The organism is Brevibacillus sp. NPDC058079 (assembly GCF_042885155.1).
In the GTDB taxonomy this organism is placed as follows: domain Bacteria; phylum Bacillota; class Bacilli; order Brevibacillales; family Brevibacillaceae; genus Brevibacillus.
Genome location: NZ_JBHVSO010000001.1, coordinates 1,209,708 through 1,429,797 on the forward strand (window position 1 = coordinate 1,209,708; position 220,090 = coordinate 1,429,797).

General features: G+C 46.4%; 191 protein-coding genes, 3 tRNA genes and 1 pseudogene. 50 read left to right on the top strand and 145 right to left on the bottom strand.

Translation table 11 applies throughout. The annotated features are described in order from the left end of the window. Positions 1–244: 244 nt before the first annotated feature. Both ACFVS2_RS05520 and ACFVS2_RS05525 read left to right on the top strand, forming a co-directional pair. Positions 245–589, top strand: coding sequence for a YkgJ family cysteine cluster protein (locus tag ACFVS2_RS05520; protein WP_390231949.1), 345 nt, complete (start codon positions 245–247; stop codon positions 587–589). Between the two features lie 150 nt (positions 590–739). Continuing rightward, complete coding sequence (locus ACFVS2_RS05525; protein ID WP_390231952.1) at positions 740–1,438, top strand: DUF4386 domain-containing protein; 699 nt, start codon at positions 740–742, stop codon at positions 1,436–1,438. 147 nt (positions 1,439–1,585) lie between these two features. Here ACFVS2_RS05525 and ACFVS2_RS05530 read toward each other — a convergent pair whose 3' ends face one another. From ACFVS2_RS05530 to ACFVS2_RS05605, 16 genes are all read right to left on the bottom strand, one after another. Then, positions 1,586–1,999, bottom strand: a complete 414-nt coding sequence (locus ACFVS2_RS05530; protein WP_390231955.1) for an SRPBCC family protein — start codon at positions 1,997–1,999, stop codon at positions 1,586–1,588. A gap of 28 nt (positions 2,000–2,027) precedes the next feature. Beyond that, entirely contained in the window at positions 2,028–3,032 is a 1,005-nt protein-coding gene (locus ACFVS2_RS05535; RefSeq protein ID WP_390231958.1) for an aldo/keto reductase, read from the bottom strand. A 339-nt stretch (positions 3,033–3,371) separates the two neighbouring features. Continuing rightward, complete coding sequence (locus tag ACFVS2_RS05540) at positions 3,372–3,629, bottom strand: HPr family phosphocarrier protein (protein ID WP_390231961.1); 258 nt, start codon at positions 3,627–3,629, stop codon at positions 3,372–3,374. 33 nt (positions 3,630–3,662) lie between these two features. Next, positions 3,663–4,385, bottom strand: a complete 723-nt coding sequence (locus ACFVS2_RS05545; RefSeq protein WP_390231964.1) for a KDGP aldolase — start codon at positions 4,383–4,385, stop codon at positions 3,663–3,665. Between the two features lie 5 nt (positions 4,386–4,390). Then, complete coding sequence (locus ACFVS2_RS05550) at positions 4,391–5,506, bottom strand: DgaE family pyridoxal phosphate-dependent ammonia lyase (protein ID WP_390231967.1); 1,116 nt, start codon at positions 5,504–5,506, stop codon at positions 4,391–4,393. 40 nt (positions 5,507–5,546) lie between these two features. Further along, positions 5,547–6,197, bottom strand: coding sequence for a DUF4310 family protein (locus ACFVS2_RS05555; RefSeq protein ID WP_007727318.1), 651 nt, complete (start codon positions 6,195–6,197; stop codon positions 5,547–5,549). Then, positions 6,197–6,985: a DUF4311 domain-containing protein gene (locus tag ACFVS2_RS05560; RefSeq protein WP_106833219.1), complete on the bottom strand. Its 789-nt coding sequence runs from the start codon at positions 6,983–6,985 to the stop codon at positions 6,197–6,199. The genes ACFVS2_RS05555 and ACFVS2_RS05560 overlap by 1 nt, the downstream gene beginning before the upstream one ends. A gap of 21 nt (positions 6,986–7,006) precedes the next feature. Then, positions 7,007–7,345 carry a DUF4312 family protein gene (locus tag ACFVS2_RS05565; RefSeq protein WP_390231971.1) on the bottom strand — a complete coding sequence of 113 codons (339 nt, stop codon included), beginning with the start codon at positions 7,343–7,345 and terminating at the stop codon, positions 7,007–7,009. A gap of 3 nt (positions 7,346–7,348) precedes the next feature. Next, positions 7,349–7,711: an SFCGS family glycine-rich protein gene (locus tag ACFVS2_RS05570; RefSeq protein WP_137028672.1), complete on the bottom strand. Its 363-nt coding sequence runs from the start codon at positions 7,709–7,711 to the stop codon at positions 7,349–7,351. A gap of 32 nt (positions 7,712–7,743) precedes the next feature. Then, entirely contained in the window at positions 7,744–8,001 is a 258-nt protein-coding gene (locus ACFVS2_RS05575) for a hypothetical protein (RefSeq protein WP_390231974.1), read from the bottom strand. A gap of 104 nt (positions 8,002–8,105) precedes the next feature. Beyond that, complete coding sequence (locus ACFVS2_RS05580) at positions 8,106–9,251, bottom strand: amidohydrolase/deacetylase family metallohydrolase (RefSeq protein WP_390231977.1); 1,146 nt, start codon at positions 9,249–9,251, stop codon at positions 8,106–8,108. Further along, on the bottom strand, positions 9,211–11,181 hold the full coding sequence (locus ACFVS2_RS05585; protein WP_390231980.1) for a BglG family transcription antiterminator: 1,971 nt from the start codon (positions 11,179–11,181) through the stop codon (positions 9,211–9,213). The genes ACFVS2_RS05580 and ACFVS2_RS05585 overlap by 41 nt, the downstream gene beginning before the upstream one ends. A 241-nt stretch (positions 11,182–11,422) precedes the next feature. Then, a complete protein-coding gene (locus ACFVS2_RS05590) occupies positions 11,423–13,252 on the bottom strand; it encodes a UbiD family decarboxylase (RefSeq protein ID WP_390231982.1) in 1,830 nt (609 codons plus the stop codon). A gap of 73 nt (positions 13,253–13,325) precedes the next feature. Next, a complete protein-coding gene (locus ACFVS2_RS05595; protein ID WP_390231985.1) occupies positions 13,326–14,027 on the bottom strand; it encodes a YjjG family noncanonical pyrimidine nucleotidase in 702 nt (233 codons plus the stop codon). Positions 14,028–14,157: 130 nt separating this feature from the next. Continuing rightward, a complete protein-coding gene (locus tag ACFVS2_RS05600) occupies positions 14,158–14,517 on the bottom strand; it encodes a YmaF family protein (protein ID WP_390231988.1) in 360 nt (119 codons plus the stop codon). Between the two features lie 104 nt (positions 14,518–14,621). Beyond that, on the bottom strand, positions 14,622–15,005 hold the full coding sequence (locus ACFVS2_RS05605; protein WP_390231991.1) for a hypothetical protein: 384 nt from the start codon (positions 15,003–15,005) through the stop codon (positions 14,622–14,624). 136 nt (positions 15,006–15,141) lie between these two features. On the opposite strand from ACFVS2_RS05605, the gene ACFVS2_RS05610 reads away from it, so the two are divergent. After that, positions 15,142–15,669, top strand: a complete 528-nt coding sequence (locus ACFVS2_RS05610; protein WP_390231994.1) for a cysteine hydrolase family protein — start codon at positions 15,142–15,144, stop codon at positions 15,667–15,669. A gap of 85 nt (positions 15,670–15,754) precedes the next feature. Here the strand turns inward: ACFVS2_RS05610 and ACFVS2_RS05615 are convergent, their stop codons facing one another. The 5 genes from ACFVS2_RS05615 to ACFVS2_RS05635 form a co-directional block, all read right to left on the bottom strand. After that, positions 15,755–16,084, bottom strand: a complete 330-nt coding sequence (locus tag ACFVS2_RS05615) for a winged helix-turn-helix transcriptional regulator (RefSeq protein ID WP_390231997.1) — start codon at positions 16,082–16,084, stop codon at positions 15,755–15,757. A 109-nt stretch (positions 16,085–16,193) separates the two neighbouring features. Then, positions 16,194–18,785: an ABC transporter permease gene (locus ACFVS2_RS05620; RefSeq protein ID WP_390232000.1), complete on the bottom strand. Its 2,592-nt coding sequence runs from the start codon at positions 18,783–18,785 to the stop codon at positions 16,194–16,196. Next, positions 18,782–19,465: an ABC transporter ATP-binding protein gene (locus tag ACFVS2_RS05625; protein ID WP_390232003.1), complete on the bottom strand. Its 684-nt coding sequence runs from the start codon at positions 19,463–19,465 to the stop codon at positions 18,782–18,784. Before ACFVS2_RS05625 ends, ACFVS2_RS05620 begins: the two co-directional genes overlap by 4 nt. Positions 19,466–19,550: 85 nt before the next feature. Continuing rightward, positions 19,551–20,552: a sensor histidine kinase gene (locus tag ACFVS2_RS05630; protein WP_390232006.1), complete on the bottom strand. Its 1,002-nt coding sequence runs from the start codon at positions 20,550–20,552 to the stop codon at positions 19,551–19,553. Then, positions 20,545–21,231 (bottom strand): response regulator transcription factor, encoded by a 687-nt coding sequence (locus ACFVS2_RS05635; protein ID WP_390232009.1) that lies wholly within the window; start codon positions 21,229–21,231, stop codon positions 20,545–20,547. Before ACFVS2_RS05635 ends, ACFVS2_RS05630 begins: the two co-directional genes overlap by 8 nt. A 124-nt stretch (positions 21,232–21,355) precedes the next feature. Between ACFVS2_RS05635 and ACFVS2_RS05640 the strand changes: the two genes are divergently transcribed. Further along, a complete protein-coding gene (locus tag ACFVS2_RS05640; RefSeq protein WP_173619476.1) occupies positions 21,356–21,730 on the top strand; it encodes a DoxX family protein in 375 nt (124 codons plus the stop codon). Positions 21,731–21,819: 89 nt separating this feature from the next. On the opposite strand, the gene ACFVS2_RS05645 is transcribed toward ACFVS2_RS05640, so the two are convergent. Continuing rightward, on the bottom strand, positions 21,820–21,990 hold the full coding sequence (locus ACFVS2_RS05645; protein ID WP_390232012.1) for a tryptophan RNA-binding attenuation protein: 171 nt from the start codon (positions 21,988–21,990) through the stop codon (positions 21,820–21,822). 190 nt (positions 21,991–22,180) lie between these two features. Between ACFVS2_RS05645 and ACFVS2_RS05650 the strand changes: the two genes are divergently transcribed. The 7 genes from ACFVS2_RS05650 (at position 22,181) to ACFVS2_RS05680 (ending at position 25,608) form a co-directional block, all read left to right on the top strand. Next, on the top strand, positions 22,181–22,390 hold the full coding sequence (locus ACFVS2_RS05650) for a CDGSH iron-sulfur domain-containing protein (protein ID WP_390232015.1): 210 nt from the start codon (positions 22,181–22,183) through the stop codon (positions 22,388–22,390). Positions 22,391–22,508: 118 nt separating this feature from the next. Next, complete coding sequence (locus ACFVS2_RS05655; protein WP_390232018.1) at positions 22,509–22,667, top strand: hypothetical protein; 159 nt, start codon at positions 22,509–22,511, stop codon at positions 22,665–22,667. Positions 22,668–22,696: 29 nt separating this feature from the next. Continuing rightward, positions 22,697–22,942: a hypothetical protein gene (locus ACFVS2_RS05660; protein ID WP_390232021.1), complete on the top strand. Its 246-nt coding sequence runs from the start codon at positions 22,697–22,699 to the stop codon at positions 22,940–22,942. A 79-nt stretch (positions 22,943–23,021) separates the two neighbouring features. After that, on the top strand, positions 23,022–24,005 hold the full coding sequence (locus tag ACFVS2_RS05665) for a zinc-dependent alcohol dehydrogenase family protein (RefSeq protein WP_390232024.1): 984 nt from the start codon (positions 23,022–23,024) through the stop codon (positions 24,003–24,005). A gap of 179 nt (positions 24,006–24,184) precedes the next feature. Further along, positions 24,185–24,463: a GNAT family N-acetyltransferase gene (locus tag ACFVS2_RS05670; RefSeq protein ID WP_390232027.1), complete on the top strand. Its 279-nt coding sequence runs from the start codon at positions 24,185–24,187 to the stop codon at positions 24,461–24,463. Positions 24,464–24,549: 86 nt separating this feature from the next. Then, a complete protein-coding gene (locus ACFVS2_RS05675) occupies positions 24,550–24,942 on the top strand; it encodes a YkvA family protein (protein WP_390232030.1) in 393 nt (130 codons plus the stop codon). A gap of 24 nt (positions 24,943–24,966) precedes the next feature. Then, positions 24,967–25,608, top strand: a complete 642-nt coding sequence (locus tag ACFVS2_RS05680) for a DUF3885 domain-containing protein (protein WP_390232033.1) — start codon at positions 24,967–24,969, stop codon at positions 25,606–25,608. Between the two features lie 10 nt (positions 25,609–25,618). On the opposite strand, the gene ACFVS2_RS05685 is transcribed toward ACFVS2_RS05680, so the two are convergent. The 19 genes from ACFVS2_RS05685 to edeP all read right to left on the bottom strand — a co-directional run bounded on the left by ACFVS2_RS05685 (position 25,619) and on the right by edeP (position 72,038). Beyond that, positions 25,619–26,536 carry an aldo/keto reductase gene (locus ACFVS2_RS05685; protein ID WP_390232037.1) on the bottom strand — a complete coding sequence of 306 codons (918 nt, stop codon included), beginning with the start codon at positions 26,534–26,536 and terminating at the stop codon, positions 25,619–25,621. 355 nt (positions 26,537–26,891) lie between these two features. Beyond that, positions 26,892–27,239 (bottom strand): VOC family protein, encoded by a 348-nt coding sequence (locus ACFVS2_RS05690; RefSeq protein WP_390232039.1) that lies wholly within the window; start codon positions 27,237–27,239, stop codon positions 26,892–26,894. Positions 27,240–27,464: 225 nt separating this feature from the next. Then, positions 27,465–27,538 (bottom strand) — tRNA-Gly (locus ACFVS2_RS05695). 152 nt (positions 27,539–27,690) lie between these two features. Then, the gene (edeA, locus tag ACFVS2_RS05700) at positions 27,691–30,744 is read right to left on the bottom strand and encodes a cyclic peptide edeine export ABC transporter EdeA (protein WP_390232042.1); all 3,054 of its coding nucleotides are present in this window, start codon (positions 30,742–30,744) and stop codon (positions 27,691–27,693) included. Positions 30,745–30,904: 160 nt separating this feature from the next. Next, the gene (locus tag ACFVS2_RS05705) at positions 30,905–31,666 is read right to left on the bottom strand and encodes a ParB N-terminal domain-containing protein (protein ID WP_390232426.1); all 762 of its coding nucleotides are present in this window, start codon (positions 31,664–31,666) and stop codon (positions 30,905–30,907) included. A gap of 24 nt (positions 31,667–31,690) precedes the next feature. Then, on the bottom strand, positions 31,691–32,659 hold the full coding sequence (gene sbnB / locus ACFVS2_RS05710) for a 2,3-diaminopropionate biosynthesis protein SbnB (protein WP_390232045.1): 969 nt from the start codon (positions 32,657–32,659) through the stop codon (positions 31,691–31,693). Between the two features lie 46 nt (positions 32,660–32,705). Then, positions 32,706–33,674: a 2,3-diaminopropionate biosynthesis protein SbnA gene (gene sbnA, locus ACFVS2_RS05715; protein WP_390232048.1), complete on the bottom strand. Its 969-nt coding sequence runs from the start codon at positions 33,672–33,674 to the stop codon at positions 32,706–32,708. A 66-nt stretch (positions 33,675–33,740) separates the two neighbouring features. Continuing rightward, entirely contained in the window at positions 33,741–33,977 is a 237-nt protein-coding gene (locus ACFVS2_RS05720) for a phosphopantetheine-binding protein (RefSeq protein WP_173619488.1), read from the bottom strand. Positions 33,978–34,002: 25 nt separating this feature from the next. After that, a complete protein-coding gene (locus ACFVS2_RS05725) occupies positions 34,003–35,046 on the bottom strand; it encodes a BtrH N-terminal domain-containing protein (protein ID WP_390232051.1) in 1,044 nt (347 codons plus the stop codon). A gap of 43 nt (positions 35,047–35,089) precedes the next feature. Further along, the gene (edeG, locus tag ACFVS2_RS05730; RefSeq protein ID WP_390232054.1) at positions 35,090–38,464 is read right to left on the bottom strand and encodes an edeine polyketide synthase EdeG; all 3,375 of its coding nucleotides are present in this window, start codon (positions 38,462–38,464) and stop codon (positions 35,090–35,092) included. Positions 38,465–38,505: 41 nt separating this feature from the next. Next, entirely contained in the window at positions 38,506–39,774 is a 1,269-nt protein-coding gene (fabD, locus tag ACFVS2_RS05735; RefSeq protein ID WP_390232057.1) for an ACP S-malonyltransferase, read from the bottom strand. 16 nt (positions 39,775–39,790) lie between these two features. Continuing rightward, a complete protein-coding gene (gene edeI, locus ACFVS2_RS05740) occupies positions 39,791–48,442 on the bottom strand; it encodes an edeine biosynthesis hybrid PKS-NRPS EdeI (protein ID WP_390232060.1) in 8,652 nt (2,883 codons plus the stop codon). Position 48,443: 1 nt separating this feature from the next. Next, positions 48,444–51,134 carry an edeine non-ribosomal peptide synthetase EdeJ gene (edeJ, locus tag ACFVS2_RS05745; RefSeq protein WP_390232063.1) on the bottom strand — a complete coding sequence of 897 codons (2,691 nt, stop codon included), beginning with the start codon at positions 51,132–51,134 and terminating at the stop codon, positions 48,444–48,446. A 30-nt stretch (positions 51,135–51,164) separates the two neighbouring features. After that, a complete protein-coding gene (edeK, locus tag ACFVS2_RS05750; RefSeq protein WP_390232066.1) occupies positions 51,165–55,148 on the bottom strand; it encodes an edeine non-ribosomal peptide synthetase EdeK in 3,984 nt (1,327 codons plus the stop codon). A 33-nt stretch (positions 55,149–55,181) separates the two neighbouring features. Continuing rightward, positions 55,182–58,472 carry an edeine non-ribosomal peptide synthetase EdeL gene (edeL, locus tag ACFVS2_RS05755; protein WP_390232068.1) on the bottom strand — a complete coding sequence of 1,097 codons (3,291 nt, stop codon included), beginning with the start codon at positions 58,470–58,472 and terminating at the stop codon, positions 55,182–55,184. 17 nt (positions 58,473–58,489) lie between these two features. Next, positions 58,490–59,653: a pyridoxal phosphate-dependent aminotransferase gene (locus tag ACFVS2_RS05760; protein WP_390232071.1), complete on the bottom strand. Its 1,164-nt coding sequence runs from the start codon at positions 59,651–59,653 to the stop codon at positions 58,490–58,492. A 15-nt stretch (positions 59,654–59,668) separates the two neighbouring features. Then, positions 59,669–66,184 carry an edeine non-ribosomal peptide synthetase EdeN gene (edeN, locus tag ACFVS2_RS05765; RefSeq protein ID WP_390232074.1) on the bottom strand — a complete coding sequence of 2,172 codons (6,516 nt, stop codon included), beginning with the start codon at positions 66,182–66,184 and terminating at the stop codon, positions 59,669–59,671. A 23-nt stretch (positions 66,185–66,207) separates the two neighbouring features. Then, positions 66,208–67,455, bottom strand: coding sequence for a lysine 2,3-aminomutase (locus ACFVS2_RS05770; protein WP_390232077.1), 1,248 nt, complete (start codon positions 67,453–67,455; stop codon positions 66,208–66,210). A 77-nt stretch (positions 67,456–67,532) separates the two neighbouring features. Further along, the gene (gene edeP, locus ACFVS2_RS05775; protein WP_390232080.1) at positions 67,533–72,038 is read right to left on the bottom strand and encodes an edeine non-ribosomal peptide synthetase EdeP; all 4,506 of its coding nucleotides are present in this window, start codon (positions 72,036–72,038) and stop codon (positions 67,533–67,535) included. A 301-nt stretch (positions 72,039–72,339) separates the two neighbouring features. Between edeP and edeQ the strand changes: the two genes are divergently transcribed. Then, positions 72,340–72,777, top strand: coding sequence for an edeine self-resistance N-acetyltransferase EdeQ (gene edeQ / locus ACFVS2_RS05780; protein ID WP_173619499.1), 438 nt, complete (start codon positions 72,340–72,342; stop codon positions 72,775–72,777). Positions 72,778–72,943: 166 nt separating this feature from the next. Here the strand turns inward: edeQ and ACFVS2_RS05785 are convergent. The 13 genes from ACFVS2_RS05785 to ACFVS2_RS05845 form a co-directional block, all read right to left on the bottom strand. Beyond that, positions 72,944–73,025, bottom strand: a tRNA-Leu gene (locus ACFVS2_RS05785). Between the two features lie 45 nt (positions 73,026–73,070). Further along, positions 73,071–73,155: transfer RNA gene (locus ACFVS2_RS05790), tRNA-Tyr, on the bottom strand. 92 nt (positions 73,156–73,247) lie between these two features. Then, the gene (locus ACFVS2_RS05795; RefSeq protein ID WP_173619500.1) at positions 73,248–73,565 is read right to left on the bottom strand and encodes a hypothetical protein; all 318 of its coding nucleotides are present in this window, start codon (positions 73,563–73,565) and stop codon (positions 73,248–73,250) included. Between the two features lie 66 nt (positions 73,566–73,631). Further along, complete coding sequence (locus ACFVS2_RS05800) at positions 73,632–74,198, bottom strand: thioredoxin family protein (RefSeq protein ID WP_390232084.1); 567 nt, start codon at positions 74,196–74,198, stop codon at positions 73,632–73,634. Between the two features lie 27 nt (positions 74,199–74,225). Next, a complete protein-coding gene (locus ACFVS2_RS05805; protein ID WP_173619502.1) occupies positions 74,226–74,396 on the bottom strand; it encodes a YycC family protein in 171 nt (56 codons plus the stop codon). 88 nt (positions 74,397–74,484) lie between these two features. After that, the gene (locus ACFVS2_RS05810; protein ID WP_390232086.1) at positions 74,485–74,793 is read right to left on the bottom strand and encodes a hypothetical protein; all 309 of its coding nucleotides are present in this window, start codon (positions 74,791–74,793) and stop codon (positions 74,485–74,487) included. 280 nt (positions 74,794–75,073) lie between these two features. Beyond that, a complete protein-coding gene (locus ACFVS2_RS05815) occupies positions 75,074–75,313 on the bottom strand; it encodes a hypothetical protein (RefSeq protein ID WP_390232088.1) in 240 nt (79 codons plus the stop codon). Between the two features lie 104 nt (positions 75,314–75,417). Further along, entirely contained in the window at positions 75,418–75,615 is a 198-nt protein-coding gene (locus ACFVS2_RS05820) for a hypothetical protein (RefSeq protein WP_173619504.1), read from the bottom strand. Positions 75,616–75,787: 172 nt separating this feature from the next. Next, a complete protein-coding gene (locus ACFVS2_RS05825; protein ID WP_173619505.1) occupies positions 75,788–76,321 on the bottom strand; it encodes a TlpA family protein disulfide reductase in 534 nt (177 codons plus the stop codon). 23 nt (positions 76,322–76,344) lie between these two features. Further along, positions 76,345–77,055: a cytochrome c biogenesis CcdA family protein gene (locus tag ACFVS2_RS05830; RefSeq protein WP_007727213.1), complete on the bottom strand. Its 711-nt coding sequence runs from the start codon at positions 77,053–77,055 to the stop codon at positions 76,345–76,347. Positions 77,056–77,505: 450 nt separating this feature from the next. Continuing rightward, on the bottom strand, positions 77,506–78,732 hold the full coding sequence (locus ACFVS2_RS05835; RefSeq protein ID WP_390232091.1) for an efflux RND transporter periplasmic adaptor subunit: 1,227 nt from the start codon (positions 78,730–78,732) through the stop codon (positions 77,506–77,508). Positions 78,733–78,760: 28 nt separating this feature from the next. Next, positions 78,761–81,898 carry an efflux RND transporter permease subunit gene (locus ACFVS2_RS05840; RefSeq protein WP_173619508.1) on the bottom strand — a complete coding sequence of 1,046 codons (3,138 nt, stop codon included), beginning with the start codon at positions 81,896–81,898 and terminating at the stop codon, positions 78,761–78,763. 123 nt (positions 81,899–82,021) lie between these two features. Continuing rightward, positions 82,022–82,354, bottom strand: a complete 333-nt coding sequence (locus ACFVS2_RS05845) for a MarR family winged helix-turn-helix transcriptional regulator (protein WP_007727206.1) — start codon at positions 82,352–82,354, stop codon at positions 82,022–82,024. Between the two features lie 173 nt (positions 82,355–82,527). Here ACFVS2_RS05845 and ACFVS2_RS05850 point away from each other — a divergent pair, with 173 nt between their 5' ends. Next, positions 82,528–83,763 carry a sensor histidine kinase gene (locus ACFVS2_RS05850; RefSeq protein WP_390232095.1) on the top strand — a complete coding sequence of 412 codons (1,236 nt, stop codon included), beginning with the start codon at positions 82,528–82,530 and terminating at the stop codon, positions 83,761–83,763. Then, positions 83,760–84,446, top strand: coding sequence for a response regulator (locus tag ACFVS2_RS05855; RefSeq protein ID WP_390232098.1), 687 nt, complete (start codon positions 83,760–83,762; stop codon positions 84,444–84,446). Before ACFVS2_RS05850 ends, ACFVS2_RS05855 begins: the two co-directional genes overlap by 4 nt. An 11-nt stretch (positions 84,447–84,457) precedes the next feature. On the opposite strand, the gene ACFVS2_RS05860 is transcribed toward ACFVS2_RS05855, so the two are convergent. From ACFVS2_RS05860 to ACFVS2_RS05930, 15 genes are all read right to left on the bottom strand, one after another. Beyond that, positions 84,458–84,967 carry a hypothetical protein gene (locus ACFVS2_RS05860; RefSeq protein ID WP_390232101.1) on the bottom strand — a complete coding sequence of 170 codons (510 nt, stop codon included), beginning with the start codon at positions 84,965–84,967 and terminating at the stop codon, positions 84,458–84,460. A 192-nt stretch (positions 84,968–85,159) separates the two neighbouring features. Beyond that, positions 85,160–86,686, bottom strand: coding sequence for a two-component system sensor histidine kinase NtrB (locus tag ACFVS2_RS05865; RefSeq protein WP_390232104.1), 1,527 nt, complete (start codon positions 86,684–86,686; stop codon positions 85,160–85,162). Positions 86,687–87,046: 360 nt separating this feature from the next. Continuing rightward, positions 87,047–87,337, bottom strand: a complete 291-nt coding sequence (locus ACFVS2_RS05870) for an antibiotic biosynthesis monooxygenase family protein (protein WP_173619514.1) — start codon at positions 87,335–87,337, stop codon at positions 87,047–87,049. Between the two features lie 85 nt (positions 87,338–87,422). After that, positions 87,423–88,331 (bottom strand): hypothetical protein, encoded by a 909-nt coding sequence (locus tag ACFVS2_RS05875; protein WP_173619515.1) that lies wholly within the window; start codon positions 88,329–88,331, stop codon positions 87,423–87,425. Between the two features lie 87 nt (positions 88,332–88,418). Further along, positions 88,419–89,081, bottom strand: coding sequence for a thiamine phosphate synthase (thiE, locus tag ACFVS2_RS05880; RefSeq protein WP_390232109.1), 663 nt, complete (start codon positions 89,079–89,081; stop codon positions 88,419–88,421). 3 nt (positions 89,082–89,084) lie between these two features. Further along, a complete protein-coding gene (locus ACFVS2_RS05885; RefSeq protein ID WP_390232112.1) occupies positions 89,085–89,708 on the bottom strand; it encodes a thiamine phosphate synthase in 624 nt (207 codons plus the stop codon). Continuing rightward, positions 89,692–90,054, bottom strand: a complete 363-nt coding sequence (locus tag ACFVS2_RS05890; RefSeq protein ID WP_173619518.1) for a hypothetical protein — start codon at positions 90,052–90,054, stop codon at positions 89,692–89,694. The genes ACFVS2_RS05885 and ACFVS2_RS05890 overlap by 17 nt, the downstream gene beginning before the upstream one ends. Before the next feature lie 186 nt (positions 90,055–90,240). After that, positions 90,241–90,372 (bottom strand): hypothetical protein, encoded by a 132-nt coding sequence (locus ACFVS2_RS05895; RefSeq protein WP_255344520.1) that lies wholly within the window; start codon positions 90,370–90,372, stop codon positions 90,241–90,243. 55 nt (positions 90,373–90,427) lie between these two features. Beyond that, entirely contained in the window at positions 90,428–90,844 is a 417-nt protein-coding gene (locus tag ACFVS2_RS05900) for a DUF3054 domain-containing protein (RefSeq protein ID WP_173619519.1), read from the bottom strand. A 94-nt stretch (positions 90,845–90,938) separates the two neighbouring features. Next, the gene (locus ACFVS2_RS05905; protein WP_390232117.1) at positions 90,939–91,529 is read right to left on the bottom strand and encodes a GNAT family N-acetyltransferase; all 591 of its coding nucleotides are present in this window, start codon (positions 91,527–91,529) and stop codon (positions 90,939–90,941) included. Positions 91,530–91,638: 109 nt separating this feature from the next. Then, positions 91,639–93,165 (bottom strand): tripartite tricarboxylate transporter permease, encoded by a 1,527-nt coding sequence (locus ACFVS2_RS05910; protein WP_173619521.1) that lies wholly within the window; start codon positions 93,163–93,165, stop codon positions 91,639–91,641. A gap of 17 nt (positions 93,166–93,182) precedes the next feature. Further along, positions 93,183–93,650, bottom strand: coding sequence for a tripartite tricarboxylate transporter TctB family protein (locus tag ACFVS2_RS05915; RefSeq protein ID WP_390232121.1), 468 nt, complete (start codon positions 93,648–93,650; stop codon positions 93,183–93,185). Between the two features lie 47 nt (positions 93,651–93,697). Next, a complete protein-coding gene (locus ACFVS2_RS05920; RefSeq protein ID WP_390232429.1) occupies positions 93,698–94,756 on the bottom strand; it encodes a tripartite tricarboxylate transporter substrate binding protein in 1,059 nt (352 codons plus the stop codon). Positions 94,757–94,903: 147 nt separating this feature from the next. Next, the gene (locus ACFVS2_RS05925) at positions 94,904–95,557 is read right to left on the bottom strand and encodes a response regulator (protein ID WP_370642738.1); all 654 of its coding nucleotides are present in this window, start codon (positions 95,555–95,557) and stop codon (positions 94,904–94,906) included. A 32-nt stretch (positions 95,558–95,589) separates the two neighbouring features. Continuing rightward, entirely contained in the window at positions 95,590–97,200 is a 1,611-nt protein-coding gene (locus tag ACFVS2_RS05930; RefSeq protein ID WP_390232124.1) for an ATP-binding protein, read from the bottom strand. 223 nt (positions 97,201–97,423) lie between these two features. Between ACFVS2_RS05930 and ACFVS2_RS05935 the strand changes: the two genes are divergently transcribed. Beyond that, the gene (locus ACFVS2_RS05935) at positions 97,424–98,914 is read left to right on the top strand and encodes an NCS1 family nucleobase:cation symporter-1 (protein WP_390232127.1); all 1,491 of its coding nucleotides are present in this window, start codon (positions 97,424–97,426) and stop codon (positions 98,912–98,914) included. Positions 98,915–98,980: 66 nt separating this feature from the next. Here the strand turns inward: ACFVS2_RS05935 and ACFVS2_RS05940 are convergent, their stop codons facing one another. The 6 genes from ACFVS2_RS05940 to ACFVS2_RS05965 form a co-directional block, all read right to left on the bottom strand. Next, on the bottom strand, positions 98,981–100,693 hold the full coding sequence (locus ACFVS2_RS05940) for a methyl-accepting chemotaxis protein (RefSeq protein WP_390232130.1): 1,713 nt from the start codon (positions 100,691–100,693) through the stop codon (positions 98,981–98,983). Between the two features lie 106 nt (positions 100,694–100,799). Continuing rightward, the gene (locus ACFVS2_RS05945; protein WP_173619527.1) at positions 100,800–101,312 is read right to left on the bottom strand and encodes a hypothetical protein; all 513 of its coding nucleotides are present in this window, start codon (positions 101,310–101,312) and stop codon (positions 100,800–100,802) included. A gap of 89 nt (positions 101,313–101,401) precedes the next feature. Beyond that, a complete protein-coding gene (locus ACFVS2_RS05950) occupies positions 101,402–102,292 on the bottom strand; it encodes a nitrilase-related carbon-nitrogen hydrolase (RefSeq protein WP_390232133.1) in 891 nt (296 codons plus the stop codon). Between the two features lie 34 nt (positions 102,293–102,326). Then, positions 102,327–103,712, bottom strand: a complete 1,386-nt coding sequence (gene hydA, locus ACFVS2_RS05955; RefSeq protein WP_390232136.1) for a dihydropyrimidinase — start codon at positions 103,710–103,712, stop codon at positions 102,327–102,329. Positions 103,713–103,801: 89 nt separating this feature from the next. Next, on the bottom strand, positions 103,802–105,079 hold the full coding sequence (gene preA, locus ACFVS2_RS05960; protein WP_390232139.1) for an NAD-dependent dihydropyrimidine dehydrogenase subunit PreA: 1,278 nt from the start codon (positions 105,077–105,079) through the stop codon (positions 103,802–103,804). 15 nt (positions 105,080–105,094) lie between these two features. After that, positions 105,095–106,441, bottom strand: a complete 1,347-nt coding sequence (locus ACFVS2_RS05965; RefSeq protein WP_390232142.1) for an NAD(P)-dependent oxidoreductase — start codon at positions 106,439–106,441, stop codon at positions 105,095–105,097. A gap of 186 nt (positions 106,442–106,627) precedes the next feature. Here ACFVS2_RS05965 and ACFVS2_RS05970 point away from each other — a divergent pair, with 186 nt between their 5' ends. Next, entirely contained in the window at positions 106,628–107,140 is a 513-nt protein-coding gene (locus tag ACFVS2_RS05970) for a hypothetical protein (RefSeq protein ID WP_390232145.1), read from the top strand. A gap of 9 nt (positions 107,141–107,149) precedes the next feature. Beyond that, the gene (locus ACFVS2_RS05975) at positions 107,150–107,578 is read left to right on the top strand and encodes a hypothetical protein (protein ID WP_390232148.1); all 429 of its coding nucleotides are present in this window, start codon (positions 107,150–107,152) and stop codon (positions 107,576–107,578) included. 10 nt (positions 107,579–107,588) lie between these two features. On the opposite strand, the gene ACFVS2_RS05980 is transcribed toward ACFVS2_RS05975, so the two are convergent. The 3 genes from ACFVS2_RS05980 to ACFVS2_RS05990 all read right to left on the bottom strand — a co-directional run bounded on the left by ACFVS2_RS05980 (position 107,589) and on the right by ACFVS2_RS05990 (position 111,087). Further along, the gene (locus ACFVS2_RS05980) at positions 107,589–108,848 is read right to left on the bottom strand and encodes a hypothetical protein (RefSeq protein WP_390232151.1); all 1,260 of its coding nucleotides are present in this window, start codon (positions 108,846–108,848) and stop codon (positions 107,589–107,591) included. Positions 108,849–109,036: 188 nt separating this feature from the next. After that, positions 109,037–110,338, bottom strand: a complete 1,302-nt coding sequence (locus ACFVS2_RS05985; RefSeq protein ID WP_390232154.1) for a hypothetical protein — start codon at positions 110,336–110,338, stop codon at positions 109,037–109,039. A 167-nt stretch (positions 110,339–110,505) separates the two neighbouring features. Beyond that, positions 110,506–111,087 (bottom strand): LOG family protein, encoded by a 582-nt coding sequence (locus tag ACFVS2_RS05990; protein ID WP_173619536.1) that lies wholly within the window; start codon positions 111,085–111,087, stop codon positions 110,506–110,508. A 96-nt stretch (positions 111,088–111,183) separates the two neighbouring features. Here ACFVS2_RS05990 and ACFVS2_RS05995 point away from each other — a divergent pair, with 96 nt between their 5' ends. Beyond that, positions 111,184–111,507, top strand: a complete 324-nt coding sequence (locus ACFVS2_RS05995; RefSeq protein WP_390232157.1) for a MazG nucleotide pyrophosphohydrolase domain-containing protein — start codon at positions 111,184–111,186, stop codon at positions 111,505–111,507. Between the two features lie 83 nt (positions 111,508–111,590). On the opposite strand, the gene ACFVS2_RS06000 is transcribed toward ACFVS2_RS05995, so the two are convergent. Beyond that, positions 111,591–112,955, bottom strand: a complete 1,365-nt coding sequence (locus ACFVS2_RS06000) for an aspartate aminotransferase family protein (RefSeq protein WP_390232160.1) — start codon at positions 112,953–112,955, stop codon at positions 111,591–111,593. A gap of 31 nt (positions 112,956–112,986) precedes the next feature. Further along, a complete protein-coding gene (locus ACFVS2_RS06005; protein WP_390232163.1) occupies positions 112,987–114,495 on the bottom strand; it encodes a CoA-acylating methylmalonate-semialdehyde dehydrogenase in 1,509 nt (502 codons plus the stop codon). A 132-nt stretch (positions 114,496–114,627) separates the two neighbouring features. Here ACFVS2_RS06005 and ACFVS2_RS06010 point away from each other — a divergent pair, with 132 nt between their 5' ends. Next, positions 114,628–116,262, top strand: coding sequence for a PucR family transcriptional regulator (locus ACFVS2_RS06010; protein WP_390232166.1), 1,635 nt, complete (start codon positions 114,628–114,630; stop codon positions 116,260–116,262). Positions 116,263–116,312: 50 nt separating this feature from the next. On the opposite strand, the gene ACFVS2_RS06015 is transcribed toward ACFVS2_RS06010, so the two are convergent. The 17 genes from ACFVS2_RS06015 to ACFVS2_RS06095 all read right to left on the bottom strand — a co-directional run bounded on the left by ACFVS2_RS06015 (position 116,313) and on the right by ACFVS2_RS06095 (position 156,988). Continuing rightward, positions 116,313–118,583: a S8 family serine peptidase gene (locus tag ACFVS2_RS06015; protein WP_390232168.1), complete on the bottom strand. Its 2,271-nt coding sequence runs from the start codon at positions 118,581–118,583 to the stop codon at positions 116,313–116,315. Positions 118,584–118,677: 94 nt separating this feature from the next. Continuing rightward, a complete protein-coding gene (locus ACFVS2_RS06020; RefSeq protein ID WP_390232171.1) occupies positions 118,678–121,080 on the bottom strand; it encodes an AAA family ATPase in 2,403 nt (800 codons plus the stop codon). A gap of 79 nt (positions 121,081–121,159) precedes the next feature. Next, positions 121,160–122,344 (bottom strand): MFS transporter, encoded by a 1,185-nt coding sequence (locus tag ACFVS2_RS06025; protein ID WP_390232174.1) that lies wholly within the window; start codon positions 122,342–122,344, stop codon positions 121,160–121,162. A gap of 89 nt (positions 122,345–122,433) precedes the next feature. Further along, positions 122,434–122,901 (bottom strand): MarR family transcriptional regulator, encoded by a 468-nt coding sequence (locus tag ACFVS2_RS06030; RefSeq protein WP_390232177.1) that lies wholly within the window; start codon positions 122,899–122,901, stop codon positions 122,434–122,436. 130 nt (positions 122,902–123,031) lie between these two features. Then, a complete protein-coding gene (locus tag ACFVS2_RS06035; RefSeq protein WP_026043127.1) occupies positions 123,032–123,235 on the bottom strand; it encodes a hypothetical protein in 204 nt (67 codons plus the stop codon). 109 nt (positions 123,236–123,344) lie between these two features. Continuing rightward, positions 123,345–123,527, bottom strand: a complete 183-nt coding sequence (locus tag ACFVS2_RS06040) for a hypothetical protein (protein ID WP_390232433.1) — start codon at positions 123,525–123,527, stop codon at positions 123,345–123,347. A 135-nt stretch (positions 123,528–123,662) separates the two neighbouring features. Further along, positions 123,663–126,704: an efflux RND transporter permease subunit gene (locus ACFVS2_RS06045; RefSeq protein ID WP_390232180.1), complete on the bottom strand. Its 3,042-nt coding sequence runs from the start codon at positions 126,702–126,704 to the stop codon at positions 123,663–123,665. Positions 126,705–126,707: 3 nt separating this feature from the next. Beyond that, positions 126,708–127,913, bottom strand: coding sequence for an efflux RND transporter periplasmic adaptor subunit (locus ACFVS2_RS06050; RefSeq protein ID WP_390232436.1), 1,206 nt, complete (start codon positions 127,911–127,913; stop codon positions 126,708–126,710). Positions 127,914–128,004: 91 nt separating this feature from the next. Next, a complete protein-coding gene (locus ACFVS2_RS06055; protein WP_390232183.1) occupies positions 128,005–129,282 on the bottom strand; it encodes an MFS transporter in 1,278 nt (425 codons plus the stop codon). 136 nt (positions 129,283–129,418) lie between these two features. Beyond that, the gene (locus ACFVS2_RS06060; RefSeq protein ID WP_390232186.1) at positions 129,419–134,143 is read right to left on the bottom strand and encodes an amino acid adenylation domain-containing protein; all 4,725 of its coding nucleotides are present in this window, start codon (positions 134,141–134,143) and stop codon (positions 129,419–129,421) included. 16 nt (positions 134,144–134,159) lie between these two features. Further along, on the bottom strand, positions 134,160–149,720 hold the full coding sequence (locus ACFVS2_RS06065) for an amino acid adenylation domain-containing protein (RefSeq protein WP_390232189.1): 15,561 nt from the start codon (positions 149,718–149,720) through the stop codon (positions 134,160–134,162). Further along, positions 149,699–150,013, bottom strand: coding sequence for a hypothetical protein (locus ACFVS2_RS06070; RefSeq protein ID WP_390232192.1), 315 nt, complete (start codon positions 150,011–150,013; stop codon positions 149,699–149,701). The genes ACFVS2_RS06065 and ACFVS2_RS06070 overlap by 22 nt, the downstream gene beginning before the upstream one ends. A gap of 435 nt (positions 150,014–150,448) precedes the next feature. After that, the gene (locus ACFVS2_RS06075; RefSeq protein WP_390232195.1) at positions 150,449–151,129 is read right to left on the bottom strand and encodes a metallophosphoesterase family protein; all 681 of its coding nucleotides are present in this window, start codon (positions 151,127–151,129) and stop codon (positions 150,449–150,451) included. 173 nt (positions 151,130–151,302) lie between these two features. Then, positions 151,303–151,950, bottom strand: a complete 648-nt coding sequence (locus tag ACFVS2_RS06080; protein ID WP_390232198.1) for a nitroreductase family protein — start codon at positions 151,948–151,950, stop codon at positions 151,303–151,305. Between the two features lie 184 nt (positions 151,951–152,134). Beyond that, positions 152,135–152,455, bottom strand: coding sequence for a hypothetical protein (locus ACFVS2_RS06085; protein ID WP_173619553.1), 321 nt, complete (start codon positions 152,453–152,455; stop codon positions 152,135–152,137). A gap of 16 nt (positions 152,456–152,471) precedes the next feature. Then, a complete protein-coding gene (gene parC / locus ACFVS2_RS06090) occupies positions 152,472–155,015 on the bottom strand; it encodes a DNA topoisomerase IV subunit A (protein WP_390232202.1) in 2,544 nt (847 codons plus the stop codon). 2 nt (positions 155,016–155,017) lie between these two features. Further along, positions 155,018–156,988 carry a DNA gyrase/topoisomerase IV subunit B gene (locus ACFVS2_RS06095; RefSeq protein WP_173619555.1) on the bottom strand — a complete coding sequence of 657 codons (1,971 nt, stop codon included), beginning with the start codon at positions 156,986–156,988 and terminating at the stop codon, positions 155,018–155,020. A gap of 531 nt (positions 156,989–157,519) precedes the next feature. On the opposite strand from ACFVS2_RS06095, the gene ACFVS2_RS06100 reads away from it, so the two are divergent. Further along, entirely contained in the window at positions 157,520–157,897 is a 378-nt protein-coding gene (locus tag ACFVS2_RS06100; RefSeq protein WP_016743484.1) for a YflT domain-containing protein, read from the top strand. 68 nt (positions 157,898–157,965) lie between these two features. Here the strand turns inward: ACFVS2_RS06100 and ACFVS2_RS06105 are convergent, their stop codons facing one another. From ACFVS2_RS06105 to ACFVS2_RS06140, 8 genes are all read right to left on the bottom strand, one after another. Further along, on the bottom strand, positions 157,966–158,265 hold the full coding sequence (locus tag ACFVS2_RS06105; RefSeq protein WP_007718819.1) for a DUF1292 domain-containing protein: 300 nt from the start codon (positions 158,263–158,265) through the stop codon (positions 157,966–157,968). 139 nt (positions 158,266–158,404) lie between these two features. After that, positions 158,405–158,617, bottom strand: coding sequence for a hypothetical protein (locus tag ACFVS2_RS06110; protein ID WP_017249136.1), 213 nt, complete (start codon positions 158,615–158,617; stop codon positions 158,405–158,407). Beyond that, complete coding sequence (locus tag ACFVS2_RS06115; protein WP_390232207.1) at positions 158,607–159,473, bottom strand: ABC transporter permease; 867 nt, start codon at positions 159,471–159,473, stop codon at positions 158,607–158,609. The genes ACFVS2_RS06110 and ACFVS2_RS06115 overlap by 11 nt, the downstream gene beginning before the upstream one ends. Further along, on the bottom strand, positions 159,470–160,402 hold the full coding sequence (locus ACFVS2_RS06120) for an ABC transporter ATP-binding protein (protein ID WP_173619557.1): 933 nt from the start codon (positions 160,400–160,402) through the stop codon (positions 159,470–159,472). Before ACFVS2_RS06120 ends, ACFVS2_RS06115 begins: the two co-directional genes overlap by 4 nt. Next, a complete protein-coding gene (locus ACFVS2_RS06125; protein ID WP_390232210.1) occupies positions 160,396–162,624 on the bottom strand; it encodes a hypothetical protein in 2,229 nt (742 codons plus the stop codon). Before ACFVS2_RS06125 ends, ACFVS2_RS06120 begins: the two co-directional genes overlap by 7 nt. Positions 162,625–162,638: 14 nt before the next feature. Next, complete coding sequence (locus tag ACFVS2_RS06130; RefSeq protein ID WP_390232212.1) at positions 162,639–163,715, bottom strand: TolB family protein; 1,077 nt, start codon at positions 163,713–163,715, stop codon at positions 162,639–162,641. Then, positions 163,712–164,266, bottom strand: coding sequence for an RNA polymerase sigma factor (locus tag ACFVS2_RS06135; protein ID WP_047067599.1), 555 nt, complete (start codon positions 164,264–164,266; stop codon positions 163,712–163,714). The genes ACFVS2_RS06130 and ACFVS2_RS06135 overlap by 4 nt, the downstream gene beginning before the upstream one ends. A gap of 137 nt (positions 164,267–164,403) precedes the next feature. Then, entirely contained in the window at positions 164,404–165,561 is a 1,158-nt protein-coding gene (locus ACFVS2_RS06140) for a trans-sulfuration enzyme family protein (protein WP_390232215.1), read from the bottom strand. Positions 165,562–165,687: 126 nt separating this feature from the next. Here ACFVS2_RS06140 and ACFVS2_RS06145 point away from each other — a divergent pair, with 126 nt between their 5' ends. Both ACFVS2_RS06145 and ACFVS2_RS06150 read left to right on the top strand, forming a co-directional pair. Beyond that, the gene (locus ACFVS2_RS06145) at positions 165,688–166,383 is read left to right on the top strand and encodes a peptidylprolyl isomerase (protein ID WP_390232218.1); all 696 of its coding nucleotides are present in this window, start codon (positions 165,688–165,690) and stop codon (positions 166,381–166,383) included. Positions 166,384–166,610: 227 nt separating this feature from the next. Further along, positions 166,611–167,234, top strand: a complete 624-nt coding sequence (locus ACFVS2_RS06150) for a cell wall hydrolase (protein ID WP_390232221.1) — start codon at positions 166,611–166,613, stop codon at positions 167,232–167,234. 311 nt (positions 167,235–167,545) lie between these two features. On the opposite strand, the gene ACFVS2_RS06155 is transcribed toward ACFVS2_RS06150, so the two are convergent. Then, positions 167,546–168,310 carry an SDR family NAD(P)-dependent oxidoreductase gene (locus tag ACFVS2_RS06155; protein ID WP_390232224.1) on the bottom strand — a complete coding sequence of 255 codons (765 nt, stop codon included), beginning with the start codon at positions 168,308–168,310 and terminating at the stop codon, positions 167,546–167,548. A 102-nt stretch (positions 168,311–168,412) separates the two neighbouring features. Here ACFVS2_RS06155 and ACFVS2_RS06160 point away from each other — a divergent pair, with 102 nt between their 5' ends. Together ACFVS2_RS06160 and ACFVS2_RS06165 are read left to right on the top strand one after the other, a co-directional pair. After that, on the top strand, positions 168,413–168,724 hold the full coding sequence (locus tag ACFVS2_RS06160; protein WP_390232227.1) for a YfhH family protein: 312 nt from the start codon (positions 168,413–168,415) through the stop codon (positions 168,722–168,724). A 114-nt stretch (positions 168,725–168,838) separates the two neighbouring features. Continuing rightward, positions 168,839–169,288, top strand: a complete 450-nt coding sequence (locus tag ACFVS2_RS06165; RefSeq protein ID WP_173619564.1) for a DUF441 domain-containing protein — start codon at positions 168,839–168,841, stop codon at positions 169,286–169,288. Here the strand turns inward: ACFVS2_RS06165 and ACFVS2_RS06170 are convergent, their stop codons facing one another. Then, positions 169,289–169,597 carry an iron-sulfur cluster biosynthesis family protein gene (locus ACFVS2_RS06170; protein ID WP_228088521.1) on the bottom strand — a complete coding sequence of 103 codons (309 nt, stop codon included), beginning with the start codon at positions 169,595–169,597 and terminating at the stop codon, positions 169,289–169,291. A gap of 101 nt (positions 169,598–169,698) precedes the next feature. Between ACFVS2_RS06170 and ACFVS2_RS06175 the strand changes: the two genes are divergently transcribed. From ACFVS2_RS06175 to ACFVS2_RS06185, 3 genes are all read left to right on the top strand, one after another. Then, on the top strand, positions 169,699–169,839 hold the full coding sequence (locus tag ACFVS2_RS06175; RefSeq protein WP_007718846.1) for a hypothetical protein: 141 nt from the start codon (positions 169,699–169,701) through the stop codon (positions 169,837–169,839). 68 nt (positions 169,840–169,907) lie between these two features. Next, on the top strand, positions 169,908–170,963 hold the full coding sequence (locus ACFVS2_RS06180; RefSeq protein ID WP_390232232.1) for a DUF2515 family protein: 1,056 nt from the start codon (positions 169,908–169,910) through the stop codon (positions 170,961–170,963). 21 nt (positions 170,964–170,984) lie between these two features. After that, positions 170,985–171,938 (top strand): prenyltransferase/squalene oxidase repeat-containing protein, encoded by a 954-nt coding sequence (locus ACFVS2_RS06185; protein ID WP_390232235.1) that lies wholly within the window; start codon positions 170,985–170,987, stop codon positions 171,936–171,938. Between the two features lie 31 nt (positions 171,939–171,969). Here ACFVS2_RS06185 and ACFVS2_RS06190 read toward each other — a convergent pair whose 3' ends face one another. Further along, positions 171,970–172,566, bottom strand: a complete 597-nt coding sequence (locus ACFVS2_RS06190; protein WP_173619568.1) for a DUF1444 family protein — start codon at positions 172,564–172,566, stop codon at positions 171,970–171,972. 17 nt (positions 172,567–172,583) lie between these two features. Then, positions 172,584–173,699, bottom strand: coding sequence for a DUF3900 domain-containing protein (locus tag ACFVS2_RS06195; protein ID WP_173619569.1), 1,116 nt, complete (start codon positions 173,697–173,699; stop codon positions 172,584–172,586). 109 nt (positions 173,700–173,808) lie between these two features. On the opposite strand from ACFVS2_RS06195, the gene ACFVS2_RS06200 reads away from it, so the two are divergent. Next, the gene (locus ACFVS2_RS06200) at positions 173,809–174,651 is read left to right on the top strand and encodes a serine/threonine protein kinase (RefSeq protein ID WP_390232238.1); all 843 of its coding nucleotides are present in this window, start codon (positions 173,809–173,811) and stop codon (positions 174,649–174,651) included. A 33-nt stretch (positions 174,652–174,684) separates the two neighbouring features. Here the strand turns inward: ACFVS2_RS06200 and ACFVS2_RS06205 are convergent, their stop codons facing one another. The 3 genes from ACFVS2_RS06205 to ACFVS2_RS06215 form a co-directional block, all read right to left on the bottom strand. Next, the gene (locus tag ACFVS2_RS06205; protein WP_173619571.1) at positions 174,685–174,840 is read right to left on the bottom strand and encodes a hypothetical protein; all 156 of its coding nucleotides are present in this window, start codon (positions 174,838–174,840) and stop codon (positions 174,685–174,687) included. A 36-nt stretch (positions 174,841–174,876) separates the two neighbouring features. Next, the gene (locus ACFVS2_RS06210; RefSeq protein ID WP_173619572.1) at positions 174,877–176,121 is read right to left on the bottom strand and encodes a DEAD/DEAH box helicase; all 1,245 of its coding nucleotides are present in this window, start codon (positions 176,119–176,121) and stop codon (positions 174,877–174,879) included. A gap of 151 nt (positions 176,122–176,272) precedes the next feature. After that, a complete protein-coding gene (locus ACFVS2_RS06215) occupies positions 176,273–176,416 on the bottom strand; it encodes a hypothetical protein (protein WP_007718864.1) in 144 nt (47 codons plus the stop codon). Positions 176,417–176,552: 136 nt separating this feature from the next. Here ACFVS2_RS06215 and ACFVS2_RS06220 point away from each other — a divergent pair, with 136 nt between their 5' ends. Continuing rightward, positions 176,553–177,617: a phosphodiester glycosidase family protein gene (locus tag ACFVS2_RS06220; protein ID WP_173619605.1), complete on the top strand. Its 1,065-nt coding sequence runs from the start codon at positions 176,553–176,555 to the stop codon at positions 177,615–177,617. Between the two features lie 37 nt (positions 177,618–177,654). After that, complete coding sequence (locus tag ACFVS2_RS06225; RefSeq protein WP_390232243.1) at positions 177,655–178,170, top strand: DUF6886 family protein; 516 nt, start codon at positions 177,655–177,657, stop codon at positions 178,168–178,170. A gap of 44 nt (positions 178,171–178,214) precedes the next feature. Here the strand turns inward: ACFVS2_RS06225 and ACFVS2_RS06230 are convergent, their stop codons facing one another. Both ACFVS2_RS06230 and ACFVS2_RS06235 read right to left on the bottom strand, forming a co-directional pair. Continuing rightward, positions 178,215–179,786 carry an ABC-F family ATP-binding cassette domain-containing protein gene (locus ACFVS2_RS06230; protein WP_390232246.1) on the bottom strand — a complete coding sequence of 524 codons (1,572 nt, stop codon included), beginning with the start codon at positions 179,784–179,786 and terminating at the stop codon, positions 178,215–178,217. A 38-nt stretch (positions 179,787–179,824) separates the two neighbouring features. Continuing rightward, positions 179,825–180,682: a hypothetical protein gene (locus ACFVS2_RS06235; RefSeq protein ID WP_390232249.1), complete on the bottom strand. Its 858-nt coding sequence runs from the start codon at positions 180,680–180,682 to the stop codon at positions 179,825–179,827. Between the two features lie 234 nt (positions 180,683–180,916). On the opposite strand from ACFVS2_RS06235, the gene ACFVS2_RS06240 reads away from it, so the two are divergent. Together ACFVS2_RS06240 and ACFVS2_RS06245 are read left to right on the top strand one after the other, a co-directional pair. Further along, positions 180,917–181,066, top strand: a complete 150-nt coding sequence (locus tag ACFVS2_RS06240; protein WP_015891582.1) for a hypothetical protein — start codon at positions 180,917–180,919, stop codon at positions 181,064–181,066. 129 nt (positions 181,067–181,195) lie between these two features. Beyond that, complete coding sequence (locus ACFVS2_RS06245) at positions 181,196–181,951, top strand: hypothetical protein (RefSeq protein WP_173619576.1); 756 nt, start codon at positions 181,196–181,198, stop codon at positions 181,949–181,951. Here the strand turns inward: ACFVS2_RS06245 and ACFVS2_RS06250 are convergent. The 5 genes from ACFVS2_RS06250 to pdhA form a co-directional block, all read right to left on the bottom strand. Next, positions 181,946–182,107: an aspartyl-phosphate phosphatase Spo0E family protein gene (locus ACFVS2_RS06250; RefSeq protein ID WP_173619577.1), complete on the bottom strand. Its 162-nt coding sequence runs from the start codon at positions 182,105–182,107 to the stop codon at positions 181,946–181,948. The two genes, ACFVS2_RS06245 and ACFVS2_RS06250, sit on opposite strands and share 6 nt — an antisense overlap. A gap of 121 nt (positions 182,108–182,228) precedes the next feature. Then, a complete protein-coding gene (gene lpdA, locus ACFVS2_RS06255; RefSeq protein ID WP_007718888.1) occupies positions 182,229–183,638 on the bottom strand; it encodes a dihydrolipoyl dehydrogenase in 1,410 nt (469 codons plus the stop codon). 6 nt (positions 183,639–183,644) lie between these two features. Then, the gene (locus tag ACFVS2_RS06260; protein ID WP_390232253.1) at positions 183,645–185,036 is read right to left on the bottom strand and encodes a dihydrolipoamide acetyltransferase family protein; all 1,392 of its coding nucleotides are present in this window, start codon (positions 185,034–185,036) and stop codon (positions 183,645–183,647) included. A gap of 101 nt (positions 185,037–185,137) precedes the next feature. After that, positions 185,138–186,118 carry an alpha-ketoacid dehydrogenase subunit beta gene (locus tag ACFVS2_RS06265; RefSeq protein ID WP_007718902.1) on the bottom strand — a complete coding sequence of 327 codons (981 nt, stop codon included), beginning with the start codon at positions 186,116–186,118 and terminating at the stop codon, positions 185,138–185,140. 3 nt (positions 186,119–186,121) lie between these two features. Next, the gene (gene pdhA / locus ACFVS2_RS06270) at positions 186,122–187,207 is read right to left on the bottom strand and encodes a pyruvate dehydrogenase (acetyl-transferring) E1 component subunit alpha (RefSeq protein WP_007718903.1); all 1,086 of its coding nucleotides are present in this window, start codon (positions 187,205–187,207) and stop codon (positions 186,122–186,124) included. A 328-nt stretch (positions 187,208–187,535) separates the two neighbouring features. On the opposite strand from pdhA, the gene ACFVS2_RS06275 reads away from it, so the two are divergent. Continuing rightward, positions 187,536–188,270 (top strand): alpha/beta hydrolase, encoded by a 735-nt coding sequence (locus ACFVS2_RS06275; protein WP_390232257.1) that lies wholly within the window; start codon positions 187,536–187,538, stop codon positions 188,268–188,270. A gap of 3 nt (positions 188,271–188,273) precedes the next feature. On the opposite strand, the gene ACFVS2_RS06280 is transcribed toward ACFVS2_RS06275, so the two are convergent. From ACFVS2_RS06280 to ltaE, 3 genes are all read right to left on the bottom strand, one after another. After that, complete coding sequence (locus tag ACFVS2_RS06280; protein ID WP_007718905.1) at positions 188,274–188,465, bottom strand: hypothetical protein; 192 nt, start codon at positions 188,463–188,465, stop codon at positions 188,274–188,276. Between the two features lie 149 nt (positions 188,466–188,614). Then, positions 188,615–190,258: a peptide ABC transporter substrate-binding protein gene (locus ACFVS2_RS06285; protein ID WP_390232260.1), complete on the bottom strand. Its 1,644-nt coding sequence runs from the start codon at positions 190,256–190,258 to the stop codon at positions 188,615–188,617. A 231-nt stretch (positions 190,259–190,489) separates the two neighbouring features. Next, on the bottom strand, positions 190,490–191,515 hold the full coding sequence (gene ltaE / locus ACFVS2_RS06290; RefSeq protein ID WP_390232263.1) for a low-specificity L-threonine aldolase: 1,026 nt from the start codon (positions 191,513–191,515) through the stop codon (positions 190,490–190,492). 124 nt (positions 191,516–191,639) lie between these two features. Between ltaE and ACFVS2_RS06295 the strand changes: the two genes are divergently transcribed. Next, positions 191,640–191,942, top strand: coding sequence for a HesB/IscA family protein (locus tag ACFVS2_RS06295; protein WP_007718917.1), 303 nt, complete (start codon positions 191,640–191,642; stop codon positions 191,940–191,942). A gap of 63 nt (positions 191,943–192,005) precedes the next feature. On the opposite strand, the gene ACFVS2_RS06300 is transcribed toward ACFVS2_RS06295, so the two are convergent. The 4 genes from ACFVS2_RS06300 to yneA all read right to left on the bottom strand — a co-directional run bounded on the left by ACFVS2_RS06300 (position 192,006) and on the right by yneA (position 195,368). Further along, on the bottom strand, positions 192,006–194,255 hold the full coding sequence (locus ACFVS2_RS06300; protein WP_390232266.1) for a HelD family protein: 2,250 nt from the start codon (positions 194,253–194,255) through the stop codon (positions 192,006–192,008). 38 nt (positions 194,256–194,293) lie between these two features. Continuing rightward, positions 194,294–194,659 carry a fluoride efflux transporter CrcB gene (gene crcB, locus ACFVS2_RS06305; protein WP_173619584.1) on the bottom strand — a complete coding sequence of 122 codons (366 nt, stop codon included), beginning with the start codon at positions 194,657–194,659 and terminating at the stop codon, positions 194,294–194,296. 96 nt (positions 194,660–194,755) lie between these two features. Continuing rightward, positions 194,756–194,953, bottom strand: a complete 198-nt coding sequence (locus ACFVS2_RS06310) for a DUF896 domain-containing protein (RefSeq protein WP_007718933.1) — start codon at positions 194,951–194,953, stop codon at positions 194,756–194,758. A gap of 76 nt (positions 194,954–195,029) precedes the next feature. Beyond that, complete coding sequence (yneA, locus tag ACFVS2_RS06315; RefSeq protein ID WP_390232270.1) at positions 195,030–195,368, bottom strand: cell division suppressor protein YneA; 339 nt, start codon at positions 195,366–195,368, stop codon at positions 195,030–195,032. A gap of 162 nt (positions 195,369–195,530) precedes the next feature. Here yneA and lexA point away from each other — a divergent pair, with 162 nt between their 5' ends. Then, positions 195,531–196,154 carry a transcriptional repressor LexA gene (gene lexA / locus ACFVS2_RS06320; protein WP_016743448.1) on the top strand — a complete coding sequence of 208 codons (624 nt, stop codon included), beginning with the start codon at positions 195,531–195,533 and terminating at the stop codon, positions 196,152–196,154. Between the two features lie 50 nt (positions 196,155–196,204). On the opposite strand, the gene ACFVS2_RS06325 is transcribed toward lexA, so the two are convergent. After that, positions 196,205–196,690 carry a DUF456 domain-containing protein gene (locus ACFVS2_RS06325; RefSeq protein WP_007718943.1) on the bottom strand — a complete coding sequence of 162 codons (486 nt, stop codon included), beginning with the start codon at positions 196,688–196,690 and terminating at the stop codon, positions 196,205–196,207. Between the two features lie 108 nt (positions 196,691–196,798). Here ACFVS2_RS06325 and ACFVS2_RS06330 point away from each other — a divergent pair, with 108 nt between their 5' ends. Next, positions 196,799–197,374, top strand: a complete 576-nt coding sequence (locus tag ACFVS2_RS06330) for a DUF4269 domain-containing protein (protein ID WP_390232273.1) — start codon at positions 196,799–196,801, stop codon at positions 197,372–197,374. Here ACFVS2_RS06330 and ACFVS2_RS06335 read toward each other — a convergent pair. Beyond that, positions 197,371–197,631, bottom strand: a complete 261-nt coding sequence (locus ACFVS2_RS06335) for an SOS response-associated peptidase family protein (RefSeq protein WP_390232276.1) — start codon at positions 197,629–197,631, stop codon at positions 197,371–197,373. The genes ACFVS2_RS06330 and ACFVS2_RS06335 overlap by 4 nt on opposite strands. A 77-nt stretch (positions 197,632–197,708) precedes the next feature. Here ACFVS2_RS06335 and ACFVS2_RS06340 point away from each other — a divergent pair, with 77 nt between their 5' ends. Further along, positions 197,709–197,843: a hypothetical protein gene (locus tag ACFVS2_RS06340; protein WP_255654154.1), complete on the top strand. Its 135-nt coding sequence runs from the start codon at positions 197,709–197,711 to the stop codon at positions 197,841–197,843. 87 nt (positions 197,844–197,930) lie between these two features. On the opposite strand, the gene arsC is transcribed toward ACFVS2_RS06340, so the two are convergent. The 8 genes and pseudogenes from arsC to ACFVS2_RS06380 form a co-directional block, all read right to left on the bottom strand. Further along, complete coding sequence (gene arsC, locus ACFVS2_RS06345) at positions 197,931–198,335, bottom strand: arsenate reductase (thioredoxin) (RefSeq protein ID WP_015891621.1); 405 nt, start codon at positions 198,333–198,335, stop codon at positions 197,931–197,933. Positions 198,336–198,375: 40 nt separating this feature from the next. Beyond that, positions 198,376–199,401 carry an ACR3 family arsenite efflux transporter gene (arsB, locus tag ACFVS2_RS06350; RefSeq protein WP_390232280.1) on the bottom strand — a complete coding sequence of 342 codons (1,026 nt, stop codon included), beginning with the start codon at positions 199,399–199,401 and terminating at the stop codon, positions 198,376–198,378. 18 nt (positions 199,402–199,419) lie between these two features. Beyond that, positions 199,420–199,857: an ArsI/CadI family heavy metal resistance metalloenzyme gene (locus ACFVS2_RS06355; protein ID WP_390232283.1), complete on the bottom strand. Its 438-nt coding sequence runs from the start codon at positions 199,855–199,857 to the stop codon at positions 199,420–199,422. A 64-nt stretch (positions 199,858–199,921) separates the two neighbouring features. Next, positions 199,922–200,236, bottom strand: a complete 315-nt coding sequence (gene arsR, locus ACFVS2_RS06360; protein ID WP_007716712.1) for an arsenical resistance operon transcriptional regulator ArsR — start codon at positions 200,234–200,236, stop codon at positions 199,922–199,924. Positions 200,237–200,359: 123 nt separating this feature from the next. Beyond that, positions 200,360–200,722, bottom strand: coding sequence for an SOS response-associated peptidase (locus ACFVS2_RS06365; RefSeq protein ID WP_370642721.1), 363 nt, complete (start codon positions 200,720–200,722; stop codon positions 200,360–200,362). An 85-nt stretch (positions 200,723–200,807) separates the two neighbouring features. After that, positions 200,808–201,698, bottom strand: coding sequence for a GNAT family N-acetyltransferase (locus tag ACFVS2_RS06370; protein ID WP_390232288.1), 891 nt, complete (start codon positions 201,696–201,698; stop codon positions 200,808–200,810). A 428-nt stretch (positions 201,699–202,126) separates the two neighbouring features. Further along, positions 202,127–202,570, bottom strand: a pseudogene (locus tag ACFVS2_RS06375) (lipoprotein BA_5634 family protein); the annotation flags it as partial. A gap of 15 nt (positions 202,571–202,585) precedes the next feature. Further along, a complete protein-coding gene (locus ACFVS2_RS06380) occupies positions 202,586–202,714 on the bottom strand; it encodes a hypothetical protein (RefSeq protein ID WP_390232291.1) in 129 nt (42 codons plus the stop codon). Positions 202,715–203,115: 401 nt separating this feature from the next. On the opposite strand from ACFVS2_RS06380, the gene ACFVS2_RS06385 reads away from it, so the two are divergent. Both ACFVS2_RS06385 and ACFVS2_RS06390 read left to right on the top strand, forming a co-directional pair. Continuing rightward, positions 203,116–203,379, top strand: a complete 264-nt coding sequence (locus tag ACFVS2_RS06385; protein ID WP_007718970.1) for a CD3324 family protein — start codon at positions 203,116–203,118, stop codon at positions 203,377–203,379. A 157-nt stretch (positions 203,380–203,536) separates the two neighbouring features. Continuing rightward, a complete protein-coding gene (locus tag ACFVS2_RS06390; RefSeq protein ID WP_390232294.1) occupies positions 203,537–204,175 on the top strand; it encodes a FusB/FusC family EF-G-binding protein in 639 nt (212 codons plus the stop codon). 64 nt (positions 204,176–204,239) lie between these two features. On the opposite strand, the gene ACFVS2_RS06395 is transcribed toward ACFVS2_RS06390, so the two are convergent. The 4 genes from ACFVS2_RS06395 to ACFVS2_RS06410 all read right to left on the bottom strand — a co-directional run bounded on the left by ACFVS2_RS06395 (position 204,240) and on the right by ACFVS2_RS06410 (position 206,888). Then, positions 204,240–204,755 carry an SRPBCC domain-containing protein gene (locus tag ACFVS2_RS06395; RefSeq protein ID WP_390232297.1) on the bottom strand — a complete coding sequence of 172 codons (516 nt, stop codon included), beginning with the start codon at positions 204,753–204,755 and terminating at the stop codon, positions 204,240–204,242. A gap of 31 nt (positions 204,756–204,786) precedes the next feature. Then, positions 204,787–205,131, bottom strand: coding sequence for an ArsR/SmtB family transcription factor (locus ACFVS2_RS06400; protein ID WP_173621370.1), 345 nt, complete (start codon positions 205,129–205,131; stop codon positions 204,787–204,789). A 173-nt stretch (positions 205,132–205,304) separates the two neighbouring features. Continuing rightward, positions 205,305–206,270 (bottom strand): SDR family NAD(P)-dependent oxidoreductase, encoded by a 966-nt coding sequence (locus tag ACFVS2_RS06405; protein ID WP_390232301.1) that lies wholly within the window; start codon positions 206,268–206,270, stop codon positions 205,305–205,307. Positions 206,271–206,381: 111 nt separating this feature from the next. Then, positions 206,382–206,888 carry a TetR/AcrR family transcriptional regulator gene (locus tag ACFVS2_RS06410; RefSeq protein ID WP_173621372.1) on the bottom strand — a complete coding sequence of 169 codons (507 nt, stop codon included), beginning with the start codon at positions 206,886–206,888 and terminating at the stop codon, positions 206,382–206,384. Between the two features lie 756 nt (positions 206,889–207,644). On the opposite strand from ACFVS2_RS06410, the gene ACFVS2_RS06415 reads away from it, so the two are divergent. The 4 genes from ACFVS2_RS06415 to ACFVS2_RS06430 all read left to right on the top strand — a co-directional run bounded on the left by ACFVS2_RS06415 (position 207,645) and on the right by ACFVS2_RS06430 (position 209,302). Next, positions 207,645–207,782, top strand: coding sequence for a hypothetical protein (locus ACFVS2_RS06415; RefSeq protein ID WP_157230862.1), 138 nt, complete (start codon positions 207,645–207,647; stop codon positions 207,780–207,782). Between the two features lie 264 nt (positions 207,783–208,046). Further along, positions 208,047–208,415 carry a hypothetical protein gene (locus ACFVS2_RS06420; RefSeq protein ID WP_390232305.1) on the top strand — a complete coding sequence of 123 codons (369 nt, stop codon included), beginning with the start codon at positions 208,047–208,049 and terminating at the stop codon, positions 208,413–208,415. A gap of 44 nt (positions 208,416–208,459) precedes the next feature. Then, positions 208,460–208,777, top strand: coding sequence for an immunity protein TriTu family protein (locus ACFVS2_RS06425; protein WP_173621374.1), 318 nt, complete (start codon positions 208,460–208,462; stop codon positions 208,775–208,777). A 438-nt stretch (positions 208,778–209,215) separates the two neighbouring features. Next, positions 209,216–209,302 carry a YjcZ family sporulation protein gene (locus tag ACFVS2_RS06430; protein WP_016743434.1) on the top strand — a complete coding sequence of 29 codons (87 nt, stop codon included), beginning with the start codon at positions 209,216–209,218 and terminating at the stop codon, positions 209,300–209,302. A 681-nt stretch (positions 209,303–209,983) separates the two neighbouring features. Here the strand turns inward: ACFVS2_RS06430 and ACFVS2_RS06435 are convergent. Beyond that, a complete protein-coding gene (locus tag ACFVS2_RS06435; RefSeq protein WP_390232309.1) occupies positions 209,984–210,466 on the bottom strand; it encodes a GNAT family N-acetyltransferase in 483 nt (160 codons plus the stop codon). Positions 210,467–210,711: 245 nt separating this feature from the next. Between ACFVS2_RS06435 and ACFVS2_RS06440 the strand changes: the two genes are divergently transcribed. Next, positions 210,712–211,116, top strand: a complete 405-nt coding sequence (locus ACFVS2_RS06440) for a hypothetical protein (protein WP_007718996.1) — start codon at positions 210,712–210,714, stop codon at positions 211,114–211,116. A 628-nt stretch (positions 211,117–211,744) separates the two neighbouring features. Then, a complete protein-coding gene (locus tag ACFVS2_RS06445; protein WP_390232313.1) occupies positions 211,745–212,263 on the top strand; it encodes a hypothetical protein in 519 nt (172 codons plus the stop codon). Between the two features lie 24 nt (positions 212,264–212,287). Here the strand turns inward: ACFVS2_RS06445 and ACFVS2_RS06450 are convergent, their stop codons facing one another. Further along, positions 212,288–212,527 carry a hypothetical protein gene (locus ACFVS2_RS06450; RefSeq protein WP_390232316.1) on the bottom strand — a complete coding sequence of 80 codons (240 nt, stop codon included), beginning with the start codon at positions 212,525–212,527 and terminating at the stop codon, positions 212,288–212,290. 218 nt (positions 212,528–212,745) lie between these two features. Continuing rightward, entirely contained in the window at positions 212,746–213,693 is a 948-nt protein-coding gene (locus tag ACFVS2_RS06455; protein WP_390232319.1) for an ABC transporter substrate-binding protein, read from the bottom strand. 346 nt (positions 213,694–214,039) lie between these two features. Here ACFVS2_RS06455 and ACFVS2_RS06460 point away from each other — a divergent pair, with 346 nt between their 5' ends. Next, the gene (locus ACFVS2_RS06460) at positions 214,040–214,678 is read left to right on the top strand and encodes a flavin reductase family protein (RefSeq protein WP_390232322.1); all 639 of its coding nucleotides are present in this window, start codon (positions 214,040–214,042) and stop codon (positions 214,676–214,678) included. Between the two features lie 934 nt (positions 214,679–215,612). Here the strand turns inward: ACFVS2_RS06460 and ACFVS2_RS06465 are convergent. Continuing rightward, on the bottom strand, positions 215,613–215,990 hold the full coding sequence (locus ACFVS2_RS06465) for a PH domain-containing protein (RefSeq protein WP_173621378.1): 378 nt from the start codon (positions 215,988–215,990) through the stop codon (positions 215,613–215,615). A gap of 464 nt (positions 215,991–216,454) precedes the next feature. Here ACFVS2_RS06465 and ACFVS2_RS06470 point away from each other — a divergent pair, with 464 nt between their 5' ends. The 4 genes from ACFVS2_RS06470 to ACFVS2_RS06485 all read left to right on the top strand — a co-directional run bounded on the left by ACFVS2_RS06470 (position 216,455) and on the right by ACFVS2_RS06485 (position 219,310). After that, the gene (locus tag ACFVS2_RS06470) at positions 216,455–216,898 is read left to right on the top strand and encodes a M23 family metallopeptidase (RefSeq protein WP_390232324.1); all 444 of its coding nucleotides are present in this window, start codon (positions 216,455–216,457) and stop codon (positions 216,896–216,898) included. A 154-nt stretch (positions 216,899–217,052) separates the two neighbouring features. Beyond that, the gene (locus ACFVS2_RS06475; RefSeq protein WP_390232327.1) at positions 217,053–217,499 is read left to right on the top strand and encodes a hypothetical protein; all 447 of its coding nucleotides are present in this window, start codon (positions 217,053–217,055) and stop codon (positions 217,497–217,499) included. A gap of 304 nt (positions 217,500–217,803) precedes the next feature. Further along, positions 217,804–218,682, top strand: coding sequence for a discoidin domain-containing protein (locus ACFVS2_RS06480; protein WP_390232330.1), 879 nt, complete (start codon positions 217,804–217,806; stop codon positions 218,680–218,682). A gap of 199 nt (positions 218,683–218,881) precedes the next feature. Beyond that, complete coding sequence (locus ACFVS2_RS06485; protein ID WP_390232333.1) at positions 218,882–219,310, top strand: NucA/NucB deoxyribonuclease domain-containing protein; 429 nt, start codon at positions 218,882–218,884, stop codon at positions 219,308–219,310. A 117-nt stretch (positions 219,311–219,427) separates the two neighbouring features. Here ACFVS2_RS06485 and ACFVS2_RS06490 read toward each other — a convergent pair. Further along, positions 219,428–220,090: IS3 family transposase (locus tag ACFVS2_RS06490; protein WP_390232336.1), on the bottom strand; the 663-nt coding region annotated here is incomplete at its 5' end.

Genomic DNA, 220,090 nt, shown 5'->3' on the forward strand with positions numbered 1-220,090 from the left:
CAGAAGCGCTTACCGTGAGCGCTTCTCCTTTTTTTATGCAACGATCAACACGCCATTCTTTCGAAAGCATTCGTCAAAATCTTCCTACATGTGTTATAATAAAAGGACAGTATTCTCTTCTTACCGAATTTTTGAATAACCAACACAATTGAATGTGGTAGTTCTTAAGATGATCTCCTGTCAACGAGGATCATCTTTTTTGTTTTTTCTAGCAAACATCACATGACGAAAGGTTGTAGATGATATGGAAGCATTGCCTTGCCAAGGCTGTAAAGGATTATGCTGTGGTCCTGTTCCCATAACAGAGAAGGAATATAAAATGATAAACAAGAAATTGAAAGCGCTTCCAATTAAGCTCCGAGAGGATCTGAAAAATCAACCGAGACTGTTTGGGACTTGTATCTTCTACGACATGCAAAAAGATCAGTGTGGCATTCATAGCGTTCGACCGGAAGTCTGTCGCGCTTTTGGATATCACAAAGACCTTGTCTGTTTTCGCAAACCAGAATTGGCGACGAAGGAAACGCTGACCTTCAAGGAGAAACGGATTGGGTATTTGAGTATTGATTTTACCTGGAAGCATTTTTAAAGAAATGGAGCAAATCATGGATCTCAACTGAATATTCATGTTATAGACTGCCTCATTGAACTATACTCATCTTCACCCTCTACACTTGATACGCGATAAAAAATGCCGAAGAAGGTCCGCCAACGGTAGTGTATGAGAAGGAGGCTATTTATGTTGAGGAAGAGTACAAATACAGGTAGAGGGTCAGCAGTAATGACTGGGGTGTTATTAATAGCCGGGTTGGTAACAGGTATATTAAGTGTTGTTCCTGTTATAGATGGAGCAGACTACCTTGTCAAGGCTTCTACAAATGAAAACCAGGTACTACTAGGGGCGTTTTTCCAGTTGTTCATGATTGTTGCCTATGTTGGTATTCCTATTTTGTTGTATCCGATTTTAAGTAAGCATCATAAAGGTTTCGCTCTTGGATCTGTTGCTTTTGGCATCATTGCGGGTGTGTTCATTATTCTTGGTGTAATCACTCTTCTGTTGCTATTGACACTAAGCCATGAATTTGCAAAAGTTGGAACTTTACATGTATCGTATTTTCAGACCCTGGGTGGATTGTTACGGGAAGGACGTGATTTGGTCAACCATGTGGCAACGACACTGGCATTTGTTTTGGCTATGTTCTTGTTTACCTACATATTTTACCAAACAAAATTAGTTCCACGTTGGTTGTCAGTCTGGGGTCTTATTGGGTCTACATTGTCCATATTGGCGAGTTTATTGTTTATGATTCGCTTCATCGGGCTGGATACAGCCTACATGATGTTGAACATTCCAATAGCCTTTCAGCAATTGGTTTTGGCTATATGGCTAATCATGAAAGGATTCAACCCAACGGACCAGGATTCTGTATCCCAATGAAAATGAAAAGCTCTAGAACAATTCGAACCGGCTAGATTAATCCACGTACTTTGATCCAAGTCCCCATATTCGAAAAAGGCAACCGCAGTATAGAACAAGTTAACATGTTCTACACCTCGGCTGCCTTATCTGTTTTTGGTCAACTGATTAAGCTTGAAATGCTTTTTTCAATGCTTCCAGACCATCTGTATAGATTCCTTGGAACAGCTTGATAACCTCATCCTCGCTAACGCCTACCGGTGTAAATGTACCAGACCATTCCACCAGCGTTCCTTTACCACCATTCTCACGAACGCGGATCGTGGATTCATAATTGGTAACAGGAAATGGTGCTTGCATAATGGAGTAGGTGTAATGGCACTCTTTCTCATTGAAGCCTACTAGGCGCTCAATAATCACATCCCCCTCCGGGTTTTCCAACCGACGCACCCGTCCACCTTCGCTCAGTTCGCTGCTCGGGATATAAGGAAGCCAGTCTGGTAGTGAGTTAAATCCACCGATCAATTTCCATACTTGATCAGGAGAAGCAGAGATTTCAATGGTTGCCATTGTGTTTGCCATGTTGATTACTCCTTTTATAATTTTATAGTTAGATTGGTAGTGGAGCGTCTTGCGCCACCAGTTTCTGTTCACGCATTTCCTGCCAGAATGCTGCAGGAATCACTTCGTTCATAGCAGCTACGTCTTCCGTGATTCGATCTGGGCGACTCGCACCAGGGATAACGGCAGCAACTGCCGGATTCGCAAGCACAAATTGCAGCGCAGCAGCCTTGACACTAATATTGTGACGATTGGCAATCGCTTTGATACTATCAACTTTTGCAATGATTTCAGGCGATGCTTTTTGATACTCGAAGTGGGTACCTCCAGCCAAAACTCCTGAGCTGTACGGCCCTCCAACAATAATCTTGGCATTTATTTTTGCCGCGTTTGGCATCACGCGTTGCAAGGCTCGTTCATGATCCAGCAGGGAGTAGCGACCAGCCATCAAGAAGGCATCCGGCTGTGCTTCATCCAATGCCATCGCGATCTCGATTGGCTCTACACGGTTTACGCCGAGGCCCCACGACTTAATGACACCTTCGTCACGCAAACGAGTCAGGGCACGAAAGGCCCCTTTTCGAGCACTTTCAAATTGGGAAAGCCAATCGTCGCCATAGAAGTCCTGTGCGATATCATGAACGTAGACGATGTCTAGGCGATCGGTCTGCAACCGTTTCAGGCTGTCCTCGATCGAGCGAAGTGTACCATCTTCACTGTAGTCCACGTGGAGCTTATTTTTGCGACCATATTCGAACAGTCCGCCTTTTTCGCCCAAGTCACGCAAGGCTGGATCTTCCAGTTCATCCAGGATGATACGCCCAACTTTTGTGCTCAACACATACTCGTCACGCGGGCGTTTCGCTAGGGCTTCACCTAGGCGAAGCTCAGCCAAGCCGGCACCATAGAATGGAGCGGTGTCAAAGTAGCGGATGCCATTCTCCCAAGCAGCATCGACAGTAGCCAGTGCTTCTTCTTCCGGGATGTTGCGGAACATATTGCCCAGTGGAGCCGTACCAAAACCAAGTTGTTTCCCCTGCAAAATGTTCTTCATATATAAACTCCTCCTAAAAGATGTGATTTACTACTTTCGTATCGACGACATCCCGTAAACGATATAATCGTCTTTTTCAAAGGTGATGATCATCTTGAGACTCATTATGATGTGTAGTCACATTTAAAAAAAGTACGCACTTTCTAGTGCTGTAGGAACCTGGGAGTAACCATTTGCAAGGAAATATGGTTCTTGATGATAATTTTAGACTGTTCCAATAAAAGAAAAAGCGGTGGTTTAAGACCTTGATAATAAAGTCTTAAACTGCCGCTGATGTTGTTTCACTAACGAACCCGTTACGCTGCTGCACCAATGTGCATCACAGATTGTCGCTCCCCTTTACTCCACACTTACCAAAACACGCTCCAACGCATCCAACGCCTGTTCCGCGTCCGCACCATCCGCTGTTAAGACGACCGATTGTCCTTTTGAAACAGCAAGGGACATGACGCCGATAATACTCTTGGCATTGACCTTCTTCTCTTCCTTGTTCAATCCGATTTCACTGGAAAAAGAAGCTGCCACTTTCACAAACAAAGTAGCCGGACGCGCGTGTAATCCCTGTGCCAACCCGACGATGACCAGTCTCTCTCTCACCTGATTCACTCCTATCCTTTTCTGATAATATCGCTACAGGCCTTCTATAGCAGTCAGCAGTTCTTCTACTTGATCCAAACGAGTCAATCCCGTTTCCTTGTCGACGATCGATGTATAAATGTGCGGAATGACCTGCTTTGCACCTGCGGCGAGGCATACCTCCACAATCGGACGAATCGAAGCTGCATCTATCCCGCCAGTCGGCTCAAAAACGGGAATCCCGTAACGGACGGCTGCTTCTGCCATGGCCTTGATTTCATTTAGCCTTTCTAGCCCGTCGACTGGATAAAATTTGACCGAGTGTACGCCAATCTCCGCTAACATCGCGGCGGCTGCATCGCAAGAGAGCAATTCTGACACTTTATTGCTCATTGGTCCCGTGGTGACTTGAACCTTTCCTGATTGTCCACCGGGAGCAATCAATGCATTCACGATGGTATGTGTGTTGCCGACTGCCTGAAGCCCCCCGAGCGTATAGCCTGCTGCTGGAAATACCTGATTGACGTGATCCGGTTGTGTCTGCACCGCGACCTCAGCGACTTTTTTCCATTGAGTAGGATCACCTGCGCCCAGCCCTACAGACACTGGTACACCTGCTTGCTGGTATTGTTCAACTGCGGTAATTGCTGCTTCTACGGACGCAAATCCTTTGACCAAGATCCCGATCAGAGCGCGGCCATCCGCTATGGAACATATTTGTTTTGCGTTTTCTACATCCCTTGCCAAAACGTTTAAACGAATTTTCGGTGTGCCCACTTTTGTTATTCTCCTTCTCCTTGTTTTTGCAGCAGTTCCTTCATTCGCGCTGCGATGATCTGCTCTTGCCCTTCGTGAAACGGTCGTGGATCAAAGGCAATCATACCCGTATTCACATAATGGTTGCGGGTAAAAATAGCTGGATTTCCTTGCTCCAGCTGGCGTGTAAGCTCGCGCGCCGTCATTCCCGTCACTCGTTCGTCAAGCTGAGCTTGCACACGATAGATCGCCCTGCCTGCCTCATCCTGTGCGATCACTGCTTTCACACCGGGCAAGCTGTTCAGTTCCCCTGCCAGCCACTCTACTCGCCTACGCTGCTCGGGAACATTTTCCTTTTCGGGGTCGTACTGTCCAAGCGCTGCAAGTAAACCCGCAATGGCTTCCTTTCCTACCTTCATGGCACGACCGACGCCTTTATATTGCGCGCGACATGCGGCTACTAGTTCGGCACGACCTGTGATAAACCCAGACGTTGGTCCGCCGATTGCTTTTCCGCCACTGTAGATGACCAGATCGGCCCCCATCGCTACATAACGCCGCAGATCCTCCTCCGCAGCTGCGTCCACAATTACAGGAATACCAAACTCCCTACCGAGTTGAAGCATCGTGTCTAGCGACTGCATCCCTTTTTGAATCGCATGGTGAGATTTGACATAGAGCAGCGCTGCGGTCTGATCATCAATGGCTTCTCGCAAATGGTCTGCTTCTACGTGATTGGCATGACCAACCTCAACGACTTTCCCACCGCCCAGTGCAATCATCTGTTGAACGGAAGCGCCGAAATGCACCGCGTGTCCTTTTTGGATGATGATCTGGTTATTCAACCCTTCGGAAAGAGGAAGCCGCTCGATCAAACTCAGATGGCAACCAGCTATGACTGCCGCTACACTAATGGCAATGCCTGCAGCTGCTCCTGAGGTAGGACAACCGTCTTCTGCTCCGGTCGCCTCTGCGATATGACGACCTGCTACAATCATCAGCTCGCTGATTTCTACGTAATCCATGGCGGCTTCTCCCATGGCCTGTGCGATAGAAGAATGGACGGCACTTGCACCCAGTGCCGTCATCTTACCGCTTGCATTAATGACTTGCTTCAACCCTAGCTGCTGATAGATTCCCATGGTTTGCCCATCCTTCCTTTGAAAACTCTTTTCTCTATCCTCATTGTGTCGGGATTGGGAAAATGGCTCCGAGGATCATAGCTCCGATAATCGCACCACCCGCAATCGGTTTGTTGTAATAGTAGAAAATCGCTGCTCCTGCTGTTGCGCCGAGGCCAACTGGAATCGAGGCCATAATCGCAGAAATGACAATCAATGGACCTAAGTAACGACCTGCTGCGTTTCCGGCTCCCATCATGACATCCGCACCAAAGGTGGAGTTCGATGCGTTGATCGTGTACTTCCGAATCATAATAATCACGGTACCAATGATGAAGCCCAAGAGTGCACCTGTCGCCAGCGCCAAAGGAAAGGAAGTCAATGGAGCTGTAAAGCCTGCTCCCAGCATCAACGCTGGAACGCCAATCCCGATACCTGTTTGCAACGAGCCGCCAATATCGAGAATCCCAACCAGCGGTCCCTCCAAAATGCGGGCGAACAAAAAGCTCGCGCCAAACGCAGCAGCCGCACCGTATCCGCCACCCTTGATCCCCGCCTCCAGCATCGCAACGATGGCGATATCGTTAAAGGCACCGACATGATACACATAGTAAAGATGAGTACCCGCAAAAATTCCTGAAGACAAGCACGCAACAAAAAGGGGAAATGCCCATTCTGAATACCAAAATCCTTTTGCCTGCAATTCACCCATTACTTTTTCACCACCGATCCGAATGTTTCGTGAAGCTCTATCAACCACTGTGGAATTTCCACGTACATACTTTTCAAGAGCGCGACATCAAAGCCGCGGAAGAAGCCACTGAATACAAACAAAAGAATGACTGCAATAAACATGGATTTCGTTATTTTGTTCCAACCACTGTCATCCAGGCCTTTACCGATCAAAATACCCAAGACGATTCCAGGTACCGCATTTCCCATGACCAAGTGCGACAAACCGCCCAAGACCGTTCCCCAAATCCCTGTCCGTTTGCCTGCATCCATCGCCGCCATCCAGAACACAATTGGCATGATCGGGTTGATCAACCAGTTCGCAGCTGGAACCAGTACCTTCGTCGCTACGAGCTGCATCGATTCGGGAATCACCGTTGCTGTGGAATTCAACAAGGTGACCACAACGACACCAACTGCTGCTCCGGCAATCGCCATTTGCTTCGGATTGTGCAACGTTTCTGCAACATTCTTGTTGCGCCAGAGCAACACGGCCGCCGCCCAGTTCGGGATGACGCGATGATCCACATCTTGCGTCAACGCACCTGCACCAACAACAGACGCCCACGAGTTAAACAAAAAGCCAAGCCCAAATGAAAAGTGGGAAATGGGATCGCCCGCACATGCGTTCAGCTCTCCAAAAGTCCGGAATGCTCCCATCCCTTGGACATTGGGTGCATGGAACATCCTCGCCGCCCCTGCACCAACACCGAAGCCGACCAATGCCCCGATGACGATCGACTTCAACACAATCATCAAAGTAACCATGAACCTACCCCCTGTCTGCTTCTATCGCTGACGAACCAACTGCCCCATACCCGCAGTCTGCTCGGTCTGCTGCTGAAACGTTATGTTTTCTACCTGGACGAGGCCCAGCCTCACTTGAATATCTACGGTGATGTCATACCGCGTCCGTTTGCGTGGGAAGAACAATCCAAAAAAACGCTCATGCTTCACTGATTCTGTCGCAGACACAATAGAAACGCCTACCGGTTCGATTCGCACGACCAAATCACTCGTCTGTCTCGCCACTACATGCTTAATTTGGGAAAAAATCTTGTTGAAGGCTGCTTCTTTCGTATCGCCACTGCCGGATAATCGCAAGGTCTGCGTCGTCTCCGTGTACATGGATTACTTCCCTCCCAGCTTGATGTATTCTTCCGCCATGCGTCTGCCCAGCTCTTCTGTATCCATGAAGCCAAAGCCAATCACTTTTTTGCCGCTACGCAAGGCAGTAATACCAGCATCTACTGAGCGCAAGCCGTACTCGACCGGAAAACCATACTTAGTCTTGGCAGTCAGTGCCCCAGCCCCACCACTTCCGCAAAAAGACAACCCGAGGTCTGCACTCTCACTGACCATAACATCTCCTACCTTCATATCCGCACCAACACCTGGAATGACGATCGCGGTCCCGCCAGCAGCTTCGATTCCTTTTGCGATGTTTTGTCCTTTTCCAAGACGATCACCAATCACGATTTTTACCTTAGACATATACATGCCCTCCTTTTTTTCATAGCGATGTTTTACGATGGCCCCATCTGCATGGCACGGATCGCTTCAAAATGAACCGCTAACAGAAACGCTTCTGTATCATCTGCCTGCCAGGCACTCTTTTCTTCCGAGAGGACTTTGTGCGAGAGCGTAACCATATCGGGATGAATTTCGGCGAATAACTCCGCTTCAATCACAGGAAGCCTTTCACCGTTTGTCATCCGTCGTATAAATGCCAGCACATGAGCTCCGATGGCTAGCCAGCGATCTCGCGGTATATGAATCTCCATGAGGCGGAACTCCTCCTCAATTTTTCGGAGAATCTGTTTGGATTCAGAAATTTCAGTTAAATAATCCGATTTTGTCTCAGTTAGTTCCTTGAGGATGTCATCAATCATTTGCATGTCAGTACCTTTCCCGAAGTAATCGCTTGATAAGCCACTACTCTTTCCTTTGTCTCCACCGTTTCTTGTTCACTGTCCATCAAAATTGTCGGCTTTTTTTTCATCTGCAAAATGGATACGTCCGCGCATGCCCCTACTTTCAACGTCCCGATCTCGTTTTCTAGACCGAGAATTCGTGCGGGCGCAAGCGTACTCGCCGCAATCACATCGTGGAGCGAGTAGCCCATAGCGAGAAACTTCGTAAATGTGTGTGTCAAGCTGTGCACAGGACCGTCGATGTTGCGCTGGTGAACATCCGTGCTAATGACATGTGGCATAATACCTTGGGCCTGTGCATGACGCAATGTTTGAAAACTAAAGCTCGCTTCGCCGTGACCGATATCGAGTAAGACTCCCCGTTCCAACGCGTCTTGCGCCTCTGGAATCAACTCGCCTCTTTCGTCGAACATTCCTCCTTTTTTCCCGTGAAACGCATGTGTCACCACGTCTCCTCTGTCTAGTAGAGGCAATATTTCCGTGAGTTTTGGCGGAGCGTTTCCGATGTGCACCATCATGGGTACGCCCGCTTCCCTCGCCGCTTCCTTGGCTATGAGCAAGGGATGGATCCCGTTTTGCTTGACGACAGAACCGCTCATGCGGGCTTTTATCCCTCGTAATATCGGTTGTTTTCTTATGAGGGCTGCCGCTTCTCTCGGGGTTAACCGCGACATGTCTGCGAGCTCCCCGCCGCCTGTGCACAAGCCATCCCCTGAAATGTTCAGAAATGCCAGAACACGAGTAACAGAAGGATTCACTGCTTCTTCAAGAAAAGCATCAAACGACCATAGCCCGACACTGCCAGCATCTACTACGGTTGTCACTCCTTGCTCGACCCCGACCCGATCCGCGGCTACGCCTAAACTCGTCTTTGTCGGAAAAACGTGAGCGTGCAGATCGATCAGACCGGGTGTCACCACATATCCCTCTGCATCGATCGTCTCCTTACTTTCCAGATTCATCCCTTGATCATCGGTTGTCTTCCCTTTCTCATACAACCCAACGATCCGCCCTTCCCGAATGGCAAGATCATAGTGCCCGTTCAGGTTCTGGGAAGGATCAATGACCCGTCCGTTGCATATGAGTAGATCCACTTTCACTCTCTACCGTCCCCTTTCCTGAAAAATAGCGCATAATGGCCGTCACTTCACTAGGCGGAACTTGGAGGTTTGCCTCAGCCATCAATTGGTTCAGCTTTTCACGCCATGCCTTCCATTCTTTCGATTCTGCCTCCGCCGACGATTCCCATTCCTCCTGATAGGGTGAGCCAAAAGCCAGTCGATTCACCATCAGCAGCAGGTGCAACGTAAGTCCGCTTGCCGTTTGTTCCGTTACGTACTCCTGAAAAGCAGTTACGATTTTTTGACTGATCTCATACCCTTTGCAGATAACATCTTGGGACAATCTCTCCACCACGGGCAAATCTGAAGGATTGAGATCAGCAGTCATCGGGGGAAACCAAGCTTCCTTGCGGGCATTCACAGTCTGCAGTCGATTTCCTCCCTCCACTTGCAAAGCTTCCAGACAGTTCTGAATCTGGTTGATATCTTGGCGTGTTGGAAGAGGACTGACCATCACAACAGGCACATCAGCTCTGATCGGCAATACACTGATGATGACATCTACGCGACGACTCGCCAAATACTTCTCTACCTCTGTGCTGGAACACAGACCTACGACCCGAAGTGAACGCAATTCGCTTTCCAGATACGTTTTCAAAAAACGCGAAGTTCCTCTGCCTGTTCCACAAACGACGAGCGCATCTGCCTTTTTCTGCTCCAACCATCGATCATAACCTGCTTGGAAATGCAGAACAAAGTAAGCAATGTCTGCATCGAGCCAATAGACCCCGTGATGCCAAAATACTTCTTCGCAAGAGCGTTTAACTGCATCAAACATCCGTGCGTATGAACGGCGAATCTCCTCCGTCAGTGGATTCGCAAAAAGAACGCCCTGACGATAACGGTTCAAACTGTCATCCAGATGAGCAAAAAGCAGTCTGAGCAACTCCTGATCCTCATACAACGGTGCCAGCATCCGGCTACTAACCGCTTCCGTCAGCTCCTTGGTTGCCTGGAAAACATCCAAAACAATCCTACCTGCACGCGCCTCTCTTGGCACCTGTTCGGTCCCTAGCAGCGGAAGGCACGCATACGCAATCTCGTGTTCAGGAATATCGACGTTCAATCGTTGACATAATACTCGAACTTCGTGTGAAAACAGCTCGTACCCGCTCCAATGCCTCGCTTCTCCCATCTCAGCATCATCCGCAGTGACCAATTGGCCCCGCTGTACACGATGGATGACAATGCATAAGCGAATCAGTAAACTAATCAATGCTCGGTCTGCCAGCGTTTCGGCAGCAGCATTCATCCAGGCTTTGATGCTATGAATGATCGCCCCTAACTCTGTCCGGCTGATCAGCCATTTCTCCAATAACGGACCGGTTCTCGCTTCTTGTCCATTTTCTAAAAACATCCCTTGTACCATCCGATACATGTCGATTCCATCCAACAGATCGTGAATCAAGTTTTCGAGAGCATACCGCTTGTGCCGCTCACTCCCGTCCACCCGTACACCGTACCTTTGCTTCGTGACGAGCTCGAGACGCCAGCCATCGAGCAGCTTTTCCGCGTCCTTGACATCGGCCACGACGGTATTGCGACTGACTCCCATATGGTCGGCCAAATCGTTCATCCGCTGATACCCTTCTGACAGCAGAAGGATGAACAAAAAATGCTTGACCCGATCCTTTTGCGGCAGAATGAGTGTCTTGCTGTCATCACTTTGCAAATTTTCCTTCAAAGCATTTCGATGCTCTTGTTCTTCCGTGATCCACAGCCCTTTATTAGGTTGAGAATGGAGGATGACATTTCGTTCCTTTAGCCATTGCCTGACGTTATCCAGATCGTACTTGACGGTCCGTTCGCTTACCTGGAAATCGCGCGCGACGTCCTTAATTTTCAGCGGATAGTAGCTGTCGAGTATCACTTTCAGTAATGCATGGGAACGTGTGGTTAAAAAGACCATTCCTTTCTCCTTTCCATAAAAAGCTGTGTCCTTGCTTGAGATTCATTATAGAAAACGCTTTCTCAGTGGTAAAGAACGATTCCTTTCCCCATCAATCGTGCAATTTTTGCAATTATCAGTTCGATTCGACAGCATTGCTCCGACCATTTTTTGGTGAAAACTTCCATCCAAATAGTACCATTACGTAAAAAAGGTCCGCAACGGAAGGTTACGGACCTCTACCTCTACTTGTAAGAGGTGCTTACAGAATTCCTCCCAAGCTCGCACCTTTGACAAACAGTCGTTCGATATTTTTCTCGACAGTTGGATCTGGTACCAATGGCGGTGCCTGATGGGGCTTGGTACGTGCGTCAATGATCAAATTATCGCAACCCCAATGCTTATTCTCGTAGTAGCTGTTCACGCCGTAAATGTCGTGGGATGGATTACTGCGTGTGAAGGTTGCCCACAGGAAGTTTTGAAGTGACTCGCTCATGAAGGTACTGTCATCACAAAGGATGATCATCGGGCAAGATGGGATCGGCCCTCTCGCTTGAATCGCGTCACACAGATTCTGTAATTGCTGCTGGGCGTTTGCGTAATCGGTAAATGCAGGACCTTGGATCGACACCACACCTGGCATAATCATGCGGGCATTCTCAAACTCTCGCAAATCCTTCAGCTCATCCGGCACCTTTTTGCACAGCTCTCGTTTTTGATCGCCGTAAGCAGCGAGGACAACCTTACTTCCGCTGTTTAAGCCCGTTCCCGAATAATCCAGCGTATCAATAGTCGTGTTCGTATAAAAATGAACATCGCGATGCAGGTCGATTCTCTCCAAAATATAGGTCATAAAATCAACTTCATCATGCGTCGTCAATGGTCGATTTTCTTCTGCGGTAATGAATAAATACTTGGCCAAGCTCAATTGGCCAGTCCCTAAAATGCGGTTGGCAATGGTGAGCATTTCCGTCGGCTGTTTGACTTGCTGATAAGGCGTATATCGCTCGCTTCCGATGGCAAACAGCAACGGATGCACTCCGGCAGCATCTACAGCATGGACTTCTTTTACACCTGGGATTTCTTGCTTGATCGCATCGCCCGTTAAATCGTGAATCAGTTGACCGAATGACGTATCTTCTTGTGGCGGACGGCCCACAACTGTGAATGGCCAGATGGCATTCGGCTTAGCGTACACTTTTTTTACCTTCATCACAGGGAATGGATGGATCAGGCTGTAATAGCCGAGATGGTCGCCGAATGGTCCTTCTGGTTTCGTATCTCCAGGATAAATATCTCCTGTGATTACAAAATCCGCATCATTGCTTATGCAGTAACCATCGATATAGCTGTAGTGAAAACGACGCCCTGAAAGCAAGCCTGCAAAAGTAATTTCACTCAAGCCTTCTGGCAACGGCATTACAGCCGATAAGGTATGTGCAGGAGGTCCGCCAACGAAACAGCTTACTTTCAGCGGCATCCCCATTTTGGTCGCTTTGGCTTGATGGACACCGATTCCACGATGGATTTGATAGTGCAAGCCAATTTCTTTGTTTACTTCATACTCATTACCAGTCAACTGCACACGGTACATACCCAAATTGGAATTCATGATTCCAGGCTTGTCCGGATCTTCCGAATAGATTTGGGGCAGCGTGACAAAAGCTCCGCCATCCATCGGCCAGCTTTGGATAAGTGGAAGGTCTGTTATACTGATTTCCTGTGCAGTTACCGGCATGCTAGTGGATTTTTTTGCAGGCAAAGCCTTCAGAGCAGCAAAGCCGTTCTCGATATTTTTAAATGGCTGCTTTAGCGCTTTCATCGGATCATTGCGCATCGCGATTATATTTTCAGCGGATTGCCATGTGCTTCTGAAAATAAACTTACTGCGCTCGATTGTGCCAAAAAGATTGGATACCGCACGAAATTTTGAGCCTTTTACATTTTCAAACAGCAATGCTGGTCCCCCAGCTTCGTACACCTTCAAGTGAATCGCTGCCATTTCCAGATACGGATCTACTTCTTCGCGAATACGGACCAAATGTCCGTGCCTTTCCAAGTCCAGGATGCACTCTTCTAAATTCTGATACATATCTATAGGGCTCCAATCACTAGATTCTAGATTTACCTGTAGATCAATACCTTCTAATCATACAGGAAAGATCCTACAAATTCACGTTACCCTTCCGCACAATTTCTTGAAGCTCGCTCAGTTCTCTGATTTCGTACGTTGGCTGAATGCTCGTCTGATTTTCCTTGCCCAAAGGATTGAACCAGCACGTATCGATCCCGTAATGGGCTCCCCCTTGTATATCAGAGGTCAAAGAATCTCCCACCATCAATACGTTTGCCTTCTCCGTCCATTGCAGTTTGGAAAACGCGTATTCAAAAATTTCCCGATCCGGCTTCTTGTAGCCGACCTCTTCGGAAATAATCAAGTGTTCAAAAGAGTTACAAAGCGGTGAAGCGGCAATTCTTGCCGTTTGCACAGAGGCGAATCCATTCGTAATGATCCCCAAGCGGCAATCCTCCAAACTGTTGCACAACTCAACCGCTCCCGGTATCAAATGCACTTCTTTGCCCAAGGATTCGAGATAGGCGCTACCGAACGCCTCAGCATCGACGTCTAGCTGAACGGCATTGAAAAGTCTTCGAAATCTCTCTACGCCCAGCTCTGCTAGAGTGATCCGCCCCTTTTCTAAATCCTCCCACAATCCTTTACTGATCTCTTTGTAAGTCTCTCCATAATCCGACGATCCCGTAGCGAGGCCAAACTGGGAAAACGTCTTTTGCAGTGCATTTTCTTCTGTCGTTTTGAAGTCGAGAAGTGTATCATCTACATCGAATAATATGACTTGATAGCGCATGGCAACCTCCATAAATCTTTACTGATCAAGTATTCGCACAAACTAACACCTTTCTATCATATCAAAAACAGAAGGCCAACCTGCATACAAAAAGCCTCGAACTGTATCATTCGAGGCCGTGAAAGATTTTTTAGAGGAGCGGCTTCTGGATCAACGTCGCGAATTTGAACCGATGGACGTGACCATCGTTAAACGTGGTAGTTCCTCTCACAAAATGAACATGCTTTCCATTTCCAACCGGAATTGCGGGTCCAGTTACAATTCGCACGCGATGGAGATGATTGAAGAAGTCTGTATTGGACTGAATGACATGAACGTGGCTTTTTCCTCTTGGGATTGCTTGACCAGTGACGCCAGCAAAACGGTGATTGTGTCGATCTGCTCCTTCTTCTGCAAGCTGGGTGCTACCTAAAAACTCATGAACATGTCTCTGAATTCTTGTTGTACTTTTACTTTTTAACTTCCATTTTAATCTTTTTTTATTAGCCATTGTTATCATCCTTCCATCCCTGGCTTGCTATCACTGTATTCAGTGTGACAAGGATGCAGACTGGTCAACAGCTTGTTTTCTACGAAAATCCATACTACCCTAGCTTAATTCGCGCTTTTTCCTACATAGCTCCCTGCAATGATGATTGAGTTCGTGTATCCCCCACTTACATTATCGAAGCCAGAGAGCAAGGTTGGGACCCCCACAAATTCAACCGTATCATCTTCATAGATATCTAATGCACCTAGGTAAACTACTTGGTAGCTATCCTCCTCGTCATTGACGACATGCAAGACAGAAAAAGTCCCGATTTCCGGTATTTCTTCCTCTTCGATGCTCAACACCGTTCCTTTATCTTGAATCATCGAGGCATGATACTTGGAAATATTTTTATTGATATGTTTCGGTTGCACATTTTGATCGACTAATTGCTGGGCTTCCTTCACTTTATCCCCAGTTGCCGGAAACAGATGAGCATGCTTTGCCAAAAACGCTTTGGATTCCGGTGGAACTCAACCTTTCCTATTATTTCCTTCCCATCATTATCTCATGGTATTTACGTTGCAGGAAGTACACGCTTTCTTTCCGAATTATCTTTCTACATGGTAGAAGGAAGGTGAAGCAATGAACGCACTCTTAGTGATTGATGTGCAAAACGGAATTGTGAGTTGTGGGGATTACAAAGAGGCACTTTTTTTGATCGAGGAGGTAATCAAAGATTTTAAAGAGAGCAATCGTCCTGTCATTTTTATCAGACATATCGATGATGCAGAAGAAAGTCCACTGAATAGGAGCTCTATCGGTTCTGAAATACACCCTTCATTAAAAGACTATTCCGATTACTTGATCGAGAAGCAAACCCCTAGTTCCTTCTTCCAAACTGAACTCACACAGACTTTAGAAAAGTTAGGGGTCGATCATCTTTTTATCATTGGTTTTGAGACGGAATTTTGTTGTATGTTTACGGCGATCGCTGCCTATGATCGCGGATATAAAGTGACGTTCATTAAGGACGCGACTGGTACAACCAATACTGCCGAATCATACGGCATGCAAGGATTAGACATGAAACAGTTTGTAGGAACCGTTCTCTGTTGGTCAAATGTCATTGAAGTCGTAAACTACGCCGAGTACGCTGAAAAATACAAATGATGTGAGCAGGTTGTACCTTTTATCCGAGGACTCGCCGTCGATTTCCCAATAGGGATGAGATGGCGAGTTTTTCATATGTGTCATTTTATTTATGGATACGCGCTACCCCCCACTCACACATCAGATTCAAGATCGTCCGCAAGCTCTCACCTTCCTCACTAAGTGAATACTCGACTTTTAAAGGAACCTGATGATAGACAGCTCGGTTGACTAATCCATCTTCTTCGAGCTCACGCAACTGCTGGGTCAGCATCTTTTTCGATGCGTTTGGCATATAGCGATGTAGCTCGCCGAATCTTTTGGTCCCCTCTTTTAACAAACAGAGAATCACGACCTTCCACTTCCCACCGATTACTTCCAATGTCGCTTCAACGGGTACGTTATATTGTTTCGTTTGAATATTGCATTCCTCCATGTTTTTTCCCGATTGGTTTGGTACCTTTTTGCATATCTGGTTCCCGGATTTAGTCTAAAAACAGCCGGTTACACCATATGGTGAAAACCAGCTGTTTTTGTGCTCTACATTAGATATTTTCGTTCTTCAGCGATTCAACGATATTCTGTTCTTTATGTTTTCTAGTCGCATAGAGGATTGATGTACCCACAATGAAAAACACACCTATCCCTGCAATTATAATATCCGCCCAAGGCACCGTAAAAGCAAATGCAAAATTCCGGCTAAGGCTCATGTAGATGAAAAACATCACGCATAAACTAATAGGCAATCCGTAAATAAGCGACTTCATTCCATAAAAGAATCCTTCGAAGCGTAGCATTTTCTTCATACCCTTTGGCGTCATGCCAACGGAAGCCAACATCGCAAACTCACGATTTCTCAAGGCCATCCCTGTCGAAATTGTGTTGATAATATTTGCCATACAAATGAGTCCGATGAGAACCACAAACCCATAAAGGAATACGGATATGACTGTGGCGCGATTCATTGCATCCTGACGTTCCTCAATCAAATTCGTAGTATAGACATGGACATCTGGATATTTGTCAATAATCGGGTTTATTTCATTTTCCAATGCCGCAGACTGCTCTGTTGTAAATTGAACCTCTCTGAAAATTTGTTCAGACAGCATATCGTTACCTAGTTCTCGTAGCTTGTCAAAGTCTCGTTCAGAAACGACAAATGTCACGCTAGAAACATCTTCCTCGTAGCGTAGCATAAAAGGTGGACGTTTATCCGTGATAGAAGCAATTCGGACTTTAGCTCCTTCAATCAAAGTGAGAGGTATTTCTGATCCCTCTTGTGCTGTTAGTTGAGTGATATCTGTAAAATTATGTTTTTCTTTCAAGGTGATCTGATTGACAAGTATTGCGGAAATCTCGTCACCTTCCAATATCTTTGCATCAATCCCCGCGGATTGCAGGTACGCTGCAAAAGAAGCCTCATCAAGAGAAACAATCTTTGCAGACATGTTGTATTTCCCATCTGGATTAAGAGTATGGCGACTAGAGATGTCTGTGGTAACCTCGTTTTCGTTGAGGTATAGATCATTATAAAGAAGTTGTGTCTTCACTTCTGTTATTGCGTTTTGGACAGACATCAATTCATTTGTTAATGACTTTACCCTTTCCAAATCGGCTCCCCTTGCGTATACGGACAGATCATATGGTAGCGGTGCTTGTGCCATATTATAGGACTTATCCATATACAATGAAAAGGAAGAAGCTGCAAGGTACAAGATTACACTGATCGCAAGAGAAAAGACAGTTGAGCGATAGTGGTGCTTATTCCTTTTCAGATTTTTTAATCCTAGTTCCGCTTCATATCCAAACAACTTACGGGTCATTTTGGATGTACGTACATCTTTTCCTTTTATTTCGATATCCTTTGTCTGGCGGATCGCTGTGATCGGTGTAATTCTCGATGCCCTCACTGCAGGTAACCATGCAGAAATGAGCAGTGTCAAAATGGAAAACAAAATGACAGCAATTATACTGTACGGCTCTATCACCAATCGCATCGGTTCACTAACGACAAACATTTTTTGAATGAATGGACTAAGCAAATGGAGAGTAACCCCAATACCAATAGACCCGAAAAACAACCCAGCTGGAATAGCTATGACCCCGATCACAGCAGCTTCAAAAAATACAGAAGCCCTTTTTTGCTGTTTGGTCGCCCCTACGCTAGATAACATCCCCAAAGTGCGACTACGCTCTGAAAGCGAGATCGAAAACGCGTTGTAAATGAGTGAGAAAGATCCAATCAGAATGATGCTTCCAACGGTAAAGACTGCCAGATACATGGTGTTAAGAAAGCGGGAATCATTCGAAATCCCGGAATAAAGCAAAAGATCCCGATTGTACTTGATTTTATCTTCATTCACTTGATTTTTTACTCCGCTCACTTTACTAGCGATCGTGTCACTCGTTTCATAAATATTATTCCCTAAACCTTTAAAATCCTTATATTCAACACGTACCGTGTAGGAAACACCCTCCTCCAAAGCACCCTCAGAAAGACCACTAAATGCACGGTATGCAGCCAGTGCATCCTGCTCTCTAGCTGGTGCTTGAACGATCCCGGTAATGGTGTATGTTTTCGTCTTTGTAGGCGTAAAGACTTCCTTTGATTCATAGGCTTCATCGTTGCCCAACATCTCTCTCTTACCATCTATATCCAAGCTACGTTTACCAAAATCTAATGTGACGACATCTCCAACCTTCCAGCTAACACCGGCGGTTTGAAGAAACTGGGATGAAAGTGCAAGTTCATTTTCATTCTTAGGCAAACGCCCTTCAATTGGGCTCACCCCTATTACATCATGATCACTGTGTCCAGTAATGTACAAATAAGGCTTAACCCTGTTTGCAGAGTTAGAAAGTCGTGCAAATCCGAGTTCCTGGTCAATGTCGTATCTTTCAATTGCTTCTGTATTTGTAATAAGCGCAACATCTTCTCCTGCAACATCCAGAAAAGCTGCCTGCCATTTACCAGAGTAAGCAATCGTGTTTCTCTGCATCATATCCATGAAAGAACTACTAATCGAAAATACTGCTGTAAGCATTGCGACAGAAATGATAACCCCAATGATTGTAACAAGGGTACGACTCTTATTCTGCTTCATATAACGTAATGTGAGCTGATTCACGATATTCATCGCCGGATCACCTCATCTCTAGAAATCCTACCATCCTGAATGCCAATAATACGGTCCGCTTGCAAGGCAATGTTTTCGTCATGTGTAATCACAATCAGGGTTTGATGCCGTTCTTTGTGTAGTTGTTTCAAGAGCTTCACAATCTCAGCACTGTTTTTGCTGTCTAGATTCCCCGTAGGCTCGTCAGCCAATACAATGGCGGGATTGCTAATCAAGGCACGGCCAATGGACGCACGCTGCTGCTGACCTCCAGAAAGCTGGTTTGGCAGATGCTTTAATCGCTGTTGAAGACCTAGAGTCTCTACGATACCGGAAAAGATTTCTTGATTTACTTCTCTACCGTCCAATAGTAATGGTAACGTAATATTTTCCTCTACAGTAAGGACAGGGATTAGATTGTAGAATTGATAGACAAGTCCAATCTGTCTGCGTCTGAAGATGGCCAGTGCCGTTTCATCCATCGCGTATATATCAGTCTGGTCAACAATCACCTTACCGGATGTGGGCGTATCAACGCCCCCCAGAATATGCAGAAGGGTAGACTTACCTGAACCAGATGGTCCAATGATCGCCACAAACTCCCCTTTTTGTACGGAAAACGAGATATCGTTCAGTGCAGTAACAGCTGTTTCGCCATCACCATACGTCTTTGACAGGTTCTCTACTCGTAAAATCTCCATCATGATCCTCCTAGATTCGTTATTACGTATAGAATAGCTGCCAAAGATGTCTCGTCGGTGACATTCAATCTTACAATTTTGTCATCTAAATCATTTGCTTGTAGAATTTGATTTTGAATGTAGTTCCTACACCAATCTGGCTTTCCATAAACACATCGGCGTTTTGACTTTGCAAGATTGTTTTAGACATGGCTAGCCCTATTCCAATACTATCCGCTCCAGCATTCTTCCCTTTATAAAATCGTTCAAAAATGTGTGGAGCATCTTCAGGGCTAATCCCCTTGCCACTATCGGCAATGACAATTTGTGTATACAATGCTGTTTCCTCACACGAAATAATAATACGTCCCCCGACCGGAGTATGCTCAATCCCGTTTTTTACTACATTCAAAATGGCTTCTACCGTCCAGTTTTCATCTCCATACACGAAAAGGTCTTCTTTACAGGAAAAAGAAAGCTCCTGATTTTTTAATTCCATGGGGACTAGGAGTGGTTCTAATGCCTTGTTTATTATTTTTTTGACAGATACGAATTCCTTCTTAAAAATAACGCTCTGCACTTCGATTTTGGACAGCTTGAGCAATGAAGTCACGAGCCATTCAATACGCTTCAACTGATTGATAATCTTGCCCAAGAACTCATCCCTTTTGTCAGGAGGTAGACTAGGGTTGTTTAACAAATCAGCCATGACAAACATGGAGGCAAGTGGCGTTTTTAGTTGATGGGAGATGTTCGAAAGAGTATCTGCCAAGTATTGTTTGTCCTTTTTCAGAAGAGCAGACTGCTCGGACAACGTTAATGTAACTTTATAAATATCATTTTTCAGAATGCTCAATTCACCCTCAACGTTATCCCTAATATCCATCGTGGGTTGGCCTGAATATACAGAAGCCAAATAATAAGCGAGCTTACTGATATCCTGATAACGTTTGCGGGTAAACAGGAAAAAACATAAAAGGAGCAGAAATACCATGGCAATCGCCACAATCCCCGCTTTCCAATCGATTATCCAAAGAATAGTGATCCCAATGATGGAAATAACCACGCTATACATACATAACTTCTGTATTTCTTTGTTTTTAAGCATGATTTCCACTCATTCGATAGCCAAGTCCGCGTACGGTTTCTATCACTTTGGGATTCTGGCTATCATCTTCCAACTTTTCGCGAAGCCGCTTAATGTAGACAGAAAGGGTATTGTCATTGATAAAGTTACCATCTAGATCCCAAATGCCCTCTAACAACTGATTTCTGGACAGAACTTGCCCTCTACTATTTATGAATGCCAACAGCAAACGGTATTCTAAAGCAGTCAGCATCACTTCCTCGGTTCCTTTGTACACTTTAGCCAGTTTTGTATTTACGACAACATTTCCAATCTTCACTTTGTCAGTCGGGTTGGGTTCTTTTTGGTAGTACCTAAGGGATGACTTCATTCGGCTAATCAGCTCCCGGATACGAAACGGCTTTGTGATATAGTCGTCTGCTCCCATATCTAATCCCCGAACCACATTGATTTCATCATCACATGCCGTCAAGAAGATGACAGGTGCATCCTGATTTTCTTTTACATATTCGCAAATCTCATAGCCATTACCATCCGGCAAAGTTAGATCCAGTAAATAAATATCAAAACGTTGTTGCTTGATTGTTTCAATTGCAGTTTGTTTCCCTTCACAAAGAACTACTTCATAACCCTCACTGGAAAGCGAATAGTGCAAACCATCTGCAATGGTCTTGTCATCTTCAACTACTAAAACCTTCAAGGTTAATCCCCCCACTCTCATCATAATTTTAGTTTAAAATAATCAGTCATTGCTATATGACAAAAGATGTCATAATGGGCGCTTTATACTGAATCCATCAACAAAACGATTGGAGGATTTCGGTATGATAGGTCTGCGTATTTTCGCAAAATGGGTATTGATCGTAGGGTTGTGCTTGATGTTTCTTTCATCTGGTATTTATAAGCTGATTGGACATCCAGAGACAACACTCGCTTTCCAAGCTTTCGGGTTTCCCCATTGGTTCCAAGTTGTGATCGGTTTAGGCGAAGTGCTCGGCGGATTGGGCTTACTAATGAAAAAGTATACGCGTTACGCCGCTTATACGCTCGCAGTGATTATGCTTGGTGCTACAATCACTCTTCTTTTACACGGTGATACGACTACTGTAGCGATTCCGTTTGTCTTACTCCTTGTTTTCTTGCTGATCGGTCGCCAGAGTGGTAGCAAAAAACAGCCGAATCATGCTACGTCGGTTTAATCCGACTGCTCGCTAAAAAGGCCGACAGTTCCCACCCGTAACCAGGTGAGGATCTGACGGCCTCCCTCTTTTTCTTCAAGCTCGTTCGTTTACAAGTGCTTTTTTATAAAGTGTAGGAGGGTCTGACCTTGTGCGGTAAGAATCGCTCCCTTACCTTGGCATTTGGGGCATGCTTCCTCTTGCTTGTTTTCATTCACAAGAATCCCCTTGCCTTCGCATTCCCAGCAGGATTGCTCTAAGTCATCCATTGAAATCGTCATGAGACAAAACCCTTTCCCTGCTAAAAATAACCGTACCTTGTCCTGATTTTAACACGATTTCGTCATGTTCTGCCAGCAAGTTCACTATCGCGACGGCAGGCTCTTCCCATGTAGTGCAACAATTATTTCCTACATACCCTTCTGCTTGAAATCATAGTAGGTAAAGATAGTAAAAAAGGAGGGATGACTTGTGGATCAAGAAAAAGTAACCATCAAGATTAACGACAATGGATCAATTCGTGTTACAGGAGCAGTTGAATTGCTGGATGGAGCAGGTGACCTGTATGAAATCGGTTCATCTTTTTCACTCTGTCGATGCGGTCAATCCGAGAAGAAACCGTTCTGTGATGGCACGCATAAAAAAGTAGGCTTTGAAAGTGCACCACGAGCAAAAGCATGATTCGAAAGAGCGCAGATGCGCTCTTTTTTCATTTATCAATCGCTTTTTATGTCAAATTGTTTCTTCATTGAAATATTGGTATAATTTTGAAGAATATTATTGGAAAGGTTTTGATTACATGCTGTACGTAGTAAGTTTCGTGGTCGCTTTGTTTCTCGTCAGCTTTTTTAATACACTTCGACAAGTCATCCATAACCCGAATCAATATCTTATGTCCGCAGCCATCACGGCAATTTTAGGAGCGGTCTTATTTTTCTTGATTGTCCTGAATAGCTAACATTCCGCAAGGGAAAGTGAGCCTATCTCATGAAAAATACCCCCATCTGGTTTACAGTTGTTTCCATGATGGTTATCGTTTTGGCAATCGCTACCCTGATAACGAGTTCGCGACTTTTACGAATAGCAACCATGCTGGGCTTAGCCATTATCATGACAGCGTTAGGTAGCTTTGAGTGGAAGAAACAACATAAAATCGCGTATCTGTTCTTTATTGTAGCTGCATGCCAAGTTCTCATTTTGATTGACGGCGTATATTTTTTATACCTAAGATAAAGACATTCCGATCCCATACGCAATGACGAAGAACTATCTTTCATTCGGTTATGGCTGACAAAGTTAGGAGTGCACAACCATGTATGCACAAACAGTACGTTACGCTCAATTTGGTGAACCCCATGAAGTATTGAAGATTGAACAGCGGTTGATTGAGCCTCTGAAGCAAGGTGAAATTTTGGTGAAAATGAGCGCACGTCCTATTAATCCTTCTGACGTCATCCCGATTCGTGGTGCGTACAAGCATCGTATCAACCTGCCCGCCATTCCTGGGTATGAGGGGGTTGGTACCGTTATTGATACAGGTCCTTTTGTTCCCCGCTCTCTTATCGGCAAACGTGTTCTGCCTTTGCGCGGTGAGGGTACGTGGCAAGAATACGTAAAAACGACAGCTGAGCTAGCCATTGCGGTTCCCGATTCAATCCAGGATGATATCGCCAGTCGGTTGTACATCAACCCTATCACTGCGTGGGTCATCTGCAATGAGACTCTTCAACTGTCTTCTCATCAGGTTTTGCTAGTCAATGCAGCCAACTCAGCCATTGGCCGCTTGTTTATTCAGCTATCCGCTCTTTTCGGTTTTAGGGTGATCGCCATCGTCCGAAACACAAGATATACCGAGGAGTTGATGCAACTCGGGGCGTGGCATGTCATCGACAGTTCATGTGTGTCGACTTATGATGCCATCATGAGTGTAACGAACGGACAAGGTGCTCATGCGTCTATTGATTCCATTGGCGGCCCAGATGGTTTAGAGCTGGCGAAGTCTACACGTACTGGCGGCATTTTCTTGTCGTTAGGCCTATTATCGGGAGTTCAAGTGGATTGGTCGATCATCTCGAAAGAGCTTGGCGTTCTCCCTCAACTGTTTTTATTGCGCCACTGGAATCAACGCGTATCCGTGTCTACCTGGCACGAAACGTTTGAGAAAGTCATCGAGCTCCTTCAGAATGGGAAGCTCCTTTTAGAAGAGCCAGGAGAGAAATTTGCTTTGCATGATGCTAGAGAAGCAGTGAAATTTGCGGAGAGCCGTCATCGTACGGGGAAAATCCTCTTGGTGTAATCGCTTGGAAGCAATCGTTCATCCTATACGCTACTTTTCTACAAGCAAAATAAATGATAAGCTCTCGCTGTAGCGAAAATTTAGATGTAAAAGGAGTACATCATGAGTACCCCTCTTTTTGAAAACTATACGGTTTACGAAAATGCTCCTAGCGTCGAAGAGAAGCAGTAGAGATCGGATTGAAGAATACAGTGTATGCGGTCACCCTTTTTCATGAAGGAATCGCGATTGAAATGGGAAGAATCATCGGTGACGGTGGCTGTTTTTATCAAATTGTGGACATTGCCGTGGTTCCGGAACACCAGAAAAAGGGACTCGGAAAGGTCATCATGCAGCATCTCATGGACTATTTAGATAAAAACGCTCCCAAGACTGCCTATGTAAGCCTGATCGCTGATGTTCCTGCGGATCAACTAACGAACAGTTCGGGTTTGCCTATACGGCTCCTCGTTCTGTAGGGATGTACAAGTGGTTTAAATAACACCGAAGCCAAAAATGAGCGTTTTCTCGCCCTTTTTGGCTTCGGCGAAACATAGGGGGTCCTATGGCTAAACATGAAAAGAGGTTTCTTAAAAATTACGAATCAAAAGCCTCTGAATATCTAAACGATAAAGAAAAAGCATCTAATCTCCTTAAAAAAGCAATGAAAAAAGCAGATAAAAAAGCGATCGGAGATGTTTGGGAGAATTTACAGCTACTCTTTAGTATTTTCGGTGATTGGACGAGTGGAAAATACCGAACAATCCCTGTTAAATCCATCTTGATGATTATTGGTGGGATTTTGTACTTTGTTTCACCTGTAGATGCCATCACAGATTTTATTCCTGTTGTTGGTTTACTAGATGACGCGACCATCATTGGATTGGTGTTTCGACAAGTGAGCAGCGACCTTACTCTATACAAAGAATGGAAACAAAAAGGATTTTTACAGGAATAGGTAAAACCCATACGAGGTGCTTTGATGGCGTTACACAAGTATTTACATCATACATTTCCAGCGTTAATGCTTAGACCACCTTTGTTTTATAGCTGGGATATTGGAATCCGTTTTGAGCTAGGTGTGAACTATGATTACCATAACGTTTATGAAAATTGCCCCTATTTACAGGGGGTTTATACGCGAGCGATTACTTTATATAAGACTTTACATGCACCTAACGATGACATCTATATCGTAGTGGATGTAAACGATTTTGGAGACGGTGGAGCTTTCAAGCGTAAATTGAACGTCTTTTCCAAGTATGTGAAGAACAAATCATTTTTGTATAAGCTGCAACAACACACGATCCCTTATGTTTTTCCAGAAGACGATGAGAATGAAGCCTATCGAACGCATCGATTCGCGTTGAAGTGTAAGACATCGGACTTTGCATATGTTCCAATGATAAAAGCAATCTGCCGTCAAGATATGGGATTAATGCCACGTATTTTTCATCGGGTATATTTTATCAATACGAGTAAACATACCATCTTTCACATTTATGACGATCGAGGCTGTGATTTAGTAGCCACTTCTCCTGAAACAATCAGAGGGATATATGAGAGCTATTCGCATTGGATATTAGACTATGACAGAGCCAAGATCGATCAGGTATTTTCGTAAATGGAATCAGCTATGGCAACACATTTCCGGCAGAGCGATAGATGTCATACCACTCTTCTCGCGTCAACCGAATATGGGCTGCTTTCACACAATCTTTCATACGGTCGATATTCGTCGTGCCAATGACTGGTTGCATGTTCGCCGGGTGCCGTAGTAGCCAAGCGATGGCGATTGTCGTGTTGGACACTTCATATCTAGCTGCCATTTCATCGATTTTTTTGTTCAACTCAGGAAATTTCTCGTTCCCAAGGAAAGATCCTTCGAAAAATCCATACTGGAACGGCGACCAAGGCTGAATCGTAATATCATGCAGCCTACAGAAGTCGAGTACACTGCCATCGCGGCTCACAGCCGAATTGTTCTCCATATTGACGTTGAAGCCTTGCGAGATCATCGTCGCGTTCATAATGCTGAGCTGCAACTGGTTAGCGACGATTGGTTGCTTCAAATATTTGTTTAACAGCTGGATCTGCATCGGATTTTGATTGGAGACGCCAAAGTGGCGTACTTTACCCGTGCTTTCCAAAAGATCGAACGCTTCCGCTACTTCTTCCGGCTCGACAAGCGTGTCTGGGCGATGCAGCAGCAATACATCCAAATATTCAGTTTTTAGTCGTTTTAGAATGCCATCCACTGCATTCAAAATATGCTCTTTGGAAAAGTCGAACATGCCGGGACGAATGCCACATTTCGATTGCAAAAGGATACGCTCGCGAACGCTAGGGCTCATCTGAATCGCTTCTGCAAATACTTCCTCACATCTGCCTTTTCCATAAATATCTGCATGATCGAAGAAGTTCGCCCCTTCTTCAAGCGCTGTTTGTACGAAGTGCTCCGCTTGCAGCTTGTCTAGTGACCCAATCCTCATGCACCCAATTGCGATGACTGGTACTTCTAATTTGCTCGTGCCGAGTGGTATGGTTCTCATGTCAATCCTCCGATTCCATTTTTTCATTGTGTCAGTTCGAAACAATCGTTTCAAAAAGAAGGCGATCCATGTTGAAATGGATGGACAGCCAAAGAAAGCCGGGCTTGTTAAAACGGATTATCATGAGAACTCATTGGTTTATTCAACTCACAAGACGGAGAATCCTGCGGGAATGGTACAAATAAAAAGTCCTTCCCCAATTACTCTGGAAGGACTCTTTGTTGGTGTAACTTCCCTGTACACCCGTGATTCTTCTATTTTCGGTAGTAATATTTCGCCCATTCGTTGATGATTTGTTTTCTCGTCAGATTGATAATCGAACCCGTTAGTTCAATAGCAAATGAATGACAACTCGTTATTTCTCCCAAAGCTCGACAAGTCGACCATCAGGATCTTCAATCCAAATAAACTTTCCAAATTCACTACTCTCTTTTTGCTTTGCAAGAGGTACACCAATATGTTCAAGATGCTTAATAGTCTCGTCTAGATTATGTACTTGGAAATTTAACATCACTTGTTGTTCTGTTGGAAAATAACTGTCATTCTCGGTAAAGAAAGAAAAAATAGTCTCATTTCCTAATTCGGGTTTTATCACAGTCCCATTCCAATTTTCTATATCAATCTTCAACACCTCACTGTACCATTTTTTTATAACTTCAAGATTCTTAGTTCTCCAAAATATTCCCCCGAAACCTTTTATCATCGTATCTAGCTCCCATCTGTCACCAAATTTTTAACTATCCGATTACATGAGTTATTCGAGATGTAAATTTATGTTCCTTTTTAGCTTGGCCCACTCTTATCCTTTACAATTTGGAACTTCTTATAACTCTTCTACTCATCACTAACCTCCTTTTTGGGAAGTGAATGACCGTGCCGCACAAACAAGAAAAGCCTTTGTAATCAAAGGCTTTTCGACCATTTCGTATGGAGCGGGTGATGGGAATCGAACCCACGCCGCAGGCTTGGGAAGCCGGAGTTCTACCATTGAACTACACCCGCATGATTTTACTGCATTCTATTCCAACTGCTTCCAATTATATAGCTGTCTGAATTATTTGTCTAGTATCTCCGATCAAAGGGAGCCGTGCCACTCATGCCAAAAAAGACCGACGGGAATCATCCACGTTCGGTCTTCTCTGCGTGCTTTTCCATCAGGCATGTGCAAACGTTTGCTGCGAAATAATTCGCCCACTCTCCATTTTCACTACCTGATCAGCAAGATGGAAGTAGCGATCGTCATGTGTGATCGCAATTACACATTTGCCCTGTCTTTTCATTTCAGGTAGCAAGGATTCGTAAAAGAATTGACGATACTCTGGATCTTGGTCTGCTGCCCACTCGTCAAAGAGGAAAATGGGCCGGTTTCTTACCAGACTGAGCATTAAGGCAAGACGCTTACGTTGACCCGTAGACAGCTTCGTCGTGCTAAACGTTCCCGTTTCATCCACTTCTACTTTGTCAGCGATGCGAAGCACCTCTAAATATTTGCTCACTTCCTCTTGCTTCGCCTGGTAATCGACTCCATACATCTTCTCAAACAGGTAGAAATCACTGAAAATCGCGGAGAAGAATTCGCAGCGTTGATCAGCATTTACTTTTTGGCCGTTCATGAAAAACTCGCCCTCATCCTGCTCGTACAATCCGGTAATCAGCTTGGCAAACGTTGACTTCCCGCTACCGTTACCACCAACAATGAAGACGATTTCCCCTTTTTGGCAAGAGAAGTCCAGCGGCCCTACGGAAAACTCTTCGCCCTCCTTGTTTTTGTATCGGAAACGCACCTGTTCAGTTGAAAATGACTCAAAGTCTTGCGAACTCCGCTCAGCTAAGCTTTCCTCTTCTCTTCTCGTTCCCACTGATAACGAATCCAGCAAAGCATTCAGTCGCTGCCAACTGATCTTGATCCGAATCAGCTCCGGTACTGCATTCAAAATACCGTGAACAGGCCCAGTCATATACAGAAAGACAAACACATAACTAATCAGCATCTCTTTTTGAAGCGAAGGGAAAAGAACCGGGAATAAAAAGGCAACCGTGCCGATTACCACAACGAAAAGCAATTCCCCAATCAAATACACGTTCACAAATTTAAATTGGCCCGCTGATTTCTTATGTCGATAGTCAGAGCAGCTTCTTTCCATGTCTTCTTCAAATTCTTTTCGTTGTGCCTGCGTCAGATACAGCTCCTTGAAGCCTCCGATCATATCGGTGATATAGGAGAAAAACACATTTTGGATGTCTCTGGTTTCCTCCCATACTTTGTTTGCAAAGCGACCTGCCAGCGTATACAAGCCTACAGCCACAAAAATGACAGCCAGACAAAACAAAAATCCGTATAGATCCAGCGAGCCCAGATAAATGAAGCAAAACACGAGTGTAACCCCACTCGTCAGTGCCACAACGACACTATTGGCAAACGTACTGATCGTTTCCGTATCGTTATTTAACCCCGCATATATTTCACCGTTATCAAGTGTCTCGTACTTTTGATAAGGGGTCCGAAAAATTTTGCGGATCAGTTCCATTCTTTTTTCGTATACGATTTCATTTGTAATCACAATCAGCCGGCTACGCATCATTTTCTCCCCGACGATATATAACAAGATACCCAGGAGAAAATACAGGAAAATCGCTGCATGAAATTTGTTCGTAGAAGTGAGCGCCAGATTGATCATAAAAATAATCAGCGCATTCCCAAATCCGCTAATAAGCCCCTGTATGACAATAGAAGTCATGTATGTTTCTTGCGATTTCGGGAACAAGCGGATGAGTGTGATGTAGACATTAAACAGAGCGAGTCCTGCCACCAATGCGTACATGGCGTAAAAAATGGTGATCGGAAGCCAAACCTCGATGAACGCCCATGGTAAGCCCATAAAAAAAACATCTGGCAAATAGTATAAGGCGGCTGTCAAAACAATTCCCATGACAATAAATGCAACGAAGGATGTCAGACAGATTCGCCCCGCATTCGCGGAGAGTTTTCGTTCGCCTCGATAAACTTGCACGAAAATCTGCACGATCCCCCCACCAAGTACCAACAAAAGGATACCAAGGATCACGAGAGAAATGCTTGCCATACGATCCGCTTGAAGATTGGTGTCAGACACGACTACGGGAGCTTCTTTCCCTAGTGCGAGATTGACGGCCCCTTCTGCGATAACAAATGCGTTTAACGAGTTGATATTGGTCAAAACGACGGCTCCCAGCTTTTCCTCTGGACGAAATACCATGTACGAAGAAAATGCAGGGTTATTGCCGCCGTGCGAAATTTGCCCTCCACCATCCTGATAAATCATCCAGCCTGACGCATACGAGAAACCGTCTGTCGCAGGAGCTACCGAACGATCAGGAAGATGGGAAGCTCGTACCAGCTCGGGACGAAACGCAGATGCCTCCAACCCCATCTGAATCTGCAACCATCGTTCCATATCGTTTAAATTGGAAACGACATAACCCGCTGGCGTATTTCCACGATATTCCGGCGCATCATACACGCGTGGGGAAAAGAACTCGATTTTGTGTCCTCTTGCCATCTCCTCCACGGGTGCCTGTGCCTTCAAAAAGGTATCGGTTAGCCCCAATTTGGCAATGACTTGTTGCTGTACATACTGCTCATAGGACTCTCCGGTGATTTTCTCGACCACATAGCCCAAGATATCGTAGTTAATGGTGGCGTATTCATACTCGGTGCCTGGCTTGCGAACCAGTTCAGCATGATTGATCGCTCGCACAGTTTCTTCGATCGCATTCTCACTGGAAGAAATAGGGATGGAACCAATGCTTTCAAACGGAATCCCGCTAGTATGATACAGCAAATGCTTAATCTGGATCGTTTCCTGTTGTCCTTTATAGGTAACGCGAAACCACGGGATATAGTTCTGTACCGGGTCGTCCAGCGAAAGTCGCTTTTGCTCGACAAGCTGGTGAACTGCTAGCGCTGTAAAGGCTTTGGAGTTCGATCCGATTTCAAACAATGTGTCAGCAGTAACCGGCTCTTGCTTTTGGGTGTCAGAGAAACCAAACGATTGCTTGTAAAGGGTTTTCCCCTCTTTGACGACCACAACGGCTGCACCCGGGATTTTTTCGGACTCCATGGTTTTATTGACCAGCTGTTCGATTGCTGTTGCGATTTCCGTATCCTGTCGAACGCTCGTTTCAGCGTACACGGGTATACTGCCGGAAAGTACGAGAACCAGACACATTAGCCAGAACGCTAGTTTTCGTCTCGACTCATCTATGATCTTTTGCAGAATGATCCACTCCTTTTTAGGCACTGCGTCTGTGGGAAAGACCGCAACCAGTACGTGATGTAATTGGGATTGGATAGAAACCGTGGCGAATCAAACTCGCCACGGTTCCTTATTACGCATCGCACATATACACGGGTTTCGAGTAGAGGCGCAAGGTTTCTCTCCATTTTTTAACCAATCGCTCCCACTGTTCTAGCTCGATTTGCTCCTGTTTCAATAGGCTAATCGGAATACACAAGTTTAATAGACGCCCGTCTATTTCAAAACGGGTAACACCCGCAGGCAAAACGTGCCCTTCCGATACGATACGCTCCAATTCCGCCAGACTGATCGGCGGGAACCGTATCAAGGCGGCTCCTGTTTCTGGCCATTCGAGCATCCCTGTGGGCAGACGATGCACCGGGTGGCTATAGTTATAACTGTCCACTAATTGACGCCATAGCGTCATTCGCCACTCATCATCCTGCCGATTCTCCTTTGGGTACAGATAGAAGCGTTCCTTGTTCCCTATCTTCATTTCTGCCACAGGCGTTTCTCGTAAACGCTCTGTTTCCCATCGAAACACAGAATCTTGCTCCACTGACTGCAACCATGCAGCGACTGGCACAATATGATCCCACATATCTAAGTGAAAATCCTCATGCTCCACTACCTGTACGGGGATATGTTTGCACCCAAGCGCTTGAAGAGCAAAGGTCCGATGTGCCCCATCAATGATCAAATACTGGCCGTTTTGCATGAGAATCGCCAGCGGAGGATGGCGCAAAATCCCTTCCTCCTCAATGATCTGTCTGGTCTTGTGTAGTCGCTTGTTTTCATGTGACTCGTGCAAACAAATACGAGATGACTCTACCAGTTTTAGATTTGCCAGCACATCGTACAAAATGGTAACCTCCAGTTAGTCTTGCAAGTGAGTACCGATCCCCTGCGAGAGTGCTTGTTTGTAATAGTAGGCAGCAATGGCGATATCAAAAATCGCCATCCCCATCGGATTAAACATGATGGGCTCATCTTGTGGAAACTCTTTCATCTGGTCAAGGCAAACGATATCTGTGATGGACTTGGTATCTTCTTTTTGCAAGCCTCTCTCCAGATGCATGATTTCGATGTCTGTGTTCTCACGGCAAACTTCGATCCAGTCATCTACGATAATGGAGCGGGTATAGTCGAGAATTTTTGGTGTAAAATCGCGTAACGACACATTTAACAACAAGGAATGACGTTTTGGTTGCTTGTCAATAAAACCATGCGGTGATACCGTGCACGTAATGAACACATCTGCCTCGCAGTATGCTTCTTCCCACGTTTGCGCGATAACCGTTTTCTCTTTTATCTCAGCCGGAATATGCTCCTGCTGGATACCCGCAATGTCATAGAGAACCACCTTGTCGATCTTCTCTCCTAACATGGCCGTAACCATTTGTAGATGAAGTCTGCCAATCGGACCAAATCCGATAATTCCGACCGTTACATTTTGCAGGGGACGTACTTGTTCGTAATGCTTGAGGAGAAGACCGGAAACAGAAGCAGTTCGAATGCCGCTAACAAGGGCCGTATTTATCGTTGCCACAGGCTTACCCGTTCTGGCTTCGTTCAGGATGGTAATCGAATGCGCGCGTTGGATACCCTCTTGGAGGTTTTTCGGGAAACTGGCAATCCACTTGATTCCCGCCATGTAAGTATCTCCGCCTACAAATGCTGGCATGGCAATAATGCGGTTTGACATGTCATGATAGCGCAAGTAAGGTTTAATCGGCTGTGCATAATCTTCCTTTTGTAAGGAATGCACAGCATGTTCAATGACATCAATGGTTTCCTTCCAATTCTTGCCGACCTTTTCAATATCACTCGTGTTTAGATATAACATCGTACATCCCACCCTGCTTATCGTAGTAAATTTGATTGGACACTATTTAATTGCCAACGAAAGAATGCTTTTGCTGATGCAACCACTGAACCCATTCCTGGTTGTAAACGGTATTGACATATGGCATACCACCGTCTGGACATAAAAAGACAACATTTGGCTTGACTACGTGCTTTTGATCTTTGAAATAGTTTTTAATCGCCCAGTAGGAAGTCCCAGAAGATCCTCCAGCAAAAATGCCATGCTCAGTGTACAGCTGATAGCAAGCATCAACTGTGTCCTCCTCCGAAACATGAACGACCTCATCAATAATCGCGCCCTTGAGTATGTCAGGCCGCATGCTCGATCCAATTCCAGGGATGTATCGTTTTTGTGGCTCTTGCCCAAAAATCACCGAGCCTACCGTATCGACAGCAATGATTTTTATGTCAGGAAAACGTTCCTTCAATCGCTGCGAGATTCCCGTAATCGTGCCGCCAGAGCTAACGCCGATAAACGCATAGTCCAATGTCTCGAAGCTGTCTGCGATCTCAGTTCCCAGTCCGAAGTAATGGGCACGAGCGCTATCCGGATTTCCGTACTGGTTGGTCCAAAACGAGTTATTCGTCTCATTCAGCAGGCGATTGACCGTTTGGATGCGCGTTAGGAGAAATCCTCCTGTCTCGTCACGGTCCGTTACTTTTACGACCTCATGGGAAATTACCCTGAGCAAGTTCTCATAGACGGGATTGATATTTGGATCAATCACTGGGATAAATTTAATTCCCAGTCTCTTGCACAAAGTCGCCAAAGCGATAGCAAAATTTCCCGAAGAAGACTCGATTACAGTAGTTTCCTGCGTGATCTCTCCTCTTTTGATCGCCTCTTGTAATATGTAAAAGGCCGGCCTCACTTTTACACTTCCCATGAGGTTGTTGTATTCCAGCTTACAAAACAGATTGATGTGCTCATGCTCAAGTTTGTTTAAAGGCGTATTGCCAATCATCTGACTTATGGCCATCATTTTCGTTAGCATATTGAGCCCTCACTCCCGATTTTTCCCGTCTTCGTCCGATCGACCGTATACATCTTGGCCCTTCGATTAGGCAGATTTTGCATCCATTTTTTTCTGAATGTAACCTGCCAACGTTTTCATATCTTGAAAGTTTTCCAAATGGAGCATGTCATCATCGAATTCAATGCCAAACTCTTTTTCAACCTTTACGACCGACTTGATAAAGGTCAATGAATCAATGTACTCCGTAAGTTCTCCGCTTTCGTTCACGTACTCAGAAAACAACCGGAGGAGCGTCTCGTATACTTCGTTTTCTCTTTCCATAGGAGTCCCTCCAAGTGGTAGATGCTTACACAACAACGCCAACCCGTTCCAGTACTTCTCTTGTTTTGACGACCGCCTCAAATTCCTGCGTTTTTATGCTGCTGATTTTTTGCAGAACGCGATGAACCATGTCACTGCGATTACTGTCAAACGCCTTAAGAATCATATTGGTCGTAATTTTCCATTGATGTCCGATACTGCGATACTGCTCGGCAAGATCTGCAAAGTTTTCGTACTTCTCACTGATCGCCTGCAGGACATTGGCATACATCGCTCGTGTCTGTGCCATGCTGATCAAGCTGTGGTTAAGGATATCGAGATGATCGTCAGTAATCTCCACTCCGCTAGCGAGAAAAGCCTCTACGTCTTCGAGAAAAGGATCAAGGGATTTCAGCCCAACCTCGACGTTAACATCATCAGGTACATCCAACTCCCGCTTGATTTGACTTATGTCGCAACGACCCTCTAGTACGCTGAGATTGCTCCTGACCGCTTCCAGCAACTGATCGGGCGTCGGATGCAGGGACTCTGAAAGTACCAATTCAAATGATCGATTGTGGAGTGGATACCATTCTCCTGTGCCTGCATCCCGATAGGAAGAGTTACTTGCCTGTAAAAATTGCTCGATGGGCAACAGACCTTTGTAGCGGTAGTAATCATCTACAATCAGAAGCTGATTATCTTCTCTTCCTGTGACAATGATGCTATGCATTTCAGGCAGGTCCTGATAATAAGGGTTGTACGGGAGTTCTGCCATATTGCAGAGGACGATTGTCGGTATCTCCCGTTCCAAACGTTCTTGAATATTTGCCAAAAACAGGTCGTCTTCCGGTTCAGCCCGTCCTTCTACGCGGATATTATGAATCCACTCCAGCTCTGCGACTGTTCTCATGTATTGACCGTTTACATCTCCATAAGGAGAATCCTGCGTTTTAAGATAGATGGCACCGCACTGCTTCCAAGCTGTTTCCAAGGCGGAAAAGTTCAGGTATTTCAGAACCGTGTAGATAGAAGCGCCGATGCAATCCAGGTTCGGATGCTTGCTAGGTTGAATCTCGGTGAGAGACATGAGCACTCTCCTTCCTGTCTATCGTAATGGTAACCACATGCGACTATCGGATATCCGAATCACGTTCTCGCAAGGCAAATACTTGTTGCAAAAATTGACGGGTGAGAGACCTCAGCTTATCGACAGCAGCTTCCATATCGGATCGCTTCAACATTTTTTCTTTGTATAAGCTAAGGGCATAGCGATTCACCACGTTAATGGATGTCTGCAAAATGTCCTCCGCCAGTTCGCGTACAGACTGATCCGCCTGTGGAATGTAACAGTCCAATAATGTTTCCACCCACAGTTCTTTCCCGCCTAATTGAACGTAGAGCTCGTTTAAATTGGCTTCATGAAAATAGGTGTCTGGCTGCTCCGTAAGTGACAGCAACAGCGTTAGTTCACGACCAACTTGCTGTTTACTTTCGACCACTTTTAGTAAACGCAGCAACTCCTGTTCCGCGCTGGCACGCAAGATTGCTTCTTCATCTGAAACGCGATCAAGCACCATGATAAGCCGAGAATGCGGCTCTACATTTGCATAAATCTCCTCAAGCGTTTGATACGTTGTGGAAAATTTATCGTACTGGATTCGTTGAGCTTGCCCGCGAGTCAAATGATTGTGATTGATGATCGTATAAACCTGCTTGTCATGGTCATAGCCAGTGATGACGGTGAGATGATCGGTATGTTCCTTCTGGTATTGCGGCGTGTAAAAAGTGTAGTACTCGTCAAACGCAACCATTACTGGCTTTCCTTGATCCAATTGGTGAATGATCGACTCATGCAATTCATCCAGACGAGCGACCGGCACGAGTTTGACCCGATAGCCAAATTTGTAAAGCATCTCCTCATCCGACAAATAACCCATAACCTCAGCATGCTCCCGATACGAATAGGGGTACCCCTCTGCATCGAGTTGATAGCCGCGCTTCAATCCGAGAAAAAGCTTAAAATACGGAATCAGATGGGCATCCTGCTCCTCCATTAATAAAGCGAGGCCGCGATCATAACAATTCCATTGACGCCAAGATAATTGACTGACATCGGCATACGAGCTGCGCTTGATTTGCGTGCCATGCAATGATTTTGTGTTTCGTTGTTGACCAGTTTGGACTGAAGTAGCAGCTGCCTCTGCTTTCGCAACCTGTTCAACTTCATGCCCAGCCGCATCAAGATAGGCAGCAAAATCGGAAATCGTCAAATGGGTAAGCAGGTCTTGTACTTCTACTTCTCGGTTCATCCGCTTGGAGATTTCGCTGATCATTCGAATCGCGATGATCGAGTCCCCGCCCAGCTCGTAAAAATTGTCATGGACATCTACTTCTTCAAGCCCCAGAACATATCCCCAAATGTGAGCCAGCTCTTGCTCTAAAACGGTGTAGGTATCATTTTTTCTCCCACGTACTACTACGTTTGGCAGCTTCGCTTCTCCAGATATTTGCGGTGCAACATTGTCTTTTTCTCTCCCGGCATCCTTGCCAAGGGCAAGAGAATGAAGAGAAGAGATGTCCAGCCAACAACGTTTACGCTCAAACGGATAAACAGGGAGGTGCACGCGGCGCGGCTTTTTAAACGTATACATGGCACTCCAGCGTACATCTGCCCCGCTCACATACAATTCGCCGAGCTCTTTCAGATCAGATAACTCTTTGCTTTGTGCCAATAAAAGCTTTTGCAAAAAAGCATGGGCCGCCTTATTCATCGCTTGCTGTTCTGCCTCAGTCAGTATCCCAGGTTCTCTATCAGCTACTTCCTGAGAGATAACCTTGTGCCAGCCAAAGAAAATATCTGGTTCAGAAAGTGTTGTCCAGTCGCTCGCGCACAACTTGGAGATTTTTACGGCAAAATCGTCCATGTCCCTGCAAATCAGCAGCAAGCGGTAGCCGTAGTGACTGCGGCCCGTATTTGCCGTAAAGCTGAGACTTTCCAATGTCGGCAGTTCCTCCACGGGCTTGCTTATCCACTTCTGAAAACGGAGTAACAGATTGAGCAAGCTCTCCTTGCTTTTAGCGGATAAAGCAATAGCCTGAATCCCTTCGTCTTGCTTGGGGGGCTGTATGAATCCTGGTGCTTCCTCTACTACGAGGTGCACATTGGTTCCACTCATCCCAAAGGAACTGATTCCAGCCCGTCGCACGCTTTGCTCTGGTTCCCACTCTGTCAATGTGTCGTGGATGTAAATGGGAGATTGTTCAAAAGGAATCATCCGATTCGCGCGCTGAAAGTGCAAATGCGGAGGTATCTGCTTTTGTTTAAGAGACAGAATCACCTTGAAAAGACCAGCCATCCCCGCTACGTGGTCGGTGTGACCGATGTTCGTCTTTACCGAGCCGATCCCGCAAAATTGGCGCCGGTTTGTGTATGGGCGAAACGCTCTCTCCAGCCCATCCATCTCCATAGGATCACCCAGCTTGGTACCTATGCTGTGCACCTCGATATAGGAAAGGGTTTCGGGATCAATCTGCGCGTCTTTCCATGCCTGCTGAATCACTTCGGCTTGTGCCAATGAATTTGGCGCCGTAAGCCCGAAAGAATGGCCGTCTTGATTGGCGGCGCTTCCCTTGATCACGGCATAAATCGAATCCCCGTCTGCAAGAGCCTTTGTCAACGGTTTCAGCAAAACGGCGCCAACGCCTTCACCGACACCTGTACCGTCTGAATCATTGTCAAAAGGTCGAGTACGACCAGATTGCGATAAAATTCCCAAATCATTGCTTCCATCTTGTAAAGACAGCAAGATGAGCTTGACACCGCCAGCCAGCGCCATTTCACATTCTCCTCGACGAATTGCTTGGCATGCCAGATGAACAGCCATCAGCGAAGAGGAGCAGGACGTATCCACAAGCATGCTCGGACCTTTGAGATCCAACAGGTAGGATACGCGAGAAGCGATCACCGATTTCATATTGCCAATGATCGAGGTGGACAGCGCATCTGGTTCCAGCTCTCGAATCATTCGTCTATACTCTTCACCAAAATCACTGCTAAATCCCAGATATACACCCGTACGGCTACCCGCGAGCATCGTTCCACCATATCCAGCGTCCTCAATCGCCTCCCAGCATGTCAGCAGAAATAAGCGCTGGTTTGGGTCCATCTGGCTGGCTTCCTTAGGAGAAAGACCGAAGAGCTGCGGATCGAACTTATCAATTTCGTTCAGATAGGCAGCTTCTCGAAATTGAATTTGTTCCATCGTCAACCCTTTGGCGAGTAACAATGGAATCAAATCATTCTGGCGCTCTTTGGGAAGCTCTCGCACACAATCTTGACCAGCTTGCAACAGATGCCAAAAGTCTGCTGGGTTTTCTGCGCTTCCGAATCGGCAAGCAGCACCAATCACCGCAATATCATGTTGATTGGGTTTGCTGTCTGTTGAATGAGCATCCGTCGGCTGTTTATTCAGTTTGACTCGGTTAAGTCCTAATGGCTTGCTCACTGCATTCTTCCTCCTTGGGTCCTCTGCTCACCTTGTTCGGCTTAGCTTGCTTGCCATTCGTTGCCGATCTCAGGAAATCGCTGTTGCAAGTCCGGTTTGCTGGTCAGCTGTTCAAAGCGCATGGCTTGTTCCGCGTCAGGCGCTTTTTTTGTTTGCAAGATCATACGAAGCAGCGAAAAAGCTTCGCTTACATCTCCATAGCCCCCCTCTTTTTCTCCTTGTTCCAGTTGTTGCCTCAGTTGTTGAAGAGCTTGATAAGGAGCGATCACCCCTTGCTGGTACGCCTCTTCATCGAGACCGCGGTTTTTCGTGCAAACAGCAATCGCAATGCAAGAATCGACCAATTGGGCAATTGCTGCTTGATTATGCGTTTTAGCATCCTGAATCTCTTGCTGATAACGATTGATCTCCCCCTGCTTGTCAAAGGCAAAGGCACGAAGGGGATATCCTTTGGCCAAATTTGTCAGCACATTTTTTGGACCGAGCTCAATTACGGTATTCGCTCCCTGTGTTACCAAGTAATCCATCGTGGATTGCCAGCGAACAGGGCTAGTTGTCTGGGCTGTGAGCAAATCGACAAGTTGATCTGCATGGATATATGGTTGTGCTGTCACATTGGAAATCACAGGCCATTTGGGATCGCTATACGTGTATCGCTTCAATTCTTCATTTAATTGTTCGGCTGCTTGCACCATGAGTGGCGAATGGAAAGGCGCACTCACCTTGAGGCTGACTACGGAAGTCGAGCCATGCTGCTTGCACGCTTCTTCTACTTGCCGCACCGCATGTGCATGTCCGGAGATGACGATCTGATCAGCGGAGTTATGGTTCGCGACCACGACGATCGCATCGTCACGAGAATGTTCCCGACAAATCTCCTCGACAAGTTGAGCATTCAACCCGAAGATTGCTGACATGGCTCCGACACCCTGCGGCGTAGCCGCCTGCATGAACTGACCTCGGCGATAGACAAGGCGGACGGCATCTGCAAACTGGATAGCAGCGGCACAAGTCAGGGCCGTAAACTCGCCCAGACTGTGACCAGCCACCCACTTTGGTTCGATGTTCATTTCCTGTGAATAAACGCGGAAGGCTGCGACACTTGCCGTCAGGATTGCTGGCTGTGCGTGCTCTGTTTTGGTCAGTTCTTGTACATCCCCTGCAAAACAAAGTGTTTGCAGGTTAAATCCAAGCGCATCACTGGCTTCTTCAAAGGTACGAGCAGCAATGGGATGGGCCTCACATAATGCTTGGCCCATTCCAACATATTGCGAACCTTGTCCCGGGAATAAGAGTGCGATTTTGTCCATTTTTGATCACCCTTCTCTACGTCATGTATTCATTCACTAGCATCCTGAGCAATTGCTGGTAATCCTGAGTCATCTCCGTGACTTTTTCTGCCCGGAGGCAATCAGGGTCGAATGCACACACGATATCTATCACGTCTTTTCCTTCCTTGATCCAGAAGGTTAGCTCATGTTCATGGTGTGTGAACGATGCATCTGTAAACTCATTGACACTGCCGAAGAATGGAATAATGGTTCCATCGTCGCGATCCGTCCGTAATTTTTTTAGCCACACCGAGGCTTCCCCCGTCATTTTCTCAATGAGCTGTCGTTTCTGCTGCACCTGCTTGAATAGATCGAAGAAGGTGTTGACCTCTAACATGTTCACCCGGAATGGATAGGCATTCATCTGCAGCCCCTTGGCGACAGCCACTTCCATATAAAGATCCTGCTGTTCTGTCAATTCCGCCATGAGGTATAGATACATCGAATGCAGAACGTCTATTACCTCAACATCTTCCATTTGACTTACCTGCTGCACATTTTCAAACAGTTCATCAGTAAGTGAGAATTGAACCCAGTTCGTGTCCGCATTCGCTTCTCCATTTGTCCAATACTGAGGTGGCAACTCTATAAGCGAGACACGATCCAGCTCCTTCAACCAATAAGTGGTTGGATCGGTTTCCTCTTGTTCATCTGCTATATCTAAAGCGGCATTCTTCAAAAATTTGGTAAGACTGAACAGTGTAGGATGAGCAAACAAATCGGCAATTCGAACCCGTCCAGGGTAAAGCTGTTCAAGCTTGGCATGTACTTGCACCAGTAAAAGCGAAGTACCGCCTATTTGGAAGAAGTTATCCTGCATACCGACCGTTTCACGCTTAAGCACTTCCCGCCAGATGCCCGCCACCTGTTCTTCCAGTCTGGTAGCCGGGGCTTGATATTCGGTGTGCTTGTCTTGGAGTGAATCAGGCTCTGGCAATGATTTGCGATCTAGTTTTCCGTTTGGTGTCAGCGGCCACATACTCATATGCGTATAGAAATGCGGAATCATGTAATCGGGTAAGCTTCTGCTCAGCATGGCTCGCAATTCATCACTGTCCAACGTTCGCTCTGCCATATAGTACGCAGACAGGTAAGGATTGCTGGCAGTATCTCGCACACTGACCACCGCTTCCGTAATATCCGGGTGCTGACAAAGAGCACTTTCAATCTCACCCAATTCGATCCGATAACCGCGTACTTTGCACTGAAAGTCGGATCGTCCCACATATTCAACACGTCCGTCCGGCAGCCATCTCGCGAGATCACCTGTTTTGTACATACGTTGACCAGGTTTAAACGGATTAGGGATATAGCGCTCATCCGTCAGAGTTGGCTGACCGAAGTAACCTCTCGTTACCCCATCCCCTGCAATGTAAAGATCGCCAGTGATCTTCATCGGCTGCACTTGTAGATGCTCATCAAGGATGTAGACTTGTGTATTGGGCAACGGCGCGCCAATCGTTACTTCTTCTGCCTCGGTCAAGTCCTGAACCGTAGACCAGATCGTTGTTTCAGTTGGACCGTACAGATTGTAAAGTCTTGCCTTGGTCTGTGTGCGAAGCCGTTGGAACAAAGATGATGAAAGGGCTTCTCCTCCAAGCAGGATCGCTTTCAGGCAGTCAAGTGCGTGCAAGTTGCTCTTCTCTTCCAGCATGAGCTGTAGACGGGATGGAGTCAGTTGAAGGAAAGTGATTTCTTTCTGCAAAATCAACTCCTTGAGCACCTGCGGGTCGGCTTGCTGCTGCTCGGTTGCAATGACCACTGTCATCCCTTTCGTCAGCGGTACAATCGTTTCAAGCAGAAAAATATCAAACGAAATCGTCGTCACAGCCAACATTTTGTCTGCGCTGGCAAAATCGATATGTTTCCCGATCCCTGAGCAGAAGCTCATCAAATTGCCGTGCTCAACCATAACGCCTTTAGGCTTGCCTGTAGAACCCGATGTGTAAATGACATAGGCGAGATCGCCAGGTGTAGCCTGTGGCGGAAGATTGGAGTGATCTTGCATCTCCACCCGAGAATCATTTACATCCACTCGGACAACACTTCCCCACTGCTTCTCTGCCAGAGAATCGTGGGTTAAGACGAGGCGAGTCATGCTGTTTTCCAAAACATAGGAAATGCGTTCTTCTGGATAGTGCGGATCAATCGGAACAAATGCAGCACCTGCTTTCAAGATCGCCAAGAGTCCGACCATCATTTCTACAGAGCGATTCGTCAAAAGACCCACGCAAGTATCAGCAGTGACGTCATGTTGCTTGATCAAACGGGCTACTTGGTTTGCTCGCTTATTTAATTCCGCATAAGTGACTTTCTCATCTCCGCATGTTACAGCTAACGCGTTCGGCTGTTTTGCCGCTACTTCTTCAAAGAGCTGGACGACTGTTTTTTCACGAGAGTATTCCAAGCTCGTGTCATTCCATTGCTCAATCAGCAGCAAGCGTTCTTCTGCTGCCAGCATGGACATCTTGCCGATCAACTGTTTAGGATCTTCCACCATCTGCTCCAGAATCTTCTGGAAATGTGTAGACATCGACGCAATCGTCTCTTTGCTGAACAGCTTGTTGCTGTATTCGATATCGACAATCAGGCGCTGTTCTCGCTCAATGATGTCAAAGGTCAGATCAAACTGGGCAGAGCGCTGTTCAAATGGATAAGGAGAGAGCGTCAGGCCATTTGCACTCATGCTTCCCTTCGCATCGCCGGTATTTTGCAGAATGAACATCACATCAAACAGTGGGTTGCGCGCCGTATCTTTTGGCAGCGTCAGACGATCCACCAGCATTTCGAACGGATAGTCGGCATGAGAGAGCGCCGCCAGTGCCCGTTCTTTTACTTCCTGAAGGAAATCCGCCACAGTTCGATCACTTCGCGGGAAGTTTCTCATCGCCAGTGTGTTCAAAAAGACACCCACGATATTTTCCAGGTCTGCATGATGACGGCCAGCCACTGGCGATCCAATGATAATGTCTTCTTCGCCAGCGTATTTCGACAGCATAATGGTGAGCGCTCCCAGTAGCGTCATATACAAGGTTGAACCATTGTTTTTTGCCAGTGCCAGTATCTTCTGTGTCCTCTCTTGAGGAATCTCAAAGGTCAGGACATCTCCTTCAAAGCTCTGGACGGACGGTCGAGGGTGGTCCGTAGGCAGATTAAGCACAGGAAGTTCTCCATCCAGCTCTTTTAGCCAGAATTTCTCCTGAGCGGCCAATACCCCATTACCCAGCTGCTCTGATTGCCACACACTGTAGTCTTTATATTGAATCCGCAGCTCGGGCAACTCGAGTCCCTGATACAATTGGAAGAACTCGCGGATCAAAATGTTGATGGACACACCATCGGAAATAATGTGATGCATGTCAAACAGCAACAAGTGTTTGTTGACATCCATGCGAATGAGCATACCGCGTACAAGCGGTGCTTTTGATAAGTTGAATGGTTGAATAAATTGTTCGACCGTTCTCTTGGCCTCGTTCTCGTCGACTTCACTATACGCCAACGTAAAATCTACGCTCGGCTGAACCGTTTGCATCAAAACTCCATCTACGATGGAAAATGAGGTGCGCAACGACTCATGTCGCTGCACCAGCGAGACAAATGCACGTTCGAAAGCCTCTCTATCCAGCTCACCTTCAAGCATCATGATTGTTGGGATGTTGTAGGCAACTGCCCCTTCCTGCATTTGTTCCAGCACATAAATTCTCTGCTGAGACGAGGTGGCGGGGTACGCTTCCCGATGCTCTGCTACAGGGATCGCTGACACAGCTGTTTCTTCATTCGGAGCCATCAATACAGCTAATTGACGGATCGTCGGTGTTTGAAATAGGTCGGTGATCGTAATCTCTTTTTGCATCTGCTTGGAGACACGGGAAACGATACCGATTGCCAAAAGAGAATCGCCACCCAGCCTGAAAAAGTCGTCGTCGATGCTCAATTCGGTGTAACCTAACACATCGGACCAAATCTGTCCTAAGGCTTGCTCCAACAAAGTGTAGCGATCGCCTTCCTCCCTGCCAGACAAAGCAACTCGGTTTTGCATGATCACTGTGGATGGTGCTTCGCGTTCTTTATGAGACTTTCCGTTTGCGAAGATCGTATCTCCGAGCTTTACTTTCAGAGACGGTGCCCATTCCTTCAGCACTTGCAAATCAAATTGTCCAATGATCAGGTGTTCAGTTTGGCAAGACAGCGATGCATCAAAGGCTTGAATTGCTCCATCCATCGGCATGTATCCGATAAAACCAGGACCTGTTATGCCTTCAAACGCATACCAGTTCAAAGCTATCGTTGGTTTTCCCGTTCGATTCCGAGCTGCACTATAGGCATCCAGGAAGCAGTTGGACGAGACATAGTCACTTCCAGTCGCTCCACCCCAAATCGAAGCAAGCGATGAAAAGATTACAAAGAAATCCAAGTGCTCCGGTTCAGCTATCTGATCCAGAATGACTGTGCCCGCCATCTTCGCTTTCAAGCCATTTTGAAAATGGGAAAACTTCTTCGTCTGAATCGTCTCGAAGGTGATATGCGCCGCGGATTGGATAATGCCGTTGATCGGTCCGTAACGAGCACGGACTTGCGCGGAAATATCCTCCATCTGCTGACGGTCAGACACATCGGCTGCGTAGCAGACTACCTGCGCTCCCATTTCCTCTAGCTCAAGCAGTGCTTTCAGCTTTCGTGCCTCAGCACCATTGCAGTCTGGATGCTGTAAACGCTCTTGCCACTCGTGGTTAGATGGAAGTGGAGAACGATTAATCAGCACGAGCGTCACATTTTTTTGAGCAGCCAGATGCTTACTAAATGCCAGGCCCAGTTTTCCTGTACCTCCGGCGATCAAGTAAACGCCATTTTCACGTATCTCTACAAGCCGTTTCGGAATTTTATCGATATCGCTGCGATTCATTTCTGGTACGATGCGATTTCCTCTATAGGCAACCAAAGTGTCATCTCGATTGCAGCGAATTTCCGCTAGAAGCTGACCAGCTAACTGCGATGTTGAACGCCCCTCTGTTGCGAGATCTAGGCTAAAACACTGCAGTTTTGGATTTTCTTGCGAGATAACCTTGGCTAGACCGAACAAAGGAGCTTTTTCTGGATAAACAGGTCCGTTCTCATCTACTGCCTGTGCGTAGTTTGAGACGATCCGTAAATCAAGCACCTGCTTCAGATCCAGCTCAAGCAACGCTTGTGTCAAATGAAACAGACTGTACACTCCCAGATGTTGCGCTGACTCAAGGGCTTCTAGCTGTCCGAGGTCATTTGGCTTTTGGGCGCCTGAGGTCAAGCTCCATAAGTGGATAATCCCAGTCAGCTTTTCCTTTTTGTCCCCGAGTCTCTCGAACACACGCCGCAGATCTGCCGGCTGGTTGGGATCTAGGATAAACTCGTGGGAAGAGACGGAGGCAAAAGCCTCACCACTGCGAAGTCTGAACACTTCATGTCCGTCCGATGTCATCGCGTCAGCAAGCGTTTCTCCTACACCGCCTTCATCTTGAAACACCAGCCAGATTCCTGGACGCTGGGTCTGATGATTGGTTGTCAGCTCTTTCGTTTGCCAATTGATCTGGTAGAGCCACTCTCGATACTCTTGTGGCGTATACGCTGAGTGTCCGATCAATAAGGCTGAATCAGAAAGATCAAGCAGCGCTGTTGACGACGGATAAATGGCAACCGATTGATAGTTCGTATCCCGAAGCGCCTTTTCCCAACGTGAGGCATCCATCAGTCTGGCTTGCTGTCGCAAATCGGTATCTTCGTGCTGCCACCAGTCTGCGGCAAGCCCCCCGATCACAATTGCCGTTGAACGATTTTTCACGAGCTCGATCGCGAACAGCACGCCCTGCTCTGCAAGCAACTGATGCAAAATCGATAAGGATGCCCGAACATCCTTCGCCTTGTGAATAGCGTTATTCGCGATAATCACATCGTACGCATGTAAATCGAAGCCTTGCTCGGCTGGGGCCTGCTCCATGTTGAACAGGCGGAATTGTACAAACGGGTACACTTCTTGGAACTCTTTTTCTACCTCTACGAGAGACGATTGCGCACCATCCGTAAACAGATAGGTGACATCTTGTTTCTCAATCTTCGGCAGCAATAAGCGAGTAAGACTGCTTGAACCGCCTCCGAGCTCCAGAATTCGAACAGGACGGTCAAACGAATGGATGTATTGAACAATTGTTTCCACAGCCATAAGTCCAGAAGGGTTTCCAAGAGTAATGCGATCCGCATACGACTTGAAAAAGTCAGAGGTACCGTTCGACACAAGTACGGTCTGCCCTGTCATGATAGTTGAGTAATGGGCAAAGCACGCTTTTAATTGGGTGAACGTATCTCGCTCATTCGGATAGCGATCCAGACAATCCTGATAAAACGTTTCCGCATCAAGACCCTCTGCTTGAGCAGCAAGTCGATAGGTTCCTGCAACTTGTTCAACAAGGGCCGCTTGAACGACGAGTCCGAGCATGAGTTGGAAAAGATGCTCATTTCTTTCATCAAGCCCTACAGCTTCACGCAATTCTTCCAACGAATACGTTTGAACCTGCTTATGGAAAACGCCCAGTTGATTGAAGCATTCAAGCGATGACAAGCCGGAATAAAAAGTCTCATCCTCTTCCAAGCCCGTTTGCTTTTGGACATTCACCTGATTCAGTAACGTTTCCCCAAAAGTAAAGAAGGTGGAAGCAATTTTATGAACATCAGCTGTTTCGTTCTCATGTGCCGCCTCAGATGCTACAGTAGCGGACCCCGCAACCGTGTCGTTTGCAGGTTGATCCGATTGCACCCAGTGACGGTTTTTGGCAAAGGAATAAGTTGGCAAAGGTACCTTTTTCCATTTGACTGGACGGTAGTATTCAAGCCAATTGATAGGCACCCCTCGCACGTACTGTTTTGCCATTTCTACTGGGTTAGAGCTGTCTATTTGCATGCTGATCGGCAATGAACCTTCCCCACGGGAATTCAATACCCCGTAGAACACCTGGTTCCCATCAATAAGCGGAGCACCGTCCTCCATCCGTTCTCCCGCGCACAAGCGATGGATCTTCTGCAAAAAGTCCTCTTTGCTGTTGATAATGAAGGCAAGCCGATATCGATAGTGTCCGCGCCCCGTATTGGCAGTTGCACACATATCAAGAAGGGATTGGTCAGAAGACGCTGATAAAAATGCTTGGTATTTCTCGAGCAAATCCCATAGTGACTCACTTGTTTTGGCAGATAACGTAATGAGGTAATCGCCAGATTCTGAAACGGGTGTCGCCTCACGCTTAGGCTCTTCCAATATGACGTGGGCGTTTGTCCCGCTCAAGCCGAATGCACTTACCCCAGCTCTCCTCACAGGTTGGTCCGCCTCTACATCCCAAGCCTTTAGTACATCATTTATATAAACAGGTGAATCGATAAAAGGAATTAAGGTATTCGGCCGTTTCACATGCAGCGTCGGCGGAATCTGACGATGCTTCATCATCAGAGCCGTCTTAATGATTCCAGCCAGACCTGATGCCGCTATCGTGTGCCCGATATTGCTTTTGACCGAGCCTATTGCGCAAAATTGCTTACGTTTTGAAACTTTCTGAAAGGCATGCATGATCCCTTCAATCTCTACAGGGTCGCCTAGTCTTGTCCCTGTTCCATGTGCCTCAATATAGGAGATGCTCTCCGGATTGATTCGCGCCCGCTCCCATGTTGTTCGCAACAAAGCAGACTGGGAAATCGCATTGGGCGCTGTAATACTGGTAGAACGGCCATCACAATTGACCGCTGTGCTTTTGATCACGGCATGGATATAGTCGTTGTCCTTGACTGCTTGATCGTAGGATTTCAAAAGAACAGCGCCAAGACCTTCTCCCCATACTGTTCCATCAGCAAAGTCATCAAAAGCTTTGGTTTTGCGATCTACAGAAACGATGCCAAAGTCAGTATCTTGTTGAATCGGAAACAGGGAAAGGTTAACTCCGCCTACGAGAGCCATTCGACAATCGTTATTTCCAATGGCTTGACATGCTTGGTGCAGAGCGACCAAGGAGGAAGAGCAAGATGTATTAATCAGTTGGCTCGGACCTGACAGATTCAGCAAATAGGAAATTCGCGAAGCGATAATTGCTGCAACGTTGCCAGCCAGCGAGGACGAATCAACGTTCTTCAGCACACGCTGGTATTGTGATTCATTGTCACAATATCCCAGAAATACGCCTGTAGGAGAACCGCTGATCATCTTCTCGCTATACCCGGCATGTTCAAATGTTTCCCATGCCAACTCGAGAAACATCCGCTGATAAGGATCCATGGTTCGAGCCTCTGCAGGTGATATCTCGAAAAACGCATGATCAAATAAGTCTACGTGATCGAGATACCCCATCCGCTCATACTTAAAATCTGTGTCGTTTAAAAATTCTCTCGCTACCCGCTCGACATCCGGACGCCTTGCAGCAGGGATATCACTGATTGAATCGTGCCCCTGTTGCAAATTGTTCCAGTATTCTTCGAGGCTGCTGGCTCCGGGAAAACGACAAGCCATACCGATGATCGCGATATCTTGGCGTGTATTTACGGTGGCAGAGGACAGTTCCTTCAGCAAAGGAAGTGCTTCCTTCTCTTGCAATCGATGAGCTGCCACTTGCTCCAAGATGTATTTTTTTAGCAAACTCATCCTAATTCCCCTTCCTTTTGTCGATCAGTTCGGCACCCTTGTCTACGGAGAGAACTCCCTCCTTGACCTCCCTCAGCAATTCCAGAAGGGATTCATCATCATCGCTTTGATCTTCCATCGATGCAAACTGATCCTGTTTTCTTTGTTCGAGAAAATCTACAAACATGGCAATCGTATAGTAGGAAAACAAATGCGCGACGCTAATCTCGCTATCCACTTGTTTTACAATTTGCGCATGCATTTTAAGCAACAGCAGGGAATTCCCTCCCAGCTGGAAAAAGCTGTCGTGTACCCCCACTTTTTCGATCCCCAAGATTTCTTTCCAGATGGTAACCAGCTGTTCTTCATTCTCGTTTCGTGGAGCTACATATTCTGCATCGGACGCCTGTTGCTCATCCACTTCAGGCAGTAGCTTACGATTGATCTTGCCCCCTGCTGTCAAAGGCATTTTTTCAATGCTGACAAAAAAGGAAGGGATCATGTGATCGGGAAGCCGTTCGCTGAGATAACCACGCAAGTCACTTGCAGTCAATTCCTGAGCATTCGATACGTAGTAAGCGCACAAGCGAGCCTTCTCTTCTTGAAATAGCACGGCACATTCTTTTACTAGCGGGTGGGACAATAGAACCTCATCAATCTCGCCCAGCTCAATTCGGTGCCCACGTACTTTTACTTGATGATCGATGCGACCACAGAACTTGATATTGCCACTCGGCAGATAACGCCCAAGGTCACCTGTCCGGTAAAGCTTTTGATAACCAATTTCCGGATAAGGGTTGTCAACAAAGCTGACTGCTGTTTTCTCAGGATCGTGCAAGTAACCATGCCCCAAGCACAATCCCGTTATGTAAATCTCCCCTTGTTGTCCAGCCGGAACAAGTTTGCGATTTGAATCCAGCAGCAAAATTTTCGTATTGGCTATCGGCTTTCCGATCGGTATCGGTCCTTGATGGGTATGGTCGATCTCAAAGTAGATGACACCAATAGAGGTCTCCGTCGGGCCGTACAGATTCGTGATACGAACGTGGGGAAACCGCTGAAGAAACAGATGCACGGTGTGAGCCGTAATTTCCTCTCCTCCCAAGATCAGGTGGCGAATCGAAGAAAGTGAATCCTGTATGTCCATCCGTGTTTCCATTTGATCCACCAGCAGGTTGAAGACCGACGGCACAAAGTCCGTAATCGTAATCTGATAGGTTGAAATGGCGTGCAACACTTGATCGAGCGTCATCTCAAATTCAGGAATCGGCAATACCGTACGGCCACCATGCAGGAGCGGCCAGAAAAGTTGCCAGACCGAACTGTCATAGTGATGAGGAGTCGTCTGGAAAATGGCATCCTGTTCCGTACAACCGTAGTGTTCATCCATCCAGCGAAACCGATTGAAAATACCGATATGAGGAACGACTGCTCCTTTTGGTTTGCCGGTAGAACCAGATGTATAGATCACATAGATCGGATCGTCCACATCTACCTGAATTTTCAAGTCCTCTTCTTCCCGGATATCATCCGCATCGACGATTACAGCACGTGTCAATTGCACAAATGACGGTTCCTGTCGTATTTCTGGTCCGATCAGCGTCACCGGACAATCCAATTCATCCAGTAGCTGCTTTTTCCTTTCGTTCGGACTTTGCACGTCTAGTGGGACAAAGGCCGCACCTGTTTTCATCACAGCTAGCAGGGAAATGACCAAATTCAAGCTACGATTCATCAAGACGGGAACATTGCTTCCTCTTCCAATGCCGCTGTCCTTCAACATACGCGCTAGATAATTGGCTTTGCCATTTAGTTGAGCGTAGGTAAGGTTTTTGTTGCCAAACACAGCCGCTGTTAGATGAGGCGTACGCGCTGCCTGTTCCTCGATCAGTTGATGGATCGGCTTTGGAGCAGAATGAGAAATGTCCGTTTGATTGCGGGTATACAACAGATCAGTCCGCTCCGCCTCTGTCAACATATCGATTGTGTGAACCAATCGCTTAGGATCGACGACCACTTCACGAAGAATTTGTAGATAATGGCCGATCATCCGTTCGATGACAGACTCTTGGAACTGCTCGCCCGCATACCGTACGCGTCCGGTAATTCCATCTTCTGTTTGCTTGAATGCAAATACCACTTGCAGGGACAGGCCTTCTAAAGCAGCAATATCTTGCATGTTTTCTAGTACGAAGGCAGTATCTAGCAGTGTCGTCAGATCGGTGTCGGATAGATCAAGCCATTGCATCATTTGCGAAAACGGATAGTTCTGATGCTCCATTGCCTCTTTGACCAGCTGCTTACCCTCTTTCGCCACTTCTGCAAAAGTAGCTTCTTGATGCATCCGTACACGCAGCGGCAGCACCCGATTCCAAGCATTAGGGGGAAGCGGATTCTGAAAGACGGGCGTGAGAATGATCATGTCGTCTGTCTGCTTATACCGATTCAGCATGATTTGAAACGTCGACAGAAGGAACAGGTAGAGCTTCATCGGATGATGATCGCAATGGGCCGTAACGGTAGCGTTTAAATCCTCTGGAAAGACAAAAGATATTTCTTTTGTCCCCTCCACCCCATCGCCTTCCTTCTCCGTCCCTTCGGTTGGAAGGAGGGAGAGCGTCCACTCCCCCTGTAACTTCTTATGCCAGTACTGCTCCTCTCGGCTAAATTTCCGACTGGTTAGCAGAATGTTTTGCGAAATAGTAGTCTCCATATGCCCTCCCCCTCTTACTCACCGCTTGCTCTAAAATTCAAAATCCCAATCGACACCCTGTGCTTGAATAAGGGCTACCTCACGGGTCAATTCAAAGTCCTGCAGGAGGCGCTGGGGATCTTCCATCACCTGCTGCAACAAGCTTTTGAAGTCACTCACAAACTGCTCCATCGTTTCTCTTCGGAACAGGTCACTACGGTAATCCAGCTTACATGTAAGTCTGTCAAAAACAGGATAAGCCGACAGATGAAGGTCAAGTTTAGCCGTGTTGTTTTGCAGTGGATAGTTTTTAACGATCATGTCTTCAAGCTCCAGTTCCCCTTCCGGATTGTCCATGTTTTGCAGGACGAAGATCGTATCAAAAAGGGGCTGACGACCTGTATTTGGCTCAAGACCAAGAGTCTGGACAAACAGATCAATTGGGTAATCCGCTTGTTCAAAAGAAGCTAGCGTATGCTCGCGGACCTCCGCAAGAAACTCCCTATAGGCTTTCTCGCCTTTTGGATAATTGCGTAGGGGAATGGTGTTGATAAACATCCCAATTACTTCATCAAACTCTGCAAATTTACGCCCAGCTACTGGAGTTCCGACAACAACATCCTCTTGACCGCTGTATTTTGCAAGCAAGATGTTGTATACCGACAACAGCACCATGTAAAGTGTCGCATGTTCCTGCGCTGCCAGCTCCTGTAACCGCTGCCTCTCCTCTGTCGATATCTCGAACTCAATCGTCGCACCAGGAAACGTAAGAGATTCTGGCCTTTCGTAATCAGTCGGAATCGATAGAAGTGGAGCCGGGCTGGTAAACAAGTCTGCCCAATAGTCAGCTTGAAGCTCTCCTGACTCAAGTGCAGATTCCTGCCATACAGCAAACTCTTTTTGCTGAACTTCCAATGTAGAAAGTGTCACGCCTGCATAGAGACGAACAAAGTCCTCTACAAGAATATCCATGGACACACCGTCTGAAACGATATGGTGCATGTCGAACAACAAGAGATGCTTTTCCGGTTCAATCCGGATTAGCCCTGCACGCAGTAAGGGCGCTTGACGCAAGTCGAATGGCCGTACAAACGTTGCCAAGCTGGCCTCCAACTGCTCTGCACTTGCTTCGCCCACTTCCAAACGGAAGACTAGCGAATCATGTACAATTTGAACCACTTGCCCATCTATATAATCAAACGAGGTACGAAGAGATTCATGGCGGTCAATCAATGCCTGAAAAGCAAGTTCTACCTTCTCACGGCTCAAATCACCCTCGATGAAACGGGCAGCCGTAATATGAAGACTTGTGTCAGCCGGATTCAACTGTTGAAGAATAAAGAACTTGCGCTGGGCTGGCGTAACAGGATAGTACGATCTGGCTTCGACTGGGAAACGTCTTTTCATAATCGTCTTGTCTGCTCCATCAATCACCTTACCAAGCTCATGAATAGTTGGGTGATTAAACATGGTTCGCAGTGGAAGCTGTACGCCAAACTGCTGTGCAACCTGGGTAGCTACTGCGTTGATTTTTAACGAGTGTCCCCCTAGAGCGAAGAAATTGTCCCGAGCGCTGATTGTGTTTGGATCGAGCTGCAACACATGCGCCCAGATGTGGGTGAGAGCTTTTTCCGTCTCGGTTGTCGCTGACACAAAAATCGATGTGTCTACCCGATCTTGTATGCCAGGCTTCGGTAAAGCCCCTCTGTCCACTTTTCCGTTAGGGGTAAGTGGCAATACGTTTTGTTTTACATAGTGCATCGGCACCATGTATTCCGGAAGCACAGTAAACAGATAATCACGCACATCTCTGGCGGAAAACTCCTCCAAGGGAACGACATAGGCACATAAGTACTTTGCACCGGTTTCCTCTGAAAGCGCCAAGACCACTGCATCCTTGACCGCAGGATGTCTGCGCATAACCTGTTCAATCTCACTCAATTCGATTCGGTAACCCCGAATCTTGACTTGATTGTCCATTCTCCCGAAGTACTCAATATATCCGTCCTCCGTGATCCGGCCTACATCACCCGTTCGGTAAAGGACTTGGTAGTCAGGGTCTTCTACCCAGCTGGCATACGGATTTGCTACAAAAACTTTTTGCGTCCGTTCCTCATCTTTGTAGTAGCCGTATCCAACCCCCGGACCAGCCACACCTACTTCTCCTTTTACGCCTCGTGGGCAGATACACTGATTTTGATCGAGTATGTAAATATGAGTGTTCTGGATCGGTATGCCGATGGGAACCACAATCTGCTGATCGCTAGGCATTTCCCGAATAATGTGGTGGGTAATATCATCGGATGCTTCCGTTGGCCCGTACATATTCACCAATGGAATTTCCGAATAGCAGGCAAACCAGCGTCGTACCAGAGGGGCAGGCAACTCCTCTCCTGTCACTGCCATCCACCGCAGATCAGGAAAGCTGCGTTCGGAGTCGGGCCATTCTTGAACGAGATCAAGCAGCACGGAGAGCAGAGATGGCACCACTTCCGCTACGGTAACGCGGTTGGAACGCAGCACGTTATGAAGGGCCTGCGTATCCATTACGGTCTCTGTATCGACCGCTTGCACAGAGCCACCCACCAGCAAAACAGCCAGATATTGCCAAACAGAAATATCAAAGCAAAGAGAAGCCGTTTGTGCGACAAGATCATCCTCGCAGAGGGATAGGTCGTTGATTTTAGCGAAAATGTGGTTAATCATTCCACGATGGTGCACCATTACGCCTTTTGGTTGTCCTGTCGTGCCCGATGTGAAAATGATGTAAGCCAAGTCTGTTCCCGCACTCTCCCGATCGATGTCCTCTCCCGATAGTGACTCTACGGATTGATCGGATTGACCAAAGACATAGAGATACTTCAGCTCAGGTGAGGATGCTTGAATCGACTCCAATCCATCTAGCAAGTCAGGCTGAGTTATTAGCCCTGCAATCTCGCTCTTCTGCACGATGTACAAAATCCGATGCTGCGGATAGTCTGGATCAATCGGTACGTAGGCTCCCCCCGCCTTGAACACTGCAAGAATCGCAACAAGCGTATCCACGTTACGCTTCATATAAATACCGATTTTTGTGCCAGGTCGTAATCCTTGCTGGATAAAATGGCGCGCGAGTCGATTGGATCGCTCGTTTAATTCCTGATAGGTTAAGGTTGTTTTTCCGTCTGTCACTGCTTTGCGATGAGGAGTCTTTTTTACCTGCTCCTCAAAGAGGCGATCAAAGCTCTGATCGCGCGGAAAATCAACCCGGTTGTCGTTGAATGAAAGAACTAGCTCCCGAACCTCTTCCTCAGATAAGAACGCTATCTCCGCGATCTTCTGATCAGGTTGCGTTACGATAACCTGATAGATACGGACCAAATGCTCCATCATCCGTTCCATCATGGGGCGTTGGTATCTTTGCCCCACGTAACGCACGAGTAATTCGAGCGAGTTTTCCTTTTTAGAAAAGAGGAGCTGCAACTCGCTCGAAACTTGTTCTAGGCTGTCCTGATCATGAAGGACGTCCAATAAGCAAGTCGCCTCAAAAAACGGTGTGCTGTTCCCCTGCTGCGGTACCTGCAGTTCCTCGATCAACCGCAAGATTGGGTAGTTCTGATGTTCCACAGCGGCCTTTAAGGTCTGCCGAATTTCTTGCAGCAGCTCCTTGATGCTCCATTCCGGGAGTACCTGATGACGCAAGGGCAGTAACTTGTTCAAAAACTCACCCGGCTCAGTTTGACGAAAGATAGCCGTTCCAACGCATATGTCCTGATGTCCCGTGTATTTGGACAACAAGATGCCAAATCCACTCAGCAAAGCCATGAACAAACGTTGATCCGAGCCATTGCTCAAATGAATCAGCGCCTTGCTCAGTTCGTCCGGAAACACGATGGTCAGCTCACGAAGCTCAGACTGACGCTGAAACGAGGCCCGAGAGTCTGTTGGAAGGTCAAGTGAATGAAATTCTCGAGAGAGGTTCTCCATCCAATAGTCTTTTTCGCGATCAAACTGCCCACTGGCCAGCAAGATGTTTTGTGCAGTTATCGTTGTCAAGCCAATCCCTCTTTTCTGTCCGTCATGTATTTCTTAAAAAGCAAAGTCATCGTCGTCCACTTGTCCCTGTGCTACCTGTACTACTCCATGACCGATCTGAAGTTGTCCGATGGTTAGGTTCGGGTGGACTACCATTTGCTCCAGAAGAATGACAAAGTCTTGAGCCATCTTCTCGATTGTTCTTCTTTGATACAGGTTCGTGTTATATTGCCAGTGCATGCACATGTGATCCTCAGCCTTAACCACTTCCAAAGCCAGATCGAGCATGGCAGCTTTGCGTCTGAACTCGTACGGAGCAAACTCGATTTGATCGAGACGGACCTTTTGCTGCTCCGCTGCATGATGCAGGGTCAGCATGGCGTCAAACAACGGGTTCCTTGCTGGATCGCGAGGGAATTGAATCTGGCTTACGAGTTGATCGAATGGATAGTCTCCATGCTCAAAACCGCTTAGCACGTTTTGACGTACCTGCCCGATATACTCTTGGACGGTCAATTCTTTCTTCGGCCAGTTTCGCAGAGCCAAGGTGTTAACAAACATTCCTACAACAGGGGCAAACTCCGCACGTTGTCTACCATCCATGTCGCAGCCGATGACGATGTCTTCCTGATTGCTGTATTTGGATAACAAAACAGAATAGACAGCCAACAGAAGCATGTACAGCGTCGTAGAACTTTCACGGGTAAACGAGTCGAGTTTTTCCAGCCATTCTCTAGACAGCTCAGTCAGCACTTCGTCTCCATCAAATGTCATGGTTTGTGGGCGAGGATAATCGGTCGGGATTGCTAACGGTTGCGGCTGCCCGGAAAATGCATCCAACCAGTAGGCTTCATGCTCGGCCCAACCGACCTCGGCAGCTTGTTCTGCTTGCCACCAAGCGAATTCCTTGGCCTGAACCGACAATTCCGGCAACTCCTGTCCTTGGTAGAGGTTACAAAACTCCTCAAGCAAGATGGACTTGGATATGCCATCTGAAATGATATGGTGCATGTCGAAAATCAACAGATGCTCCTCTGATGAGAGCTCAATTAGGCCGATACGAAGCAAGGGAGCTTGCTTTAAATCGAATGGCCGGAAAAAGCTTTCGATTTCCTTCTCCACAGTTTCCTCGTCTGCTTTCCATGTTTCGATTTGTACAGACAGATCACTGTGTACTTTTTGCTTCACCTGACCTTCAATCAGATGAAACGAGGTGCGTAGCGCCTCATGTCGTGCGACGAGTTGATCTGCAACGTCTTGAAGACGCCCGGAATCAAGGGAACCCGTGATCCGCATAACTCCCGGTGTATGATAGCTGGTAGCATCTTCTTCCAATTGCCACAACAGGTAAAGTCGCTCTTGTGCACCCGTGACAGGGTAATATTCCTGATCAGAGAGCAAGGTGATCGGTTTTTGCTCCATCTCTTGGAGGCTGCCTGTGATCCGATTCGCCAAACCACGAATCGTTGGGGCATCAAACAGGTCGCGCATAGAAAGCTTCACTTGAAAGTCACTTTCCATTCTGGATAAAAGCTGAATGGCCTTCAGTGAATGCCCTCCCTGTCCAACAAAATGATCAAGCACACCGGGTGATGGAATTTGTAAAACATCACCCCACAACTCAGCCAGCTTTTGTTCGATCGGATTTGCCGGGGGCACGTAATCGCTACTGACGCCAGGCTTTACAGCAGGCAAAGCTTTGCGATCGATCTTTCCATGCGGGGTAAGCGGCATCTCGGACAGTTCCATAAAGTAACTCGGGATCATATAACCTGGGAGCCACTCCAGCAGGTGCGCGCGAAGCCCATCTGGCTGAACGCCGTCCTTTTGCACGACATAGTAGCAAGCTAGTTCGGTCATACCCATTTGATCCGTCATAGCCAATACAGCTACCTGATTCACAGCAGGATGCTGAAGGACGGCGCGTTCAACTTCTTTCAGTTCCACACGATAGCCGCGCACTTGAACCTGATCGTCCATCCGCCCTAGATATTCAAATACTCCCGTTTCGCTGAGCAATCCGACATCTCCAGTACGGTAAAGGCGCTCGCCAGTAATGGGATGATACGTAAAAGCTTTCTCGGTCAACTCAGGCTTGCCCAAATATCCATCGGTGATGCCAATTCCTCCGATGCAAATCTCGCCCTTGACATCTGGGGGACAAATTTCCCCCGTCTGTCCAAGGATGAACATATGAGTATTGGCAATGGGAACACCAACAGGGATTCTAAGTGATTCTTCAGCTGGCTGTTCTGTGCAAAGATAGACGGAAGCGTATATCGCTGATTCTGTCATCCCGTAAATATTGGCGATTCGTGCGATACGGAACAGTCGATTCCATTCGCGAACCAGATTAGCCGTCAGTGCTTCTCCTCCATTAAATACCCACTTCAAATGGGGCAATGGGTCTGGTTCATTACGAGAATGCACATGAGCCAGAAACACATTCATCATCGCTGGAACGAACTGGGTGACTGTTATACGTTGCTCTCGCAGCCAGTCATACAACGCTCCCGGATCTTTCCCGTCTTCCTCTTTCAAAATAGACAGCTTTGATCCTACCATCAGCGGCCAAAACAATTCCCACACCGAGTCCGTAAAAGAAATCGAGGTTTTTTGGGCAACAACGTCTGTCTCGCTTAGCGGAAAAGTCTCCTCTAACCAAAACAACGTATTCAAGACCTGTTTGTGCGTAATCATGACGCCCTTTGGTGCACCGGTCGAACCAGATGTGTAGATGACATATGCAACATCATCCTCTGAACCTGCCGGTGCTATCGCTTCATCCTTTTGTCGGCGAATGTCGGACGCTGTATAGACCTTGTATCCTTCGTGATGGAAGGAAGTCTCGTCCAAACAAATGATCGTTTCGATGCTGTCAGGTAGATCCGGTATGATCTCATCCAGATATATGGCTTCTGTTACAAGCACCTTGCAGCGACTATCCTGCAAAAGATACCGAATTCTAGCTCGGGGATAATGCGGATCAACCGGGACGTATCCCCCACCTGCTTGGAGGATTGCAAGAACCGCCGCTACCATACGGGAGCTCCTATCTGCGAGAATTCCTACGAGTTGCGAAGGAACTACACCCGCATCTTTTAGGATACGGGCTAGCTGGTTTGCATCCGCGTGTAGTTCTGCGTATGTTCTTTCTCGATCCGCCTCTACCACAGCGACTCTATCAGGCGTTTTTTCCGCTTGCCGGGCGAACAGTTCGGCGATTGTTACTTTGTTGCGATACGGTTTGTCTGTCTGATTGACTCGGGTTAACAAGTTCGCTTCATTATCAGTGAGCAGGTTAAACTCGTTCAGATCCAGATCGAGTTGCATACGTCCATTCATTGCGACTCTTCCCCTTTTTAGGTGGTGGTGAAAAATTCCCGCAAACGGTTAATTCCCTCGTTATACTTAGCGGCAGAGTATGAGAGGCGCAGTGTATTCGGAATGCCAAAGTCAGAACCCGGTACGGTTGCCACATGTGTAGCCTCGAAAATTTGCGTAGCCAACTCAAGCGAGGTGCTGATGCCTTTTCTCTTCATAAATGCTTCGCAATCAAGCGTGAAGTAGAAGCTGCCTCTCGCTGGCAGAGCACGGACATCCGCTACATTTTGGAAAGCATCGATCGTGTAGTCCCGACGACCTTTGTACAGTTGGACCAAATGATCAACCTCATGCTGGTAATCAAGCGCAGCCATTGCTCCGAACTGTACAACCGGGTCAGCTGTGAGCAGTGTATGGTGCTGAATGACCGTCAGTGGCTGCACCAGCTCATCCGGTACGATCGCATATCCGACACGTCTGCTATACATCCGATACGCTTTGGAGAATGCATCCGTTGTGATGAACGTAGACTTGGTATTTTTCAGCTGCATCACGGATTCGCACTCGTCATCGAAGTAGGTATTCGCATAAATTTCGTCATTGATAATAGCCGCACGACCGTCTACGATGCTGTCGATCGTATACAATTCCTCTTTTGTAAGAATATTTCCCAATGGGTTGCCTGGCGTGTTGATAACGACCACTTTTGTCTTGTCTGTAAAATTCTCTTTAAACGACTCCACATCAAGTCTCAATGTATCCATATCAATTTTGTAGTAACGAACTTTCGCACCGACTAGCAGCGCGCAGAAATGGTAAAGCGAGTAGTACGGAAGTGGCAACAACACTTCATCGCCCTCTTTAAGCAGGAGGTAGAACAGGTTACGGAAGAGTGTGCTGGTACCGACACTGATTACGAAATTCTCCGGTTTGATTGACACGTCGTATTTTGTTTTATAGTGGGTCGCGAGCTTATCTTTCAGCTCCGGAAGCCCACCTGGATACACGAGCGAATATTTTTCAAAGCTACCCAATGCCTGTTGCATGGAATTGATAATTTCGGGATGCAGCGGCATTTCTGACTTCCCAAGAGTCATGCGGATCGCTTCTCCACCGTTTCTCTCAAGCTCATTTGCCATCTGGTCCAGTACAAACATCAAAAAGCGTTCGTCGTGAAAATTAATTGAGGATCTGATTTCCATATTTCCCTACCCCTTTTACTTTATTTTGGATTTTTCTGCTAACATTTTTAGGATTTTCACATAGCGATCCGAAAGCGATTCAACATATCCCGTCTGAAGCATAGATGGATCATAGGTAAAAACGACATGGATACCTTCCGAAGTTTCTGCTACCTGAAGAACTAACGGACTTCCTGCCATTTCTGGCTCAACTGACCGTTTGACTTCACGATTCCAAACAGCTGACTGAGCTTTGAACGGGATCGTCTGGTTAACAAAAAGTGTCGGCCATTCCATGTGTGTCGTCGCTTGCCAGTGCTCTGACGGATACAACGCGAGCATTTGCATGCGGTCACGTACTTGCTTCGTTTGATCCAATAATTGTGAAAACGAACTGATGGTCTGCATATCGATAGTGAGCGGTACGATATTGTCAAAGTTGCCTAGCGTTTGTTCCAGCACACCTTGCGTCCGATTCGTCGTCACTACTCCAAGCGTCAAACTAGGCAATTGGGTGACCTGTCGAAGCAACAACAGGTAGGAGGCAAGCAAGATGTCTCCCAGCTCCTGATTGGAATGAGCAGCTACATGCAGCAAATCGGCGTGACCTGTCGGGTCGATATACTGCTCGACTTGTCGCTTCGCTACCCCTCCCGTACCAAATGGTTGAGCAGAGTCTGGATTTGCTGCTGTCAACCACTCGTGACGCTGGGCCTCGAGATGTCCGTAATAAAGCATTTTTTTCTGCCAAACGGCGAATGCTTCGTAGCGAGGTTGTTCATCCTCAGCTGGTTCATGCCCCTCTGCAATCGTTTGATACAGAGCCTCCCATTCTTCCAGGAGAAGTCCGAGACCTCGCCAATCACTAAAGGAGCTGTGAAGACTTCCAATCAACCGATAGCGATCAGCAGCCAGCTTTATCCATTCAAATCGAACCAAACTTCCTGCTTTGTCCTCAAACGGCCTCTTCTGCTCGGCAATCAATCGTTCTCGCAACCATACCGTTGCCTCTGCCTCGCTTTTCTCCTGTAAATCACAAAGCGCAAGCGGAATCGGTTCGGAATAGCCTTGGGTCGACAGCAGAGGAAATCGTCGCACAAGAGCTTGCCATGCTTGCTGCATATACGACAGTTCGATTCTGCTCCGAAGCTCGATGTCAAAACATCTGACAGCCACAATCCCATCTTCTTGTTCCTGCTTCAGCAAACGTTCCTGAACAAAGGAATAGATGGGCGTTGTTTCCGAATGAAACTCGCCTAGAATCGGCTTAGGTCTTTCTGCGGCTGATTTCCCGTCAGTCAAAAGTAGGTACGGGGCATCTGTCAGTTGCAGATCACGTCCTGTCCCGTCTGCAAAAGAAACGGGGATGCCGCACGCTATCAGTGTGTCGATCCGTTCGGTCAGATTCGCTACCCGATCCTCGATTTGGTAAACGCCAGAACCACTTTTCATGAGCTCTCGTTGTTCTTCTGAGTGCTCCATTCGAGGCTCGACTAACTGGATGCTACTCTCTCTCGCTTTGCCCAGTGTGATAATACTGGCTTGCGATTGCCGATCCAGATATTTCTCGTGAACTCGATAGCCCAGGAATGTAAAGAACGACAGTGCCTTTTCTGCATCTGGTGTAAGCAGCCGGACAGCAGATCGCTGATCGCTGCTTTGCCATTCGTCATGCGTCATGTTCTCGCTCTCTACAAGTTCAACCAGGCCAACCGTTTCCAGAAAGAGAAAGGCAACGAGTCTATGATTGAAAAGTACCGCTGGCTTAGGAGCGCTGACCAAATCGTATTTGAAGCCAGAATCAACTAACCTTTTCAAAAATTGATCAATATTGGAAATTGAAAAGCATAGATGGTACGGACCCGTCCCCTTTTCTTCCAACAAACGAACGCAAGGTGACGTTTCATCGACAGGAGCGATTAGCTCGATTGGCACACATCCTGGTTTCATGCACATGGAGAGATACACATTTTGTTTTGGATCATGCAGGGAATCACTTGCATCAAATCCGAGAGTGCCATACATGATTTGAGCCGGACCCAGTTCTGGAACTGCAACTCCAACATGATGAAGGCGGTTCATCACGCCCTCTTTTTCTGTTTGGTGATGGACGATGTCAACATCATCCACTCGCTGTTTTGGATGCTTCAGAAGTGTTGCGAGAACACGCATATAGTTGTCAGCGAAGCCTTCCATTGTCTCCGCTTTAAACAACTGGGTATCGTATTCAAGCACGCACCTGAATTGATCAGTGAGTGGCGTAATATCCAGCTTAAAGTCAAGTTTCGATGTCTTCGATTCATGTGGAACCTCTTCAAATTGCACGTCGCCCACTGTAAATTGCACTTCTTGCTCCCGCTGGTTATGGAAGATCAGCATCGTATCAAACAATGGATTTTGCATTTGCTGGATGCCTGCGGCGCTACGAGCAACAATCTCTTCAAACGGATACTCCTGATGTTCGTAGGCTAGTAGCAGACTGCGCTGAACCTCTTGTACAAAATCGGTATACACAAGATCGGCACGAGGACGATTTCGTATCGGAAGGAAGTTGATAAAGACGCCGACGATTCGCTCCAAATCGGGATGGTTTCGTCCAGCTACCAGTGAACCGACAACGAAATCTTCCTGAGACGTGTATTTCATCAACAATACGTAATAAGCTGACATCAAAACTGCATGGACAGTCACTTCGTTCTGCTTGGCAAATGCATGCAAATCAACGTACGTAGAATCAGTAAGGAAGAACGTATGGTGATCCCCCTGGAATGTCTTAACAGAAGGACGCGGGTAATCCAGCGGAAAAGACATGAGCGGGACTCGGTCGCTGAAAGTATCCATCCAGTATTTTTCCTGCTGATTCCACTGCTTGCTACCCCGCTTCTGCCACTGCCAGTCGGCGTAGTCCTTGTATTGAATGGGCAGTGTAGGCAGCTCTTCACCCACATACAATTTAGCGAAGTCTTCCATTAACACATTCAGTGAAATGCCATCCAAAATAATATGATGAGAGTTGAACAGCAGATAATGCTGAGTGGCTGTGACCTCGACTAGGCAAACCTGAAGGAGGGGTGCTTTCGTCAAATCAAAAGATTGCCGAAAGTCTTCCATCAGTTCGTCCAATGTCCTACCGTCGCTATGACTGGTTTTGATCTCAAATGGCACTTGGTCGCTGATGTACTGATACACTTCTCCATCCTGTACCGCAAACGAAGTACGGAATGCTTCATGCCTTTGGATGATTTCCTTAAATACACTTTTCACTCGACTTACATCCAGATGACCGTTTACCGCGATTACACCCGACATGTTGTAGCTGGTGCTTTCTCCTTCTATTCCATGCATCACGAAAATTCGTTTCTGTGAAGAAGAAGCCCTGTATCTCTCGGCTTTACTTACGCGATCAATCGGCGCGTAGGATATCGGCTGTCTACCCCTGATGCGGTCAGCTAATTGTCGAATGGTCGGGTTCTGGAATACATCCTTGATCGTGATGTCTGTTTTTCTCTCTTTTTGCAATCTGGTCACGAGTTGAGCGACCTTCAGCGAGTGGCCTCCTAGCGAGAAAAAATGATCATGCACGCTTATTTTTTCGACTACCAAAAGCTCTCGCCAAATTTGTGCCAATTGCTGCTCAAGTTCATCTGCCGGGGCCTCTTCCTTTCCCGTGCGATACTGCGTGTAATCCAGACGTTGTAAGGCAGTCTTGTCTACTTTTCCACTCTGCGTCCGAGGTAAGGCATCTAGATGGACGAAAAAGGCAGGTAGCATGTAGTCAGGCAAATAAGTCAGCACTGCTTCGCGAAGAACATGTTCCTCAATCGGATGCATCGCGGCCAAGCATGCAACCAGATAAGGATCGCGTTTTGACTCCTGAATGGCCACTACCGCTGCTTCCCTGACACCAGGCTGACGGCGCAGGACAGCTTCAATTTCCTCCAATTCAACGCGGTTGCCGCGAATCTTGATCTGAAAATCCTTGCGGCCAAAATATTGCAGATGCCCTTCATCCGTCCAGCAAGCCAAGTCTCCTGTACGATAAAGCCTGCCATACGGGGTCAGTATATAGGACGCTCTGGTTTTTTCCTCGTCAGCGATGTATCCTTCCGTTACACCCATCCCGCCTACGTACATTTCCCCTATTACCCCTTTGGGCAATAGATGAAAATCTTGGTCCAGAAGAAAGACACGAACGTTGTAACTTGGATGTCCAATCGGAAGCGGGTTTTCAAAAGGCCCTTGTCTCGGTACACAATACCCAGATGCCGAGATACTATTTTCCGTTGGGCCATACAAGTTGTACATCTGCGCTTGAGGCAGCAAGGCTGCATGTCGTTCCACTAAGGAAGAAGACAGCATCTCTCCTGTACACAATACTTTTTGTATCGAATCCATCGAGCCATCAGCCACGTGGTCAAGCAAAGCGTGATACATCGTAGGGACGACGAGTATCACGTTTGCCTGTTGGCCCTCGATGGCAGCCGCGAGCTTTTGCGGGGACTTGTTTTCATGTCGCTGCAACAAGCAAAGGGTACCGCCGCTGATCAGTGTGCAGAAAATCTCGACAACCGATGCGTCAAAAGTCAATGTGGCGATCTGCAACGTTCTCGTCTGCTCTCCGAACCCGACAAATTCAATGTGCCACCAAAGAGCGTTGATTAATTGATCATGCTTTACACGCACACCTTTTGGCGTACCTGTCGAACCAGAAGTAAAGATGGCATACGCAGTACTTGAAGGTGCCGCTCTTCGCTGTGGTGTTTGCGTTAACTCCTGTGCCCAACATGCTGGTTCATCCAGACGAAACACCTTTGTTTGCAAATCAGCGACGAGTTCCAGATAGCTGCCCTCTGTCACAATTAGAATAGGCTGAATCTGGCTTACGATCTGTTCGATTCGCGCTTTCGGCAAGTCTGGATCAAGTGGGACATAGTAACACCCAGCTTTGAGGATAGCCAGCAGTGCAGCAATCATTTCAGGGGAACGATCACACATGATAACTATCGGTCGGCCTGCATCTGTCACCTCCTTTTGCAGAGCCCAAGACAGGCGATTCGCTTGCTCTTGTAACTCCTTGTAGGTCACTGTCTGCTTTCCTTGGACAAGCGCAACTGCATCCGGTGTTTTTTCTGCCGCTTGATCAATCAACTCGTGCACACAGTAGTTACTCGGAACTGGCACGACTTTCATCTGTTCCTCAATCATCTCGTGCCGCTCACGATCACTGAGCAGAGTAAGGTCACGAATCTCTTGATCCGGATCAGCCGCAATCTGCTCGAGAAGGCTCTGATAATGAAGCGCCAGACGTTCGATTTCCTTCGCTTGAAACTTCCATGCCTGGTAGTTGATATGGACTGTCCATTCATCACCTGGTGTTACTTCCAGCACCATTGGATAATCGGTTGTTTCATGCGAAGTGATATTCTCCAGCTCGAAGTCAAGTTCCAATCCGGCCAGCGTCTTGTCGATGGGATAGTTTTGGAAAACGAACAAACTGTGCGCCAAAGGTGTTTGTGCGTCCATCTCTGAGCAGTTTTTCAACTCAACTGCTGGCACGTACAAATGTGGGGCCATCTGGTGCTGTTCTTCCATCATGACACCCAGCAGATCTTTGACTGTAGTCGTTTCTGTCCGTTTGACCCGGAGCGGATACGTCTTGATGAAGAGGCCGACGATTTCCTCTACTCCTGTGAGATGGGCAGGACGTCCGGCGTACGCCACTTCAAAAAGAGCATCACGCGTATCGCTGTATTTTTGCAGCAAAATACCCCATGCGGCTTGCAGCACTGTGCTGATTGTCACGCGGTAACGCTTGGATGTTTCCTCCAATGTCTCCGTAAGCGTTTGGCTGAGCCGAAGATGATAAGAAGAATACCGCCGCTCTTCGTTACGATCCCGCATATATGGAAGCGGTGTAGGCGAGCTAATTCCTTGTAAGGAATCTTTCCAATACGATAACGATTGTTCTTTCGATGCTTCTTTCAGAAAACGCAGATACTCCTTGTATTTCGCTTTCTGTTTAATCGCAGGGGACAGGCCCGAGCATAATTGTCCATATGCTGTAAATATCTCTCTTAGGAGAATACCGGAACTCCATCCGTCCATGAGAATGTGATGAAATGACCATATGACTTCATAACGATACAACTCCATCCGTACTACTTGAATGCGAATGGTATTGCCCAACTCAAGCGTGAAGGGTGTTTGTTTGTCCTGTAACAACAAGACAGACAGTTTTCTTTCCCTCGCTGCAGATGGTAACTCGGTCCAATCGAAATAAGGAATCTCCAATGTCTTTTGCTTGAGAATCAGCTGGACAGGGGCTTGAAGCCCCTCCCAGCGAAAAACCGTACGAAGCATTTCATTGGCCTCAAACGCCATCGTAACTGCCTGCGTAAACAACTCCAGCTGAAACTTGCCACGAAGGGTTAGCCGATGCTGTTCGAAATACAGATTGGAATCCTTTTGGAGTCGGTAGTAAAACAGCATGCCCTCCTGCGTTGGACTTAACGGCAAAATGTCAGCTATATTGTTTTTGTCGATCTTGTTCATCACAATTTTCTCTCCTGACTCCCTTACCGAACAGCTTCACTCGGCAGGTTCTCCACGATCTCCCCATCTGCATCCACGTACGGCAATCCATTGTGTTTGAACACATGGTCGAGACAATACATCTCTCCCTGCTTGTAGTCCAAAATCATCAGGTCTTCTGACCGGGTTGGGATTAATTCCTTCAACCGCTCTGGAAGATAGTCTGGTCCAACCGCTTGATGCCATTTCAAAACAATTTTTTCAGGGAGCTCAGCTGTCGGATAAAAACCACAAATCTCTAATTTTCCAAAATCGTGTGAAGTAAGAAGTACCCCTTTTTTCTCTAGTCCTCCCAAATTACGTTTGGACTCGGCCACATTCCGGAACGCCTCGTCAAGTGGAATGGCATACTGCTCGACTCCTCTGACTGGCATAAACACTGTCAAATAATACGAAATGATTCGATTATCGAGAAACTTGCGCTGCAAGTCGATCAAGGTCTCGACAGAATCGTTTACTCCGCGAATGATGGCAGGCTGTCCACGAATCTGTACACCGACGGACAGCAGCGCTTGCGTTGCTTGGATCGAAACGTCGCTTATTTCCCCGGGATGGTTGAACTGAGAAATCACACTTACCTGCTTGCCAGGCGTCTGTCTTACTTGATCAAAGAACGCTAGCAGCTCTCCGTCGAGAAAACGAGCGGGATCATAGGCCAGAGCCTTGGTGGCAAAGCGAACGAGTCGAATACTCTTCACACTCAATAGAGCGCTAATCAGCTTGATTAAGTCAGAGCTTTTACGGAAGGAAGCCGGATCTCCGCCAGTAAAGAGAACATTATCGATATACGGATGAGCTTCCAAATACTGCACTGCCCTTTCTGCTTTTTCCATGATATTGGTGTATCCAATATCCTCGTGGCGAATTTCGTTCACTTTATAGCAGAACTGGCAGTTAGCAATACAAAAGTCGTCGATGTGAAGCAACAATGTCTTTTTGTACTTGTGTTGCAGGAAAGCTGTTTCATCCTGACGGTATGACTTGTTACCATACGGATCAAAGCGGCCTTTATAGGGTTTCTCTCCCGGTGGCGGAAGTACGATATTGATCATCTGTGTACGATAAGGCTCTGATTGACTCGCAATCAACTCGGCATAATAGCGAGTCACCTTAAATGGCATATAAGACTGCTCCAGTAACGCACTGCGTACTTCCTTCTCTGCTTCTGTAAAGCCGACAATTGTTGCGAATTCCTCAAATCCTTTTTTTCCCATTAACACCTTAACACTCAATGTAATCCCTCCCGTCATTCTTAAACACTCGTCGTTTTGCTTTCTCAGAACACTCGGTCAAGCATATGATTCGCTTGTTAACCAAACAGCAAATCCAGTTCTTTTTGTGTCAACTCCACATCTTCAAAATCCGATGGAGTAAATTCAGGGATCTCCTGAAGGCAGCAATGGTCAATGAGCTGCTCTAATTCATGGAAAAACAACGCAAGCAATTTCTCGATGGTCTCCTCGCGATACTTTCGCAAGCTGTACGTAACAGAAACCTGAAGTTCTCCTTGACGAATGAGAGCAGCCACGTCAAGCAGTGCTGTCAAATGATTACCCACTCCGGCATCAACCGCCAAGTTTCCTCCCATTAGAACCAGATCATCACTCAATTGATTATCAACGGTTCCCAGATAATTGAATCGAACATGGGACTTTTCCTCTGCCGCGAGCAGATGAGGCTTAAACCAGCCAAATCCAAGACCGCCCATCGGAATCTGACGTAATTTCTCCTTTACTGCTTTTAGGTGATCAGTCCGATTGGATGGATTCGTTTCGAACAGAACAGGATACATGCTGGTAAACCAGCCTACTGTCCTGGTTACATTCATCGCATGAATGGAAGACTCACGCCCATGCGACTCCATTACCAGTAAGAGACGCTCCCTCTCAAACACATCACACAATGTCCGGGTAAGTGCTGCAACCAATAGGTCTTGGGGACCCGTGTTGAACATTCGGTTGGCCGTTGTCAACAGTCGCGACGTTATCTCGGCTGAAAGTGTGCGTGTAGATGTAGCGCTGTATTCTACCAAGTCTTCGCCAAAATCGTAATCTGTTGGAAGTTTGTCTTCCGGGATGGAAAACATGTCCCAATATGCTTTTTCTTTGATTGCCTGATCCGACTGGTAAAAGGCGGAGACTTCCTTGATCCACGCTTGCATCGAATGTGTTTTATCCGGCAAGACAATCGGCTCATTCCGTTTCAGACTGGCCAAGGCGCTCATCAAATCTTCCAGGAGAATCCTCCAGGAGACACCGTCTACAACAAGATGATGGGCCGTCAAAAACAATCGCTGAGGTCGATCGGGACCTAATTCAAAGAGACAACCGGTAAACAGCAAAGATTCTTCCAGCTTGAAGCTAACAGCGCAATCTCTCATCGCCTCTAGCATCCTACTCTCCTGTTCTTCTTGCGGTAAGGAAGAAAGGTCGACGCAAGACACTGACACTCGGCTGGTAAGATGGCGCTCATTGTAAAAGAGCTTCTCCTCTTTTACAGAGTAATTGAGTCGCAAACAATCGTGATGGTTAACCAGTGCAGAAAGACTTACTTCAAACTCCTCCAGCGTTACTTTTTCTTTGCTTTCAAGGAGCAACGACTGGTTCCAATGATCAACATTGCGGAACTGTTGTGACAAAAACCAAGAAACGATAGGAGATGACGGTAACTCGCCAGTACACGGCTCTTGTGAGATCTGTTCCACTCCCCAGCTCCAGTCACTTCTCGATTTTAGTTCTGCAATTGTGTCATAAATCAAGATGTCTCTTACCGGAATCTTGATTCCCCGCTGATGCAATCGATAGGAAACCTGAATCGCCTTGATCGAATCTCCCCCTAGTTGAGAAAACGGGTCATGTAGACCAAATGGCGAACGACCAAGCACGTCCTCGTACACTTCAACCAATAGCTTGTCAAACTCGTCACGAGGACTGGTTTCATCCTCCGCACCTTTTCTCTCAATGACAGGTTCGGGAAGCTGTTTTCGATCTACCTTGCCATTTGAGGTCAGCGGAAACTGTTCAAGCTGCACGATTTGCGAAGGGATCATGTATGCGGGCAATCGACTTGCCAGTTCTTCACGGAGCTCTTTTTCCCGGAAAGATGTTTCCGTGATCAAATAAGCACAAAGGTACTTACGCCCCCACGCATCCATTCGATCGATCACCACTGCCTCACGCACAGAAGAATGGCCAAGTAGCTGCTGTTCAATTTCCCCCAATTCAATGCGGTAACCATGAATCTTCACCTGATAGTCAGCCCGTCCCAGATACTCCATGACTCCATTTGGCCGATAGCGAACCAGATCGCCAGTCTTGTACATCACTTTACCTGGCTGAAACGGATCGGGTAGGAAACGCTCTTGAGTCAATTCCTCGCGGTTAAGATACCCCTGTGCCACACTATCTCCCGAGATAAATAGCTCTCCTGTCGATCCGATCGGGATTGGTTTCCCATATGAATCCAAAATGTAGAGCTGTACGTTGCTGATCGGATGTCCAATCGGCACAGAACCCTCGACATCGCTCTCTGGATCGTATTGATAGATCATGCAACCGACTACTGTCTCAGTAGGGCCATACTCATTGAGAATTTCGATTTGTCCGTTCCATTTCGCATGAATCGCCTCAGCCAGACTCACCTTCAAGTCCTCGCCGCCTACTATCACTCTTTTTACCGTAGTAGAACGCAAATCGATTTCTTGCAGCAAAAACAGATGCGCAGGTGTCAGCTTTACAACATGGGAACGTCCGTCGCTAAAGATGCGAGATAACACAAACTCTGAATCGGAGTGCGGATAGATCACCATCCGATTTCCCTTTACCAACGGGCAAAAAATGGACGTAACCGTCAAATCAAATGCCAGTGAGGAATAAAAAGCAAACGCTTCTTCAGGACAGGAGAGATATCGGTCTTTCGCCCACGAAATATAGTTGACTAACCCTCGATGAGTGACCATGACCCCCTTCGGATTTCCGGTAGAGCCTGAAGTATAAATGACATAGGCCAAATCCTCTGGCTGATTAACCGATTCCAGGCTTGCCCCATCATTGAGATACAGGGACGAATCACCGAGTTCCAGGATTTCTTTGGACCACGAAATATTCTCTGTCCGCGAGGTGTGACGAAGCAACAGGTCCGCTCCAGAATCAGACAGCAGGTATTCGATGCGCTGAGAAGGGAGTTGAGGGTCAATCGGAAGGTAAGCCCCGCCTGCTTTTAGCACGGCCAACAGTCCGATGATCATCTCTGGAGAATGCTCTGCCAGCAGCGCAGCAATTACACCAGGGCCAACTCCTCGCGTTCGCAACGACTGAGCGAGTCGATTCACTTGATCCTGTACTTCCTGAAATGTCAGCATGCGCCCCTCTGACTCCAATGCAACTCCCTGTGGCGAGCGTTTTACTTGCTCTTCAAACAACTGAACAACCGTCTTCTCTCTGGAATAGGAAGCCGCAGTATCGTTCCAGGTTTTGAGTTGTAGTGCCAACTCTTCGTCAGCAAGGAAGTTCAGATTGGACAGCGGGACTTCTGGATTCGAGATCATCTGATTGAGCAGCCTTACGAGATGATCCACTATTCGATCAACATCATTTTCCGTGTACTCAGCGATCTTATAATCCAATTCCAGAGTCAATTGTTCATCTGTAGCCCATTCCCTGATAATTACTTGGAGCGAATACAACTGGTGACCATTGTAAAACTCCTCATTCGTCACGGAGTGCCCGCCAAGGGTGAAGGGCAGCTGCGTGCTGTAATAATTTACACAAATCTGAAACAGGCTGTCATAGCCATGTTTCTTCAATTCCAACTCTTGAGCCAGCAAATCGTAGGGATATTTCTGATGAAAAAAACAGGAAGTGAGTTCCCTGTTAACATATTTGACATAATCGAAAGCATCCATTTCCATCGGAACTGCCAAACGAAATGGCATGGTGCTTGTGAACATCCCGAATATTTTGCGCTCCACTTTTCCTGAACGGTTTAACAACGGTGTACCAATCACGATTTCTTCTTGCCTCGTACAACGCTGAAGGTAAAGACTGACGAGAGCCACAAACATGGAATTTAGGGAGCATTTCATCTGGTTTGCAAACTCGCGTATTCTTGTAGAATCTTCACGGTTGAATGCATAGACTTTGCGCTTGCCTTCGGTTGTATCTGTTGCCTTTTGTAAGGTCGTAATCACGGGTAAGCTCTGAAACTTGTCCCGCCAGTATCGCTTGTCCTTTTCAAATCTCTCAGACTGAGAATAGGCATGCTCCCTGTCGACAAAAGCTTGATAAGCGTGTTCTTCTCCTACATGAACGGTACCGCCTGCCAACAACGTGTCATAATAGTGAGCAATTTGTTCTGTCATGATTGAGATGGACCAACCATCAGCAATCAAATGGTGAAACTTTACAAAATACCCCGCTTCTTCGTCACTCAGTTGAATCAGACAAAAGTAGAACAGAGGCTCCCGTCCGATCGAAAACGGCTTTGCAAACAAATCCTGCAGGAATTGTCTGCACCGATCAGGGGCATTCGGTTCCTGTCTGAAATCAAACACCTGCAATGGCTGCGGTTCGTACTCTCCAACAAACTGAAGGACTGTCTCTTCTTCCTGATAGTTGAGTCGCAAAGCATCGTTCTTTTGAATGAACAGGTGAATGGCCGCTTCCAGTACATCCAGTTTCACTTTTCCTTGAACCCGCACCATCCCCCCTAGCGTATGGACAGGAAGCTGTGGATGTAATTTTTCCGTATACCAGATACGCTTTTGTGGATGACTTAAAGGATATCCGTCCTTCCATTGCTTCTTATCCTGATGCAATGCATTTCCCCCCTTTCGGAATTGTGCAGATGTAATCACAATTCGGATATGGCAAAAAATCTAATTGATTACAAATACTTCCATCCCAACTATATCGATGACTCTTCTAAAGTGTCAAATGAATTTTCCATTAAATGTTATTTCTGAAAATTAGGTGAATTCAACCTCTTTTTTCCTTTTTCTAGCGCTTCATAGAATGGAAAAAATTTTGTGCACACTATTGATTTTGGCTGTCTTTTCACGTAGGATAAAATGTAATATATTGGTAAAATCAAGCCCCTGGAAGGATGAATGTGATTAGATGTCTGTGACACTTCGAGAAGTAACCTTGGAAAACTGGGAAGAGTGTATTGAACTGGAACCTACACCCGAACAGAGTGAGTTTGTTGCCCCGAACCTTTACTCCATCGCTGAAGCAAAATTTCAAACTACATTTGTCCCTTTGGCCATCTACCATGATGACACGATGGTTGGCTTTGTCATGTATGGACTTGACCCCGACGATAGCAACTACTGGATTTACAGACTCTTAGTTGATGCTAAGTATCAACGTCAAGGCTACGGACGTGCTGCGATTTCGCAAGTCATTGATATACTGAAGGCAAAAGACGATTGTCAAAAAATTGTCATTGGTTATGCCCCAGCCAATGTCGCTGCCGAAAACCTTTACGCTTCACTCGGATTTCAAAAAAATGGCATGGTCCTGTTTGGCGAGACTATTGCAGAATTGAACTTTTAAACTAGCTATTTTCGCTCCCCAAAAATGAAACAGCGGCGACCTAAGACCTGAAAATCCAGTCTTAGAATCGCCGCTGTTTGAATTGTTTTTTATTTTTCCGTAAATTAAAAAACACACCTTCCATGTGTCTGTAAACATCATGGTTAGTGTGTATTCGTTTTAGATATGGTGCCGGTGAAGGGACTTGAACCCCCACGGTTTCCCTCACGATTTTGAGTCGCGCGCGTCTGCCATTCCGCCACACCGGCATGTAAAACTATGAATAAAATAGCACATCATCAATAGAAAATCAATGGTGGGGAGAGACGGATTCGAACCGCCGAACCCGGAGGGAGCAGATTTACAGTCTGCCGTGTTTAGCCACTTCACTATCTCCCCACAGTATGTGCTGTCTATCTTCTGCGTCTACTCACTTCAACCAGAAGCGACATTTATTAATTTACCATGAACTTTGTTTGACGTCAATATATTTATTTGGCTTGACTCTCTTTTTTCTCCAAGATTTCCTGTGCCCACTCGTGAAAGACGCGCAGTGCTTCGTCCACTTCTTGAAATGTTGCTTCTCCCTCACAGGAGTATTCCGGGAAGTCTAGTATGCGGTTTTTACGAATCTTCACTTGCTCTTCTTCGCATTTTATCTCCAAGAAGTAGGGAACGGATTCATCTATCCCATAACTATTTTCTAAAAACTCGTAGGTACGTACCCACTCCAGAATTCGAACTTCCGAAGCTTTTAACCGAAGCACCTGCTCCAAGGACATAATGGTTTCATTCCCGTAGTAATACATGTTATTCAGCCCTTCTGCATGAAAATGGACGGAGCCGTGACTCCGCCCTGTTATTGATGTGATAGATTAGATCGAGGAAAGCAGCTCTCTCAGTTCTTTGACAATCACTTGCTGATAGCCAGTGCCTTCTCCATACTGCTCGAGCATTTCGGCACGTGCCACTTTGATCTTGTCTTCATAATCTGGTGCATTTCGGTCCGGGTTTTGCTGTTTAAACGCCGTCATGACAGCTTGGACATGCTTCGGTCGTGGTCCCCATTTTGCCAGAACATGTCCACCCGTGTCCGCGAAAATAACAACAGGGATCGCCCGACCGCCCATCGTGAGAAACTCATCCATGAGATCGAGGTGTTCTTCCATCACCATAATTTCCACTGGCATGTCTGTTTCTTTCAAGGCATGCAATACGACTGGCAAGTTGCGAACGACGTCGCCACACCATTCCGCAGCCAAAATCAAGCATCTGAGGTCATCACGATGCTGGAGAGAGGCAAAAAACGCACGCTCTTGTTCATCCTCCCATGAAAATGCATCCGACCAGTTTTGGTATGTATCCTGACTTTTTGTCATGCTTTCCACAAACGATTGTGGCTTGAGCCCCGTACGGAATTTATGTGCTACGTTTGCCCCCATCTTTTCTCCTCCTCGTATGTAATGAATCTAGTCTTGCTTTTCAGACTCTCCCTCATTTGCTTCTTTCTCTTGCTTTGCCAACTCCATCATTTTTTGTAACAAAATATGTTGCGGCATGTGCATGAGACGCTCTAAAGGTACCTGAAGTGCTTCGGCCAGCTTAACAGCCGTATCAGGTGATATTTGTAATGGTCGCATGTATTTCCACTCCTTCCGCTTGCTTTCATCAGTCCCTTCAGTATAATACACGGCTGTTAAACCTGCCAGCTTGGTATCTTGAGGCTCATCAGTTATCCCTTCCAACCGCAGTGACCTGCGAAGGATACTGGAAAAGCCTATCCAGCAGTTCTTGTTCCAGCTTGTGCCAAAGTCGGAATCGCTCTGGAACGAGCCGAGTCCAAGTCATCGCGATCTGTTCCCAATGCTCCATGCGACGATTGTGCTTGACGAGCCAGCTATCTAAAAAATTCGTTGAAGCCAAATGTCCGTAGCAGAGCTGTGCCAGCACCGCTTGCCACTCTGTCTTTGGCAGCGAATGATGAGCCTGAGCATATGCCTCGGAGCGAGGGTACTGGCAGACAGGTAACGTATTCATAGCTCGCCGACTCCAACAAGGAAATTTGCTGCTCGAGTAATTCACGTACGTATACTGGAAAAGCTCCCTGCTCTTCCTGATACTGACTCCATAATCCTTGGCAATCTGCAATCGCTTTGGAAGGTGAGAGCATCGGAACGTCCTCAACTGGGGGAAGAGGCTCAAACTGTCGATGAAAATGGGCTAATAGCTCCCCCATAGCCTTTGCTTCACGAAGTGGCAATTCCCCTGGGTGATAGCTGCGCCGGAAAGCCTTTCCCTCGCAGTTCTTGGCTGAGTGTTAGACCAAGTAAGCATCTCCTCGTAGCGAGTTTGTAAGCGCCATTTTGCATAAATACGTTTTACATAATAACGTTGACTGCTTGTCCAAACGGAAAAAGCTTTCTTCCCACAAGCCATATGCAATGCGTTCGATACGCTCAACGTCTAATTGATAATGGTTTTTTAAAGCTTCTCTCACCCGATCCGTAGGCAATTCCTCCTCCGATTTCTTTTGTTTAGGTCTCACTTCTACATGCAAATCGGCTTTTCCTCGCTTTTCACGCCAAAAAAGATAGTCCCTTTTGAATGAAAGTGAAGGGACTATCTCCCGTGAACCGTAAACTGCACTTCGAAAAGGACGAACTATGGCTTTTGTTTAGTCAAGATGCATGGTACACCAAAGCCGATCGCGCCGGGCTGGGACATCTGTTCCAGATATGCCAACCCTCGTGCACATTGCTGCTTGCATACTTGACATGTATGGGACGTTACGATTTTCAGCTGTACTTGATTGGGGTGCTGTCGCGAATTCTTCTTCTTTATCTTTTTGCCCTTGGCCATCCGCTTTCCTCCCTTTGCCCTGGATCACTCCAGTCTATGAAGGAGAACACCCCCGCTCTTTAGGCAAGCATACAAAATCATGATAGTCACCTGCAAAATGGGCCTTGTCATTCGTGTTAACAAATAGAAAAAGCCGCCGGAGAATTCTCTCCAAGCGACTTATGAGCAGTCCCTATGGCTTTGGACTTAACAACTGGCGCAGTTCCAGCTCCAGTGTAGAGGCATCAACCATGCCGATTATCTTCTTTCGTACAATCCCATCTGCGTCAATCAAGTACGTAGTGGGGAACGCCATCACCTTGTAACGGTTCGACACGGTTCCAGCAACGTCCATCGGTATCGGAAATGTCAGCTTGTAATTGGTGACAAAGGCCATGGCTGCTTCAGGACTGTCATTACTCGTGACGTTCACGCCATACAGATCAACCTGCCCGCCGTATTTTTCATAGACTTTTTGTAAATCAGGCGCCTCCAGCTTGCATGGTCCACACCAGGAAGCCCAAAAGTTCAAGACTAATGGTTTCGTCCTTTTTCCTTCTACCTTGTACGTCTGCTGATCCAATCCTGTCAGTGTAAAATGAGGAGCCGCAAAGCCAACTTCCGGTTTTTGAACCTCTGCTACGATTGCGGCCGTTTCTTGAGGCTTTTCCCAAACAGCAAGTCCGACCCCCAATAATACGAGCACCGCGAGCAACAGCTTTTTCATTTTGTCACCTCTGCCCTACTGAGTTAGAATCCCGTAAAGCCTCCGTACATTTGAATGAGCACGCGTGTAATATCCGTCAGTTTATCTGTATACAGAAGAATACCAAACAAAATCATAATGGCTCCTCCGATTTTCATAAACAGGTCGGAATACTTCACTATCGCGTTCACCTTACTGATGAAGAACGTCATGACAAAAAATGGAATGGCGAAACCGAGTGTATACGCCAATGTGTAAGCCAGAGCGCTTGATGGATTGGAAACGCCCATGACGATAATGCCAGAAAGAATCGGTCCCACACAAGGTGTCCATCCAGCTGCATACGTCATTCCCACCAGTATGGACCCAGTATACCCCAATGGTCTCGATTTTAAATCGATTTTAAAAGAACGCATCATCCAATCCATTTTAAACACGCCAAGCATAACCAAACCAATGACAGCAAGCAAAATACCGCCCAGTTGACGAATTAAGTCCTGTTGATCGGTAAACAAGCTTCCGATCCAAGATGTAGACAGCCCGAGTGCAACGAAAATGATCGAAAACCCGACAATGAAGAAAAAGGTATGCAAGAAGGCTTGCTTGCGAAAAACCGCTCTCCCTTTCTTCACTTCATCTACCGTAACCCCAGTTATGTAAGACAAAAAGGACGGATAAAGCGGCAGGCAGCAAGGGGAAATAAACGAAAGGAAACCTGCTGCAAAAGCCAAAAACACAGTAATATCGCCAGTCATATGTAACCTCCGGTGGGTATTTTATCCACTATCTTCTCATTGTATCGAATCTTTTCCCCCTTCAACAGTAGCAATGACACTTTGTCTTAAATCCGTGACAATTTACTTTACATAATATTCATTATGTCTTAAAACTCGGCACAAAAATTAACAATTGGATGGATAAATCTGGTCCACTTTAGAAAACAGATCAGATTTGTGACAAATGTGACATGTACCTGTCAGGATCGAAAGCGTGCAAGTATTTCTTCCTCCTGAGCGCAAAGCAGCTCATTCAGATCACCTTCACGTGCGATTTTGATATAGGTTTCAAACTGCGCAGGATAATCACCAGACTGTGGTTTTTGGAAGTACAGATGAAGACACCTCCCTTTTGGAATGAGACGAATACTTCCATTGTACACAAAAAAAGAGGCGGATGTACTCCGCCCCTTCCCTGCTATTCTTTTCTTACTGGATAGTGACTTTGCCGCCATCTTGAAGCAGTGTTTGCCCTTTTACCACGATCTTATCGCCGGCAGACAAGCCTGTCAAAATTTCGATCTGATCACTGGAGGATTTGCCTGTAGTGACCTCGACTTGCTTTGCAATGTCACCTTCCAGCTTGAATACATACTGCTTACCATCGCGATCAAATACTGCACCGCGCGTCACAACGATCGATGTTGCTCCACTTTCCCCAACCGATGGGAAGGTTACATTCACAACCATATCGGACTTCAGCTCATTGGATGGGTTTGGAATCGTAATCTCAACTGGATATGCCTTGAGATTTGTATCCATTACTGGACTCATCGCCGTTACTTTGGCATCAATCGTTTTTCCAGTCGATTGTACGTTTACTTTTACGGTAGTTCCTACTTTTACTTTTGTGATATCTGCTTCTGACAAATTCGCTTTTACCAGAAGTGGGTTCGTGTTCACAACAACCACAACCGGCTGCTGACCTGCCATTTGACCAACTGCGCCGTTTACGCTGGAAATATATCCGTTAATCGGAGACGTCACAGTCGCATTCGCTAATTGCTCACGAGCATTTTGTAGGCTTACTTGTGCTTGCTGTACAGAGGCTTCGGAAACTTGCACACTTGTTTTTTGTCCTGCAGATTGCACACCCTGCTGCGCGTTATCATAAGAGGTCTGTGCCGTTGTCAATTGGGAATTTGCCTGTTCCATCTGCTGAGCGGAAATCGCTCCTTGTGAAAAGAGCTGTTGCATCCGCTGCTGGTTTACTTTTGCATCCTGAAGGGCAGTTTCTGCCTGCTTCAGGCTATTTTTTGCTTGGACCAAACCTTGATCAGAGCTGCTGCCTGCTTGGTTTAAGCTCGCTTTTGATACGTTGTAGGCTGCTTCTGCTTGTTTAACACCGTTCACCAGATCTTTCTCATCGAGCTTGAACAATACTTGACCTTTTGTCACGTATTGGCCCAGTTTCACTGGCAGGGAAGAAATTTTCCCACCCATTTTCGGGGAAACTTGCACTTCCTCACTCGGCGCCAGCTTTGCCGTGAGACCAGAATCTGATACCACTGTGCCCGTTGCAACAGTTTCCACCTGTACAGGGGTTGCCGCTGCCACTGTTTCCGTAGGCGGCGTTTCCGCTTGCGGGCTGGAGCACCCTGCCACTAGCGAGATGGCTAGCAATGCCAAAATGACGGGTTTTTTACTTAGTTTCATGTATGTCCCTCCTCTTCCCACAAACGTCTTACGATTCCAAAGCGGGATTAATTTTCTTTTGTTTCTTTTCTAGTTTCTTTTCGAGTTTCAACTGGCGCTTCAAGCGTCTCTTTTTCCCTAAATCATCAAACCAAGAAGCAACGACAGGAACCAGAACCAGCGTAATCAGTGTAGAGAATCCGAGACCGAAAATAACCGTTACGGCCATTGGTGCATTCGTCTCAGAACCGGCACCGCCAGAGAATGCGAGCGGTCCAATCGCCAGAATGGTGGTGAGTGTCGTCATCAAAATCGGACGAAGACGAATCGGTCCGGCATGCAGGATCGCATCATACAGCTCCATACCTTTTGCGCGCAATTGGTTTACGTAGTCGATCAATACAATCGCGTTGTTCACGACCAGACCGATCAACAGAATGTACCCAATCAAAACCCCAACGCTGATCGTTGTGCCTGTCGCCAATAGTCCAAGCAGAACGCCTGTAACGGTCGGTGGCACGGAGAACATGATGATAAACGGGGTGTAGAACGATTCAAACTGCGCTGCCATTACCATGTAAAGCAATACAACTGACAGTACAATCGCGAGAGCAAGGCTACTGAATGATTCCATCATTTCTTCACTTTGCCCGCCAAAATCGACTTTGTAACCATCTGGGAGATTCAGCTTCGAGATTTTCTCTTGCACTTCCCGTGTGACAGAGCTCAGGTCACGTCCTGCCAAATCACTCGTTACTTGAACTTCACGGCTTGAGTTGGCACGGTTAATCGATACAGGCACATCTATCTTACTGATAGTCGCAACCGAGGTAAGTGCGATCTGTGCTCCTCCTGGAGCGGAAATTCGCATATTGTTCAAGAAGTTGATATCTTCCTGATACTCTTTCGGCAGCTTGAGGTTGACGTCAATCTCATCATCACCCGTTCGATAGTACGTTACCGTTTGACCTTGGAAGGAAGTGCGAACACTGGAGAGAATTTGTCCGGTCGTCAATCCGTACAAGCTCGCTTTCTCCGCATTGATCTTCACTTCCAGCTCTTGTCTTGATTCTTCCAAGCTGGTTGTTACGTTACTCGTACCTGGTACCTTCTCAATTTCACCTTTAATGATATCACTAATATCTTTCAATACGTCTAAATCATCCCCACTAACCTTCAGTTGGATTGGGGAACCAGTAGACATACCAGCTGGTGCGCTTACCTTAATTTCAGGTCCAGCAATATGCTTCAGCTTTTCCTGGAGATCCATCACAACTTCATTGGAGGAACGTGTGCGCTGATCAAGATCTACCAGCATCAGGCTGATCGTTCCCTGATTGGATGACAACGTGCTCGCTATCGGTGATGCATTACTACCAACCGAAGTCGCTACAATTTTCTTCTCCGGAACCGTGTTGACAATTTCTTCTACTTGTCTGGTTACCTTTTCTGTTTCAGCCAGAACGGTACCATTTGGCATTTTGATGGAGATGTTTACTTGCCCTTGGTCCATGGCCGGGATAAACTCTGCCCCGATCAATGGAGTCAATGCGAGAGAGCCCACCATCATAACGACCGAAGAAATCATGACTGTTTTACGATGGCCCAAAGACCATTTTAACAATCCTTGGTAACCTTTTTCTACTTTGCTAAATCCAATGTTGAACCAAGTAACTGGATTGATTCCACGATAGTTCTCATGATGCGTATGCGACGGAATTTTGTTCAAAATTCTCGAACTCAGCATCGGCACGAGCAAAATCGAGAATACAAGCGCCGCAATATGCGAGTAAACAACCGTCAATGCAAGTGGTCCAAACAACTCAGAAGCAATACCTTCTGTGAGAGCAATCGGCAAGAATACGCAGATTTGCGCCAAAGCCGAAGCCATAACTGCCGTACCTACTTCCTTGGAACCATCCAAGGCGGCTTCCATCATGCCTTTTCCCTGTTCTCGGTGACGGAAAACATTCTCGAGCATAACAACCGCAAAGTCAATCAATGATCCCAATCCCAATGTCAAACCGGAGAGGGAAATCAGGTTGATCGTCTGTCCAGTCATGTACATCAGCAAGAACGTAGCAACGATCGATACTGGAAGAACGATGACCGCAATTACCATGGATCGCAAGCTGCCCAAGAAGAAGAACAGCAAGATCATACCGATACCGCCACCCAACAGGGCATGTTCAGCAGTGGTGTAAACGGAATCCTTAATGTAGATGGATGTATCCAGGGTCGTAATGATTTCTACGCCTTCTGGCAGCTCGCTTTTGATTTTCTCCAGCTCAGCTTTTACATCATCTGCTACCTCAATGGTGTTTCCGCCAGAAGCTTTTGTCACTTTAATACCCAAGCTAGGTGTTCCATTTACGTAACTCATTTGCGTTATATCTTGATGCGTGTCTTTTACTTCGGCAATATCGCTGAGCCTAATGGAGTTTCCTCCGACAGAGATTGGTGTCAGCGCGATTTGTTCGACATCGGCAAACTCACCTTGTACACGGATGTTGAGCTTGGCGTCACCCTCGCGTACCGCTCCACCGGAACCTGACAAGTTGCTGGTCTGTAGAGCTTGTTGAACTTGGTCAAGTGACAGTCCATACGCCGCTAGTTTGGCTGGGTCGACTGTAACATCGATGATCCGGCTTTGTCCGCCGCTGATGGAAGCAGATGCAACCCCATCAATACGCTCCAGGCGTGATTGGATCATATTCTCTGCCATCTTTTTCAATTTGTTGATATCTTGCTCACCCGTCACCGCAAATTCAATGATCGGTGTACTGTTCGGGTCAATACGCAATACGCGTGGCGCTCTGGCTGAGTCAGGCAAAGAGCCACGAACCTGATCTACCTTCTCCCGCATGTCGAGAGTCGCCTGATCAAGGTCTGTCCCCCAGTTAAACATGAGAATAACCTGCGAAGCGCCTTCCATCGATACCGATTGTATACTATCTAAATCGGATACCGTTGCAAGTGCGTCCTCAATCGGTTTCGTTACCAGTTTTTCTACCTCACTCGGAGATCCGCCGTCAACGGATGTAACCACGACAGCAACCGGGAAGTTAAGATCCGGCATGAGATCAATCGACAAGCGAGGCAGTGAAACGAAACCAAAAATCATCATGGCCAGAGTCAACATAATCATGGTGACCGGGCGTTTAATCGATAGTTCAGAAAGATTCAATCCACTCACCTCTTCTTTATATATCTGCTAATTTTTTGTGAGTAATAGTTCGCATAACGAAATGAACAAGGGAACCTCGTAGTAGCATTTCGTTTAACGAAATATCAAGGGATGAAACCATTTTTAAACGGTTTGTGAATTTCCCCATTTCACATCTCGCTGTTGGTATACACGCTCTGTCAGTGACACCCACACAACTCGTCGATCTGATTGGTCTCGGAACCTGCGTACCAGGTTTTCCTGCTCCAACCGGTTAATGAGACCGGAAGTTGTGCTGTATGAAAGACCGACAGTCTTACTTATGTCCCCCATTGTTTTTGGCCCGTTTCCAAGCTGCTCCAGAATCAAGACCTGTTGCCAGGTTACATCGCTTGTATCCAGCTCTTGCTCAGAAATCGTGGTAAACAAAACACTGGCTTCTTGCAGGAGTTTTGCCAACTGAATCAGTTCTTTCATGAGAACCTCCCTTGCCATCCTTACTTAACCACTTCACACCTATAACTAATCGTTTATTTCCCAAAAATAATTCTACTGAAATGTATATGTAGTGAAGTCTACCCAGGGGTAGATTTCTGACAGGGATTTATCTATCTGGAGATAGACGACAACGCATGCTAGAATGAAGTTAAGTGATTATTCGGCAGAGAAAGAAGGACTTCTCATTGTTGAAGATAATGATGAAAGCCATACAAAAACGTTTACTGATCATGTGGTTTTCCATCTTAATTGTATTAGCTTTGCTTCCTGATTCCTTTAAACGGGAAACTCCGTTGCAATTTTCCCTTACCATTGTACTATTTATTTGTTACCTTGTGGTATTTTGGACTTCCAAGAAAAAATGGAAACCTTTCCGATTCGAGTTTGTGACAGTCGTGCTTGGAATTGTCTCGTTACTAAAGTCGCTCATCTTGGGTGGAGAGGGCTTCGGCTTGATGCTCCCACTCGCTGTTTTTATCGGTTTTCACATTCATGGACGCCGTGCGTTGGCTTATGCTACTTTTTTTGGTACGTGCAGTACGCTTTTTTTATATTTTGAAGAAAACCTGAAATTCACGCACATCATCTCTTATATTCTTACGTATGTGGGATGCTATATCGGCGCACGTGGCTATCGGATTCAAACAGAAGCATACGAAACCAACCAACAGCACCTGGAGCAGCTGCAAAAAGCACATACAGAGTTGCAAGAGGCGCACTTACAACTTCAAGAAGCAGCACTTCATTCCCTTCAAGTAGCGGTTTTAGAGGAACGAACGCGAATTGCCCGTGATATTCACGATGCATTGGGCCATAGTTTGACTTCACTCATTGTCCAGCTACATGCCTTGAAGTATATGTTGCAGGATGGACCTGACAACGCACAAGAAGCCGTGCGTAACATGCTCGGTGTTGCCAAGCAAAGTCTGGAGGATATCCGCACGTCTGTCCATACATTGGCCCTAGATAAAACCTCCTTGGGACTTACGCCTCTGCGAGCTCTCTTGTCGCAGGCTCAAAAGCATACAGGAATAAAAATGGAGCTGATATGCTCCGATCTGGATATTCCGCTCTCTCAAGAAATGACGATAACGTTTTATCGTATTTTGCAAGAAGCGATCACCAATTCCCTACGTCATTCTGACGCAAAAGAAATTCTCGTCATCATTGAACAAAAGAAGGACATCCTTTTGTTGTCCATTCGAGACGATGGAAGCATCACGAGCGACCAAAAAATCAAACCTGGCTTTGGCCTAACTGGCATATCTGAACGAATTCAGTTATTGAACGGAACTCTCGCCTATCGCATTCGAGAGCCCCACGGATTCCAACTCGATTTCAGCTTTCCGATTGGCCAGACTGAACCTGAAAGGAGCATGCGAACATGACCGGTAAACAAAAAGAAGGAGCCATTCGCGTGGTCCTAGTAGATGACCAAACCATGATTCGCCAAGGTTTGGGTTATGTCATTCAAATGCAATCCGATATGGAAGTAATTGGAGAAGCTTCCGATGGCGTGGAAGCAGTTGAACTAATTGGCGCCCTCGCACCTGATGTCGTTTTGATGGATGTTCAGATGCCCAACAAGTCTGGTATTGAGGCCACAAGAGAAATCATGCTGCAGCATCCTCGCACGAAGGTATTGATTCTTACCACCTTTGACAATCACAATTATGTGGTGGAAGGGATACGTGCTGGAGCCGTCGGCTATATGCTAAAGGATGCCGACTCTCAGGAAATGCTTGATCTCATTCGCAGAGCCCACCAGGGAGAAGCCCTCTTCCACACCGTGACAGCTGCAAAAGCACTTGCCGAAGCACTCCAAGGTCAACGTGAGACACCTGATTCGACTACCTCTTCTCAATCAGTCTTGCTAGATGAACTGACGGATCGAGAGTTGGATGTCCTTCAACAGATCGCAGATGGCTATCGAAATGATCAGATTGCGCAAAACTTGTTTATATCAGAAGGCACTGTAAAAACACATGTGCATCGAATTTTGCAAAAGATGGGTGTCGAGGATCGTACCCAGGCAGTGGCAAAAGCACTGCGGCACAAAATCGTGAAATAAATCAGACATCTTCAGGCAGGAGGACTAAGTGGGATCAAGTTTCCATCCTCCTGCTTTATGCTGATGGAAAACCCTTGTACCAGCTGTGCGCTGGACATCGCTTCAAATACGGCAGCAGCCGCTTTCTTCGTATCGATCACTCGACAAATCACTGCCAACGTCCTCTCGCTGTCTTCCCCACCGTCGCTGTGGCCATTCCCTGTCTTTCCCAAGCATTCGTCCAACAGCTGTTCGATCAAATAGCGCATCTCAATCTCTGACTCACACAATTGGGGAAAGCGAACGATCATCGGGTGGAAATCGTTCTCTTTCATGACCTGATATCCTTGTTCTTTCATCTCTTCTGCCCATCTCTGCAAAACTTCGTCTGGCCTTCCCTCGATCTGCTCCGCTACTACAGCAAAATAGTCGCCAATTTCCCCTACCTTTCCGTAATGAACGGTGTAAAGATGCTCCGTTTCCTCATACCAAACCTCCCAGTAGCTCCACCTCGTTTCGTTTTTTTTCAGCATCCGAATCACCGTTGTTCAACTCCGTTCAAATTGTAACCGTTTTGTAAATTATTCCACTGATCGACAGGCCTTGACAACAGCTTACAAAAAGATTGATTCGAAAGACTTGCAACTTTTTCACGAATAGGACCATCCGCTCATTCGAACGTAAAAAAAGACGGATATTCGATCCGCCTACAGTCACAATCCTTTTTTATTTTTTTAGGAAATTGAAAGAGGTAAACGAATCTCAAAACGGGCTCCTTTCAGTTTCGGAGAGTTTTCCGCATAGAGTTCGCCACCGTGATCCGCGATGATGCGTTGTGTCGTAGACAAGCCTAACCCCGTTCCCTCTTGTTTAGTCGTATAAAAAGGAACGAATAAATTTTGCAGGCAAGAATCTGATAGACCAGGTCCGTTGTCTTCCACAACAATGATTACTTGATTGAGAGATGAGTACACTTTCACTTGAACGAGGTTGCCTTGGGTCAACAAAGCTTCAAGCGCATTTTTCAGGATATTCAAAATGGCTTGCTTGATTCGCGAACGATGACCAAACACATGCCACTCGCCTTGTGCAATGTCCAGCTCTAGCTTGATCCCTCTTCGATTCGCTTCTGGCTCCAGTAAACGAATGACTCCATGTAACTCGTCCATCACTAAGAAACGTTCCGATACGATTTTATCATCCCTGTACCGGGCCAAAACAAGGACATCGTTCAATAGCCCATCAATGCGTTCAATTTCCGTTAAGATGACAGAAAAATAAGATTCACTACGATTTGCTTCCCCTTGCTCCCGCAACAACTGAATGAAGCCCTTGATGGCTGTCAGTGGATTCCGAATCTCATGCGCCATCCCAGCAGCCAACTGCCCAACTGCTGCCAGCGCTTCTCGCTTGCTCAATTCTTCTTCGTACTTTTTGCTTTCCGTAACATTCCGAAGAACGGCGATCGCTCCCCACATCTCTCCACCGTAATAAATGGGGCTCGTACTCACTGTCGTCCATTTGCCTCTGTATTCCGCAACATAATGGCCGGACTGCCCACGTTCAATTACCCACTGCACAAAGCGCTCACTAATATGAGGACGAAGGGCATGATCAATGTTTTTACCAATGAGTTGATTCCGATCTACGCCAAATAAATGACAGACAGCGTAATTCGCTTCAATGACTCTTAACTGGCGGTCGATCATCAAGACGGCAATATCACTGGATTGCAGAACCAATTGAACAAGCTCCTGCTCAGCGAGCATTGTCACATCTTCTCCTTTGGCCGAACTTGTTGGAGAAGCTGGTGTTTTTTCAACCGGAAATTGATGCGAATTTTTGTTGAAGACATCGTCCATTTGATGCAAAATGTAGTCCATCGATTGATAGAGACGAATCTGTCCTTGCAAAAGCTCTACTCGCTCCATTTCCGTTGTGGCAAGAGAAAATGTGTTGTTATTCATTTCTTCAATAATAACGTCTCGACACTTGCGCAAAAATTGCTGCAAATACGTAAGATTCATTCCGACTAACGAAAATTTATACGCAATTTCGCTCAATTCTCGCTCGAATGCATACGTGTCGATTACGTTTACTACTTCAATCCATTTTGTGATTTGCTGAACAAACAAAGCCTCTGTATTTTCGCGGTCTTCTAGAAGCAAAGCAGAGTAATGATGATCTGAAAGAAAGGAAAACGTCTTGGCCACCGCCGCAGGGACCAAATGAGTAAGATACTTACTTATTCGATTTTTCAAAACACTCTGGCTCCTTTTCTCCGTGCTTCATTGAGGCTATTTTTCCAAGTATGTATAGGCTCTATTATGGACGTAAATGAGACAAGATGTAAAGCGGCATGATGATATCCTGGTGCAGAGAATGACACCATCCAATCAGGTTCTCTTCTTATCCTTACAGACAAACAATCTCGGCTAGCATCCTATCATCGCGCGTTATCTATTGCCTTTTTCGGACATCTTCACCTCCTGATCATGTTTGACTGAAAACGCTTTCCCAACATTTTCTATCATATCACGATCGAGTATAAAATGGTAAAGTATGTTTATTATTCAATCATCCAAAAAGCATTTGCCCCCGCAGAGACAAATGCTTTCGCTTTATGAATGGGATTTGACAGCGTAATTGCGCAAATCCGATTTTACCGGGCTATCGGGGTTGGTTCCTGTATGCGCGCGCTTGAAAGCATCGCTTTCTGTCCAATTTTTAAACGATTCCTCATCTGTCCATTTCGTAAAAACGATGTATTCGTCACCTTCCGTTGGTGCCAGGAAAAGGAACTCCAAAAAACCCGGAACCTCCTTCATCCGTTCTCCCCCATTACCAAATGCGCGTTCCAAATGGGATTGATAGTCTGCTGGTACAGTCAGTCTGTTCATGGATACATACATGATGGTCACACATCCTTTTCATTGGGTTCATCTACCAACTTCCATTATACTACTACTTTGGTGAAAAACCTAAAAACCGCAAACGCTATTCGCGCCTGCGGTTGATTTGTTGCTCGAGCATGATATCCATTAAGAGTGTATCCTGCAACGGATCTTTCGGGTCTACCGTCAACAGGGCAGCGACAGCGGCCATCGCACATCGAACGGATTGGTAGGAATAAAAGGCATCCCGCTCCGATTCGCTGAACAAAGATATATCCGATCGCTCTTGGGTCGGGTATGGGAAGTCAGTCTCGACACCAGCACGATCCAGAACAATGAGTGCCTGTTTAATCGCAATCAATGCCCCACTGACACTAATGCCGTATTCTTGGCGTAAATCCTCCCACACCTGAAAAGCTGATTTTTCTACCCTTTCCTGATTGGGGCGCGTAATGATTCCTGTTTTACGCCCTTCTTTCAATAACCAATCCACAAAAATATCATTGCGTGGAGGAAAAGCGTATACTTGCAGCTTCATTTCCAATTCTGTCGGGTTATCCTTGGCAAAACGCGCGTGAGCCAATGACATTTCGTAACGCCGTGATGGATGCCCAGGAACAGTGACAAATACCGTATCTTGTCGCACAGCTGCGATCTGCAGCTTGGTTCGTGCGGGTATCCTGCCTTGAGGTGCCTTTTCCCTGCGAATATTACCAGGAATCAATTCTACTCCGAATTGATGGTACTCCAGTGGTGAATCTATCCAAGGGATGGGCTCTCTCGACTGTACTTCGTATAGCCCGTTAAACGTCACCCATTCGCCCGGGCGGCGTTGGCTGCGAACCAAAACAGCATGAACTTCCTTTTCTGGTGGCAATTCCGTATCTTGATCCTCCGGTGGGGGATGCATTCGCTTGTGTTCGATAAGAATGCAGTCGGTCATGAACAATCGCTCGAGCAATTCCCGTTTGCTCACCCATTCATATCCGATACGGTAAATCCGATTTTTCATCGGCTTCACCTCCTTTTGATCGCCAATATTGCATCATCCTGGTTTGTTTCTATTACCCTACCATATGTAATCGTCGCTTTGTCCGTGCTAACGAGATCGTACAATCCGCTGTAACGCTTGCGCTGCTTCTTCTGGTGATTCGGCATGACTGATCGCACTGATAATCGCGACTCCATCGGCACCGGCAGCAAGTACTTCAGAAACATTTTCCAGGGTAATGCCACCAATTCCGACGATAGGCAAGTCATTACCGACTGCCTGACGGATCTCCTCTAGCCCCACTGGTCCGATAGGCTCGCCAGCATCTGCCTTAGAACGGGTAGCGAACATCGCTCCTACGCCAATACAATCAACACCGCCACTTTGGGCAGCGAGCGCCTCTTCGACCGTACCTGCCGAAACACCGATGTACATCTCGGAGCCAACTTTGGCTCGTACTTCCGACAACGCCATGTCATCTTGCCCGACATGGACGCCATCTGCCTGCAAGCGAATCGCCAGATCCACATCGTCATTCACAAAAAATACGGCATCATGTTCACGACATAGCTGTTGCAGCTGTCTGCCCAGCTCATATTGTTCCTCAGCAGTCAGCTTGCTTCCTTTATCACGTAGCTGAAGCGTGCCCACTCCTCCGCGCAATGCTGCTTTCACGATTTGCACGGTCTTTTCGCTGGAATAGCTGCAATCCTGCGTTCCAATGACAAAGTATACACCCATCTTTTCCCGAAGTCTTTGTATATCTCGCATGCTTTATTTCCCCTCCCAACGATCCAATGCCTCTCGATAAGCGCTGGCTGCTGACTTGGCATCAGTTGCATCGGTGATCCCCGATAAGACAGCAATGCCCGCACACCCTGCTTCCAAAACTTGCATAGTCCGATCCGGTGTGACTCCGCCGAGTCCGATGATCGGCACATGCCATCTGGCGGTCATTTGCGCAAGTTCAATAGTTCCTCTTGGCGCAAGACCCGGCTTCGAACCACTCGCAAAAATATGCCCGTAGAGCAAATAATCGACTTTTGCCGCAATGGCTTGCTGTGCTTCCTCCACGGAATGGACGGAACGCCCAATTTTTTGACCAGTTTTCAGTACCATTCTCGCTTCCACAGGAGACAGACTATGGTATGCCAGGTGAGTACCGGCACAGCCCGACGCAGCAGCCACGTCCACCCGATCATTCACGATCAAGGACGAAAGGGGGATGACATTCGCCACTGCCTTTACCCAGTCCATGCATTCCTTTGCGGTACGCTGTTTTTCACGTATGTGTAAAAAGTTCATACCACCCGCATAAGCAGCTTCTGCCATTCGCAATACCTCATCAAGCGAATGCCGACCACTCGTAATCACATGCAGCTCACGAATGCTTGACATCAGGTTGGACACCGCCTCCAGTGAGTGCTGTCACACATTCCTGCAGCCATTGTGTCGTTCGGTCTTCTTTGTCCGTCGGCGATTGAGCCAAAAGTTCAATCACGAGCCGTCGCAAGAAAAATGCTTGTTGCACGGTAAGTGGAAAGGTAATGTTTTTCGGCTTGGTTTCCTGTTTCTCCAACGTCTCCACGCCAGCCAACAAAATATCACCGATGGACTCCACAAGTTCGCGAACCTGCTCATTTTGCTTCAATTCGTCATAGCAGCCATCATATAGTCTGCACAAAAGTAAAAACGCCTGTGACGACAAGGTCACCGGCTGTACATTCTGCATCGGTTCCGTCATACGTTTCCCTCCACTCGCTAGAAAAAAACAAAATCTATTATATCACATCATGACCTGTATCAATAAAACAACATCTATCGATGCCTTCTCATGGAGGAGCGACCGCGTTTTTAGCAGAAAGTTGTTATCCGCTCCAGAATTCATAAGCTTTTGAATTCCTCCACGATGAAGAAAACCGCTGATTGCTCAGCGGTCTTTTGCAGTTCCTTCATTTCGATCATTATGGTTCGATTGTCGCAAATTTGTGTTGCGATCTTTTTCATCCAGCGTTTTGCCACGGTTTTTTCCGAGGTCCTTACTGTTGTTGTTCTTTCCCAATTGATTCACCTCCTAAGTCGTTCATAGGATAGCGTAACCAATTCGGGTAACTTTATTAGCTGGTTGCCAGTCGTCTATTGCGTTTATAGATCGCGTAGCCAAAGGCGAACGGTACACGCCACCCGAGCAAAAACGCCAACGTAATGAAATAAGTCACACCTGCAAAAATAAGCGTAATCGGTACACCTGTCCACCAGGAGCGGATCAGTAAGCCCATTGGTGCAGCTACTGTCCAAGTAATCAGTGACGATAATAATTGTCGGCCCGCAGATTCATACGTTCGCTGTCCGTAGCTCTTGAAAAGCAGAATCGCGATGATCCATCCCACCAGGAAAGGGGCTAATGTTTCGATAATCCCCATGACCGTGACAGGGTAGTTATGAATGATTTTTCCGTAATAAACAAAAAGCACAAAGGCGATCAGATCCCCGAGCAACAATAAATAGCCCGGTGTCGACAAACGCAGTCTCATGTATACCCTCTTTTCCGGGTCTTGTCAGAGTAAACCCTCTTGGTTCACCCCTATTGTACAACTGCTCTGAACGCCCTTCAATCAATCCAAGCCTTTATTCACCAAACAGCAACAATTGCAGCTTTTGCTTGGCTTCTGGCCATTCACGGTCGAGTATGCTGAAGTATACCGAGTCGCGAATGTATCCATCTGACATCACCATATGATTGCGCAGGACACCTTCTCGAATGCCACCGATTCGGGCAATGGCACGTTGCGAATTCAAATTGCGCGAATCTGTCTTGAGCTGTACACGTATACAACCCAGTTGTTCGAAGCAGTGGCGCAGAAGAAGCCATTTACATTCTGTATTGACGCCTGTTTTCCAGACGGATGGGGTCAGCCATGTAAAACCGATTTCCAATCCGCGATCCTTTTTCGCTATCCCTAAAAATCTCGTGCTCCCAATGATCTGCTCATCTGCTAGGCGAATGATGACGAATGGCAATTCTGTTTGGGCTTGTTCATTTTTCAAAGCCTGCAGGATAAAAGCCTGAGCATCTTCTCTCGTTCGAATGGTAACGGACATATGCGGCCAAATCTCTTCGTATGCGCCTGCTTCCCAGATTCCGTCCACATGGGCCATTCTGAGCGGCTCCAATCGGACCAGCTTGCCTTCCAAGATTACAGGTTCAATGATTAACATGTCTGTCTCTCCTCTACTGTTCTGCTTCATCCATCAAGCAGAACAGTTTCCCGAAATTTTTCCAATGATACGGGCTCGCGAGGACACTGTCAAGACAAATAATAGGGTGTTACGCTTCTTCACTGATAATGACTTGCTTCCCTCTGCGCTTTAAGAAGATAGGGATCAGCAACCACAGAAGCGCACAAACCAGAAAAGCAGCGGAAAGCGGCTTTGTGAAGAAGATCGAGAAGTCGCCATTCGAGGTGGTCAACGCTCTTCTCATGTTGTTTTCAATCATCGGTCCCAAAACAAGGCCGAGGACGAGCGGTGCCAGTGGAAAATCGTTTTTCGTCAGGTAATAGCCAGCTACCCCACAAATCACAAGCAAAATCAAGTCAAACGTACTGATTTGCACAGCGTACACACCGAAAACAGATATCGCGATAATGAGCGGAATCAGGAAATGGGACGGTGTTTCGATGATTTTGGCAAACACTTTCACCAACGGCATATTCAAAATCAGCAGCATGACATTTCCGATAAACATACTCGCAATCAAGCCCCAGGCAATCTGCGGGTGATCAGTGAACAATAGTGGTCCCGGTTGTACGTTATACATCAATAATGCACCCATCAAAATCGCAGTGGTACCGGACCCTGGAATCCCCAACGTCAGTAGTGGAATCATCGCACCGCCAGAAGCAGCATTGTTTGCAGACTCTGGTGCTGCTACACCTGCAATCGCTCCTTTTCCAAAGCGGCTAGGATCTTTGCTCAGCTTTTTCTCAAAAATATACGAGAAGAAGGATGCGAGAGTCGCACCAGCGCCTGGCAAAACACCAATGAAAAAACCGAGCAAGGAGCCGCGTGTAATCGGTCCGGCACTTTCTTTTAAGTCTTGCTTAGAAGGAAGTACCCGCCCCACTTTAATAATTTCCTTTGTGGATTCATCGTCCTCGATGATCGTCTTGAACACTTCTCCAAGGGCAAACAAACCAACTGCTATCGTGAGGAACTCCAAACCTTGGTACAAATCGGGAATATCGTAGGTAAACCGCGCCACACCCGAAACGGTATCCATCCCAATTGTCGCAAGCAAGAGTCCCATGACTGTCATAATGAGGGCTTTGGTCATCGACTTCCCCCCTAGTCCGCTAACCGCACACAAGCCGAGAAGCATGAGGGAGAAATATTCAGCAGGGCCGAATTTCAAAGCGAGATCGGATAATGGCTCAGCCAAAAACACAAGAGCAATCAACGCCACGAGCCCCGCGACAAAAGAACCGATCGCTGCAATCGACAAGGCCGCGCCAGCACGTCCCTGTTTGGCCATCTGATAGCCGTCCAATGTCGTAACGACAGAGGAGGATTCACCCGGCGTATTTAACAAAATGGATGTTGTGGAACCACCGTACATCGCGCCATAGTAAACGCCTGCCAACAAAATCAGTGCGCTAGCCGCCGCACTTTCAGGAGGTAAGCCAGAGGTCAAGGAAGCCGTAACAGGCATCAATAACGCGACTCCGCTCATTGGACCAATGCCGGGAAGGACCCCTACCGCAGTACCGATCAGGACGCCAATAAAGGCAAAGACAAGATTATGCCACTGTAAGGCAACGAGAAAACCATCCGCCAAAAATTGCAATGCACTCATGCTAATCTATCCCCTCCCTAGACGCCTAGCCAGGCAGGTAGTCCTGGAAGCGTACCTTTTAGCAAATGCACATAGATGACATACACTCCTACTGAAAACAGTAAGGAAACGATTCCCGATTTAAGTACGCTTTTACTTCCCATCATGGTGAAGGCGTACAGAAGGAAAGCGAAGCTCGAGATAACATAACCGAGTTTCTCCAACAACAAAACATATAAGACCGTCGCTGCCAAAATGAATAAAAATCGCTTGTATCGGTGTGGACTCTGTGACGCGGATGAGGAAGCAGCCACGCCTTTCTTGTAGGTCTCCCACAACAGTCGCAAGCTCAACAAGATCAGGATGACGCCAAGCCCAAATGGAAACATATTCGGCCCGACTTGACTTCCGTAAGCACTAGACGAAATATTTTGACTTTCAGCGATAAAGAGTGCACCTACTAGCGCAAAAAACAGGCTGCCGATACGATCAAACATCAGGTTCATGTATACCTCCTTAGGTGTGGAAAAAGGAGGGGATGCCCCTCCTCTCCCTACTTCGACATACCAAGTGATGTCAACAGTTCTTTGACCTGCTTATCTTGTTCGTCCAGGAATGCGGAGAAAGCAGCAGCGTCCTTGTACTCGCTTTCCCAACCGTTTGCAGCCAATTCCTTTGTCCATGTCTCATGCGCGGAAAGTTCTTTCAGCTTTACATCCCAGTAAGCTTTTGCGTCTGCTGGCATATCAGCCGGACCGAAGACACCGCGCCAAATCGTGAATGTCGCATCAATGCCTTGCTCTTTTAACGTCGGGATATCTTTCAAGGCGCCCCCGAGACGTTCATCAGAAGTAACGCCCAGTACGCGGATTTTACCTGCTTTCAGATATTCACCCACGCTGGAAGCATCCGTTGCAATGATATCCGCATTGCCTCCCAACAAAGCAGCCATTGCTTCTCCGCCGCCATCATAAGAGACGTATTTTACGCTTTTCGGATCAATTCCATATTTGGCTGCTGGCATTACACCGATCAGATGATCCATCGATCCTGGAGCAGAGCCCCCTGCCAGTGTAATTTTGCTTGGATCAGCCTTGATCGCATCCAGCACGCTCTTGATGTCCTTATGCGGTGAATCCGCTTTTACAACGAGGGTGCCGAAATCTTTCGTCATTTGCGCCAATGGTGTGACATCTTTGTACCCAAATGGGCTGTTCCCCTCTTTTTTGTTATTGTTAATCAAGATAGGAGGAGAGCTCACGAATAATTTATAAGGATTGCCTTTGTCTTTGCTTACATACTCAGCCAAGAACACGGTTCCCCCACCACCCGGTTTGTTTTCTACCGTGATGGTTTCCGTAACCAGCTTGCTTTCTGCCAACACCTTTGCTACCGAGCGAGCTGTCTTATCCCAGCCCCCACCTGCACCGGATGGAGCTACATACACGATCGGCTTTTCTGGGTATTTGGATGCCTCTGCGGCAGGCTGCGCCGCTGGAGCTAGTTGTGTTCCTTTACTTGCTGTTCCCGTATTTCCAGTACCTCCACCACAAGCAGCCAATGCTAGTGTAAGAAAAGTGGACACTGTGATTAGCACTTTTTTTCTTTTCATCAAGTAAATATCCCCCTTAACCCGCTTATTTGTAAGCGCTGTCACGCTTGAACATAATGTACCACTGTGGAAGCGAGGGGAATAGTTTTCGTGCATAAGGTCTATTTTGATAATTAATCACTTTTTGTTCATATTGTTCATGGAACATTATGGAAGATAGCGATATTTTCTTTCTGGTCTGCCCACTGTGCCATAAATCAAGTCAGCACGTGCCTTTTTTTCCAGGACCAAGTATTCTAAATATCGTCTTGCCGTTGTTCGACTGGTTCCAATCTCGCGGCCAATTTCCTCCGCCGAGACCCCTTTATCTCCCGTCTGTCTGATCGCTTCGATCACTTTTTCCAAAGTTAAGTGGTCAATTCCTTTAGGTACGAGCACATCTCGATTTTTCGGGGCGACCAGCCTTCTGGCCAGCATTTGGTCAATGACCTCCTGGTCCACCTCGACAGCTTCTCTCGTCCGAATAACATGCTCCCGATAGCTTTCCAACCGTTCACGAAAACGCTCGAAAACCAGCGGCTTAACGATGTAATCGAATACTCCCCCGCGTAGCGCTTCCTGTACCATTTCCATTTCCTTGGCTGCGGTGATCATGATCACGTCTACTTCGCGGTAGTGTTGCCGAATAAACCAGACCAGCTCCGTTCCCAGCATGTCAGGCAGGTATACGTCCAACAAAACGAGCTGTGGGCGCGTACAAGACAGCAATTCTTTTGCATCCGCCCCATTCGTTGCTGTAGCAATTACTTCAAAACCTTCAATCTTGCTGACAAATCGCTTGTTGATATCGATAATCCGCATATCGTCCTCTACGATGAGAACTTCCAGCTTCCTCAAGACGCCACCTCCATTCTTTTGCGTAGGGATACTGTGAAAAGTGCACCTCCTAGCTCGCTTTTGCCAACGAGAATATAGCCGTCCAATTCGTTAATGATTCCATGGGCCTTAGCCAGACCAATTCCACGATCTTCGCCTTTTTTCGTTGAGAAGCCGTGCTCGAATATTTTTTCTCGCAACTCTTCCACAACTCCCGGACCCGAGTCCTCGATTTCGAACATGATCTCATCGCCCGTGTCAGACAAATAACACTCCACTCGTTTGTGCTCGACGTTTGGCTCATTGACAGCTTCCATCGCATTTTGGATCAGTGTCCCCAATAAAACCACGATCTGCTGTCGGTTGATCGTCGGTGGGAGCTCCTTCAAGTGACTGTCGTGATGGATGACGAATTGAATTTTCAACTCCTTGGCTCGGTTGTGCATGCCTAACAGCAAAGCCCCTATTAACGGATCGGGAATTTGTTTCGCCAAAAACAAAATCATCTCTTGCTGTGCGGACGTTTCACTCGTAATCAGCTCGACTGCTTCTTGAATCGAGCCAAGCTGCAACAAACCAGAAATGGTATACAACAAATTGTGAAATTCATGTGTTTGGGCGCGAAGTACATCTGCATAGCGCCTCGCTTGGGACAACTCAGAAGCTAGCTGGTCAATTTCCGATTTGGGACGAAAGCTGCTGACTACTCCTACGATCTTCCCTCCGAACTTGATCGGAAGTCGATTCACAATGATTTCTTTTCCGCTCATGATGGACTCGCGATCTAATTGATGCTCGCCTGATTCCAGAACTTCTGGCATACGACTGTCTGGTAGCACTTCCACTATTTCTTTGCGATGAAACTCTTCTTCCGGTAAGTTCAAAATACGAATAGCAGCCTTGTTCATCATCGTGATGCGTTTATTACGGTCAATCGCCACGATTCCTTCGCGGACTGACTCCAGTACAGCATTTCTCTCTACGTACAAGGATGCGATCTCTTCCGGCTCCAATCCCAAAATTAAGCGCTTTAAATAGCGACTGAGTGCAATGGCACCAGCAACACCACACAACAAGGCGAGAAGAGTCAGGATCAGTATGCGATCTTGGTAGAGATCAATAGCCTCCTCGATATCTTCCAGCAGGAACCCAACGGAAACGATTCCGATGATGTCCCCTTTGTCATTTTTGATCGGTACCTTCCCTCGCAATGATGGTCCCAAGCTGCCGACCGCCTTCGATATGTAAGATTGGCCTTGCGAGAGTCCGGGCTCGTTATCTCCTCCCACCATTTCCTTTCCAATCCGATCCGGAATTGGATGCGCATACCGAATTCCCTCATGGTTTCCCACGACCACAAACTCTGCTCCGGTTTGCATCCGGACGTTTTCAGCGATGGGTTGAATGAGCGCAGGAGGGTAATCGCTTGAAAAAGCACTACGCAGCTCAGGATCGCTGGCAACAATTTTCGCCACACTCAATGCTTTTTTGCCCACCTGCTCTTCAATCGAAGACGCAACAATGGAAGAAAACACCGCCCCAACTGACGAAACAATCAGAATAATGACAATAGTAATCAATAAGATCATTCTGGTTTGCAAAGACATTTGGATTTTTCTTGTCGTCACAGCTGGCTCCCCCCTTGCTTCATCTTACCATCCCAAATAGGTAAAAAGGTAGAATCATTCCCATTGTCAATGGCGAAGCTGGTCGTTGCAGGCTGTCTTTTTACGACGAAAAATCAGGTATCAGGCCTTCTTTCCCCCAATATAATGTTACAACTTGTATTCAAGACAAACTAGGGCGCTTGTCCGAATACGAGACATCTTGAAAAGCAAAGGAGGGAAAGAAATGAAGACGCAAACGGTATCAGATGGAATTGTTACCCTGACAAAAGAAGGCGAAGAGTCAATCAAGAACAGTCCGCTTTATAATGAAGGTCTTCGACCGACGAGGACAGCAGAGCACAGCTGGACTTCCTACAACTTCGCCAGCTTGTGGATCGGTATGTCGATCTGTTTGCCGACGTATGCAATGGCGGCAGGGTTAATTTCCTTGGGTATGAACTGGTGGCAGGCCATTTTGACGATCATTCTCGGTAACTGTATTGTCCTTATTCCCATTCTTCTCAACTCTCATGCCGGGACGAAATTTGGCATTCCGTATCCAGTTTTTGCGCGCCTCTGGTTCGGCTCCAAAGGAGCGCACATCCCCGCTGTCGCACGCGGTTTGATTGGTGCTGGCTGGTTTGGCATCAACTGTTGGTTCGGAGGTGCTGCCATCGATACACTCCTCATGTCGATGACAGGCTGGGCGAATGTTCCCGGACATCTCTGGATATCCTTCTTTGGCTTTTGGCTGTTAAACGTATGGGTCGCCTATCGCGGTCCCGAAGCGATCAAAAAAATGGAAGCTTGGGCTGCTCCCGTCCTCATCATCATGAGTTTGGCTCTCCTCGTCTGGGCGCTTACGAAAGCAGGCGGATGGGGACCGATGCTCTCGGCGCCTTCGAAATTCACTACCAATGCAGAATTCTTGAAGGTGTTCTTCCCAGCCTTGACGGGAGCAATTGCTTTTTGGGCAACGATGGCCCTTAACATTCCGGATTTCTGTCGGTATGCCAAAAGTCAAAAAGCCCAAATCATCGGACAATCCTCTTCGTTACCGACCACGATGGGTTTCTTCTCGTTCATCGGAGTTGCTGTCGCTTCTGCTACCGTTGTTATTTACGGAGAAGCGTTGTGGGACCCTGCTGCCGTGTTGGCTAAATTCTCGCCTTTCGCCATTTTCCTCGGAACGATTGGAATTATTCTTGCCACATTAACGACCAACGTAGCGGCCAATATCGTTGCTCCCGCCCGGGCAGTGGAGAATCTGGCCCCTCGCCGTCTCTCGTATGAAGCCGGTGCCATCATCGCCGGGGTCGTGTCGCTCTTGATGCAGCCTTGGTACATTTTAGAGAACTTCGGCAATTACATCTTTTTATGGCTCGGAACGTACGGAGCCTTGTTAGGCCCGATCGACGGAATAGCCATTGCCGACTATTGGCTTGTGCGCAAGCGGCGCATTCATGTAACAGAGTTGTACAAAACAAACGGGATCTACAACTACAAAACGGGCTTTAATGGCAGAGCCATCTGGGCGATGCTCATCGGGATTGCGATTCCTTTTATAAGTAAATACATTCCAGGCTTAACCATTATTTGGGACAATGCTTGGACTATCGGACTACTGATTTCACTCGTGATTTACACGTGGATGATGAAAAATGATTCTTCGATCTTGAGTGCCAGCGATTACGAAAAAATCACAGCAACCAACAAACAAACGATTGCTTCCTAATAGCAAGTAACCCAAAAAGACTGGCTGCCCCATTGGGTTTGCCAGTCTTTCTTTTGCTCACTTACTCTACCATTTGAATTGACTGATGGACTCTTGCAGCTCTTGAGAGAGCTCATTCAGATTCGCGCTGGAACGGGCGATTTCTTGCATGCTGGCAAGCTGTTCTCCTGCCCCCGCCGATACGCCTTGGGTATGTACGGCTGCTTCCTGTGAGAGACGATTCATTTCATCCATAGCAGTTGCGACTTGCTGTATGCTTGCCGACATTTGCTCGGTAGCTGCGGACACGTCCTGAATTTGACCCGCAACCTCCTGAGAAGACGCTACGATACGTTGGAAGGTGACACCCGCTTCTTGAACGACTTCTGCACCCTTTTTCGCCTCTTGGGTTCCATCCTTCATGACATGCACGACCTGCGTGGTTTCTTGCTGGATTTCTCCAATCAGTCTCGCAATCTCGCGCGCAGATTCCTCTGACTGTTCTGCGAGTTTTCGAACCTCATCTGCCACGACAGCAAATCCCCTGCCATGTTCTCCTGCACGCGCCGCCTCAATCGCCGCGTTGAGCGCCAGCAGATTCGTTTGAGAAGCAATCCCAGTAATCACATCAACTATTTGGCCAATAGCTTCTGACCGCTCCCCAAGCAATTGCACGAGATCCGCTGCGTGATTCACCGAGTTGAAGATCGTATTCATCTGATCAACGGCTTGCTGAATATGAATGCTTCCTTGCTCCGCATCCTCTGCTGCCTGTGCCGATGATTCAGAAACGGCTCCAGAAGTATCGGCAATCCGCTGGATGGCAATCGACATTTCTTCCATGACACGTACACTTTCTTGCGTACGTTGCGTCTGTACTTCAGAGGCAGAGGCAATTTGCTGCACACTGCTGATCGATTGTTCTGTTGCATAGGCGGACTGTTCCGCACTCGCTGACAATTCCTCAGAAGAAGCAGCGACTTGCTCACCCGCTACTTTTACTTGTTCAATCAATGAACGGAAATTCGTTACCAATTCATTGAACGCAGTTCCAAGTGTACCTACCTCGTCTCGAGTCACATAGGTAACAGGGGCAACTGCCATGTTTCCGTTCGCTAATTGCTGCATACGGCTCGAAACAATACGCAGTGGGTCCGTGATCATCCGAGAGATAATGAACCCCAGTACACTGCCTAGTACAATCGACAGTATGCCAACCACAATCAGGAATGTAATTGCTTCCTGTGTTTCGTCTTGGTTTTCCTTCTGCATGGCGACTGCCTGCTCTGACTTGTAATTCGCCCATTCAAGTTGTTCCTGATTAATCCAATTCAGCGTCTTATCCGTTGCACGATAAAATGAATAGGCTTGATCCGCTTTCCCCTCGCGGATCATTTTAATGACCTCGCCCTGGTCTTTGCGATACTGCTCGATGAGCTCCTTTAGCATGGTCACTCTTTCTTGTTCTTGCGCATCCAGCTTAGAGTTCTGAAGGTATTGGAACGTTTGATTTGCTGTTTCCATTCGTAAATCCAATTCAGTCTTGTATTCGGAAAAGACTGCAGGAGATGGATCGAGAATCATTTTATAGACCAATCCGTCAATCGCGCGGATTTCTTGTCTCCAGTCGTTAATCCACTTAACGGGAAGAAGCTGCTCTTCATACATGGCCTGAATGCGTTCACCTTGGACTTGCACATGAAAATATCCGGTGAATCCGACAGCACATAAAAAGACGGCCATCATCACAATCAAGCTAAACAGTTTGGCTCGGGTGCTGAGATTACGTAATAGACTCATCGTTGCGGCAATCCTTCCTGTGTCAAATAGGTAAGCTAGAAAAAGCGCGAATATTGTCTAATCTTACCAAAGTTTGTCGAATAAGTCGATAGTCGTAGTCGCTTACTCACACATCGAGCACAGATAGAATCGCAATCTCTTCAATTTGAACGTCAGGCTCATAGCAGATATAATACGTTAGCTCTGGGCTGATCCGATACCGAATTCCCCGGTATCCACAGGCAATCAAATACGCACGCACCTTATCCCCTGTCCATTCCAGCCACTCTTCATAGCCCATTCCATTCTGTCTCTGTTCGAGTTCCTCTTCTGAATAATCAGCACGTAATGCATCGATGCGCAGTTCATTTTCCCCATAGCGCTCGTCCAAACAAACGAGACCCTGCAAATGTAGCTGCTGGCTCAACACAACTGCCTTCTCCCCATTGGTCTCTGCATGACAAATCGCATACTGTGCGGCGATTTCCGGATTGCTCACCAAGTAAACACCAGCGCCAAACACTGCCTTTGCACTCGCACCGTTTGTAAAATGACGCCGTTCTGCCCTCTCATACTTTTGTGTTTTCACGACGCGAAGTCCCTCACCGTATTCGACCCCTCGATATACAATCTGCCTCATCCCTGAACGCTCCTTTTGACTCTGATGGAATCCTTCCAATGATGTGAAAAGGAGGAAGGCGCGTATCCGGCACCTCCCTCACTCTTGTATTAAGGTAATAGCTTTACCATATCTTCGTAGGTCTCCGGTCTGCGATCCCGGTAAAATTGCCACGTATCCCGCACCTCATGAATTTTGTTACGGTCCATTTCAGCGAGAATGACCTCGTCCTGATCCCGACTCCCGATGGCTACAAATTGCCCACGCGGGTCGACCAAGTACGATTGTCCGTAAAACTCTCCCATGTTCCACGGTGCTTCTGTCCCTACCCGATTGATCGCTGCCACATAATAACCGTTGGCTACGGCATGAGCAGGCTGCTCGAGCTTCCATAAGTATTCAGACAAGCCGGCGACCGTCGCTGACGGATTGAATACGATCTCCGCCCCATTCAAGCCCAGCAGTCGTGCGCCTTCTGGAAAATGGCGGTCATAGCATATATAGACCCCGACCTTGGCAAAAGCAGTTTCAAAAACGGGATAACCAAGATTGCCAGGCTTAAAGTAATATTTCTCCCAGAATCCGCACCCGCTGCTGCCCACTCCGACATGCGGAATATGCTGCTTACGATATTTGCCCAAATACGTGCCATCCGCATCAATCACAGCGGCCGTATTGTAATACGTACCGATCCCTACGCGCTCGTATACAGGTAAAATGAGTACGGTTCCTAATTCGCGGGCAAGGGAAGAGAAAAGTTGCACGGTTGGTCCGTTTGGGACTTCTTCCGCTGATTCATACCATTTCGGTTGCTGCTCGGCACAAAAATACGGGCCATAGAAGATTTCCTGAAGACAGATGATTTGTGCCCCCTTGGCTGCCGCCTCCCGCACCATCTTCTCATGCTTCTCAATGGCTTTTTCTTTGTGCAAATGAACCGGTTCGTCTCCGTGGACATCGTTTTTCGCCTGAATCAAGCCGATGCGAATGATATCTGCCATAATCGCCCTCCTCGTCTTTTTACGCTGTCCCTTCTTACGGTCTTGCAAAGGTCGATCGTTTTACAAAGCGTCCAGCACCGGCTTGACCGACGAATTGCTGATCGCGGATGACAAATGAGCCGCGCGAAAGCACCGAGATGATATCGCCGTTCACTACCATCCCTTCAAATGGATTGTAGTCGACATTCATATGGTGAGTTTCAACGGAGATCGTTCGCTTCACCGTTGGATCAAACAATACGATATCCGCGTCCGAGCCTACCGCAATCGTTCCTTTTTGCGGGAACATCCCGAACAGTTTGGCTGCTTTTGTAGAGGTCATATCAACGAACTGATTGAGGCTGATCTTGTCCTTTACTACCCCTTCTGAGAAGAGGAGGCGCATCCGGTCCTCAATGATCGGTCCACCATTCGGGATTTTCGTGAAATCTCCTAGCCCCAGCTCTTTTTGACCGGAAAAATTAAAGGAACAGTGATCGGAGCCAACCGTTTGCAAAATGCCATTTTTCAATGCGCTCCACAGAACGTCCTGATTCCACTTTTCCCGAAGTGGTGGCGACCAGACGTACTTCGCTCCTTCAAAGCCCGGCTTCTGTAGATCCGTAATATCGAGCACCAAATATTGCGGGCATGTCTCCCCGTACACATTCCATCCTTTTTCGCGAGCCTCTGCGATCCGGCGCACAGCCTCAGCACACGATACATGCACGACATACAGCTGGGCTTCTGCCAGTGCAGTCAGTGCAATCGCACGTCCCGTTGCTTCTCCTTCTGCTTCAGGTGGGCGGGTGTAAGCGTGGTACACCGGGTCTGTCTGCCCTTTTGCAATGGCCTGCTTGATCAAATAGTCTAGAACGTCTCCATTCTCTGCATGGACCTGTACCAAGGCACCTAGTTCCTTAGCCCGGACTAACGTTTTAAATAGCGTCTCATCATCGGCCATCAGCACATTTTTGTAGGCCATGAATACTTTGAGCGAAGTAATTCCTTCATTTCGTACGACTGCTCCTAATTCCTCGAGCACTTGATCGTTCGCATCTGAAACCATCAGGTGGAAGCCGTAGTCGATGACCGCTTTTCCCCTTGCTTTTTCGTGCCAGGTCGAAATGGATGAATGCAATGGCTCCCCTTTATTCGTCAGGCAAAAATCGATGATGCTCGTCGTCCCTCCAAATGCTGCTGCCTTCGTTCCTGTATAAAAGTTATCGGAAGTAACCGTTCCGCCAAAAGGCATATCGAGATGGGTATGTGGGTCAATCCCACCCGGGAAAACATAGTATCCGGTAGCATCGATGACTTCGGCATCTTTCCCATTCAGATTAGAGCCGATTGCGACTACCTTATCCCCCTCGATCAAGATGTCCGCTTGATACGTGTCTGACGCTGTCACGATTGTGCCATTTCGAATCCATTTTTTCATCCGATGATCATCTCCCCTTCAACCCGTCACTGAGTAGACATGCCTTCCCTTGTACACGCTATGCATCCCACGCCGAAAACATGACTGCTTTACAGCTCGCAGCTACCACCCGCAGCCAAAGCAGCCTGCCGCTGATTCCAGCTGAGAGGGGCTTTGTCGCTCGGGATCTCGACCATCTCAATCGTTCCTTCCACCGGACAAACGATGGAGCACAAATTACAGCCTACACAATCTTCTTCTCGTACAACCAAGCGCTCTTTGCCTGTCGCTTCATCAGGAACAATGTCAATGCATTGATGTGAGGTGTCCTCACAAGCGATATGACACTTGTTGCAGTTAATACAGGTCTCTTCATGGATGCGCGCCACGACCTTGTAATTCAGATTCAGATGGCCCCAATCTGAGTACGTATGCACAGCTTTTCCGACAATATCCATTACGGACGCAATACCACGCTGATCCAGGTAATTGTTAAGTCCATCAATCATGTCTTCCACGATTCGGAATCCATGATGCATGGCAGCTGTACATACTTGAACACCCGTTGCTCCCATCAGCAAAAATTCAACGGTATCGCGCCAATCAGAGATTCCCCCAATGCCAGAGATCGGGATACCAACCTTGGGATCTCGTGCACATTCTGCGACCATGTTCAGGGCGATTGGTTTGACTGCTGGTCCACAATAGCCGCCGTGCGCCCCTTTTCCATCTACATGTGGGATCGGCAGCCATTTATCGAGATCAACCCCCATCAAGCTGTTAATGGTGTTGATCATGCTAATGGCATCGGCTCCACCCTGGCTCGCGGCCCGTGCAGTAAAGCGAATGTCCGTAATGTTTGGGGTGAGCTTGACGATGACAGGAGTATGTGCGACTTCTTTTACCCATTCGACCTGCTGCCGGATTAAATCCGGATGCTGACCGACCGCAGAGCCCATCCCGCGTTCTGCCATGCCGTGCGGACAGCCAAAATTCAGTTCCAGACCGTCTACACCGATTGCCTCCACCTTTTTGACAATCTCGTGCCATGCTTCCTGTTTATGTTCAACCATTAGCGACGCAATCAACGTGTGCTTCGGAAAACGGCGCTTCGTTTCATCCATTTCCTTCAAATTGACCTCAAGCGGTTTGTCCGTAATCAGTTCAATGTTGTTGAAACCAAAGACGCGCTGTCCCCCGAAGTTCAGACCGGCAAAGCGAGAGGTGACATTGATGATCGGCTCTCCGAGTGTCTTCCAGACCGCGCCACCCCAGCCTGCTTCAAAGGCACGCTGTACTTGGTAGCCTGAATTGGTCGGCGGCGCAGAGGCCAACCAAAATGGATTCGGGGATTGGATTCCCGCCAGATTAATGCTGAGATCTGCCATGATAGGTCTCCTCCTTTATACTGACTGTTTTTGATCACGGAGCGATTGGTGAATGGCATAAGCCGCTCGTTTCCCGTGATTGGCTGCATCGACTACCATCGCATCAGTCTTGCCTCCACCAAAAATGACATCGCCCGCCGCGTAAACTTTGCCGTGGGAGGTTCGATAGGTGCCTTCCTCGACCTCGACAATCCCATTACGATGTTGGAGCCCAAGTGATTCAACCAAAGAGATATGTCTGTTTTGTCCGATCGCTTTGACGACATAATCTACTTCGATGACAAAATGACTGCCCGGAATTTCTACTGGCCGCCTTCTACCTTTCTCATCCGGCTCACCTAGCTCCATACGCACCAGTTCCAAGCCCTTCACGCGGCCGTTTTCCTCCAATACACGAGTTGGGGCAACGAGCCAGCGGAATTCTACGCCATCCTGCTTGGCGAATTCGTACTCAAACTGATAACAGGACATCTCTTGAACCGTCCGCCGATACAGAATCTGGACATTGTCTGCACCCAGCCGTTTCGAACAGGTGGCAGCGTCAATCGCCGTATTCCCCGCACCGATGATCACGACTTTTTTGCCGAGCATTTCGTCTGATAGTGGCTTGGTCTTGGTCTCCTCCACGAGTGCAAGCGCATCGAGGACACCTTCTAGTTCTTCTCCCTGGATATGCAGCTGAGGGACATTGCCCATACCGGCTGCCAACAGGATGGAATCATACTGGTCCAATAGCTCTTCTGGCGCTACATCCACGCCGATTCGCGTATTGGTACGTATCTCTACCCCCAGTGCCTCTACTTGCTCTACTTCCCATAGCGAAATTTCCTGTGGTAGACGGAACGACACGATGCCGTACGTGTTCAATCCTCCTGCCTTTTCTTTCGCTTCAAATACCGTAACCGCGTAGCCGAGACGCGCAAGCTCACGTGCTGCTGATAATCCTGCCGGGCCCGCTCCGACGACGGCTACCCGTTTTCCATTTGCTTCGCCTTTTGAAAAAAGCGTTGCTTGATTTTGGATTGCCCAGTCTGTCGCGTGACGCTGGAGAAGGCCGATCATGATGGGCTTGGAAGCTGAATTGAGTACACAAGCACCCTCACACAGCTCCTCGGTTGGACATACGCGCGCACAGCTCGCCCCGACGGGATTCGATTCCATAATAGTCCGGGCTGATCCGAACAAATTCCCGGTCGCAATTTTTTTGATGAAGGAAGGGATATCAATCGACGTGGGACAAGCCTTAATACAAGGTGCGTCGTAGCAATACAAGCAGCGATTCGCCTCATGGATGGCTTCCATCGGTTTTAGGGCAGGCACGACTTCCGCGAAGTTTTTCACGAGTTCATTCGGTATGCTCATCTGTCCACAACCTCCTCACCAGATCTAAACATGCTTGCTATTAATCAATGTGCGAAATCGCTTTTTTATGATTGTTACATTTCGTATTTGCCTAGCAACGAAACGAAATCAATCTGCTTGGATTGACATGAATGATTTCATGATCGAATAGGATAAAAACAAACAAGGAAGAAAGGGCCGTCCCGTATGAAGGATTACGACCTGGAGATCAAGGTAGTGAAACAAAAAATCGCGGATGCACATGCGCTTCTCACCCAATTGGAAACCGAGCGAAAAAACTACCTGACACAACTCGAAAGACGCAAAGAGTTTCTCTCTTCACGCGAAATACTCGACATCATGGAGACAAAAGTTGGCCGTGTCGGCAGTATGGCTACCGTCAAACGCTGGGCAGATCAAGGCTATTTAGGGAATTGTATTGACGAACGGGAGACCTTCCCCCTTTTGGTCAATAAACAAGGAAACAAACGATTTCTTTTCCCTCGAGAATCCGTGCTCACTTATCTATATAAAAAAGGGTATCTTCGCCCGAGCTACGAGGTTTTGGACCGTGTCCAGCTCACAAGAGAGAACATATGCTGTTGGGGAATTATCACCTCCGTCGAGCGAAGCGATCAGCACTTCACCTACCAAGTCCAATTGGAAAAAACGGGAGAAGTATTGTTGTCGATATCAGAAGAAGAACTGCTTATCCCGTAAGGAGGCGCTATGGAACTGGCCGTAATCACGCTGGAAAATACAGTTGCCAATCAAGAAAGATCGCGACAAATCCGCGACTTGCATAAAAAAAGGGGCCAGACCCTCGCCATCCGATTTAGCGAGGAGCTGACCCATATTATTTTAGAAGCACCATGCTTGTATATCCCCGACCAGGAATGGTTGGGCGAAGCTGTTGTCATCGAAGGAATCGTAAAAAAATCAGCGGAGTACTACGAGCTGCACCCGCGAACCAAAGGGAAGACTGTCAATCTTCACCTTGATTCAGAATTGGTTGCTGAGCTGGAGCTCATTCGCTCTCTTGTCAGCAGCAAAACACAGCAGGAAGTCCTTCGTGAGTTGTTCGTTCGAGGCATGCGCTCGTACTTGGCCGAGAAGGAAGCAGCCAGTTCGCCCATCAGCGCCAAAAAAGAACGATAATCCCTGCTCTCTACCAGGTAAACGTGATTTTGTCGCCCGTGATTTTATAGCGAACCGTGTAAGTCTGATTCTTCTCTTTCATGCTGACTTCAAACACAATTGCTTTTTTCGTTAGATCAGGCTTGACTGTATTGACATCCAACATTTCAAACGGCTCGTTTGCCTTTTTCTCTATCCCTGCAATTTCTATCTTTTCATGGGTAGTAACGTGATAAACTCCCACACCCATCATTGTCTGATACAAAATCCAGTTGTTGTCCAGCCATGTTACTTCATCGATAAAATAACCTGGAAACAGCTGGGCTTGCGGTGTGTAGTCTGGCTGATAGAAGCGAACATTCGCGGTATTGTACAAATTGTCTGAATCAATCACCGCGATTTTTTTCTTGTCTGGTGATGGGATTCCAGCTTTTTTCGCCAATTCGATTTTTTCTTTTTCGGTTTCGATTCTCAGTTTTTCGATCAAGAACAGGGAATCTTCTTTGGAAAAGACAATGTTTTTCACGTTTTTCAAATCAGCGAGCTTGTCTTTGCTCGCAAAATTACTGTAGATGGTTAGCGTTGCATCATCTGGCATACCATCGTAGGCGATGCCTCTGGATGGATACTCCCACGCATATGTACCGATTCCTCTGAGGTGGTACGAAAAATCTGGCTTACCCCATGCTCCAAAGATAGAAAAATCAGCATATTCTGCGGGTGCCCCTAATTTTTCACCATAGTTTTGCAAATTTTTAGCCATATCAACAAGTGCTTTAGTATCGGCGATCTGATCACGACGATAAATGGAAATGGCTTTTACTTTCTCCTGAGCAAACGTGAAAAACAAGTGATAGCCCTGTTCCGCATAGCCAATCAACTCAAGCTTTTCATCGGAAAAATGTGGTTTACCCAAGACTCGGACGATCTCGTCTTTTCTTTTGGAGGTCGTAATACCTTTTACAACTTCGCCTTTATAGGAAGGTTCAACGAGAACGGCAAACGCTTGCTTGTTTTCGTCCCACTTCATGCTGATTCCTTGTGGGTAATACACATAATCATCAAACTCTTTTCCGGATTTCCCCAGTAGCTTCGTAAGCGAATCTTGTTTCCACTGATGGGAAGTGAAGGTACTCACGAGCAGCCCTTTTGACAAATCTGCTGGTGCCTGCACGGAAGTTCCTGTACCGCTTTGCGGCGTCGTTGGCATTGTCGTTGATGCGCTTGCTGCGAATGCTGTCGAAGCGAACAAACAGCAGGACAACAGTAGCATTATCGCTTTCTTTTCCACTTCATTCCCTCCCAAACTATCAGCATAACTGTACAACCATCGCCATAAAACAACGGTTATCCCTAAATTATACCAGAAATAGACAAAATCCGCTAAACGGATTTTTTCATCCATGATCCATGTAACAGAATAAAGCGTCCACTCCCCCGATGTTGTGAAGGGAAGGACGCTTTTCGATGCACGGTATTTTACTTCGATTCGCCGTTGAGATAATTAAAGAACGGTTGATCTACCCAAAATTTGTATGTCTCTACCTTTACTTTGTCATTCAGCTTTTGGAAGCCTTCCACGACCTTTGGTGATTCTTCATTCAGGGAGAAAGACTGTACGACATAACGGCCATCTTTTAACACGTTGTTCGTAATGACAGCATACTCTGCCAGCTCCGTACGAGAATGATAAAGCGGCTGCCACCAAGAAGCCTTGAGCAATCCGGTCATGTCCTCTTGATCCCGTTTGGCATATTTCAAAACAAGTGGCTGGAACTTCTCTTTTTCTTCTACACTGTCGAATTCCAAGCTGAGATCGTACTCCTTGGCATACGCAATGTAGTTGCCGTTTTCAATCTGAACCACTTGATAATCGGCTGTTTGAACAGGCTCTCCCCATTCCTTCAAGTAAATGAAGGCAGATGTTTTCGGCTCAAATTGAACCTTGGCATTGACGCCTTCACTTTTTAACAGGCCGATTAATTGAATGGCGTGAGCGATATCACTATGCCCATAGGTAATCGTGCGCTGTGGATCAAAATGAGGATCGAATGCGGCATCCTTCAGATTGTAGCCAGTAATTAGGTTTTGCTTCAAGCCTTTGTCTACGAGCGCTTGCAATTCACCGGCTTTGATGATTTGCGATTCGTTCCATGCCTGTGCGAGCTTGCCAAAAATCTCTGCATCGGCGATTGTGCCCAGATAGTTTTTGGCAGAGCCATGGAACTCTGCTACTTTTGCTAGCAATTGACTCGCAAGCTCTGCGGATACTGCTCCTTCTACAGTAGCTGACTTCAATGCATTGGCGGACACAAGGCCCGTGTCAATGGCCACAGCCAGCTCTTGTGCAGCCTGCAAGGTAAGCGCGCCACCTTTTTTATACGAAATCCCTGCTTTTTTCAAGGCAGCCGCTACTTTTTCTTCGCTATATGTATACCCGAGCTCTTTTAACTCAGCAGCTTTTGCGGCAGCGCTGACTGCTTCCCATACAACCAGCTTGGAGGTATCTTTTGATGCAGGCAAGAAAGTTTTGGCTGACAAGTCTTTTTCCGATATACTTGTTGTAGTAGATACGATCTTGAGCAACGCTTTCTCAAATTGCTCGCGAGTTACCGTCTTGTCAAAAGTCACACCGTATTGCTGCTGCAAAAAGCTGTTCCACTCTACGTGTGCTTCTACCGTTGTTTTCGTTGTAGCACCGACTGCCGTTGGAAAAACGAGTGCCGCTGAGAGTACGGCAGCTGAAGTGGAGAGTTGTAGCCATTTCGCTGATCTGTTCATGAAGAATCCTCCTGACGTATGAAGACGAATCATATTGATATTATTCCTATGTGTTTACTAGGGATATAATCAACTACATTAACACTCCTGCATTCATCCTGTCAATAACTAGAATAACCCGAAGTCCTCCCACAAATGGAGGGCTTCAGGTTATTTTTTTCACGTTCTTATTTTTCCAGTTCCGACCATTTGTTTACTTTCACTGGAGGTGTGTACTCTCGCATCCGATCTAGCAAAATAGCGGGATCACTCTCGCACAGGATCAATTCGCCCTGCATAGCGGGAATAAATCCGGCTTCAGTCGCATGCTCCACCATTTGCATCAGCGGCGTATAGTAGCCGTCCACGTTCAACAGTCCGATTGGCTTTTGGTGAATGCCAATTTGACCCCAGCTCACCACTTCAAAAATTTCTTCAAAGGTACCCAATCCGCCCGGCAAAGCAATGAAGCCATCAGACAAATCGATCATTTTCGCTTTGCGCTCGTGCATCGTCAAGACCTCATGCAATTCTGTCAGCCCTTTATGTACGATTTCTCCACGGAACAGTCCTGTAGGCATGACGCCGATCGCTTTGCCATCGCCTTCCAGTACTGCATTTGCCACGCGCCCCATCAGTCCCATGCTTGAACCACCATAGACCAATTCAAGACCACGAGCGACCAGTTCTTTTCCCAACTCCAGTGCGTACCGCTCAAAAAGTGGATTTACACCTGGATTGGAACCTGCATAAACACAAATACGTTTCATGTCATCCTCCCAAAAACTTGTTGAAGTAGAATGGCTTTTCCTGAATTTCTTTGCGTGTAATATAATTATACTAAAATCAGGAAGGGACAGATATATGTGAATATAACTGAGTTTCAAAAATGGGTTGGAGATTTTTATCAAGAACGCGGATGGACAGGGTACGGTCCGTTTATTCGGGTAGGTTTTCTAATGGAAGAAGCCGGCGAACTGGCAAGAGCTGTTCGCACCATTGAAATTGGTCGAGATCGTCCGGATGAAGGGGAAAAGCCCGCAGCGGAAGCTCGGCAGGAGCTGGTGGAAGAGCTGGGCGATGTACTTGGGAATTTAATCTTGCTGGCAAATCAATACGAGGTTCCTTTTGAAGAAATTTTGGAAGCACATCGAGCAAAGCTGCAAAAGCGCTATCAGCTCCATCGTTGAATACATACAGCGACAGACTAGGATTTTCGCATCTCCTAGTCTGCCGCTGCTTTCATCTATTCGTCTTTTCGTCCAAGCTACTCCTACTCCAATGTATCAAAGGCTTCCTTCATAACCTGCGCAATAAAATCGATATCATCGCTCGTCGTGGTAAACGGTGGCGAGAGTGTCAGCACATTGTTGAAGCTCGGAATGGTGTCGCCATTGCGCCCAATGATTAGCCCACGCTTCTTGCACTCGGCAATCACCTGTGTCAATTTCGCTGGCGCCGCGGGTTCCTTTGTTTTGCGATCCTCTACCATTTCGATCCCCATCAAGAAACCGAAGCTGCGAATGTCTCCCACGTATGGAAAGTCTGCGAGAAACGCCAGCTTGGCACGCAATTCTGCACCAAGTTCCTCCGCTCTTTCCACCAGTTTTTCCTCTTCTAAAATTTCGAGATTTTTCAGGGCAAGTGCGCATGCCGCCGGATTGCCGCCGAACGTATTAACATGACGGAAATGCAGATTATTCCCCTGCTCATTGAATTTATCTGCGATTTCGGCCCGAACAGCCGTTGCAGAAAGTGGCAGGTAGGCGCTCGTAATACCTTTGGCCATGGTCACAATGTCTGGCTTGATTCCAAAGTTTTGGTGGCCGAACTTTTGACCAGAGCGACCAAATCCGCAGATGACCTCATCTACGATCATCAACACGCCGTACTTATCGCAGATTTCCCGCACTTTTGGCATGTATTCCGGCGAAGGAACAAGGACGCCTCCCCCCGTAATGGTCGGCTCCATGATGACCGCTGCGACTGTCTTTTCACCTTCCCAATTGATCACTTGATCGTAATATTGGGCGCACTCCAGATTGCATTTGCCGTACGATTTTCCAGCCGGACAGCGATAGCAGTAAGGCGGAGGTACATGAAGGAATCCTGGCGCCAATGGTTCGTATTTTTCCTTGCGTATGGATTGACCAGTTGCAGCGAGGGCCCCCATCGTATTTCCGTGGTAAGCCCGATGTCGCGAAATGAATTTGTAACGGCCCGGCTCCCCGTTCTGGTGATGATATTGACGGGCAATCTTGAATGCGACCTCGTTCGCTTCCGAGCCGCTGTTGGAAAAGAAAACGCGATACTCCTCGCCAAGCCATTCGCTGATCTTCTCGGATAGACGAATGGCAGGGACGTGGCTTTGTGTGAGTGGAAAATAAGCCAATTGCTTCAACTGCTCGTAAGCGGCGTCTGCGAGCTCCTGTCGGCCATAGCCAACGTTGACGCACCACAAGCCAGACATTCCATCCAGATATCGGTTCCCGTCGATATCGGTGATCCACGATCCGCTCGCTTCTGTTACGATCATCGGATTGGGGTTGTAGGGGGACATATGGTGCCACATATGCGAACGGTCGGCATCCAGCAAGCTCTCTTTATCAAAATCTTTCGTCACTTGTCCTTGCTCCATCGCGCAATCCTCCTTATTTTTTCGTTAGTGGTTACTTTACAAAAACTTTTTGCGAACCAATGCTTGTATCGCCATCTTCGAACCATCTGGATGTGACCGTTTTTTTCTTCGTGAAAAAGAGGACACCGTCTTTTCCATTTGCATGCAAATCACCGTAAAAGGACTGCTTCCAGCCTGAGAAAGCAAAGAAGCCCATCGGAGCAGGCACCCCTACATTGACACCAACCATACCCGCTTCCACCTGCTGAACGAATTCTCTTCCCCATTTTCCGTTGTTCGTATAGATGGTCGCCCCATTGCCAAAACGCGAGCGGCTGATCGTCTCCAAGCCCTCTTCAAAGTCTTTTACACGCATGACACTCAGGACAGGCGCGAAAATCTCGTCGCGGACAATGACCATCTCGGCATCTGCCTTGTCAAAAATCGTTGGCCCGAGGAAGTAACCATCCGGCAGCTTTTTCGCGTCCTCGCGACCATCGCGAACTAGCGCAGCGCCAGACGCGACACCTTTTTCGATATAGTCATGTACTTTGGACAAGTGCGAATCACGGATGACTGGGCCGAGATCGATGCCCTCCTCCAATCCATTTCCCATTGCGAGAGCACTGGCTTCCTCGATCAGATGCGCGATCAACTCATCGGCAATCTCCTCAACAGCTACTACAGCGCTGGCTGCCATACACCGCTCTCCTGCACAGCCGAATGCTGAGCTCGTAATTGTTTTTGCCGCGCGCTTCAAATCCGTGTCAGGCATGACCAAATGGTGATTTTTCGCCCCAGCCAGTGCTTGCACACGCTTCCCGTTCGCCGCTGCTGTCTTGTACACGTATTCCGCAACTGGTTGCGAGCCGACGAAGGAGATCGCTTTAACATCCGGATGCTCCAACAGACCATTGACGACATCATGCGCACCGTTTACGACATTGAATACACCGTCTGGCAGCCCTGCTTCCTTGAGCAGTTCAGCAATCCGAATCGAAGACAGCGGCGTACGCTCCGAGGGCTTCAGCACAAACGTATTTCCTGCGGTAATCGCAATCGGGTACATCCACATTGGGACCATCACCGGGAAGTTAAATGGGGTAATCCCGCCCACTACCCCCAACGGAAATCGGATCACCTGACTGTCGATGCTGTTTGCGATATTGGGCAATGTTTCCCCCATCATCAGTGTTGGCATCCCACAAGCGAACTCTACCATTTCCAGCCCACGCAATAGCTCTGCCTGTGCCTCAGGCAGATTTTTCCCATTCTCCATGGTGATCATCCGGGCGAGTTCATCCTCGTGCTTGACGAGAAGACTATGAAAACGAAACATAATGCGCGCACGATCAACGACAGGGGTAGCACTCCAGCTCACAAACGCTTCCTTTGCAGCAGCAACAGCCTTGTCCACATCTTCTTTCGTCGACAGTGGCACGCGCGACAACAATTCTCCTGTTGCTGGATTGGGTACATCCTCAAAACGCGTCGTCAGTGAATCTACCCACTGCCCTCCGATGTAGTTTTTCAACGGATTTCCAACGATAGCTGTGTTCATCCCTTCAACTCCTCACGTTCAATTAATTGACAATTCCATTTTATCCAAAAATAATGCCTGTCAGCACTAGACAAAGCGTAACGCATTAGGTAGGGTTAATCATACAGAGTGTAAACGGAAGAGGTGATCCTGATGAGCAACGATTTGCGCCTGACCATTGCAGAAATCATCAAGCGTCCATTGTTTCAGCATGCCCAAGTGGTGGCGGGGCATCGCGGTCTGTCCCGTCCTGTTCGCTGGGTTCACGTCTTGGAGACTGCTGATACGGGACAGTTTTTAAATGGCGGCGAGCTGATCCTATCAACTGGGCTAGGATTTGGCGAAGAAAAGGAAAAGCGGCTTGCGTATTTAACAGAACTCATTCGCCGAAAAGCAGTCGGGTTGTGCATAGAACTGGGACGTTACATCCCCTCCATCCCTGAAGATATGCTAGAGTTGGCGAACCACCACCAGTTTCCGTTGCTCGTCTTTCATCAGCCTGTCCGCTTTGTGGACATTACGCAAGATTTGCACGAGCATTTGATCCATGCGCAGATGCAAGCACTTCGCAATCTCGAAGCATACTCTCGCAGTTTGCAGCAGCTCAGCCTGCAGGCAGCGGGCATACCCAAGCTATTGCAGCATTTTCAGGTGGCGGTTCAGACGCAGGTCTTCTATTACGCACCAGATGGCTCCACACAATTTGCCCCAGTGGTACCGCATGATGTTGCAGTGGAGATGAGCGATTTGATGCGGTCTCATTTTTCCGAACTGGATAGTAGTGAAGCTGGCGTCCGCTTCCTTTCTCTATCTACGACCAGGCAGCTTGCCTATCAACCAGTGATGGCAATGGGTCATGTGCTCTCCTATGTCGGCATTGTTTTGTATGAACGCAGTCCGGATGAGTATTTGCTCCTGACCTTAGACAATACGGTCAGCGCAATGGCCCAAATTTTAATGAGGAAAATGTTTGTGGAGGAACAGGCGCTTGCTACTGAAAACCGGCTGTTTGATGATTTGATTGCCAACCGCTCCATACCGGAGGAACAAATCCGTTCCTTGCTTGGTATCACGGGCAACGGTAAAGCCTCGGCATATCACATGATTATTTTATCGTTTGAGAAGCCGAAGAACCTGGCCGAGGATTCCCTTCCGCCGCACGATCTGACGGCTATCTTCCGTTCACTATTGACTCGTCATCACTTTCGTCCTTTCATACGTTGCAAGGGCCATCGCTTTTACTTTTTATTGATCGAGCTGCGGCCGCTTGCAGATTCCCGTCGTACCCTGGAAAAAGCCTTTCGCGATGTCAAAAGAATCATGACACAAATGCTAGGGGCGGAGGTTCAAATCTGGATGGGCGTCAGTCGAGCCGGGAAACGGTTGTCTGACGCTGGACGACACCTCGCAGAGGCGGAACAGGCACTGGCTTTTTGTCAGGAATCATCCAGTCCATTTTTCGCTGATCTCGGATTGTTCCGACTCCTGTTCCACGTACCTAGTGAGCCTGTGTTAAAGACTTTCATAAGCGATTACCTCGGCCCGCTGTTAGCCCATGACCAAGCACACGGCTCCTCGCTTGCTCATACGCTGCGTGTCTATTTGGATGTTAACCTATCCAAGCAGGAGGCTGCGGAAAAACTGTTCATTCATCGTCAAACGCTCTATCATCGCTTGGAAAAAATCGAAGAAATTCTCGGTGAGGATTACACGGCAACAAAAAACAGAATTTGCCTGGAAATCGCTATGCGAGCGCGGGACTGGTTAAGTAAAGAAGAACAGCACTAAAAAAGACACAACCTTTCATCTGTTTAGAAGACGAAGGTTGTGTCTTTGATTTATTTTCCTGGCTTATTCATATACAAGCGATACTTCGCTTCTTTGCCTTCCGTTAACGCAACACGGATTTTGTACAAACCGGTTTGTTCGATATTCACCCTTAGTCGTTCAAGACTGTCAGAGGTTGTGGCAGAAGCAAGCTCTTTTGAACGACTGTTATACACGTACAAATCGACATCTGCATCCTCATTCCAGTCTACGGACAATTCCAAATCCCCAGGCTCATTGATGCGAATTAAATAATCCATGTATTTCTGCTTTTTCGCCAGCTTTCCTGTTCGGAAAGGTTCTTGTTCACCCGGTGGCTTTTCCTCTTCCTCATCATCGGCCTTTTGCCATTTTCCCGTTGTCGCTAGCGCATACGGCTGAGGTCCTTTCGGAATGTTATAGCCTTCGACCGTCACTGTGTAGGTTCCCTCTTCCGGCTCAGTAATCCATACCTGTTCAACGTTGTTCAGGTTGTCCACTTCGTCGTTGTACGGGGCCTCAAAAAAGTCGTTGCCGTTCAGCTTTTCTCCACTTGGTGTTGTCACCTTCAGATTCAAATCGTTGACGAGTGCACGCTTTGCGACAATGGCAGCAGGATAATCCGTCCACGCAAGCGTAATTGCCAAAGGCTTGGAATCATCCGAGACCTTGACCTTATATGTGACTTTTTCACGCGTGCGAATGCCATCCTTCTCGTCCTTGAAGTTCGTTTCAATCGCCTGCTCCAGATTGGCTCGGCCGAAGCCTTGCTCTCGCATGTCTTCATCCAAGTTGTCTGCACTAGTTAACAGCATGGCTTTTACTAATGCACCGCTCGGATTTTTTTCCCCTTCTTCTTGCAAAAATTCCCGGATTTGTGCCACACCGCCCGCTAAAATTGGCGTAGCCATGCTCGTACCGTTCATATATGCGTAATGTTCATTAAAACGCTTGTAGAAATTTTTGCTCGGTGCCAGTGAAGAGCGCGTAGACAAGATCGCTGAACCAGGCGCGACAATATCGGGCTTCAAACGTCCGTCGTCCGTTAAGCCGCGACTGCTCGATACCCACACGTCGTCTGCTTTATCGGAGTTCTTCCCCAAGTTGGGCCGAACATTTTCCGTAGCGCCAACGGCGATGACGTTTTTAGCCGTGGCTGGGCTCCCGATCGTTTTAAAGCCATTCTCACCATCGTTTCCAGCCGCAATAAGCACCGTCATATCTGGATGCTCCCATAAAAAGCGATCAAACAGAAGCGATGACAGGCTGTACGCTCCCTTATCATCCGTCCCCCATGAATTGGAGTGAATCCGTGCTCCCTCTTCGTATGCTTCCTGCAAAATGGTCTCGACATCCGTGTTGAGCTTCCCTTTCGCGTTCTCTATGGAATGAAAAACGAGCTTCGCACCCGGTGCCGTTCCTTTATACTGTCCATCTGATGCTTCTCCTGTGCCCACAATGGAGCCAGCTACATGCGTACCATGACCGTGGACATCACTCGCATCATTCGGTCGGCCAATTGAAATGAGCTTTTCAATCTGGCCCTTAAAATCTGGATGCATTGCTTGCAGCTTCCCTGTATCCAGTCCGGTATCGGCTACCCCGACAATTTGTCCCTTGCCTGTGTACCCTGTCGAGGTCAGCTTGTCCGAACGAATGATGGTAGCTGCCACATCATTGTGTAGCTTGTTTTCTGGCACAGGGACGACAGCAATGACATCATCTGATTCGATCACTTGTTCAATCGTTTGCTGATCCATCTTAGCGATAGAGATATGCGGAGCATCTTCTGGCGATTGTATGTCTCGTATATCTTGATCCTCTGTCATTTCCGTCATCGCTCGATACATGTCCACTCGTTGATTGAAACCGATGACGGCAACCTCGACCCGCTCTCTATTGCCTCCCGAAAAGCGAAGCTCGGACGATACCTTGGACTTCGGTGTAAACGCCATAACATCTTCGACAAAGGACAGCTCCTCGACTTCCCTTCTTACCTGTTCATCCTCAATTTTCGCGATGAATGCATAATCCGGTATGTAATCACCAAGCGTGACGCCGATATGTTCTAGTTCTTCTTTCCACTCCTCACGAACAGGACCGGATAACTGAATAACGACGAGCTCAGACTCTCTCTTTTTCGACGTAAGCTTGTCCAGTGCAAGACCCTTATCCGCTTCGATCTGGATATTTCCCCGACGCTCTCCCTCTTGCTTGGCATCCGCCGGAATGCCTTCCAACGAAAGTGTCAGAACAAGTGTCGTGCATAAAGCTGCCTGCCATTTTTTTCGCAAACCAAACACCCTTCCCCCATGGCATAATGTAACCATTTCTATCCATTATAAGAGAAAGGGTGAATTGTCAAAAGAGTAAGAAGGCATAGACATGGGACAAAAGCTAATTTTTTGTCCCATCCTCTTCTACCGTCCACTGTAATAGCGGTTGAAAATCGGCCCATGCCAACTGCATCAGCATTTCCTGATTCCATTCCTGCTTCGGAATATCCATCAGTCGCACGGCCTGATTTTGGATCGCCTCTTGCAACAGGTTATGGCTAAAACGACCGTTGCCATTCAATCGATGATCACTGACTGCTTTATCCAAAGACTGCGCGATCATTTCCAGCACGTTCTTCTCCATGGCATACCCTACGTCACATGCAGCCTGTTCAAGAATGTGCACGAGTTCCTTCACCGTATAGTCGGGGAATGCAATATATTTTTTAAACCGTGACAAGAGTCCGGGATTGCTCATCAATAATGAATTCATTTCGAGTGGGTAGCCTGCGAGGACCACGACCAGATTCTCTTCGTGTTTGGTCATCTCTTCTACGAGCGTGTCAACCGCTTCCTGCCCAAAATCCCGTTCTCCTCCACCGAGCAGCGAATACGCTTCATCGATAAACAAGACGCCACCCAAAGCTTCTCGAATTTTTCTGCGAGTAAGCGCTGCGGTCTGACCAACATACCCCGCGACCAAGTCGGCTCTACTGGCCATAACAAGATGACCGCGTTTCAAATAGCCGATTTCTTGCAAAATCTGCGCATACAGCTGGGCAACCGTCGTCTTCCCCGTGCCTGGATTTCCAGTAAAGACGGCATGTAGCTCAATCGGACTTTTCGGCAGGCCTCTTGCTGCGCGTTCTTGCTGAACGGACACATACGCCGCGATTTTTTTCAGCTCCGTCTTCACCTGAGCAAGACCAATCAACGCTTGCAGTCGAGCTTCCGCATTCCTTTCTTTTTGCGGCGGATCGAAGCCACGGACATCCTCGGGTTTTAGAATCGTAAAGTCATCCCATTTCAATTCCTTACCGTCTGTCTCGCGTCCTTTGGCAAAAATCGCATCGAGCACGATATTTGTGACTGCCCGTGCATTGCCAAACGTCTCGTCTACTTGCGCTTTTTCAATACGCTGGCGCAGCGTCATTTTTGCCGCCTCTGTCAGAGTAAAATCGTTCCGTACGGCTACTTCTTCTGCGATATGCACCAGTTCGTCCGCCTGATAGTCCGGCAGTAAAAAGTGGCCCGTCTCTGGAAAACGGCTATTCAGCCCAGGGTTGGCGTACAAAAAATGACGCATTTCTTCTGGATAGCCCGCCAGCATCACCACGAAGCGTCCTGCATACTCACCGCTCGTCATAGCGGATACAAGTGTGTCAATCGCCACTTGCCCGTAATCACTACCGGAGCTATCTGGGCGCTTCAAGCTGTATGCTTCATCGATAAATAGGACTCCACCGTCTGCCTGCTTGATCGCTTCCATGACGCGCTGCTCTGTCTGTCCCACATAAGCGCCGACCAACTGAGAACGATCCACCTCGATGAGCTGTCCTTTTGCCAACAACCCGAGCTCCTGATACAGCTTGGCGATCAAGCGCGCCAGTGTCGTCTTCCCCGTTCCTGGGTTCCCCATCAGTACGAGATGAAGAGGGAGCTGGTCTTTCATATGCCAGCCCTTTTCTTCGCGCAGCTGGCGATATTGTAGAAATTGCGCCAGCTGCCGAACTCGATGTTTGATCTCGTCCAAGCCAATCAACCGCTCCAATTGCTCTAAGGCGGTCAGTTCCTGCTGTGGTAATTGATCACTATCTTCTACGACTTCCCTTCTTTGTGGCAGGAGCTTTTCTTTCTGCTCTTGCTGGTTAGTTAAAGCGCGGATCGTCTCTTGCAATTGGACGAGCATTTCACTGGAGTAAAAGACCCCGGATAAAGACGCTCCATACGCTTGAACACGTTCTTGCAATTGTACTAATAAATGTTGTCGTTCCGTGTATAACAGCACGAGGCCAGCAGCCGTAGCTTCCGCCTCCGAATCGTTCCACTTTTGCGCTGCCTGTAGTGTCTCCTCCGCAAGAGAGCGCCACTTCGTGATTTCAGCCAACTCATTGGTTGCTTGCTCTTCCAGCACCTCAACTGTTCTCCTGCGCATGACGACGTTATCCGTTTCACGCACGGACTTGAATTCAGTGAGAAAGGCATGGGATCGCAACTGTAAAAAGTACAGCTCGAGCTTAACTTCTCCAGCGTAGCGATAATCAGGGGCTAGTTGAAGCGCACGATCTACCCATTCAGCTGCAAGCGTATGGCCTCCTGTTTTGTGCATCCGCAAAGCAGACATCCGCGTCAACACCATCGCTTCCATCAAATCAAGCTCTTCGCCTGGATGTTCTTGACGATGCTGTTCGAGCATTTGCAGGAATGTTAGGCATTCGCCTTCGGATAGTGACTGGATGCTGGATGGATTTTCGCTAAAACCTGCAACCAGTACCCTCGGGTCCCGTTCTTCTTGATGCTGCATCTTTTGATTGCTCCTCCCGCTCCATTGTTTCATCCCTGTTGTAGCATATTTAGCCGAACATGAAAAGTCTGTCCGAACATTAGAGCTCTACTTGAATGTTCGTTACGGTTCTTTTCACCTTTTGACGTGCGAATAAGGTCGCCAAAGCAATGAGGATACCGGCCATACCAAATTCAAGCCAGACCCCTCCCCATTCCAACAGCATCGCACCTACAACCGGACCTGCAGCCATCCCCGTATAGCGAATGAAATTGTACACACCAATGGATGTTGCACGCTCTGCTTCAAATACTTCGGATAGCAAAATCGTATGTGCAGGCATACCTACACCTAAGGTTAAGGCAAACAGCGTACTTGTTATCACAAGTAGGAGAAAAGAAACATCAGCCGCAGTCATAAAAAGAAACATCGCCAAAGCATTTGAGCCGGTCGTCACCAGTAATGTTTTACGTGCCCCCCATCGATTTTGCAATACAGCAGACAGCTTGCTACTGATAATAAAGACGACTGACACGAGCAAGAAAACCAATCCGATGATTTCAACGGAGACTGCGTATTGGTTCGTCAATTGAACAGGGAGAAACAGCAAAAAGCAATAATAGGCGTACATTTGGCTAAAACCGATCAAAATGACAGATGCACCGACCGGGTGGAGCAAAATATTACGGAAAGACCGTAGTGTAAAACCGCCTGATGAAGTAGCTTGATTCTTTTTTGTTTCGGGTAACAGTGTTGCATTTATGCCGACGAGAAAGACTGCGCAGATCGCCAAAAACAAAAAGACCGCAGAATGACCGCCGATGCCGCCAATCCAGCCACCTAAAAGTGGACCAAGTGCCGGACTGAGCGCAAGCAGCATCTGATAAGTACCCATCGCAGATGCACGTTGAATTCCTCTAAATAAGTCTCCAATGATCGTAGCGGCTACGATCGGAATGGCAGCAAACCCCGCCCCTTGTAAAGCCCGGAAAAAAAGTAGCCCATAAATAGAATCGACCAGATAGCATCCGATTGACGCGGTCGTATACAGGATCAGGGCAGGTATCATGACACGTTTTCGGCCGAACCGATCGATAAATGGTCCGTAGATGATTTGCATAATCGCGAGCATGACGGTAAAGATGGAAACGGTCCAGTTAATCATCGTTGCACTCGTCTGAAACTCTTTTTGCATGGCTGGTAAAATAGGCATGAACAAATTTTGCGCGAACATACCTAACATAAGCGTTACCCCAAGTAGGTACAGTACTTTTTTTGGACTCATGGTTGCTCTCCTCTTATCTAGTTATTTTTGTGTCCTTGGAAACAATTTTTACAAAAAAAAATTAATGAACACCAAATTGTATGTTTCCCCTAATCTTCTGTTGCTTCTCTTATGACCTCTTCCAAAAATGCCAATTCAGCAGGATTATACCTATCCAAGAATCGGTACATGTCCATCTCCAGTCGTTGATGGTAGTGTTCGTGAATCTCGTTTACCATTTCTCCTACTGATGTCAGACGAAAAAAAACTTCCTTCTGATTGTCTTCGAGCTGATAGCGCTCGAGTAATCCTTTTTTCAAAAGTTTGACTGTTATTTTGGATATCGCACTCTTTGTTACCCCAATATGCTGTGCAATTGTCGTAACATTGACTCGATCTTTCCCCCCTACCTCTTGAAGGACGTGGAGCTCTGTTACGGATAACCTTCCAACTTTATCGTAATCAGGTACGCTGATTTTGATCTGGCGCAATAGCATTTCTTCACGTAGCTTGCTGCGCTCCTCCTGTTTATGTAGAAAGGTGATCCATCGATTCCAAAGCTTCTTTTTAGGGTCCAATGCAGCATCAGCTCCTCATCTATTTCGACTTTTGTTTCCACGGAAACAAAATAACCCTATCATGAGATTTCCTTTTACGCAAGAAAAAACCGCAGCCCTGCATTCGCAAGCTGCGTTCCGAGACCATTCTCTATCCATTTAGATTGCCCAATTCCTTGTCCGCACTAAAATGAGCACGAGCAGCCTCAAACACTTCACTTTCCGATCCGGCCGAGATTTTGAAACTCGATACCACTTTCTTGCCGCATCGCACTTGTACATTATACTGTGAATCCCCATCATACGTTGACTCGAAATGATAATCCTCACCATTGACCTGAATGGTTCGTTCCATGGTTACACCTCCCACCTTAGTGTGACCAAGCAACAAGGCAATCATCCAATATTTTGTTGTGAAGAAATCGTTTTTTCCGTTTCAGCTGACTCCATGGCCGCTTCGATAATCAAAAGGGCAGGCCCTTTATGTCCGAAGCTTGTTTTAAAGGATAAGATGCGTAGCCATACTTTGCAACCAGCTCCTGCGCAGGATCTGGATTAGGGTCATACACAAGGAAAAGCTCGACATTTGGATGCTGGTGATACTCCGACGCATGCCGTTCGTTTGCAATGGAACCGCAGCCAATAATGCCTACTTTTTGCTCATGATTGCTCCTCCTTTGTGTTGAACCCTTGACAGACCACCTGTCGTAAAAGTTATTCGCTCTAGGGAGTTGTTAGAGGGCACAACGCTGGTTCAACAGCGCTGTGCCCCGTTTCCCTTTTTACAAATCAGCAATGCGATGCGCTTTTTTTCGAGCTAATCTCTTTTCACGAAGTCCCTCAAAGATCGAATAAAGCACGGGAACCAATACAAGCGTTACGAGTGTATGGAAAATCAATCCCGCAATGACCCCGGTAGCAAGCGGCGCTTCTAGTTCCGCACCTTCCGCAACAGCGAGTCCCATCGGCAGCATACCGAGTATCGCGGTCAGCTTGGTCATGATTACCGGACGAACACGATCTCGCGTGCCCTGTACAATCGCTTCTTCCAACCCCATCCCCCGTGAACGAAGCAGATTGATTCTGTCAATTAACAGAATCGCATTGGAAACAACAATTCCTACCAGCATGACGAGCCCAATCATCGCCATCTCACCAAAGGTTCGCTGCGTGACCACGAATCCGAGAATGACTCCCACCAAGGCCATAGGCAACGACAGCATAATAATAAACGGCTGAGATAATCTCCCAAACTGCGCCACCATAATCACATAGATGAGGGAGACGACCGCTACCAAGACGATGATTCCTTGCGTAAAGGTGTTATTCTGTTCCTTCAAATCGCCAGCTATCTCGATCTTGTATCCAGCGGGCAATTCCACTGTACCCAGCTTTTCATTTATTTGTCTGCCCGCCGTACCAATATCCGTACCCAACAGTTCGGCTGATACCGTGATGATTTGTTCTCCTTTTTCATGTTTGATCGTAATCGGAGATTTGCTGAAATGGAAATCGACCAGCTCGTGTAATGGAACCTGTGAACCTGTTCCTGTTCGTATCATAATCTGCTGGAGTTGGTCAGGATGTGTCACCCATGTCTCTGGATATCTGGCAACAATCGAGGTTTCGATGCCATTTTGACTGATTGTGGAAAGGGGCTGCTCCCCAAGCAGCACGCTGATTTGGCTGTCCAATGATTCTGAGTCAACCTGTAATTGAGACATTGCCTCCTGATTCGGTGTCAGCGTTACTTTTTCTTTCCCTCTTTCAAAGTCATTACGAATATTGACTACACCGGGGATGCTCCCCAGCATTTCTTCTACCTTTGTGGAAATCGACCGGGAAACCTCCAAATCTTCGCCCGCTACCTGCAACTCAATAGGTGCCGATTTACCTGAGAATCCAAATGTCATACTCGTTTGTTCCACACCGTCAATCGCATTCAAGCGACCGTTTACTTCTTGCATAAATTCTTCTTTCTCTTGCGTTCGTTGCGATTTGGTAACTAACGTAATATTTAACTCGACTGTCTCTTTCTTTGCTGTAAAAAAGACTTGATTCACATCGGACAACTCTCTCAAAGCTTTTTCCGCTTCAACTGCCGCTGTTCGCGCCTGTTCCAAGCTAGTGCCATCGGGCATCGTTAGCGTGGCAAAAATTTGATTCTCATTGGCATTCAAGCCATTTCCTATTTTAATCAATGGGAAGAGACTCAAGGCCCCTACAAACACCGCAAGAGCCACCAGCAATGTGAGAATTCGATGACGAAGGGTTAACAACAGTAATCGCTGAAAGAGAGAAGCAACCCGATTTTTCCCTTTTTCACTACGGGTCTGCAACTGTTTATCATGTTGAAGAAAACGCTCGGAAAAAATCGGAACAAACAGAAAAGCTGCAATCGTAGACGCAAGAATGGTAGACGTAACGGTAAACGCAATGGTATGAAGAATAGGCTTCAACCACTGCTCAAAATCCGCGACCACAAGCGGTAAAAACACAATAATCAAGGTTAATTGGGAAGCAAAAACAGGTGCTATGACTTCTTTTGAGCCCTGAACGATGGCCTGTTTCAGCTGCATTCCCTTTTCTCTCAAATGATAAATACTCTCCAGAACAACGATCGCGGCATCAACAATCAATCCGATTGACAAACTCAGTGATATCAATACCACCATGTCAATGTTGTATCCGGCAGCTTTTAGAGCGATGAATGTCATCAGGATGGAGAGAGGCAGCGTCGTTGCAATGACCATCGTCACACGCCAATTTCGCAGGAATACCCAGAGTACGAGGATTGCCAATATTCCCCCGATGACAACATCTCGACTCAAATTGGTGATCGCTTTTTTAATGAAGGAGACGGATTCAAACATGACTCTCAGCTCGTAGTTTCCGCCCGCCTCATCATTAATTTGCCTCACAACTTCCTCGACTTTTTTCTGTGTAGTGATCAGGTCACTCCCCGCAGCGCGCTTCACACTGATTTGCACAAAGAGGTTTCCTTCTGTCATGGAAATAGCGTCCTTCACGCTTCCACGCAAGTCACTCACCGTTGCCAATTGTTCGAGTGCAACCTTGCCCTTGGGTGTCTTGATCAAAATGGCTTTGAATTCTTCTACATTTTTCACACTGTTGTCAATCATCACAACGGTGTCGAACCCGGGATTTTCCAATATCCCCACAGCTTTTTTCCAATTGGCACCCTGTAGCTGACCAACCACATCCGCTGCTGTCGTTCGATAGGCAGTAAGCCGTTCAGGACGAAATGTTATCGCAACCTTATTTTCAAAACCGTCCTCAGATACGACCACTTCCTTCACACCCGGGACGGATTCTATTCGATCCTTAATGGTCGTCTTCAGCAAGGTGAGCATGGTCTGTGTATCGGCACCCACCATTGCGTAGTCGATTAAGTCCTCATCACCCAAATTCGTTTGAGTGACTGTTACGGTATCTACTACTTTGGGAAACTCGTTGCGCAGCCGATTCACAATATTTTGTGTCTCTTGCTTGACCTTTTCACCTTCCCCATCTTCTGCAAGGATCGAGATGCCAGAAAACCCCGTCCCTGTTTTCGATGAGAAACTTTTAATCCCAGCCACAGATTTCAATTCCTGCTCTATTTTTTTCGTGACCTTTTCCACCATCTCTTCAGGCGGCAGCGCTCCTCCTGAAATATTCACTTCAATCCAAGGCAAATTCGTTTTCGGTACAAGCTCCACGTTGAAGGAAAAGAGAGCACCGATTCCGGTAAGCACGATGAGGAATGTGCACAAATAGAGGATCACTTTTCGTTTCAGCAAAAAGAGAATGACCTTGTCCATCGGTTACTCCCCTTTCACCGTAACGACTTCTCCTTCGGCGTAGTACGTTATGCCGGAGATTAGGATTTGATTACCTGACTGAAGGCCCGATAGAATCTCGACGTTATTTCCAACAATTTGTCCCACTTGCACGTCGCGTCTCTTGATTACACCATTCTCGACAACCATGACGAAGCGCTGTGTTTCCTTAATGCCCACGCTTTGGACGGGAACGAGCATTCCGTTCACTTTACGTGCCATCTCTACAGTCGCGACCATCCCCTCGATCAACACGTTGTCTTTATTGGAAACAGCTATCTCTACAAGATACTTTCCCGTTTCCTGGTTAAGTACAGGTGAGATAAATGTAATGGTCCCTTTACTTTTGCCCTTTCCCTCCACTGCCACAGGCACCGTGTCCCCTTGCTTGTAGTTTTCCATCACATCCAATGGGACATCGACCTTGAGCTTCACATCCGAGCTATCAACCAGGTGAATGATACTTTCACCTGGCTGGGCAAGACTACCTGCCTTTTGGGTCACATCGATGACCGTTCCGCTAAATGGCGCGACGAGTTGCGTTTCTTGAAGGGTTTTCTTTGCGAGCTCTACTTCTCTGGCCGCTTGTTTCAAATCGGCATCTGCACTGGCAATCTCGTTGACTTCCGCACCCTCTAGCAACTTATCCAACGTAATTCGCGCCTCTTGTAGCGAAATCTCGTTTTGCTCTTTTTCCGACTGTGCACTGTCCAGCTCACTCTGCGAAATAGCGCCGCCCTTAAACAGCTCTTGGGCTGTCTCCCATTTCCGTTGCGCATCCTTCATGCGCTTTTCCTGGCTGTCCACTGCCAAGCGTTGTTTGCTGATGAGATCGGCGCTTGCTCCTTGCAACGTTTTTGAACGCAACGCAGATGCGCTTTGAACCTGGCTTTGTGCCGCTTCCAGCCCTTTTTGATAATAGTTCGTATTTAATGAACTTAATACCTGGCCCTGTGTCACCTTTGCCCCTTTTGTTACGTTCATTCGTTCAATCGTACCAGAAGCCCCAAAGGCTAAATGGCTCTCCTGTTTGTATTCAACGAAAGCAGTAAGTGGTATCGGCAAGGAATCTGTCTGTTTTACGGTGTGCACCTGCACGATCTTTTGTTTGGTTTGCTCCGTTTCCTGTTTCGTTTCCACTCCACACCCCGTGATGAACATCAGTACAACGGTCAAAACGACATAGTGCATACTCTTCACGTAGAGTCCTCCAAGTAGTTTTGTCATTGTCTTTTTGAATGAAGCTGACATCATATTCTCTCTCTCGTTATTGTGACCTTGCTCAAGCAGACTTGTCTGTCGCAACCACCTGTTCTTCTTTTTTCTTAAAGTATTGACTCACTTGTTTGTTCAGATGAGCAATCAAAGCGATCACGAAAATGACGGCACCTGAGGCCAACAAGAGATACGGCCAATAAACGGCTTCCAGTAAAATACCGTACAACCAGATCCCAAACGGTACGGCCACTCCGGTAAAAGTCCCGACCACACCAAACATGCTGGCACGCAAATGCTCAGGCGTGTTCAATTGAACAAAGGTAAAGATCGGGATGTTCCCCATGGAGTTGAAGATGGCGGAGACCAATAAAATCCCGACAAACACGCCTGTAATGATCCACGAGGCGTTACTCGTTTCCGGAACAAAAATCGGAAATACCCACGTCATCAAGAGAATCCCTTGCACTTGAATCAAAAGGAAGATTTTATTCTCAACGTATTTGCTCACCTTTTTCATAGAGACAATAGCCGCTCCGATAATGATCCCGATAAACCAGGAGGACTGAATAAAGGAGAATTGCTCCATCGATACTTTTTCGACTCGATAGGCAATATGCAGCAGCCCTACATACATGAGCGGAGGGAAAATAAAGTTGAGCACAAGGAAAATCAGGAACAAGTACTTGATGACGACCTGTTCACGAATATATTGGAAGACTTCCTTGATTGTTTCTATATAGCTTTGCGTTGTCTCCTGTACAACCTCGGTCTTGCGGAAACGGAGGAACATCTGCATGATCCCTGCTCCGATAAAAGAAAGGCCATCAATCAGCAAAATCATTTCCATCCCGACTAACCCATAGGCAACCGCCCCTACCAAAGGACCCGCTACATTGAGAATGGCACTGATCGCTTGATAAATAGAGTTCATACTTCCTACTCTTTCTTCGTCTACCAGCTCAGGAATGGATGCTTGCAAAGCGAGATACGTAAAGGCCTGAATGGTACTGATCACGAAGGCGTATCCGACAAACAGCCATAGATTCGTGGGAAATTGAAGGAAAAACAGTAAAAACAAGAGAACGAGCGCACCGCTTAGCAGCTCGGTGACAACCATGATTGTTTTCTTGTTGTGTCTATCAATATAGGCGCCTGCAAAAATATTAATCAGCACCCCTGGCAAGTACGAAAAGCCCAAAACAGTTGCAAATGCAGCGGAAGAACCCGTCACATCCGCAATGTACAGGGCAAGAGCAAATTTATAGACACCGCTACCTAATTCTGTAATGAAACGAGTAAAAGAAAAGAGAAAAATATTTAATCCGTATGATTGGTTGCCCATCTTAACCTCCCTGAATAGTAATCCCTCTAGGTGACGATTTATTTCGGCAAGATGATCCCGCTACACCCCACGGACAATAAACCCGGAATAGAGCGGAATCCATCTGCCGATTTCCAATACGATGCCTAGGCGACTCTTAGCGTATGACTAGAGACATCCCTATCAATTTTTTCGCTTCCTCCTCTAAGATCACTCGCAGCTTCCTTTCATCCTCGCGATATGGCAACGCCATAAAAATAGTCATTTTGCCCGTGGATGTATAGGAAGCCTCAAAGAGAATACGCTTCTTGCCTTTTATAAACAGGTAATCGTATTCACTTGGTTGACTCTTGTTCTGCTCACCCAGAAAGTTGCAAATAATAGGTGTCATCTGCATGGATCGGATGAGTGAATGATGGGAAAGAGGATAGTTTTCGGTTACGTCAGGATTTTGCACGAGATTGGTGAAATGGATGTTCCTCTCCTTTGCGAGATCCAACCGAACCTTTACATGCGTTTCCAACTCATCCAGACTCCACGCCGGATCAATATGAAGCGGAATATGATCGATGCACTCGCCAAGCACATCGAAGTAATGGTTCCCCATAAAGGATCTGCCGAAGTTCATGAGGAAGACGGGTGCCTTGTGGACTCCATAACTTCTTTCGCAAAATCTGGCTAGAAGAGCAATCGAAATCCGCGCATTTTCTGTCTCCTGCGGGTTGTCCATATCCACTTCGCAGGTAACAATCGTGTAGCCGTCCAAAGCGGATGAAGATTCGAGCTGTCTTTCTATGGACAGAAGACTATTTTCAAATGCGTGAAGATCGAATTCCTCCATGAGTTGCTGATCTTCGATTCCGACTGGACCTCTAGTAATTTGCCGGACAAAGTCCCAATACGTATTCCGATCATGTTTCGAGAGGTCTGTGCCATTTTCCAACGCTTCGTAATACAGGTTCATATCGTTTTGCAGAACTTCACTGCTGATCAAATCAAAAATGAGATGCGATGCCGGGAATATGAACGAGTACTCTTTCTCGCTCTCTTTCAGCAAGATCACTTTGTATGACAAAGATCCGATCGAATCATGCTGCTTGTAAAAATATTCGCTCAGCAAAAGATGGCGCACCGCTTCTTTTCTGTCATCTGATTCACCCGATACATCAACAACAGGGAGCGCAATTTCACGAGGGCAAGGATATTCTTTCCAATACAGCTCTTCTTCCTCAAAAGCCAACGTGCATCGCAGTAAATGATGCCGTTCCAGGACGTAGAGGAAGGCTTTTTCCAGTGTCTTAGGATCGATCATCCGCTCAAAGCGAATCACTGTTCCAGAAATGTCCTTTTCCTGTACATGATAGCGCTGTGAAGGTGACAGCGGCTGTCTGATAAAAGTCTGCTGATTGACGATTGCCTCCGAATAACGAAGTAGCTTCTGATCGAGGTCGTTGACGATGCGCTCCTGCCATAACAGGGTTTCCTTCTCATCAAGTGTAGCCTCTTGGAAATGATTCCTCTCTTTTTCCCCTGCTTTTTGCGAGAGATTCAGATATTGAATGGCATGCGGCTGAATCGCAGGATCACAAGACCTACGTAATAAGGACAGTATTTCTTGTTGTTTGTCCCGCGCATTTTCCTCCACGTACAGAATAGCTCGGTGCTTGCTGCCGAAGGGCACCTCTACATAGTTGCTTCGTACTTGAAAATGATCGTAGATCAAGGTTTCCAGCTCTTTTTTATCTTGCGCTTTTGTGGTGCGAATCCGGTTTACTGTATCTAAATATCCTGCTAGTGCTCTGACTGTATCGTATTGGAAGATCGTTTGAATCTTCACTTCTATGCCTTCCTTATGAAGTCGCGCTACCAGTTGGATCGCTTTGATAGAGTGCCCGCCTAGATTATAAAAATGGTCATCCACACTGATTTCCTGTAGGTCGAGCACTTCTTTCCAGATTTCTGCCAACCTAATCTCCTGCTCTGTAACAGGTGGATTCAGTTGCTTACTCGCCTCCCGGATCATGACAGGCTCAGGCAATGCTTTTCGATCTATTTTTCCATTCGGTGTTACAGGCATTCTCTCAAGGACGTGGATATACGTTGGTACCATATAGGCCGGAAGGGTGGCCAAAAGCTCCTGACGCAAATCTCTGTTCCACTCAGGCTGCTCCCAGACCAGATAAGCGATCAGGCACGCATCTCCTCCCTGTTCTTTTTTGGCCAACACGACCGCTTCCTTCACTCCTGCCTGGGATAGGATCACGTTTTCAACCTCATCAAGCTCGATACGAAAACCACGTATCTTGACCTGGTTGTCCATTCGCCCCAAATATTCCAGACTTCCATCCGCAAGCCATTTCACCATATCTCCCGTCTTGTAGAGCCTCGAACCGGCAATAAACGGATCTGCCACAAATTTCTCGTTCGTCAATTCCTCGCGATTGATGTAGCCATCAGCGACACTAATACCCGCGATTGCCAACTCACCAGGAATTCCCTGGGGCTGCAAATGACCATGCGCATCTAACACGTATACTTTTGTGTTGGCAATGGGCTTTCCGATTGGCACTTGCTGCGGCAGCTTCTCTTGCCCTTCAAACGTCCAAGTCGTTGCACAAATGGTTGTTTCGGTTGGACCGTATGCGTTGATGTATCGGCAATGCGCGCTCCATTTATGGACAAGCTCCCAGTTTGCTGCGGAACCTGCGGTGATTAACGTTTTCAATTTCGGGAAATTTTCCGGCTCCAAATACGTCACAAAGGTAGGCGGAAGTGTCGCGACTGTTACTTCATGCCGCAGCATATACTCACTAAAAGCCTGCGGATCGAGTACGACATCCTTTGAAACAATAACCAATCTCGCCCCCGTCAATACCCCCATCGTAAACTCCCAGACAGAGGCATCAAAGGAGATGCTGGCAAACTGCAACACCTTGTCCTTTTGGGTGATACCGAGATCGTTAATGAAAAACTGTTGGAGGTTGGCGATTCCGACGTGGTGTAGCCTTACCCCCTTTGGCTTCCCCGTTGACCCGGATGTATAAATGACGTAGGCAAGGTCACTGGAACGATGAAGGGTCTGTACATCAGATGTAACGCCGTTGTATACGCTCCTATCATCAAGATTGATCAACGTTGCTGCAGGGAGAATACGCTCTGCATACGCTACAGTCGGATCATGGACCAAAACAATGCTGGCCCCGCTATCTTCGATCATATAGCTGATCCGTTCACTCGGATGGTCGGTACTGATTGGGAGAAAGGCACCGCCCGCTTTTAAAACGGCCAAGATGGCGAGACTGTAAGCAGTAGAGCGCTCCACCATTACAGCAACAATGCTCCCTGGTTGTACCCCTTTCTCACGCAGCACGTGGGCCAGCGCATCGGATTTGTCATCTAATTCCTGATACGTGTAGGTGCCTTCCTGATCGACCACGGCAATGTGATGCGGTCCCTTTTTGACCTGTTCCTTAAAAAGCTGGTCAATGGTTAGCGTTTGATCAACCACCATCTCCGTGTCATTCCATTGTTGCAGAATGAGAGCCTGCTCCTCGTCCGTGACCATTTGCATTTTTGCAAGCGGCTGGTCGGGATTGCGGACGACACTTTGAATCAACTGATTCAAGTGCGCTTGCACTCTTTGCAGGTAGGCATCGCTGTAAGCAAGTGCATTATAAATAAAGTGAATTTCTAATTCCTTTCCAGGAATAATGCACAAGTTGAAGTCGTAGCTGGTTTGCTCATATCCTTGGACATCCGTGATTCCGAATAAACCGCCTTTTCCATCTTCGTCGAATGCCTCCTCCGTCAATGGATAGTTTTCAAAGACCATGAGATGCTGAATCAGGTTTTGTTTTAATGCGGTTTCGGACTGAATATCGGCCAGAGACAAGTATTGGTAGCTGCTTGTGGCTGTGGAGAATTGTTGCACCTGCCGAAGTAGCTCCGAAAATGTCTGTTTGCCTTCACTGCGAATTCGCATTGGGATCGTATTGACAAACAATCCAACCATTTCTTCCACGCCAACGAGCTCAGAGGGACGACCCGAAACGACTGATCCGAAGACAACATCATTGGCATAATTGTATCGTTGCAACAACAACCCCCAGAGGGAATGAAAGACGATGCTCAGTGTCACATCATTTGATCTCGCTATCTGCTCCAAACGCGCAGTCGTTTCCTGATCAATGCGAAACACAATCGCTTCTCGTTGGTACCCTTTACCGGTTGAAATATATTCAACCGGTAAAGGAGATTGCTGATCAAATCCGTCCAGACTATCTCGCCAGAACGAGAGTCCCTCTTGTTTGTTTTGCTTGCCAAGCCAAGTGACATAGCTACTGAACGAATACGGTGGAGCCAACTCAGCCTTCTTATTTTGAAGATAAGAGCGATAGATATGGAAAAAGTCTTTGGCGACAATCCCCAAGCACCAGCCATCCATAATAATATGGTGGAAGCTCCACACCATCTTGTATTTTGATTCACTCAATTTCATAACGGTAATCCGAAACAACAGATCTTTCTCCAAATCAAATCTCTTGCTCCGATCCCTTACAAGAAATTGCTCCACAAATGCTTCTTGTTCTTCCTGAGTCAGGTCAGAGATGTCCTCAATCTGAATAGCTGCTTCTCTTTGCTTCAGCACGATTTGCAGAGGCTTTTTACTTTCTTTATAGTGAAAGACTGTTCGCAGGATATCGAATCTTTCGACGAGGTCGTGAAAGCTCTGATCAAGGAGATCAAGCCGCAACGACTCCTCCATCGTAATCACCGTTTGTTCGAAGTGAACCTCTGATTCAGGATGAAGGATAAAGTGATACAGCATGCCTTCTTGCATAGGTGTCAAGCGGTATATATTTTTTATCTGAACACCATTCAAACCTCATCACCATCTATCATTGAATTTTTTCACCCAGCAGTTGGGAAAGATGATCTAATTCCTCAATGGACAGCTCATCGTATGTGAAATCTGTTGGGCTTTGCTCGACTGACTCTTTCGATAAGCAGTGCGTAATGATTTCTACGATCTTTTCTCGGTAGGCATCCACGAGGCGCTGAATGGTTCCTTCTTCAAACTCTTCACGATGATACGTAAAAGTAAGTGTCAGCTTGCGATTCACCACCATTCCATTCACATCAAGCGCAAAGGATCGAATGGCGGTTGGGCTGATTTCTCGGCCCGGTGAAAGGGAGGAAGTCGTCATGCTTCCCGATTCTAGGTCTGTATCGAACTGACCCAAGTAGTTAAAACTGATCTCAGGCTTTACTTGGAACGTTAGCGGAACATCGGCTTGTCTTGCAGACAGATACTGTAAAATGCTGTATCCAATACCTTTGTTCGGCACACGTCGCAGGTTGTCTTTCACCATTTTGATCTGGTAGCCAAGCGATTCCGATCGGCTCATATCCAGTACGAATGGATACTGGGCAGTAAACCATCCGACGGTGCGTGAAATATCGATGCCCTTCACGATCTCTTCTCTGCCATGTCCCTCCAGATTGACGAGCACATGATCTATCCCCGCCCACACTTTTACTGTCAAGCCCAACGCCGTAAGCAATAAATCATTCACTTCCGTGTTATAAGCCTGGTGGCTCTGCTTCAGCAGCTTTTCTGTGTAAGCTTCTTCCAGCTCGATGGTGACATCTGTTGTATCTTGCATAAGCGGTGCTTCAATCGTTTCTGCCTTTGCCAGAGGAGAGAATGGCATTTCCTCGACCTGCTTCCAATATTCGATTTCCTGTTGAATCTCGCTTCCCCGCGCATATTTTTGCACTTCTTCTGACCACGTTTGATAGGAATCGGTTTTCATAGGCAAAGCAGGCTCTTCTTTCTGCAGCAAGGAGGCATACACTGTATGGAAATCTTCTAAAAGAATCCGCCATGAGACACCATCGACAACGAGATGATGAATCACGATTAACAAGTGATCTCCTGCCTCTGTTCGGAAAAGGCCGAGATTTACCAACGCAGTATCCGTCAGATCGATCCCTTCCTGTATGAGCTGCGCAGCTTGCTCCATCTCCACTACGTTTTGAGCCGAGAACTCCCTGATCAGAATGGGTACCAAGCACTCGTCAAGTTCCCGATGTTCCTGCACAATGTCTGACTCGTTCAATTGGAATTTCATTCGCAAAGCATCATGATGCTCAATCAGCCTCATAAATGCTTGTTGAACCAGTTCTGAATCAAAGCCAGCTTCACTGAACAACATGACAGATTGATTGTAATGATGCGGGTTCTGATGGTTTTGTTCAAAGAAGTTCATCTGGATCGGTGTCAATGCTACTGCTCCCATTACAGGCCCTTGATCAATTTGTCTGGTCAGCGTCTGAAGATATCTTGCTGCACTGCGAATACGTGGGTTTTGGAACAAGTCTTTCAATCGAAGCTCATACCCATGATTCCTCAATCTCGCTATCATCTGAAGAGCTTTAATAGAGTCTCCCCCAATCTCAAAGAAATTGTGGGTCACACTTACTTGCGCAAGCCCCAGCACATCCTTCCAGATGGAGACCATGATCTGTTCCTGTTCATCGGACGGCTCGACGATGTGTTCCTCCACCAAGAGGGAGCGATCAGGAAGAGGGAGCTTTTTCCGATCCACTTTTCCAACAGCGGTAATCGGCATAGCGTCTAGTCGAACGAAGAAAGACGGGATCATGTAATCGGGCAAATCTTTAGCGAGCAGGTCTCTCCACTCGTCAGCCGCAAGCTCATGCTCTGTCACAATATACGCGCATAAATACTTGGTTCCATTTTCTTCTTCTCTGGCGATAACGATTGCTTCTTTTACCTGTTCTAGCGAAAGCAGCTTGCTTTCAATTTCCCCTGGCTCGATTCGATATCCCCTGATTTTAATCTGGAAATCCCTTCTGCCCAGGAAATGGATATTTCCATCAGGTAAATAGACAGCCAAATCCCCTGTCTTATACATTTTTTCATAGCCTGGTTCCGCGTATGGATTATCGACAAAGCTCTGTCTCGTTAGCTCCTCGTTATGCAGATAACCTAGTCCAAGCGGCATGCCTGAGATGTAGATTTCTCCAGGGACACCTATCGGCACTCGTTTTCCGTACGCATCGAGTAGAAGGATTTTCGTGTTGAATATCGGTTTTCCAATCGGGATGCGATCTTCCTCTCCCGTAATTTGATAGGCAATGCATCCGATACTTGCTTCTGTCGGGCCATACAAATTCGTCGGTGATACATACTGGAATATTTTCAGGAATTTGGAAACTGTGGACGGAACGATTTCCTCGCCGCCGATAATGATCTTTTTAAGCGATTGTAATTTGCCCTGCAGTTCGAGATTTTCAGCTAACTGATTTACGATCACATTAAAGACAGATGGGACGAAATCAGTTAAGGTAATTTGTTCGTCTTCTATGATTCCAGCCATGTAATCAGCCGAGACAGTCATCCCTGTAGTAGGCAAGACCGTTTTTCCGCCATTGGTCAGCGGCCAGAAGAATTGCCAAATAGCACTGTCATATACATGGTTGGTAGTCTGAAGGACAGATTGCGCTGCGTCTTGTCCAAAGTAATCATCCATCCAGTTAAAGCGGTTGACAATCCCTCTATGCGGTACGACGACTCCTTTTGGTTTGCCTGTTGAGCCAGAAGTAAAAATGACATAGATGGGGTCTTCCGGCGATACGGACAGATTAGGATTTTCGGCTTCCGTTGTCAGGTGCCCCAGATCAATCGCAACCAATTTCGCTCCCAAATCCGTTTCCGTAAAAGTATGGTCAGATTCTACGAATACGAACTCGCTACCCAGCTCGGCAATAACAGACTGGAGTCGATCGACAGGCCACTGAATGTCCAGTGGTGAAAACGCTGCTCCCGTCTTCATTACACCCAATAACGAAATGACCAATTCCAGACTTCTTTCCATAAGGACAGGTACATACTTGCCTTTTCCTATACCGCGTTTCAGCAGATCAGAAGCGACTGCATTGGCTTTCTCGTTCAATTGCTGGTAAGTGATTGTTGAGCCTTGATAGGAAACGGCAATTCGATTTGGATAAAGTCTGGCTGACTCCTCGATGGAAACATGGATCGGTTGTACCACAGGATACTCTCGCTTCGTATCATTGCTGAGCTTCTCCAATAACTGCACTTCTTCCGTAGGCATGAGGTCAATCTCGCCAACAAGAATTTCCATGTTAACAGCTACCTGCCGCAGTACGTTGGTAAAATGGTTGATAAAACGCTCCATCGTTTCAGGCTTAAATAGGCTGGTGCTATATTCGCACTCCACAAAAAAGCTTTCATTTCTCGTCTCGACATTCATGACGATGTCTAACTTGGATATTTTCGTTTGGAATGGATAAAGGCTGACCTCTACCCTGTTCCAGTCAAAGGCCGTATCTGCCACATTGTCATAGGAGAACATGGTGTCAAACAACGGATTTCTGCTTGGGTCACGTCGAACTTGAAGCTTTTCTACCAAGTCTTCCAATGGATAATCCTGATGTTCAAACGCCAGTAGTGACTTCTCACTTAGCTCTTGGACAAACTCGCGGAACGTTTTGGTGCCTGCTGGATAATTTCGCAGTGCAAGCGTATTTACAAACATCCCCACTACATTTTGAACATCGGTGTGGGTACGTCCTGCGACTGGAGTTCCTACAACAATGTCCTCTTGCCCGGTATATTTGGACAGCAAAACGTTGTACGCGGCCAATAGAATGGAAAAGACCGTTACGTTTGCTTCCTTCGCCAAGTCGTGCAATCTACGGGATACATCCGCCTCAATCTCGCTTTCGACCGTACCCCCTTCAAAACTTTGAAACTGCGGTCGCTGATAGTCCGTAGGCAGATTCATGACAGGTAGTTCCCCGCTGTATTCATCTATCCAGAACTTCTCCTGCCTATGCGACTGGCCCGTCGTCTTGATCTGTTTCAACCAAGCCGAATAATCCTTGTACTGAATGGTAAGTGGTTCTGGATTTCGTCCGTTATACAGTTGATTCAACTCATCAATCACAATGCTCACCGATGTTCCATCTGCTATGATGTGGTGCATGTCGATCAGGAGCAAATGCTTGTCCTCAACCAGTTTGACCAGCTTGACTCGCAATAATGGTGCCTGGCTCAGATCGAATGGTTGAATGAACGTCCGTATGAGATTTTCTATACGCTCAGGACTGTCCTCTGCGTGAGCCTGATCGATGGCAAAACGGACAGAGTCATGGACAAATTGTTTAGGCTCACCATTTACGTAGTCGAAGGACGTACGGAACGCTTCATGCCTTTGGATGAGAGACTGGAATGCGTTTTCCAATGCCGCAGAATCCAGCTGCCCGGAAAGAACCAGAGCGCCTGCCATGTTATAGGCCACACTCTCTTCATCGAGTGATTGAACCGTAAAAATCCTTTTTTGCGAAGGAGAGAGCTCATAATTCTCTTGCTTTCCAACTGCTTGAATCAAAGGCTTTTCGGCCTGTGTCGATTCAGAAATGACGTGGGCAAAACTTCTGACGGTAGGATTTTGGAAAACAGCTCGCAGCGGAATTTCTACCTGCCACTCCTTGTTCACTTTGGCAAGAAGAATGGCGGCATGCAGCGAATGTCCACCGATTTCAAAGAATCGATCCAGAGCGCCGACTCGCTCGATCCCCAAGACCTCTTGCCATATTCCTGCAAGTTTTCTTTCATTTTCCGTCGCAGGCTCTACATATTCCTCAGAAACCAGCTTAGAAAGATCGGGTTCAGGCAATGCATTACGATCGATTTTGCCGTTTGGCGTCACAGGCAACTCTGCCAATTGGATGATAAAGGTTGGCACCATGAACTCAGGCAGGGAATCGGCTAAAAAGCCCTTGATTTCGGATGTACTTACTTCCTCATCCGTCGTGTAATAAGCGCACAATACAACGGATTCATCTCCCCTTGTCTTCGGGAGCACAATGGCATTGCGAACCTTTTCATGCCGTAACAGTTGATTTTCGACTTCGCCCAGCTCCACACGGAATCCACGAATCTTCAATTGGTAGTCCGAACGACCAACAAACTCCATATTTCCATCTGCCAGCCAGCGCACAATATCGCCGGTCTTATACATGGTCTCGCCAGGACGGAAAGGGTTTTGGATGAAGCGCTCGCGGGTTAATTCCTCTCGGTTCAGATAACCACGCGCAACACCTGCTCCTCCGATATATAGTTCTCCGTACACGCCCACCGGCTGTGACCGCCATTGGGAATCCAACACATAAAATTCTGTGTTTTGCAGCGGTTTTCCGATCGGAACATTTCCGGTTGTCATTTCGGTATCGCCAGCCATTTCGAAGTAGCTGGAATCAATAGCAGCCTCCGTAACACCATAGCTATTGATGATTTTGATCTGCCCGAAACGCTCGACCAAGCGGACAAACGCTTCACTTTGGCATGTATCCGAACCAAGAATCAGCAGTTTCAGATGAGTGAGCGGCAATCCATTTTGATAAATGTACTCCATAAAAGGAAGAACAAGAGCAGGTGTCGATTCAAACAAAGAAATTTCATACCGGGTCAACCACTGATATAGTGCCGGAAGATCAATTCTTACATCACTTGGACAAATCACCAGATGTCCACCATGCAGCAGGGCTCTGCACAAATCCCCTGCAAACACGTCAAAAGAGAAACTCGCCATCTGCAAGAGATTCACATTCATCTGTTCTAGTTCATACTCATAGCGCCATGTATTGGCTACACTCACCAGATTGCGATGCTCGATCATGACCCCTTTGGGTTTGCCAGTAGTGCCGGACGTATAGATGATATAAGCGAGATCGCTCGGTCCAGAGATGGCGTCGAGATTGGACGAATCCTCCCTGTAACTGGCCTCTACGTCCAGATCGATAATGGCGCCGCTGAAGTCTATTCCGCTCTGTCCATTTTGATTGACCAGCATGACCTTTGCCTGACTATCTTCCAGCATGAACGAAATGCGGTCCTTTGGATACTGAGGATCAATCGGAACATAGGCTCCACCCGCCTTCATGACAGCCAGAACAGCGACGACCATGTTAATCGAGCGTTCTGCCAAAATCGCAACGGAGCTATTTGGTTTTACACCCTGATCACGAAGCGTTCGGGCCAGACGGTTTGCTTTTGCATTGAGATCCTGATATCTGATCTGCTCTTCCCCGTAAGAGACAGCGACTTGCTCTGCATGGCGTATTGCTTCTGCCTCAAACCATTCATAAAACGTTGGATAGAGAGGAGCGGGTATTTGCTTTCTCGCTTGATTAAAGTCGGCAACAACCTGCTTGACGTCCTCGCTGGACAAGTACTCCAAATCAGCTAGGCAACTCTCATTAGACTGCAGAATGGAGTGAAGAATCTTGGCAAAGTGATTAGCCATACGCTCAACCGTATCGCGTTTAAACAGATGAGTGCTGTAATCAAATTGGCAAGTGAGCGTTGTCCCATCGTCATGGACATCAAGACTGAGATCAAAGAGGGACACACCTTTTGGATATTCATACGTCGTGACGTTGAAATCATCTGAGGCCACGTCGTCAAAGGATTCATAATGGTAATCAAACATGGTATCAAATAGAGGATTGCGGCTCAAATCTTTGTTTAATTGAAGAGCATCAACCAGTTTTTCAAACGGGTACTCCTGATTTTCAAAGGCACGTATGGCTTGATTTTTCACTTCTTTCAGGAAATCCGTAAAGGTCTTGCTTCCTGTCGGATAGTTTCGGATGGCCAACGTATTTACAAACATGCCCATCATTCGTTCCAAATCAGGGTGTTGTCTTCCCGCCACAGCAGAACCGACAATCAGCTCCTCCTGCCCTGTGTATCGATAAAGCAGTACATTGTAAGCAGCAAGCAATACCATGTACAAGGTCGTATCAGTTTCCCTAGCCAATTGGAGTAACTGCTTCCTGACTTCCTCACCGATCCCCATCGTCAAGCGGTCACCTTCAAAGGATTGAACCGGCGGTCTTTGGTAATCAATGGGTAGCTTCAATACCGGAAGTTCTCCTTGGCTAAATTGCTCAAGCCAGTAATCCTTTTGAGCCAAGAGCTGTTCGGACTGCTCCCTCTCTTGCTCCCATGTCACGAAATCTTTATACGTCACGCCGAACTCAGGCAGTGATTCTCCTCTATACGTATGGAGCAGCTCACGGATAAACAGAGATACCGAATAGCCGTCCGAAATAATGTGATGCATGTCCACAGCCACAATGAAGCGTTTGGCTGACACTTGGAAGATTTTCGCCCGAATAAGCGGTGCTTTGCTGAGATCAAATGGCTGGATAAAGGTGCGAATCGCCTCATTTACATCCTCTTCGGCCAATTGTTCGACCTCAATATCCAATGGCAGATCGTCATGTAAAACTTGAACGACTTCATTATCTCTGATCACAAAGTAGGTTCGGAAAGACTCGTGCCTTTGTACAACCTGCTGCAAAGAGTGAATCAGACGATCAAGTTCCAGTTCCCCATCCAATTGTAAGTAGCCGGATAGGTTATAGGCGGTTCCCCCATCCAGACCTTGGAGGATGTACATTCTTTTCTGTGCGGAAGAAGACTTATAGTATGGCTGCAACTCGCATGAGCGAATGGGTGTAAAAGCTTGATGCTTGGACGAGTCTACATATTTGGCTAATTCACGTATCGTCTGCGATTGAAAAATTTGATGCAAAGGAATTTGCACGTGGCATTCCTTGTAGATTCTGCTGAGCATGACAGTCGCTTGTAAGGAGTTCCCGCCTTGTTCAAAAAAATTATCATCCAAATACATCGGGGAGCTTCCCAAGATTTCTTGCCAAATGACTCTAATGGTCTCTTCGGTCGCCGTTCCAGCTGGCTCTACTTCTCTGCCTATCGTACTTCTTTGCCCTGCAAGTCGATCGGATGAATGGATAATTTGGATTTCTCCATTTCCTAGCGGCACAGCAGTTTTCGTTGTTCGCTGCCAATGAGACGGGTCTGCATGCTCGAATCCCCCATCAGCCATATACACCTGTCCGACCGCACCCACAGGGGCCAATTGCTGATACTGATCCAGGACATAGAGGGAAGCTCGTCCTACTCGATCATCTGGCACATCCTGCAATAATTCTGTCCATTCCGCTGCATATTTGCCCAGGTTGCCACTGGATTCGCGTATCATGCTTTCCAACTCGTTGGGCTGTAAAAGCGATAGTGCATGAATTTTTTCCTGATCGTCTTCTGCAATACGATGCAAAAGATTGGCAAAGTAGGTGCCCCACTGGCGAAGAACCTCCGTGGTTACTATCCCGCTTCGTGCATCCACGTCCACCACAAGCTCTCCGCCCACTTCTGTCACGTTTACAAAAAGATCGTACTTGCTGTAAATGATCCGATTGGGCAACAGCGTAGCCTTCATTTGAGCGAAAGTCAGGTTGTGCAGCGGTCGGTCCATATTGAACAGCACAGAGAGCTCTGGCAAGTTCTGATGCGGCAAATTCTCAGCTAATGCTGCAAAGGAGTAGGCTTGATGCTTTTCCATCTCCGCAACCGCTTGTTTCACTCGGGACAAATAATCCGCAGCCGTATCATTGCCGTCAATCTCCGTGCAAACCGGCAACAGATTGACGCAGTTTCCGATCAAGGACATTTTGCCGATATGGGATTGACCTGCAGTAGGAATCGCAACAACCATTTTTCTATTTCCAAGAATACGATGAAGGAAGAGGTTAAAAGAAGCCAGTAAGGTAATAAACAGACTGTTCTTGTTTTGAATGCTTCTTTTTCTTGCCTTCCTTGTGATGTTACTGTCGATCTTGAAGGTAATACGCTCGCCTGTAAAAGATGGCTTTCCCGTTTCTCGTTGCTCTAAAGGAAAAACGAGCTTGGGGATTGGATCAGCGAATTTTTCGTTCCAGTACGTGAGCGCATCCTGAAACGCTGGATTTTGCATCTGATCTTCTTGCCAGTTTCGGTAAGTAGAAAACGGTGTAGAAGGCTCGAGCGATATTACTCGTCTCTGTGTAAGGGCCGAGTAGATATCATCCAGCTCTTTTATAAAAACAGCCATGGACCACCCATCCGCAATCATGTGATGGAAGGTGTAGGAAGTCAGGAATTTGGCGGTAGCCAGCTTGATGACACTTACCCGATACAGGGGCTCCTCAGAAGACAGTTCAAATGGTGCGCCTGTTTGTTCATCCAACAGCTGATTCCTTTTTTCTTCCTGTTCCTCAGACGAAAGGTGGCTCAAATCCACGAATCGAACACGTATGTCTCTCTTGGGCAGTACCATCTGATACTCTCCGTTGGAATCAATGATGGTTCGCAACGCTTCATGGCGATCCACCATGGCTTGGACAGCCTGCTCAAACACAGGGATATCAAGCTCACCTTCCACCTGAAGGGAGATCGTCTCGTTAAAAGCTGCAGATGCTTCCACGCGATATTTGACTGCAAACCACATTTGTTTCTGTTCAGGGCTAAGAGGAAGCCTCAGTTGTTCCCCCACGCTTTCCACAAGCGTTGCCTCTGGCTTTTGCCCATCCCGTCTCGTAAAGTTTGTCATTTCGACGACTTGATTTTGTTTCCGTCCACCATTCGGAGAAGTTGGGGGTGGCTCCGGCAAAAAACCTCCTCGTCTCAGATCATCAATACTTTCCTTCACCGCATGAATCAGTCTCTCGATATCCTCATCCGTGTGGGCAGTGGAAAGGAAGCAATTTCTGCCCTCCCATATATAAATGCCCTTGCTGATCAGGTGATAGAAGAACAATTCTATATCGGTAAACGATACGAAGCGGAACAAGGAACCGCAATTGATCATCTGGATTGGAATCTGCTCGCTCTTAAAATACGCGTTAAGTGTTTCTACCAAGTTGAGGGTCTTTTGGGTCAACGCTTCCTGAAGCTTCGGCCCCTGTTCTTTCAAATATTCCAGTGTAGCGATCGCTGCATGCATCGTCAGTGGATGCGTACAAAACGTTCCGCCCACAAACGTCTTTTTCTCGGCATTTACCGGGTAAGAATGATCTCCAAAATTCCAGGTGCCCCCATCTACTGCATCCATGAACGCAGCTTTACCAGCTACAACACCGATCGGCATGCCACCACCCGGAACTTTCCCATACGTAACGAGGTCTGCTTCTATTCCATACCACGCCTGTGCGCCACCAAGATGTATGCGGAATCCCGTAATGATTTCGTCAAAAATAAGGGCAGTGCCTGATTGGCTTGTAATCTCTCTGACTTCCTTCAAGAATTCCACTGGCTGCAGATCTGGACGTCGGCTTTGAACAGGCTCAACTAATACTGCGGCCAGTTCATGGGCGTGTTTTTTGATCAGCTCGATTGATTTTGGATGGTTGTAGTTTAAGACCAGGACGTCATCCACCGTATGCTGCGTAATACCCGGTGCCATTGGTATGGCCTTCCCGTCCTGGGACTCAGGATCAGCAACCGTCAGAACCCCGTCAAATGTACCGTGATAGGAGCCGGAGAATAATGCGATTTTCGAACGGCCTGTAACGGCTCTGGCCAAGCGAAGTGCCACCATTACTGCCTCTGTCCCCGAATTGTAAAAGGCGACACGCTCTACTCCTGTTAACTCGCTGATTAAATCTGCTACCCTTCCAGCTACATCCGACATAGGACCAAGTGGAGGCAGATCTGATTGAATCTGCTCCTCCAGCTTTTTCATGATAAATGCGGGATTATGACCGAGCAGGTTTACACCGAAACCCATCGTCAGATCGACATATTCATTTCCATCTAGATCCCACATTTTTGAACCAGCTGATGCTTGTGTAATGATCGGATAGACCATTTCCTTCCAATACGAACGGAATCCAGACACATTGCGATTGTTGGCATGAACAAATCGGTGCTCTTGCGTATACTTCTTGGAGTGCTTTGTCTTTTCCGTATAGCTTTGAATGAATGCGTTTAGATACTCTCTTTGTGTCGGTGTAAAATTGCCTCGTTCACCGATCATCAATGGCTGATACGGTATAAATGGCTTCTGGCGTTCCTCTTCATTCCCCTTGGCGGGTGGTTTACCTTCGAGTTTTTTGCTCTCGGGAGCAACAGGCGCAGATTCAGCTTGTTGCTTTGGTACAAAGCTTTGTTCTTGATTCAATAGCTCCAATTGTTTTTGTAACAGCGTAGCCATTTGGTTTTGGTGTTCAGACAAGAGCGAAATCTGCTTTTCGATAATGGTTTCAACCGCCCCTGTGCTTCTCGAGACTGGCATTTTCATGGTTAGTTCTCTCGGCTCTGACTGTTGAATATTCTGAGCGTCATTCTGTTCCACAACTACGTTTGCTATCGGTTGCTCGATTGCCATCCATTCCATTTGTTTGGCAGAAGCAACAGTGGGGCTACTGGATAGCTCCAGAGCAATGTGCGCTGCTAGCTTATCAACGCTAGTAATAGTTTCAAACAACTCTTGGGCCGGAATAACCACACCAAACTTTTCCTGAATTTCACGATTGATTTGTACGAGCATAATAGAATCCAAGCCTAGCTCCAGAAAATGAAGGGATGGATCAATTTCTTCTACAGCAAAACCTGAAGCATGATGAACCAACTCTTTCAGAACTTTTGCGATTGGCGCAGTTCCTATCTCTGACACAGTAGCACCTCTGTTTCCGCTTATAGTATTCATCTGTTCTGGAATGATGGTGATCACATCATCTGTAATCCAAGAGCGATACTGATCGAAAGGATAAACCGGCAATGGCATTTTTCTTCTCTTTTTGCCATCTCTGTAGAACGCATCCCAGTCAACCGTAGCTCCCTGTACATACAAGTCGCATAATGTCGCTGCATACGAATACTTCATCTCAGTACTCGCCGTGTGGTACTTTTCCTGCACATCCCGAGCGGATTGACTCAACAGATGAACGGTTTCTTCTGGAACGCGCTTTTTACCAGGTGAGAAGACAAAAACATCTCGGTCATTTTCAAGCCGAACCGCCAATCGGTCGAGCTTTTGTTCGAAATCACTGCGACTATGCAAAATGAGCGCAATCCGATAGGGAAGCATTTCTCTTCCGGTATTTGCTGTATAGCACAAATCAGACAGAGAAAGCGGGCCACTAGAAGAAAGAAACTCCCGATATTTTTGAATCAGACGTTGAAGGGCTGACTCGGATTTGGTCGACAAGGTAAACACTTGCACCTCATCTGAAACTGTCATCTCCGTTTCATTAACTGGCACATATTCTTCCAAGATAACGTGGCTATTGGTCCCGCTAAACCCAAACGAACTAACCCCGCATCTCCTCGGATGTCCATCTGTTTCCCATTTTTCCAGTCTGTTTTGCACATAGACTGGCGACTTTTCAAATGCGAAATTCCGATTCGGTTTCTGGAAATGGACGAGGGCCGGCAGTTCTTTGTGCTTTAACTGCAAAGCAGCCTTAATCAAACCAGCAATTCCCGCTGCTTCATATAAATGTCCAATATTCGCTTTGACAGTACCGATTCCACAAAACTGTTTCTTCTCTGTATATTGTCGGAATGCTCTCTGAATTCCATCCAGCTCAACGGGGTCCCCCAGCTTTGTTCCCGTTCCATGTGCCTCTATATAGCTAATCGTTTCAGGGTCGACTTGCGCATCCTCCCAAGCGTCTATGATCAATTCTGCCTGGGCCTGTGAGTTCGGTGCGGTAATCCCGACAGTAACACCGTCTTGATTAACAGCACTTCCCTTAATCACGGCATAGATGTGATCCCCGTCCTCGATGGCTTTTTCCAAAGGTTTTAACAGAACAGTAGCTACTCCTTCACCCCAACCCGTTCCATCAGATAGATCGTCAAACGCCCTTGAACGGTTGTCGGAGGATTCCATTCCAATTCCAGCCTTCAGCGCCAACAGGATGGTTTTGACTCCACCTGATAATGCCATCTCACACTCACCGTTTTGGATAGCCTTGCACGCCATATGAACCGCAACTAAGGAAGAAGAGCAGGCTGTATCCACGGTGACAGCAGGGCCGCGCAAATCAAGCAAGTGTGAAATGCGGCTTGCAATAATGGAAGGAAGGTTGCCTACTGCATAAGAGGGCAAATCCTTGGGACTTACCACTGACAAAAGGCGTTCGTAATCGTATCCCAGCTTGGAGAAGCCGACATACACCCCTACTTTTTTCCCTGAAAGCTTGTGCCCGCCATAGCCTGCATCCTCTAGCGTATTCCAAGCATTTTCAAGGAACAGCCTTTGGTTGGGGTCCATTAGCTTCGCTTCTTTCGGGGTGATCGAGAAGAAAGAATAGTCGAACTTATCGATCTCCTCTAAATAACCACCCTCCACAAGGGCAGGATTGCCCTGTTCACCTCTTACCAGCGATACATATTGTTCTGTGTCCTTTCGTCTCTGTCCATGAAGCTCATGAATGCAATCCTTTCCCCCCCGGATGTTTTGCCAAAATTGATCCAGATCCTGAGCCTGCGGGAACTTACAAGAAATCCCGATAATAGCGATATCCTTTTGTTTCTGTTGGCTCGTATCTGTCTCTTTTATGCGATCAGTCGCTTGATCGTCGTGGAAGAGACTGTGAGAAAGCTTGGAAATCGTCGGATAGGCAAACAAATCTGTTACCGCCAACGTAATCCCCATCTCTTCTTCTATCCGCCCTGCTAACTGGGTCAACTGCATAGAGGACACGCCTACATCAAAATAACTGTCGTTTGGTCCCAATCTGTCTGATTGAAGCACTTCGCGGCAAATAGCAAGCAATTGTTTTTCTAATTCTTCGCGCAATTGAGGGGATTTATCGGTTCTATCCTCTTCTATCTGTTCGGTAATTCGTCGTTGCATTTCCTCGGAAACATCGTGAAATGCTCCAGACTGATACTCCCTAGCTACTCTATATCGTTCGACTTTTCCACTCGTTGTTTTGGGGATGCGCTGAATCGGCAAGACCTCACTTATTCTCCATCCGGTTCGCTCGTTCAAATGCGTTTTCACTTTCTTAGAAAGCGCAATGAACTCGTCTACACTTTTCCGATGAAGGACAAACACAAAAATATCCTCTTCTTTGCTTTTCTCGTTGAATACCCCGCAGGCAACGACCTTCCCAAGCTCGACTCCCTCGACTTCTTCAGCAATCCGCTCAATATCATGCGGATAAACGTTTTGACCATTCACGAAGATGATGTCTTTCGCACGCCCCGTAATGACAAGACGTTCCTTTCGCATAAAACCCAGATCCCCTGTTCTGAGCCATCCGTCAGCCGTCATTACATTTGCGGTGGCAGCAGGGTTGTTGTAGTATCCAGCGGTTACATTCTTCCCTCTAATCTGGATATGGCCAACAGTATCGCTTGGTAGATCTTGATCCTCGTCATCACATATTCTTACCTCGCAAAAATCAATGGGGTAACCCACTTCTACCAGTGTGAGAGCATCTGGATTTGTTTGATCTGTCATCTTGATCGGCTTTCCTACCTGGATAAACCTACGATCCAGAGAAAGCGTTGTAAAATGCAGGTTCTGATCCGGAATCGTTACTCCCACAGAGGCTTCAGCCAATCCGTAGCACGGGAGCATGCTCGTTTTCTTCAATCCATAAGGGCTCATCTGATCTAAAAACTGATGGATCAATTCTGAAGCAATGGGTTCTGCTCCATTTAAAATCGTGCGAAGCGTAGACAAATCCCACTCTTCTGCCACTTCCGGTTTAAACCTGGACAACACATATTTATATCCAAAGTTCGGAGAAGAAGAAATCGTCGCTTTATGCTCGCTTACTTTCTTCAGCCATAGCGTAGGCCGCCTGATAAATAGTGAGGTATGAATAAAATAATGCTGAACTCCTGCATACAACGGGGATAAATGGAACCCGATCATCCCCATGTCATGAGTTAAGGGCATCCAGCTTAGGAATGAGTCAGACTCAATCGTTCCAAGTCTGTTATTAATCGCACGCACATTATGGACAAGGTTTTCATGTGTCAGGGTAACCCCTTTCGGATCTCCTGTAGACCCAGATGAAAATTGAATAAAGGCCACATGATCAGCAGAAGGGTAGTAGATTGTGCCCTTCTCTTCTTTTTTCCCGGTCTCATCAAGCAGGAAGGACTTCGACCTCAATGATTCCAATTCCGTCAGGTAGTTGTGTTTACTAAAGAAATCCTCCAGTCGTTTCCAGACACTGTCCGTCGTAATCAGATAGGGATTGATTAATGTCTGCCAAACCTTTAACAGCTTAAGACGATGCTCTTCGTTATCCCCTACAGAGATAGGAACAGCAATCATTCCACCGAGTAAGCATCCCCAAAAAAGGCAGACAAAAGTTCGGAGATTACTATCCTCAATTTGAAAAACGACCTCATCACCAGGCTTGATTCCGTGTTTTTGGAGGACAAATAAATAACCGAGGGCTTCTTCGTACAATTCTTTATAGGAAACAAACACCTCATTCTGGTCTCCCAAAATGAAGGTAACGCCTTTATGGTCCTCGTTCTTCCACAATTCCAGCGCTTCTACTAATGTCTGAACAAAATGCAAAGCGTTGTTCCTCCCTTGTCCCGTGTTTGATAGTTTCTAGCACTTGCCTGGTGAGCATAACCACTCCAAATGCTCCCTCTTGCTTCCCACGTGTATACAAGAGAAGTGAATTTCCCCAAGCCGTGACTCGTTGTATGAATCGCCTGTCCCCCGCTTTCTTTTCCGGGTAGCAGATAGACTGGTACCCGGAATAAGAAAACAGCTATTCCATTCTGAATATTAGGAACCTTTACCCGGAAACAAAATCCAGCCAATGCAGCGACCAGAAATACGCCACTTACTTTCATTTCCATTTATTGATTTTTCTTGAAGTGTTAAACAGTAAGAAACCATCGCCATAATGAGATGGGTGATTCTTACCTTTTTCCAGGAATGAATGTATCGTTCAAAGTTTTTTTTTAATGGCTGGTTCTTTTGTCTTTTCTGGGAGTGGAATAAGAGCGACAATTAGAGTAACGGTCACATTGCAGCGAGTATGGCAGGGGAAATTGGTCATTGATTTGCAAATATTCACGTGGGCTAATATGATGATAAACAATAAGAATATGAGTGAGTTGGGAATATTTTACTATCCCAAATATTAGAAGACAAGCCTTTAATTATTAATTTTTGCAATTTATTTAAATAAAATTCATTACAATATTACTCTGAACTTATCTTGACGCACATCAAAAAGGCTTTCACCCGCTCTTTGTAATGAGAGGTGGAAGCCTTTCGTTCTTGTTCTATTACTCTACCGAGTAAACCTTTCGACTGGGCAGCTCCAAGCAATGCAGACGACCGCCGAATACGGCACCTCCGTCAATGCCGATGATTTTATTTTCACCGTAAAACACATCATGTTTACCGTGCAAAGAACTGGTTGGCGTGTGACCAAAAACAACGGTCTTCTCACCTTGGTAGCCTTTATGGAACTCATCACGTATCCACATCAGCAGGTACGGGTCAGTCTCTGCAACCGGAGTCTCGGGATGTACACCCCCGTGAACAAAAATATAATCATCGGTTTCATAATAGCAGTCCAAGCCAGCCAAAAATTCCAGATGCTCTTTGACTGAAGAGGTGATTTCCAAGGCCTCCGGTGCGCCAGACTCCGTATCTGCTGCGGCATGACCATAGCTCGCCAACGTCTTTTGTGCGCCGTTTCGGAACCATCGTTCGATAAAGACAGGGTCTTGCTCGAATGATTTAACCATCATATGATCATGATTGCCCATCAACACGATTGCCCCTTCTGCATGGAGCTGTTTTACCTTGTCGACGACTCCTTTCGACTCTGGTCCACGGTCTACATAATCACCTAGCAGGATCAATTGATCGTTTTGTGGATCGTACTGAACTTGCTCCATCAACGATTCCAGTTTCTCCAATTCCCCATGAATATCGCTGATTGCCAACAATCTTTTCATCCTACACCCTTCTTTCGCTCGTCTGCGGCTTCTCTTTCGTTACTGTCATGTCTCCCTATTGTACGCCCCATTTCACCTGATTGCCAGCATGTCTGGCCCTCGAAAGCTTGCAAACGTGAAAAAAGCCCAGGCCCAAAATCCTATCAGGCCAAGGCTATTCCATTTCTCCATGCTTATTTACTCGGCATCTCATTCCAGAACGTAATCTCTTCTACATCCAGGCGAGTAGTCGGATGACCAGGCTCTGCCGCCTTGCCGACTGCAATCAACATGACCGTTTCATATTGTTCTGGGATTTGGAAAGCTTCCTTAAATTTCTCGCTGTTATAGCCTCCCATTGGCACCGTGTCATATCCTCTTGCCTTGGCAACGAGCATCAATTGCATCGAGACGAGACCTCCGTCTACCAAAGCAATTTCCTTGATGATTGCTCGATCCCGATTCTCATAACGCTTGTTAATGTTGTCGATGAGTGTAGCTTTTACTTCCTCTGTCATGTAGCCTGCTTCTACCGCTTTTTTGTAAATGCTCCCAGCTTGCTTGTAGCCCTCATAATCAGCCAGGACTGCAATAATCGCCGCAGCCTCTACCACCTGCTTTTGGTTAAATGCGATGGGGAGCAGCTTCTCTTTCAATGGCTGTTCATCGATAATCAAAAACCGCCATGGCTGGAGATTGGAGCTGGAAGGTGCCAAAGTCGCTTCTTTCAACATTTCCTTGAGTTCATCCCGCGAGATTTTTGCTGTTGGATCGTAATGACGTACGGAACGACGCTCCCGAATGACGTCCATAAAAGCCTTTTGATCGATGACTTTTTCCATGATTCTATCCCCCAGTGGTAAGTATGCCAATTCAGTAAGTTACTAACTTTATTACGCAACAACTCGTGTTCAAACTGTATCATATACTCCAATTCGCTGGCAATCTTTTTATATGCAAAAAACGCTTTGGCAAGCCGCTCACATCCTGTCATGAATGCAAGCGCGTCACCAAAGCGTTTATTTGTTAAACCGGAGAAAAAGCGGATAGAACGGCTGGCTGTCTCACGATGTCTCCATTCGGGAGCTCGACAACGAGATAGCCACTCCCTTCGTCCTCAGCTACTTCCCAACTCAATGAAAAAGCTTTGCGGCTAAATGCTTCCTCTTCGTCCAGACAACCAAGCATCGTCTTCAATGTGTCTGACGTAATCGGCACAGGCACACTTGCTCCTTGCTCTTGTGGAAGAGAAAGCAGTTTCGGCGCGTCTTCGAAATATTGCACAGTATCGAGGAGCAGAGAAACCTGCTGCCAGCTTAGCGGTGAAACAAAGGCTTCAAACGCCATCTATTCATCATTCCTTTTATTCACGATGATCTCCATTGAACAGGTTAGCCTGGGCATTAGGCCTTTTCTGTTGGCTTGCTGTGCCAGCTCCGTCTCCTGAGCCTTTTGCAGTCGCTTCGTCCTTCGGTTCATCTGTCGGCAAAATGGTTTCAAAAGCAACTGCTTTTACCCCACCCTCCACCAGTTGTCGGCCGATGCCACCTTGCTCGTTGACGATCACTTGCTCTGTCTCGACAAGGGTCCATTCGTTCTGCGACGTCCAAGTATAAACTGTTTCTTCGATGAACATCGCAACAAGCTCATGCGGATTATTTTTTCGTTTACGAATCAACTGTACGCCTTTGCCTGCGCGAGCCTGGAGTGGGATCGCAGTAATTGCTGTGCGTTTTACAACCCCTTCAGCCGTCAACAAGCTAAAGGCACGAGAATCGACTTCCTCAATCGGTAGCATCGTGATGACATCGTCGCCAGGAGCAAGTGCGATTGCTTTTACCCCGCTCGACGCTCTACCCGTTGCGCTGACTTCACTGCGATGGAATCGAATGCCCATGCCATCTTTCGTAGCACCGAGTATCGCCCCAGCTTCGTCAGCCACAAATACATTCACAAACTCGTCATCGTCTGCTTTTAGCTTCGCAGCTACCAACGCACTGGAACGATTCGTTTCGTATTCGGACAACGCCGTCTTTTTCATCAAACCATTTTTACTTACATGGTACACATACAGCTGTTGTTTGAAGGTTTCTACGATCGTAAAGCCAACGATCCGCTGATTCTTCTCCAACGGGATGATGTTGACGAGGGCGGAACCGATATCCTTCCACTTATCGTCCGGGAAGGCGTTGACCAGTGTAGCGAAGTATTTACCGTCCTGAGTAAAGAAGAGAGCAGTGTGAGACGTATTGGTCTCCATGAAGTAACGGACACGGTCTCCTTCTTTTACCCCACATGTCTCCAACGTTCCCCCCACTGATTTGAAGGAGCGTGGGCTCGTCCGCTTGATATATCCTTCGTTTGTGAGGGTTACGATGCAATCCTCTGCATTGATTTGCATCGCAATATCGATTTTAATTTCCTCGATCTCACCCTGGATTTCTGTCAGGCGCTCTTCTGCGTATTTTTTCTTGATCTCGTTCAGTTCGCTTGTAATGACTTGAATCAGCTTTTTCTCGCTCGCCAAAATCGATTTCAGCTCCTCGATTTCTTTTGCCAGCGTAGCCAATTCTTTTTCTAGCTTGACGATATCCAAACGCGTCAAGGAAGCGAGCTGAATGCTCAAGATCGCATCTGCTTGGTTTTCCGTGAAGCCGTATTTCTCCATGATGTTTTTCTTGGCATCTGCACGGTCTTCCGAATCCATAATCGTATCGACGATCTGACGCAAAATGGACTTGGCGCGAATCAAGCCTTCCACGATATGCTCGCGGCTTTGCTTTCGATTCAGATCAAATTGACAGCGATTCGTGACGACTTCTTTTTGGTGGTCGATGTACGCCCCCAACAAAGCCTTGAGTCCCATCTGGCGGATGGTCCCCTCATGAATCACGTTCATGTTGTAATTGTAATAGATTTGCAGATCCGTATTTTTGTACAGGTAGTTGAGAATCGCCTGCTCATCCGCTTCCTTGCGAATATCCACTACGATACGAACTTTTTTCTGCTCGGCCTCTTTGCGACCGGTTTCATCGCGCACCGCCAGTGCTCCCTCGATTTTGCGATCCATTACGAGCTCATCGATTTGACCAACGAGCTTCGACTTGACCACTTCGTAAGGAATTTCAGAAACGACGATTTTTTTGATCTTGCCGCCTTTTGGCTCCTCTACATGGGTCTTCCCGCGAATGATGAATTGACCACGGCCTGTCTCAAACGCCTTGCGAATTCCGGACAGCCCTTGGACAATGCCGCCTGTCGGAAAATCTGGACCTTTGACGTGCTGCATCAGCTCATCCAGCGAGATATTCGGGTTCTTCATTTGGGCAACAGCCGCATCGATGACTTCGCCCAAATTGTGAGTAGGGATGTCCGTTGCAAAACCAACCGCGATCCCGGCAGCGCCATTCACGAGTAGATTGGGAAACCGTGAAGGCAATACTGCCGGTTGTTGAGCGGAGTTGTCGTAGTTCGGGATAAATGTAACCGTATCCTTTTCAATATCGCGCAGTAGCTCATTGGCCAATGCCGACAATCTGGATTCGGTATAACGCATAGCGGCTGGCGGGTCTGCGTCCAAGCTACCAAAGTTTCCGTGGCCTTGAATGAGCACCTGACGCATTTTCCACCATTGCGCCATCCTCACCATCGTTTCGTAAATCGCCGAGTCACCGTGCGGGTGATAGGTACCCATCACGTACCCGACTGTTTTCGCTGATTTCCGGTATGGTTTATCGTTCGTATTGCCTTCTTGGTACATGGCATACAAAATACGGCGCTGTACCGGTTTTAGTCCATCGCGAGCATCAGGGATCGCGCGTGAGAGAATAACCAGGTTGGCATAGTCCCCGAAGCGCTTTCCCATAATCTCAGCGAAGCTCTGATTAATAACTTGATTGGACAGCATGCTTATTCATCCTCCCCCACTTCAAAGGTGACGTGGTTCTCGATCCACTCACGCCGAGGTGGGACTTTGTCACCCATCAAAACGGTTACCAGCTTCTCACAGTGAGCGAGGTCTTCCAGTTCAACCTTAATGAGCTTGCGCGTCTCAGGGTCCATGGTTGTTTCCCAGAGCTGATCGGCGTTCATCTCACCCAAACCTTTGTAGCGCTGCACTTCAGCACCGCGTCCAGCCTTTTTCAACGCCTGTTCCAGCTCGTAATCGCTCCAACAGTAAATCCCCTCTGTCTGCTTGCCTTTGCTCTGCTTTTTCACCTGATACAAAGGCGGTTGGGCAATATACAAATGACCAGCTGCAATCATCGGGCGCATGTAGCGGAAGAAGAAGGTCAGTAGCAGCGTTTGAATGTGCGAGCCGTCAACGTCCGCGTCAGACATGATGATCACTTTGTCAAATGCACAGTTTTCGATGGAAAACTCTTCGCCAATATCGGTTTCGAGCACCTCTAGGATCGTGCGGAACTCTTCATTCGCCAATACCTCGGAAAGCTTTGCTTTTTCCGTGTTCAACGGCTTCCCGCGCAGGCTGAACAAGGCTTGGAACTCTGAATTACGCGCCTGTTTTGCAGAGCCACCCGCAGAATCCCCCTCGACGAGGAAGAGCTCATTGCGCTTGGAGTCTCTGTATTGCGGCGGAGTAAACTTTTCCGAAATCGATTTGCGCTTTTTCGCGGTTTTGCCTTTCTTGTCGCCGCGCAGGGCTTCGCGTTGTTTGCGCAGCTCTTCGCGAATCTCAGCAGAACGCAACGCCTTGTCAATCAGCAACTTGCCTATTTCCGGATTTTCCTCGAGGAAGAAGCCTAGCTTTTCGGAAACAATCTGTTCTACGATTGCCCGTGCTTCTTCGTTCCCCAGCTTGTCTTTTGTTTGGGACTCAAACTGGACGTCAGCCATTTGCAATGACAATACACCGAGGAAACCTTCCCGCAAATCGTTTCCAGTCAAGTTCGGGTCCTTTTCTTTCAAGTACCCTTTTTTCCGGGCAAATTCGTTAAAGATCCGGGTCGTACCGTTGCGGAAGCCTGTGACATGAGTTCCGCCATCCGTTGTTACAATTGAGTTGACATAGGACACTAGTGTCTCAGCGTATCCGTCATTGTACTGAAAAGCCAACTCGACGTAGATATTGTCCTTTTCCCCTTCGAAGTAAACGATCGGATGGAGCGTATTTTTCCCCTCATTCAAGTAAGAAACGTATGATTTCAAGCCATCTTCGAAGTAAAACTCTTCCCGTTTCTTTTCAGGTCCACGCTCGTCAATCAAAACCATGCGCAGCTTTTTCAGAAGGAATGCCGTCTCACGAAAACGATCACGAATCGTCTCATAGTCAAAGCGAGCATTACCAAACACCGCGTCATCCGGCAAAAAACGTACCGTTGTTCCCGTGCGTTTCGTGTTCCCTGTAATTTCAAGACCGGTAACCGGTTTACCGACATGCTCGGTTCCATTTGCATCCACAACATATTCAAAGCGTTGCTTATGAATTTTGCCTTCCCGGTGGATTTCGACCTCAAGCCATTTGGACAAGGCCACAACGACACTGGAGCCTACCCCGTGCAAGCCACCACTTTTTTTATATCCGCCACCACCGAATTTACCACCGGCATGGAGCGTCGTAAAAATAACTTCTGGTACAGGTCGGCCGGTTTTGTGCATACCCGTTGGAATTCCGCGTCCATGGTCTTCTACACTGACACTGCCATCCTTGTACAAAGTAACGATGATGCTATCGTTAACGCCGGCAAGCGACTCGTCTTTGGCGTTATCTACAATTTCCCACAGCAGATGATGCAGGCCACGCGAGCCCGTGGAGCCGATGTACATTCCAGGCCGCTTTCGAACGGCAATCAAGCCTTCTAAGACCTGAATATCTTCTTCTGTGTACGTTAGTGTTTGCTGTGTTTCTGTTTCCTTCAATCGCGCTCTCCCCTCTACTCTTCGGACACGTAGAAAAACGATCATGCCTTTTTTACTGATGGCTAGCGTCGTATTCACCTTTTTTGAAAAACGCCGAGATGATTCAATCCCCATGAGAGGAACGTTTTCCTAATAAAAGCGAACACTTAATCGCTATTGTACCGTATGGTTCCCATAGTATTCAACGCCAGTAGCAAAATGGGGCAAAAAAGCCACCTCGCCCCTAGCGAGATGGCCGATTCTTCTCAGTATTCCTCGTTTCTCATTTCGTTCTGTACATGACATGCATATTCCATTAATTAGTGTAGCACTAATGGTGAAGATTGGTCAAAATGAAAAACCAAAACATCTGTTTCCCTTTCTCTATTTCTTCCCCCATCAGCGTAAATCCTGCTACTATCAAGGAAAATATGTCAATTGTTCTTACGTAGCGTTCACAACTGTGCCTCAGGTATTTCCATTCATCCGCGCTTTGGCTTTGGGCATCCTAGTAAGGCATCGATTCCTGAGGCCAAAAAGGGGGGAATACTTTTGATCAGTGCTACCAAGCCGTTTGTCAAATTCCATAAGTATGATGCTGAGCTAGCTTCTGACGTTCATGCGTTAAATTCTGCCGGATACAACAGTGATGACATCTGGGTTTTGAAATGGAATCCTGATAAAAATCACTCCAATCAACGAAACAATTTTTATAAATACAGTACCCACTTTGAAAGTGCCGTCGGTCACATTGACAGTATGGCGCATTTCTTTGACAATGGTGGGAAAGAACTCCGTACCCGTCTCGAAAAGCTAGGTCTTACCAAAGACGAGTGCTCGGCATTGGTTCGGGAACTGCAAGATACAGATTATACATGCCTTCTCGTTGTACGAGACCTTAAGGATAACATTATTAAAATGAATGACTGATCGACCGCAAGAAAAAGCCACTGCTTGGGTTCTAACGCCAGCAGTGGCTTGTTTCATTCATACCGGGATTACTTGTCTTCTTTAATGAGTTCGATGCCTTCCAGCACTTCGTTCAGCTTCGCGTAAACAGTGCTCTCCTCGTCCTCTTCCAATGGTACCATTTCGCCGCCGTCCACTTGGAATACGAAGATATCCACTTCTTCATCTTCTTCGCTTTCTTCATCTTCCACAGCTTCAGCCAAGGCAATATATTCTTTACCGTTCAGGTCGAACATAGCCAATACTTCGAAATCCCCCAACGGTTCACCATTTTCATCGTCCAATGTAATGATATCGCCCAATTCTAGGTCTTTGTTCTCTTCTGTCAATGTGTTCACGTCCTTATGCTGATATTCGTACTCTGTTTCATCATACCGTTTTTTTCCGGGAGAAGCAAACAGGCGAATGACTTTATGCCTTCCCTGTCCATGAAAAACAACCTACCACTCGAGGCAGGTTGTTAGCTGATTACTCACTATACTCTTGAAGAACACCTTTTTCAAGCAAAAATGCTTCTTCTGCCTGAAGTATAGTCACGATCGCTTCGCGTTTAACATACATCCCTGCAGATGCCAGACGGCTCTCAATCGCACGAAGCAGTTCTTCAAAATCAATGATCTGTACATCTTGATCGCTCACAAAAAAACCTCCCTTTTCCCATGCACCTTTTTCATTGTACACGAACAGGTCGTTTCTTCCAACTCCACCATTTTCGGCGGATTGGTTTTAACAAATAAGCGCTCCAGATGACGAGTACAAAGGAAAGAACCACGTACACACATGAGAAAAACAACCACGGCGCAAAACTGATGTCATCGGATTGATCGAATGACTCGCCTAAAATATCGAACAACACGATGATAGGGTTCGTCCCTGCCAGCATCTGCAGCTCATACATGTTCCATACATCCGAATTGACGTACCGTTCTGGATACGTCTGTTGCAAGGACTCACCGATGAAAAAGAACAGCAAGCCAGTACCTACTACAAAAAAGAAGGCAATGCCGTATGTGGTGACCGTCGAGATCGACGTTCGTTTAATCCAGGTGGAGCAGAACAACCCCAACGACCCGAGAAAAAACATATTCACCGCGAGAAACAGGACAAGCTGGGCCATTTGTTCCGGGGAGACGCTTCCGTAGAGCATCACAATACTGTACAAAGGCATCGATGCAACCAAGAGCAGCGTGGAGAACGCCAAAGACGTAATGAGCTTGCTCAAAATTATCGTGCGCGTCGATAACTGCGTCGTCAGCAAAATATGCAAGGTCTGGCGTTCTCTCTCTCCACTGATCGCGCCAGCAGTCAGTGCAGGTGCCACAAAGCAAATCATCGCGTAGTGTATCCCCGCGGATATCAGAAACAAATCCCGATTATCCCCTAACGATTCGGCCTTTAAGGGGTCCATGAGCAAAAAGCCCATCGGTATTCCCCCCATGACAAACAAGTAAACCGCTAATATGAGCATGGTCTTTCTCGAGCGGAATCTTTCCCGCATTTCTTTGACCAAAAGAGGATTGAACAAGAAGTCGCTCACTCCATACCGACTCCTTCCGTTATCGCTAAGAAGACGTCTTCTAAATCTTTCTTGGAATCGCCATAGTAGACGACTGCGACCTGCTCATCCAGCAGTTCTTGAAGCAATTCAGCTTTTTGTTGCTCCGTCCCTTGAAAGTAGAAGCGATAGCCTCCCATGTATTCTGTCAATTGATGTACATACGGAGAGCTCGCTAACAGAAGTCCCGCTTTGTCCAAATTCCGCAGGGCCCTTACTTGCATCCGGCTTTGTCCTGTATCCCGATTGCTGACCTCATGCACAGAACCATACGCAATTAATCTGCCTTTTTCAATGACACCAATATCATCACACAACTCGGCTAGCTCCGGCAAAACATGGGAGCTGATAATAATCGTCTTACCCATTTCGCGTAATTGCTTCATAATTTCGCGCAATTCGATACGAGCTCTTGGATCCAGTCCTGACGCGGGTTCATCCAAAATCAGCACAGCCGGATCATGTACGAGACAACGTGCTAGCCCCAGGCGCTGTTGCATGCCTCGAGACAAAGAGTCGACGAAAGCGTCTGCTTTGTGAGACAAATTTACTAGTTCCAAAAGATCACCGACGAGTGCCCGTCTTTTGGAGGCAGGAATTTTGTACGCTCCGGCATAAAACTCCAAATACTCCACCGCTGTCAAATTGTCGTACACGCCAAAAAAATCGGGCATGTAGCCAACAGACTGGCGTACACTCGCAGGATCTTTGCGTACATTGTAGCCGCAGACAAATGCTTCCCCTTCACTCTGTTCCAGAAGGGTAGACAAGATGAGCATTGTAGTAGATTTTCCGGCGCCATTTGGACCAATGAAACCGAACACCTTTCCTGGCTCGATGGAAAGGTTCAAATCCGTCAACGCTTGCAAATTGCCGTATCTTTTTCCTAAATGAACGGTTTCGATTACCATTTCCGCACCCCCTCTACCTGGAAAATTGGCTCTGGTAGAGCTAATCGCGACGTTCCATTGTGGGAAAAACGAAGCAATAATGTCTGATTTGGCGTCAATACTTGCTGGAGTTCATTATGGAGGACAAGTCTCGTCCCGCGCTCAACAGGTATCCACCTACCGCTCTTTTGGTGGAAGTATTCTATCCGGAAAGGCTTGAATGAGCTGTGATTCAGCGGTACCGTTATTCGCTTCATATTGATCGCCGCTTTATCTGTACGTAATTCAAACGTAATACTGCCCTTCCCAAGCTGCCAAATGTACCCGGTACTGTCGAAGTCTCCTGTCACTTCATACATATCGGCATCAAGCAGGCCATAAGGACAAGTCACTAGACCTTGCTCATTCGGCTGGAATTGAATAGGCTGCTGAATGACATTCCAGTATTGCGCTTGGTGAGGCACCTGCATTGTCATCAGAGGAAGAGGCTCTGTCGTTGTCCCGATGATACTTACCTGATTCCCATCTTCATACTCAACGACTCTTTCCTGCATTTCTTTGATTCGTTCTTCCATCGTTTGCAATTCGTTTGTTGCTTGTGGTTTTCTTGGCATAAACAAGGGCTCAAGCACACTGTCAATCTGCTTTTCTTCTCCCTTTTTCAATGGTCCAAGCGGAATTCGCTGAAAACCAATTTCAATAAAAGTCTGATCGTAGGCAAACTCCGTATTGTTTTTCACGTGACCTTGCAGACGATTCTCATTGATTCGCAAGGAAGTTTCAAAAGCACCCATGTCATGCTTTACCCCGATACCGATTGCCTGTTTCGGTGTCAAATAAGGGAGATTGCGGAAAGAGAGAACCTCATCGCCATCCATTAATCCCTCTGGTCGATAATCATTTCTCCCCAATGTCAAGGGCAGTGCAACGATTGAAGGTTCTAGCTGAACATCGTATTCGTTTTGATCCACGCCCAAAAACGTTGCGGCTGAGCGAACATGAGCCAGGGACTCATCTAATATGTCGATCTTGGTTACGGTGTAGCTCGTACTCGTTTTCACAACAGCAGGCTTTCCAACCGCGAATATAGCGACGGTCAAGAAAATTCCTCCAATTGGGATTACTCCCCACGCCCATTCAGGTTTTCTCATTCTTTTCAGAACGAAGTATGTCAATGGTGCGAGTACAATTACATAGCCGCCCCACAACGCCACCATCCAGATCGGTGGAGGAGTCTGTACTTCAGGAATCTTCTTGCTCAAGTCAAGAAAAGGCCGTGTCATTTGATCCATATAAGGCTTCTCTTCAAAAATCTTCTTGGCACCATGCTGGATCATTGCATTCTGCCACAGTTGTGGATTGAACTGCCACGATGCCAACGGCTCTGCTGTCACATCATAGTTAACAAATAGCAGCAGCCCTTTGCCGTACGATTTTGACACAAATAAGGGCAAGTCACGGTTGTATACACCGATACTGCCATTTGGCGCGACTTTCGCAATGTCATACTCACTTAATGCTTGCTGTAGCTCTATATTACCAGCTTTTCCGGCTTCCACAGGGAGAATATCAGCAAACCGCTGGATCATTCCATCTTGATTGGGACCTGCGGAAACAACCACGATCCCCCCTAGCTGGATCCACTCCTTGATCGCTGCCATCTGTTGATCATTAATCGTGGAGCCACTATTGCCTGCCAGTGCTAACATGTCTATGTTTTCGTAAATCCACGATTGGTCAGGCAACATTTGTTCCGTGAGATTTTGAACGGACAAGGGGCGATTCATTTTGGATTGTGATTGATTAACGGCAAGGAAATGAAACGCATTCCCCTCCTCGCTGATCACCCCAATGGTGCGCCCGTCTGTTGGATAAGGGATACGCAGCTTTTCGCTTTTGACAACTTGACCGTTTTGCGTCACCTGGACGTACCAATCATCGAGCAATATTTGGGAAGGCATATCAAAGTAAACGGTTGTACTCTTTCCTTGCTCGAGCTTTATTGGACGCCGAAGCTTAAATTCATTATTTTTTTTGACTTGTCGCTGCGATAACTCTACAGCCCCTGTGAAATCCTGTTCTTGGCTGGTTACCTTTACGTTTAGTCTCATCCATGATTCATATTTGACGATACCACTTAAAGGTATCTCGAATTGTATGTCTACGTTGCTCTCTGCCATAGCTGGGCGTATCGAAAAGCTAAGCCATGTGATGACAAAGATTAACACCCATTTCCATCTCATGCTTGTTCCTCCGCTCATTTTCGTGACGCCAAAGAGATAACCAGTTGTTGCAGCTGATCATGGCGTGAGATAAGCAGTAAGTGCTTACCTTTGTTTGCCCAGTTGCCTTTGATCAGCTCTTCAGAGAACTGGTTTCGCAATGGTAGCTCGCGTGTCACAAAAGGCTCTTCACTCACGTTTACTTCCATCAGCGTTCCATTTGGGTGTGTATAGGTCAATCGCGTATCGGAGCTCCACGATGCCCACTGTCCCACTGCAAGTGAGGTAACTTTCCCCGTCCGCATTTCCATCAGCTGTACTTCACCGGCTTTATTGAAGGCAAGCAGGCTTCCATCTGGTGACCATTCAGGCTGAGAGCCTTCTACTAGCTTCCATTCTTGGAACGATACTGTGCTGCTCGCCCAAATTTCTTCGACGCCATTTTTAGAGCGGGTAAAGGCAAGCGAATCATCATGTTCAGACCAGCTTGGTGAAGAGTACAATACTCCTTCTTCTTCCTTCAGCAATCGGCTACTTCCCATGCTGTAAGTCGTTGGCATCTCCACAATCCATAGCCTCGATAATTTTTTATCCTGCTCAACGACAGCGATTTGCTTCCCAGAATTAGACCACGCTACCCCAGTGTATTTTCCTTCGGTTGGCGGTAGCTTGATCGTGACTGGCTTTAATTTCTCATCAATTGGAATGGTTTTCAGCTCTGCATTGTTATTGATGTAAGCTAGCTGAGTGGCTTTCTGATCAATATCAACAAGCTCTACGGTTGCTTGTGCTGGCAGCTTAAGTACTTCATGCTCTCGAACGGCAAGAGAGGTATTGTTCCACCACACAAATCCTACTATGGCAAGGGTGAGAGCAGCAGCTGCGATTCCGCTCCAAACCAACCTCCCCCATTTTTGGGGTGCGGCACTTGGAACTTTTGCCTGCTTGGCTTCGAGATCTCTCATTTTCTGGAGCAATTGCTTTTTAAGGTCTGATTTTAATTGATAATTGACAGGAACCGTTCCGCGCATCTGCTTCAAATGGGCTAGGAGTTGGGTTACAGTCTGATCATCCGATTGATGATCCTGGGGGTGCTTCTCCTCTTCTCTCATTCGGAGTCCCCCCTCTCATACATCTTCTGAAGTTTTTGTAATCCGCGATAAGAAATCATTTTGATACTCGATTCTGTTTTGCCGAGCACCTCAGCTACCTGGCTGATTTTGAGGTCAGCAAAGTAGCGGAGCATCAACACGTCTCGTTGATCCTGAGACAATAAGTCCAGACGATCACGAAGCAGACGAATCTCTTCATTCGTCAGCGCCTGCCGTTCCGGCTGCCATGTGTCGTCCGGTTCTGCTCCTAGAAAATCTTCCTGGTCGACCGGTAACTCCCTGTTTTTCCGCATAAAATCTACATATGTATTGTGAGCAATACGAAAAATCCATGATGCGAAAGGACTTGTTCTGCTATATTGCTCGAATTTTTCTAGCGCTTTTAAAAAGACCACGGTTGTCAAATCATCGGCATCCCACGTACTCTGAACCCGGCATCGCAAATACCGGTTGACGCGATCAAAATATTCGTCATACAGTTCCGTAAATGGACGAGATTCATAATAATCTCCGGATGATGGCCCCGACGGTTGCTTCATAGCCATTCCCATTTGCGTTTTCCTCGGTTTCTTCCAGACTGAAGCATGTTCTCAGAATGGGCTTTCCCCACTGCATTCTGAGACTACTCTAACTAAGTATTACGTATTTCTTAGGAAGAAAGTTTCATAATGTGGCAAAGTTTTTTGAATTATTTACCTAATGCAGCATCTAATGCTAACTGAATGTCTTGAACAGCCTCGATTCCGACCGATAATCGTACCAGACCCATCGTGATTCCCGTTTCCTTGCGCTGCTCTTCAGAAAAAGCACGGTGGGACGTCGTAACAGGATGAGATACACTCGTCTCCACACCTGCAAGAGACGGAGCCAACTTGATCCAGTCAAGTGCCCGGTAAAAGTCATAGATCTTCGTCTCGTCTGCCAGAACAAAGGATACCATTGCCCCCTGCTTTTGCCGTGAAAAAAAGAAGGTATCCGTAGGACTTGGGTAATACACTTGTCCAACTGCAGGATGCTCACGAAGAAACGCAGCGATCTGGCTAGCATTATCGCATTGACGCTCCATTCTCACTGCCAATGTTTTCAAACCACGCGATGTCAACCAGGCCTCAAAAGGACTGAGCGATGCACCGTAGTTGGCTACGATCTCTGTGGCACGCTTGATTGTCGCCTGTGATCCAACCAGAACACCTGACGTCACATCGCTATGTCCACCTATGTATTTGGTTCCACTATGTACCACGAGATCCGCTCCGAATGAAATGGGTTGTACCAAATAAGGTGTCGCAAACGTATTATCCACCATGACGGTTAAGCCAAGACTTTTTGCTTCCTTGATCCAGTAAGGCAGATCCACAACTGTCAATAGCGGATTGGTGATGGTCTCCAAGAAAAACAGCCGCGTAGTTGGGCGAACATGGTCAGCAAGCTTTGTTATTTGACCAAGCTGGATGAACTCAAGCTCGATCCCAAACCGCGACAGCTCCTTGTGCAGTAGAGCGTAGGTACCGCCATAAATTTCATGGGAAGCCAGCACGTGATCGCCAGGAGAAAGAACGGCAAGTAAACCCGCCATGATCGCTCCCATACCGGAGGCAGCACTGACACCTGCTTCTGCGCCTTCTAAAACAGCGATTGCATGAGCCAGCTCCGCTTGGTTAGGATTGCCACTTCGGGTGTACAAGTATTCTCCCTCGCCGACGTAGTATTGTTCTACTTCTTCCAAGCCTTCGAAGGCAAAAACGGAGGTTTGATAAATCGGTGTCGTTTTGCTCTTTACTCCCCGCAAAGGGTCATGTCCGATATGTACCGTTTTGGTCTCAAATCGCTCTGCCACATTGATCACCCTTTTAACCCAATCATACCATGCGAGATTGTAAAGGAAACTAGCGGATTGGCAAATGCTCGACTATTTGTGTTATAATTCGAAACCGAACCACCCAACAGTATGAAACAAAGGAAGGTGCATAAGATGAAAAAGTTAATCACTACTCTGTTTACATGTCTGACGGCAATCGCCTTGGTTACGGGTTGTTCTACAGGAAGCAATGAAGCCGCTCCTAATCAGCCGACTACGCCAGCAGAGAAACCAGCATCCAAAGAGCCAGCTAACCCACCGGGTCCAACCGGAGAGAAGAAATACGAGAAGGCTCCGGCTATGCAGCTTGACAAAGCAAAGGACTATCAAGCGAAAATCTCTACTTCTATGGGAGACATTACGATCGATCTGTTTGAAAAAGATGCCCCAATTGCTGTCAATAACTTCGTTTTCCTCGCAAAGGACAAGTACTATGACGGCATCACGTTCCACCGCGTCATCAAAGATTTCATGATTCAAACAGGGGATCCATTAGGAACTGGCATGGGTGGCCCTGGTTACACGTTTGAAGACGAATTGAAAAATGGTCATAAATATGAAGCAGGCGTAGTTGCCATGGCGAATTCCGGTAAAAACACGAATGGTAGCCAATTCTTCATTGGTTCTGGACCTGACGTGACAGGATTAGACAACTCTCCGAAATACACGATTTTCGGAAAAGTTACAGGTGGCATGGATGTCGTTCAAAAAATTGCAGGAACAAAAGTAAAGAAACACCCACAAACGGGTGAACCAAGTGTTCCTGAGCAAACGATTACCATTAAATCCATCGCGATTACGGAAAAATAAGAGCAGCTTCAAACTGCACACGAAAGCCACTTTCTCAACGGGAAAGTGGCTTTTTTATTGAGGAAACATCCGTTTATGAAAACACTTTCACAAACAGAAAGATATTGTAAATAGTTCTATGGAACCAATTCCCTCTTGAACCATTCCGATAAGACCGATAGACTTGCAAAAGACCTGATTCGCTTCCGCAATCAAAACGCAAAAAGCGAAAAGGAGTGGTTCACACCATGTTGACACGAGAAGCGCCAACGCGCTTTTTCTTCTTTTTGAACAGTTTTGGCTTGATGCTGTTATGCTTATTTGTCACACCGACAAGTGCAATGGCACCGCAAGCAGTACAAATCCTCCCTGTTCTCGGTAATGCACAGGCGCCATCGGAACAAGTTTCGAAGAAGGAAAAGAAATCAACCACATCTGCTACAGCAGTAAAACGTGAGTCTGTGCAGGTTAGTCGTGATAGTCGCCCAAAAGTGGTTCGCAATGGAAAAGTGAAGGTTTCGGAGAGGGATATGGAACTGCTCGCCCGGTTAGTGTATGCGGAAGGCCGGGGAGAACCGTATGAAGGACAGGTAGCGATTGCTGCCGTTGTATTGAATCGGGTTGCTTCAGATGAATTTCCAAATACGGTACGGGAGGTTATTTATGCTCCCAATGCGTTTTCGCCTGTCCATGATGGCAATTTGACACATAAATCAAATGAAAGTACGAGAAAAGCGGTCCAGGACGCGGTGAATGGAAAGGATCCGAGCAATGGTTCCCTGTACTTCTTCAATCCGGATACGGCTACATCCAAGTGGATATGGTCACGTCCTGTAACAGTTGAGATCGGTAGCCATCGTTTTGCTCGTTAACGCGGTACTTACAGAAAAAAGATTTAATAATGCTTTATTTTTATTTAATTGATGTTTTACTTTTGCTTGCTATGTTGTAGGTGTAAGCACTTTTTCAACGCATTGAGAAAAAGATCGATTATCTTCTTTGGATGACTTTTTAACGTAAGCATGTTTAGATCGATTATTCAATCTGAGTATGCCTACGCTAATAGCTTTGATTGATTGACTGTTTTGGGTGAGAGCAAACCAGTCATAGAACAATCAGTCGTTCTTTTTCTCAATCGCCCCCAATAATTAGGCATTCCCAACTGGGAATGCCCCTTTTTTTATTAAAACCCGTAAATAGACATACCGCCATCAACCGAAAGCGTTTGACCTGACATGTATGAAGCTGCATCAGAGGACAAGAAAATAGCTGGTCCTACCAAGTCCTCGACATCCCCGATTCGGCCACTCGGCGTTCGCTGCAACACCTCTTGGACGAACGCTTCGTCGCTAAGCAAGCTCTCCGTTAATGGCGTACGGAAATACCACGGCGCGATCGCATTTACATTGACACCAAACTTGCTCCATTCTAATGCCAGCACCCGGGTCATCTGGATGAGCCCTGCTTTACTGGCACCATATGCGACGCCAGTGCGAAGTGCTACTACACCTGCGACCGAAGCAATATTGACGATTCTGCCATAGCGCTGATCGCACATGATTTTTCCAGCAGCTTGACTCATGAAAAACGCTGCTTTCAAATTCAAATCCACTACCCTATCCCACTCTTCTTCCGTTATCTCATGAGCTTTTTTGCGGATATTCATTCCTGCATTGTTGATCAGGATATGCACACCCCCTAACCCTTCGACTACTTGCTTCACAACACGGTCCGCTACATCAGACACAGTCAAGTCAGCCTCGACAGGAAAAGCCACTCCGCCTTTTGCTTCAATCTCCGATACTACTTCTTGCAAATCGGAAGTTGTTCGCGAGACTACCGCAACCTCCGCACCCGCTTCTGCGATTCCCAACGCTAGTGCCTTCCCAATCCCTCTTCCAGCACCTGTTATGATTGCTTTCTTTCCATGCAAATCGAAACGTGTCATTTTCGAAACGACTCCCCTTTCGTTTCCTTAGAGGATTCTGCATCCATCGCCTTTTCCCTTGTCTTTTGCTACAATATACCTGTATGGAAAGGGGGCAGTCCGTTGCGTTTGTACAGTCAAATGACACTCGCCGAGCTGCAGGAGGAAATGGAGCGCCTGCACGTCGAAGCGAAAGAAAAAAAGAAGCTTGGTGATCACTCACAGCTTGCGATCATTACACAAAAGTACTTTATGGCGAAATCGTATTATTTAGGAACTAATGAGTTCCGAATCGGCAGCAAATACAGCGTGCCTGATTACGATCAGCCGTTTACAATTGATTATTTCAACGGCGTCTTTGCTTGGGGACGTTTCCCTGATTCGGACGAACAGACAGGCTTTCCAGTAGGAATGCTGGAACTCTGGTTCGACTAGAAAAAAGAGATCGGCACTCGCACTCTTGTGCATGCTGATCTCTTTTTTCTTGCCCGGGCACATGCCGCAGCAGCATGGATATACTAAGAAAAACGAAAGTGAGCCAACCCGCATATGGACTGGATTTCTATCATCCTCTTGGTACTACTGGCGCTCGGTGTCATTGGCAACAACGCAACCGTCTCCATTGCCGTTGCGATCCTTCTCTTAATGAGGCTCCTGTCATTGGACCGATATTTCCCACTGCTCGAGCAGCATGGATTACAGCTTGGGATCATTATACTGACGATTGGCATCATGACTCCGCTTGCAAGCGGCAAAATCAATCCTTCCTCCATCTTGGAGATTTTCATGAATTGGCATTCGTTACTGGCCGTCGCCGTCGGTATGTTTGTGGCTTACTTGGCGGGAAAAGGAACGGTCTTGATGACCCATAATCCCTTGATCGTCACAGGCTTGCTGCTAGGTACAATCGCTGGTGTCACTTTTTTCCGCGGTGTTGCAGTCGGTCCTTTAATTGCAGCAGGTATTCTCGCCTTTATTTTGCAATTTCTCCCGAGGTGATTAGTTCCAGCGCTCTTTCAACTGAAGGCCATAGGCCAAAATTTGCTGTGGCGTAACCATGCGAAAGCCTTGCTGCGCACGATAATCAATCGTAAGCAGTTCAGACCCGATATAGGCAATGGTTTCGCGATCTATCAGAAACGTCAAAGAATCGACCTGGTAGACTTCATCTTCTGGACCTTGGGTATCCCACCACAACGCATACTCTACATTCATCCCACAGCCACCGACTAGTTCACCGTTTATCCGAATGGGCTTGTCTGTACTGGCTATGCGTTCTACTGCCTCTTTTGTCACTTTTACTATCATGTTTGGTGCCACCCTTCTCATGATTTTCCAGCATGCTGGATGCATCATCTTTTACATGATAGCATACAATGCTTGAAAGGCAGCAGAAAGGACGATCATCTATGAACATCTACGAACAAGATGGGATTTTTGTCGCTGAAACGGAGTTCCAATCGGAGCACGTTGTCATATTTGCGAATACGTGGGAGGAAGCCAAGGAAAAACTACTCGTTCGGCTTCTCGTACTAGAAATGATTGGTTGAGTAAAAAGCGGGTCGCCCAGTGGACCTGCTTTTTTCAATGTGAAAACAACAAGGAGCTACCCATAACCATGACGGATTCGACAGCAACGAAAATTGCCGAGCAGCATCTGGTTGCTCAAATCAGACAAGCAACAACCAAAGCCAATCGCAACAATGTCACCCGCACTCAAGCATACCTCGCCTTTTATCTCCAGCACCAAGAGGTTCACTGGGCGTTATTGGCCCATCTAGTCTCACGAAATGGCGGGTGGAACATGACCGATTTAAAAGGAGAATGGCTACCGCTTATCATGGATACACAAGCAATCGAGCCCTTTTTTTGGTTTTTGGAAAGATGTAACTGGCTGATTTTTCACGATGCCTACCCACAATTACTACTGTATGCGGAGATGAAACGAACGGGGACAGATTTAACAAAGCTTTTGGTACCACTTGGTGTTTCAGTCTTTATGCAATCGTATTGGCAAGAGTTCCTCGCATCCAAAGACAGTGCGCGCATTACACATGCACTCATCATTAATGAACAGCAATATATCGAACAACGTGTCGTACAGAAGCCGTTTACACTGAATCGTATTTTCGCTTCGTTTGCTTTCGTCGCCCAATCTGCTCTCTCGATGAATCAAGTGCTCATTCCTTATAAAGCACATCCTACTGACCGCCGAATTAGCTTGATCGGGTTGAACGTTCATCATTTTCCCGACGTCAGAAACCGCATTCAGGTCGGAAAGACGTTGTATCAGCAGTTGTTTGGGGATCCTTTTCGCTTCGAAAAAATGGTCTCTTATTGCTCTCGTATTCCTCATACAGGCTCACGAGCGGATTATTGGCCGCATTTATTCACACCTCATCATACTGCTTCCACCACAGAAGATGAGTACCAACTACGATTGGATGGACATGAGTTACTAGAAGGAAGCCCGAAAATATACAGCCCACGTCTTCAAGATGCATGGGCAGATTATGGACACGATCCGGCAGATGGGGTAGATTGGTTTCGAGATGAAAAATGGCACAAGGTCGTGAAAGAACCTGCTTCACTGCCTTCCATCGACAGTGATTCTTATGTGCGTTCCTTGCAATGGATCGAATACGGAGTCAAACTCGTCTCAGCAATCACGTAGCTTGGAGAGGAGGTCAGCCTCATGGAAAAGTGGATGCAAGAAATGGCGTTCAATCAAACAAGTTTTTTGCTATCCTGCCAATTGCCGAGCGGTACCTTTCGCCTTGGCCCCAAACGTGATCAAATCAATCCGTACTTCACCAACCTCGGCATTATTTCCCTCATCCGCATGAAGGAAGTAGAAGCTGTTCGTAGTCATCTCGATTGGTATTTGCGGAACCTGAATGCAGACGGCTATATCAATGATTTTCGTCTTGAACAAGGCAGAGAAATCGATACCGGCACAAATGATAGCGAAGATAGCTACCACACCACTTATTTCAGTCTGCTTGCGGAATGGATACGAGCAACGGGGTGTATGGACTGGCTGCATGCCAACCACGCTAAACTCTTATCCCTTCTGCAAGCGGTTGCCCGCCTTCAACAGAAGGACGGTCTGACCTGGGCAAAGCATTCGTATCGGGTTAAATATTTGATGGACAATTGCGAGGTGGTCAAGGGGCTAGCAGATGCTTCGTATTTATTTTCGTTGATCGGAAATGTCGAGGCTGCCGAGGAAGCAGCTACGCGCGCCAAAGCCTGCGAGCTCGGCATCAGTGGAATGTACAGTCGGATTCGCAAGTCCTATGCAATGTATGATCGTACGTACCCCGGCTGGCGAAAATGGTACCCGGACGTCACTTCCCAAGCGTTTCCCATTGTCTACAGCTTAACAGATGTCAATACCGCTTCGCTACTCTACCAGAGGATCACAGACGCGTTCCCGCATTTTGATACGTTTCAGACTGGTGATTTATATCCGTGGATGACGATGGGGGTATGTGCGCAGTTGATGGGGGATAAAACACGGGTGAAGACGATGCTCGTGACCGCCACAGACTTGTACATACAGGGTCCCAGGTACCCGTACTGGCTGATTCAAGATGCCGGGCGCTATATTGAGTTATTACTGCATGATACCACGAATAAAAAATAGAAAAACGCGGGAACCCATCCCCGCGCTTGCTCTACTTTCTTTCAATTTTCGTACCCGAGTCGTGCGTCACCACGAGAAATGGGGTCAATTCCCCTTCCTCCCAGTAAAAAGGCAAGACAGAAATCGGCACTTGCCCCTTCGAGGCAAAATCATAGGTGAGACGCGCTAACAGGTGAGCTCCAGCTTCTCCTGTCATATCCGCCACGATCAACACATCCTGATGCGGTATCGCGACACCAAGCGAGTCCCCTTGCTTCTTCTGATCCATCTCCTCCAGAAATGAATCAAGCAAAATTCGGCTTGCCGCGTAGCCATCTGTCGGACTAATAAAATGGATGTGCTGACCTCCTACCTCTTGTGATTTCACTGAAAAGGGGAGCTTTCGCAAGTTTTCTAGCGCGTATGAATGAAGCTGCTCGCTCGTCCAGCCTGCTTCCTGCAGCATCCGCTTCTCAATCAATGCGTAACCTTCGCCTTGATCTAGGGCGTACAGTACGTACGTATCAGCTGTATGCTCCTTCACCACCCACCGCTCGGGGTACTTGTTGATCATAGAGGCATGACGCAAAACCGGATAGATGTTATGCTCTTGGCCGCTTACTCGTAGTTGTCGATCCAACTCCTTCACTCCCTTCCCTCCGTTTATTACCAAGGTGGATTATCATCGTCCTCCGTAGGTGTGTTCACCGGGGTATATGCAACGTTCTGGCTTCTCTCTTCGATTTCTTTCACGATGTCCGTCAATGCCTTTGGCTTTAAAAACTCAACTGGAGACATGCCACGCTCGAACTGTAGCTGCTCGCCCTCTAATAGCACCAAATAACGCCCATTCACTTTGGCGATATGCAGACTGGTGCCGTAATCGGCCAATAACGTGCGGATCTGCATATGATCCAGCTTGAACTTCAGCTCGACCTCTGGTTGGCGATCTGTAATGATTTGCATCGCTTCCATCACGGTCTCATGCTCCCATTTTTCTGCGAGCTCCCGCTTAGGGCTTGCGGCAATGAGTTCGATTGCTTCCTCTTCCCGTATCCGCTCTTCGGACTCTTCGGGATACGTATATTCGATGTGCTGTCTCGCCAATGAAATGACTTCTTCAGAAACGATCTGTGTCATCGTCTGTGGATACTCGATAAAGCGCAAAAATTCCTCGAAATAGCGCGCGTGGGAGAACTGATGAATTTTCACGTGATACGGGTCATTCATCCCTGATTCGATCATGTACGGATACATGAGCGATTTCATGTTTTTGGCATTGATCGCCATGCGTACATTCGATATAAGGCTTTTCTCATCTGTGATGACCGCTGTTTTTTGTTCGAAATCGCATTTTAAAATAAAGACATAGCGCTCGTCAATCAGCTCTAACCTCGTCCGTACCACAATCATGACTCCGCCTCTCACTTGAGAGGTTCGCAAATACGACTGAATCAGCTCCTGACAGGGCTCCTTGCTCTCCCCTGACGTTTCCGCTGCCAACAATCGATTCAAGAGGGCATAGTTGGGGTTCGAGTCCAATGGATGTCCAGGCTCCAACACAAATTGACCCAGTTTTGTCGGCGTGCCTTCTGTCTTTGGATTCATCTCGACTTTTCTTTTCGCAATCCGGGCGAATTCCCCATCGAGAAAATCTTTCAGCTCGCTTCTCTGATATTCATCATGGCTCAAATAGCGCGTCATCCGCACTTGTTTAATGCCATCCTCTTCTTCAGGCTGTTCCATTAGATAAAAGGATAACCAGTCAATTGTAAAATTCATACCCTTCGCTCCTGTCTGCATGTAACGAACTGATTATAGCAAACCTATTGAAAAAAAGGTCAGCTTTTTCAAATCATGATAAGATGAAGGGAGGGGGGAAAATCAAACAATGTGGACTCGTATGAAGGCATGGTGGAACGAAACGATACGCGATAAACCGTATCAACCCGGCCACCTAGCAGGTCAGTATGAAATAACAAAAGTATTAGGAATGGGAAGCTACGGGATCGCCTATCTCGCCACGCACAACCCTACAGGTAATCAGGTCGTGCTGAAACAAGTGAAACCAAGCCTGCGGCACACGCCAAAAGGAGAAGCCATGCAAGCGTATGAAAAAAAGGTGCTGATGTCCCTCTCGCATCCGCAAATCCCTCGCTGTCTGGATTCCTTCACTTATCGGCAAGACTCGTTTATGGTCATGACTTATATAGCTGGACCGACACTAGAAGACATGTTGTTTGATCAAAACATCGTGGCGAATGAGCAAAAATGCGCCGAATGGATTCGCCAAATCGGGGAACTCGTGGCCTACCTCCATGAGCAAAATGTGATTCACCGTGACGTACGCATCCCCAACGTCATCTGGAAAGAGGACAAGCCATACCTGATTGATTTTGGCCTCGCTCGGTTCGTTGGTGATCGCCCGACTTATACAGCTGATACGATTTCCGCCTACCCGTCCGAAAAACAATTGAAGCGAGAAGTTGCTCCTTCCAGTGATTTGTACGCATTGGGGCATTTCTTTTTATTCTTGCTCTATTCCGGGTACGAATCGGAACCGGACGCACCTGAAAAAAGCTGGGAAGAGGAGCTCTCGTTATCCCCTTCCATTCGAATGATGATTCGGCGTTTGTTACAAATGGACGCCCCTTATGAAAGCGTACATGATTGGCTCAGAGAGCTGGACCGCTATTTGATCCACTTCCAAGAAAAAAGAGCAGGGCATCCGTAGACTTCACGGATTCTCCCTGCTCTTCTTCGTCATTCATTCTGCAATCGGCTCTTGTTTCGCCTGTTCGATCTTTTCCTTCAGTTCCCCTGCTTCCTGGCGCAGCACTTGTCGTTCGTGTTTCGTCAGAACTTCTCCACCAACTGTGCCATTTACCAGCAAATCCTCTTCATATAACCGATCTTTGCGCATGGAAACCTCCTGCAGACAAGTTGTGTACTTCTTGTCCTACTTTGTTCCAAAGCTGCCCTTCTTATGTGCACGATTTTGATTCCGTTTTGCAGGGCTCGCATTTTTAGCAGGAGCTCCTGACTTTTGTCCTGGAGCGGGCTTTCGTACAGGACGCGGATCTTCCAGCGCTCCGTGCGTCATGAATTTTTCAGCAATAGGCAAGCCTGTTTGCTTGGAAAATTTTTGGACGATGAACTGTTCCTGTGTCGTAATGATCGAAAATACCAGTCCGGCACGCCCCATACGCCCAGTTCGGCCACTGCGATGAATGTACGTGTCAGCATCCGACGCAGGATCATAATGAACAATACATTCCACACCTGGAATATCAATGCCACGTGCCGATACATCTGTCGTAATCAACACAGGGAATGCTCCATCCCGGAATTGTTGCAGGGTGCGGGCACGATCTTCTTTCGTAGCATCACGGTGAAGGAGTCTGCACGGCAAATGATGGTAGTTGAGCTTCGATACAATCTCGTCCACTTTTTCGATTTGATTGACAAAAACAATCGAGGAGCGAACATTAACGAGGCGCAACAAACGACGGAGCGTATCCACCTTTTTGCGTGGATCGGTGACCAAATACATGTGTGCTACTCCTGCGGCGCCTTCTGGTGCTGCTGCGCGAATAACAGCAGCATCTTTTGTGAAAATTTCAGCCGTATGTACGACTTCCTCTGCGATTGTCGCGGAGAATAACAAGCGTTGAGTATCACGCAGTGTTTTTTTCATGACCTCTTGAACTGGCTTGCCAAAGCCCGCATCTAGCATCCGGTCTGCTTCGTCGACAACAACTGTCTTCACTTCATGGACCTTTAGTTTGCGCTGATCAATTAGCTCCAGCAGTCTTCCTGGTGTTGCTACGATCAATACAGGCTTCTTTTTCAGTCTCTCGATTTGGCGTTTCACATCGACTCCACCAATAATGGACATTACGGCCGTGTCCTTCCCTGGCAGAAGGCTTTCTGCTTCCCGCGCAATCTGAACAACGAGCTCATGTGTCGGTGCAAGTACAATGGCCTGTACATCTTTTTGCTCCATATTGATTTTCGATAAAATCGGCAATAGATAAGCAAACGTCTTGCCTGTCCCAGTCGGTGATTCAATCAAGGCATCACGACCAGCCATAATCACCGGGATAGCTTCACTCTGAACAGGTGTCGGTGTTTCCATTTTTCGCTCTCGCAATATAGTCAACAGCGGTGCGCTAATTTGTAAATCTGCAAACGTGGTGCTCACAAAAACCCTCCTGGCATAAATTCGTGCATTGGGTAAGCTTACCACACTTTGCAGGTAGAAAACAGAGGTAAGCCAGCCCTCGTGAGGTATGGTCCATCGGAGATAGATAAAAACAGGCGAAATCCGACATGGACTTCGCCTGACCTTCCTTCTACCCGTTATTGGAATCGATACGGGTTTCCTGCTTCTCACCCTGGTCTTGACGGTCCCGGCTGGTGGTTTGGTTACGTGTCCCTTTTGGACTTTCCATGTACTCCTCTACTTCCTTTTGAAACGCCTCATCATAGTCACGCATACCTATCACCTCCTGTCCTTTATTTTGACCCGGGTGATCACATATTATTTTCCTGAAACCTTTTACCCGGTCATGCGTCTTCTCCTATAGGAATGATAACCCTTGTACAATTTTTCAATTGGATGTGAATATGGATATGGAGATGTTATCGCGCACTCGCACACACAAGCGAGTCAAGCGTAAAAGACCAGGGCGTTGGGTTAAGAAATGGCTCCTCGGCACTGCCTTAACCTGTACAAGCTTAGCACTGCTGGGAATTATTTTTTTATTTGGAACGAAAAACGGAGTAGAATTACGTGAGTGGGCGGCAGGCACTTTGTTGACAACACAGCACGATTACTGGGCCCCCTATACGTTTTTACCTGATGAAAAATTGAAAGAACTAAAGCAGCAAATTACACATCCGACCGTTATCAATTCCGAAGGCACAGGCACTGCAGGACCTCCTGTTCCGCCGAAATCGAATCTGGTAACCGTCACACTTCCAGAGAAACCAAAGGAGCTAATCGAGATTGAGGAAATTGACATCTCGAAAGGAAGTTATTACTTTAAAGGAAAAATCATGTACATTAGCGACCCGAGCAGAGTACGACTCGTCGTCACGAATCGCAAGGACCGTGGAGATCTGCTTGATGAGTTTGTGAAGAAAACAGGAGCCATCGGGATTGTCAATGCGAGTGGATTCGCTGATCCAGACGGCTACGGCAAAGGAGCGCATGCCTACGGCGTCGTCATCCACGACGGAAAGATTTTGCAAGGCTACAATCCGAGAAGCGGAGAAACCGCGTTAGGGCTTACCTATGACGGTAAACTGATTACAGGCAGCTACTCGGCTGAACAACTCGTAAAGATGGGCGTGCGTGACGCTGTGAGCTTCCGTCCCCAGTTGATTGTAAACGGGAAAAATATGTTTGAAGGAAAGCCTGCCAAGAGCTGGGGCATTCAACCGCGTACCGCAATTGGACAAAAAGAAGACGGGACGATCGTATTTGCTGTCATTGATGGACGCCAGCCTGGTCATTCCATCGGCGCAAGCATGAACGACATGGCGGAAGTATTGGCCGAGCGCGGTGTGGTGACAGCAATGGCCATGGATGGTGGTTCCAGCTCCATGATGCTGCACAACGGTGAAGCCATTACGAAAACATCTTCTCCGTATCATCGAGGCCGCTATTTGCCAAATGCGTGGGCTGTTTTTTAGAGAACGGCTGAGATGATTTAGAGGAGGGTTAAGATTTATGGACAAATTGTTTCATTACAGTGAAGACCCGTCCATTGCGATTTTTCATCCTCGCGCCCATCCCTCCCACCCCACACTTGCTCCAGCTGTATGGGCGATTGATGAAGCACGAGCGCCGATGTATTATTTACCGCGAGATTGCCCGCGGATTTGCTTTTACAAAAAAGCAGATTCTGAGGCAACAGACGTCGAGCGCTTTCTTGGCTTGACGACTGCCAAAATGGTTATGGCTATCGAAAGTAAATGGTATCCCGTGCTTACACAAACAAAGCTATATGAATATACCTTCTCTCCAGAATCTTTTTATTGCTGGGACGAAGGCGCGGGCTACTATTTGTCAAAGGAAACCGTTACGCCACTAGACGTAAAGCCATTAGGAGACCTCGTACACTGCCTTAGCCAAGCCGATATTGAATTGAGAATCACGCCTTCGCTGTTGCCGCTGCGAGATTCATTGCTACAAAGCAGTCTGCACTTTTCCATGATCCGTATGCGGAATGCGTCGCTCACATAAAAAAACAGGCAGTCTCACCCGATGGTGGCTGCCTGTTTTTGCTTTTACAATTTAATCGGTGTTTTTGCCTGTTCCAAGCTCCATTTCTCAACATCCCACGTCTGTGTAACCCAATCCTCATAAAATTCAGGTTCGTGGCATACGAGAAGGACGGTCCCTTTGAACTCCTTCAAGGAGCGTTTGAGCTCTTCCTTGGCGACGACATCCAAGTGGTTCGTCGGCTCGTCAAATACCAGCCAGTTGCTTTCGCGCTGCAGTAATTTACAGAGGCGAACTTTTGCTTGCTCGCCCCCGGACAGAGCGTTCAAGTTACGATTGATATGCTCATTTTTCAAACCACAACGTGCCAGCGCTCCGCGAACTTCATGGTTATTCATAGAAGGGAAATCATTCCATACATCATCAAGTGCAGTGATTGGCTTCGCCTTTACTTCTTGCTCGAAATAAGCAGGATGGAGGAAATCGCCTTTCTCCAGCTTTCCATCCAACGGAGGAATCACACCAAGCAACGTTTTCAACAGGGTAGACTTACCGACACCGTTCATGCCGACAATCGCTACTTTTTCACCGCGCTCCAGCTTCACGCTAAGCTTCGGCAGCAATGCATGAGAATATCCGATCTCCAGGTTTTCAGCCTCGATGACAAAACGGCTACTTGCCCGGGATTCCTTAAAGATAAACGAAGGTTTCGCAGCCGTTTCCGGCTTGTCGATGCGATCCATTTTATCGAGCTGCTTTTGACGGCTCTTCGCGCGGCCGGTAGTAGACGCACGTGCTTTATTGCGCGCAATAAAGTCTTCCATTTTTGCGATTTCTTCCTGCTGCTTCTCAAATGCGTCAAAGTGCTGACTGCGTTTTGTCTCAGACTGTGCCAGGAAGGATTCGTAGTTCCCTGTGTAACGATTCAGCTTGGTAAATTCCAAATGATAAATCACATTCACGACTTCGTTCATGAAGGTCGTGTCATGGGAAATCAGCATGAAAGCGTAAGGGTAATCCTTCAAGTAGTTTTTCAGCCACACGATATGCTCTTCATCCAAGTAGTTCGTCGGCTCATCCAGCAAAAGAACAGTTGGTTGTTCCAGCAGCAATTTTGCCAAAAGAACCTTGGTACGCTGACCACCAGAGAGGGATGCAACGTCACGTTCCAAACCGATTGCACTCAAGCCCAAAGCGTTGGCGATTTCATCTACTTTTGCATCGATCAAATAAAAGCCGCTTGTTTCCAGCTTGTCTTGAATTTCGCCCATGCGCTCCAGCAATTCTTCCAGTTCCTCTGGAGTTGCCTCGGCCATCTTTTCACCAATTGTCATCAGTTCCGCCTCTTGCTCCAAGAGTGGCAGGAAGGCGTCCTTGAGTACGTCACGAATCGTTTTGCCAGCTTGCAGCTTGGTATGCTGATCCAAATATCCGTATTCGATTTTGGGCATCCATTCAACACGACCGTTATCAGGCAAGTTTTGGCCTGTCAAAATCCCCATCATCGTTGATTTTCCGGTACCATTTGCGCCTACGAGTCCTACACGGTCATTCGGTTGCAAACGGAAAGAAACATCGCGAAACAAAACCCGGTCCCCAAAACCATGGGACAAATTATCTACAATCAAAACACTCATGCTCTATTCTTCCTCCTGATCTGTTTCCTCTATGAGGCTTACAACAAAATTCTTTCAAAAAAAGTAGGAGCGTACCGTGTCACATATGATTCGCCCGTAAATACCAATTCGTCCAGCCGGACACGCATATCCTGAAGGTTGACACTTTCCCCGGCGATGTTCAAGATCGCGGCTCGTGTCATCGCCCTCAGAATATTGACTTCTGTAGCCAGCTTGTCACCGAACAGCTTGCCGCTATGCACAATCTCTGAGCGATGATTGTACGATTTTTTTACAAACTGTGCAATCCGTTCACGCTGCAAGGCGGTTTCTCCAAAATAGTACGCCATTCGGACACGCAATTTATAGGTAATCTCGCCTTTTTTGCCATCGGGAACGAACAATGATTCCAATGCAATCCACAGATCCAACAGCTGATCCTCGTAGTTTTTCTTCTCCAGTGAAAGCGCATAGCGACGAAAAGCAAGGGACGGCAGCTTCTGTTCGACTAATGAAGTAAAAATACTGGCAGTTTCGTCATCAAATGTGTACTTGTCACCATCAAGCGATCGCTTCAAATACGTAATGCCATACATATTGCCATTGACGGTGATGATGTAAGGAATCGAACAAGTCCCCGTTGTGGATGCTAGATTCAGCTTACTTTCGATTTCTTCAATCCACACCCGATCATCCGTTACTTTCATCTCTTCGTGATCCCCGACTAAAAATAAACTGCTGGGATCTACACGTAAATCAAAGGTTCGCTTGTTCTCGTCCATCTCATTGCGCAAGAAACGAGACGCGATCTCATATGGCCTCTTTGCGCCTGATATGAGCGTGTACGAATTAGGCAAATCGATCCGAACGGGCTGTGCTGTTGTTGAATTGAATACGGGGGCGATTAAGACCGGCATAGTTCTCGCTCCTTCCAGACCAGCAGAGCTCGTTTATTGTTTACATAATAAATATTATGTTCTATAAACAGTATCGTGCCATTCTGTAGTTTTGACAACATATCAATTCCTTCTAAATGTGGACATGCTTCCTCACCATACGAGTTTGGAACAACCTCATTATAGAATACCAGCATTTCCTATGATTCGTCATCATGTGTTTACGCCAAACTAGGTAAAGAAGGAGTTGATTTTATGGAAAAGGACCATATTCTTGATGAAAATCCGCATCAAACTTACAATAATGTAGCTCGCCCGCTGGAACAGACTGGCGAACCCCAACCTGGCTCTAAAAAAGTGAAGCAGCAAAATCATTCGCGCTCCATCCAAACACGCGAAGGATAATGAATGGCACCCGGCTCCATTGCAGTCGGGTGCCACTACCCTTCCTTTTTTTTACATCAAAAAAGATTGAATTGTCCCACAAGGATGCACTATGATAAATTTAGTATCCTTGATGGAGGTTAAGTGAAGATGATCACCATTCCACTTCCGGGCAACCATAGCCCTCTTTCCAATTTGATCAGCTATAGTGTTTCACCGCTGTACGAGATGGCTGCTAGTTTGTATACACTCGCCCAAGAGACACCTCCCGAGCGCTTTGTATATTGGACCGAAGAAAAGTTAGAGCAGTTTGAGTCAGCCCGTCTTTTAAAAGAATGGGGTTATTTTGTCCCCCTCTTTCGATATGGGATCCCAGACTCATTTGACCCCCTACATACAAAAGGTGTGATGGCTGTCGATGATCAATATGAGTACTTCGTAACACTTCCCACTGATCATTTTGTGCGTAGCATGAAACCGATCTTAGAGGAGTGGCTATCGCATCACGATACTCCTGTGGTTGCCTTCGATTTAGAAGAGGATGCCGATTATGTGAAAGGCCGTTTCAGCCTGTTCGTTTCATCTTATTGGCAGTTATTTTTTGAGGCGAATTGGGAGGCGATTGCTCCCAAATTCGTACGTGAAGCAGAACGGATTTATTACTCTTTACAAGGAATCGAATCCCTTACTACCTATCTGCAATCCATTTCTCCCGCAATTACCTATGACACAGAATCTCATCAGCTTACCTGTCCGAGTAATGGTCCAAGCTACGATGCACAGCATCTCATTCTTTATCCTAGCTATTATTATGCCCAAGAACCCACGCTTACGAAAAAAGGCTGTAATGCCCATTTGCTGTATTCCATCTCGGAAATACACACTCAACCAAAAACGCCCTCATGAAGGGCGTTTTTCATGTTGCATATGTGCGACAATCAATTTATCTAATTGTTGACTGATTCTCACGATTTCAGGGTCAAGAAAATTGTAACCTGCATTTTTTGCTGCGCGCTCTAGCTTTAGTCGCAAGTCATCAATCATCTTACTCGTAGTTTCCATGCTGCAGCCCCCACCTAACGTTGTCTCCCACTATTTTACATTATATAAGAACAGGTGGAAAGGGTAAGATGTGGAAGAAAAAGCCTTGCACCCATTTCGGGCACAAGGCTTTTCACACTTTTTACTTCATGACGTGGATCGGACGACCCAGAGCCAATTCAGCAGCTTCCATTGTTACTTCACCCAGTGTTGGATGTGCGTGAATGGTCAGCTCGATGTCTTCGAGTGTTGCGCCCATTTCGATCGCCAATCCGATCTCAGCGATGATGTTGGATGCTTCTGGACCAACGATTTGCGCACCCAATACGAGATTCGTTTCTTTTTCTGCAATCAGCTTCACGTAGCCTTCGCCTGCATTTACAGACAGAGCGCGACCGTTTGCTGCGAATGGGAAACGACCTACAACGTAATCGATGCCTTTTTCTTTTGCTTCTTTCTCATTGATTCCTACGCTTGCGATTTCTGGATCGCAGAATACAACCGCTGGAATCGCCTTGTAGTCCACTTCTGCTGGATGGCCAGCAATCGCCTCAGCGGCAACCTTACCTTCGTAGGAAGCTTTGTGAGCCAACGCAGGACCTGCTACGATATCCCCGATCGCGTACACGTTAGGAATGTTCGTGCGGCCTTGCTTGTCAACAACGATCAACCCACGGTCAGTCACGTTCATGCCGATGTCGCGAATGCCGAGTTCATCTGTATTCGGACGGCGTCCAACAGTAACGAGTACGTATTCCGCCTCGATTTTTTGTTGCTCGCCTTTTACTTCTGCAGTCACGATTACGCCGTTTTCTGTCTCTTCCATTCCTTGTGCCAATGCTTTTGTATGGATGGTAACGTCGAGCTTTTTCAGCTTGCGCTCCACCAAACGTGGCATGTCTGGCTCAAATCCTGGCAAGATTTGATCGGAACCTTCCAAAATCGTAACCTTTGTACCAAACTTCGCGAACACCGTACCAAGCTCGATACCGATGTATCCGCCGCCGATTACCACAAGGCTCTTCGGCAGTTCAGTCAAGGACAGCGCTTCAGTAGAAGACATTACGCGTTTGCCAAACGGGAATGCAGGCAACTCGATTGGACGCGAACCAGTAGCAATGATGCAATGCTGGAAGCGATAACGGTTGACATCATAACCATGGAATACACGTACTTCATTTTCACTTACGAACAGCGCTTCACCAGGGATTACCTGGATTTTGTTTCCTTTGAAGAGGGAGCCAACGCCACCAGTCAGTTGCTTCACGATGCCGCTTTTCCACTCTTGTACTTTGGCAAAATCCACTTTTACATTTTCCATCGTGATGCCCATGGATTCTGTATGTTGTGTGTGCTCATATGTGTGTGCAGCGTGGATCATCGCTTTGGAAGGGATGCAACCTACGTTCAGGCACACGCCACCCAGTTCACCTTTTTCCACGACAGCTACTGTTTTTCCCATTTGAGCAGCACGAATCGCTGCAACATATCCACCTGGGCCGGCACCGATTACGAGCACGTCTACTTCTGTGGTAAATTCACCTACTACCATTGTCTCTTATCCCTCCATGACGAGCAGCGTTGGGTTTTCCAAGAGCTGCTTCACGTAGTTGACGAAACGCTGTGCAGGTTCGCCATCAACCAAGCGGTGGTCAAAGCTCAAGGACAGGTGCAACATTTGACCTACCACGATTTCTCCGTTTTTCACAACTGGTTTTTCGCTAATGCGGCCAACACCCAGAATGGCTACTTCTGGATGGTTAATGATTGGCGTGAAGAACATACCGCCAGCAGAACCGATGTTTGTGATGCTGAAAGTAGAACCTTTCAACTCATCTGCAGTTGCTTTGCGGTCGCGTGCTTTCTTCGCCAACTCGCCGATTTCGCCTGCGATTTGGAAGATGGATTTACTGTCAGCCGATTTTACAACTGGAACGAGCAAACCGTCTTCTGTCGAGGCAGCGATACCGATGTTGTAGTACTTTTTGAAGATGATTTCTTGTTTTTCATCGTCGATAGAAGCGTTGAGTTCTGGGAATTTCTTCAGACCAGCTACAACTGCTTTCACGATCATTGGCAGGTAAGTCAGCTTCACACCACGTTCTTCAGCAAGTGGTTTCGCATCTTTACGCATAGCGACAAGCGCTGTAACATCCACTTCGTCGAAGATAGTTACGTGTGGTGCTGTGTATGCGGATTTCACCATTGCTTTCGCAATTGCTTTACGCATACCTTTCAGCGGAACGCGCTCTTCCAGCTCGCCTGCTGTAGGTGCGTAGTGAACAGTTGGAGCCGCTGCTGCTTGTGCTACACCTGTAGCTGCTGCTGCAGGAGCTTCAGTTGCTACTGGAGCTGCCACTGCTTGTGCAGTTGGTGCTACTGCTCCGCCAGATACGAAGCGATCTACGTCTTCGCGTGTGATGCGACCCAATTTGCCTGTACCTGGTACATTAGCCAATTGAACGCCTTTTTCACGAGCGTATTTGCGAACGGAAGGCGTAGCCAACACGTGTTTACGGTCAATTGGTGCCGCTACTGCTGTTGCAGTTGCTTGTGCCATTGGCGTTTCCAGTGCTTGGTTCGCATTTGCGCTCACTTGGGAACCGATGTCGCAGCCTGGCTCCATTTTTTCTGCAGTTTCAGGCGCTGGTGCCGCTTCAGCAGCGTGGGAATCGCCATGGCCATGGTCTGGCAGGTTCGGAATTTCGCCTTCTACGTCAAACTCGATCAGTGGATCGCCGACTACGGAAACCGTACCCTCGGTTACTTTCAGTTCGATAACTTTCCCTTTAACAGGCGACGGTACTTCTACAACCGCCTTGTCATTTTGTACTTCCATGATGACTTGGTCTTCTTCTACGGAATCTCCGGGCTGTACGTGCCATTTGACGATTTCGCCTTCATGGATACCCTCGCCGAGCTCCGGGAGTCTGAATGTAAAACGACTCACAGTATCTCCTCCTTATAACACTTCGCCATAGTAGTAAGCCTATATTTCCCAAAAGAAGGCGGAAAGCTTTCAACTTTTCCGCCATTATGTCTGTTTCTCAATTAAAAATCGAGGACTTGTGTCAGACCATCTACTACGCGTTTTACGTCAGGCAGCCATACATCTTCTGCTTGAGCAAACGGGTAAACCGTATCTGGTGCTGTAATACGCAGTACTGGTGCTTCGAGGTGCAGGATTGCACGCTCGTTGATTTGCGTGATGATTTCTGCCGCAACACCAGACGTTTTTTGTGCTTCTTGAACAACGATCGCACGGTTTGTTTTCTTCACAGAAGCTACGATGGTATCGATATCGAGTGGGCTGATGGTGCGCAGGTCGATTACTTCTACTTTTGCTCCACGCGCTTTCTCGATTTCTTCTGCTGCTTTCAGGCTGGTATGCACCATCGCACCATAGGTGATGATGGTAACATCGCTACCTTCTTTTACTACGTTTGCTTTGCCAAGTGGAATCGTGTACTCGCCTTCTGGAACTTCTTGACGGAAGGAACGGTACAGCTTCATGTGCTCAAGGAATACAACTGGATCGTTGTCACGAATCGCGGAGATCAACAGTCCTTTTGCATCATATGGGTTGGAAGGGATAACCACTTTCAGGCCCGGAGTTTGCAGCATCAAACCTTCCAAAGAGTCCGCATGCAGCTCAGGCGTTTTTACACCGCCACCAAACGGGGAGCGGAATGTAATTGGGCTCGTGAAGCGACCACCGGAACGGTAACGCATACGGGAAGATTGGGATGCTACAGCATCAAACGTTTCAAATACGAAACCGAAGAACTGAATTTCTGCTACTGGACGGAAGCCGTTGATGGAAAGACCGACAGCCAAACCGCCGATTCCGGACTCAGCAAGTGGTGTATCGAATACGCGCTGCTCGCCGAACTCAGCTTGCAGACCTTCTGTTGCACGGAACACCCCGCCGTTGTTACCTACGTCTTCACCGAAGACAAGAACGGTTTCATCGCGCTTCAACTCTACGCGCATTGCATCCGTAATGGCTTGAACCATTGTCATTTGTGCCATGGCTTATTTCGACTCCTTCGCCAGGAATTCTGCCTTTTGCTCTTCGAGTGCAGGCGGCAGTGTCTCAAACATTACATCGATCAGTTCGCTAACTTTCATCTTAGGTGTTTCGTCCGCTTTTTTGATTGCGTCCGCAACAGCTGCTTTCGCTTCTTCGATGACAGCTTCTTCGTCTTTTTCGCTCCAGAGGCCTTTTGCTTCGAGGAACTTGCGGAAGCGGATCAGTGGATCGCGCAGTTCCCACTCGCTTTGCTCTTCACCTGTACGGTAACGAGTTGGGTCGTCACCAGCCATGGTGTGAGGACCATAACGGTACGTCATTGCTTCGATCAGAGTCGCACCTTCGCCATTCACGCCGCGCTCTTTTGCTTGTTGAACCGCGTAGTAAACTGCGAGAATGTCCATACCGTCAACGCGTTCGCTAGCAATACCAGCCGCAACTGCTTTGACTGCGATATTTTCAGAAGCCGTTTGTTTTTCGAACGGCAGAGAGATCGCATAACCGTTGTTTTGGGAGAAGAAGATAACAGGCAGCTTGTATACCCCTGCAAAGTTCATACCCTCGTAGAAGTCACCTTGGGAGGTCGCACCGTCACCAAAGTAGTTGATCGCAACGTTCTTTTCACCGCGCAGCTTGTAACCCATTGCAACACCTGTTGCTTGTGTACATTGAGCCGCAATGATGATTTGTGGCATCAACACGTTTACACCTTCAGGAATTTTACCACCCTCGATGTGTCCGCGGGAGTACAGGAATGCTTTATGCATAGGGTAACCATGCCATACCATTTGTGGAATATCACGGTAGCTAGGCAGGACAAAATCTTCTTTGGAAAGAGCAGCCTCGGAACCGATCATGCTTGCTTCTTGACCAGCTACTGGTGCATAGAAACCAAGACGGCCTTGGCGGTTCAAGCTGATTGCGCGTTGGTCCCATACACGGGTAAATACCATTTTACGCATCAGTTCACGCAATTCATCATCGGAGAGCTTAGGCATCAAGTCAGGACGAACAACCGTACCATCCGGGGCAAGAATTTGCAGCGGGGCGTTGTTCTCTGTTTGTTCAACAGCAGTGGATACGCTCATCACATTCACCTCGTCACTAGAATAAGGGACTTCCTTTTCCCGAGTTGCCCTTTGTCGCCTCTATTTGAGCATCAGCTCGATGAGTGACGAATGCAATTCGCAGCGGAAGTGACCCTGTTAAAAACCAGAAGAAAGTTGCATGGTGCAAGAAAGGGCTTACAGCGCCGTATGCAACACCCTGTTATATTGCAGACAAAATACCTGTTTAATGTGTTACAGTATTGATATTACAGGGTTTATTTCCTCTCTGTTATCATTTACTATATAAGCTGTATCAGTTTTTTTCAAGGCTTAGTTTTTCATTTGAGCAAACAGGGAGTGTGAATCGATGTCTGACTATGTAAAGCGAACCATAATGAAAGAAGAAGTGCCCAGCATCCACGTGGACACTCCCCGCTCGGTCAAAGTATACCTACCACCGGGGTACAATGAGCTTCTTTCTTACCCTGTTGTGTATTGCCAGGATGGGAACGACTTTTTTACGATGGGGCGAATCGCGACCATCTCCAATCAATTGATTCTGGAAGAAGGTATCGAACCCTACATCGTCGTCGGTGTCTCAGTCGATCGCAACAAGCGCACGAGCGAGTATTCTCCATCGGGGTCGAGAAACGCAGCCTATCTGCGTTTTTTCACCGAAGAGCTGATTCCTTACATAGAGGAGCGTTATCCTGTACGCCGTGATCCTGGTTCTCGTATACTGGCAGGAGACTCTTTGGGTGGAACCGTTTCTTTGCATCTCGCATTGGAACACCCCAACCTCTTTCCACAAGTACTCGCGCTGTCCGGAGCGTTTTTCCAGACGACACTCGACCCGCTTTTGAATCAGTCCAGTCTATCCTGGCTGCGAATCTGGATGGTTGTCGGCCTCGATGAAACAGCTGTGGAAACAAGTGCGGGTACCTTCGATTTCGTGCAATGGAATCGCGAGGCAAAACAGATTCTTGAGGACAAGCAAGCAACCTTGTCCTATCGAGAAAAACCAGGGAATCACGTCTGGGGTTTGTGGCAAAAAGAGCTGCCTGACGCTTTGCGCTTCTTCTTCCCACCTCCACGTCTGTAACCATTACGAGCCATTGATTTCTTTAATATCCTCGTACCCGTAATACCGGCCATCCACTAGGAAAATACCTTGGTGGTTGGCTTTTTCAATTTCGCCCGCAACCTGATTGGCGTCGTTTAGGACGATGTTGACAATCTTGCTCTCGTCCCGTTTCATTTGATTGAGAATGCGTTCTCGCTCTTTAGCCGAGATCATATCTATCCCTCTTTTCCCCTATGTTGGATAGCTATAGTATTTCATTGGCAGGTCTGAATTACACACAAGTGAGTCAACCGAATGGAACCAAAAAAAGCCTTGCCGCCCTCCAATTTTCCGGGCACGGCAAGACTTTTATAACACTTTATTTATTGTTCGATGGTTGTATATTTAAAATCTCTACCACCAAACGGGTTGATCAAAAATCCTTTGACTTTGTCATTTTTTATATACGGTCTTGCGCCATAATACACAGGAGCAATCGGCATTTCCTCCATTAAGATGGTCTCTGCCTCACGCATGATCGCATTACGCTTCGTCGTGTCTTTTTCCAAGTAACTCTGGACGATTAGCTCGCGGTATCTGTCGTTTTCCCAAGCAGCGTCGTTCGTCCCCACTGTTTTGTCCTTGAAAATTTCCAGGAAATTGATGGGGTCGTTAAAATCAGCACCCCAATTTCGGTAGGCAAACTGATAGTTTTTGGCGCGCTTGTTTTGTAAAAATACTTTTTCCTCCAAGCCACTAATTTTTACATCTACACCAAGGCTTCTTTTCCATTGATCCTGAAGAGCTTCAGCCAGCTTTTTCTGACGATCGTCACCTGAACCATATGTGTATGTCACGTCAGGCATCGTCGAAAGCCCCATCTCCTTTAACCCTTCAGCCAATAACTGTTTGGCCTTGTCTACATCCTCTTGAAAATAGTCATTTCCACTGAGTTGCATAGAGGGCGGAACCCATGCAAAAGCCGCAGGCACCCCTGTCTGTACGATTCCGTCGACGAGAGGCTGCCGTTGGATCGAATACGAGAAGGCTTGACGAATCTTTTTATTCGTAAAAGGGGGTTTGGTTGTATTAAAGGTAACTGCAACTGTGTTCGGATACGGCGCCATTACGATTTTTCCATCCCCCTGCAAAGCAGGGATAACATCAACGGGCAACACGTAGCTCGGATGCCCTCCCCAATCCAAATCACCAGAATCAAACAACGCTTGAGCGGTGTTGGTATCGGTAATCATGCTCCAAACTATTTTGTCGAGCTTCACGGCATCTTTATCATGATACTTTTCGTTTTTCACAAGAACCAATTTGTTTTTATGCTCCCACAGCTCCATTTTGAATGGGCCGTTGCCCACGTAGTTGTCCGGAGACGCTGCCCAGTCCGGATGTGCCTCCAAGGTCTTTTTATGTAAAGGAAACAATGTCGGGAAAGCCGTCAGCTCATAAAAAAACGGAGCTGGCGAATTGAGCTTGACCTCTAGTGTAAAATCGTCTAGCGCTTTGACCCCTACGCCTTCATGCGATCCTTTCCCTGTGTTGAATTCCTCAGCCCCTTTAATGAAATAAAGCATGTAGGCATATTCGGATGCTGTCTTCGGGTCGAGATTTCTTTTCCAAGCGAACTCAAAATCATGGGCGGTTACCGAATCTCCGTTGCTCCATAGCGCATTCGTTTTCAATGTAAACGTGTACGTCGTCAAATCCTGGGATACCGTATAACTGTCGGCAATTGCGTTGGCTATTTTCCCATCCGGTCCATAGCGAGTCAATCCTTCAAAACAAGCTGTAATGACATCAAAGGAAGTGCCATCGGAAGCAAGACCGGGATCTGCTGTCGGAGGCTCTCCACCGTCTGCGTTCCAATTCAATACCATCTCTTTTCCCGTTGGCTGCGTTGGTTGAGATGCCTGATCATTCGGTTTGTTCGTTACCGCCGTTTCACTTGAACTACATCCCGCTAAAACTTGAAGCAACAAGAAGCAACTCAAAATGAAGCTCATCCTCTTTCTCATCGAGTCCATCCCCCTTGATTCCATTCGATTCCGTACACTAGTAAACGCTCTTGCTTTATCACACTACCATGATAACGCAAGTGTGGACGAAACAAATCAGACGGTATGGCGAAAAACAGATCGCGTTAAGACTCTTATTTTGTACAAATTGTCTAATTATTTAGAATTCATTATCAAGACAAAGAAAAAAGCCAGTCTTCCCTTCGGACTGGCTACAAGCGGTTGATACAATTACACCGTTTCCAATAATTGCTCTACTGCTGCAACAACGGTCTCGATATGTTGATCGGTAATGTGTCGATGCGTCGTAAAGCGAATGACATACTCGTCAAAATCAACTGCGAGCACTCCTTTTTCCTCCAAACGGTCCAAGAAGGCGACAGCTGTTTGTCCAATCGAGTCTGTATTCACCAACACGATATTCGTCTCGACTTGCTCGACCTGAAGCGATAGCTGGCGCAATCCTATTGCCAATTGTTGTGCCCGTTCATGGTCTTCTGCCAATCGTTCGGTCATTTGTGTCAGAGCGATGATGCCCGGTGCTGCCAAATACCCTGCCTGACGCAGCCCGCCTCCTAATTTTTTTCTCCACCATCTCGCTTCTTCCATAAACGCACGATCTCCAGCCAAAATGGAACCAACTGGAGCACTCAGCCCTTTGGACAAGCAAATCTGAACGGTATCGGCAAAAGTGCTTAGCTCACTGACTGCAACACCTTGAGCCACAGCCGCATTGAAGAGACGAGCACCGTCCAAATGAACGGGAATACCGTGTTTTTGTGCTGTATCATAGACACTCTTCATTTGCGCGACAGAGATTACCGCCCCACCAGCACGATTATGTGTATTTTCGAGACAGATCAATTTTGTGCGAGGAAAATGGATATTGTTGCCCCGAATCGCTCTCTCTACATCTTCTGCACGCAAAGCACCACGTTCTCCAACCAGCGTTCGTGTTTGCACACCAGCCAATGCCGACATAGCGCCGCCTTCATAGTAAAAAATGTGCGAATCCGCTTCCGCAATGACCTCGTCTCCGTTGACACAATGCGTCAAAACAGCTACCTGATTGCCTTGCGTGCCACTTGTTACGAACAGGGCAGCTTCCTTTCCGAGTATTTCAGCCGCGATCGCTTCCAAACGATTGACAGTTGGGTCCTCTCTATAAACATCATCACCAACCTCCGCTTCCGCCATTGCTCGAAGCATTTCCTCGGTTGGTTTCGTAACGGTATCGCTGCGCAAATCGATTTTCATAGATGACTCTCCTTCCACCCTGTTGTCATTCTCTAGACATATCGTAACACTTTCAACATTGCATCCTGATTTCCCTCTTGCTAAGATGGAGGGGTAACTTACATACAGTTAGGGGATTTGACCTGTGAAACTAAAAATCACTCGTAACGCTGCCAAACAATTGGCTCCAATCATCGAGCAAGAAGAAGACAAAGAATTGAAACTGCGCGTTTATATTACTCACTCTCATGGTGATCATGCACACTACGGACTCGCTCTGGACAAGCCAACGGAAGAAGATGTTGTAATCTCGACCGACAAAGAGATCGATGTGATCGTGAAAAAGGATGAGCCTTTGCTGGATGGCATCGTCATTGATTACCTCTTCTTGCCGCAAGAAGGCTTTGTTATTACCAACCCTTCTAAAGGTAACACCGGCGACCACTAAGCATGATACAGATAAACCCTCTGCTTTTATACTGGCAGAGGGTTTTCTTTGATACGTAGATTCTTATTCGTCAGTAGCCATGATGTACAGCTCTGTCGGTAAATCTTTCAGCAATAGTGAAGAAACGTCTTCAACCTGCGTCATAACTAGGCGATGGACCGGACGAGTCATCCCGACATACAACAGTTTTGCGTCCCATTCATTATTTTGATAGGCGTCCACATCCAGTAAAATGACTACATCGAACTGCAAGCCTTTCGTTAAAAAAGCAGGCATGACGGTTACGCCACCCGGAAATTGGTTATCCTTGCTGCCTAATAGAGTCAGATCAGCTATCTTGTCTTGTAGGCCTTTATGTGCTTTTTTACTCGCTTGAATGGTTTTCGCTACGATCGCAATCGTTTTGAAGCCTTCCGATTGGTAGGCAGTCACACGCTGAGAAATGTCCTCCCACAGTTGTGCTCGCGAACGAGCCTTGACCATAATTGGTTTTTCACCATGTCGCAAAACCGGTTTTGCCAATACCGTCTCGGGCAATTCAATTTGCCGCAACACTTCATTGGCACAACGCATGATCTCAATTGTCGAACGATAGCTTTGCGACAACGTATAATAGGAAGGAAACAGCTGGGCAAAAATCCCCTTCGTCAACTCTTCCCACGCATGAATCCCCCGGTAGCTATGAATGCCTTGCGCAATATCTCCCACGATCGTGAGCGAGTTTCTCTTGGTTGCCAATGCAATGACGGCTATTTCTAACGCACTCAAGTCTTGTGCTTCATCCACGACCGTATGATCAAAATGCTCTGCCTTATTCATTCCTTCAACAATATGCTGCAAGTATAGCAATGGCGCGATATCTTCCGGCTCCAATCTCTCCTCTGCAAACAGCGCAGCACTTGACTGCGTCACATCACGCACAACTTCGTCTGAAATATCAGCAGGTACGAGCTTGCGCAGCAATTCCCCGTCAGCAATCAGCTCGCGATAAGCTGCGAAGATTTCCAGTCTTGGAAACGAAGTCAGATATGTATCCAGTATTTGCTCCAGCATTTTTTCGAATTTGTACAAGCCTTCTTTGTCCAAATCGACTTTTCGCTCTCGCAAATGGGCAAATAATTGCTTGTTCATTTCTTGTTTCAAATGCTTGCGAAGCGCTTCTACCCTGCGATGATACGGCATATTCGCGAATTGCTCCAGGAAGCATTGGCGAATAAAATCACCCGGAATTGTAAAGACTTGCTTCGTTTTGTTGTATAAAAAGCTGAGCTTCTTAAAAGGAATTCTTGTTTCGACGATATGCCGAATGTATTGCTCCAGCGCCTCCCGACAAGCGAGCGATCCTTTGAAACGAAGCCTGTTTCGCGTCATTTCTTGCTGGCGCTCATCTTGCCCCTCTTCGAAGAACAATTGAAGAGGTTTATCAGGACTCACGATTTTCCATCCTTTTGGCAGCAGTGGCTTCACAAGACGCGCTGCCCAGTCTACAAAAGTAGACTGTTGAACGTCATCCACGCCGAGTTCAGGTAAAACCTCGGATATATAGGTAAGAAACATCCGGTTAGGTGCAAACACCATGAACTTTTTGGACATCATGGAATCCTGATAGTTATAAATCAAATAGGATAGTCGGTGCAGCGCGATGGTCGTTTTTCCGCTCCCCGCTACTCCTTGCACAACAATGGGCCGTTCTTTTTCCGCCCGGATAATATCATTTTGCTCGGATTGAATCGTAGCGACGATATCTTTTAGCCTGCTATCGTTCGCCTGATTCAGATTGGCTGCCAAAAATTCATCGATGAAGCCCTCTTGCAAAAATTCGTCGGGATGCCCCATTTCGCGGTTAATCGTTTCTTTTACCGCTCCATCATAGATGCCGACGATCTTTTCGTCTTCGATCGCAAAATTACGCTTTAATCGAACTTCACCACGCACAATTTCGCGTCCCATCCGGTAAAACGCGTCTTTGCTCTCACCGGAATAATAAAGACTGGCGATAGGCGCGCGCCAATCCACGACGACAGAATCAAACGTATCGCTGCGTACAATTCCTCGTTTTCCTATGTATACCTGATCCAGCTCGTAGATCTCATCTTTCAAAAAATCCACTCTGCCGAAATACGGCTTCTCTCGACCTTGATCTTCGAGGTAGCGCAAATCCTTAGCCTTTTTATAGTTAACGACCTGTTTCACATAGTCATCTGTTGCCTCGCGAATTTCATTGCGAAGCTGCTCCATTTCTTCGTCGATCGCTGAAATTGTTTCATCCAGCTTTTTTTGTTCCAATTCATAATCACGATGCTGTGTACTCACATTCATTCCCCCTCACATGTATCGTGTCATTGAACGTATTAAGACCATTGCCTAGCCAACCATATTCCAACCCCACAAGAAAGTAGTCCGACTCCCAAACTGAGAAGAGCGTACAAAGTGCCACGCAACAGGTGACCTTCTCCCCAAAAAGAAACCACTTCCAAGGAGAAACTAGAGAACGTCGTAAATCCTCCCATGACCCCCGTTGCAAATAAAAGATAGAGTGTCGGAGATAAAATGCCACGTTCTTTCCCCAGCACGAACAAGATGCCGATGATCAAAGATCCACAAACATTGGCGATCCAAGTTCCCCACGGCCATCCCGGCTGATTCGCGAGCAAAGACAATAGGTAGCGCAAAAGTGAGCCAACTGCTCCTCCAACCGCCACAGCTATCCACGCCACCGCTTTCCCTCCCTGAATATCAAAGCGTTATGTATGTCACAGAAAAAGACACCCTAGCGTCAAGCGAGGATGTCTGTCGTATCAGTAATTGTTATCTTACTGTTTTGGCTTATTTTCTTCAAGGTCTTCCACATAACGGATGGAATCCAAATTTGCTCTCAATGAAAGCTTAACGGCGTCAATGTACTTTTGGCGCAATGCTTTTTGTTCGAGCTTTTCCTCTTCGGTCAAACCTTCTTCGCGAGATTTTTTGACCAATTCGTTAATGCGTTTAATTTCTGCGTCAGATACCACTGCTGGTTCCTCCCACTCTGTAGTAGTGCCGATTCATTATACCACATTCGAATGATCCCGCAAGACAGCCGAACACTTACGGAGTATCAGGAAGCATGAGAGTCTGACCTGGGTAAATCCTGTTGCTCTCTAAACCGTTCGCATCCTTAATCTCTATTATATAGTCGCGAACATCCATATACTGATCTGTATTGTATTGAACAGCTAACGACCATAGGCTATCTCCAGATTGTACGGTTACTTCTATTCCTTGTGGCTCCTCCATTGGCGAAGAAGCAAACACTAGTTCGGTCAATAAGTAAAAAAAGAGAGTAAATGTTATAAGAAACAAGAGAGCTTGTCCTCTCGTGATACCAAAACGAACTCGACGTTCTTCTTTTTTCTCGAAACGATTTCGTGCTGTCGATGAATTCATAATAATGGCCTCCTCGCAAACATACGTTCTGATCATTTGTAACCTCATGATAAATGAGAACATATGTTCATGTCAACAAAGAATCGAACTTATGTTTGTCGAACGCAAGCTCCCATGGTATAATATAGGAAAATATGTTCGAGAAATCAGGGGTGTCTTTCTATGTCAAAATTATCGAGTAGACAACAAGCCATCATCGAGTTCATACGAAAGGAAGTTCGTGATAAAGGATATCCGCCATCTGTACGTGAAATTGGTGAGGCTGTTGGACTAGCTTCCAGCTCAACAGTACATGGGCATTTGGCACGCTTAGAGAAAAAAGGCCTCATTCGTCGAGATCCTACCAAACCTCGTGCCATCGAATTGCTATCAGATGAAGATCGTTTTCAAGACAATTTCGAAGACTCTGTCGTCCGTGTTCCAGTAATCGGAAAAGTAACCGCTGGACAACCGATCACTGCCATTGAGGATGTGGAAGAGTACTTCCCGCTTCCAGACAATATCGTGACTTCTGACAAGGTCTATATGCTGCGCGTCTCCGGGAACAGTATGATTGATGCCGGGATTCTCGACGGAGATTACGTAATTGTTCGCCAACAGCACGTAGCGAACAATGGTGACATTGTCGTAGCCATGACAGAAGAAGACGAAGCGACCGTCAAAAGATTTTTCAAAGAAAAGAACCACTTTCGTCTCCAACCGGAAAATGCCACAATGGAACCGATCATTCTGGAGAATGTCACCATTCTCGGTAAAGTCATCGGTGTATATCGACTCATTCACTAGTTTCCACGTAAAAAAGGACAGCCTCGGCTGTCCTTTTCGTTTTCTATATGTTATCTGGCGACAAAAAACCAGATGATCATCGTAACTTGCAATATGACTTTTACGACCGCACTACCCAAAAATCCGATCAGTGAGCCTACGCCCGCTTTCACTGCTCGCTCCATCGACTGCTTCTGCACCATTAACTCTACCAGAACGACGAATACGAACGGCAAGATCAGCATACCAAACGGTGGGAAAACGAAGATCCCGAGGATAATTCCGACCGCAGCAGCAATGGACGACCACTTGGACCCTCCGTACCTTTTCACGAAGTACATGTTCGTCAGCAAGTCAGCACCATAAAGCAGAATGCTTAGAACGACCATTCCCCACCAAAAGGATGCGGGCAATCCCGCTCCCGGATCTGCAATGAAAAAGTGATAGAGCAAAAAGCCCGCCCACAGTAATATCGTATCAGGTAAAACAGGTAAAAAAATTCCTGCGATGCTTAGCAAGAACAATAACACAACCACTACCCACAAAAATATTTCCATCTACTACACTCCCTTCATCTAGGTATACGAGTGATTACCGATTTCGTTGCGTACTTATTCACTTTTGTCTAAACTATTTTAAAAGAAAGTAGACATGGAGGTAGTCTCTTGAGAAATTGGCATGATCTCTCTTATTTGGGCAGAGGAACGATGCGCCAAAAAGCGGCGTGGGAAGCGATTAAACAGACGCACATCATGGAAGTACTATCCGATTACCGTCCAGTGCTTGCCGGAACCATCCCTTTAGACATTGACGTCAAGCAAAGCGATCTAGACATTATTTGCGAGAGTCATGATCTGGAACAGTTTGAGCAGGCTGTGCGTACAGCATTTGGCTGCTTACCCGGATTTGAAGTGACACACCTAGATATAAAAAGTACTCCCACGTGCGTTATCTCGTTTTTCACAGCTGACTTTTGGTTTGAATTGTTTGCTCAACCGGTAGCTGTCGAAAAGCAAAATGCCTATCGTCATATGGACATCGAAGCACGTTTGCTAGACATAGGAGGCTTGGATGCATGCCAACATATTAGAGCTCTGAAGCAAAGCGGCATCAAAACAGAGCCTGCATTTGCTCGATACTTTCATATTCCGGGTGATGATCCATACGAGGCATTGTTGCATTTGGAGTCGTTAACCGAACAGGAATTACGACAAAAAGTTCAGCTCCTGCGAAAGGATTAATCTTCAAGCAAAGAGCCGATCTCTACTTCTTGAATACAGGAAGGATCATCATTTTTCGGACTGCCCACTTTGGCGGATACCAGATATACCATCATCTTGCTGGAATCGTAGGGGGTAAACAGCGACTGGAGCTGCAACCGATCATACTTCTCCCGATCAAGCCATAATTCCTCATCATCTTTCTTTAAGATGACAGGCATTCGCTCATTTTTATTAAATGTCAACAAAATCGTACTGAGTATTGATTTATTCGACATTTTCTATGGTGTAACACCTAAATTATGTCGCTAGTATACGTTTGAGATGCATATCTTGTTGCAAGGAAGTGATTATCATGGAAAATTCATATAATAACCCTACAGCTAATAACTCTGAGGATACTATGAAAGAAGCGATTGTTGTAGGTGAATCATATCACTTCTGGTTGGATGCAGAGGAAGATGTATATGATCAAAAGTACAGAAAATAAGAGTCGGTGTGTAGAGAAAGTCCCCTTTCGTCAAAAAGGGGACTTTTCCTCGGACATTAGATGGATACAGCTCGCTTGCGGAAAAATTTACTCCCCTGTTTCCGCAAATTTCTTTATACGGGCACCGATCTCGTCACGAACTCGTTGAAACTCAGGCCATTCTTTTCCCGCAGGATCGTCAAATCCCCAATGGACACGGTTTACATGAGTAGGAGTGGTTGGACAAACGGAATCGGCATGGCTGCATAGTGTCACGATCAGATCAGCCTTGTTTAAAATATCAGAGTCAATGACATCTGATGTTTGATCGGAAATGTCTATGCCAACTTCTTTCATCGCTCGAACGGCATTTGGATTCACACCATGGGCTTCAATCCCAGCAGAAAAAACATTCCAGGCGTTACCTAAGTATTTTTTTCCCCATGCTTCCGCCATTTGGCTTCGGCAAGAATTTCCTGTACATAAAAAGTAAATCGTTTTTTTGTTTTCCATGATGTACACACCTTTTCAGCGTAAATTAGGAAATGTGCTGCTAAAAATATTTGCGCTTGAACCATAAAGCTACATTAACCAATGCAATCATCACAGGTACTTCCACAAGAGGGCCGATGACGGCTGCAAAGGCGGCACCTGAATGAATCCCAAACACTCCGACTGCCACAGCGATAGCTAATTCAAAGTTATTACTACCTGCTGTGAAAGCAAGCGTCGTAGTAACGGGATAATTTGCGCCAATCTTTTTCCCCATATAGAAAGAGATAAAGAACATGAGGATGAAATAGATGAGAAGTGGAATGGCGATGCGAACAACATCAAGTGGAACGCTTACGATGTTTTCTCCTTGTGTTGAGAACATGACAATGATGGTAAAGAGTAAGGCAATCAGAGTCATGGGGCTAATTTTTGGGATGAACACTTTCTCATACCAATGTCTGCCTTTAACTTTTACAAAAGTAAAGCGCGTCAGCATCCCGGCAAGAAAAGGAATACCTAGATATATAAACACCGATTTTGCCACTTCCGCCATCGTAATACTAATGACTGCACCCTGAATACCAAGCCATTCCGGGATTACGGTGACAAAGACATAAGCATATACTGAAAAGAAAAGCATCTGAAACAAAGAATTGAAAGCCACAAGTCCGGCTGCATATTCTGCATCACCTTTTGCGAGGTCATTCCACACAATCACCATGGCGATACAACGTGCCAATCCAATCATGATCAGCCCTACCATATATTCTGGTTTATCTGGCAAGAAAATGATGGCTAATAAAAACATCAAAACCGGGCCTATAACCCAGTTCTGAATAAGGGATAGCAAAAGAACCTTAATGTCTTTAAATACGCGCCCCATTTCTTCATATCGAACTTTAGCTAAAGGAGGGTACATCATCAGGATTAAACCTATAGCAATCGGTATGGATGTTGTACCAATTTGTAAGCTATTCAATCCATTGGTGAAAGCAGGAAAGAAAATTCCGATCATAATCCCTACTGCCATAGCAAGGAAGATCCAAAGGGTCAAGAAGCGATCTAAAAATGATAGTTGTTTCATTGAGCCTCCCACTTTGTCTTAGCAGCAAGAATTGGTTGCTTCTGTTTTTGAATCTACGCAGCAGGATGTGGACTCGATTTTATGAACGTCACTGTCAGACTTTGTGTAGAAAAATTCCCACTCATTACCGTCTGGATCAGTAACCCAAAATTTATCCTGCACAGCATAACAACATGTCGTATCCATCTCGTCACGAGCGATAAAGCCTTCTTTTTCTAGTCTTTCCTTATGAGTCAGGATTTCATTTGCACTTTCAACCTGGAATCCGAAGTGGTTAACTTGGTTTCCGCTTACAGCGTCCCGAACATTCAATGTAAAGTTTAATCCTGGGGTTTCAAGCAAGAACTTAGCATAATCAGGCTTTACCTTTACAGGGTTAACCCCAAAAACCTTTTGATAGAACTCAATAGATTTCTCCAGATTGGTAACGTTAACGCCAACATGTACATACTTCATTTAAGATTCCTCCTTTAATTTAAAAACCATTAATCAAAAAAAATTGATATAAGGTCTAAAAAAATTAGCAGCAACTACCTTTGCCTGTTTTTCTGAAGATACAACAAAGCTCTTCCGATAATAGGTGGTTCACTTCATCATCATTCAAATCGTAGTAACTCCAGGTACCTTTTGTCTCTTTGATAATTAGGTTGGCATCCAATAATATCTTGAGATGATACGATAATTTAGATTGAGGCATGTCAAAAACCTCTGTCAGGTCGCATACGCATGTTTTGCCTCTTTGACAAAGCTCATACATAATTTCAAGGCGCTTCTGATCGGAGAGAGCTTTGAATTTCTTCTCATATTGCTCCAATTTGTGCTTAATATCGTTCATCGATTACAACCTCATTCATCAATTTTTTTTGATGTATTTATTATATGCACGATTACCAAGAAGATGCAATAATTAAATCAATTTTTTCTGATATAACATCCTTTTCGATAGGTGATCGCTACACTAGTAACCCTCGACGCCCAAAATCAATGGTGCAAATTTTGTCCACATAAACTCATAAAAGCTGTCAGCAGGAAGGATGCATCGCTTTCGGGCGAAAAGCTGTTTGAATGCGGGCTTTTCATTTAATGTCTCGCAGCGCGCATTGATCATTTTGTAGCTGCTCTTCTCATCGGCAGCCCACGATGGCACTAACCCCCATCTCAACTGACCCATACGTCGCTCGCCGCGATCAGCAATAATCGCTGGAATGAACTGACCCGGTGCAATATTGTACCTTGGCTTTGCATCAAATGGAATGACTTCGATTTGGAAGCGTTCCTTCCATTTTTCCAAGTTCGTTACGAGAGTAAAACGGCCACACATGCTTTTCCCCTCACATCCTTCCATACTGGACGTCTGCTTTTTTCTTCTATTTTACTGTTTCACACGATGTGTCATTTCAAACCTTTTATGCGTGTGAAGTAAGCGGAAAACGAAAATGTTCTGTCTCCATTTTGAACGAGGGACGAACAAATAAGACATCATCCGTCGTTGTCATCAAAGCAGATTGGATCTTCTCATTCTCACTATCCGGCATAAAGTGAAAATGAATGATTGCTGTCTCAGGCGATACCAAATGAGAAATGACTGCTACTATATCAACTGGTTTTTTACTTACCAAATCAAATACATGCAGTTGGTCATCTTCTCGTTCCAATAAGACAATCACATCCTCCTCTTCGACATAATAGATTACATCCCGAAAAACGAGCAGCAAGTAAAACATCAACAGATGCTCGCTATCCTTGATACCTAGACTCACTGAAACGGGGATTCGTTTGGCAGCAAATTCCTTCATGACGATAAAATCAGCCTCATTATCAACATCTAGCTTGCGTATGACTGATTTTTGTCCTACTTGCTTTTTCAAATCAGATGCCAATAAGCGAAAACTACTTTCCTGTACTCTCTCAAATCCGAACTTCGGATAAAAATCGAGCACGGTATCATTGGCATACAAATAAATAAAATCGTATTCCTTTTCACATGTTTCAAGAATATGGTTCATCAATTTCGCTGCCAATCCTTGGTTACGATAGGCAGGATGCGTCATGACCGTCCCGATCTGAAGTGCCTTATAGTCTTTGCCATTGGATGTCACGATCATCTTACTGGCAGAAGCGTTAGCAATAACCTGCTCCCTATCCAAATAGGAATAGCAAACATAGTTGTCATTCCAAAAGCCCTTGTTATACCATTCTTTAAAATCGAGCTGAAAGATCTGCTTGGCGAGGTCATTAAAGCTCTCTTTGTATTTTTCGATATGCTTGTAGTCACTGATCAATCGATATTCACCCACGTAAAAACCTCCCTTTCTGTTGTATGTGCTGTTTGTCATCATTCATTCCTTTTCAGCAATCCCTTCTTTCCAATAAAAAAGACCACAAGAAGAATTCTCTTCTCATGGTCAAATTTATCGTTGTGATGAAGATACCTATCCCGAACAGAATAGATATGATGCACAAACGTGAAATTTGTTTTGATGAGATATAATGCCTTCTAATCGCTTTTGAAAAAGGTATAAAAAAGAAACAAAGGGCACGCCCTTCATTTGACCTTTTCCCATATAAAATTCATTCGAATTTTACTTAGCGATTATGAGTTTCATCATATACAATCAAAACCTCTTTTCACGTTCATTATTGTAACTATATAGGAGTTTCCATGGACTGTAAACGATTTATCATAGATAAAAATAGAAGGCAGACCATAAATCTGCCTTTCTTTCTATTTCTTTGTATCCATTTCTTTCATGTGAACGAGCTGTTCCGTTTCCACATTGAAAGTACCCATCTCATTCTTAGGATCTTTGTTATATCCCCATACCGAGACTTTCTTGGTGGTTCCCTCCACTTGTTCCCAAGTGGGATCATCCACAATCACGAAAAGATCAGCATAGCTCCGCCCGTCGCCAATGATCACATTGCCTTGATACGTGAGCTTGTTCGGACCAACAGTCAAATTGGCCGTTTCATTTTTAGCAAAGTATACCCCTGCATCGCTTGTGATCTGCGGTAAGGCATCGATTGGTGTCGTGTTATTCCCCTCATCTACTTTTCTCAACAGTTCCTTCTCCAGCAGCGATTGGGCCGCCGTTTTGTTCATGACCATCGCATTTTGTTCACCAGCAGATACCATTTTCACATTGTAATTATCAGTCGCGATTACATCTTTGGACTGTTTTGTTCATGCTTGATCAATTTGTTGTTCAGTTCCATACAAGATAACTCCATTTGCGTCCTGGGAGCATCCTGTAAATAAGACAGTTGCAACAAGCAAACTCACACCCAGACTGAATTTATTACGTAAATTCATGATGACTTTCCCCTTTCTCTCTTTCCTGATAGCCAAGCAAGTATTACTTTATCGGTCGATAGAGATGATTACCATCGTCTTCCCTTACGTATCCACTTACATTTTTGTAAGTATCGTTATACAAAAACGTCATTTTCTTATATAATTACAAATACTCCCTTCCCGAAAAGGACTGGGGGCACCGTTTTTAAAATGGACCTCGAGGGGGGTGTACGAATGGCGAATGCTCTCAATTTGCCACATACCGCAGCGGCTCATGCAAAGCCTAGAAATAGTGAGGCGATACTTTGCATGAGGTGGTCTCTTGTTTAATCGAATCATCGCCTTCATTTGCGTATCTCATTTCCTATTTCTTGGCTTTGCCCCTTATTTGCCTATTTTTAAATAAGGAGCGAGCAGAAATGAAATGTGTGAAAGCAAATTTAATCCTTCCTGAATCGTTACTCGCAGAAATTCAAAAGTACGTGCAAGGAGAAACCATTTACATTCCGAAGACAAAAGTAACCCATCAAAAATGGGGGACGCGCACTGGCGGGAGAAAACTTCTGGATGAGCGGAATACGGCTATTAAAAGCAGCTTTCGGGCCGGGACGGCTATTTCTCAGTTAGCGGAGGAATACTTTTTGTCTACAGAGACGATTAAAAAAATCGTGTATACCAAATAGACATTTATAAAGCACTGGTGACCTTTCCATACAGGTTGTCAGTGCTTTTTTATGGCGAGTTTTTTTGTGAAAAGTCTTCTCCCTTTCTCCTCTCTTGCAAACACACTAAAGTAAAGAGGAACCCACCTTACAAGACAGAAACAGGAGGAACCGCAAGATGGAACCTTTTATCCATACACATCAGTATCACTTCATTCAATCACGCGTTCAAGCAATCATGAACGCCTATGCGACCAGTACAGATGTCAATGTGATTCGTGCTCGAAAAGAAATCGCCCATGAAGAAATCTTTCAGTTGTTCCCGAACATAACTGCAGAACAAAAAGAGATTTTGCATCCGATTGACTCGATTAAAGAAAAAGCAGAAGGAAAACAGTTTTTGCACCAGCTTTCACCGTTTGTGATTCCATTCCCTTCTCTCACAGAGTCTTCTATTAAGAAGCTCTTTCCAAAAGTAAAGAAGCTTAAAATCTCGAATTTAGCAGAAATCGATTTTTCAGAAATCTCTTATGTGGGCTGGCTAGACACTGCGACGGAAAAGAAGTATATTGTCGCTTACCACGAAGGAAAACTGATTGGCATTCACGGGCAGTTTACCAATGTAAATAAGAAAGGCCTTTGTGCGCTCTGTAATCGCTTTGAAGAAATCGGCATGTTCGTCCTTGAAGCAAAAAGCTCTGGGGATGGAACATATTTGAAAAAAGGAAACTTCATTTGCCAAGACAGTGCGACGTGCAATCAAAATATCATTTCGCTAGATAAGCTGAACGATTTTATTACGCTGATGGTGAAATAAATCTGCAACTAAATTGAAAAAGCCGCCGGGTCTTCAATGCCAGGCGGCCTTTCCTATATGTCCCTTACTTGATCTCGTTCAGACTCTCTTCCAAACGATCCCACGTTTGGGTGATGCCCTCTAGCATGCCCATGTCCATGACAGTTTTGATGGCCTCTGCAGATACATATTCAGAACGGCTGACCAGCTTCGTCTTGCCACCCATATCGATGAATTCCATCATAACCTCTGTCGAAGGCATGGTATCATTTGTGTTGCCTTCTGCATCTGAAAAGTAATCGGTATAGATGATTTTCTCTTGCTCAACAATTTCCTTATAAACGCCTTTGCCCCAAGATTCCATGCCGTAAAAATCACCTTGATTCTTATCGACGCATTTCATGCAATAGTGCCAAACACCACCTGGTCGGAAATCGACATTACAAACCGGGAGTTCCCAGCCTTTCGGTCCCCACCAACGCTTGAGATGCTCAGGCTCCTTAAACATCTTGAACACGAGTTCTCTTGGCGCGTCGAATACACGCTCCAGTACCAGCACCCGCTCGTTCTCTACCCTTGAAACCATTGTATTTCTTGACATAGCAATTCCTCCTCATTCATTTGAATGGATCTCAAGTATTTTCCTTGTTTTGCAGTTCCCGCAAATAGTCTTCCAGATTATCAAATCTTTCTTCCATAACTCGCTGGAATGACTTCACCCAAGAATCCAGCGCTCGGAAGGGCTCGGGCCTGAGTTTATATATTCGACGATTGGCTTCAGCCTTCACATCCACGATCCCGTTGTCACTAAGCACCTTCAAATGCTTCGAGGCTTGGGGCTGGCGAAGGCCCAGTTGGTCTGCGATTTCCCCTACAGTTAGAGGACCATCGCGCAAAAGTTCGACGATTTTCATACGATTCGGTTCAGCCAAAGCACTCAGCGTCGCCATGTCCATGCCCGGATTCATCCCCGACATGTCACTCACCTCGTTACATGATGGATTCTACGTTCATCTCATCTCCTTCAGCGTTATTGTGATCATCTTGTTAGGTAAAATATACACCAAAGGGAATATTCCTGTAAAGGAATATTTAAAATGATTTTGTCATTTCCTTTGTTAGTGATTAATCAATAACTAGTGCTTATCATTTATTTCATGGAAGTACGATTCTGTAAATGCTGGATCGTTGCCGTTATACCCTCCTCGAACTTCGTCGCTGGGATTGGTCCAATAAGCCGTTTATATTTTTCTCCGCTAAGAATCAACGGTGTTTCGGTTAAGTACAGCATCTCGACAACCTCCTTCATCACCGGGACGAACATCCCCAGCAAAGACAAACCCATTTTCCCAAGAGGAATGACAGGCTTCACGGTGCCACTTGCTTTTTGAGCGATTCGAACGATGTCTCGACCGGAAATGATGCCTCCACCTGGAATGTGCCAGTTTTGTCCATAAGCAAACTCACGGCTGGCCAACTCCACAATCATCTTCGCCGCATCCGGCAAATAAACAAACTCGCGAGAAACATGCATATTCCCAATGAAAAGCCCCGGTTTTCCAGCCGCAATTGCCTCAAGTGTGGAACCCAAATACGATGCTTGATTAGCGGTAGGTCCGTAATAATCCGGTAATCTGACAATCATCGTTCGCGCATGATCCCAGCGACTGCTAAACAGCATCTGTTCAAATGCCAACCTGATTTTTCCTTTCTTCGTATGCGGTTGCTTTGGATGCTCCTCCGTCACTGGTTCTATCTGCTTTCGCCCGTATGGATAAATGCCGTCTACCACAACAACCTTCAAGTCTCTCTTGTTGACGGCTTCCATGACGGCTTCGCCAAGTGGGATCAGCTTATTTACCATCTCGTGATAAGGGACGTTTGCACAATGGAATAGTACATCCGCTCCTTCCGATGCTGCTACGATGTCTTGAGACCGGAATGCATCCCCGGTGGCCAGTGACAAATGTGCTGGATTCCCTAGCTCTGACGCCATTTGCTCTAGCTTTTGTCTAGAACGTCCAAAAGCAATCGTTTCAACTCCTCGTTTGATGAGCTCGTTCAGAATAGCCGCTCCCGTTCCGCCTGTTGCCCCGACTACAATCGCTTTTTTCATTCGGATCATCTCCACTTGTTTAATTTGTGATTGATCAATCACTAACTAATTTGAACTATAACTTTTTAGTTAGTGATTAGTCAATAACTAATTGTCACAATTTTTTCTCCGCTACACCTCCATTAATTCTGGCATATCCAAAGCTGCTGAAATATTACACAGCATTCCTCTTGCCAGGAAAATAAGTGTTCTCTCTTCCGGGCTCGCAATGCCCGCTTCACGAAAAGCTGTTAGGACGATCTGACGAACCTCCCGAAATCCTTCGCGCATTGCCTCTCGAATCGAAGGCTCTTGAATCGTCTGGGACTGCATTTGAAGAAGTATTTCATTTTGATGGGAAGCCAAAATCTTTTCATATGCCTTGATTAAATCTGTTTCCAATTGCTCTTTGGATGCGGAATCCACAACGAGACGGAAAGAGTCAATGATCCGCTCCCACGACGCCTCCAAGGCTGCCTGTAACAAAGCTTCCTTCGATGCAAAAAACTTGAAAATATACGGCTGGGAAATCTTTGCACGCTCTGCCACTTGCGCTGTCGTTGCCCGGAAATACCCGATTTCAGCAAAGACTTCAATGGCAGCAGAGATGATTTCCGTTTTACGATTGACCGACGTCATTGCGAGATCGCCTCCCTTTTAGTGATTAATCAATAATACCTGATTATACGTCAGTTTGTGATCGGTTTCAAATGACGTGTATCACTCCCATACAGACTTGCCACAAACTTCGTGATATTTTCAAGAAGGGTTGTTGTAATTGATTAAGAAAGCCTTGATGATTCTAGCAGTAAGCTCTGTTGTCACGGTACCAAGTTTAGCCATAACCGCCCACGGAGCAACACTCCCTTTACAGAAGAAATCGGTCTCCTTCGCAGCTAGCACTACCCAGTATGACTGGAAAGGAAAAGAAACTTCCTCTACATCAACTGAGATTAAGCACGGAACTACTACAATTAAAAACGCTGCATTTGGTGATCAAATTTGGGTAATGCTAGGCTCCCCTATTCCAGCCGGATGGGTGATAGTGAATAGTACGACACTGACATTTCTTAAGTAGATTTTTATTTTCCGAATTTTTGGTATTTTATATGTTATCTAGAGTGTATGTGTGTTATTATTGGATCAGAAGTTATATTTTCCCAATTCAGGAGGTGAATAACAATGTTTAAGAAATTACTTCAAAAAATTGGTGCTAACTCAATCCGCCCATGTCCTCGGGAGTGCATACCAGCAGGAAAACATTGCATGTGTCCCGCTTAATGTCAGATAGTACTTAAAAAGGCCGTCCCAACAGCTATTTGCGTGGCAGAGGGATGGTCTTTTTCCGTATACCTATCATCCTCATTTCGTTCATACTTATAAGGAGGAAGATTTATGAAAAAATTTGCTCTGTTTGGTATTGCTGCTGCATTACTTCTATCGCTTTCATTTCCTGGTGTTAGCAGCGCAAAAGAACAACGTGTACCATGTGAAGCTGACGGGTATTGCGGATGGCCGACTTATAGCGCTTAACACCAACCCATCCAATAAAGACTGAGACGAACGACATCTGCCAATACAAATACTAGTGATTGTTGGCGACAAAGGTGCTAAGGGATGTATAAGAAGTTTATGATTGATATGAAGTAGTAAGGTTAAAGAAAGCAAACGTAAAATCTACATTGTTTATTTTAATCAAACATCATGCACCGACTATTTAACTAGCGGTATGATGTTTTTCTTTTTTCATTCGTGATACTATTTCACCAATCTAACCATTTAAAGGCGGATCAAATTATGAAAAGTCTTTTGAAAATGATGATTGGTTTGGCCTTTGCTTTTTGGTTCTTTATTCTTTGGGCTTGTAAATCGCTTCTTTCAAGTGATATTCCAGTAACCATTTCGACCTGGGACACGATCCTTTTCTCTTTCAGTTATCTCGTTTCTACGGTAGTAGCTCTACTCTATGTCAGGTTCACGCATAATGGAAAAATACATATCTTCCTGTCTATTCCTACACTTTTGTGGGGACTTTCTATTGCTCAAGTATTTACCCATCAGTATCACCCCTTTGATACGCTGATGAGTGTTATTGGCTTTATAGGCTCTGGAGCGATTATGTTCTTTTCGATTTTGATGCAGCGTAAATCTCCGAATATTACCTAGAACACATGCTACATCACTATATCCATGATTGGCTGGGGTGAAAAATGATTTTATCTTTTTTCCGTGATTGGGCTGAATGCAAGTCTGCAGAATTACAAAAATCTAATATCTCTTCGGAAATTATCAATTGTGAATTTGTCGACAGTAAAATCGTTCATGACCCTTCTTTAAGAGTTATTCATGAATCCCAGCTTTGCATTGGTCAGATTATTGTGTGGAAGTCACAACAATTTGAAATGGAAATGCTGCATATCGAATCTGAAGACTTAATTTATTGGAAGTATCTTGAGAAAACAGACTCCAATTTTGACGAAATCACTTCAGATTATTTCCAAGTTCTTCAAACCGGCTTTAAACTTTGACACCGTACACAATTTATAAAAATATTCATGTTCTTAAATCACTTAGTCACGATAGAATGGTAATACATGGAAAATAAATCTACCAAGGAGGTGAATGATCATGCTGAAGAAGCTCCTGAAAAAGTTAGGTTCAAATTATTCAATTGAGCCTTGCGGAGATTCATGCATTATTTATCATGGCAGATGCTTATGCCCTTGGTAGAAGTAGCTAAGTTCCAAGAAGGCTGTCCCAAATGCCATGAATGTGGCTAAGGGATAGCCTTTTTTTGTCGTTTATCCCCCTACTGATTTAACATTATTGAGCTGTTGGACATGACAAGTAACAGGCTGTTGCATGCCCAAATTTCCCACTTACTGTGATATCGCCCTTACATAGCGCCTTAATTTGCATAGCTTGAGTTTGAGGTTATTCCTCATACACTTGAAGGGGTGATATCGATGGGATTCTTTGACGACAATTTTGCTTTAGTTTTGGTTCTTTTCGTTTTATTAACAATTGTTGCTTGTAGTTGTGATGAGTGCTAATTTCTGTCCAATGTTATGGGCGGCTAAGCTGCCCTCCTTCTCCCTCTTTGGCATCATTGAGCTTTGATCCCATCTTTTTGTCCACTCCTCCTACGTTACGCTTTAGTAGACGGAGTGTAGTATTGTGGAGAGGTTAGATTTGGACACTCTGTCATACGACAAAACTTTTTCAGTGGTATTTCTATCACCTGCGATTTCAACAAAAGAGCCGCCCGGTTCTTTCCCCGAGCGGCTTAACGCCTTTCACGTCTTCTTGTTAGGAACCTAAGAACTCGTCACTGTATAGCTCCCTTGTTAATCCGTTTACTATATTTAAGCGTGTACGGATACGTCCCTATCCTTTGCAATATCCCCCAGACTGTAGTACCAACCTCTGCTGGATCGCTTGACTTGTTTTGATAAAACTACATACTTTCAGAATATTATTTAATTTTAACTTATAAGCGAAACCTTATGGGTGTTGATTATGAAAAAGCTCGTTGCTGTTGTTTTTGCTATTGTAATGGTTTGTCCGTAAGTTCTGGCGATACTCCATGGATTAAACGATAGATCATTCGATTAGGAGTCTTTTGTGCCCCTTGCTAGGGGCATTTTTTATTACAACCGATTTACCTCAAAACCACGAATTTTACAGCCTCATCACCGTTTTTCTTATGTTAAATGGCATGCTCTGTACTATGCCTATTCAAGATTCTCCATTTCCATCGTCATCACGATAAAGGGGGTCCCATTGTTTACGAATGAGGCCGTTTCTTTAAATCTCGCTCTTGTATACACTTTAATTGCTCTATGATTAAAGCTAGCAACACTTAAACGTAGATATTTTGGTTCAAATTGCTGTTTGGCAAATTCGATCCCAGCCTGTAAAAACGAAAAGCCAATCCCTTTCCCTGTCATATCTGGTTTCATTCCGAGCCCGATATCCAACACGTCCTCGCCCTTGTAAAGATTTTGCTTTCGAGCTTCTGGGACTTGAGCATTGAGCCCAAAACAGAAGAATCCGGTAAGCTGACCATGATTATCTTGAACTGAATAATAGGTACCGTCTAATAGTTCCTGAAATGTTTCTGGACTATTTTCAAAGTCATAAAAAGAATATTCCTGCGGATATTGCCAAGTTGCGACTTGCTCTGCATCCGTAATTGTCATCAAATGAACGTTCATTTATTCCCCTCCAAAAAACCTTTACACTCAGTTCGTTTTTCATAAAGCTATCCCCTGCTACAAGATAAACCGTGTCATTTTCCATGACTACTACCGTGATAGGGAGTTGCGTTCAAGAGATATGAATAGGCAATCTTCTGTTTTTTGTGTGTAAATATTTACCAATTCATTCAATTTGAGTATAATTACTTTTAGTTCGTGTATTTAGAATTTGATCAGAAATGATCCTAAGGAGTGTACTAGGTATGAAAAAACAGCTTCTCTCTATTTCGATGCTCGCTTTACTCCTCTCTGGCGCACCTGTATATGCTTCCGCTTCTACCAATGCTCAAGTTCAAGGTGAAGCAGACACAGTAACCATGGAGCAACAAAAACAAGAACAACAATTCACTAAATATTACTACCTTACTCCTGGACAGTTAAGTCCAAAAGAAGCGATTTATCTAAAGAAAGGGCAGGAGCTCCGTATCAGTCCAAAAGGTACCTTTGCGAATTACACAGTCTATAATGCTCAAAATAAACAAATTTGGAGCGGTACGACAGGAATCATTATTAAGGCTGATGCGGACGGGTATCGCTACGTACAATTTCAAGCTCCCTATTCCTACCAGGATCAAAATGTTATCGTAGCTACTTTTACGATTCAATAAAACATGAATAGCTTTTAGCCCGTCTTGATTGTGAAGACGGGCTTTATGCATATTTGCATCGCTCATTCTTCCCGTGAAAAGTCGAATAGCCACTTTTTCCTTTTCCTTAAGAGTGAGGTGGAACGAAGCTTGCATTCCATCTTGGTGACCTTCCTAAATACTGATCTACATACATTTTCAAGATATTAGTACATTTGGCCAATCAGAAGGGTAATTCATTTCGTACGCTATCTTAGATCGTCATCAGGAGGGGATGTCACTTGAAAAAGAAAAAATCTAAGTCTAAGCGATTCAAGAAAGTGAATGGTCAATTGGTTGAATTTCTTCCTAGCTTTCAAGAATGTATAAACGAATGTAGACGTGTAAGTCCGCCTCATGAAGATTGTGAAACGTTATGTCTCCCATATCTAGACTCAAGAAGAGTACGATTGGATATAGAGTGTTACGAACGTTGCCGTCGCTGGAGATCTCACGGGATTTGTGATCACATTTGTCAGGTGCCTTATTGACCCAATAAGTTTTATGGAATAGAAAAATGTCTCTTTTCTGTAACGACCTTCATATATTGTTCCTTTATAATGCACTTACAAACAACTTTACCCCATATACGAAGAGAGAGGAAACCAACATGAGTCTCAAAAAAATCATCGTCGGCATCATGCTTACATCCGTCTTAGTGATCGGCATCATCTTTGCTGTTAACAATGGCAAAGTAGAACACTCTGCACAGCCTGTTGCACAGGAAAACAAAAAAACTGAACTTTACACTAACTCTCAGGCAAATTTCAGCTTTAAGCCGCCAATTTCTTGGAACGGGCACTACAAGGTGAACCAATATGCAGGTGTAGAGGCTGACAAAATTCTGCCATCAGCCAAGCATGTAGTGCAATTCGATTATACGACGAAGGATGGCCAAGGTTCTGAGACGCTTCTAATGATCTCCGTTTTCATGAAACCTGATTGGACTCGCCTCTCTAGCGAGGAAGGGACGCCTGTAGGGACATCCATTGCAGAATCAAATGACATGGTGTATGTCTATACAACGCCACAGTCCAATCCGTTTGATTCCCAATCTGAAGACGGCAAGCTTTTTGACCAACTGTATGGTGATTTGAAAATAAATGAATCTTTCGCACTTCTAAAATAAGATTGTTACAATTCCCCGAGCCATTTACAAAACGTGTCTTTTGTAAATGGCTTCTTTGATGGCATTTAGCACTTTCATACATTTACGAGTTTGATAGGATGAAGCTGCCCATTGAAAATCTTCACCTTTTTCCGCTGATGGAACGCCCTTTGCGATGAAAGTCGGTGTAGAGGTTTCAATCAAGAATAGCGGGCTTTCCGCAAATGTTACTTTTTTAAATCCTGTCCAGGAGCACCAGACAAATAAATGAAGCTGGGAAAACATTTCGTTTCTCCCAGCTTCTCCTTCATTATTTGTTCTGACAGGCTTTAAGGAAAGTGACTAGGAGATTACCCGCCACTTTTGAAAGGTTAGGTCCTCAGACCACAATCCGGAACGCGATATATACCGTTATCAAATCCACGTTAGGAAACCATTTTTCCTCAAATGGGAAGTCAAAACCGACTTTTCGAATAGCCCCATCTTTTGCGTCGATCGTATGGTTATTGTTTTTTCAGCAACATGCTCCCAATCTCGTCTAGGAGCATTTCCTTTCCAATTGGGCCAAAGGCTTTGATGTTGAATGTTTCATTGGTTACCTCATAGAGATGTCCTTGTTGAACTGCCTTGTTGCTTTTCCATACTGGACTCTTTTTCAGTTCTGCATATATATCATCCGCTTTTCCGCCGAAATTGACGAGGAACATATGGTCTGGCTGAAAATTCGTCAGTCCTTCCAGCTCGATCATTTCCATTGTTTTATCCGTTGGTGTTCCAACTGCCGGCTTCAGGCCGAGATCAGTGAACAAGATATCTGCATATCCATATTTTCCGTACACGCGGAACAATTTGGGGGTTACGGCCAGGAACATAAAGGTCTGGTCGTCGTACGCTTGCTTGAGTTGCTCGCGCATCCCTTTCGTCTTCTCGTCATAGCCAGCCAGCCATTTGTTCACGTCCTCTTCTTGTCCAAACAGGCGGCCGATTTCTTTAAACTTATCACGCCATTTATCCATGTCTGTCTCCAGAACGACAGTCGGCGCAATTTTGGATAGTTGATCGTACATCTTTTGCTGGCGGTTATTCATAATAATCAGGTCTGGCTTTGTTTCTACCACTGCTTCCAGATTGATAGAGTCATCCCACATCCAGCCAACCGTTTTTACATCTGTCAGCTTATCCGCTACGTGGGACATGATTTTAGTCTTGTATGTATTTGCCGTCGCAACCGGCTTGTGTCCCAAAATTAATAGCTCCTCCGCTGCTCCCGATACGTCTGCAATCCGCTTTGGTTCCGCCGGGATTGTCACTTCCCCCATCAGATGCTTAACTACGCGTGTCTCAGACTTCTTGGGTGCTTCCGAAGCCGTTTGGCTGCTTCCGCAACCTGCCGATACGGCAGTGACTACTGCAACCAAGCAGGCCAGTACGATTCGTGTTCCTTTTTTCATACGCTCATTTCTCCTTGTCACGTGATGTTTGGTGTGAAGTTTTGTGTGATAATGATTATCATTATAAGTGACAGAGAAGATAATCACATATTTTATCCTATATGTCAATGTTTTTTATATTTTTTGTGTATATAAAGAAAAGAGATTGCCCCATGTTACAGATTGGGGAATCCTCTAGATCAACCAAGCTATTGATTACTCCTTCCCCTTCTCACAAGTAATGTTTTGTAAAGTTCAATCGAAATGAAACAGCAAAATAACGAAAAGAATAGTCATTATAATTTGAAATAGGTCTCTTATTTGAGACGATGGAAAACTTTTCTTTTTATAGTGGAGGGAGCGCATTATGCACAAGGTAGTTGAACCAAAAATTCTTTACTTTGGGACGCCAGTTGTACTCATCAGCACATTAAATGAGGACAATTCTGTCAACCTTGCCCCTATGTCTTCTGCATGGTGGCTTAATCAATCATGCATGCTTGGAATGAGTAGCTCATCTCAAACCGTTACCAATTTGTTGCGCGAACGCGAATGTGTTTTGAATCTTCCTTCGTCTGATCTTGCTCATGCGGTGGACTGTCTGGCTCTACTAACTGGACGAAATCCTGTCCCGGAGCGTAAGGCTAATGTGGGATACCGATTTGAACCGGATAAATTCGGAACGGCTGGGCTCACCCCCAAAAATTCGGACCTGATTCGGCCTCCACGCGTTGCGGAGTGCCCGGTTCAATTAGAGGCAGTGGTAGAACAAGTCCATAATTTTGAACTGCCCAGTTCTTTAAAAGCAATTGAAGTAAAGATAATACGTGCTCATGTTGATGAACAAATCCTAATGACTGGCGAGAAGAACTACATCGATCCTGAGAAGTGGAGCCCGCTAATTATGAACTTCTGTGAATTTTTTGGCCTTAGCCCCAAGCTGCACCCGCCAAGATTAGCCCCAGTTTTTGGTCCCGCTCCAAGTTCCATTAGCATATCGAATTAAATATCATTGGCGTGCTGTAGAGCCCTTCAATCTAAAATATTTCATGAAGAAAACCCGTCTCTCCTTAAAATAGGGACGGTTTTTCTATTTCTTGAACTCTCATTGAACATTTCCCATATTTTTACCTTTCTTAAATTTATTCCCTTTAATGTTTTGCTCAAATCTACGAATAGAAAAGATTATGTAAACCATACTTAGAGTAAGCTCCAAGTCAAGGTATTCCTAACTCTCTTTCTTATAGGAAATTCAGGAATTAGAACTAGAGATCGATACGTTAAGACAACCATTTAACGGAGCCTTATTTTAAAAAACTGTACAAATTAAATTTTGCTTGTAATGTATGGTACAAAAGAATTGGGATTGTTTTTTTATCATGTACCTATTGTTTTATAGAGCTACTTTAGATTCGAAAATGTAACGGCCGTCGGATAATGGCTTATCTACCTGTTCGAACAGCATCGGTGAAATAAGCATGAGGTCACCTCGATACAAAAAAGTCCCCAATTGCTTTAAGCAAATTGGGGTACACAAGAAGTAATACGTGAATAAAAAAGTGGTCATCTATATAGTAAGTTATCACCTCAATACTTCCTACAAGTATATATAGGTATGCATACCTTCTCTTGCCACAAAAAAATAGCGCAGACTCATCTGCACAGATTAAGTCGTACGCCATATCCCCAAGAGAATCTACACTAGATATCCTATTACATTACTTTTATCGGTTTGATTGGGCAGCTATTTCATGTATAAATATTGGTAAATAGTTTGTCATACTTCCTTATGTCCAAATAAAATGAGAACGTGCAATAATGTCTAGTTTCTTATTATTTTGGTTCTGTTGTTCTTTTAGCTGTTCTAAAATTTGATTCGTCATCTCTGCGTGAGAAATAAAGCCCTCCCCGGAATGAAGGAGGACTTTTTAGCAAGCGGACTAATCCAAAATGTACTCGGCCAGTACGCTCTGTATGTGATAAATATTCAAGTTCTTGTTAAATTGTTTTTGGATCGGTACTGCACTTCCAGAAACCCAAATTTTCAATTCCGCATCCAAATCAAAATTTCCGGCTGTTTCAATGCTAAAATGATGAATACTTTTATAAGGAATGGAATGGTACTCTGTCTTTCTACCAGTAATGCCTTGCTTATCAACCAGTATTAACCGCTTGTTGGTGAAGATGAACATATCACGAATTAATTTGTACGCCTTTTCTATGCTCTCATTGTTCGCTAAGATTTGAGCATACTCCTTTTGAACATCTGCAATGTTAACTTCCGAAGCATTACCCATTAGACCGTCTAACAAGCCCACATTAAAGTCCCCCTATTCGAATAATTGATTAATCATATTCTCCAAACAGTTTACATTTCCTACTGAAGTGGTTACAACATGAATTAGTTCTCGATATCGATGCAATCAAGCCTCTTGTGACTTGCTCCAATACGCTTCAACTGTATATGACATTGCAAGTATGATTAGGGTAGTAATCGTTATACTATTCAAGGGTTTTCTCAAAAGTTGCTGTTACATCAGGAAGTAGTTCCTTTATTGAATCCACCCTATAAAAGTGAGATTTATTGGCATTTCTACTAACCTAGTAATGGCATCCCAAAACATATAGGGTAGCTGTCACCACTCGTAAATAATTGTACTAAACTGTAAAAAACCTTGGGGTGATGAATATTTGAAAGTGTTTGGTAGACATCCCTTTGATACGTCAATCAAGTGTCTTGATCTCTAACGACTGAGGACCTGATCATCCCGGTTCGCAAGACTTGGTATTTAATGTTATTGATTGGGGCACATCCCTTCTTCGCCCCCGGTTTGTTGGTGACCGCCCCCAATATAGATACATCCCTGGCACACCTGTTTATGCTATGGAGGAGGGAACAGTCGCAGATATCAGAAATAGTAGCCCCCATTGCACAGATCCTAACCATTGCCCCCTGTATACTAATATGGTCCTGGTCCAAGGAAGGGATGAGTACTATACTGAGTACGCTCACGTTAGACCATCTACCACTTTACAGAAAGCGATGTTTATCCCAAGTGGACAACTCCTTGGCACTGTAGACTTTTCAGGCGTAACGACAGGACCTAATCTTCATGTTGGACGGTATACTCGTGGCGATGTTGCTACTTGGTATAATAGGCCCACTTGTGATTGGTCTATAGAAGGGGTCCGTCCTATCCGTCGTTTGGGACGTATTCGTCCTTAGCGTCCTGGACTTCACTTTTAGCCGTCCATTATAGGAACGGCTATTTGTGTTTCTATTTAATAACTATTGTGATACAAATAGTTTATTGTAAAATAATTCAAAGGCTAGTGATTAACTGGCTTCCCTAAATAAATGATATATTGAGGTGGCACGCATGAAAGAAATCCAAGGAAATGAACCTGCCAAAATAGGCAAACTCGATAATGAAACCCTACAAGAAATTGTTAAATTTCAGCAGCATGCTGCAAAGCTTCTGCAAGTAAAGTTGGACGATCAGCCCCATGATATTGTCAAAGTCATCACCGAGTGGGTACGCGAACTGAAATCTAACAAGCAAACACTTGAAAATGACGACTGTATCGCACTTGGTGTACTACTTGGCGAGCAGTATGTTCGTGCTTTCAGCTGGCATTGGGGGACAGTAAATGATAGTAGTGCTGCAGTGCTCAATGCTGACAATTCGATTGCAATCCAGCCAATCTTTTGGGTCGATGAAGTGGTGACAAACAGAGAAGGAACTAACTTCATGCTCAATTTCAATATGGTTGCAGACGGAAATATGCCCATCTGCCCCCCTAACACGGCAATGTGGTTCCACTAAATCTACTTCCTACTGTTGTATCAAACGACATCAAATCATTTCATCTTTTTGTGGGTGATTTGTGGGTGCGTTATGGATGTAGAAATAATGCTGCTTAGAGCCCTTCAATCTTAAATATTTTATGAAGAAAACTCGTCTCCTTAAAAATAGGGACGGGTTTTCTATTTCTTGAACACAATATGAACATTTTCATTGAATGTTCCTTTGATTTGAATTTATTCCTTTTACTGTTTTGCTCAAATCATCGAAATGTAATATATTCCTAAGAGAAATTATCCATTTTTAACAGTTCAAGGAGGTTTTTATGAATTTTGTAAAGAGATGCAGTAAGTTTTTTGTAAGTATGGGTCTAATCACTGCCGTTTTATTTTCTGGGCAAAACATTAGTTTAGCTGAAGATCAACAAACCAATAAGGACCTTATTCCAACTATGACTGACTTTGATAAACCAGGCCCTATTATTATTAGTGAAAGCGCACATTATGGAAGCGGTGGACGGAATGACTATGGCTGGAAAGCATTTGACGATTCTGTTGATTTTAGCCACTTAGATTTTTGGTACGTTTATGCAACAACTCCCCCTGAAGGAGGACATTTTTTAAAAATTGACTTCGGTCCTTCCGAAAAAAAGAAAGTTAATACCATGACTATAACCCCTTTATTTCATAATGACTCTCTACAGTCACTTATAAAAGACTGGAAATTTTATGGTTCAAATGATGGTTTGACATGGTCTCTTGTTACTGAAGGTACATTTGAAAATGATAGAACTCCAATAACAGTAGAAACGAATAATGACAAATATTTTAGGTATTATCGTATTAATGTACTAAATAGTTATTATGATCCGTCTGGTAGTTCTGTAGGAATCATGGAAATAGAGATGACAGGCGATACAATCACAAGTACTGATCCAGATCCTGAGCCAAAGCCTGAGCCAGAACCAACCGGTGACAACGCTCTACTGGTTATTAAAATGATCAGTGGTCTCGAGAAAGAGTTTGAATTAACTGCAACCGAAGTTCAAGACTTCATCGACTGGTATAATGGCCGTGCAGATGGTAGAGGAAAAGAAACATACATGTTCGATAAGGACTTTAACAAAGGGCCATTTACTGCTCGCAAAGATTATGTGGCTTTCAGTAAGATTCAATCGTTTGAAGTGATGGAATATACCAAATAACATGACGAGGCACCTCCTCTAAAACAGGGAGGTGCCTCTTTTTATTCATAGGTTAGCAATCTCTTCGATACATTTGGGTCGTCATTCTTTGGACTTCCGACCTTTGCAGGTATAGCTAGCTCCCTTTACTCAGGCCAATCACACCGCTTCTCCATAATGCTGGGCGGTTGAAATAGAACTTATATTGGAGGACAAAAGCATGACACAGAAAAAAATGCTGATGTTGATTGTGGTGCTGCTGATCGGCGCCGCCTATTTCTTTGGACTTGTACCCATAGAGGAAAAAACAGTCAGCAACGGGAACGTAGACCATACGATTGTTTTTCCGTCTGATCGATATCCTCAGACTGCAAAGCATATCAAAGAAGCGATTGCCTCTGGGAAGTCAGCTATATGCACAATTGACCGCGATGGAGCAGATGAAAATCGCGAAGATTCTCTCAAGGGCATTCCTACAAAAAAGGGATATGATCGAGATGAATGGCCTATGGCCATGTGCGCTGAGGGAGGCACGGGAGCACATATCGAATACATATCGCCTTCAGATAATCGAGGAGCTGGATCGTGGATATCCAACCAATTAGAGGATTTTCCAAACGGAACAAAAGTTGAAATCGTGGTCAAATAAAGTATTTGTTTCGTGTACCCGCAAATTCCGGATACGAATAGACATTTACAGTAAAAAAACCGTCTCCTTAAAATGGTCAAGACCCCATTTCGTAGACAGTAAGAAAAACCCTGGCCGTTAGGCCGCTAACTGACGTCTAAATTCACTAGGCGTCAGTTTTTTTAATTTCAGTTGAAGACGTTCTTCGTTGTAAAAATGGATATATTCCTCAATTCTTCTTTGAGCATCTTGTACATCTCGTATATCATAGGGATATAGAGCTTCGGTTTTCAAATGAGAAAAGAAGCTCTCCATCGAGGAGTTGTCTAGGCAATTGCCTCGTCGTGACATGCTGATTTTGGCGCCAACCGTAGGCAGCATGTCGTGGTATGCATGAGACGTGTACTGGTGACCCTGATCGCTGTGAACGATCACACCAGTCACGTCTTTTTGTGTTTTAAATGCTTTCTTGAAAGTCTGAAGAACAAGCGCATTGTCGTTTCGAGAGCTGATATGATAGGCAACAATTTCGCGCGTACACAAATCTTTAATTGCTGAGAGATAGATGCGTTCATCTCCGATTCGATATTGGGTAACGTCAGTTACCCATTTTTGATTTGGTCTCTGAGCAACGAAATTACGATTTAGCATGTTCTCGGCTACACGTCCATCGGAAACAATGGCTTGAAAAGTGGTGATATGGGCACGTTTCCGGCGAATAACTGCTTTAATCCCCAGATTTTGCATCAACCGTAACACTTTTTTATGGTTTACTTTACAACCATACTGGCGTACTAGTTC

Excerpts from the sequence above, each read along its gene's own strand:
- ACFVS2_RS05520 (WP_390231949.1), top strand. The coding sequence starts at position 245 with ATGGAAGCATTGCCTTGCCAAGGCTGTAAAGGATTATGCTGTGGTCCT.
- ACFVS2_RS05525 (WP_390231952.1), top strand. The coding sequence starts at position 740 with ATGTTGAGGAAGAGTACAAATACAGGTAGAGGGTCAGCAGTAATGACT.
- ACFVS2_RS05530 (WP_390231955.1), bottom strand. The coding sequence starts at position 1,999 with ATGGCAAACACAATGGCAACCATTGAAATCTCTGCTTCTCCTGATCAA.
- ACFVS2_RS05535 (WP_390231958.1), bottom strand. The coding sequence starts at position 3,032 with ATGAAGAACATTTTGCAGGGGAAACAACTTGGTTTTGGTACGGCTCCA.
- ACFVS2_RS05550 (WP_390231967.1), bottom strand. The coding sequence starts at position 5,506 with ATGGGAATCTATCAGCAGCTAGGGTTGAAGCAAGTCATTAATGCAAGC.
- ACFVS2_RS05555 (WP_007727318.1), bottom strand. The coding sequence starts at position 6,197 with ATGGGTGAATTGCAGGCAAAAGGATTTTGGTATTCAGAATGGGCATTT.
- ACFVS2_RS05560 (WP_106833219.1), bottom strand. The coding sequence starts at position 6,985 with ATGGTTACTTTGATGATTGTGTTGAAGTCGATCGTCATCGGGGCATTG.
- ACFVS2_RS05565 (WP_390231971.1), bottom strand. The coding sequence starts at position 7,345 with ATGTACACGGAGACGACGCAGACCTTGCGATTATCCGGCAGTGGCGAT.
- ACFVS2_RS05570 (WP_137028672.1), bottom strand. The coding sequence starts at position 7,711 with ATGTCTAAGGTAAAAATCGTGATTGGTGATCGTCTTGGAAAAGGACAA.
- ACFVS2_RS05575 (WP_390231974.1), bottom strand. The coding sequence starts at position 8,001 with ATGGAGATTCATATACCGCGAGATCGCTGGCTAGCCATCGGAGCTCAT.
- ACFVS2_RS05585 (WP_390231980.1), bottom strand. The coding sequence starts at position 11,181 with ATGGTCTTTTTAACCACACGTTCCCATGCATTACTGAAAGTGATACTC.
- ACFVS2_RS05590 (WP_390231982.1), bottom strand. The coding sequence starts at position 13,252 with ATGTATCAGAATTTAGAAGAGTGCATCCTGGACTTGGAAAGGCACGGA.
- ACFVS2_RS05595 (WP_390231985.1), bottom strand. The coding sequence starts at position 14,027 with ATGCGCTATCAAGTCATATTATTCGATGTAGATGATACACTTCTCGAC.
- ACFVS2_RS05600 (WP_390231988.1), bottom strand. The coding sequence starts at position 14,517 with ATGGCTAATAAAAAAAGATTAAAATGGAAGTTAAAAAGTAAAAGTACA.
- ACFVS2_RS05610 (WP_390231994.1), top strand. The coding sequence starts at position 15,142 with ATGAACGCACTCTTAGTGATTGATGTGCAAAACGGAATTGTGAGTTGT.
- ACFVS2_RS05615 (WP_390231997.1), bottom strand. The coding sequence starts at position 16,084 with ATGGAGGAATGCAATATTCAAACGAAACAATATAACGTACCCGTTGAA.
- ACFVS2_RS05620 (WP_390232000.1), bottom strand. The coding sequence starts at position 18,785 with ATGAATATCGTGAATCAGCTCACATTACGTTATATGAAGCAGAATAAG.
- ACFVS2_RS05625 (WP_390232003.1), bottom strand. The coding sequence starts at position 19,465 with ATGGAGATTTTACGAGTAGAGAACCTGTCAAAGACGTATGGTGATGGC.
- ACFVS2_RS05630 (WP_390232006.1), bottom strand. The coding sequence starts at position 20,552 with ATGCTTAAAAACAAAGAAATACAGAAGTTATGTATGTATAGCGTGGTT.
- ACFVS2_RS05640 (WP_173619476.1), top strand. The coding sequence starts at position 21,356 with ATGATAGGTCTGCGTATTTTCGCAAAATGGGTATTGATCGTAGGGTTG.
- ACFVS2_RS05645 (WP_390232012.1), bottom strand. The coding sequence starts at position 21,990 with ATGACGATTTCAATGGATGACTTAGAGCAATCCTGCTGGGAATGCGAA.
- ACFVS2_RS05655 (WP_390232018.1), top strand. The coding sequence starts at position 22,509 with ATGCTGTACGTAGTAAGTTTCGTGGTCGCTTTGTTTCTCGTCAGCTTT.
- ACFVS2_RS05660 (WP_390232021.1), top strand. The coding sequence starts at position 22,697 with ATGAAAAATACCCCCATCTGGTTTACAGTTGTTTCCATGATGGTTATC.
- ACFVS2_RS05665 (WP_390232024.1), top strand. The coding sequence starts at position 23,022 with ATGTATGCACAAACAGTACGTTACGCTCAATTTGGTGAACCCCATGAA.
- ACFVS2_RS05675 (WP_390232030.1), top strand. The coding sequence starts at position 24,550 with ATGGCTAAACATGAAAAGAGGTTTCTTAAAAATTACGAATCAAAAGCC.
- ACFVS2_RS05680 (WP_390232033.1), top strand. The coding sequence starts at position 24,967 with ATGGCGTTACACAAGTATTTACATCATACATTTCCAGCGTTAATGCTT.
- ACFVS2_RS05685 (WP_390232037.1), bottom strand. The coding sequence starts at position 26,536 with ATGAGAACCATACCACTCGGCACGAGCAAATTAGAAGTACCAGTCATC.
- ACFVS2_RS05690 (WP_390232039.1), bottom strand. The coding sequence starts at position 27,239 with ATGATAAAAGGTTTCGGGGGAATATTTTGGAGAACTAAGAATCTTGAA.
- edeA (WP_390232042.1), bottom strand. The coding sequence starts at position 30,744 with ATGTGTCTGGTTCTCGTACTTTCCGGCAGTATACCCGTGTACGCTGAA.
- sbnB (WP_390232045.1), bottom strand. The coding sequence starts at position 32,659 with ATGTTATATCTAAACACGAGTGATATTGAAAAGGTCGGCAAGAATTGG.
- sbnA (WP_390232048.1), bottom strand. The coding sequence starts at position 33,674 with ATGCTAACGAAAATGATGGCCATAAGTCAGATGATTGGCAATACGCCT.
- ACFVS2_RS05720 (WP_173619488.1), bottom strand. The coding sequence starts at position 33,977 with ATGGAAAGAGAAAACGAAGTATACGAGACGCTCCTCCGGTTGTTTTCT.
- ACFVS2_RS05725 (WP_390232051.1), bottom strand. The coding sequence starts at position 35,046 with ATGTCTCTCACCGAGATTCAACCTAGCAAGCATCCGAACCTGGATTGC.
- fabD (WP_390232057.1), bottom strand. The coding sequence starts at position 39,774 with ATGGACAAAATCGCACTCTTATTCCCGGGACAAGGTTCGCAATATGTT.
- edeI (WP_390232060.1), bottom strand. The coding sequence starts at position 48,442 with ATGAGTTTGCTAAAAAAATACATCTTGGAGCAAGTGGCAGCTCATCGA.
- edeJ (WP_390232063.1), bottom strand. The coding sequence starts at position 51,134 with ATGGAGACTACTATTTCGCAAAACATTCTGCTAACCAGTCGGAAATTT.
- edeL (WP_390232068.1), bottom strand. The coding sequence starts at position 58,472 with ATGAATGGACGTATGCAACTCGATCTGGATCTGAACGAGTTTAACCTG.
- ACFVS2_RS05760 (WP_390232071.1), bottom strand. The coding sequence starts at position 59,653 with ATGGAAATCAGATCCTCAATTAATTTTCACGACGAACGCTTTTTGATG.
- edeN (WP_390232074.1), bottom strand. The coding sequence starts at position 66,184 with ATGAACAAGATCGACAAAAACAATATAGCTGACATTTTGCCGTTAAGT.
- edeQ (WP_173619499.1), top strand. The coding sequence starts at position 72,340 with ATGTCTGTGACACTTCGAGAAGTAACCTTGGAAAACTGGGAAGAGTGT.
- ACFVS2_RS05795 (WP_173619500.1), bottom strand. The coding sequence starts at position 73,565 with ATGTATTACTACGGGAATGAAACCATTATGTCCTTGGAGCAGGTGCTT.
- ACFVS2_RS05800 (WP_390232084.1), bottom strand. The coding sequence starts at position 74,198 with ATGGGGGCAAACGTAGCACATAAATTCCGTACGGGGCTCAAGCCACAA.
- ACFVS2_RS05805 (WP_173619502.1), bottom strand. The coding sequence starts at position 74,396 with ATGCGACCATTACAAATATCACCTGATACGGCTGTTAAGCTGGCCGAA.
- ACFVS2_RS05810 (WP_390232086.1), bottom strand. The coding sequence starts at position 74,793 with ATGAATACGTTACCTGTCTGCCAGTACCCTCGCTCCGAGGCATATGCT.
- ACFVS2_RS05820 (WP_173619504.1), bottom strand. The coding sequence starts at position 75,615 with ATGGCCAAGGGCAAAAAGATAAAGAAGAAGAATTCGCGACAGCACCCC.
- ACFVS2_RS05825 (WP_173619505.1), bottom strand. The coding sequence starts at position 76,321 with ATGAAAAAGCTGTTGCTCGCGGTGCTCGTATTATTGGGGGTCGGACTT.
- ACFVS2_RS05830 (WP_007727213.1), bottom strand. The coding sequence starts at position 77,055 with ATGACTGGCGATATTACTGTGTTTTTGGCTTTTGCAGCAGGTTTCCTT.
- ACFVS2_RS05835 (WP_390232091.1), bottom strand. The coding sequence starts at position 78,732 with ATGAAACTAAGTAAAAAACCCGTCATTTTGGCATTGCTAGCCATCTCG.
- ACFVS2_RS05845 (WP_007727206.1), bottom strand. The coding sequence starts at position 82,354 with ATGAAAGAACTGATTCAGTTGGCAAAACTCCTGCAAGAAGCCAGTGTT.
- ACFVS2_RS05855 (WP_390232098.1), top strand. The coding sequence starts at position 83,760 with ATGACCGGTAAACAAAAAGAAGGAGCCATTCGCGTGGTCCTAGTAGAT.
- ACFVS2_RS05870 (WP_173619514.1), bottom strand. The coding sequence starts at position 87,337 with ATGTATGTATCCATGAACAGACTGACTGTACCAGCAGACTATCAATCC.
- ACFVS2_RS05875 (WP_173619515.1), bottom strand. The coding sequence starts at position 88,331 with ATGAAAAATCGGATTTACCGTATCGGATATGAATGGGTGAGCAAACGG.
- thiE (WP_390232109.1), bottom strand. The coding sequence starts at position 89,081 with ATGCGAGATATACAAAGACTTCGGGAAAAGATGGGTGTATACTTTGTC.
- ACFVS2_RS05885 (WP_390232112.1), bottom strand. The coding sequence starts at position 89,708 with ATGTCAAGCATTCGTGAGCTGCATGTGATTACGAGTGGTCGGCATTCG.
- ACFVS2_RS05890 (WP_173619518.1), bottom strand. The coding sequence starts at position 90,054 with ATGACGGAACCGATGCAGAATGTACAGCCGGTGACCTTGTCGTCACAG.
- ACFVS2_RS05900 (WP_173619519.1), bottom strand. The coding sequence starts at position 90,844 with ATGAGACTGCGTTTGTCGACACCGGGCTATTTATTGTTGCTCGGGGAT.
- ACFVS2_RS05905 (WP_390232117.1), bottom strand. The coding sequence starts at position 91,529 with ATGTTAATCATTGAACCTGTAATCTTGGAAGGCAAGCTGGTCCGATTG.
- ACFVS2_RS05910 (WP_173619521.1), bottom strand. The coding sequence starts at position 93,165 with ATGAGTGCATTGCAATTTTTGGCGGATGGTTTTCTCGTTGCCTTACAG.
- ACFVS2_RS05915 (WP_390232121.1), bottom strand. The coding sequence starts at position 93,650 with ATGAACCTGATGTTTGATCGTATCGGCAGCCTGTTTTTTGCGCTAGTA.
- ACFVS2_RS05920 (WP_390232429.1), bottom strand. The coding sequence starts at position 94,756 with ATGAAAAGAAAAAAAGTGCTAATCACAGTGTCCACTTTTCTTACACTA.
- ACFVS2_RS05925 (WP_370642738.1), bottom strand. The coding sequence starts at position 95,557 with ATGCGGATTATCGATATCAACAAGCGATTTGTCAGCAAGATTGAAGGT.
- ACFVS2_RS05935 (WP_390232127.1), top strand. The coding sequence starts at position 97,424 with ATGAAGACGCAAACGGTATCAGATGGAATTGTTACCCTGACAAAAGAA.
- ACFVS2_RS05940 (WP_390232130.1), bottom strand. The coding sequence starts at position 100,693 with ATGAGTCTATTACGTAATCTCAGCACCCGAGCCAAACTGTTTAGCTTG.
- ACFVS2_RS05945 (WP_173619527.1), bottom strand. The coding sequence starts at position 101,312 with ATGAGGCAGATTGTATATCGAGGGGTCGAATACGGTGAGGGACTTCGC.
- ACFVS2_RS05950 (WP_390232133.1), bottom strand. The coding sequence starts at position 102,292 with ATGGCAGATATCATTCGCATCGGCTTGATTCAGGCGAAAAACGATGTC.
- hydA (WP_390232136.1), bottom strand. The coding sequence starts at position 103,712 with ATGAAAAAATGGATTCGAAATGGCACAATCGTGACAGCGTCAGACACG.
- preA (WP_390232139.1), bottom strand. The coding sequence starts at position 105,079 with ATGGCAGATCTCAGCATTAATCTGGCGGGAATCCAATCCCCGAATCCA.
- ACFVS2_RS05965 (WP_390232142.1), bottom strand. The coding sequence starts at position 106,441 with ATGAGCATACCGAATGAACTCGTGAAAAACTTCGCGGAAGTCGTGCCT.
- ACFVS2_RS05970 (WP_390232145.1), top strand. The coding sequence starts at position 106,628 with ATGAAGGATTACGACCTGGAGATCAAGGTAGTGAAACAAAAAATCGCG.
- ACFVS2_RS05975 (WP_390232148.1), top strand. The coding sequence starts at position 107,150 with ATGGAACTGGCCGTAATCACGCTGGAAAATACAGTTGCCAATCAAGAA.
- ACFVS2_RS05985 (WP_390232154.1), bottom strand. The coding sequence starts at position 110,338 with ATGAACAGATCAGCGAAATGGCTACAACTCTCCACTTCAGCTGCCGTA.
- ACFVS2_RS05990 (WP_173619536.1), bottom strand. The coding sequence starts at position 111,087 with ATGAAACGTATTTGTGTTTATGCAGGTTCCAATCCAGGTGTAAATCCA.
- ACFVS2_RS06000 (WP_390232160.1), bottom strand. The coding sequence starts at position 112,955 with ATGGAGCAAGGACAAGTGACGAAAGATTTTGATAAAGAGAGCTTGCTG.
- ACFVS2_RS06005 (WP_390232163.1), bottom strand. The coding sequence starts at position 114,495 with ATGAACACAGCTATCGTTGGAAATCCGTTGAAAAACTACATCGGAGGG.
- ACFVS2_RS06010 (WP_390232166.1), top strand. The coding sequence starts at position 114,628 with ATGAGCAACGATTTGCGCCTGACCATTGCAGAAATCATCAAGCGTCCA.
- ACFVS2_RS06020 (WP_390232171.1), bottom strand. The coding sequence starts at position 121,080 with ATGCAGCATCAAGAAGAACGGGACCCGAGGGTACTGGTTGCAGGTTTT.
- ACFVS2_RS06025 (WP_390232174.1), bottom strand. The coding sequence starts at position 122,344 with ATGAGTCCAAAAAAAGTACTGTACCTACTTGGGGTAACGCTTATGTTA.
- ACFVS2_RS06035 (WP_026043127.1), bottom strand. The coding sequence starts at position 123,235 with ATGGAACGAACCATTCAGGTCAATGGTGAGGATTATCATTTCGAGTCA.
- ACFVS2_RS06045 (WP_390232180.1), bottom strand. The coding sequence starts at position 126,704 with ATGGACAAGGTCATTCTCTTTTTGCTGAAACGAAAAGTGATCCTCTAT.
- ACFVS2_RS06050 (WP_390232436.1), bottom strand. The coding sequence starts at position 127,913 with ATGCACTATGTCGTTTTGACCGTTGTACTGATGTTCATCACGGGGTGT.
- ACFVS2_RS06055 (WP_390232183.1), bottom strand. The coding sequence starts at position 129,282 with ATGGGCAACCAATCATACGGATTAAATATTTTTCTCTTTTCTTTTACT.
- ACFVS2_RS06070 (WP_390232192.1), bottom strand. The coding sequence starts at position 150,013 with ATGGAAATGAAAGTAAGTGGCGTATTTCTGGTCGCTGCATTGGCTGGA.
- ACFVS2_RS06075 (WP_390232195.1), bottom strand. The coding sequence starts at position 151,129 with ATGAAAAGATTGTTGGCAATCAGCGATATTCATGGGGAATTGGAGAAA.
- ACFVS2_RS06080 (WP_390232198.1), bottom strand. The coding sequence starts at position 151,950 with ATGGAAAAAGTCATCGATCAAAAGGCTTTTATGGACGTCATTCGGGAG.
- ACFVS2_RS06085 (WP_173619553.1), bottom strand. The coding sequence starts at position 152,455 with ATGGCGTTTGAAGCCTTTGTTTCACCGCTAAGCTGGCAGCAGGTTTCT.
- parC (WP_390232202.1), bottom strand. The coding sequence starts at position 155,015 with ATGCTGTCCAATCAAGTTATTAATCAGAGCTTCGCTGAGATTATGGGA.
- ACFVS2_RS06120 (WP_173619557.1), bottom strand. The coding sequence starts at position 160,402 with ATGGTAATCGAAACCGTTCATTTAGGAAAAAGATACGGCAATTTGCAA.
- ACFVS2_RS06125 (WP_390232210.1), bottom strand. The coding sequence starts at position 162,624 with ATGAGATGGAAATGGGTGTTAATCTTTGTCATCACATGGCTTAGCTTT.
- ACFVS2_RS06130 (WP_390232212.1), bottom strand. The coding sequence starts at position 163,715 with ATGAGAGAAGAGGAGAAGCACCCCCAGGATCATCAATCGGATGATCAG.
- ACFVS2_RS06135 (WP_047067599.1), bottom strand. The coding sequence starts at position 164,266 with ATGGGAATGGCTATGAAGCAACCGTCGGGGCCATCATCCGGAGATTAT.
- ACFVS2_RS06145 (WP_390232218.1), top strand. The coding sequence starts at position 165,688 with ATGAAAAAGTTAATCACTACTCTGTTTACATGTCTGACGGCAATCGCC.
- ACFVS2_RS06150 (WP_390232221.1), top strand. The coding sequence starts at position 166,611 with ATGTTGACACGAGAAGCGCCAACGCGCTTTTTCTTCTTTTTGAACAGT.
- ACFVS2_RS06155 (WP_390232224.1), bottom strand. The coding sequence starts at position 168,310 with ATGACACGTTTCGATTTGCATGGAAAGAAAGCAATCATAACAGGTGCT.
- ACFVS2_RS06165 (WP_173619564.1), top strand. The coding sequence starts at position 168,839 with ATGGACTGGATTTCTATCATCCTCTTGGTACTACTGGCGCTCGGTGTC.
- ACFVS2_RS06170 (WP_228088521.1), bottom strand. The coding sequence starts at position 169,597 with ATGATAGTAAAAGTGACAAAAGAGGCAGTAGAACGCATAGCCAGTACA.
- ACFVS2_RS06175 (WP_007718846.1), top strand. The coding sequence starts at position 169,699 with ATGAACATCTACGAACAAGATGGGATTTTTGTCGCTGAAACGGAGTTC.
- ACFVS2_RS06180 (WP_390232232.1), top strand. The coding sequence starts at position 169,908 with ATGACGGATTCGACAGCAACGAAAATTGCCGAGCAGCATCTGGTTGCT.
- ACFVS2_RS06185 (WP_390232235.1), top strand. The coding sequence starts at position 170,985 with ATGGAAAAGTGGATGCAAGAAATGGCGTTCAATCAAACAAGTTTTTTG.
- ACFVS2_RS06195 (WP_173619569.1), bottom strand. The coding sequence starts at position 173,699 with ATGAATTTTACAATTGACTGGTTATCCTTTTATCTAATGGAACAGCCT.
- ACFVS2_RS06200 (WP_390232238.1), top strand. The coding sequence starts at position 173,809 with ATGTGGACTCGTATGAAGGCATGGTGGAACGAAACGATACGCGATAAA.
- ACFVS2_RS06205 (WP_173619571.1), bottom strand. The coding sequence starts at position 174,840 with ATGCGCAAAGATCGGTTATATGAAGAGGATTTGCTGGTAAATGGCACA.
- ACFVS2_RS06215 (WP_007718864.1), bottom strand. The coding sequence starts at position 176,416 with ATGCGTGACTATGATGAGGCGTTTCAAAAGGAAGTAGAGGAGTACATG.
- ACFVS2_RS06220 (WP_173619605.1), top strand. The coding sequence starts at position 176,553 with ATGGAGATGTTATCGCGCACTCGCACACACAAGCGAGTCAAGCGTAAA.
- ACFVS2_RS06225 (WP_390232243.1), top strand. The coding sequence starts at position 177,655 with ATGGACAAATTGTTTCATTACAGTGAAGACCCGTCCATTGCGATTTTT.
- ACFVS2_RS06230 (WP_390232246.1), bottom strand. The coding sequence starts at position 179,786 with ATGAGTGTTTTGATTGTAGATAATTTGTCCCATGGTTTTGGGGACCGG.
- ACFVS2_RS06235 (WP_390232249.1), bottom strand. The coding sequence starts at position 180,682 with ATGCCGGTCTTAATCGCCCCCGTATTCAATTCAACAACAGCACAGCCC.
- ACFVS2_RS06240 (WP_015891582.1), top strand. The coding sequence starts at position 180,917 with ATGGAAAAGGACCATATTCTTGATGAAAATCCGCATCAAACTTACAAT.
- ACFVS2_RS06245 (WP_173619576.1), top strand. The coding sequence starts at position 181,196 with ATGATCACCATTCCACTTCCGGGCAACCATAGCCCTCTTTCCAATTTG.
- ACFVS2_RS06250 (WP_173619577.1), bottom strand. The coding sequence starts at position 182,107 with ATGGAAACTACGAGTAAGATGATTGATGACTTGCGACTAAAGCTAGAG.
- lpdA (WP_007718888.1), bottom strand. The coding sequence starts at position 183,638 with ATGGTAGTAGGTGAATTTACCACAGAAGTAGACGTGCTCGTAATCGGT.
- ACFVS2_RS06265 (WP_007718902.1), bottom strand. The coding sequence starts at position 186,118 with ATGGCACAAATGACAATGGTTCAAGCCATTACGGATGCAATGCGCGTA.
- pdhA (WP_007718903.1), bottom strand. The coding sequence starts at position 187,207 with ATGAGCGTATCCACTGCTGTTGAACAAACAGAGAACAACGCCCCGCTG.
- ACFVS2_RS06275 (WP_390232257.1), top strand. The coding sequence starts at position 187,536 with ATGTCTGACTATGTAAAGCGAACCATAATGAAAGAAGAAGTGCCCAGC.
- ACFVS2_RS06280 (WP_007718905.1), bottom strand. The coding sequence starts at position 188,465 with ATGATCTCGGCTAAAGAGCGAGAACGCATTCTCAATCAAATGAAACGG.
- ACFVS2_RS06285 (WP_390232260.1), bottom strand. The coding sequence starts at position 190,258 with ATGAGAAAGAGGATGAGCTTCATTTTGAGTTGCTTCTTGTTGCTTCAA.
- ltaE (WP_390232263.1), bottom strand. The coding sequence starts at position 191,515 with ATGAAAATCGATTTGCGCAGCGATACCGTTACGAAACCAACCGAGGAA.
- yneA (WP_390232270.1), bottom strand. The coding sequence starts at position 195,368 with ATGAATTCATCGACAGCACGAAATCGTTTCGAGAAAAAAGAAGAACGT.
- lexA (WP_016743448.1), top strand. The coding sequence starts at position 195,531 with ATGTCAAAATTATCGAGTAGACAACAAGCCATCATCGAGTTCATACGA.
- ACFVS2_RS06325 (WP_007718943.1), bottom strand. The coding sequence starts at position 196,690 with ATGGAAATATTTTTGTGGGTAGTGGTTGTGTTATTGTTCTTGCTAAGC.
- ACFVS2_RS06335 (WP_390232276.1), bottom strand. The coding sequence starts at position 197,631 with ATGTCGAATAAATCAATACTCAGTACGATTTTGTTGACATTTAATAAA.
- ACFVS2_RS06340 (WP_255654154.1), top strand. The coding sequence starts at position 197,709 with ATGGAAAATTCATATAATAACCCTACAGCTAATAACTCTGAGGATACT.
- arsC (WP_015891621.1), bottom strand. The coding sequence starts at position 198,335 with ATGGAAAACAAAAAAACGATTTACTTTTTATGTACAGGAAATTCTTGC.
- arsB (WP_390232280.1), bottom strand. The coding sequence starts at position 199,401 with ATGAAACAACTATCATTTTTAGATCGCTTCTTGACCCTTTGGATCTTC.
- ACFVS2_RS06355 (WP_390232283.1), bottom strand. The coding sequence starts at position 199,857 with ATGAAGTATGTACATGTTGGCGTTAACGTTACCAATCTGGAGAAATCT.
- arsR (WP_007716712.1), bottom strand. The coding sequence starts at position 200,236 with ATGAACGATATTAAGCACAAATTGGAGCAATATGAGAAGAAATTCAAA.
- ACFVS2_RS06365 (WP_370642721.1), bottom strand. The coding sequence starts at position 200,722 with ATGTGTGGCCGTTTTACTCTCGTAACGAACTTGGAAAAATGGAAGGAA.
- ACFVS2_RS06380 (WP_390232291.1), bottom strand. The coding sequence starts at position 202,714 with ATGAATTTACGTAATAAATTCAGTCTGGGTGTGAGTTTGCTTGTTGCA.
- ACFVS2_RS06385 (WP_007718970.1), top strand. The coding sequence starts at position 203,116 with ATGAAATGTGTGAAAGCAAATTTAATCCTTCCTGAATCGTTACTCGCA.
- ACFVS2_RS06390 (WP_390232294.1), top strand. The coding sequence starts at position 203,537 with ATGGAACCTTTTATCCATACACATCAGTATCACTTCATTCAATCACGC.
- ACFVS2_RS06395 (WP_390232297.1), bottom strand. The coding sequence starts at position 204,755 with ATGTCAAGAAATACAATGGTTTCAAGGGTAGAGAACGAGCGGGTGCTG.
- ACFVS2_RS06400 (WP_173621370.1), bottom strand. The coding sequence starts at position 205,131 with ATGTCGGGGATGAATCCGGGCATGGACATGGCGACGCTGAGTGCTTTG.
- ACFVS2_RS06405 (WP_390232301.1), bottom strand. The coding sequence starts at position 206,270 with ATGAAAAAAGCGATTGTAGTCGGGGCAACAGGCGGAACGGGAGCGGCT.
- ACFVS2_RS06410 (WP_173621372.1), bottom strand. The coding sequence starts at position 206,888 with ATGACGTCGGTCAATCGTAAAACGGAAATCATCTCTGCTGCCATTGAA.
- ACFVS2_RS06415 (WP_157230862.1), top strand. The coding sequence starts at position 207,645 with ATGAAAAAATTTGCTCTGTTTGGTATTGCTGCTGCATTACTTCTATCG.
- ACFVS2_RS06420 (WP_390232305.1), top strand. The coding sequence starts at position 208,047 with ATGAAAAGTCTTTTGAAAATGATGATTGGTTTGGCCTTTGCTTTTTGG.
- ACFVS2_RS06425 (WP_173621374.1), top strand. The coding sequence starts at position 208,460 with ATGATTTTATCTTTTTTCCGTGATTGGGCTGAATGCAAGTCTGCAGAA.
- ACFVS2_RS06430 (WP_016743434.1), top strand. The coding sequence starts at position 209,216 with ATGGGATTCTTTGACGACAATTTTGCTTTAGTTTTGGTTCTTTTCGTT.
- ACFVS2_RS06435 (WP_390232309.1), bottom strand. The coding sequence starts at position 210,466 with ATGAACGTTCATTTGATGACAATTACGGATGCAGAGCAAGTCGCAACT.
- ACFVS2_RS06440 (WP_007718996.1), top strand. The coding sequence starts at position 210,712 with ATGAAAAAACAGCTTCTCTCTATTTCGATGCTCGCTTTACTCCTCTCT.
- ACFVS2_RS06445 (WP_390232313.1), top strand. The coding sequence starts at position 211,745 with ATGAGTCTCAAAAAAATCATCGTCGGCATCATGCTTACATCCGTCTTA.
- ACFVS2_RS06450 (WP_390232316.1), bottom strand. The coding sequence starts at position 212,527 with ATGTTTTCCCAGCTTCATTTATTTGTCTGGTGCTCCTGGACAGGATTT.
- ACFVS2_RS06455 (WP_390232319.1), bottom strand. The coding sequence starts at position 213,693 with ATGAAAAAAGGAACACGAATCGTACTGGCCTGCTTGGTTGCAGTAGTC.
- ACFVS2_RS06460 (WP_390232322.1), top strand. The coding sequence starts at position 214,040 with ATGCACAAGGTAGTTGAACCAAAAATTCTTTACTTTGGGACGCCAGTT.
- ACFVS2_RS06475 (WP_390232327.1), top strand. The coding sequence starts at position 217,053 with ATGAAAGAAATCCAAGGAAATGAACCTGCCAAAATAGGCAAACTCGAT.
- ACFVS2_RS06480 (WP_390232330.1), top strand. The coding sequence starts at position 217,804 with ATGAATTTTGTAAAGAGATGCAGTAAGTTTTTTGTAAGTATGGGTCTA.
- ACFVS2_RS06485 (WP_390232333.1), top strand. The coding sequence starts at position 218,882 with ATGACACAGAAAAAAATGCTGATGTTGATTGTGGTGCTGCTGATCGGC.